Raw genomic sequence first — 227479 nt, 5'->3', positions numbered from 1 at the left:
CGGCCGCGCGCTGATGTCGAACCCGAAACTGCTGCTGCTCGACGAGCCCTCGGCCGGGCTCGCGCCGGTCGTGGTGCAGCAGGTGTTCGAGCTGGTCAAGCGCATCCGCGCCAGCGGGCTGACCGTGCTGATCGTCGAGCAGAACGTGCAGCAGGTGCTGCGCGTGGTCGACCGCGCCTATCTCTTGGAAGCCGGCAGCATCCGCGCCGCCGGCACGGCGGCAGAACTCGCGGCGAGCGACACCATCAAGCAGGCGTATCTCGGGGTGTAGGATGATGACAGCAGGCCGTGCGAGTGCGCTCACATATTTCCCCGTCATCCTGAGGTGCGAGTTCAGCGGCGCACTTGCGCCGCTGGGCGAGCCTCGAAGGATGAATCGGCCACAGACGGGCCGTGCATCCTTCGAGGCGCGCGAGAGCGCGCACCTCAGGATGACGGCTAACTGGATAATGACGTCACGGTCTCCGGTGTAGCCATGCAATCCTTCCTCGACATCTTCGACATCTACCTGCTGGAGGCAGTCATCAACGGCATCCTGCTCGGCGGCGTGCTGGCGCTCCTGGCGCTCGGGCTCAACCTGATCTTCGGCGTCATCGACGTCACCTGGATCTGCTATGCCGAGCTCGTGATGATCGGCATGTACGGCATGTATTATCTCGTGCAGGTTTTTCATTTGCCGTACTGGGCGGCCGCGCCGCTCGTCATCCTGCTGGTGGCGCTGCTCGGCGCCGCGTTGCATTTCTTCGTCATCGCGCCGCTGTTGACGGCGCCGCCGATCAACCAGCTGCTCGCCACCGGCGGCGTGCTGTTCATCCTGCAGAGTTTTGCCACCGTCGCCTTCGGCATCGACTTCCGCAATCTCGGCATCCGCCTGCCGGTGTTGGCGCTCGGCGAGATGAATTTCAGCTACGCGCGACTATTGTCGTTCGGCGCGGCGCTGGTCGGCATGGTCGGCGTCTATCTGTTCCTGACCCGCACCTTCACCGGCACCGCGATCCGCGCCATCGCGCAGGACCGCCAGATCATGCCGCTGATGGGCGTCAATCCCAAGCGCATCTATCTCGTCACCTCGGCGATCGGCGGCGGGCTCGCCGGGCTCGCGGCGTGCCTGCTGGTGCTGCAATATGACGTGCATCCGTTCGTCGGGCTGTCGTTCGGGCCGATCACCTTCCTGATTTGCGTGCTCGGCGGCCTCGGCAATTTCATCGGCGGCTTCATTGCCGCTTTCGTGTTTGCCGAGATCATCTCGCTCGGCGGCCTGTTCTCCGATCTCGAATGGGGCTACGTGCTGGCATTCGCCTTCTTCATCGTCATGATGTTCATCCGGCCCGCGGGCCTCCTGGCGAGGCGCTCGTGAACAGGCAGGCCGCCGGCTGGATCATCGCGCTGCTCGCGCTCGTCGCGCTGCCCTTCGTGCACCGCGATCCCTATCACCTGCACGTGCTGGTGCTGATCCTGATCTGGTCGTTCGCCTATACGTCGTGGTCGATCATGGGCCGCTTCGGCCTGGTCTCGCTCGGCCATGGCGGCTTCATGGGCATCGGCGCCTATGTCACCGCGCTGCTCTGGAATCATCTCGGCGTCTCGCCCTGGATCGGGATTCCCCTGAGCATGGCAACCGCCGGCGTGCTCGCGCTCGTCGTCGCCTATCCCTGCTTCCGCTTCCGCATCACCGGGCACTATTTCGTGCTGGTGACCCTGGCGCTGTCCGGCATCGTGCTGCAAGTCATCACCGCGACCCGCGACTATACCGGCGGCTCGCTCGGCTACACGCCGCAGCGCGCGCCGAGCGGCAAGGGGCTGTTGGCGCTGCAATTCGACGACAAGACCACCTGGTATCTGATCGCGCTCGCGGTCTGGGTCGCAGGCCTCGTGATCTGGCGCGCGATCGACCGCAGCATGATCCGCCATGCCATGGAGGCGATCTCCGAAGATGAGGACGCCGCCGCCGCGGCCGGCGTCAACGTCACTGCCGAGAAGCTCAAGATCACCCTGATCAGCGCGTTGATGACCGCGCTGTCCGGTGCGCTCTATTGCCAGTACCAGATGTTCATCTCGCCGGACACGGTGAGCGGTATCGCGGTGTCCTTGCAGATGGTGTTCGCGGCGATCGTCGGCGGCGTCTATGTCGCGCTGGGGCCGACGGTCGGCGCCATCATCACCATCGTGCTGGCCGAGGTACTGCGCATTTCGTTCGGCACCAAGGCGGTCGGCTGGGACAATCTGGTCTATGGCGTGCTGCTGGTGCTGTTCATTATCTTCCTGCCCAAGGGCATTCTTGGTAGCGTGATCGACCGGATCAAATCGCCACGCAAGCCGTCGAGAGGCCATGAGCAGCAAACCGTCCCCATCGCTCGCCGATGAATTGAAACCCTTTGTCGCGCCGTTCCGCTTCGACGGCTCGGGCGAATTTCACCTGAAGTCGTATCCGACCGCCGAGAAGGGCGGCATCGACAAGGACGTCGGCGGCAAGATCATCGAGGCCAACCGCACGCGGCTCAACGACTTCCAGGAGAAGCTCTACGCCCAGGACCGCTGGTCGCTGCTCCTGATCTTCCAGGGCATGGATGCCGCCGGGAAGGACAGTGCGATCAAGAGCGTGTTCGAGGGCGTCAACCCGCAGGGCTGCGAGGTCTTCTCGTTCAAGCAGCCCTCGACCAAGGAGCTCGACCACGATTTCATGTGGCGCGCCATGATCGCGCTGCCGGAGCGCGGCCACATCGGCATCTTCAACCGCTCCTACTACGAGGAATGCCTTGTCGTGCGCGTTCATGCCGATGTGCTCGCCAAGCAGAAGCTGCCGAAACGGCTGGTGACCAAGAACATCTGGCGCGAGCGCTTCGAGGACATCTCCGCGATCGAGCGCTATCTGTCGCGCAACGGCACCGTGATCCTGAAATTCTTCCTGCATGTCTCCAAGGAGGAGCAGCGCCGGCGCTTCCTCGACCGGCTCGAGGAGCCGGCCAAGAACTGGAAGTTCTCGATGGCCGACGTCTCCGAGCGTGCGCTGTGGGCCAAATATCAGGCCGCCTATCAAGAGATGATCCACCACACCGCGACCGGGGACGCGCCCTGGCACATCGTGCCGGCCGATCACAAATGGTTCGCCCGCGTCGTGATCGGCTCGACCATCGTCAATGCGCTCGACAGGCTCGAGCTGAAATTCCCCGAGGTCGACAAGGCGGACCTCAGCGAATTCAAGCGCGTCCGCGCGGCGCTGGAGGCGGAAGGCAAGGGCGCGGCGACCGAGAAGAAGGCGCCCGCCAAGAAGTAGCGCGCGCCGTCTGCCGTTCGTGCCGCGCGATCGCTATCCCTTGCGCGACGGCATCCAGGCGGACAGCAGATAGAAGCCGATCGCGACGATCAGGAGATAGCGGAAGCCGAGCAGGGTCGAGCACGATTCGGCGAGGCCGCCGATGACAGATCCCGCGATGTTGGATCCGAACGCCTGATCGGGATTGGCTTCGTCGCGGAACGAGCGGGCGAAGATCACGCCGGCGAAGAACATCGGGCCGAGCGCCAGCGCGCACGGGATCACGTAGCGCCAGACGATGCTGCCGCTCAGGAACGTGTCCAGCGGCACCAGTACCGAGACCGCCAGCAGCGCCAGCAGCCCGGCATAGTGCCGCGCCAGCCGGGTCGACGGCACCTTGATCACGTACAAATTGGCGGCGAGGATCAGCAGCAGCGCGGTGAAGAACACCGCCGAGTTGACCAGCCAGGTGCTGCCGAACAACAGCGCCATCTGCACCACCGCCTTGGTTTCGAGCAGCATGAACGCCGCGCCGAGGAAGAACATCCGGTTGTTGGGCCGCCAGGCGCCCTTCGGCTTGAACAGATAGACCAGGCCAAGCCCGAGCACGCCGAGCAGGATCATCGAGCGAACGGTCAGATCGGGGATCAGCCTGCCGCTGACATAGAGGAACGGCCAGTCGTCGCTGGTCGATTGCCTGGCGCCTTCATTGTCGACCACCAGTTTCGCCGGCGCCAGCGGCACCCAGTCGCCGTGCTGGGCGGCAGCCTTGTCCTGTCCCTTTTCTTGCGGCTTGTCGAAGCCGTTGACCGCGAGGTTCTCCGGCGGAATGCTGTTCAACCAGAATTGGCCGCGGTCGCGGAACGCGGTCGAGATGCGCGGATTGCAGCCCGCGATGATGGTGGTGAAGCCGACCGCTTCGGACGAGGTCAGCGTTTCCTTGTAGGGCAGCGGCAGCACTAGCGGATCGCAGCCGAACACCTGCTTGGCCATCTCGGCGACGCGCTGCACGATCCAGCCCTGGCGATAGTAGTTGTACATGACGAAGACGCCGTCCTGCTTCAGCACGCGGCGGACGTCCTGGAACGCCTGTTCGGTGAACAGATAGCTTTCGAGACGGATGTTGGCGTAGCCGCTGTGCAGGATCAGCGAGTCGACGAGCGCGTATACCACCAGATCGTATTTGCGTTCGGTGGTGCGCAGGAAATGCCGGCCGTCGTCGAGATGCGGCACCACCCTCGGGTCCTGATAGGGCTTGTCGGGATGGTTGTGGATGCCGATGTTCTGGATCACCGGATCGATCTCGACCGCATCGATGCGCTCGACGCCGAAGCGCAAGGCGTGCGACAGGTCGTTGCCGGATCCGGCGCCGATGATCATGACGTTCTTGAACGGCGCGCCGCCGCTGTGCTTCTGCAGCAGGTGGATCAGCGAATAGGACGAGCCGCGCTCGCTGAACGGCATCATTTCCTGATGGCCGATGCTGTTGACGGTGATCACGCCGTTCGATTTGTTGAGGTCGACGGCATAATAGGGCGACCAGCGGATGTCGTGGCTGTCGGAACGATCGGTGTAGTAGGCGGTAAATCCCACCACGATGATGATCGTTGCAAGGCGCAGGATCGACAGCGCCTTGTCCTGGTAGAGCAGGTAGACGATGCCGGCGCAGCTGATGCCGAACCAGACCACCGGCGGCGCCTGCGCGAACGACAGCAGCGAGAATCCGACGATGCCCGCGAGGCTGCCGCCGATATTCAGCGAATAGCCGGCGACGCGGTTCGGGTAGGCGTCGAAGGCGCGGCCGAGCGTCTGGCCGAGGCCCACGAACATCAGTGCGATCAGCACGAAGAACAGCCCGGCGATCGCCTCGATCGGCACGACAAACTTGGCGAGATCCGGGTTGCGATACTCGGTGCCGAAAAACACCTCCTGGGGCGAGGCCTGATGGCCGACGTCGACCGCGAACTGGCCCCAGTTGGAATACAGCGCCATGATCGTGGCCACGGCGGCGAAGGTCACGAGGGCGAGCCCCGGGAACAGCGCAAGCCAGTTGGTGGTCCGCCGCGCGGCGAGGCAGCCGCAGGACATGCCGAGGAAGGCCGCGAGCAGCACGATATTGGTGAAGAATTGCAGGAACACGACCTTGGCCGAAAACCAGCGGATGCAGGCCAGTTCGAGGAACAGGATCAGGAATCCGACCAGGAAGAGATTGAAGCCGGCTTGGCGCTGATGGGGTCCATCGGCCAGGTTCGTCGTGGGCATGATCCTGATATCTCCTTAACCAACCAAAGGACGCGCCCTAACACCCGGTCGCCGCCGGCACACTAGATGCAACCAGTTGAGCAAAGATTGATTTACCCGGCCGCGTAAGCGCCACAGCTGTCGCCGGTCGATGCCGCAGATGCTGTCATGGTGTAGGAAAGGTTTCGCTGCGTTCGTGTTTTGGCCGGGACATAGGCGAGCGGAAGCGACGCCGTGCTTCGGACGGCTGAGCCCGGCCATGGCGGTGCGGATAGGTTAGTCGATGCCAATCAGGCTGCGCGACCCGCAAGGGAAAGGAAGCCTTCCCCTCGCGAGAAAGCGGGCGAAGTCACGCTCGAATCGCGCCGCACGCCGCCGTCGTCACGCCGCAGCCTCTCCGAACACCATCTGCCAGCCCTTGCGCGTGTCCATGTATTCCCGAACCTGCTTGATGCGGCCTGCCTCGACCACGAAGACGAAGCAGTAGTCATTGTCATAGCGCCGGCCGCCCGGCAGCGTCGCGCGCATGCGCTCCTCGACGATCACGCTGTCGCCGTCGGCATGAACGGCGCGGAACGCGATGTCGATCTCGGAGAACAGGCGATGCATCTCGGTCGAGATGAAGCGCGCGATCGCCTCCGCGCCGATCATGTGATCGGTGTGATCGAGCGCGACCGCGGTGGCGTTGCGGGCCGGCGCGATCCATTCGGCATCCGGCGCGAACAATGCGGCGATCAGGTTGGCGTCGCGGGTCCTGAACGTCTGCCAGGCGTTGAGGACGGTTTGCTTGGCGGCTTCCTTGGCGGTCGGGTTCGTCATTGCGATGTCTCCAGGGGTGATCGATCGGCTCGATCTAGGTCAGCGCTGCGGTTCACGCTGGCCGGAATCGGACCTCATCACCGCCGGCCACTTTCGCCGATCGCGCGATGCGCTAGTGTGCGGCCATGCTCAGCTTCGAGGTCTGCAACGCTGCGCGGCTGCGGCGCGACGCGCGCTATGACGGCCGTTTCTTCACCGCGGTGAAGACCACGCGGATCTATTGCCGCCCGGTCTGTCCGGTGAAGCACCCGTTGCCGCGCAACGTCACCTACTACCCGACGGCCGCCGCGGCCGAAGCGGCGGGCTATCGGCCATGCCTGCGCTGCCGTCCCGAAACCGCGCCGTTCTGTCCTGCGTGGAACGGCACGCGCTCCACGGTTGCGCGTGCGCTGAAGCTGATCGACGGCGGCGCGCTGGAGCGCGGCTCGGTTGCTGCGTTGGCCGACCGGCTCGGCATCACCTCGCGCCACCTCGGGCGGCTGTTCGAGCGCCACGTCGGCGCCAGCCCGCAGCAGGTCGCGACCACCCGCCGCGTGCAGCGCGCCAAGCGGCTGATCGACACCACCGATGACGCGATGACCGAGATCGCCTTCCGCGCCGGCTTCGGCAGCGTTCGCCGTTTCAACGCCGCCTTCGCCGGTCTCTACGGCCGCTCGCCGTCGAGCCTGCGCGCGTCTTCGCGCGGGCGGAGGTGAGGGGACAGGGACGGGGCCGGGCGCGCCGAGCCATGCGGCACGATAGGTCAACCCCGTTGACCATCTTTACCCATTGCGGCGGCTTGCCATAATCGTCTAGAACGACGGCGCATAGCGCGTCCCGGCAACCAACCGTCAAGGGTTTTGACCGAGGATTTCGGCGCTCAACAGGGTCTGGCAATGCTGATTCGCGGCCAAATCGATGGGATTTCGAGGGAGGTGGCCCAGGCTACCGCCGCGATCCTGGCCGCGGCGCCCACCCTGCTTTTTGGCGGCCTTCTTCTTACCTGCCCCTGAGGGCCGGCTGGGCGTTTGCGCCTGGGCACTCAGGGGTTTGTACGAGATCACCGGACCCTGATATCGCCCAAGCAACATGACGGGCGCAAAGCTTAAAGGAATTTCTCACATGGCCACCGTGAACAAGTCCGAGAAGGACCGCGTCATCATTTTCGACACCACCCTGCGCGACGGCGAGCAGTGCCCCGGCGCCACCATGACCTTCGAGGAGAAGCTCGAGGTCGCCGAGCTGCTGGACGATATGGGCGTCGACGTCATCGAGGCCGGCTTCCCGATCACCTCGGAAGGCGACTTCCAGGCGGTCAGCGAGATCGCCCGCCGCTCCAAGAACGCGGTCATCGCGGGCCTGTCCCGCGCCCATCCGGCCGACATCGACCGCTGCGCCGAAGCCGTCAAGTTCGCTCGCCGCGGCCGCGTCCACACCGTGATCGCGACCTCGCCGCTGCATATGCGCGTGAAGCTGAACAAGACCCCCGAGGAGGTCATCGAGACTTCGGTCGCGATGGTCGCCCGCGCCCGCAACCAGATCGACGACGTCGAATGGTCGGCCGAGGACGGCACCCGCAGCGAGATGGACTATCTGTGCCGGATCGTCGAAGCCGTGATCAAGGCCGGCGCCACCACGGTGAACATCCCCGACACCGTTGGCTACACGGTGCCCGAGGAATACACCCACTTCATGCGGACGCTGATCGAGCGGGTGCCGAACTCCGACAAGGCGATCTTCTCGGTCCACTGCCACAACGACCTCGGCATGGCGGTGGCGAACTCGCTGGCCGGCATCGTCGGCGGCGCGCGGCAGGTCGAATGCACCGTCAACGGCATCGGCGAGCGCGCCGGCAATGCCGCGCTGGAAGAGATCGTGATGGCGATCAACGTGCGGAACGACAAGTTTCCGTACTGGAACAAGATCGACACCACGCAGCTGACCCGCGCCTCGAAGGTGGTGTCGGCTGCCACCTCGTTCCCGGTGCAGTACAACAAGGCGATCGTCGGCCGCAACGCGTTCGCGCATGAGAGCGGCATCCATCAGGACGGCGTGCTGAAGGATGCCTCGACCTACGAGATCATGCGGCCCGAGATGGTCGGCCTGAAGCAGTCCTCGCTGGTGCTCGGCAAGCATTCCGGCCGCCACGCCTTCATCCACAAGCTGGAGGAGATGGGCTACAAGCTCGGCGCCAACCAGCTGGAGGATGCCTTTACGCGGATGAAGGCGCTGGCCGACCGCAAGAAGGATATCTACGACGAGGACATCGAGGCGCTGGTCGACCAGGAGATGGCGGCCGCGCACGACCGCATCAAGCTGGCCTCGCTGACCGTGATCGCCGGCACCCATGGCCCGCAGCGCGCGACCATGAAGCTCGACGTCGACGGCCAGATCAAGATCGAGGAAGCCGAGGGCAATGGCCCGGTCGACGCCGTGTTCAACTGCATCAAGCGGCTGGTGCCGCACGAGGCCAAGCTGGAGCTGTACCAGGTCCACGCGGTGACCGAAGGCACCGACGCACAGGCCGAAGTCTCGGTGCGTCTCGCCCATGAAGGCCGTTCGATGACCGCGCGCGCCGCCGATCCGGACACGCTGGTCGCGTCTGCCAAGGCCTATCTCGGCGCGCTGAACAAGATCGTGATGAAGCGCCAGCGCGACGTGCCGGCGTCCAAGGTCGCGGGCTGACGGTTCGCGCGATCAAAGCATTCGGAAACGCGGCGCCTCGGCGCCGCGTTTTTTGTTGGATCACCTTCGCGAAGCCTTCACCTTCGCAATATCGCCGGCCGCTGCATCAGGCAGCAGGCCTGATGTTCTGGTTGACCCGGAACAGATTGGCGGAGTCATATTTGCGCTTCACCGCCGCCAGTTGCGCATAGTTGGACCCGTAGGTTGCCTTGAGGCGGGCGTCGCCCTCATCATCCATCATGAAATTCGGGTAGGCGCCGCCGAGGTCGAACGGGTGAACCGCTTCCCAATAGGCCTTGGTCCATCGGGTGAGCGGCCCCGCCTTTTGCGGATTCGGATCGATGCCGGCGATCACCATCGACCAGGTCGCATCGCGGCAATTCCATGCGGTCTCGCCGTTGCCGACGCGATGCACCGCGCCGTCGATCGGGTAGAGATGCATGAGCGACAATTCGCTGGGCGCTTGCGCGGCCTGCTCGAGATGGATGTCGATCGCGGCGTCCGGCAGCGTCTTGACGAAATCGCCACGCCAATACCATTGCATGCCCTTGGGGTAGAGCCCGTCGAACATGCTCTGCACCGCCGGATACGGCATCGTCCCCATCCAGTTTAGCCACGGTGCCGGCAGTGCATCGAGCAACGGCGCCAGAGCCTTCTTGGCCGCATCCTCTGGGCCGTCATAGCAGCACATCAGGAGGCAGATGGGCTTTCCCCAAAGCTCTTCCGGAAACGGCGGACTGGACGGAACCGTCTTGAGCCCGAGGAAAATGCCGAGTTCCTCCGGTGCTGCCGGCAGGAAGTCGCGATAGCGCTGCATGATGGTGCGCGCCTGCTTCTGGTCCCAGGCGATCGGCCCGGCAAACACCATGTTGACGGGGTGGAGCTGGAACACAAAGGAGGTGACGACGCCGAAATTGCCGCCGCCGCCGCGCAGCGCCCAGAACAGATCAGGGTTGTTGTCCTTGCTGGCGACGACGAAGCTGCCATTGGCGAGCACAACGTCGGCCTCGACCAGATTGTCGATGGTGAGGCCGTATTTGCGGGTGAGATAGCCGTGGCCACCGCTCAGGGTCAGGCCGGCGATCCCGGTCGTCGAGATGATGCCGGCCGGCACCGCAAGGCCGAACGCGTGCGTGGCATGGTCGACGTCGCCCTGGGTGCATCCGGCACCGACCCGCGCTTGGCGAGTAACCGGGTCGACGCGAACGCCCTTCATGGCGGAGAGGTCGATGACCAGCCCGTCATCGACGCTGGCGAGGCCGGGCCCGTTATGGCCACCGCCGCGGATCGCGATTGGCAGGTCATTGTCGCGGCCGAACGTCACCGCAGCGATCACGTCGGCGACATCGGCACAGCGGGCGATCAGCAATGGCCGCTTGTCGATCATGCCATTATAGAGCGCACGGGCTTCGTCGTAGTCGGCCTCGCCACGTTCGATGACGGTACCGCGCAGGCTCTCACGCAACTTGATCTTGGCTTCGTCACGCATGATCCTCTCCTGATCTCACGGGTCAGTTGGGTTGCCCTACAGGGCCTGTGCTCCCGTCCGTGTCGGAACTCGGCCCTGCCAGTCGCTGGCGTTATGCGGGTTACCCGACGGTCGTAACTTGCCGGATCGGTTCGGTCGCCGCGTCACCCGATCGATTGAGGTGCTGGCTGCCGGCTCCCCGGACGTGCTACGATGCAGGGGTCGGTTCAGCAGGCTGGAGCCACCGACATGCGTGAAGCTGACGAACTGTCGCGGGTCATCGGCGACATCTACGATGCTTCGCTCGACCCGGCACTGTGGCCGAGCGCGTTTGAAAGTATCTGCGGCTATATCGGCGCGGCCTCCGCCAGCCTGCATTCGCAGGACTCGGTCAGCAGGGCAACGGACGCGCTGTTCTGGTGGGGCCGCGAGTCCGACGCGCCGCACTATTTCAAGCTCTATCGGGAGGGGTACGGCAAGATCAATCCGATCTTTCCGGGCGTCGTCTTTTTCGAAGTGGAGCAGCCGGTCGCCGTCCCCGACGTGATTTCCTGCGAGGAGTTCGTTCGGACGCGCTTCTTTCGCGAATGGCTGTTGCCGCAAGGCCTGACCGACGGCCTGTTTTCAAACCTGGAAAAGGGCGTGACGAGCTGCGCACTGTTCACCGCCATGCGTCACGCCGGGCAGGGCCAGGTCGACGACCGCATGCGCCAACGGTTCGAACTGATCACGCCGCACGTCCGGCGCGCCATGCTGATTGGCAAGGTGATCGATCTCCATCGCGTCGAGGCAGCGGCGCTGGCGGACAGTCTCGACGAACTCGTCTCGAGCATGTTCATTGTCGATTCGACCGGCCGCATCATCCATGCCAATGCCAGCGCCCATCGCCTGATCGCCGAGGCCAATGTGCTGCGTTCCAACCGCGGCCGGATCGCAGCGCTTGATCCCGAGGGCAACCGGCATCTGCTTGAGATATTCGCGGCGGCCCAGGCGGGCGATGCGGCCGTCGGAAAGAAGGGGATCGCGATGCCGCTGACCGCGCGCACCGGCGAGCGCTACGTCGCTCATGTGCTGCCCTTGACCTCGGGCGCGCGCCGCAAGGCCGGAGTTTCCTACTCGGCAGCGGCGGCTGTGTTCGTCCGCAAGGCCGAGCTGGATTTGCCGTCACCGCCCGAGGCTATCGCCGACGAGTTCAGGCTGACGCCAGCGGAGGTTCGGGTCATGTTCGCGATCGTCGAGATCGGCGGCGTGCCCGAAGTCGCCCCGGTGCTCGGCATTTCCGAGCAAACCGTCAAGACTCATCTGCATCGCATCTATGAAAAGACCGCCACGAAGCGACAGGCCGATCTCGTGAAGCTGCTCGCGAGCTATTCCGGACGGCTCTGAGTCAATCCGCCGCGGCATTTATCGACAAAGATTCAGGGGTTTGTGCTTGTCCGCGTGATCAGAGACGCAGTGGGACTGGCTGTCTCGCTGCGAAAGAATGGAGATATTTGGAACAGAGGAGTTGGATTGCATCATCGATGCGCTGCAAGAGCGCGTCCACCTCTTCGCGCGCGAAAAGAATGAACCGAATATAGCGCATTCGTCGCCTGACGGATCAGCTTAGGATAGAATCTGCCCACCAAGCTCATTGTTGGAATCATTTCCCAACGATCCGTCTCATTTCGCACTGCTTTGGAATCTTCCGCGCCATCTCCAGCGCTACCCTGCGGTCTTTCCCGGGGACGCCGCCCATGCCGCTTGCCTCCATCGACGTCGACAACATTTCGCGCGCCGCCACGCCGGCGGAGACCGCGCTGACGCGCCGGGTGGACCTCACCACGCTCCGCCTCTTCGTCGCCGTCTGCGACGAGCAGAACCTCACCCGCGCCGCGCAGCGCGAGGGGATCGCGGCGTCGGCGGTGTCGAAACGGATGAACGATTTCGAGCTCGCGTTCGGCGTCACGCTGTTCAAGCGGCTCGCCAAGGGCATGGCGCTGACGCCGGCCGGCGAGGCGCTGCTGCATCATGCCCGGGTCACGCTGCTCAATGTCGAGAAGATCGCCGTCGAACTGTCGGAATACTCGCAAGGCGTGCGCGGCCATGTCCGCATGCTCGCCAACCTCTCGGCGATCGTGCAGTATTTGCCGGAGGACCTCTCAGCATTCTTCGCGGCGCATGAGCTGCTCCGCGTCGATCTGCAGGAGCGGCCGAGCGGGCAGGTGGTGCGTGGCATCGAGGAGGGCGCGGCCGAAATCGGCATCTGCTCGGCCGAGGCCGACAGCCGCGCGCTCGAAGCCTTCCATTATCGCTACGACAATCTGGTGGTCGTGATGCGGCCGGACCATCCCCTGGCCGGTCGCGAAAAATTGCTGTTCACCGAGACGCTCGATTTCGACCACATCGGCCTGCACACTGCGAGCTCGATCTATCTGCGCTCGCAATATGCGGCGACGCAAGCCGGCAAGACGATGCGGCTGCGCATCAACGTGCCCGGCTTCGATGCGGTCTGCCGCATGGTGCAGGCCAATATGGGGCTCGGCCTGATCCCCGATCGCGCCTTCGCGGTCGTCGGCGCCGGCATGGGTCTTCGTGCCATCCCCCTGCGGGACGATTGGGGGCGGCGCGAGCTGAAGATCGTGGTCCGCGATGCCGCGCATTTGTCCGGAACCGGCCGCCTGATGTTGGACTATCTGCGCGCCGTGGAAACGGGTCGGAGAGGGTGGGCCGGCGGACAGCTCGGCTAGCTGCGTGCGTGCTCGCAGCCGGGGATGTCCGTTCCGGACGCAAGCGGCGCGCGTCTCAGCCGCCGTCGAGTGCGGCGAGGCGATCGGCTTCCATGATGTCTTCGACGGTGTTGGCATTGAAGAACGGATCCAGCGGCTCGGTCGGCCATTCGACTGTTGCCAGCGGATAGCGCGCGGTCCAGCGATCGATCTTGCGCACGTCCTCCTCGACGAGCGCATGGCGCAACTCGTTCCGCAAGCGCACGCTCCAGAGACCGATGACCGGATGCACCTGCCCGCCGGATGAGGCGACCGCGAGCTCGGCATTCTCTGCTGCGCGCGCCTGCTCCAGGCGTGCGACAAGATCACGCGGGAGAAACGGACAGTCGCCCGCCGCGCTCAGCACCCATTTCGCATTCGGCCGGTTGGCCGCGGTCCAGTCGAGCGCGGCCAGGATGCCGGCGAGGGGGCCTGGATAATCGGCGACATCGTCGGCGACGATCGGAAGGCCGAAGGCGGCGAAGCGCGCGGGGTCGCCATTGGCGTTGATGACCAGCCCGGTGCATTGCGGGGCGAGACGGTCGATCACCCGTTGCAGAATGGTCCGGCCGGCGATCTTGCGCATCGGCTTGTCGCCGCCGCCCATCCGCCGCGCGAGGCCGCCGGCCAGCAGCACGCCCGGGATGTCAGTCCCCGGGATATCAGTCATTGTCGGCCTCGCCCTTGCGCTTGTGCCGCATCGATTCCTCTTCGACATAGTCGAGGTTCTGATCGTAGACGATCCGCTCCTGGCCCGACAGCGCGATGAAGCGCTTGCCGCGCGCGCGCCCGACCAAGGTCAATCCGACCTGCCGCGCCAAATCGACGCCCCAGGCGGTGAAGCCGGAGCGGGAGACCAGGATCGGGATGCCCATCCGCACCGTCTTGATCACCATCTCGGAAGTCAGCCGTCCGGTGGTGTAGAGGATCTTGTCGGCCGGATCGACATTGTGGCGATAGATCCAGCCCGCGATCTTGTCGACGGCGTTGTGCCGGCCGACATCCTCGGTGTAGCAGACCGGCGTGCTCTCCTTGCACAGCACGCAGCCGTGGATGGCGCCCGCTTCCAGATAGAGTGACGGCATCGTGTTGATGGTGTGCGTCATCTGGTAGAGCCACGAGGTCCGCAGCTCGGCCTTCGGCAGCGCGACCTTCTCGACGGCTTCGAGCAGGTCGCCAAACGCCGTGCCCTGGGCGCAGCCCGAGGTCTGCGTCCGCTTCTTCAGCTTCGCTTCGAAATTGGTGTGGTGCGCGGTGCGGACCACCACCACCTGGAGGTCGTCGTCATATTCGACCTCGGTGACGACGTCGTCGTATTTGAGCATGTTTTGGTTCAGGAGGTAGCCGAGCGCGAGGTATTCGGGATAGTCGTTGATCGTCATCATCGTGACGATCTCCTGCGCGTTGAGGTACAGCGTCAGCGGCCGCTCGACCGGTACCCTGATCTCGATCGGCGCGCCGGTCTGATCGATGCCGATGACGCGCTCCGTCAGTCGCGGGGCGTCCGGGTCCGGAACAATAATGGGAGCGGTGGTCGTCTCGGTCACAGGTCGGCGTCCCAATGGGTTCACATGGCAGCGAAGCAGGGGATATAAGCACGATCGGAGACGGACTGGCCACTCTCCGCCGCTTCGCCGGAACTGCCAGGGATTCGTCACGGATGGTCCGGCTTTGAGGATAATGCCGCGGTTCGCGATGTGGGTCGAACAAATCTTGTCGATGGCCGAGGACTGAGGGACATCATGGCGCAGCTTTCCGACGACTGCTTCGCGTTCGGCGGACCGATGATGTCGGTTGACGAGGCCGTCGCGATCATTGCCTCGCGCGTGAAACCTGTCGGCGAGACGGAAGCCGTTGCCCTGGTCGACGCCGACGGACGCATCCTCAGCCACGACGTGGCCGCGCCGCTGCCGCTGCCGCCTTTCATGAATTCCGCCGTCGACGGCTACGCGGTCTCCGGCACGGACCTGCCGGCGAGCGGTGAGCGCGCGTTTCCCGTCGCCGGGCGTGTGCAGGCGGGAGTGCCGGCAACGGCCGCGCGGCCCGGCCAGGCGGTGCGGATCTTCACCGGTGCGCCGATGCCCGACGGCACCGACACCGTGTTCATGCAGGAGGACGTGCGGATCGACGATGCGGGCAACGTGATCCTGCCGTCAGGCCTGAAGGCCGGCGCCAACGTGCGTCCGGCCGGCGAAGATATCCCGCGCGGCCATATCGCACTGGCGGCGGGCCGGCGGCTGCGCCCGCAGGACATCGCGGTCGCCGCGGCCTTCGGGCTCACCACGCTCGATGTGGTGCGGCGCCTGCGTGTCGGGGTGTTCTCGACCGGCGACGAGCTGGCCGCGCCGGGGAGCCCGCGCGCTGAAGCTCAATTGTTCGATTCCAACCGCTTCATGCTGATCGCGATGTTGCGGCGGCTCGGTTGCGAGGTCGGCGATCTCGGCATCCTGCGCGACGAACGCGTCGGGCTCGCCGATGCGCTCAAGCAGGCCGCGCGACGCTACGACCTGATCCTGACCACCGGCGGCGTCTCGACCGGCGAAGAGGATCACGTCAAGGCCGGCATCGAGCAGGCCGGCTCGCTGGTGCTGTGGCGGATGGCGATCAAGCCGGGCCGTCCGGTGGCGATGGGAATCATCGAGGGCACGCCGCTGATCGGCTTGCCCGGCAATCCGGTGGCGAGCTTCGTCACCTTTGTCCATGTCGTGCGGCCGACCGTGCTGGCGCTGTCGGGCGCCGTGCCGTCTGCCTTGCTGCCGACGCCGGTCCGGGCCGCCTTCAGCTACAAGAAGAAGAGCGGCCGCCGCGAATATGTCCGCGCCTCGCTGCGCCGGGCGGCGGACGGCGCGCTGGAGGCGACCAAGTTTCCCCGCGAAGGGGCCGGCCTGTTGTCGTCGCTGATCGAGACGGATGGCCTGATCGAGCTCGGCGAGTACATCGTGCGGGTCGAGCCGGGCGATGCGGTCGGCTTTCTCGGCTACGCCGACCTGTTCTGAGGCCGCAGACGCGGTCGAGATCGCGCGAGCCGGCCGCTCGCGCGATTGGGAATTCAGATCGACCGATAGGCAAACATTAACAACGGCCTGCGCGGCAACCCGACGCTGCTAGAGGCGTTCTAAATATGCTTGCCTGTGGCATGCCAGAGAATAGAGTTGGGTTGAACCGGTGCAACTTGCGCAAAACCGGGTTCCTAGGCGAGGTTTCATGAGTGGAGACGACGTTCACAAGGTCCGCGCGTTCGAGCATCCCGGACAAGGCAGGAAGCGGGCGAAAGCCACGCCCAAGGGGCGCCAGGTCGACCCCGTGGCCGCACATGAGATCGAGGCGCTGCTCGCGGACCGGCCGAGGCGTCGCGACCTGCTGATCGAATACCTCCATCTGATCCAGGACACATACCATCAGATTTCGGCGGCGCATCTTGCGGCGCTCGCCGACGAGATGCGGCTGTCATTCGCCGAAGTGTTCGAGACCGCGACCTTCTATGCGCATTTCGATATCGTGAAGGAAGGCGAGCCTGACATTGCGCCGCTTACCGTGCGTGTCTGCGATTCGCTGACCTGCGCGATGCTCGGCGGCGAGAAGCTGCTGAGGGATCTCCAGAGCCGCGCCGGCCCCGGCATTCGCGTCGTGCGGGCGCCGTGCGTCGGCCGATGCGACACCGCGCCCGTGGCGGAGGTCGGCCACAACTTCATCGATCATGCGACCGTCAGCAACGTGCTCGCGGCGGCGAAGAGCGGCGACACCCATGTGCATCTCCCGCCTTACGTCGATTACGACGCCTATGTCGCCGACGGCGGATACAAACTGCTGGCGCGCCTGCGCTCGGGCGAGCTGCCGCGGGAAGACCTGCTGAAGGCGCTCGACGATGCGTCGCTGCGCGGTCTCGGCGGCGCCGGTTTCCCGACCGGTCGCAAGTGGCGCGCCGTGCTCGGCGAGCCCGGGCCGCGGCTGATGGCGGTGAACGGCGACGAAGGCGAGCCCGGCACGTTCAAGGACCGCTACTATCTCGAGACCGATCCGCATCGTTTCCTCGAGGGCATGCTGATCGGGGCCCACGTGGTCGAGGCGCCCGAAGTCTACATCTACATCCGCGACGAGTACCCGGCCTGCCGCGAGATCCTTGCGCGCGAGATCGCAAAACTTCCGCCGGGTGGTCCAGTGCTGCATCTGCGGCGCGGTGCCGGCGCCTATATCTGCGGCGAGGAATCCTCGCTGCTGGAATCGATCGAGGGCAAGCGCGGCCTGCCGCGGCACAAGCCGCCATATCCGTTCCAGGTCGGGCTATTCGACCTGCCGACGCTGATCAACAACATCGAGACGTTGTGGTGGGTGCGCGATATCGTCGAGAAGGGCGCCGACTGGTGGAAAAGCCACGGCCGCAACGAGCGCCACGGCCTGCGCAGCTTCTCGGTGTCGGGACGTGTCAAGGATCCGGGCGTCAAGCTCGCGCCGGCCGGCATCACCCTGCGCCAGCTGATCGACGAGTTCTGCGGCGGCATGGCCGACGGCCATACCCTGCAGGCCTATCTGCCGGGCGGCGCGTCCGGCGGCATCCTGCCGGCCTCGATGGACGACATCCCGCTCGATTTCGGCACGCTGGAGAAATACGGCTGCTTCATCGGCTCCGCCGCTGTCATCGTGCTCTCGCAGGCCGATGACGTCAGGGAGGCCGCGCTGAATCTGATGAAGTTCTTCGAGGACGAGAGCTGCGGGCAATGCACGCCCTGCCGCGCCGGAACCGAGAAGGCGGCGCTCTTGATGCAGCAACCCGTCTGGAACAAGGAGCTGCTCGACCAATTGAGCCAGGCGATGCGTGACGCGTCGATCTGTGGGCTCGGTCAGGCGGCATCCAATCCGCTGACCTCCGTGATCAAATATTTTCCGGACGGGTTTCGTCCGCAGCAAGCCGCCGAGTAGGCGGGTCGAGCAGGCGAACTTCCACGAGGATTTGAATGAGCAACGATCACAACTCCGGCCAGACGATCCAGTTCGAGCTCGACGGGCACCAGGTTGAGGCACGGGCCGGCGAAACGATCTGGCAGGTCGCCAAGCGCCAGGGTACCGAGATCCCGCATCTCTGCTATTCGCCGGAGCCGGACTATCGACCGGACGGCAATTGCCGCGCCTGCATGGTCGAGATTGAAGGCGAGCGCGTGCTGGCGGCGTCCTGCAAGCGGACGCCTTCGGTCGGCATGAAGGTCAAGTCGGCCAGCCAGCGCGCCGTCGCGGCGCAGAAGATGGTGATGGAGCTGCTCGTCGCCGATCAGCCGGCGCGCGAGACCTCGCACGATCCGGACTCGAAATTCTGGCATTGGGCCGAGAAGACCGGCGTCACCGAAAGCCGCTTCCCCGCCACCGAACGCTGGCACGCCGACACCAGCCACCCGGCGATGCGCGTCAATCTCGACGCCTGCATCCAGTGCGGCCTGTGCGTGCGGGCGTGCCGCGAGGTGCAGGTCAACGACGTGATCGGCATGGCTTATCGTAGTCACGGCTCGAAAATCGTGTTCGACTTCGACGATCCGATGGGCGAATCGACCTGCGTCGCGTGCGGCGAATGCGTCCAGGCGTGTCCGACCGGCGCGCTGATGCCGGCAGTGATGCTCGACGACAAGCAGACGCGCGTCGTCTATCCCGACCGCAAGGTGGACTCGCTGTGCCCGTATTGCGGCGTCGGCTGCCAGGTCACCTACGAGGTCAAGGACGAGAAGGTGATCTACGCCGAAGGCCGTGATGGTCCCGCCAATCACAACCGGCTCTGCGTCAAGGGCCGCTTCGGCTTCGACTACATCCACCACCCGAACCGGCTGACCAAGCCGCTGGTGCGGCTGCCGGGCGTGAAGAAGGATGCCAACGACCAGGTCGATCCGGCCAATCCCTACACCCATTTCCGCGAGGCATCCTGGGAAGAGGCGCTCGATCTTGCCGCGGCCGGCTTGAAGAAAATCCGCGATGAGAAGGGCGCCAAGGCGCTCGCCGGGTTCGGCTCGGCCAAGGGCTCGAACGAGGAAGCCTATCTGTTCCAGAAGCTGGTCCGCACCGGCTTCGGCTCCAACAATGTCGACCACTGCACGCGGCTGTGTCACGCCTCGTCGGTGGCGGCCTTGTTCGAGGGACTGAGCTCCGGCGCGGTGTCGGCGCCGTTCTCGGCCGCGGCCGACGCCGAGGTGATCTGGGTGATCGGCGCCAATCCGACCGTGAACCATCCGGTCGCCGCGACCTTCATCAAGAATGCGGCCAAGCGCGGCGCCAAGCTGTACGTGATGGACCCGCGCCGGCAGGCGCTGTCGCGCCACGCCACGCAGCACCTCGCCTTCAAGCCGGGCAGCGACGTCGCGATGCTGAACGCGATGATCCACACGATCATCACCGAAGGCCTGACCGACGAGCAGTACATCGCCGGCTACACCGAGGGCTATGACGAGCTGAAGGCGAAGATCCAGGAGTTCACACCGGAGCGCATGTCGCCGATCTGCGGCATTCCCGCCGAGACGCTGCGCGAGGTGGCGCGTGCCTATGCCCGCGCCAAATCGTCGATCATCTTCTGGGGCATGGGCATCAGCCAGCATGTCCACGGCACCGACAATGCGCGCTGCCTGATCGCGCTGGCTTTGATCACCGGCCAGGTCGGCCGCCCCGGCACCGGGCTGCATCCGCTGCGCGGCCAGAACAACGTGCAGGGCGCCTCCGACGCCGGCCTGATCCCGATGTTCCTGCCGGACTATCAGCCGGTCGGCCGCGACGACATGCGCGGCGCCTTCGAGAAGCTGTGGGGGCAGCAGCTCGATCCGGTGCGCGGGCTGACCGTCGTCGAGATCATGAACGCGATCCACGCCGGCGAAATCCACGGCATGTATGTCGAGGGCGAAAATCCGGCGATGTCCGATCCGGATTTGCAGCACGCGCGCCAGGCGCTGGCGAAGCTCGATCATCTCGTGGTGCAGGACCTGTTCGTCACCGAGACGGCGTTCCATGCCGACGTCATCCTGCCGGCCTCGGCGTTCGCCGAGAAATCCGGCTCCTTCACCAACACCGACCGCCGCGTGCAGCTGGCGCGCCAGGTGATCAAGCCGCCGGGCGATGCAAGGCAGGATCTCTGGATCATCCAGGAAATCGCCAAGCGGATGGGATTGCCCTGGAATTATGCCGGGCCGGGCGAGGTCTTCACCGAGATGGCGCAACTGATGCCGTCGCTGAAGAACATCACCTGGGAGCGCCTGGTGCGCGAGGGCGCGGTGACCTATCCGGTCGACGATCCCGACAAGCCGGGCAATGAGATCATCTTCACCACGGGTTTCCCGACCGAGAGCGGCCGCGGCAAGATCGTGCCGGCCAAGGTGATCCCGCCCGACGAATTGCCCGACGACGAGTACCCGATGGTGCTGTCGACCGGCCGCGTGCTCGAGCATTGGCACACCGGCTCGATGACGCGCCGCGCGCAGGTGCTCGACCAGATCGAGCCCGAAGCGGTCGCGTTCATGACGCCGAAGGACATGCGCAAGAAGGGGCTCGCGCCCGGCGACTTCATCCGCCTCGAGACGCGCCGCGGCGCGGTCGAGGTCAAGGTGCGCGCCGACCGCGACGTGCCCGAGAACATGGTCTTCATGCCGTTCTGCTACGCGGAGGCGGCGGCGAATTTGTTGACCAACCCGGCGCTCGATCCGTTCGGCAAGATTCCGGAGTTCAAGTTCTGCGCCGTCCGCGCCGAGAAGATCGATATCCGGACGGCAGCGGAATAGCCGTCCGGGCTACGCAAGAAACAAATGCAACGCGGCGACGCCAACCCGCAGGGAGATCAGCATGCGAACGATCATCGTCGGAGCACTCTGCGCCATCGCAATGGTCGCGAGCGCACACGCCGCGGTCAAGGAAGAGCCGGTCACCTACTCGGACGGGGAGACCACGATGAAGGGCTTCGTCGTCTATGACGACGCGACGAAGGCCAAGCGGCCCGGCATCGTGATGGTGCACGAATGGTGGGGCATCACCCCGCATATCCATAGCGAGGCGCGGAAGTTCGCGGAGCAGGGGTACGTCGCCTTCATTGCGGACATGTACGGCGACGGCAAGACCGCCGACAACCCGAAGGACGCCGGCACGCTCGCGGGGTCGGTGATGAAGGATGCGAAGGTGATGGAGCAGCGCTTCAACGCCGCGCGGGAGCAACTCGCCAAGCAGGCCTCGGTCAATCCGCAGCGGATCGGCGCCGTCGGTTACTGCTTCGGCGGCGCGGTGGTTCTGAACATGGCGCGCACGGGCGCCGATCTCGCCGCCGTTGCCGGCTTTCACGCTACGCTCGGTCTCAATACTCCCGCACCGGCGCCGGGCACCGTCAAGGCGAAAATCCTGATCCTGAACGGCGCGGACGACCCGTTCGTGAAGCGCGAGGAGTACGATGCGCTGAAGAAGGATTTTGACGCAGCGAAGGCCAATTACCGGATCATCGAGTATCCCGGCGCCGTGCACGCGTTCACGAACCCCGAAGCCACCGAGCTCGGCAAGAAGTTCAACCTGCCGCTCAGATACGACGCCAAGGCCGATCAGGAATCGAAGGCCGAGGCGGCCAAGCTCTTCGCCGCAAACCTTCAGAAATGAGCCAACGGGCTGCCGACATGGTTCTGCTGCCTTGACGCTGCCAATCGCCGATACCCCGGACACGATCAAGGTCATCATTTCCGGCGGCTTCGCGGCGGTCTACCAGGAAGTCCTGCCCGAATTCGAGCGCAGCACCGGCATCAAGGTGGAAACCGGATCCGGCGCATCGGAGGGCACCGGTCCGAAAACGATCAGGCACCAGCTCGCGCACGGCGCGAAGGCGGACGTGGTGATCCTTTCGCGCGAGGGACTGCGCACGCTGAACGAGGACGGGCGGATTCGCGCGGGATCCGACATCGGCCTCGCGACGGCGCCCTTGGCGGCCGCGGTTCGCTCAGGCGCTCCGAAGCCGGACATCGGCAACGCTGTCGCGCTGAGACAGGCTTTGATCGATGCGGGCCAGGTGGTGGCGCCAAGCAGCACGAGCGGACAGTTCGTTCGCGACAAGGTCTTCCCCAGGCTGAACCTGCCCGACACGGTGCGGCTCACCCTCGAGGCGCGTGGAACCGAGGCCGCCGAAGCGCTGCGCGCGGGCAAGGCAAATTTCTCGATTGGGCCGACCAGCGAACTGGTGCAGGAGACCGGCATCGACGTCGTCGGCCTGCTGCCTGCAGATCTACAGCTTGTCCAGACCTTCACGGCCGCCGTCGTCAGCGACTCAAAGTCGCCTGACGCCGCCAGGCGCCTGATCGATTTTCTTTCCTCGGATACCGCTATCCTGCGCGCAGCAATCAAGCGGGCGGGCATGGAGCGGCCCAGCGGATAGGCCGCCATCACCAACTGGTTGCGCTGATCTTGCGCTGATCGCAGCGCGGCTCAGCGATCCCTGGCGCCGGGTGCCACGTTGAGCGGCGCGCCACCGGTTGAAATCGGACCAGCGGGTTTTGGCGCCCGAACCGGCGGCGGCTTTCGGGGCTTCGGGGCAGCCTGTGCGACCGGTGCATGCGGCTGGTCGGCCGCTGCCGTGGCCGGCAATGGCACGGGAGCCGGAGCGGGGCGCTGGAGCGCGTCGACCTTCGACGTCAGGCTCGCCAATTGGTCGACGACGGCCTTCAGCTGCTCCTGCTGGTCCGCCACCGACTTGCCGAGTGCGCCGATGTCATCCTCGAGCTTCTGCTGGGTCGCGAGCAGATCCGGCAACGTTTCCTTGTCGCCTGCGGCCACCCTGTCGCTGGCCGCAGCGTTGCCCAGGGACGGGACCAGCGGCGCGATCTGCGGCCAGGCGTAGACACCCCCGGCGCCCGCACAGGCGATGATGACGACCAGCAGGAACCACGGCCAGCGGCGGCGCGCGGCGGGAATCGGGCTTGACGGCGCATGGTGCTGCCATGCCTGGTCGGAATCGTTGGTCACCCATGCTTCCTAGTCTGCTTCGGCAGCTGTTGCAATCGATGCCGAGTCTGACCACTTTGGCAGCTATGTCCCCTTCGTCCGGAGCCCCATTGGCGCCCACGCACACGTCCCAACTTCTTGAGGAACTCGTCGCTCAAGCACCGGACGGCCCCGTCGATCTCGAATGGCTCCTCAGCAACCTGGACAAGCGGTCGTTCGGCCTGCTCCTGCTGCTGTTGGGGCTGCTTGTCATCATCCCCGGCGTCGCGACGGTTGCGACGCTGGCGCTGCTGTTTCCGGCGGTCGAGATGATGCGTGGCCGCAGCGCGCCATCGTTTCCGCGCTTCCTGTCGAAGCGACAGTTCGACTTCAAGCGCTTCAAGCGGTTCACCGTCCTTGTCCGTCCGATGCTGCAGGCGATCGAGCGCGTCAGCCGGCCGCGCTGGGACGCGCGTCGCGACGTGATCGACCGCCTCGTCGGATTGGTGGTGTTTCTCCTCGCCTTCTCGGCAGGCTGGCCGCTGCCTCTGGTGAACGTCATTCCGGGAATGGTGGTCGTCCTGATCGCGGTCGCCTACCTGCAGGAGGACGGCCTGCTGCTGACGATTGCGATGGCGGCGGCGCTGATCTGCCTGCTTGGGCTCGGATGGACGCTCTGGGCAACGTTCGGAGCCGTGATGAACTGGATGGGGCTGTGACACCAGACGGTTAGGGCAGTTCGATGTCCCGACTTCAGGGGTCGACATCTCGCGCCGGCATGTTCATGATCTCGCCGGACGTCGCGGCAAACAGCGACGCGAATGGGGAGAACACATGCGTTGCATCACGCTCGCGGCCGTCGCCGCGCTCAGCCTTGTTTCCACGCCGGCGGTTCTTTCTGCCGACAAGAAATACGATCCCGGCGCCAGCGATACCGAAATCAAGATCGGGCAGACCATGCCCTACAGCGGTCCGGCTTCGGCGTATGGCACGCAGGGCAGGGCCGAAGCCGCATACTGGAAGATGATCAACAGCCAGGGCGGAATCAACGGCCGGAAGATCACGCTGCTAAGCATGGACGACGGCTATAGCCCGCCGAAGACGGTGGAGCAGACACGCAAGCTCGTGGAGCAGGATGATATCCTTGCCAATATCGGCTCACTGGGCACGCCGACGAATTCGTCGATCCAAAAATATCTGAACGGCAAGAAGATCCCGCATCTGCTGATCTCCACCGGGGCCTCGAAGTGGAACGATCCGAAGGAATTCCCGTGGACCACGCCGTTCTATCCGCCCTATGCGCAGGAAGCGAAGATCTACGCCAAGTACATCGCCAAGGAGCTACCCAACGCGAAGATCGGCGTGATCTACCAGAACGACGACTTCGGTAAGGACTACCTGAAGGGCTTCAAGGAGGGGCTGGGAGAGAAGGCCGGTCTCATCGTCAAGGAGCTCAGCTACGAGGTGACCGATCCCACGATCGATTCCCAGATCGTCAATCTGAAAGCCGCGGGCGCCGACGTGCTGATGACGATCACGACGCCGAAGTTCGGCGCGCAGGCGATCCGCAAGGTTGCCGATCTCGGCTGGAAGCCGACGCACTTCATCGTGTCCGTCGCGAGCTCGATCGGCGGTGTGCTCGAGCCTGCCGGCCTCGAAGCATCCACCGGCCTCATGACGGCGCTGGCGACCAAGGTGGTCGGTGACCCCGCGTGGGACACCGACAAGGGCGTGCAGGATTATCTCGCCTTCATGAAGCAGTGGTATCCCGAAGGCAATCCGATCGATGGCAGCAACCAGATCGGTTATCTGTCGGCGCAGTTCACGGCCATCATCCTGAAGAACTGCGGTGACGTGCTGACCCGCGAGAACCTGCTGAAGCAGGCCACCAACCTGAGCAAGGTCTCGCTGCCGCTCTTGCTGCCCGGCATCACGGTATCGGTGTCGCCGACGGACTATTCCACCTTCGACACGTTCAAGCTCGCAAAGTTCGACGGCAAGACGTGGAAGTTCTTTGGCGAGAACATCAGCACCGCGTCGCGCTGAGGACAGGCGAGCGGTGGCCATGCTGGCTGGCATCCATGGACGCAGCGGGTTTGCTGCGTCCATGTGAAGCATTTACAATGTCGTCGTTGGCCCACGCGATCAACGGCTCGAAAACGTTCTAGTGCGGACGTCTTGATCGCTTGAGGTCGGCGACTTGAAACTTCCCGGCGGCCTGGAGGCTGCTGCAAAGCCAGTAGGCTCTATTTCGGTACTCGCCCAGGAACCATTTCGTCTCGACGCAATCCACGTAGGATTTGTAGGTGAGGTTGTCCCTGCACGTTGGCGAGAAGGGTCCATAGGCTTGTCCGCCCGCCGATTCGCTGCACCCAACCCAGGGGTCTTTGCCGTGGGGGAGGCTGGACTCGCAACCACCGTCGCAGTTGCTGGCGACCTTCTCCAGACTGGCAATCCGCCCCAAGACTGTATCCGGCGCAGGCGATGGCGTTCGCGCGCCTGAGGATGACGCGTGACCGGTTGACGATGTCCGGCGAGCAGCCACCCTGCTGCTTGCGACCTCCTTCGGCCTGATTGGCCTTGCCGCCTGCTTCGGCGCGTCGACCGTGATGGAGGGAAGCGGGGCGCTGGAGCCAGTTGCGGTTTGCGACGCAGCAGGGCCGCGCTGGAGACGGCGAAGCGGAAAGTCACCGAGGTCGATGCGTCGCTGACCAGCGCGCGGGCCGATGTGGTCAAGGCCGAAGCGCAGGCCGGCGAGGCCAAGGCGTCCTGGCAGCAGGCCAAGGACGAACTGGACACCAAGAGCGAACTGCAGCGCCGTAATCCCGGCATCGTGCCGCAGCGCGATATCGAGAAGCTGCAGGTCGCCGTCGATCACAGACAGGCAGGCATCGATGCCGCGAACGCGGTGCGGGAGACCGCGGTGCTGCGCATCTCCACGCTGCTGCCCGCCGAGAAGGCGAGCGCAGAGGCCGCGATGGCCGAGGCGCAGGTCGATCTCGACAAGACCTATATCCGCGCCGGTGTTGACGGGCGGGTCGAGCAATTCACGCTTCGGACGGGCGATGTCGTCAATCAGATGATGCGCCCGGCGGGCATATTGATACCTGAGGGCGCGGGCCGGAGCGTTTTGCAGGCCGGCTTTGGCCAGATCGAGGCCCAGGTCATGAAGCCCGGCATGGTCGCGGAGGCAACCTGCATCTCGAAGCCCTGGACGATCATTCCGCTCGTCGTCACCGGTGTGCAGGACTACATCGCCACCGGTCAATTCCGCTCCGGCGAGCAGCTGATCGATCCGCAAGCCCTGCGCCAACCGGGCTCGATCCTCACGTTTCTGGAGCCGCTCTACACCGGCGGCCTTGAAGGCGTCACGCCAGGCTCCAGCTGCATCGTCAATGCCTATACGAGCAACCACGATGTGATCGCTGATCCGAAGACCGGTACGCTCAAGGGATTTGCGTTGCATGTCGTCGACGCAACGGGGCTCGTACACGCGCTCCTGCTGCGCATCCAGGCCCTGCTGCTACCGGTCAAGACGCTGGTGCTCAGCGGTCACTGAGATTGCAACTAGCGGCTAAGGCACGATGACGGTTCAGTTCAATCTCTCTCTTGTTCCCCGCTGTTGCCGGTTGGACACGACGGGCAACTCAGCAAAAGCTGTCAATATCGCCATAAGAAAATATTCCGCTTGGCGTTTCACCCAACTCAGATGTTCAATACATCCATCTCACCCGATCGAGGGGCGCTTCGCGATCGTCACGAACGTGGGTTGAGATGCGGTGGACGCTGATGTCACGGCTGACGAGTGTGGCTGAAGCGGACGGTGAAGTCGTGTGGTCCTGACGCCCTAGCGGCAGGTGTCCTCTCGCAAGATGCAATGCGTGTTGCGAGGGCGGTGACAAGCAAGCCCAGTCTCGCCGGGGAGAGCACGAAGTAAGCCGTAACCCACCGCGCAGGGAAAGCCGGGTTGTTTCCGGTTACACCTGTGGTCCTACCCCCGTGCTTTCTACCTTTTGCACGGGGCCCATGGGTGCGATCGGCACCCGGCTTTCCCTGCGCCCTCTGTTCGAGAGAGGGCGGAACGAAATGCAAAACTCCGGACAGATGATGTCGCGAGAACGCGAAGCTGCGTCCCCAATACAACTGTCATCGCCCGGCTCGACCGGGCGATCCAGTACGCCGCGGCCCCTCGGCTCAAGCACTGGCATCTCTGGAATACTGGATCACCCGCATGCGCATGCGCATATGATGACACCGCACTGTTCGACATCTTGAATTGCGACCCACCCTCATCGTCGTCCCGGCCTGCGCCGGGACGACAAACGACAAGTCCCGCTCACAATTCTCGCTGCGGAGTATGGGTCCCTGCTTTCGCAGGGACGACATCGGAGATGGGCGCCAGCATTCGCGCCCGGCGAACTCGCCATTGCCAAACCTCGTATTGACCGCGCCGCCATGGCCGGGCACAGCGTGCGGGCGGTGTCAATGAACGGTCGCAAGAGCCGAAAGGGATACCGCCGCATCGGATTTTGCAGTGCAGCAACGGCGCAATTTAGCCCCTGCTAAAGGGGCAATGGCAATCGGCGTGGCTTGTCTGTAATGGTGCGACCGGATGTCTCGGGGCCGGTATTCGTGCTCCGCAATACGCGGGAGGAAACATGCGTAAGTTCATTTTGGCCGCGGCGTCGATCGCGGCCTTGACCTTTGTCGGGCAGGCCTCGGCGCAGTCGCCGATCGTCATCAAGTTCAGCCACGTGGTGGCCTCGGATACGCCGAAGGGCAAGGCGGCCGACAAGTTCAAGGAACTCGCCGAGAAGTACACCGGCGGCAAGGTGAAGGTCGAGGTCTATCCGAACTCGACGCTCTACAAGGACAAGGAAGAACTCGAGGCGCTGCAGCTCGGCGCGGTGCAGATGCTGGCGCCGTCGAACTCGAAGTTCGGCCCGATCGGCATCAAGGAATTCGAAGTCTTCGATCTGCCCTACATCCTCCCCGACCTGAAATCGCTGCGCAAGGTGACCGACGGTCCGCTCGGCGCCCAGCTGCTCAAGAAGCTGGATTCCAAGGGCATGACCGGTCTCGCCTATTGGGACAACGGCTTCAAGCAGATGAGCGCGAACAAGAAGCTGGTCGCGCCCGCCGACTACAAGGGACTGAAATTCCGCATCCAGTCGTCGAAGGTGCTGGAGGCCCAGTTCCGCGCGCTCGGTTCGATTCCGCAGGTGATGGCGTTCTCCGACGTCTACCAGGCGCTGCAGACCGGCGTGGTCGACGGCCAGGAGAACACCTGGTCGAACATCTACACCCAGAAAATGCATGAGGTGCAGAAGTACGCGACCGTCACCAATCACGGCTACATCGGCTACGTCGTGGTCGTGAACAAGAAGTTCTGGGACGGCCTGCCGGCCGACATCCGCGACGAACTGAACAAGGCGATGAAGGAAGCCACCGAGTTCGGCAACAACCAGTCGGCCAAGGAGAACGAGGACGCGCTCGCCGAGATCAAGAAGGCCGGCAAGACCGAGATCATCTCGCTGACGCCAGAGCAGGACGAGGCGATGCGCAAGGCGATGATGCCGGTCTACAAGGACGTTGCCTCGCGCGTCGGCCAGCCGCTGATCGACGAATTCCTGAAGGAAACCGGCCGTAGCCCGATGAACTAAGGCGGTGTTTGCACCTCGCCCCGCGTGCGCGGAGAGGTCGAAATTCAAGCGCAGCTTGAATTTCGGGTGAGGGGGAGTTTCCGCGAACGCAACTATCAACGTGTGCGCGGACGGAGCCCCTCAACCAACCCTCTTGGGGCGAGCTTCGCTCGTCCCGGCCCGTAAGAACGGGGAGAGGGAGATTAGTGCTCTGGCCGCAGGGGGCGGCCATGACAGGGGAGATCAATGCTGCTGAAAATTCTGGACCGGCTCGAGGAAATCATCATCGCGAGCCTGATGGGCGCCGCGACGCTTCTGACCTTCGTCACGGTCGTGCACCGCTTCCTGGTCGACGTGCCGGTGCTCTATCCATATCTGTTCGGCATCAATCTCGCATGGTCGCAGGAACTCTGCATCTACATGTTCATCTGGATGGCGAAGTTCGGCGCCGCCTATGGCGTGCGCACCGGCATCCATGTCGGCGTCGACGTGCTGATCAACCGCCTCAATGACGCCTGGCGCAAGCGCACCATCAGCTTCGGCCTGCTCGGCGGCGCGCTGTTCACCGCGATCGTCGGCACCATGGGCGCCAAATTCGTGTTCGAGCTGATGCACACCGACCAGGTCTCGCCCGACCTCGAGATCCCGAGCTGGATCGTCTATGCCTGCATCCCGCTCGGCTCCTACCTGATGTGCTTCCGCTTCCTGCAGGTGTGCTGGAATTACTGGTGGACCGACGAGCTGCCGCACCATGACGCCTCCCACGTCGATGGCGTCGAGACCAGCAAGACCGCGCCCGTTGCGCTTGGAGAAGCGTGATGAGCGCCGCACTTATCTTCGGACTGCTGTTTGCCCTGATGCTGACGGGCATGCCGATCTCGATCTCGCTCGGCCTGACCGTGCTCACCTTCCTGTTCACCATGACCGAGGTGCCGATCGAGAGCGTCGGCCTGAAGCTGTTTTCGGGCCTCGACAATTTCGGCATCATGGCGATCCCGTTCTTCATCCTGGCCGGCACGTTCCTGACCCGCGGCGGCGTCGCGCGCCGCATGATCGCGTTCACGACCTCGCTGGTCGGGCATCTGCCCGGCGGCCTTGGGCTCGCCGGCGTCGCGGCCTGCGCGATGTTCGCGGCGATCTCGGGCTCGAGCGTCGCCACCGTGGTCGCGATCGGCTCGATCATGATGCCGGCGATGGTCGATCACGGCTATCCGAAGCGTTTCGGCGTCGGCGTGATCTCGACCTCGGGCGCGCTCGGCATCCTGGTGCCGCCCTCGATCATCCTGGTGCTCTACGGCGTCTCCACCAACACCTCGATCGGCGCGCTGTTCATGGCCGGCATCGTCCCGGGCGTGCTGCTCGCGCTGATGCTGGCCGCGGTGACCTTCTTCGTGGCGCAGCGCAACGGCTACCCGAAGATGCCGCGCGCGACCATCGGCCAGCAGTTCACGGCGTTCCGCGAAAGCATCTGGGGCCTGTCGCTGATCGCGATCGTGCTCGGCGGCATCTATGGCGGCATCTTCACGCCGACGGAAGCCGCGGCAGTCGCCGCGACCTACGCCTTCTTCATCACCGTGTTCGTCTACAAGGAGCTGAAGCTCTCCGAGGTGCCGAAGGTGCTGTTGCAGGCGGCGAGCATGAGCTCGATGCTGCTCTACATCATCACCAACGCGGTGCTGTTCTCGTTCCTGATGACGCATGAGCAGATCCCGCAGGAGATGGCGGCCTGGATCATCGACAAGAACTTCTCGGTCTGGATGTTCCTGCTCGTGGTCAACGTCATCCTGCTGCTCGCCGGCAACGTGATGGACCCGTCGTCGATCCTCCTGATCATGGCGCCGATCCTGTTTCCGCTGGCGACCAAGCTCGGCGTGCATCCGGTGCATCTCGGTATCCTGATGATCGTCAACACCGAGGTCGGGCTGTGCCATCCGCCTGTTGGCCTCAATCTCTACATCGCGAGCAGTATCGCCAAGATGGGCATCAGCGAGATCACGATCTCGGTCCTGCCGTGGCTGTGCGCGATGCTGGTGTTCCTCGGCCTGATCACCTACGTGCCGGAGATCTCGCTGTGGCTGCCGCGGCTGTTGGGAATGATCTAGCCAGCGCATGATCCGGAAAAGTGTGAAGCGGCTTTCCGACAAGATCATGCGCAAACAATCAGAAAACCAAAGCGCGACCTCGCGCTTTGGATGTTTCTGACGGGCAATGAAGCGGATTACATCTTGGCAAGAAAGGTCTCTCTGTCCAATCCGTAAGTTGAAGGCCGCAGCAGGCGGTATCATCCTCAGGCAAACTTCAAAGGAGGTTTGGATGAAGAAAGTTCTGCTCGCCGGCATCGCGGCGCTCACGATTGCCGGTTCGACCGCGGTCTATGCCCAGCATCGCCCGTGGTTCCATGGCCAGATGCGGATGAGCCCCGAGGACCGGGCCGCCTTCCTCGACGCGCGCATTGCTGCGGTGCACGCCGGGCTGAAGCTGACCGCCGATCAGGAGAAGCTGTGGCCGCCGGTCGAAACCGCGGTGCGCGACTTCGCCAAGATGCGGCTCGATCGCGCCAACGCCCGGATGGCCGCGGAGAAGACCGATGCGGACAAGGCCGGGACGCCGGATGATCCGGTCGCGCGGCTGCGCGAGCGCGCCGACAACATGGCCGCGACCGCGACGTCGCTGAAGAAGATCGCCGATGCCGCCGACCCGCTCTACAAGACGCTCGACGACAACCAGAAGCGGCGGCTGACCATGCTCACCCACATGGAAGGGCGCGGCTTCGGCGCCGAGGGTTGGCGCCGCCATCGCCTCGAGCGCGGCATGGACCGCTGGGAGCGCGGCGGCCGCGACCATCATTTCGACCGCGACGACGGTCCGGATCAGGAACGCTCCGGCCGGCTCTGAGGGCCAGCCACCGGCATCCTCGCCAAGCCTATGAAAGGCTGCCGGAATCCGGCGGCCTTTCGGCTGTCAGAAAGTCGGGAAAAGTTGCGCCAGCTTGCTGGACATCGCGAAATCGCTTTGCTAAACGACGGCCTCTCTTGCGAGGGTCATTTCCGGACAAGTTCCGGGCGCATAGCTCAGTTGGTAGAGCAGCTGACTCTTAATCAGCGGGTCCCAGGTTCGAGCCCTGGTGCGCCCACCACCCTCAAGAGGTTGGCCCTGCGGGGCTTTTTTAATTTTCCGGACAGAACAAACCCGGTCTCGTGCGACGTTTTTTATGGTCGTACGTCGCACGCTATGCGACGAGACGTGATGTTCTGGGAGCGTTCTAAGCGGGATCCGATACACAGCATCGTCTATGACCAAGGTTGTAGAGACTGCCCCTCCTCAGGTTTGAAGCAAAGCACTAGAGCGTTAGCCTATCGGGTTGCAAGTAGCCGGCGGCGGCGAAGTAGTTTGAGGATTCTGCGGGCGTGTAAGTGTCGATGATGCGCCCGACAGCATCCCAGAGGCCGCCGACGGTGCGTTCGGCGGCCTTTCGCAGATTTGCTTTGAGCTTTGCGAAGGCATTCTCGCTCGGATTGAAGTCGGGGCTGTAGGGCGGGAGATAAAGCAGCATTGCGCCGGCAGCCTCAATCATCTCGCGGACGCGCGGCCCTTTGTGGCTGGAGAGATTGTCCATGATCACGATGGCATCGGTTGGAAGCTCGGGGAGGAGGACCTTTTCGACATAGGTCTCGAAGGCATCGCGGTTGATGGGGCCATCGAGCACCCAGGGTGCGATGATGCCGCGTGTGGTTAGAGCGGCGACACAGGTTGTTGTTTTCCAATGGCCGTGAGGACAGTCGCACTGACCCGTCTCCGGCATTCGCGACATAGAGCATGTCGGTCGACGGTTCGTAGCCGACGCCCTGCGGTTCCTTAAGTCCTGATATTCTGCGGATCAATTTGCGATTGGCGAGATCGACAATTCCGACACTATCGTTGCCCAACTCGGCAACGAAGAGACGTTGCCTCTTCAAATCGATGGCCATGTGGTCGACGCGGCCACGCACGTCGCCCAGCACAATTCTGGTCTCGAGCTGAAGCGGGCTTGCATCCGCTGACTGAGCAGGGACTGCGGTGTTAGCCAGCATCAGAATGCTGGCTAACACCGTCAAGGTGGTCCGAAGCGAAGTTAACAGCGCCACACCATTCCCGAGAGACGAACGGCGTCTCTCTGCCGATGCGTTGCTCAGTGAAGAGTGCTCTAGCTAGTCCGGCGAGAGCGTCATGCGTCCGTTAATCCTTAACCTCTCCGCCGTCAGTCGGATTGCGTTCGCTGCCGGTTCGATCATGCAGCCCAACAGCGGCCGCGGGATATAGTGGAGGAGCCGCCTGCACGGGAGGCCCCGAGATGACGTGCCTCTTTGATCAACCAATCAGCCGCTCGCAACCCCTTGGGCCTGAATCCACACTCAGGAGTTTGGGTCGTCTATGAACCTTTGTGGACGCGCAAAAGCCTCCAGCAGGTCTCTTCGGTCTATGATGATTTCCCGGCCACGGATACGCACGCCATGCTCGGTCAGATGCGCTAGATTGCGTGAAAGATTCTCGCGGGTCGTGCCGATGTGGGATGCCAGGGTGGCGCGGTCGAATGGCAGGACGAGATGCTTGCCTGATGCCGCGCTTTGCGCCTCTGACAGGATCCAGTTGGCCAGACGTTCGACGCTCGATCGCGCCACATAGCCCTTCAATTTCTTCACTGCGCCGCGATAGGCCGATGCAAGCTCGCTTGTGACGGTCTGGGCAAATTCGATCTCCCGCCGCAGGATCGTCCGCACGCCTTGTGCCGGGATCAGCAGAATGCGGGATTCCTTCAACGTTCTTGCCGAGTTCAGGTAGCGCTGGTCGCCCACGACGGCCGCAAGAATGAAGGTCGAGACTGGCGCGAGCAGGGAAATTCCCCACTCGACTCCGTCCTGTTCGGTAAAGATTTCGACCAGACCATCGATCAAGACGTGCAGGAAGTCGGGAGCATCGCCCTCGTGAATGAGATGCACACCGACCGGAAACTGCTGCAGCAGCGCGCCTTGCAACAGGTTATCGAGACTCTGCTCGGTCATCCGCGCGAACAGAGGCAAGGACTTCACCCGATCGAAATCATCAGAGCGCAACTGGTCGATCTCCGTGATGTGTGACAAATATCAAATCACGATGCCACAAAATGCAATCAGAAGGGCGTCTTTTTGCAAATTCAGGGTGCCTTTCTCACACCATCGACGGGATCATTGATCTGGAACAACCACGGACGCGCTGATCTTTGCGCATGAGTGCCTCCAATGCCGGTGGGTGATTGGAGACTTCAATGGGCGCAACTGGTTCAAGCTCTTCGCATAGCGGTCGAGCGCTCTGGCTTTCGACAATTTCCTTCACCATCTGCTTCGCGGTCTGGACGATATTCTCGATCATCGGCATCCGGATCAAGCAGGAGCTCGGTCTGAACGACACCGAGTTCGGGCTGCTGGTAGGCACCCCGATCCTCAGCGGCTCGCTGATCCGCCTCGTGCTTGGTATCTGGACTGACCAGTATGGCGGGCGGCGGGTCTACACGGTGGTGATGCTCGCCGCCGCGGTCGCCACCTACCTGCTGACGTGGGCGCACACTTATCCTGAATTCCTGGTCGCCGCACTTTTCGTCGGTGTCGCCGGAGGATCCTTTGCGGTCGGCGTCGCCTACGTGTCCCGCTTTTTCCCGACCGCCAGGCAGGGCACGGCGCTCGGCATTTTCGGCGCAGGCAATGTCGGCGCCGCGGTCACGAAATTCCTCGCTCCGTTCGTTCTGGTTGCCTATGGCTGGCAGACGACCGCGCAGGTCTGGGCGGCTGCGATCGGCGTAATGGGCATCTTGTTCTGGCTCCTTTCCGAGGAAGACCCGGTGGTGCGCGAGCGGCGTGCCAGGAACGAGAAGCCGAAGAGCGCCTGGCTTGAGCTCGAGCCACTGAAGAACATCCAGGTGTGGCGCTTCTCGCTCTATTACTTCTTCGTGTTCGGCGCCTTCGTCGCACTCTCGCTGTGGCTGCCGCAATATCTGATCAAGGTCTACGGCGTCGATATCAAGACTGCCGGGATGCTGGCGGCGATGTTTTCGTTTCCGGCGAGCGTTTTTCGCGCCTATGGCGGCCATCTCTCCGACCGCTATGGCGCGCGCCGCATCATGTATTGGACGTTCCTGGTCGGAGTAGCGGCAACCTTTGTGCTGTCCTACCCGCCGACCGACTATCTCGTGAAGACCGTGAACGGCACCGTCGGCTTCCATCTGGAGATGGGGTTGGTGCCGTTCGTGGTGACAGTGTTCGTTCTGGGCTTCTTCATGGCGCTCGGAAAGGCTGCGGTCTACAAGCACATCCCGGTCTACTATCCGCAGAATGTCGGCGCGGTGGGCGGTCTGGTCGGCATGATCGGCGGTCTCGGCGGTTTCGTGCTGCCCATCGCCTTCGGCGCGCTCGTCGATCTGACCGGGCTCCGGACCAGCTGCTTCATGCTGCTGTTCCTGCTGGTCACGATCGCGCTGGTCTGGATGCACGTCTCCATCAGGCAGATGGAGCGCGGCGTGGTCGGCGAAGCACTCAAGAAGCTTCCCGAACTGCCGGAGATGCAGGAGATTCACCGACCACAGCATGTCGGCGCTCTGTCCGGCGCCGTCCTCACCGACTGGCGGCCGGAGGATGCTGCGTTCTGGGAGGGCGGCGGCCGTGCCATCGCCCGGCGCAATCTCTGGCTCTCGATCCCCGCGCTGCTGCTGTCTTTCGCGGTCTGGCAGGTCTGGTCGGTGGTGGTGGCCAAGCTGCCTTCGGTCGGATTCAGGTTCACGACTGACCAGCTGTTCTGGCTTGCGGCGCTGCCCGGCATATCGGGCGCGGTGCTGCGGATCTTCTACTCCTTCATGGTGCCGATCTTCGGCGGCCGGCTGTGGACCACGCTCGCCACCTGGTCGCTGCTGCTGCCCGCTGTCGGTATCGGCTATGCCGTGCAAAATCCGGCGACGCCCTATCCGGTCTTCCTTGGGCTTGCGCTGTTGTGTGGTTTCGGCGGCGGCAATTTTGCCTCCTCCATGGCCAACATCTCATTCTTCTTCCCCCGCGCGGAGAAGGGAAACGCGCTCGCGCTCAATGCAGGCCTCGGCAATCTCGGCGTCAGCGTCGTGCAGTTCGTCGTGCCGATCGTGATCACCGTGGGCGTGTTCGGTTGGTTCGGCGGCGATCCGACCGCGGTCAAGAGCGGGAGCACCGATGTGCCGCTCTGGCTGCAGAATGCCGGCTTCGTCTGGGTTCCGTTCATCGTCGCCAGCGCCTTTGCGGCCTGGTTCGGCATGAACGACATTGCGTCCGCCAAAGCCTCCTTTGCCGACCAGGCGGTGATCTTCCAGCGTAAGCACAACTGGATCATGTGCTGGCTGTACACCGGCACTTTCGGTTCGTTCATCGGCTACTCGGCCGGCTTCCCCCTGCTGACGAAGACCCAATTTCCCGCCGTCGATGCGCTGCAATTTGCCTTCCTGGGCCCGCTGGTCGGTGCGCTCTCGCGCTCGGCCACGGGGTGGATGGCCGACAAATGGGGCGGCGGCCGCGTGACCGTCGGCGTGTTCGCGCTGATGATGGTCGGCGTGCTCGGAGTGCTCTATTTCCTCGGCATCAAGGATCAACCCGGCGCGTTCTGGGGCTTCTTCGCGATGTTCCTGCTGTTGTTCTTCGCGACCGGCGTCGGCAACGCGTCGACCTTCCAAATGATTCCCAACATCATGCGGCGGGAGATGGACCGGCTGATGCCGACCGCCGATCCCGCGACCCGGCTGCGCCAGGCCGAGAAGGAATCGGCCGCCATCACCGGCTTCACCTCGGCGATCGCCGCGTTCGGTGCGTTCTTCATTCCGAAGTCGTTCGGTACCTCGATCGATATCACTGGCGGCGTTCAGGCGGCGCTGTGGGGATTTTTCATCTTCTATGTGACCTGCATCGTCATCACCTGGGCTGTCTATACCCGCAAGGGCGGCCTGCTTCATGACATCGAACGGCGCGCTCAGATTTCGCCCGCCACCCAGCCCGCGGAATAAGGAGACGAGGGATGAGCCATTTCCTGGACAGGCTGACATTCTTCACGCGCGCCAAGCCGGATTTTGCCAACGGTCACGGCGTGACGACCACCGAGGACCGCTCCTGGGAGGACGGCTACCGGAAGCGCTGGCAGCACGACAAGATCGTGCGGTCGACACATGGCGTGAACTGTACCGGCTCCTGCTCGTGGAAGGTCTACGTCAAGGGGGGTATCGTCACCTGGGAAACCCAGCAGACCGACTATCCGCGCACGCGCCCGGACCTTCCCAACCATGAACCCCGCGGCTGCGCGCGCGGCGCCAGCTACAGCTGGTACCTCTATTCCGGCAACCGCGTGAAATATCCGCTGGTGCGCTCGCGGCTGTTGAAGCTGTGGCGCGAGGCGCGCGCTGTGATGGCACCGGTCGCGGCCTGGAAATCGATCGTCGACGATCCGACGAAGCGAGCGGCTTATGTGCAGAAGCGCGGCCTTGGCGGCTTCGTCCGCGCCAGCTGGACCGAGGTCAACGAGATCGTCGCCGCCGCAAACGCCTACACCGCGAAAACCTATGGTCCAGACCGCGTGTTCGGCTTCTCGCCGATTCCAGCGATGTCGATGGTGAGCTACGCGGCAGGTGCGCGCTACCTGTCGCTGCTCGGCGGCGTCTGCATGTCGTTCTACGACTGGTATTGCGATCTTCCGCCGGCCTCGCCGCAGACCTGGGGCGAGCAGACCGACGTGCCCGAAAGCGCAGACTGGTACAATTCCGGCTTCCTGATCCTGTGGGGATCGAACGTCCCGCAGACCCGCACGCCGGATGCGCATTTCTATACCGAGGTCCGCTACAAGGGCGCCAAGAGCGTCGTGATCTGTCCGGACTATTCGGAAGCTTCGAAATTCGCCGATCTCTGGGTGTCGCCCAAGCAAGGCACCGACGCGGCGCTGGCGATGGCCATGGGGCACGTGATCCTCAAGGAATTTCACGTCGATCGGCAGGCCAGATATTTCAACGACTACACGCGCCAGTATACGGATATGCCATTTCTGGTGCGGCTGGTGAAATCCGAGGGACGGCTCGTACCTGAGCGGTTCGTGCGCGCCTCGGATTTCGCCACTTCGCTCGATGAGGCCAACAATCCCGAGTGGAAGACGGTGGCCTATGACGAGGAAACCGGAGAGATCGTGGTCCCGAACGGCTCGGTCGGATTCCGCTGGGGCGAGCAGGGCAAATGGAATCTGGAGGAGCGGGACTCAATGAGCCGCAACACCAAGCTCCGGTTGTCGCTCAGCGATATCAGGGATGAACTGGCCGATGTGGCGTTTCCCTATTTCGGCAATCGCGAGCACGACCATTTCAAGGGAACCGACCATCCGGACGTCTTGACGCGCAAGATCCCCGCCAAGCGGATCCAGCTGAAGGACGGCGAGGCGCTGGTGGCGTCGGTCTACGACCTGTTCGTCGCCAATTACGGCGTCGATCGCGGCTTCGGCGGCGAGCATCTCGGCAACAGCTACGACGACGTCCAGCCCTATACGCCGGCGTGGGCGGAGAGAATCACCGGCGTGCCGCGCGATCAGATCATCGCGGTGGCGCGCGAATTCGCCGCCAATGCCGAGAAGACCGGCGGCCGCTCCATGGTCATCCTCGGCGCCGGGTTGAATCATTGGTATCACATGGACATGAACTACCGCGGCATCATCAACATGCTGGTGATGTGCGGCTGCATCGGACAGTCCGGCGGGGGCTGGTCGCATTACGTCGGTCAGGAGAAACTGCGGCCGCAGTCCGGCTGGACGCCGCTTGCCTTCGGTCTCGACTGGGGCCGCCCGCCGCGGCAGATGAATTCGACCTCGGCGTTCTATGCCCATACCGATCAATGGCGCTACGAGACGCTCGATGTGAAGGAAATTCTGTCACCGACGGCGCCGCAAGGTCCGTGGGACGGCGCGCTGATTGACTACAACGTTCGCGCCGAGCGGATGGGTTGGCTGCCTTCTGCACCGCAACTCGAGACCAACCCGTTGGAAGTTTCGAAGCTTGCGGCTGCCGCCGGGCTGGAGCCGAAGGATTACGTCGCCAAATCCCTCCAGTCTGGCGAACTGAAGCTGTCGTGCGAAGATCCCGATGGTCCGAAGAACTGGCCACGCAACATGTTCGTCTGGCGCTCGAACCTGCTGGGGGCGTCCGGCAAGGGGCATGAATACTTCCTGAAACATCTGCTGGGCACCAAGCACGGCGTGCTGGGTAAGGATCTCGGCGAGGACGGCAGGAAGAAGCCTCTTGAGGTCAAATGGCACGAAGACGCCCCGGAGGGAAAGCTCGATCTGCTGGTCACGCTGGACTTCCGGATGTCCACGACCTGCATGTACTCGGACATCGTGCTGCCAACCGCGACCTGGTACGAGAAGAACGATCTCAATACCTCCGACATGCATCCCTTCATTCACCCGCTGTCGGCGGCGATCGATCCGGTGTGGGAATCGCGGAGCGACTGGGACATCTACAAGGGCATCGCGGAAGCCTTCTCGAAGGTCGCACCCGAGGTGCTGGGCGTCGAGAAGGACGTCGTCCTCACCCCGATTATGCACGACAGTCCCGGCGAGATCGCCCAACCGTTCGACGTCAAGGACTGGAAGACGGGAGCAATCGATCCGATCCCCGGCAAGACCATGCCGGCGGTGACCGTGGTCGAGCGGGACTACCCGAACCTCTACAAGCGTTTCACTTCGCTCGGGCCGCTGATGAACAAGCTCGGCAATGGCGGCAAGGGCATGAGCTGGAACACCGATCATGAGGTCGAACTGCTCAAGAAGCTGAACGGCGTCGTAACGGAGGAAGGCGCGTCCAAAGGACTTGCTCGCATCGAGAGCGCGATCGACGCCTGCGAAGTCATCCTGAGCCTCGCTCCGGAAACCAACGGCGAGGTCGCGGTCAAGGCGTGGTCATCCCTCGGAAATTTCACCGGGCGAGATCACACCCATCTGGCCGTCCCCAAGGAGGACGAGAAGATCCGGTACCGCGACGTGGTTGCACAGCCGCGCAAGATCATTTCCTCGCCGATCTGGTCGGGCCTGGAGTCCGACAAGGTCTGTTATAACGCCGGCTACACCAACGTTCACGAGTTGATCCCGTGGCGCACGCTGACCGGTCGCCAGCAGCTCTATCAGGACCATCTGTGGATGCGCGCTTTCGGCGAGGGTTTCTGCGTCTACCGGCCGCCGATCGACACCAAGACGGTCAAGCCGGTGATCGACCGCAGGCCGAACGGCAACGACTCCGTGGTCTTGAACTTCATCACGCCGCACCAGAAGTGGGGCATTCACTCCACCTACACCGACAATCTCCTGATGTTGACGCTGTCGCGCGGCGGTCCGATCGTGTGGATCAGCGAACTCGACGCCAAGGCGGCGGGCATCGTCGATAACGACTGGATAGAGGCCTACAACACCAACGGCGCGCTGGTCGCACGCGCGGTGGTCTCGCAACGCGTCCGGCAAGGCATGTGTATGATGTATCATGCACAGGAGAAGATCGTGAATGTCCCGGGCTCCGAGCAGACCGGCCAGCGCGGCGGCATCCATAACTCCGTTACCCGTACCGTGCTCAAGCCGACCCACATGATCGGCGGCTACGTACAGCAAGCCTACGGCTTCAACTATTACGGCACGGTTGGCGCCAATCGCGACGAATTCGTCATCGTTCGCAAGATGTCGAAAGTCGACTGGCTCGACACGCCCGCCGCAGATCAACCCGGCACGTCCCGGCTGGAGGCCGCACAATGAAGATCCGCGCCCAGATCGCAATGGTGCTGAACCTCGACAAATGCATCGGGTGTCACACCTGCAGCGTCACCTGCAAGAACGTGTGGACCAGCCGTGAAGGCATGGAATATGCGTGGTTCAACAACGTCGAGACCAAGCCCGGTATCGGCTATCCCAAGGATTGGGAGAACCAGGCGCGCTGGAAGGGCGGTTGGAAGCGCAACCGCAACGGCTCGATCCAGCCGCGTATCGGCGGCAAGTGGCGGGTGCTGGCGAACATCTTCGCCAATCCTGATTTGCCCGAGATCGACGATTATTACGAGCCGTTCACCTTCGATTACCAGCATCTGCAGCAGGCGCCGGAAATGAAGGCGATGCCGACAGCTCGCCCGCGCTCGCTGGTCTCCGGCGAGCGGCTGGAGAAGATCCAGTGGGGCCCGAACTGGGAAGAAATCCTTGGCGGCGAGTTCGAAAAGCGCTCACAGGATTACAATTTCGAGGGCGTTCAGAAGGATATCTACGGCCAGTTCGAAAACACTTTCATGATGTACCTGCCACGGTTGTGCGAGCACTGCCTCAATCCGGCGTGCGTCGCGGCTTGTCCATCGGGCGCCATCTACAAGCGCGAAGAGGACGGCATCGTCCTGATCGACCAGGACAAGTGCCGTGGCTGGCGCATGTGCGTCTCCGGCTGCCCCTACAAGAAGATCTACTACAATTGGTCGTCTGGAAAATCGGAGAAGTGCATCTTCTGCTACCCGCGCATCGAAGCCGGTCAGCCGACGGTGTGTTCGGAGACCTGCGTCGGCCGTATCCGCTATCTCGGCGTCGTGCTGTACGACGCCGACCGCATCGCGGAAGCGGCGAGCAAGCCTGACGAACGTGATCTCTATCAGGCCCAGCTCGACATCTTCCTCAATCCGAACGATCCGCAGGTGATCGCCGAGGCCGAGCGGCAGGGCATTCCGCATGCCTGGCTCGAGGCGGCGAAGACCTCGCCGATCTGGAAGATGGCGATGGAGTGGAAGGTCGCATTCCCGCTGCATCCGGAATACCGCACCTTGCCGATGGTCTGGTACGTACCGCCGCTGTCGCCGATCACCTCGGCCGCCTCCGCCGGCAAGATCGGTCTTGACGGCGGCATGCCGGACGTCAAGTCGCTGCGGATTCCGATGCGCTACCTGGCCAATCTTCTGACCGCGGGCGATGAAGCGCCGGTGACGCTGGCACTCGAACGCATGATGGCGATGCGCGCCTATATGCGGGCCAAGACGCTCGACGGCGTCGTCGATGAAGCCATCGCCCGCCGGGTTGGTCTGAAGCCGGCCCAAATCGACGAGATGTACCAGATCATGGCGATTGCAAATTACGAGGATCGTTTCGTGATCCCGACCGCGCATCGCGAGCTCGGCGCCGACGCCTTCGACATCCGCGGCTCCTGCGGCTTCACCTTCGGCAATGGCTGCTCCGGCGGCGAGACCGAGACCAACCTGTTCGGTTCGCCCCGCAAGGCAAAGAATCCGATGGAGATCGCGTGATGAAGACGTTCAAGGTCCTCTCGGCCCTTCTGAGCTATCCGACCGAGGCGTTGATCGAAGCCGCGCCGGAGTTTGCGGCGGTGCTCGATGCCGAGAGGCTGGTGCCGGCGGCGTGCCGCGGTGCGGTCGACGTGCTGATCGAGGAAATCGCCATCGGCGATCTCTACGACCTGCAGGAGCGTTACGGCCTGCTGTTCGATCGCAGCAAGACGCTTGCGCTGCATCTGTTCGAGCATGTCCACGGTGAAAGCCGCGATCGCGGCCAGGCCATGGTCGATCTCAAAGCCATGTACGAAAATGCGGGGTTGGCGATCGCGGCGAACGAATTGCCGGATTACGTGCCGCTGTTCCTCGAATTCCTGGCGACGCAGCCGTTTGCGGAAGCGCGTGAGCTCCTCGGCCAGACCGCGCATATTTTTGCGGCGCTCGCCGAACGGCTCGGGCGACGCGAGTCGAGCTACAAGGGTGTTTTCGACACGCTGGTCAAGATCGCTGCCGAAGCGCCGCGCCGCGATATTGTCGACGAGCTTCTGAAGGCGCCCGAGACCGACCCGATGGATCTGGTGGCGCTCGACGCGGCCTGGGAAGAGGAAGAAGTCCGGTTCGGGCCCGGCTCGCAGGGGCAGAGCGCCTGCGGCCACGAAACCCTGATCGCAAAGCTTCGGCACGCCCGTCGCGCCGTCGGGCCGGCGCCGTCACACCCGCAATAGAGGGCCAGATCATGCAGACGCTCAATGCCATCGTCTTCGGCTGGTATCCGTACCTCTGCCTCACCGTCTTTCTGTTCGGCAGCCTAGTCCGCTTCGACCGCGAGCAATATACCTGGCGCAGTGGATCCAGCCAGTTGCTGCGGCGACGGCAGCTCGTCTGGGGCTCGAACCTATTCCACGTCGGAATTCTCTTCATCTTCTTCGGCCATCTCGTGGGACTGCTGACCCCGATCTGGGTATTCGACATGCTCGGCGTCTCGCATGGCTTCAAGCAGATGCTGGCGATCGTCGCGGGCGGCAGCGCCGCATTGATGTGTCTGGTCGGGATTTCGCTGTTGACGCACCGGAGGCTGTTCGATCCGCGCATTCGCGCCAACTCCTCCTTCGGCGACACCGCAATCCTCCTGATCCTGTTCGCCCAGCTGCTTCTCGGCCTTGCGACCATTCCCGTATCGCTCGGGCATCTCGATGGGCATGAGATGGTGAAGTTCATGGGATGGGCTCAGGGCATCCTGACGCTGCAGCCGGGCATCGCCGCCAACATTCTGGACGTGCACCCGATCTTCAAGGCGCACCTCGTATTGGGCATGACGATCTTCCTCATCTTTCCCTTTACGCGATTGGTCCATATCTGGAGCGCGCCGGTCTGGTATCTTGGCCGCCGCGGCTATCAGGTCGTGCGCCGCCGCGACGCCGCCTCGCACGCCGCCGACCGTCCTCTGCAACCTGCGGAGTAGAGCCATGGATTGCTCGCTCGCCGACAGCCTCCCCAAGCCGAAGACCGTCAGCGTCAATGGCACCGTCATTCCGCGCGAGGCAATCGCGCGCGAGGTGCAGAACCATCCGGCGGAAAAGCCGATCCTGGCCTGGCAGGCAGCAGCACGGGCTTTGGTCGTGCGGGAATTGTTGCTGCAGGAGTCACGGCGCCTCGAAGTTTCCGCGGAGCCGCTGCGGGACGCCGAAGGTCGGAGCGAAACCCCCGAAGAGGCGGCAATGCGCGCACTGATTGAACGGGAGGTCGTCACGCCCGAGCCGGACGATGCCTCATGCCTGCGCTTCTATGAACAGAACCAGCGTCGTTTCAGGACCGGTGATCTCTACGAGGCTGCTCATATCCTGATCGCGGCTCCGCCGAATGATGCTGCTGCCCGAAGTAGCGCCCGCGAGACTGCGGAGAAGATGCTGTTGTCCGTGCGAGAAGACCCCGCCCTGTTTGATCAATTGGCGCGCAGCCGTTCCGATTGCCGGACCTCCGCCGAGAACGGAGGCCGCCTCGGCCAGGTGACGCGTGGCCAGACGATCGAGGAATTCGAGGTGGCGCTGGCTCGCATGCACGAGGGCGAGCTCGCCATCGTCGAAACCCGCTATGGCTTCCACATCGTTCGGCTCGATCGGCACGCGCCGGGGCAGATCCTGCCGTTTGAGCTCGCTCGCGACCGCATCGCCGACTACCTCGCAACAAGTGTGCAGCACCGTTCACTCGCCCAATATGTCGCCGTGCTGGCCGGCCGTGCAGAGATCACCGGAATTGCAATCGCGGGCGCCAGCTCGCCGCTTCTGCAATAGAGAAACACCATGCAGCTCGGGCAAATCATCAGGAATTTCAGCGAAGAGGCTGCCGCGGCCGATGCGCTGCTCAGCTGTGGTGATCTCACTCTGGTGGCGCGCATCGGTTCCACGGCTGATCGCTTTGACGAGACGGTCGGAGAATACGCCGCAGGCGCGGTGCGGCGTTTTGCCAACCTAGCATCGAGCGAGGACTGGCTTGCGTTGATGAATACGGTCGAACGCGCCGATGATCCGGGCTTCCGCTGCCTGACGCACATGCTGCACTGGTCGCTGAAGCGGGACGAAGCCCAGAGCGTCGAACCGCACGTGGGATGCTCATGTGGAGGCAGCGGGGGATGCACATGATCGACCAACGTGAAATCGGTGGCACGGGCTTCTCCCGCAGCCTTGCGCGGATTGGCATTCTCGTGGTGTCCGACCGCGCCAGCCGGGGCGAGTACAAGGACCAGGGTGAGGAGGCAATCAACAGCTTCCTGGCCAAAACCATCCGATCCAACTGGATCACGATCGTCAAGATCATCCCGGATGGTGTTGAAAGCGTTGCCGGCGCACTCATCGAAATGTCGGATCGGGAGACCTGCGACCTGATATTGACGACCGGCGGGACAGGGCCGGCGCCGCGCGATTTGACACCGGAGGCCACACGCAGCGTGATCACGCGCGAGCTTGCCGGCTTCGGCGAACTGATGCGCCGGGTCAGCCTGGAGCAGGTTCCGACCGCGATCCTCTCGCGGCAGACCGCTGGGACACGAGGCCAGTGTCTGATTGTCAATCTGCCCGGGCGGCCATCGTCGATCGACATCTGTCTCGGCGCCGTCTTCCCGGCCATTCCCTATTGCCTTGATCTAATAGGCGCACGTCCCATTGAGGTGAATCAAGATGTCTGTCGCGCTTTCCGCCCGGACGCCTGAAGTCGTCCCGCCGCGCACGCCATCGCTGGCGGCGATCGTTTATCCGCAGAACATATACCCTGCGACGGCCTTTGAGGCGCTGGTCGCAGCGTGTCGTCGCAACAGATTGTCGCTTGCCGGCGTCTTGCAGCACTTGGTTGACGCGGCGTCGGAGCGACGATGCGATGTCCTCCTGGAGGATTTAAGCACCGGTCATCGCACGTCGATCTATGAGGATCGCGGTGCCGGCGCGTCGGGCTGCCGGCTCGACGAGTCGGCGCTTGCAGAGGTCGCTGCGCGGATCGAAAGTGGCCTGGCCGATGCACCGGATGTGCTGGTGCTCAACAAATTCGGCAAGGCCGAATGCGGTGGTGGCGGACTGCTCGACCTCATTGCCAAGGCGATGGAGTACAATATCACCGTCGTGATCGGCGTTCCCCAGAACAATTTGCCCGCGTGGCGCGGTTTTGCCGGTGATTTCGGAACGGAGCTGTCTGCCGACATCGGCGAGATCGAAAGATGGGTGGAGGGCCTGCGCGAGCTTGCGGTCTCACGTATTGGATAGGATGTCGTCGACGTCGAAGCTGCGAGCGTTCATGGCGGAGGCCCCGTTCGAGTCACTGGGTCGTGAACAGAACGGTGGCGATCCCGGCCGACAGAAGGATCGCCGAGACCGTCGCGACGGTCGAAAGCACGCCCATTGCCCGCAGCATGCCGGCGAAAGCGATGATAACGGGCGTTGCCGTGAGAAGGCCTAGCTGCGCTTCGCTCATGAAACTCCAGATCCCGCAGACGATAGGTGACGGTCCGAACCTAGTCCGGCGGCCAGCGTCCGTCTTTGTCGGGGGACAAAGATCGGACGCTGGATCCCGGTTACGGGTTGATGAACGCAAACTGTTGAAGGATGTCGATGTCGGCGCGGGATTTCGAACCGCGGGAAGGCGGATGGGAAGTCTTCGCCGAGTTGCCGGGCGACCCGATGATGTGGGTGCTGATTTTCAGCGAACTCGCGGTCTTCGGTCTCCTCCTCGGAGCCTTTTCGGTCGCGCGAGCGGTGGACCCCTCGGGCTTTGCTGACGGGCAGAAGCTGCTCGATCCGGGCCTCGCCGGCTTGAACACGCTGGTGTTGGTGACGAGCGGCTGGGCGGCCGCACGCGGCGTCTTGGCCGCGCGCGAAGGGAGGGGGGCCGACTGCCGGCGCTGGCTGTCGCTGGGGATCGCTCTAGGCGCGGCGTTTGTCGCCATCAAGCTATCCGAGTATTGCGGCGAGGTCGCTTCCGGTGCCGGGCTGGAGACCAGCACGTTCTTCACGCTGTACTTCCTCCTGACTGGATTCCACCTGCTGCATGTCGTGCTCGGGATGACAATCTTGGCCGTAGTTCTGCGGGGCGCAGACCCTCATGCGGTCGAGACCGGGACTTCGTTCTGGCACATGGTCGACCTCGTATGGGTCCTGATCTTTCCGATCGTCTACCTGGTGCGCTGACATGTCCCGACATCCTCTCGACACGACGTTGTTCGTCCTGATCGGCCTGGCGGTCGCGACGCTGCTTACCTCATGGCATCTGATGGCGGGGCCATCAGCGACCGGGGTCGTGCTGGGGCTCGCGGCGCTGAAGGGCCGCCGAATCCTCTTGGATTTCCTCGGACTGCGGGCGGTGTCGCCGGTCTGGCGGAGCCTGGTGACCGTCTGGGTCGTCGGCATCGCCTCGTTCGCCTGGGCCGCTTCCGTAGTCAGGCTGTTCGTCTAGCTGACGACCGCTCCCCTGTTTGCTGCGGCACAAAGAACCGTCCGTCGGACTGCGTAGGTTATCGCGACGCTCGCAATAACCGCAACCGCACCGAAAGGACAGGTGATGGCTGAACGCCTCACGAAAACGGCTGCGCGGAACGTCTTCTACGGCGGCTCCGCGTTCTTCTTCGCGATCTTTGTCGCGCTCACCGCCCACAGTCACTACTACATGGTGACTAAATCGACCGACACCGTAACGCTGACGGATTCCGTCGCACGCGGCAAACACGTCTGGGAAAAGAATTCCTGCATCAATTGTCATACGCTGCTGGGCGAGGGCGCTTATTTCGCCCCCGAGGTCGGCAACGTCTGGGACCGCTGGGGCGGCAGGGAAGATCCCGCTTCCGCCAAGGAGATGGTGAAGGCCTGGATGCAGGCACAGCCGAGCGGCGCGCCCGGCCGTCGGCAGATGCCGCAGTTCAACCTGACGGACCAGGAACTCAACGACCTCGCCGATTTCCTGCAGTGGACCGACAGCATCAAGCGTCAGAACTGGCCGCCGAACAAGGCGGGCTGATCACAGCATTCCGACAGCTTTCAAAGAGGAAACCTTCATGAAATACCAGACCCAGAAGGTCGCGATGCTGTACTTCTACGGCGCGCTGACACTGTTCTTGGCACAGGTCGCGTTCGGCCTGGTTGCCGGGACCATCTACGTTCTTCCGAACACCTTGTCCGTCCTGCTTCCCTTCAACATCGTCAGGATGATCCACACCAATGCACTGATCGTGTGGTCGCTGATCGGCTTCATGGGAGCGACCTACTATCTCCTTCCGGAGGAAACGGAAAACGAACTGTTCAGCCCACTTCTCGCCAAGATCCAGTTCTGGATGTTCTTCGGCGCCGCGGGCGTCGCGGTCGTGGGCTATCTCTTCCACTATCATGAGGGCCGCGAATTCCTCGAGCAGCCGTTCCCGATCAAGGTCGGGATCGTCGTTGTCTGCCTGATGTTCCTGTTCAACGTCACGATGACGGCGCTCAAGGGACGAAAGACGACGGTCACTAATATTTTGCTGTTCGGCCTGTGGGGCGTTGCAATCTTCTTTCTGTTCGCCTTCTACAACCCGGCCAACCTCGCGGTCGACAAGATGTATTGGTGGTACGTCGTCCATCTCTGGGTCGAAGGCGTCTGGGAACTGATCATGGCGTCCGTGCTGGCCTTCCTGATGATCAAGCTCAACGGCATCGATCGCGAGGTCGTCGAGAAGTGGCTGTATGTCATCATCGGTCTCGCGCTGTTCTCCGGCATCCTCGGCACCGGACATCACTTCTACTGGATCGGCGCTCCCGGCTACTGGCAGTGGATCGGCTCGCTGTTCTCCACGCTCGAGGTTGCGCCGTTCTTCACGATGGTGATCTTCACGGTGCAGATGACCTGGAAGGCCGGCCGGAAACACCCGAACCGCGCGGCACTGCTGTGGTCGGTCGGTTGCTCGGTGATGGCGTTCCTCGGTGCCGGCGTCTGGGGCTTCCTGCACACGCTGTCGTCGGTGAACTACTACACCCACGGCACCCAAGTGACCGCGGCGCACGGGCATCTCGCTTTCTTCGGCGCCTACGTCATGCTGAATCTGGCGGTGATGGCCTACGCGATCCCGCAATTGAAGGAGCGCGCTCCGTACAACCAGTGGCTCAGCATGGCCAGTTTCTGGATCATGACCACGGCCATGATGGTGATGACGTTCGCGCTGACCTTCGCAGGGATCATCCAGGTCCATCTGCAGAGGGTGCTCGGCCAGAGTTACATGGAAGTGCAGGACCAGCTTGCGATGTTCTACTGGGTGCGCCTCGGTTCCGGCGTATTCGTGGTCATCTCCGCCGCGATGTTCGTGTGGGCGGTGCTCGTGCCCGGCCGCGCGAGGCAACCAGCGATCTCGTCCGCGCTTCAGCCGGCCGAATAGCGCGAACAGGGGCGGCCGCACGTGCTGCCGCCCCTTCCATCGAATCCCCTCGGAGAGCCATCATGAAATCATCGGTTCACGCGATCGCCCGCTCCTCGCCAGCTATTCCAGCTTATACGCCGAGCGGCAACGAATGCGCTCTGTTCGAGCACGCTTGGCGTCGTCGGCTGCCCGTTCTGCTCAAGGGTCCGACCGGCTGCGGCAAGACGCGGTTCGTCGCCCATATGGCGGCCCGCCTTGACCTGCCGCTGCACACCGTCGCGTGCCATGACGATCTCACTGCGGCGGATCTTACCGGGCGCTACCTGCTCAAGGGAGGTGACACGGTCTGGACGGACGGGCCTCTGACCCGCGCCGTCCGCGAGGGCGGCATCTGCTATCTCGACGAGGTGGTGGAAGCGCGCAAGGACGTCACCGTCGTGCTGCATCCCCTGACCGACGACCGACGCATCCTGCCTTTGGAGCGCACCGGGGAGGAACTCCGCGCGCCTCCAGGTTTCATGCTGATCGTATCGTACAACCCCGGTTATCAGAGCCTCCTGAAGGCGCTCAAACCCTCGACCCGGCAGCGTTTCATCGCCCTCGAATTCGACTTCTTGCCCGCGGAGCAGGAGATCGCGGTGGTCTCCGCCGAGAGCGAGCTTCCGCCGGATCGCGTGCGCCCGCTGGTGCAGCTTGCAGGGCGACTGCGCGCGTTGAAGGGCCACGACCTGGAGGAAGGTGTCTCGACCCGCGTCATCGTCTACTGCGCCACGCTCATCGCCGCCGGTGTTTCGGTGGGCGACGCCGTTCGCGCCGGCATGATCGAGCCTCTGACGGACGATGCCGACGTCAAGGCGGCGCTGGTTGAAGTCGCACGTGCCGTGATCGGGTGATCGCATGCTCGACTTCCTCGAACTCGAGGAGACCGTCGGGCGAGCCTGGCACCGGCTGGTCGGCTCGACCGCATCCTATCCGGTTCATCCCGAGCATGCGGTGGCGCTCGCCGACGTTCGAAGCCAGATCGCGGTGATGTTCCGCGCCCTCGGCGGCGAGAAGGGCGTACAGATCGCTGGTTGTAAGGCGCGCAAGTCGGGTCATCGGCTCGGATGGCGGCAGCGTATCGGGCTCGGCGACGAAACCCTCGATCATCCCGGCCGCGACGGCGCCACCATATTCCTGCCCGAGAGCATCGCCGTTTTCGCCGATCGCGAGCTTAACGCCAAGCTGTACCGCTGGCTGGCGGCTTGGTTCGCCGTTCAGCCGGTCGCCCCGATCGAAGCGGTCGATCCGTTGCAGCGGGATCTCTTGACGCTGCGTCGGGTATGCGAGACGTCCGCCCTTGTCACTGCCCGGTTCCCAGGACTCGCCGAGACCTACCGACGGCTCGCCGGCGCGATGGTGATCGCCCGTCCGCAGCGCCCATTGCCGCGTGTTGAGCGGGATGTGGAGGCCGTCGTTATGGCGCTGCTCGGCGCCGGCGAGACTCCGAAGGGTGAGCTCTGGACCGCTGTCGTCGGCGCCGGCGAGCCGCCTGAGAAGGCACCGTCCGGATATCGCCCGATGCTGCCTTGCCCGCTGTGGGGCGATTGCTGGATCCGGGAAGCGGTCGCGCCCCAAGCAGACGATGACGAGCAGCCGTCCGGCGCGGCAGAGGAAGCCGGTCCCGACACCCGCAAACGTTTCGCGGTCCGGGAGCAGGAGGACAGCAGAGCTCAACGCGATCCCTTCATCCTTAACCGCTTCGAGAAGATCCTGGCGATGGCGGAGATGGTCAACGTCGACCGCCCTTCCGACGACGGCGATGAGGATGACGCCCGCAAGGCAGCCGACGACCTCGACGAACTCGCGATCTCGCGACGCAAGGGCAAGCCCGCAAGCAAGCTGAGGTTCGACCTCGACCTGCCGCCGGAAGCCGTCGATGCCGCGCGGCTCGAGGCGGGGCGGCTCTATCCGGAATGGAATTATCGCACCGGCAGCTACATGCCGGATTACTGCCGCGTTCTGACCTCGGAGGCGAGCGAGAACGGAGAAGACTGGCAGCCGGACGACGCCATCTTGCGGCGGATCCGGCAGGTGCGCCGTCAGTTCGAAACGCTGCGGCCCCGTCATGAACTGGTGAGAGCGCAGCCCGATGGGCACGACCTCGATCTCGACGCGCTGGTCCGCGCGCGATGCGACCTCCGCGCGGGCAGCGGCTCGCTGGAGCGCGTCCATCTGGCGATGCGCCCGCAGGGTCATGACCTGGCCGCCACGCTGCTGGTCGACGTATCGCTCTCGACCGACGCCTGGGTGGACGGACATCGCGTACTGGACGTCGAGAAAGAGGCACTACTGGTGCTGGCTAACGGCCTCGCGGCGTGCGGCGACTACCACAGCATTCTGACGTTCACCTCACGCCGTCGTTCGTGGGTCCGGCTCGAGACCGTCAAGGCCTTCGGCGAACCGATGACAACGCAGGTCGAGAAGCGAATCGGGGCACTCAAGCCGGGATACTACACTCGCATCGGTGCTGCGGTCCGACATGCCGCCTTGGAGCTCGCCGCCCAGCCGCATCGCAAGAAGCTGCTGATCGTACTCACCGATGGCAAGCCCAACGATGTGGATCATTACGAAGGTCGGTTCGCCGTCGAAGACACCCGTAAGGCGATCCAGGAAGCCCGGCGGCTGGGAACGGCCGTGTTCGGCGTCACCATCGATGCCGCCGCGCAGAGCTACTTTCCGACGCTGTTCGGGCGCGGCGGCTACGCCATCGTCGGCAACATCAGGCGGCTGCCGGCGGCGCTGCCTGCGATCTATCGCCAACTGACACAGTAAGCGGCGGGAAAAAGGAAGCCCGGCAACTCGGCCGGGCTCTGAGTATCGAGACAACGCCAAAGGGAGGAATGGGTCGCTCGTCTTGAACGGTGCAATTGAAGCACGCTGCGGCTCGATCGTATTTGAGCCAGCGCAAACTAAACCTACGATCCTTGTTCACCCGGAGCGCGCTCCCAATTCGGGGTGTTTTCGTCGCGCATTCGAGCGGGTCGGCGCGATCATCGACCGATGGACGCATCGGCATTGCGAAATCGGCCGCAACGAACGAAGTCTTCCAGGCAAGCCGTTGTCGGCGACGCCTGGCCCGAAGGCGAATCGCGGAACTGGAGAGCAACCTTGGTCCTCGTGTTTCGGTCATGAGAACCCGTCACCGCTTTGCTATGGTTGACGTGGCGCAAGAAGTGATGGCCGTGGTAATACGGGCGACAGGCCAGACTATGAGCATTTGCGAAGATATGCAGGTTCTGCGTCTGTTGAGGGCGTTGTTGAGGATCGGAGGCCCGGATGCGCTGGCGGATCATGGCCAACTGTCTTGAGGAAAGGACCGCCAGAACGGATCAGGGTCCGGACGAACGTCGTTAGCCGGTTCGATCAGCAGAAACGGCAGCGTCCTTGCAGATTGCGCTTCTCAGACGGCGCGGCTGTGGATCGCCGTGGACCGGGCGAGATGAGCGTCGAATGCGGAAGCCAAGCTCCGGACCAGAAATTCAGCGCCAGTGCTTACCGAGATCAGATCGTCACTCATGGTCACCGCTCCGTCCGCGACGAGGCTTTCGAGTCGCGAGCGATCCACGATGGCCGCATCCGGATCGCGGCCGTGCGACCTGGCGATCTCCGAGAGATCGACGGCCATGTCGCACATGACCCGCTCGATGATGTCGCCGCGGAAGCGGTCGTCCCCGGTGAACGCGTAGCCCTTGACGGTCGCGAGCCGCTCCTCGGCGATGCGCGCCAGGTAGTCGCGTGTCGCGACCGCGTTCTGAACGAAGCCCTGCGGCATCCGACCGATGGCGCTTGCGCCCAGGCCGACAAGCGTTTCGGCGGCATCGTTGGTGTAGCCCTGGAAGTTCCGCCGCAATCGGCCCTCCCGCTTCGCAACAGTGAGCTCGTCCGAGGGGAGCGCGAAGTGATCGAAGCCGATGCGTACGTAGCCAGCATCGACGAGCGCCTCGGCGATCGCTTCGGACTGCAGATGTCGTTCGGTGCTGTCAGGCAATGCGCTTTCGTCGATCTTGCGCTGGTGTTTCTTGAACGAGGGGACGTGCGCGTAGCCGAACACGGAGAACCGATCCGGCCGGAGCTCGATGCACCTCGCGACGGTGTCGAGGCAGGAACTCACTGTCTGAAGCGGCAGCCCGTACAGCAGATCGAAGTTGAGTTTGCCGATGCCGTTCCTTCGCAGGCCCTCGACGCACCGGGCAGTCTGGTCGAAGCTCTGTAAGCGGTTGATGGCGCGCTGGACCGCAGGGTCGAAGCTTTGCACGCCCAGGCTGGCGCGGTTGACCCCGCTGAAGCCCAGAGCCTCAGTCATCGGCTCGGTCAACGTGCGCGGGTCGATCTCGACGGCGATCTCGGCTTCGGGCACCACGAAGTAGGAATAGCGCAGCGCGCCGACCAGATCGGCGAAGGTCTCGGGCGTCATGATCGTCGGCGTGCCACCGCCGAAGTGTATGTGCGAGATCGGCTGCCGATGGCCGATGCTCTCCGCAACCAGATGCGCCTCGGTGCGCAGGCCCGAGGCGTAGATGGCGATCGGATCGTCCTTCTTCGTGACCGAGGTGTGGCAGCCGCAGTACCAGCACATGGATCGGCAGAACGGCACGTGCAGGTAGATAGAGGCCGGCCGTCGTGGGGAGATCGACTTCAGCCATCCGCGATATTCGGCTTCGCCGATCGACGGATTGAAATGCGGGGCCGTTGGATAGCTGGTGTAGCGGGGGAGCCGATCCTGACCGTACCGTCTTGCGAGATCCGAGCGCATCGTCTGCCTTTCCATTGTGCGAGGACATTGCCTGATGCGGCGTTCCCGAACGTTGCGTCAGGTCAACTTCGGAGCAGCTGGAACGGACGCCGGACAGGTCGAGGCTGTGTATCTCGCGTCAAGGCGTGTCGTTCTTCCAATGACCCTGCTTCTTCAGAGCGTCGGCCACCTCCCTGGGCATGTAGTTTTCGTCGTGCTTCGCCAGAACAATGTCGGCGCGAAACACGCCGGCCCCGTCCAGAACGCCTTCGGCCACGACGCCTTGGCCTTCCCTGAACAGATCGGGGAGGGTGCCTCTGAAGCTCACCGGGATGCTGCCTCCTCCATCAGCGATACTGAATGTGGCGGCCAGACTGTCTCCGCGCGTCAGCGAGCCCGGCTGGACCAGGCCGCCGAGGCGGAAGCGCTTGCCCGCTGCGATGTGCCTCTCCGCTGCCATCGTGGGTGTGGTGAAGAACACGATGGAGTCGCGGAGCGCGTTGAGGACAAGTCCCGTCGCGATGGCGAGCACCGCGAGCGAACTTCCGATCATCACCATCCGTCGTTGTCTACGTTTCATGCCTTGCCGCGATCGGTTTGCGCCGTGCGCTCGGAGGATCTTGCGACAGCCCTTCTAGGGGCTGAGCCGCGGCGGGACCTTGCGCCAGCTCAAGATGGGTCCGAATTGTCTATGCCCGCCGCAGCAGCTTCACAGCTTTGCGGAAAGCGTCGGTGACGGCAGCTCCGGGACGCTCGACGATTAGACGGAAGCCCAGATTCGTCGGCGGAACCCCGGCCGCGCAACCGCCCGACTTCGGATCGCGGATGAAGTCGGTCATGTAGGCGCGATGGGCCCCTTCGACGACGCGTACGCCGCAATTGGTGTTCGTCACCTGCTCGCGGTTCCCATCCAACGAGGCGCGGATGAAGCAAGTATCCGTCCACTCCCAGATGTTGCCGGCCAGGTCGTCGAGGCCCTTGCTATTGGTCCCGAATGTGCCGCCGGGCTGCGGAGCGGTCTCGGCCGGTCTCGAACGGTTCGATTCGGTTTCGTAGCGCGCGATCCATGCCTGGGCGGGGTCGGCGGGATCGACGAGCGGCAGGGCTTCGTCGCGCGCCTTTTCGGCCGCGGCGAACGTCCATTCCTCATCGGTTGGCAGCCGATGCGTGACACCTGTCTTCAGAGAGATCCAGGCTGCGTAAGTTGAAGCGTCGTGCCAGCTGACGCCGACGATCGGAACGTCTCGCCGTCCGGACTGAGATCCGACGCGCGGACAGGCGCCTTCTTCGACGCATCGGTCATATTCCGCGACCGTGACCTGCCGCTTCATGACGAGCAGGTCCGCCGGCAAGCCGAGCCCGCGCAGCGGCCCTTCCACTGGCTTGCCGCTTCGCGAGAAGTCGCCGGCGGCGCGGTAGCTGAAGGAGGCGGGCGCCAAGCGGCTGATCCCCTCCGGATCGACCTGGGGCGGAGGCGCAAGAACGGTCGCGAGCACGGGCGCGGCCAGCGCGCCGGCGAGCATCGCGATCTTGATCTTCATCAGCATCAGCATCACGGGTCTCCTTGAGAAGAACGGCCCGCGGCGAACCGCGGGCCGCGCTCGACGCCACCTACCGGGTGACGGCCACCGGATCGGCGGCGCCGACCTTGTCGGGGGGGACGGGGCTGGGAGGGGTGACCTGCTTCATCAGGTCATCGTTCCACTTTCCTTCGACCTTGAAGTGTGCGGCGGCACCCAGTTCGACCGCCTCGATCAGGTTATGGTTCACATAGGCGTAGATTCCGGGCTCGCGGAAAGTGTAGAGGGCGGCACCGGCCGAACCGCCCCGGACGAACCAGGTCTCGAGGTCCTTCTCCGGCGGATTGTTGAATTTGCCGGTCTCCCAGACGTAGTCGCCGTGGCCACCGATCAGGTGCGGACGGGTGTCGCGATTGGCCTGCGAGTGCACGATCAGCACGGTCTCGCCGACCTTCGCGGTCATGGCGTTCTTGCCGGTAAGCGAGCCGACGCTGCCGTTGAAAACGACATGCGTGGGAATTAGCTTGCGCATGACCTCGGTCGTGTCTGCATAGGATTCACCGAGCGTCTCATAGGTCTTGTATTTGCCGTTCTCGTCCTTCGGCACGTAGAGATCGTTCTCGCCGATGTAGTAGATCTTGTCGTAGTGTAGCGACCTGCCCGCGCCGTCCTTCAGACCGTCGCGCGGCAGCACCATGACGGTGCCGTGCATGCCCGACACGACGTGCCAGGGGATCATGCCTTCGGGCGCGCAGTGGTAGACGAACACGCCGGGACGCGTGGCCTTCCAGCGCAGCTTTACTTGCTCGCCCGGATTAACCTTCGTCAACGCGCCGCCGCCGAGGCCTCCCGTCGCCGAATGCAGGTCGATGTTGTGCGGCATGGAGTTGGTCTCGGGATTGACCGGCGTGAGCTCCATGTAGTCGCCTTCGTGCAGCACCATCATCGGGCCCGGCATCGAGCCGTCGTAGGTCATCGCCCAGAACTTGGTCCCTGCAGAATCGATCACGACCTCCTTCTCGCGGATCGTCAGCTTGAACTCGACGATCTTGGGGCCTGACTTGGTTGCCTGTTCGTGAGGATGCACGGCGGGCGGCGCCACCAGCGTCACCTTCTCGCGCGGAAGCTTCAGGTCGTCCGCAGTCTCCGCGACGGCCGGTGCCGCCATCATCAACGCCGCGATCGCGGCGCCCATCAAAGCAGTCCTTCGCGTGAGCATGATCGCTCTCCATCGGTTGATCTCTGCAATTCGATGGGTGGATGATGAACCATGCGGACGCGAAGCTCTTTGTGCTGGAACAACGTTCGCGATGGATCTGCGAAACAGTTCTTCGGCGGAGAATTTGCGCAGGAGCAAACAGAGCTTGAGCGCGACCGGTTATGGTGGCTGGCATGGCAAACAATGCAATCCCAAGCACCGAGATGTCCGTCGACGACGTGGTGCACCGTTGGCCGCTCACGATCCGCGTTTTTCCTGGATTTTAGGATGCGATGCGTCGGCTGTCCGATCGCATCATTTCACTCGATCGCCGAGGCGTGCGCCGAGCACTCCGTTGATGCCGAAGTCTTTCTGCCAAGGATACTGGACGCGGCTGCCTAGGGTCCGCGCCGGCGTACCTGGATGGCTTCGTCGCCTTCGGCGAGACCGTGCAGCCGATGCGCGTCGCGTAGCACGATGCGCTGCCTGCCGCCCTCGACCAGCCCCTCGCTTTCCCAGGCGCTGAGGATCCGACTGACGGTGTGCAACGTCGTTCCGGTCATCTCGGCGATGTCTTGTCGGCTGATCGGAAAGTCGATCTCGACGCCGGCATCGACCTTTTTTCCAGCCTGCTTGGCCAGGCGCAGCAGCGCATGCGCCACCCGCTGCTCCACCTGCTCATTCGAGATCTCGATCACACGTGCCTGGGTGTCCTGAAGGCGGCTGCCGACCGTCTGTAGCGCGCTCGCGGCAAGCGTCGGATACTTGACGATCAGGCGCTGCCACGACGATGACGGCCACGCCAACGCGATGCTGTCGACGGCGGCGACAGACGTCGCCGGATAGTGCGTCATGTTCATGGCCTGCGCCACGCCGAAGAGTTCGCCGGCGGAGACGTAGCGTACGACGGTCTGCTGGCCTTGCGGTGTCGTCTTCTCGACGCGAAGGTGGCCGTGCAGCAGTAGAAAGAAGCGGTCGGCTTGAGTGCCTTGGTCGAAGACCGCGCTGCCTTTGATGTAACGGACCGAACGTGCCTCGCGCAGCAATTCGTCCTGCTCGGGGGGAGACAACCCCGCGAACATGGGCAGATTAGCGACCAGCGACCGGTCGACTGCGGCCATAAGAAACCCCCTCAGATAAGGTCGGGAGACTACCCGCCTGGGAGCAAGCCTCGACATGCTCGCCTGCTTCTTATCCCGGCAAACCGTCCAGAAACTTGCGCTGGCGCAATCTCTGGGACCTCGAAGCGGCCTATGTCCTGCTGCGGCGCCCGGCTATCCCGGGCTGAAGGTTTCATGGGAACTCGAAGATGAGAAAGATCGCGACGATGGCTGCCGCGGCGGCCCTCGTTCTGGCCACGGGCGCCGCACGCGGAGCCGAGGTCGAAGTCAAACTGCTCAACAAGGGAAGCGAGGGCGCCATGATGGTGTTCGAGCCGGCGCTGGTGAAGGTTGCACCGGGCGACTCCGTGAAGTTCGTTGCGACTGACAAAGGCCACAATGCCGAGACCATCAAGGGCATGCTGCCCGAGGGCGCGGCTGCGTTCCAGGGCAAGAACGGCGAGGACATCGCCGTGAAGTTCGATCAGGAAGGCGTCTACGGGGTGAAGTGCCTGCCCCACTACGGAATGGGCATGGTGGCGATGATCGTCGTCGGGTCGCCCACCAATCTCGATCAGGCCAGGGCTGTGCCCCAGGTCGGCAAGGCGAAGCAGGTGTTCGCGACGCTGTTCGACAAGCTCGAAGCGAGCAAGACCGCGGCCAAGTGACCGCTGCGGCTATCGCCGCCATACGCCCCAGTGCGCCGGATGGACGAGGACTGCCTCGTCCGTCCATGCATTGTGCTAAACGCCGGAACGGCGCCGGCTCGGGAAGCGAAGGCGTGTTCGATTCCGGCTGTGTATGTTGCCGAGTTCACGTTCGCAATCTTCAGGGGCGAGCGCGATCCGAACCATCCGGCGCGCGAGCGGGAGACGCACATCGAGTAGTGCTCGTCTCGAAGAAACGGAGGCCGCATTGATCTGGCGCAAGTGCGCCATCGATCGAGGCGCCATCGATCGAGCCTACGGCCGCATGAACATGAAATCGGTGTCCGGATCGCAGTTGTCGGCGACGAAGTGCAGTTCGGACTGCACATCGGCGACGCCTCTGGTGGCCAGATACTGGGACACGACCAAACCGAGTAACGCGCGGCATAGACCATCACGGTCGACGCCCGTGGCATCGGCTTGCTTGAGGGCGGCATCGAAGTGATACCTGGCGATATCCGAAGCGGACAATTTTGTCTCCTTGCTGAGCTATCGATTCTCCGCCTCCGCCGAGCAGCAGGTGCAGCAGTTCGGCTTGGCGCCAGTCAAGATCGTTACGGGAGCTTCATCGTCGACGTGGCGGAGGAGGTCCGTGACGACGGTCTCGACGAGCCGCCGCTCGATGCCGCTGTCGTTCCGGCCCTTGCCGCGTAGTCTCTCGAAAATCCGCATCTCGCCCTCCGTTTGACGGTCCGAAAATAGCCCGAGTGCCGATCCGATCTTTGTCGTGGATCAAACGGATCGGCGAATGAGGAGCTAGTTTGCGCCCCGACAAAGAGAGGCCGACGGCACGCATCTAATCTGGCGTCTATTCGATCGGGAGCGGCGACCATGGCCACGATGCAGAAGTTGAGGAACTACAGAGGCCCGGCGCTCCTGTCGTATGGCTTCCGACCGTTCTTCCTGTTCGCCGCCATCTATGCCGGCGCGGCGATTCCGTTGTGGCTTGCGATCTTTGCCGGCCATGTTTCGCTGCCGACGGCGTTCGCGCCGCGGGACTGGCACGTCCATGAGATGCTGTTCGGCTACGTGGGCGCCGTCGTTGCGGGCTTTCTCTTGACCGCGATCCCCAATTGGACGGGACGGCTGCCGATCCAGGGAGTGCCGCTCGCGCTGCTGTTTGGATCCTGGGTAGCCGGACGGGCCGCGACGTCGTTCTCCGATATAATCGGCTGGCGAGCCGCGCTCACGATCGACGCCGCTTTTCTGGTTCTACTCGCGGCGGCGGCCGCGCGGGAAATCGTCGTCGGGCGCAAGTGGAACAACCTGAAGGTCGTCGCGATCGTCTCCTTGCTTGCCGGCGCGAACATCGCCTTCCATATCGAAGCTCATATCACCGGGCTTGCGGAGTATTCGACGCGCGCCGGTGTGGCCCTGGTCGTCACGCTGGTCTGCGTCATTGGCGGCCGGATCGTGCCGAGCTTCACGCGCAACTGGCTCGCGCGCCGCGCCCCCGGACGACTACCAGTTCCTTTCAACCGGTTCGACGCGATCGCGATGGTCGCCGGCGTCTGCGCTATGGCTGCATGGGTGATATTCCCGACGGGTCGGTCAACGGCCTGCGCTCTTGCAGCCGCCGGTCTATTGCATTTTGCTCGTCTGGTGCGTTGGGCCGGAGACCGGACCTTCTCCGATCGCCTCGTCTTGATCCTGCATGTTGCCTACGCCTTCGTGCCTGTTGGTTTCTTCCTCTGCGGACTTTCCGCGGTCGATTTCGTCGCCCCCGGTGCGGGCCTGCATGCCTGGACCGGAGGCGCGATTGGCTCGATGACGATCGCGGTAATGACGCGCGCATCGCTCGGACATACGGGACAGGCGCTCAAGGCTTCAGGGCTCGTTCAAGCCGTCTACGCCGCCATCGTGATCGCCGCCGTCGCACGTGTCTGCGCCGCGATCGAGCCGAGCCACTCCGTTCCCCTTCTGATGGTGTCCGGCATCGCATGGACGTCTGCGTTCCTCGGTTTCGTGGTCGCCTACGCGCCGCTTCTCTGCTGCGCACGGAAGTTCTGATCATGATCGGCACGAACATATCCCGATGGACGATGACCTATTTCGCGGCGGCGCTCGCGTGGCTGTTCGTCGCGCTTGGTCTGCTGGTCGCTGGCGTCGGCTATCCCGCTGGCGACATCGCGTCGCCCGACACTCTCGTTCTCGTTCACGTGATCTGCGTCGGATGGTTGAGCCTTGCGATGTGCGGAGCGTTGTTCCAATTCGTGCCTGTCCTTGTTGCCAAGCCGCTGTTTTCCGACAAATGGGCTTTGCCGGCGCTTGCCTTGTTGACGGTGGGGCTTCTGTCGCTGCTCGGAGGGTTTCTTTGCTTGGGCGGCCGTCTCCCGCCAGCGCTCTGGTTGCTGCCACTCGGTGCCATTCTGCTCGTCGCAGGCTTCGGTTTGGTTGTCCTGGATCTCGGTTTGACGGCTTGGCTGCGTCCAACCGGGCCGGCTCGCTTCGTCCTTGTGGGACTGGCTTCACTGTGTGCCACCGTGGCGTTCGGTGCGATTTTCGCGTTCGCGCTCGCCGGGTGGGCGGGGTCGGCGGGGGGAGTGGTTCTCGCAAGCGGCATCCCGCTGCACGCCATCGCCGGTCTCGGCGGCTGGCTTACCTTGACCGCCATGGGCGTCAGCTACCGTCTTCTGGCAATGTTCATGCTGGCGCCCGACGTCGACGACCGGCAAAGCGGCGTCACGCTCGCCGTGGGGGCGCTGGCCGTTGCCTTCGCCGTGGCGGGCGGAGCGCTTGCGATTGGGCTCGCCGCCGGTCTGCAGATCGTGCTGTCGATCGCTGCGGTCCTTGGCATCGCATCGGCTGCCCTTTACGGGCGAGACGTCGCCGGCATCTTCAGCAACCGCAAGCGTCGCCATCTCGAGCTCAACATGCGGATGGCGACGCTGTCGTTCGCGAGCCTTGCAGGCGTGGCACTGCTCGGAATCGCGCTCGTCGCGTTTGACGCCTTTCTCGCGAATGTGGGCGCGTTCGCTTTCCTCGCGATCTTCGGCTGGCTGTCGGGTCTGGTCCTCGCGAAACTCTACAAGATCGTCGCGTTCCTGACCTGGCTGGAGACCTATGGCCCCGTGATGGGGCGCGCTCCGACCCCGCGCGTCCAGGATCTCGTTGCCGAGGACCGGGCGACGAAATGGTTCGTTATCTACTATGCGGCCGTTTGGACCGGTACGGCGGCTCTGCTGGGCGGCGAACCGGCGGCGTTGCGCGTGGCCGCAGCGGCAATGACCGTCTGCGTGGTCGGCATCGTCCACGAAATCGTTCGGATCCGTCGGCTTGCCGACGTCGCTAGACCGCTGCGGCTACCCGTCGGCGCGGTCGCGCCGCACCTTCTGTTCGCAAGAAAATGAGAGATGAGCATCATGACCCAGTACATCGACGTCGACGTCCGTCCGATCCTGCGCGCTGGAGGCGAGCCGTTCTCGGTGATCATGTCGGCGCTGGAGAACCTCGCGCCGGGGCAGGGATTGCGCCTTTACGCGACGTTCAAGCCGATTCCTCTGTTCGCGGTGATGCAGAAGAAAGGTTTCGCGCACACCGAACAGGCTCTCGAAGGCGGCGAGTGGGAAGTCCTCTTCACTCCAGCCGAGACGCAGCCCGATGAGCCCGCGGCGGCGGCATCGAACTTCGACAACTGGCCAGACCCCGCCGTCACGCTGGACAACCGGGATCTCGACCCTCCGGAGCCGATGGTCCGGATCCTCGCGGAAGCGGACAAACTCGGGCCCGGCGAGACATTGTCGGCACTGCTGCGCCGGGAGCCGGTGTTCCTGTTTCCGCAACTCGAAAAGCGTGGTTTCCGCTGGCTCGGAGGCTTCACTTCGGACGGCACCGCCTACGAACTGACCGTCCGGGCCCCATCATGACCAGCGAACTCGTCGACCGCGTGCGCGATGCGCTGCGGGTCGTGATCGATCCGGAACTCGGCGAGAACATCGTCGATCTCGGGTTCGTCTACGACATCACCGCCGAGGCAGGGGCGGTCCGGATCACGATGACGGCGACGACCCCGGGATGCCCGGCGACCGGTTTCCTGAGGGAAGGAGCACAGGCTGCCGCGTCCGCCGTCTCAGGGGTCGTCTCTGCCGACGTGACGATGACGTTCGAGCCGGCCTGGGACCCATCCCACATCGAACCCGCCGTCCGGGCCTCTCTCGGCTTCGCCGCAGTGAACTGACCGCCATGGCCCTTACCATCGAGATCGATCACGCCAAGACCCGCGCGAAGGCCGCGGCCGCCGCCGGCCAGCCGGTCGTGCCCCAGTCCGTCAGGGGCACGATCCGCCGGATCAAGTGGGGCGTCCTGCTCCTGACGTTGTCGATCTACTACGTCACGCCGTTCATCCGTTGGGACCGCGGGCCCAACGCACCGGACCAGGCTGTCCTGCTCGACTTCGCCAACGGCCGCCTTTACGCCTTCTTCGTCGAGATCTGGCCGCAGGACCTCTATCTCGTCACCGGCCTGTTGGTGTTCGCGGCCACCATCCTGATCCTGACCAATGCGCTTGCGGGTCGCCTGTGGTGCGGCTTCGCCTGTCCGCAGACGGTCTGGACCGACCTGTTCCTGCTGGTCGAGCGGCTGATCGAAGGTGATCGCCGCCTGCGCCTGAAGAACAGAGGTGCGTCCCTGACTCCGAAGCGGGCGGCTCAGATCGTCGCGAAGCACGGGGCCTGGCTGCTGATCTCCTTCGCGACCGGCGGTACGCTGATCTTCTACTTCACCGATGCGCCGGGCCTGCTGCGGGGCTTCGCTTCCGGAGAGGTGTCCACGAGCGCGTTGACCTGGATCGTCGTCTTCGCCGGCACGACCTACGGCCTGGCCGGCTTCGCGCGCGACCAGGTCTGCACCTTCATGTGTCCGTGGCCCCGGCTGCAGGGCGCGATCTGGGATCCGGAGGCGTACACTGTCAATTATCGCGACTATCGCGGTGAACTGCGGACGTCTGCGAAGAAGGCTGCGGCAGTTCGGCTCGAGGGCAAGCCCGCCGGCGACTGCGTCGATTGCGGCCAGTGCGTCGCCGTCTGTCCGATCGGTATCGACATCCGCGAGGGACCGAACTTCGCATGCATCAACTGCGGGCTCTGCGTCGATGCCTGCGACGGGGTCATGTCCAAACTCGGCCGTTCCCGTGGTCTAATCGACTACGAAAGCTGGACCAACATCGAGCGAGGCCGTCGGAAGGAGGCGCCGGTCAACCGTCTGGTGCGGCCGAAGACGATCGGCCTGACGGCCGCAAGCCTCGCGCTTGCCGGCATCATCATGGTCGCGTTCGCGACCAAGACCACGGCGATCCTTTCGGTCCAGCACGACCGGGATCCCGTGGCGGTCAAGCTCTCGGACGGCTCGCTGCGTAACGCCTACACGGTGAAGCTTCTGAACAAGTCGTCGGCTCCGCACACCTACGCGCTGTCCGTCAGCGGCGTCGACGCCAAACTCGCCATCGTGGGCGTCCAGACAGGTTCGTCCGTCGTGGTCGGGCCCGAGACTTCCGAAGCGTTGCGGGTCACTTTGACGGGGTCGGCGGACGGTCAGGGTGACGTCGTATTCACAGCCCGGGACGAGACCGGTGCCGTCCTTTCGGCAAAGGACAGATTCGTCGATCGATGACCGCGCCTCTCGGCCGATCCGATCCGCGCCGAGCTCGATTACTTCGGAGACCGTAGAAACCCGGATTAGGGCTTTACCGGATTTGCAAGCCCCGTCGTAACGGACCTAAGTCGGTCACCACTTGGAGCATGCGCATGACGACTGTCGAACACTTCGAACCGTACGCCGCCTCCTCCCGGTCAGGCGGGGTCGCGAAGAAGCGCGATGCGATCTCGACGAAGCGCAGCGGCCTGCGTCCTCTGGTTTCGCTGTTTCCCTACGTGGCCCGCTATCGCGGACGCGCGATGCTCGCATTCCTGTCGCTCACGGTCGCAGCGGTCACCACGCTCGCTATCCCGGTGGCGGCACGACGAATGGTCGATTTCGGCTTCGATCCGGACGGCCTTTCGGCGATCGACGGCTACTTCGCGGCCATGATCGCGGTCGTGGCAGTGCTGGCCTGCGCCAGCGCCTGCCGATACTATTTCGTGGCGACTTTGGGTGAGCGCGTGGTGGCTGACGTCCGGCGGGATGTCTTCGGTCATTTGCTCCGACTGTCGCCTTCTTTCTTCGATCAATCGCGCAGCGGCGATCTCACCTCGCGGCTGACGGCAGACACCACGCAGATCAAGGCGGCGGTCGGCTCATCCGCTTCGGTGGCTTTGCGCAACCTGATCATGCTGCTCGGGGCAATCGTCATGATGACGGTCACAAGCCCGAAGCTTTCCGCAATGGTCCTGCTTGTCATCCCTGCCGTCGTGATCCCTCTGATCGCATGCGGTCGATGGGTCCGGCGGCTGTCCCGCAACGCTCAGGATACGCTCGCCGATGCAACCGCCTACGCTTCGGAGCTGATCGGCGCGATCAGAACGGTACAGGCCTACAACGGCGCGGCGATCGCGACCGATCGCTTCGGTCGCGAGGTGGACGAAGCCTATGAGGCGTCTCGCGTTTCGACCAGGGCGAGGGCCGTTCTGACCCAGATCGTCATCTTCATCGTGTTCAGCAGTGTTGTGGTCATTCTCTGGGCCGGCTCTCGCGACGTGGCGATGGGAGCCATGAGCGCCGGACGTCTCGGTCAATTCATACTCTACGCGGTCCTGGCTGCGACGAGCCTCGGCCAGCTCAGCGAAGTCTGGGGCGAGGTGTCCGCGGCTTCGGGCGCAGCGGAGCGCCTGTTCGAGATACTTCGCCTCAAGCCCGAGATCGCAGCCCCGAACCGGCCGTTGAACCTGCCGCTGGCCTGTCAGGGAAGCGTGGCATTCGAAGGCGTCAGCTTCGCCTATCCGGGAAGGCCGGACGTCCGGGTCCTCGACGACGTCGCGTTCTCCGTGCGCTCCGGTGAGAAAATCGCCATCGTCGGGTCGTCCGGGGCCGGCAAGAGTACGTTGTTTCACCTTCTCCTGCGGTTCTACGATCCGAGTTCGGGATTGGTCTCGCTCGACGGAGCTGCCGTCCACGAGGCCGACCCCGAAGAAATCCGCTCGCGCATCGCCCTGGTTCCGCAGGATCCGGTCATCTTCGCCGCCTCAGCTCGAGACAACATCCGCTTCGGGCGCCCCTCCGCGACGGATGCCGAGGTAGAGCGCGCCGCCGACCTGGCCTCAGCTTCCGGGTTTCTGGCCATGCTGCCGGAAGGACTTGACACGCGACTAGGCGAACGTGGCGTCATGCTGTCCGGTGGGCAGCGCCAGCGTATCGCCATCGCGCGCGCGATCCTGCGCGATGCCCCCCTTCTGCTCCTCGACGAGGCCACCTCGGCGCTCGATTCCGAGAGCGAGGCCGCGGTCCAGGCCGCGCTGCAGGGGCTCATGAAGGGACGGACCACTCTCGTCATCGCGCACCGTCTTGCCACCGTCCTGTCCTGCGACCGCATTCTGGTGATGGATCGCGGCAGGATCGTCGAACAGGGCACCCATGAGGAGTTGTCGTCGGCCGGCGGTCTTTACGCCCGCCTCGCGCGGTTGCAGTTCGGAACGAACTGAGCCGACGCTTCGGATGTCGGAGGCTGTGAACATCGAAGATGAAGAGCGGGCGCGATATCGAAGCTCGCGGTCGTTCGACTCGAGCGTGTTGTCGTCGTCGTGTTCAGATCTCGATTTTCTGACTGCATTGGGCGAACGTCTTCGCGAACTCCGCACGGCTCGCGGCATGTCGCGCCGCGAGCTCGCCGGCGCCTCGGGAGTGTCCGAACGCTGGATCGCGCGGATCGAGAGCGGCAAGGGCAACGTCACGATCCTCCTGCTACGGCGTCTGGCTTCGGCTTTTCGTCAACGACCGGTTCAGCCGGCGGTGGATATCGAGACGAATTTGCGCTGCAACAAGCAGTTGGCGGGCGGTATGTGAGACCTTCTTCAGGAAGGCTTCGGCGTGAGCCCAACGGAGATGGACGATGAATATCGATATCAAGGCGGATGAGACCCTCTGGCGCAATACCATGCTGCCTGAAGGCTTCGTGACGAAGTGGCTAGTTGCCGACGGCGAACTGGCAAAAGAAGGGCACGGCATCGCCGTTGTCCGTATCGAAGGCGCGCTGCACGATATCGTCGCTCCGTGCCACGGCCGCGTGAAGATCGAGACGGGCGTCAATCACGTTATCGAGCCCGGATCGCTACTCGCCACGCTCGTTCCCGCCTGACGGGAGAAACGCCATGCTGAAGGTCGCAAGCATCACGTTGGTCGCCGTGGCGCTGCTCGCATTCACAAGCTCCGCTCCCTCGCTTGCTGAGCATGAACGTGTCGCCGTCAGCCAAGCCTGGACCCGTGCCACGCCGAAGGGTGCCAAGGTCGCGGGCGGCTATCTCACCGTCGAGAACCGCGGTACTCGCGCCGATCGCCTGCTGTCGGCGGAAAGCCCCGCCGCCGGCAAGGAGAAATCCTTCTCCATCGCCGCTGACGGTATGTCGATCCTGGCCAGTGCAAATTTCGCTGCTTCCCCGACTCTGCAACTTCAGCTCCTCTAGTGACGGACGCACCAACGGCTCCGCGACCAGCACAGGTGGCCGGCTGCGGTGCCGCGCGGGGGACCGAGACACCAAGTTTTTCAATTAGTTAGAGGGCGGCGTGTGCAGGGTGTGTGCGCCGGGAGATCAAAAAATATCCTCTTTCAGCCAATCTGAAACAGCGGCAGTCGATATGGTGTGGGATCATCTGCTCTCGCGTGCGATTGGCAGGCGAAGATGAGTCACGCCGCCGGAGGCGAGTCTCGCAAGCTCGCAGTCATGACTTAGTTCGCAAAGACGGAGGCCACGGGCCGAGTCGCGTCTTGGTTTCCGTTGGCGTCATCCTGCCAGAAATCCGCCGTCCACGGCAACGACGGTGCCCGTCGCATATTGCGAGGCCGGCATGCAGAGGAAGGCAACGGCGCCTGCAATGTCTTCCGGCTTCCCCCAGCGCTTGAACGCCGTGCGGTCGGCTATGCGCTGATAGTGCGCGCGGTCGGTCCGGCCCGCCGCGTTGATTGCGGTTTCTATATAGCCAGGCGCGACCGCGTTGACGCGGATGCCTTCCTCGGCCCATTTCAAGGCCAGCGCCTTGGTCAGCATGACGACGCCGCCTTTGCTGGCGCAGTAGGCCGGGATGCGCGGCAGCGCCAGCGTGGCATTCATCGAGGCAATATTGACGATCGAACCTTTCGTCGCCGCAAGCAGTGGCCGAAACGCCATGGAGGTCCGGAACGTGCCGGTGAGATTGACGTCGAGCACCTTCACGAAGGTCTCGATTTCGAATTCCTTGTCGCGTGCGAGAATCCCGGCGCAATTGACCAGCGCATCGACGCGCTTATGCTGCCGGGCGAAGGACGCGACGGCTTCGTCATCCGTGACGTCTAGCGTCGCGAGCGCGAGCCCGGTGCGTGGCTTGAGCAGGGTGCGAGCAAGATCAGCCTCGTTCGCGGCGGTTGCGGTCACCGTCGCGCCGAGGTCGCAAAACTGGTTGCTGATCGCCGCGCCAATGTCACCGGCGCCACCGATCACGACGGCATGAAAGCCGTATGCGAGGGAGAAATTGAAATTCATCGCGGCGGGCTCACTTCAGGGATTTCGGAGGTGGGGCCGTCGATTCGCGGACCACCAGCGAGAAATCGATCTCGCGATGCATGATGGTCTGCTCACCGGCGAGGCTCCGCACCAGATATTCTCCGGCGCGCTGCCAGGTTTCTCCAGTCGGAACGTGGATCGTGGTCAGGCTCGGCCGCAAATGGCGGCTCCAGTCGAGGTCGTCGAATCCGACGACCGATAGATCGCGCGGCACGGAGAACCCGTCGCGCTCCGCCTCGAGCAACACGCCATAGGCGATGACGTCGTTGCCGCACACCACGGCCGTTGGACGGTCCTTGAGATTGAGAAGATGGCGCGCCGCCTCCCGCGCGTCGTCCAAGGTATACGGCACCTCGACATGCCATTGCGGGGGAAGCTCAAGCCCGTTTTCGGTCAGCGCGCGGCGAAAGCCGGCGACGCGCGCGCTGGCGCGGTCGTTGTTGCGCTGAAGTGCCGAGACGATCCCGATGCGGCGGTGGCCGAGCTCGATGACATGTGCTGCCGCGCGATGGGCGGCGGCTTCGTTGTCGGTGCCGACGCAGGGGTAAGGTCGATCCGGCTGGTAGATGCCGACATTGATGAAAGGCACGGCGTTGTCCGCGAGCAGCTTGCGCAGTCCTTCGTGATGGCAGTCGCCGCGCAATACGAGTCCGTCGACACCGCGGCTGATCAAATTGCGCGCCTGCTGAAGCTCGACGTCGAGATCATATCCGCTCGTGGTGAGGAACAGCATGTACCCTACCGACGACAGATATTGCTGCAGCGAGGCGATGCCGCGCGCGAACATCGTGTTGTCGATGGTCGGCACGATCGCGCCGAGGGTGCGCGAACGCCGGGATGACAGGATGCGCGCCGGCGCATGTGGGATGTAGCCGAGCGCGTCGATGGCCTGTTCGATGCGGGCGCGCAAAGACGGGCTCACCGCATCGGGATTATTGAGGGCGCGCGAGACCGATGCCGTCGAGACGCCGGCGCGAGCAGCCACGGCGCGGATACCCTGTTTCACAGACCGGGCGTTTGTCAGTCTCATGGATGTAACGTTACATCTGGTGCCGAGGGCGGCAAAGTAGCGGTTATGTCGTAAGTTTGCAGTATATTGTGTTGCATGTCCATCGCTTGACACGGCGGTCGTATGGTCTAATTTGTAACCGTTTTCAGACCGTGCTCAAACGTGTTCAAAAATGGTCCGCCAGCTTAAGGCGGTCAGCCGGGAGGAGAGTTTGATGAAGGCCAGGATGCTCGCGACCCACGTCGCGTTGCCCGTTCTCGCGATTGCTGCGGCGACCGCGCAGGCGCACGCCGCCGATTTCGACTGGATGAAGTTCAAGGGCAAGACCGTCACCTTTCTCGCCAACAATAATCCGGTCGCGCAAGCGCTGCTGACCTACAAGGCAGATTTCGAGAAGCTGACCGGCATGACCCTCAAGGTCGACGGCTATCAGGAACAGCAGATGCGACAGCGTCTGGTGACCGTCATGAATGCGAACAGCGACGAAGTGGACGTGTTCATGACGCTGCCCTCGCGAGAGGGCGAGCAGTTCGCCGCTGCCGGCTGGTACGGCGATCTCACTGCGATGGCCAAGAACGACGTGGCCAAGGAATACGATCCCAACGGATTGAGTCAGGCCCTGCTGAAGGCCGCGACCTTCGGCGGCAAGCTGACCAGCATGCCAATGAACATAGAAGGCCCGATCTTCTATTACCGTACTGACATCTTCAGGAAGTGCGGCCTCGAGGCGCCGAAGACGATCAAGGACGTCGAGGCCGCTGCCGAGAAGATCAAGAGCTGCGACAGCACCGTGACGCCGTTCGTCTCGCGCGGCCTCAAGCCAGCGATTGCTTATACCTTCAGCAACATGCTGCACAATATCGGCGGCAGCTATATCGCCAACGGCAAGTCGAATCTCTGCTCGGCCAAGGGCAAGGAAGCGCTCGATACCTATAGTCGCCTGCTGCGCGATTTCGGCCCGCCCGGCGTTGTCAACTACAGCTTCCAGCAGATTTCGGCACTCTATCGCAGCGGCCGCGCCGCAATGGCGTTCGAATCCTCGAATGAATTGCGCACCGTGATGGAAGGCGGCGCGCGCCTCAAGGACACCGGCCTGTTGCCGTTCCCCGCGGGCGATGCCGGCCAGGCGCCGACGACGATCGGTTGGGGCATGGCGGTGTCCTCGCACAGCAAGCAGCCGGATGCGGCCTGGTACTTCGTGCAGTGGGCGACCAGCCCGGAGGTGCAGAAGAAGATGGCGCTCCAGGGCGTTGCCCCGCCGCGTCCGTCGGTCGCCAAGGATCCTGAATACCGCAAGTGGATCGACGAGGAGCCGGTCCGCAAAGAATGGCAGGCCGCGCTCGACGTGCTCGCAACGAAGGGCTCCTCCGAGGTCGGCTATCCCATCGTCGCCAACCCGGAATCACGTGAGTTCATCGGCCAGGCCGTGCAGGAGCTGATCCTGAAGCAGAAGCCGATCGACCAGGCTTGCGCGGATGCCGACAAGGCGCTCGATACGCTGATCGCCCAGAAGTAACGGCTTCATGCCGGCGGGCTTGCTGCCTGCCGGCATCTCCTCACGATAAGGAAACGAACTCATGTCGGCTACCGCTGCGACACTCACGCAGGACCGGCAGAAGCTGGAAATGGCGGCGCTCTCGGCGCCGGCCGTGATCTTCACGGTCGCAATGATCGCGTTTCCGGTGGTCTATACGATCTGGCTCGGTTTCCAGACTTTTTCATCGACCGGCAAGCAGTCTTTCGCGGGCCTCGCCAATTATTCGAAGCTGATCTCCGATCACGAATTCTGGCACGGGCTGTGGATTACCATTGCGCTATTCGTGCTGTCGCTGGCGCTGCAACTCGTCTTCGGCGTCTGGCTGGCGCTGGTGCTGTTCCACGCCAAGCGGCTGCCGGGCATCGTGCGCTCGTTGTTCATTTCGCCCTTCATGATGCCGCCGGTGGTGGCGGGCATGATGTGGCTGGTGATCCTCGATCCGTCGCTCGGTGCTGCCAACTATATCCTCCAGTCGTTCGGCCTGCCGCCGTCGACTTGGCTGGCCTCGCCGACCTGGGTCATTCCGACCGTGGCCCTGATCGACAGCTGGCAGTGGACGCCTTACGTCGCCCTGATCGTGCTGGGCGGTCTGCAATCCCTGCCGTCGAGCGTCTACGAGGCCGCGCAGATCGACGGTGCGTCTCCATTCAGGACTTTCCAGCGCATCACGCTGCCGCTGCTGCTGCCGACCATCGTCACCGCGGCGATCCTGCGCAGCGTCGATCTGCTGCGCTTCTTCGACATCATTTACATCACGACCCAGGGCGGCCCGGGCAACGCCTCGAACACGCTCAACATCTACGGCTTCAGGGTCGGCTTCGAGTTTTTCAACATCGGCTATGCCAGCGCCCTGATGCTGACGCTGACGGCGATCGTGTTCGGCGCCGTGCTTGCCTTCAACCGCCTGCGCGGCGCAGTGGCGTGGTGATGTCATGAACGATGCCGCCACCACCGACCGTTGGATCCGCTGGCTCAACACGGTGCAGCTCGTGCTCGCCGGTTTGCTAATCATGGCGCCGACGGTCTGGATGGTGCTGTCCTCATTCAAGCCGTCCTTCGAGGTCACGGCCTATCCGCCGACATTGTTCTTCACGCCGACGCTGGACAACTATGTCGAGCTGACCAGGACCACGCCGTTCCTGAGCTATGCGCTCAACAGCCTCATCGTCACCGTCGGCTCGACCGCGCTTGGACTTCTGTTCGGAATTCCCGCCGCCTTTGCCGTCTCCTGGACGCGGATTTCCTGGCCGGCCATCCTGACGCTCGCGGCGCGCATGGCGCCTGGCACGCTGTTCCTGCTGCCGTGGTATGTGATGTTCCGGCAGGTCGGCATGATCGGCTCCTACACCGCGTTGATTCTCAGCCACGCCGTCATCACGCTGCCGATCGTGATCTGGGTTCTGCTGCCGTCTTTCGACGGCATCCCGCGCAGCGTGTTCGAAGCGGCGCAGGTCGATGGATGCAGCGTCACACGCATTCTCTGGCGCATTGCGCTGCCGCTGGTGGCATCCGGCGTCGCCGTGTCGGCGATCCTCGCCTTCGTCTTCTCGTGGAACTATTTCCTGTTTGCGCTGGTGCTCTCCAATGGCGACACCAAGACGCTGATCGCGGCTGCCTTTAACTTCATCGGCGAAGGCTCGACGCAATGGGGCGCCCTTATGGCTGCGGCGGCGCTGATCGCCTTGCCGCCGCTGGTGCTGGCCGCCCTGGTTCAGCGCTGGCTCGTGTCCGGGCTGACGCTCGGTGCGGTGAAAGGCTAGGTATCTGATGAATTTATCACTCCGTCCAAATGCGATCATGCAGGCCGCGGTCTTCCATGGCAACGACCGCATCACTATCGAGCGTGTCGCGCTGCCCGACGTCGGCGCAGGTGAGGTGTTGGTCCGCGTCTCGCGCACCGCGCTATGCGGCTCGGACTTCAAGCTCTGGCACAAGGGCGCCGAGTTCACCGCCGGCCACGAGATTTTTGGCGTCGTCGAGCAGCCGGGTCACCGCCTGCATGGTTGCCGCTGCGCGGTCTACATCCCCTTGCACTGCGATCGCTGCGCCGCCTGTAAGCGCGGTGACACTCAGATGTGCCTGGAAGTCTCCAGCCTGATCGGCTGGAACAGGCCCGGCGGTTACGCCGAGTACGTTCCGGTGCCGGAAAACTGCCTGCTGCCGGTGCCCGATGATATCGAGGACAGCCTCGCGCCGCTGCTGCTCGACACCATCGGGACGTCAGGTCACGCCGTGCGCTTCGCCAGCCGTGTGGTGCCGCCGAGCGAGGCAGGCGCGGTCCTCGTGATGGGAGCGGGGCCTGTCGGTCTCGGCGTCGTGCTGGCGCTCCGCGCGCTCGGTTACGACGACATCTACGTCGCCGATCCGAACACCACACGCCTGAAGATCGCGCAATCCTTCGGTGCGAAGGCGCACACCGTCGGTGATACCTCGAAGCGTTTCGCGCTGATCATGGAATGCTCGGGCGCGCATGCGGCGCGCAACCTCGGCATCGAGCTGGTCCTGCCGCGCGGCGCGCTGGTGCTGGTCGGCGAGAACGCGGCGCCGTGGACCATCGAGGAAGGCAAGGTGTTCCGCCGCAAGGATTTTTACATGATCCGGACCTTCTACTTCCCGGTCTCGGATTTCGAGCCGAACGTCGAGCTGCTGCGCACGTACAAGGACGAATACCGCGTCCTCGTCGACGGCGAGTTCGGCCTGCAGGCTTTGCCAGAGAATTTCGCCCGCTTCGCCAAGGGCGAGCTGATCAAGCCTGTGCTGGCGCTGGACTGAGCGATCATGGCCTCGATCTCGATCCGCAACCTCGTGAAGCGCTACGGCAATTACACCGTGATCCCCGATCTCAATCTTGAGATTGCGGACCATGAGTTCGTCGTCTTCGTCGGCCCGTCCGGCTGCGGCAAGTCGACCTTGCTGCGAATCATCGCGGGCCTCGAGCCGATTTCGTCCGGCGACCTCTATATTGGCGACAAGCGCGTCAACGGCGTGCAGGCCGCCCAGCGCGATATCGCCATGGTGTTCCAGGACTACGCGCTCTATCCGCATATGCGCGTCTACGACAACATGTCGTTTGCGCTGGAATTGCGCGGAACGCCGAAAGCGGAGATCGATGTCCGGGTGAAGCGGGCTGCCGCGCTCTTGCACATCGAACCTTATCTCGACCGTAAGCCGAAGGAGTTGTCCGGCGGCCAGCGCCAGCGCGTCGCCATGGGCCGTGCCATCGTGCGCAATCCCAAGGCCTTTTTGTTCGACGAGCCGCTATCCAATCTCGATGCAAAGCTGCGCGGGCAGGTCCGGGCGGAGATCAAGGCGCTGTCGCAGGAGCTGAAGACCACCATGGTCTTCGTCACCCATGACCAGATCGAGGCCATGACCATGGCCGACCGCATCGTGGTGCTCCAGAGCGGCACCATCCAGCAATACGACACGCCGGAGACGGTCTATGAGCGGCCGGCCAACCAGTTCGTCGCCGGTTTCATCGGCTCGCCGGCTATGAACTTCTTCCCGATCGGATGGCGCCAGGAGCGTGCGATCCTCTCGCAAGGAGGAACGGTGGTGCCACTGGACGGCGAGACCGCAGGCCAGCTACGTCAGGCCGGTAACGCCGTACTCGGCATCGTCCCGAACATTTCGCAGTCGCCTCGGATGTCGCCGATGGCATTGCCATCAACGTCAAGCTGGTCGAACCCCTGGGCTCGGACACGCTGATCCATTTCGATCTCGCCGGCGGCTCCGCCATCGCGCGGGTCGACCCGGCGCTGCGGCCGAAGGTCGGCGACCGCCTCGGCCTGCGCCCGCAACCGGGCAAGACGCATTTGTTCGATGCCACCAACGGACAGGTTTTGCGGTGAGTGCATCGGCAAACATCGGAGATCTCTCCTCGCTCGCGGATGTTGCGTCAGGGGCGAGGCCTGTGCACGTGATTTGCCTTGGACTATCGGCGCTCGATCAGGTCTGGCGCGTCGATCGGCCGTTTGCGGGTGGAAGCGAGAAGATCAAGGCCGTCGAGTACGGCACGCTCGGCGGCGGCATGGCCGCCAATGCGAGCGTCGCTGTGGCAAAGCTCGGTGCGTCCGTCGCGTTCTGGGGACGGGCAGGGAATGATGCCGCCGGCCACGAGATGAAATTGGCCTTGGTGACTGAAGGCGTCGATGTCGAGAACTTCCGGCTGTTTCCCGATGGCCGCTCGTCGGTCTCCGGGATCATCGTCGACAGCAGCGGCGAGCGGCAGATCGTCAATTTCCGCGGCCTCTATCCGGAAGCGGCAGACTGGCTTCCGCTCGACGCAGTCACGCGCGCATCGTCCGTGCTGGCTGACCCGCGCTGGGTCGAGGGTGCCGCGACGCTGTTCCGCGAGGCTCGAGCGCGCGGCATTCCGACGGTGCTCGACGGTGACATGGCCGATGCCGAGGTGTTCGAGCGGCTGCTGCCGCTGGCTGACCACGCGATCTTCTCCGAGCCTGCGCTCACCGCCTTCGCGGGCTCAGCCAAGGACGAGTTTCTCACAACGCTGGCGCGCTTTGGTTGCCGTGTCATCGCCGTCACGCGCGGCGAGGGCGGCGTGAGCTGGTACGAGAACGGCCAGCTGCATCGGCAGGCTGCCTATGCCGTCGAGGTCGTCGACACGACAGGTGCGGGCGATGTCTTCCATGGCGCCTATGCGCTGGCGATCGGCGCCGGCCTCGACGTGCGCACCGCCATGGCGTTTTCGGCGGCCACGGCCGCCATGAAATGCCGGCATGCCCGCGGCCGCAATGGAATCCCCACCATCAACGAGTGTCTTGTATTCATGAGGACGAAGCCATGAGAACGATTGGAAAGAACCGCGGCCTGGCACGGCTTGCTGACGCGGATGGCCACTTTCGCATGGTCGCGCTGGATCAGCGGCCGCCACTGTTCGATGCCATCGCGAAAGCAAAAGGCATCACGCGGGACCAGGTCGAATATTCCGACGTCACGGCAGCCAAGCGCCTCCTCGTCGAGAACCTCGCGCCGCATTGCAGCTCGATGCTGTTCGACCCGAACTTCGCGGTGCCCGCTGCGATCGATCTGTTGCCGCCGCGCTGTGGCCTGATCATGACTCTGGAAGAGCACCGCGTCGAGGAAACCGCTTGCGGCCGCAGGTCGCGCGCGATCGCCAACTGGAGCGTGGAGAAGATCCGCGCCATGGGCGGCGATGCCGTCAAGGTGCTGGCCTGGTACCGGCCGGATGCCGATGCCGCGGTGAACGAGCACCAGAGGCGCTTTGTGCGCGAGATCGGCGAGGACTGCGCCCGCCACGACATTCCCTATGTTCTGGAACTGCTGGTCTATCCGTTTCTCGGCAGCGCCAACCACACCGCCGACTATGTGGAATCGCCCGGCAAGCTGCCCGGCCTCGTGATCGACAGCGTGCGCGAGTTCGCCAAGCCGGAATATAGAGTCGATCTCCTCAAGCTGGAAAGCCCGCTGGCGGCCAACGGCCTGCCGGCCCGGGACGGCGGCGCGGAGGCGAAAGCCGCGCAGAAGGAGTTCGACGCGATCGGCAATATCTGCCGCGAGCGGAGCATCCCCTGGGTGCTGCTGTCGGGCGGCGCTGAGCCTGAAAAATTCGAGCGGGTGCTCGACTACTCCTATGCCGCGGGCGCAAGCGGGTTCCTCGCGGGCCGCACCATCTGGCTCGATGCCGTCCTGAAGAACTTCCCGGACCGCGCGGCGGTTTCGGCGAGCCTGCGCAAGGATGGCCTTGGTGTGCTGGAGAGCCTCAATAAGCTGACTACGGCCAAGGGCACGCCGTGGACGGCGCGTTATCCGGTGTTCACTGATATCAAGCAGGAAGGTGACTTCGCGCGCGCCTACTAAGTTGGTAGCGGTTCCGCGTGGTCTCGCAGGATCTGCAACATGACTGATAGCTTCACCATACGCTCGATCGAGGCGTTCTGCCATCGCTATCCCTTAGCGACGCCGGTGGTGACGTCGTTCGGTAAGATGCTCAACCGTTCTGCCGTCTTTGTTCGCGTGATCGACGAAGACAGCGTCGAGGGATGGGGTGAAGCCTGGTCCAACTTTCCAGCACCGGGCGCGGAGCATCGCGCACGACTCGTCAATGAAGTGCTTGCACCGGGCCTCGTCGGGCGCAAGTTCGACAGTCCCGCTCGGGCCTTCGAGGCTCTGACCGACGGTACCGAGGTCCTCGCACTTCAATGCGGCGAGCTCGGTCCATTCGCGCAGGCGATTTCCGGCATCGATCTCGCGCTGTGGGATCTTTTCGCGCGGCGTCTGAACGTGCCGCTGTGGCGATTGCTCGGTGGCCATTCCAGCAGGATCAAGGTCTATGCCAGCGGCATCAATCCCGGTGGCGCTGCGCAGACGGCCGAAGGTGCGCTCAAGCGCGGCCATCGCGCGTTGAAGCTGAAGGTCGGGTTCGGTGCCGAGACCGACCTCGCCAACCTTGCCGCGCTGCGCGCGATCGTGGGCGCGGGCATGCTTGCCATCGATGCCAATCAGGGCTGGCCGGTGGATCAGGCGCTGGAGATGCTTCCGCGGCTCGCCGAATTCGATCTGCGCTGGCTGGAGGAGCCGATCCGAGCCGACAGGCCCCGCGCGGAATGGCGCAGGCTGCGCGCGATCGCGAAGATGCCGATTGCCGCGGGCGAGAACATTTCGAGCGTTGAAGGATTCAAGGAAGTTCTCACGGAAGACGTTCTCGGCGTGGTTCAGCCCGACATCGCGAAATGGGGCGGGCTCAGCGCCTGCGCCGGTCTCGCGCTAGACATTCTGAAATCGGGCAAGACATTCTGCCCACATTACCTTGGCGGCGGCATCGGACTGCTTGCCTCGGCGCATCTGCTCGCCGGGGTCGGCGGCGACGGCTGGCTCGAAGTCGATGCCAACAATAATCTCTTGCGCGAGCTGTTCTGTGGCCCGATCGGCAAAGTGAGGGACGGCACCGTCGAACTGGGCGAGGAGCCCGGGCTCGGAATAGTGCCCGATCTTCTCTCTATCGAATGCTATCGCCGCGTCTAGAGGAGAGAGGGAGGGCTGTTGACCTCCGGCTACAATGGTTCTCGCTTGAGTGACCGCGGACCCCTGGCCGCGGCTTGCTCAAACTGGCCCATGGGCTGGCGCGAATACGCTATCGATTCCGATCAACGTCACGTTGCGAGCAATGTGAGACGCGACGGAGGCAGGCAGGTCCATCCCCCGGCCGGACCGCAGGCGGCGCCACGCCCGTCGACGCCGCTTGCGGCGGACATCGTGGCTGGCAAGAACAAGGCGCGGCGTCGTGATTGATGAGAAGGCGCAGGATCTGGCGAATCGTTTTTGACGGCGGGGCAGGCCGCAGGCCTATCGAGAATAGCCAAGCGCGGCGCCGATGGTTCGGGCCGCATCCATCACGTGAGCCGAATACTCCTTGATCTGCTTGCGCTTGATGCGCGTGTCCGGTCCGGACATGCCGATCGCTCCTACGAGTTCGCCGGAGCGGCCAAGGATCGCGCAAGCGCAGGCCGCGATGCCCTCGCGCCACTCGCCATGCAGCACGGATGAATAACCTTGCGCGCGTGCCAGCTCGATGTCTTCGCGCAGCTCCTTGATCGTCGTTCGCGTCGTCTCGGTGTAGCGCCTGAGATGCGGCCGAAATCGCTCCAGATAGTCGTCCGGCATATGTGCGAGCATCGCCTTTCCCGTCGCCATGGTGAAGGCGGGCGCGCGCATGCCCACGCTCGTATGGGCGCGGATATGGTGAGCGCTTTCGATCTTGTCGACGTAGACGACGTCGGTATCCTCGAGCACAGAAAGATGAATGGTTTCGCCGGTTATCTCGGCAAGTTTCGTCATCGCCGGTCGCGCCACGTTAATGAGGTCCATCCGGTGAATGACATGGCTGCCGAGCGCCCAAATCTTGGTCGTGAGCTCATACGTGCTGTGCGGGGGTATCTGGCGCACGTACCCTTGGGACTGCAAAGTCATGAGCAGTCGATGCACGTTGCTCTTGGTGAACTTCAGCTCGCTCGCAAGGTCCGTGACCCCACGAGGTTGCTCGCTCAGAGCAAGTGTTTCCAGGAGACGCAGTCCCTTGGTGAAGGCCTTATCCATCCAACAACCAAAATAGAATGATCTTTCACCCGATCTAGCATGGCCGGGCGATCGGCCATAGCCCGCAGCAGGGGCAACCCCGAATCCTTCCGGAAACGGGGCCACCTGCCGATCAGTTGCCTATTTGGCCAGCAAGGCGTTGAGTTTCTCCTGCCCGTACTCTTCGTTGGTGGAGTTTCCCGCCGGCGAAGTTGCGCCCCAATAGTCCGGGCTCCACTCGATCGCTTTCGAGACGTTGTCCGGATTGTTTGCCCAGTAGCGGGCGAGCTTCTTGTCAGTCGCCGCCTCGAAGACAACCGGGGAGGGAAGGGCGACCGGGAAGGTCGAGGTAAGCTGCGCCGCGCGCTTGGCGTCAAGCCGCCAGGAAAGCAGTTTCAGCGCGTTGTCGTAGTTCGGCGCTCCCTTGGGGATCGAGAAGAAGTCATAGTAGACGAAGCCCTGATTGAAGGTAAGGTCAATTGGGGCGCCTTCCAGTGCGAGCTTGCTCATCGAGCCGGTGTAAGCCATGCACATGTCGGCCTCGCCGTCGAGCAGGAGCTGCGGCGGCTGTGCGGCCGTCGTCCACCATTTTGCAATATGGGGTTTGATCTCCTTGATCTTCTTCAGCGCTCGCTCCATGTCGATCGGGTAGAGCTTGCTTTTCTCCACTCCGTCAGCCATCAGCGCCGCTTCGAACACGAAACGAGGCCAGGCGGGCATGCAGCGCCGCCCTGGGAATTTCTTCACGTCCCAGAAGTCGGCCCAGCTTGTCGGTATATTTTCCCCCTTGTACTTGTCCTTGTTGTAGACGAGGCCGACGCCGATCACTTGCAATGCGACGCCCTTCTTGCGCTTCAGGTTGTCCGGCATTGCCGTCAGCGTCTGCTTCGCCGCGTCGGAAAGCTTGGAATAGTCGATATCGGCCAAGCAGCAGTCGCCGAGGAGCTTCGTCTCCTGGTCGAAGATGAACGTCAGGTCCCATTGCGCCTTTCCGGCTTCGGCCTGAGCCTTGATGCGCGGACCGCTGCGGGCCTCCTGGACGGTCACGACCTTGATGCCGGTCTCCTTCTCGAACGGGTCGTACATGACTTTGCGCAATGCATCGCCGTATCCGCCGCCCGGATCCTGCATGATCACGACGTTGCTCTGCGCCTCGGCGAGACCCGTACCCATCGCGACGAACAGGGCCGAGGCCAGTACCGAAGCCGATAGGCGCAAGCGTTTCATTCCCAGCATTTTCTCTTTCCTCCATCTGAAATTGATCCGTGTCATGCCGCTTTTCGTGACGTAGCGAGAACGGGGCGCGCAAGGACGAGCCCTGCGACGACCAGCAGCACCTCCAGCGTCGAGACCACGGCCAGCACCGGATTGAGCCGATAATTGATGTCGCCCCACAGCATGAGCGGGAGCGTCTTCAACTGCGCGCTCGACAGGAACAGCGTCAGCACCAGCTCATCGAACGAGTGCAGGAAGGCGAAGAACGTCGCTGCAGCCAGCCCCGGCATGATGGCCGGGAGCGTCACCAGCCGGAACACCGTCAAGGACGATGCGCCGTGTACGGCGGCCGCCTGTTCAAGCCTGGTGTCGACGCCTTGAAGCGAAGCGGACAGGATGACCACGACGATGGGAAGGCCGCCGATCGCGTGCGCAGCGGCGAGGCCAAAGACGGAGCCGACTAGATCGAAACGCAGGAACAGGCTGTAGAGCGACAGGCCAAGCACGACCGGGGGAACGATGATCGGGCTCACGAGAAGCAGCATGATGGCGGATTTGCCGCGAATCCTGCTCCTGACGATACCGAGGGCCGCCGACGCGCCAAGCGTGATCGCAATACCGGCCGACATCGCCGCGACGATCAATGATGTCCAGAACGCCCGCATCCAGTTGGAATCGGAGAAGAACTGTTCATACCAGCGGAGTGAAAAGGCCGGCGGCGGGAACGTCAGATAGCTTGCGCTGCTGAAGGAAATGATCATCACCACGATGATCGGCAGGATGAGAGTGGCGATGACCAGGCCGCCCATGAGGCGAATAGTCCAGGTTCCGCAACTCGCGGGCAGACGCCCGAATAGCCTCAGGAGCGGCCAACCGATCAGGTCGGCGAGCGAGGCGCCGAAACTGCGGCGGCCGACATCCGCAGCGTGACGGTCAGTCGCTTTTGGCGCGGCCTCCGTCAGCTTGCGACCGCCCCAAATGAACTCGAAGCCGAGGAAGCGTCCGGCCACCGCGACCACTGCGAGCGTAATCGTCAGCAGCACGACGCCCAATGCCTGCAGGAATCCCTCCGACGTGACCGAGTCCGCCTGTTGGGTGATATGCATGGCGAACATCTGGTCCCCGGGTCCGCCGAGCAGGGTCGGTGTAATGAAGAAGCCGATCGCCGCAACAAAGACCAGCAGGAAACCGGCGCCCATGCCAGGCAGGGTCAGCGGAAGCAGCACGCGCCAGAATGCGGCGATGGGCCCGGCGCCGCTCGCCAGCGCCGCACGAGTCAGGCTTTGATCCAGGCGCGCCACGCTGGAATAGATCGTAAGCACCATGAGCGGCAGAAGCACCGCCGTCATGCCGAGAAGCACCGTGCCCCGGTTGAAGAGAAGCTGCACGGGCTCGCTCAATATCCCGAGGGAAACCAGCAGCTTGTTAACCGGCCCGTTGCGACCAAGCAGGACCATCCAGGCATAGGTCCGGATCAGGATGGCGATGAAGTAGGGCAGCACGATCGCGGTTGCGACCAATATCTGGACGATGCCGCGACTGCGGTGAATGAGCAGCGCAGTCGGATATCCAAACAGCAGACACAGGCCTGCGACCGTGACCGAGATCTGCATCGTGCGGACGAGCGAATCCCAATAGAGCGGTATCGCGAACACCCGCTGGAAATACGACGACCACGTTGGCCCACTCAGGCTAATACGGATGAGGTCGATCAGCGGGAGAAGGTAGATGAACGCCAGAAAGGCCAGCGCGGGCACGAGCAGCAGCGCCGGATCCTTCAGCCTCCTGGCAAGATCCAGCTCCGCAGGATAGCCGGACCGGACACCGTTGGATGCGGAGGTCATGCAAGCACCCAGCAGTCCGCGGCGCCCCAGCTCACGTGGAGGCGATCCCCGACCGCGGGCAGGGGCCGATCGGCCATATCCGTACATCGAATCAGGAGCGGCTCTCCGCCCTCCATTCGCGCCTCGATCCGCAGGATTTCGCCGAGGAAGATCGCGGATGTGACGCTGACCGGGGCGGAATTCGCCGTTGGCTCGTTTGACACAGCAATGCGTTCCGGACGTACCAGCACTGTCGCGCGTCCAACGTCGATCGTGACGCGGCTTTCCGCGCAGAAGACATATCCCGTGCGGTTCTTCATCGTCAGCGTCGATCCGCGCTTTTGGAGAATGTCCGCATCGATCAGATTGCTCTCGCCGACGAACGAGGCGACGAAACGATCGGTGGGATGTCGATAGATCTCCAGCGGACGGCCGATTTGGACGATCCGGCCGGCGTTGAGCACCGCAATACGGTCGCTCATGGTCAGCGCCTCTCCCTGGTCATGCGTGACGAACAGGATCGTGCTGCCGATGGTCTGATGAAGGTCGCGGATTTCGATCTGGATCGACTCGCGCAACCGCCTGTCCAGGGCGCTGAGGGGTTCGTCCATCAGCACGACCTTGGGCCTCCTGACGATGGCGCGGGCGATGGCGACGCGCTGTTGCTGTCCCCCCGACATCTGGGAGGGGGATTTCGCCGCATGCTCCGTCAGCCGCATGATCTCGAGCGTTTCGGCGACGCGTCGCTCCGCGGTCGCTCGATCGACGCCCGCCATGCGAAGTGGAAACGCCACGTTCTGGCTCACCGTCATGTTCGGAAAGAGCGCGTAGCTCTGGAAGACCATGCCGAAGCCGCGCTTGTGCGTGGGCACATTGTGGACCGGCTTTCCGTCGACGAGGATTTCGCCGCTATCGAGGCTCTGGAATCCGGCCACGAGGTTGAGCAGCGTCGTCTTTCCGCTGCCGGACGGGCCAAGAAGCGTGATGAATTCGCCCGGCTCGATGTCGATGCTGATCCGGTCGACGGCATGGAAGCTGTCGTATCTTTTCACCGCTTCGCGAACGGCGATGCTCGAACCGATGGCGTCACGTTCCCGGAGGCGGCCGGTCGGCGACGTCCGAACGTTCGCATCGCCGGAGCGCGTTGCGCGCAGAGCCGCGGGCTCACCCATCTCTTCTCCCCTCCCAGTTGTTCTATAATGTAGAACGTTATTCCAATTATTGTTGGCGCGGCGCGTCGTCTTGTCAAGTCGAGCCGACCGATCGCGGCGCAATGGCGCGCCGCTGCGATCGGTTGCGCAAGCGCGAACCTCTGCAAACAAAGACCTCGCCGGCGAAGCCAGATTGACAGTGCCGTCCAAATCCGCCTAACATAAATTTAGAATAGTGTTCTACAATATAGAACACGTTGGGAGGATGATGGTGTTGAGCGAGCCCCGCGTAATGGCGAAGCACATCGAGCCGGGCATGCGGGTCGCGCTGCCGGTCGACTACGCCGGCGTCTCCATGACCATGACGCGGGCGATCATCGAGCATGGCGCGGGCAATCTCGATCTCGTCTGCGTGCCGACCGGCGGATTGCAGGTCGACCAGCTTGTCGGTGCGGGTCTGGTCCGGTCGGTGGAGACCAGCGCCGTCTCGCTGGGCGAAGCGGGTGGAGCGCCCCGGTTCAACGCTGCCGTCAAGGAAGGCGCAGTTCGACTGAAGGACGCGACGTGTCCTGCCATCCATGCCGGCCTGATGGCGGCGCAGAAGGGCAGTCCCTTCATGCCGCTTCGGGGGCTGATCGGAACGGATCTGCTCCGCCATCGCGACGATTGGCGCGTCGTCGACAATCCGCTGGCGGACGGAGGCGACCCGATCGTGCTGATTCCGGCCATCCAGCCCGACGTCACGATCTTCCACGTGCCGATGGCTGATCGCTTCGGCAACGTCTGGATCGGGCGGCGCCGCGAGCTTGCCGCAATGGCTTACGCCTCGCGCATCGTTCTCGTCACGGTGGAGCGGGTGGTCGAGGAAAGCCTGCTTGCGGATGAGATGAGCGCTGCCGGTGTGCTGCCGGCACTCTACGTCACGGCGGTCGCGCGCGCTCCAAATGGCGCGTGGCCCTACGGTTTATGGGGCGAGTACCCATCCGACGGTGCGGAGATCGCCCGCTATGCGAAGGCCGCGCGGACCGCCGACGGCTTCGCTGCCTATATGGCCCAGGTGCAGATGGAGCCTGCGTGATGGCCGAGGTTCTCCCTCGCGAAGTGCTGATCTGCACGATCGCGCGGCTGCTCGACGGTGTCAGGCATGTTGCCGTCGGGGCGTCCTCTCCGATTCCCGCCGCTGGCGCGATGCTCCTGCGTGCGGTCAAGGAAGCGGGCGGTGCCCTCGGCCCACGCATTTCCATCCTCGGTTCTGTCGAGCACAATTTCTTCACCAACGGTTCGGCGGAACTGTTCGATTGCGCCGGTCAGGGCCGGATCGACGCGTTCTTTCTCGGTGGGGGTCAGATCGACGGCCTCGGCAACGTGAATCTCGTCGGAACGGGCGATTATCCGCATTCGAGCGTGCGCTGGCCCGGCTCATTCGGATCCGCCTATCTCTACTTCGTCGTGCCGCGGGTGATCCTGTTTCGGGAGGAGCACACGCCGCGCGTGTTCGTCGAGAAGGTGGACTTCATCAGTGCCCCCGGTATCAGTCAGGAGGGAGTTTTCCGCAGCGGCGGTCCCATCGCCCTCCTGACCGGCAAGGGACTCTTCCGGTTCGACAAGGCGCGGCCTGGCTTTGCGCTGGAGAGTGTGCATCCCGGGCACGATCTTGCGGAAATCAAGGAGGCGACTGGCTTTCGGTTCGAGCACGACGCCGAGCCGCGGCAGACCGCCTTGCCCGATGGATCGACGCTGGAGCTGCTCCGCGGCCGCGTGTTCGACGAACTCGCCGAGACCTATCCCGAATTCGCCGCGCAGATGCGGCGCGATCTTGGGGCGGTTGACGCATGAGCAGGATTGCGCGGGTACCGCATTGCAGCCATTGGGGCGCGTACATAATTCTCGTCGAGGACGGTCGCATCATAGGCGTGGAGCCGTTCGCGCACGATCCGGCGCCTTCCCCGATCATCCATTCGATCACCGAATGGGCGAACCCGGAGCGCCGCGTGCTGCGACCGATGGTCCGTTCCGGCTGGCTGGACAAGCGCGAGAGGAGCGATCGCCGGGGACGCGGCCGGGAAAAGTTCGTGCCAGTCAGCTGGGACGAGGCAACGACGCTGGTTGCAGAAGAAGTCCGCCGCGCGGCCGGCACCTTCGGCAATGCGTCGATATTTGCGGGCTCCTATGGTTGGACAAACTCGGGCCGCCTGCACCATGCCTCATCGCTTCTGAAGCGCATGCTCAACCTGGTTGGCGGCTTCACGAGACATGTCGACACATATTCCATCGCGGCAGGTCCCGTAATCTTGCGGCACACGCTGGGTAGCGATGACGCGTGCGGCGGCCGAGCCAATACGCTCGACACCATCGCGCAGCACACCGAGACGCTGGTGGTGTTCGGCGCCCTGTCGCCTCGAACCGCGCAAAACGAGGCCGGAGGAATCGGCAGCCACCGGCTTGAAACCTATCTCCGACAGATCGTCGAGCGCGGCGTCAAGGTCATTCATGTCTCGCCGCTGAAGGACGATCTGCCCGACTGGGTCAACGCGGAGTGGTGGCCGATCCGCCCGAACACCGACACTGCACTGATGCTCGGCCTTGCGGGCGAGATCGTGAAGGCCGGCCGGCACGACCGGGACTTCCTCGCCCGCTGCACCAGCGGTGCGGATCAGTTTGTTCGCTATCTCGAGGGCGAGGCGGATGGCGGACGCAAGGAGGCTGCGTGGGCCGCGAGCATCTGCGGCCTCGACGCGGGCAAGATCGCCACGCTCGCAAGCCGTTTGGTCGGCACGCGGAGCATGCTGACCGTGAGCTGGAGTCTGCAACGGGCCCACCACGGGGAGCAACCGTTTTGGGCTGCGCTCGGGCTTGCGTCGATCGTCGGCCAGATCGGATTGCCGGGCGGCGGGGTGGGCTACGGATACGCTTCTCTGGGAGGCGTGGGGGCGCCGTTCAACGTCAGCAAGTCGCCGGCGGTCTCGCAACTGACGAGGCCGATAGACAGCTTCATTCCGGTCGCCCGGATCAGCGATATGCTGCTCAATCCCGGCAGGCCATTCAGCTACGAAGGAACGATCCGCTCCTATCCAGATACGAGGCTGGTCTATTGGGCTGGCGGCAATCCCTACCATCATCATCAGGACCTCAATCGCTTGTCGGAAGCCTGGACGAGGCCCGAAACCATTGTCGTACAGGACCCGATGTTCACGGCGACAGCGCAGCGGGCCGACATCGTGCTGCCGGCGACCACGTCGATCGAGCGGAACGATCTTGCCGGCAACAGGCGCTCCGACTTCATCCTGGCGATGAAAAAGGCGATCGAGCCGCTGGGCGAGGCCCGTTCGGACTTCGAGATATTCAACGAGATCGCAGGCAAGCTCGGGGTGGCCGATCGCTTCAATGAAGGCCGTGACGAGATGGGCTGGCTTCGGCATCTCTACGAAGCCTGCCGCAGCGACGCGTCGGAGCGCTTCGGCTTTCCGATGCCGGATTTCGATGTTTTCTGGGAAGCCGGCTACGCCCGCTGCCCGGTCAAGGCCGAGCACACGTTCCTGGCCGATTTCCGCAAGAAGCCGGACGAGCACGCGCTCAAGACGGAAAGTGGGAAGATCGTGCTCGGCAGCGAAACCCTGGCCAAGCTGGACTACGCCGACTGCCGCTCGCATCCCGCCTGGATCGAACCGGCTGAATGGCTCGGCAACGTTGCCGATACCGGCCAAATGCACCTCATCTCGCACCAGCCGGCCGGCCGTCTTCACAGCCAGCTCGAAACGGGTGCATCGAGCCGAGCCATGAAGCGCAACGGCCGAGAACAGGCGCGCGTTCATCCAGATGACGCAGCCGCTCTCGGCGTCGAGGACGGCCAGACGATACGCATCTGGAACGGCCGGGGAGAATGCCTTGCGACCGCAGAGGTCACCGACAAGGTCCGTCAGGGTGTGCTGGTGCTCCCAACCGGTGCGTGGTTCACGCCGGCCGGCAATAGCGGGCTGGAGGTCGCCGGCAATCCGAACGTGCTCACGCTCGACATCGGCACGTCCCAATTCGGCCAGGGCTGTTCGGCCCACACCTGCCTTGTCAGGGTCGAGCCGTATGCGCCCGACCGGCGCGATGCGTTTGAAGCATATCAAGAAACGCTCGTCGCGCTCGCGGCAATATAAGAGGAGCTTCACAACATGTCAGCGCCGGCCATCAGCCGCTTTCCTGTCCCCGACATCGCTACGCTCCCCGAGGATATTCGCGCGCGGATAGCGGCGGTTCAGGAAAAGTCCGGTTTCGTGCCCAACGTTTTCCTGACGCTCGCGCATCGTCCCGACGAGTTTCGGGCATTCTTCGCCTATCACGACGCCCTCATGGACAAGCCCGGTCCGATAACCAAGGCCGAGCGTGAGATGATCGTCGTGGCGACGAGCAGCGTCAATCAATGTCAGTATTGCGTGGTCGCGCACGGCGCGATCCTGCGCGTACGAGCGAAGAACCCGCTGATCGCGGACCAGGTCGCCGTCAATTATCGCAAGGCCGATATTACCGAGCGACAAAGGGCGATGCTCGATTTCGCGATGAAGGTCTCGGCGCGAGCCTATGAAGTGGGCGACGCCGACATCCAGGATCTGAAGGCTCACGGATTCACGGAGGATGATGCATGGGACATCGCGGCGATTGCGGCATTCTTCGGCATGTCGAACCGTCTTGCCAACGTCACCAGCATGCGTCCGAACGACGAGTTCTTTGCGTTGGGTCGCTGAACGCTTCGGGCAAGGAATCCAATGGTGTCGCTTGTCATAGACAGTCGCTTCCGAGGTCCGCCTAATTCCGGCAACGGAGGCTATGTCTGCGGATGTCTCGCAAAGCACGTTGCCGGAGATGCCGAAGTGACCTTGCATGCGCCGCCACCGCTGGAGCGGTCGCTCGATGTCCTGATGGGGACTGACGGCGACGTCGAACTGCGCGAGGAGGACAGGCTGCTGGCGACGGCGCGTGCCGTGAGGATTGATGCTCCGGACGTTCCCAGGGTGAGCTACGAAGCGGCTGAAGAGGCGGTCGGCAGAACGCCGTACGATGAACGGACCCATAACCTCCCGACATGCTTCGTCTGCGGCCCCGCGCGTGCCCATGGCGACGGTCTTCGGATCTTCGCAGGTCCGTTGCAGACGCCGATCTCGGGGAGACCCGCCGTGTTCGCGGCTTCCTGGGTCCCTCATGGCAGCCTTGCCGACGCGGATGGCTATGTCGCGTCCGAATTCGTTTGGGCCGCGCTCGATTGCCCGACGGGTTATTGCAGCGTGGGCGCAGGTCACTTGGGGTTGAACGGTAACGAAACCGTCCTGCTCGGGCGCATGGCCGCGCGGATCGATCACCGGCTACGTCCTGGGGATCGCTGTGTGGTGGCGGCTTGGCCGACCGGGCGAGAGGGGCGCAAGCTCTTTGCCGAGAGCGCCTTGCTGAGTCCGGAGCAGGATGTGTTGGCCGTCGCGCGAACCACGTGGCTACTGGTCGACCGAAAGGTTCAGCTCGGAGCGAGGACATGAACGCGACGTGGGGGCAGCGCATGACCTGCGCCGAGAGAACTGCCGCCGGCCGGCATCTTGGCAGAATCTATGTATACGCGGCCGGAGGATTCCGCAGATGACCAACCGTGATGCTGAACTCGAACTTCGTCAGTCCATCATCGATGCGTGTCGTGAGATGGCGGCGCAAGGTATCAACCAGGGCACCTCAGGAAACATCAGCGTTCGAACCGACGAGGGCATCCTGCTCACGCCGTCCGGCCTTCCATACGACCGCATGAAGCCCGAGGACATCGTGGCCATGAAGTGGGACGGGTCATGGTCCGCGTCGGCAGGCAGCGTTCCGTCAACGGAATGGCGCTTTCATCTCGACATCCTGAAATCGAAGCCGGAGGTCGGCGCTGTCGTTCACGCGCACCCGATCTTCTGCACGATCATCGCGATCATGAACCGCTCGATCCCCGCAATTCACTACATGATCGCCGCTGCCGGCGGTAACGACATCCCGTGTGCGCCCTACGCTCAATACGGCACGGCCGAGCTTTCGCAGGCGGCCCTGAACGCGCTTCGCTTTCGGCGCGCCTGCCTGCTCGCGCATCACGGGCTGATTGCCATAGGTCCCAACCTGCGCAAGGCCATGTGGCTCGCGGTGGAGGTCGAAGTGCTCGCCAAGCAGTACCACGGTTGTCTTCAACTTGGCTCTCCTCCGCTCCTGCCGGACGAGGAGATCGACAGCATCTTGAGGCGATGGGGGCAGTACGGCCTGCGCGATAGCGACGGCGCGCCCAAGAGTCCCCAGCGGTCAAGCTAGATTCCGGTCAAACCACTTTCCTGCGAGAAACTCATGGCTCACACTCACGACGTCAGCGTCTGCGGTACGTACATTCTGGACATATTGGGGGTGCCAGTTACCGAAATTCCGCCTGGTGGCGGCAGGTTGCTGATCGAAGAAATTCGGCTCGCGGTCGCCGGAACCGCCGGCGGGACGGTCGTCCCCTGTGCGCGTCTCGGTCTGAAGGCGCTCGCGGTGGGTGCGGTTGGCTCCGACGAGAAAGCTGACTGGATGCTGAGCGCGTTGGAACGCGAAGGCATCGATACTTCCGTGATGGAACGAATGGCCGACTGTCCGACGTCGGCCACGATCTTGCCGATCCGGCCCGATGGCTCGCGTCCGGTCATGCATGCACGGGGGGCTTCCGCCCGCTGGCGTATCGCACCCGAAACGCAAAAGATCGCCTGTCAAAGCAGGATTTTGCATCTCGGCGGGGTTGGCTCTCTGCTCTCGATGGACGGAGCGCCCTCCGTATCCTTGCTCCGGGATGCAAAAGAGGTCGGGTGTACAACGACGCTCGACCTCATCCAGGCGCGAAGCGAGACGCTCGCGCTGGTCGAGCCATTGCTGCCCTTTGTCGACTTCTTCATGCCGAGCATCGATGAGACCAAGGCCATGGTCGGAACCGACGATCCCGCGGCTTGTGCGCGGTTCTTCATCGACAAGGGAGCAGGGGCTTGCGCGATCTCACTTGGGGCCGACGGATCGCTCGTGATGACACGCGACGGTCGTCACTTCACAGTGCCCGCTTTCGAGGTCGCGGTACGCGATACGTCGGGATGCGGCGATTCCTACACGGGCGGCTTCATTGCCGGTCTGGTCCGCAACTGGGATCTGCTGGACTGTGCGAAGCTTGCGACTGCAACGGCGGCGATCGTCGCAACGGGTCTTGGCTCCGGCGCCAATCTCGCATCGTTCGAAGACACGGTAAGGGCGATGAATACGCTACCGGTTCGTAACGCTGGTCGCTTGTAGTTTCACAATATCAAAAGACGTCATCCGAACAACAGGGGAGAACACAATATGGCCCGACATGCGGTCGTGACGGGAGCAAGCCGCGGAATTGGTCGCGCGATTGCCATTGGCCTTGCCAGGCGCGGCTACGATCTGGCGTTGAACGACATAGCAGCGCAGGAGAAGGTCCTCCTGGAGACAGTTGCAGAGATCAGGGGACTTGGTGGCCGTTGCATCCCGGTGTTGGGCGACGTCAGCGATATCAGCAATTGCAGGCGGGCTGTGGCTGAAGCCGTGCGAGGTCTCGGGCATATCGACGTCCTCGTCAACAATGCAGGGATACTCAGGTTGGCGACTATCGACGAGCTGACGCCGGAGACGTGGGATCAGACATTTGCCGTAAACACGCGTGGCGTTTTCCAGATGACCCAGGCTGTCGTAGCGCACATGAAGGAACGTCGATACGGGCGAATCGTGAACATCGCTTCGCTCGCCGCCCGAACCGGCGGTCCAGGGCAGTCCCACTACGCTGCATCGAAGTCGGCCGTGGTCGGCTTTACGCGGGTTTCTTCCATGGAGTTCGGAGGCCACGGCATTACGGTCAATGCCGTATGTCCGGGCATCATCGTGACGGAGATGGGGCTCAACAATCTCCGCGATCCGGAGCGGGTCGCCTATTTCGAGAAGGTCACGGACCTGCACCGGCTCGGGCAGCCGGAGGATGTTGTCGGTCCCGTGGCGTTTTTTGCTTCAGATGATTCTGCGTTTGTGACCGGCCAAGCCCTTAACGTCGACGGTGGCATCTTCTACAGCTAGAAACCGGGTCGGTTGCCAGAGGACCTCGCTATTTGCGTGCGCTGGGCGCGAAAAGAGACGAAAAACCTCGGTTTGATCGCCACCTGCACCGAATGTCGGCGATCGGTGATCGCACCTCCACGATTTGAACCTGCGGCGGTGTGATCGGTCGCGGGCAGGGATGAACGGGCGGTCTTCTGTTCAGTCATTGGTGAGATGACACTATCTCTGATTGGATCGAATTGGAGATCGGTAGCTGGAGCCAGCCCCAACTGGCCCATGATGGATTGGACAGAGAGTTCAAGTTTTCCAAGTGGTCAGAAGGCGGCGTGTGCATGACGTGTGCGCCGGGAGGTCCAGGAGAATCTCGCTACGGCCAACGTGAATGGGCTTTCCGAGGTGATCGGGGGCGCTGATGCGGTGTCGTTGCTGCCGGACGAGCTAACGTGGACGCGCTGATTTCGCGCCCCACATGCAAAGGCTTGATGGTTCGAAGCCGAACTGTCGGGGCCTATGGGTTTCCTCATCCTCGATTTCGTCGACGCCGACGGAATACTCAAAAACCATGCCGTCCGGACCTTGGAAATACAGAAAGCGCGCGCCGGACGTCGGGTGACGACCGGGACCGAAGACGATCGGGACGCGCTGACCGGACAAATGGTAGTACGAGCGCAATACATCGTCGTTGCTCTCGACCTGATGGTTGATGTGCTGAACGCCTGGCCCCCGTCCTGGTGCCAGGGCCACGGTGTGGTGGATAGCATTGACCCGCATGAGTGCGATGTCGCCGATGCGGTCGCTGACCCGTGCGTTGCAGACCTGGGTCCAGAACCGCTCGTCCCGCAGCGGATCGGTGGTAAACAGACCTACATGGCTGAAGCCGGTAATTCCGGCATCGCGGGTGGCAAAATATCGCTTGCCGCTGCGCTCGGGCCGCACGACCAGTTCGATCTGGTTGCCGGTCGGATCCTTGAAGCCGATGAAGGCCTTGACCTTGCGGAGCATACACTCGTCCGGCGTGCCGGCGTGGACGGCATGGCCGAGAGCGTCGAGCGTCGCGCCGGCGGCGTTGAGCTTGTCCTCATCGGTGACCTCGAAGGCGACCGTCTGGTCCCGCGGATCGCCTTCGAAATAGCAGAGCGTATGAGCGCGGTCGTCGGATCGCAAATAGAGCGCCGTCTTCGCCTGCTCGCCAATTTGCAGGCCGAGGCTCCTGGTCGCGAAACTCTGCGCATCCTCGAGGTTGGAGGCGCCCAGCCGCACATAAGCGAGATCTCGCAATTCAATCATCTGGCGCTCCGTCGTCTTCAGCGTTGATCAGTGGCGGCTGGCTGCAGTTCCGGGATGCCCTGGCATTGGCTGCCCCACTCGCAGAGCGAGTCAGGATGGGTGGAAAACTGCCGGGGGCGATGATCGGGTTCGACGTCGTTGAGGCCGTGGCTGTACGAGAAGACGTGTCCCTCGGGTCCCTCAAACCTCAGAAAGATCTGTCCCGACGCGGGCTCGCGTCCGGGACCGTGCAGGATCCTGATCTGACGATCCTGCACGAAATAGTGGCTCTGCATGATCGCATCCAGGCTCTCGACGCCGTAGCTTACATAGAGAATTCCTGGGCGGTCGGATGGATAGAGCGCGATGCGGTGGTGCTTTTGGTCGATCCTCAGATATGTGATGTCGCCAGCCCAGTCACTGATCCGGGCGCCTAGGATTGACGTCCAGAATCGCTGGTCATCCCGCAACTGTGAGCTGCGTAGCCCCACGCCCTGTAGTCCAGTGATGCCCGCGTCGCGGCTTGGAAAATAGCGTCGGCCGCTTTGCGCCGGGCGCAACACCAAGTCGATCTCGTTGCCACTGGCGTCTTGCGCGATGAGAGTGTCGCGCACAAACCGCTGCTTGCATTCGTCCCGACTGCTCCGGCGGACGGCGAAACCGTCCTTCTGCAGCGCATGTTCAATGCGCTCGAGAGCGGCTTCGTCTGATATCTCGATCCCGATTGACGACGCCACCGTCGGCGCCGGCACCAGCGACAGCGAGTGATAACGATCGTCCGAGCGAAACAGCAGGGCCTGTTTGTCGGGCACCGGCTGCAAGCCCAGAATGTCGGTTGCGAAGGCGGCCGCCGAGAGCGGCTCACGGACCGCGAGTCTGACGTAGCAGAGCGCGATCAAAGGGCCTTGGGGACCTCCGTCAGCTGAATTTAGTCCCGTCATGTCCGCCTTCTCAGCTGCTTGGGGATCGAATCCTCGATGTGCTGCCGCACGATCTTGCGCCAGACCGCGAGCAGGCGCGAGAAGTGCTCGGGATCATTCTCGATGAGCATTCTGACCGAGAAGCCGCGAACCACGCTCAGCGTGAGCGCAAGCACGTCCCTGGCGAGCTGTTCCGGGATTCCCGACGATATAAGCGTGTCGAGCCAGGTTGCCTCGATCGAGAAGCGGGTCTGCCGGGCAAATTGCTGGGTCTCTCGTTTGAGCCGCCGCGTGCTTTCGTCGCTCATGCCGATGGCGAGCTCGATGAAGAAGTAGTCGCCGAAGAAGAAGTCCTGGGCGTCCTTGATGATACTGTCGATCGGATCGCCGCCATCGTGTCGCGCCGATTGCGCACGGCGTGTACTCTGGGTGAACGTAATTTCGTTGACGTAGGTCAGCACGGCGACCACAAGCTCGTGCTTGCTTGGGAAATGGTGCATCAGCGCGCCGCGCGAAACGCCGGCGAGGTCGGCGACCTCCACGGTTCGCAGGCCGCCGAAGCCGTTCTGGCGGATCAGCTTGACGGCTGCGTCCATGAGCTGCTTGCGCGTGGTCTCGCTGCGCTCTGCCTGGGTTCGCCGCGGCGCGTATGTCGGCTCCGCCGTGCTGTCGCGGCGCGATCTCAGTTTCTGTCGGGTTGCGGGCCCCCGCGACGTGCCGGCGGCACGCCGGGTCCTGGGCTTGGGGTCGTCAGAATTCGACATAGACGCTGCCTGCTATCACCCTGACCGGAAAGGTCTTCAACGGAACCGTACACGGCATGCCGGTCGGCGCGCCGCTTGTGACGTCGAATGTACCAAAATGCCAGGGACATTCGACGATGTTTCCGGCCAGAATACCCTCTTCGGACAACGAAGCCTCGCCATGGGTGCACAGGTCCGCCGTCGCGTAGATCGTTCCTTCCACATTGTAGATGGCAAGATTGGTGCCGTCGGGCATCGCCGCGGGACGAATTTCACCTTCCGGAAAGTCCTGAACCGTGCCAACGAGGACACCATTGATCGTGGTCGTCATAGCATGGTGCTTCCGCCGTTGACGCTGATGACCTGTCCGGTGACGAACGAGGCCTCTTTCGACGCGAGATAACATACCATCGAGGCCACCTCGTCCATCTCGGCTGCGCGCCCCATCGGTACAACGTCAACGAAGCGTTGCAACGCCTTCGGCGCCCTGAGGGTGGCCTCCCGCACCTGGGGCGTGTCGACGATACAGGGGGCGACGACGTTCACGGTGATGCCGTCCTTGGCAAACTCGCGCGCCAATCCGGTCGCCATCGCATGCACGCCGCCTTTGGCGGCATTATAGGCCGCGTGATCCCAAAGTCCGTTGCGGACCGAATCGGCGCCGATGTTGACGATGCGTCCATAGCCCCGGGCTTTCATGACCGGAACGGCGTGCCAGGTGCACCACAGCGCGGTCCAGAGATTGCGATCGATCGTCGTTCGTAACGTGTCGGGCGTGTGGTCCAGAAACGGCTTGATGATCCCACCGCCGGCGTTGTTGACCAGAATGTCGAGACCCCCGAAATTATCCACCGCCGACTTGATCACGCCGCGTGCGACGTCTTCCCGGGACAGGTCGCCGGCTTTCATGATTGGCCGCCCGGCGCCGCTCGCGGCGATGTCATCCGCAACGGCGCCGAGGCGTCCCTCGTCGATATCCGAAAGCACGAGCTTGGCTCCGGCGTCGGCGAAATGGCGGGCGATGACTGCGCCAATGCCGCTGGCAGCGCCGGTCACCACGATTGATTGTCCTTCGAACCGTAAAGCCATGTAATTTTACCCGTCAGAGCACGATGCTGATGCGACCGCTCGGGCGCAGTCCGTCACCGGCGAGGAGGCAGCGCTTTTCCCGGATGCGGAGGCCCTCGCCGTCGACCGCCAGCCGATATCTGCTGGTTCCGAAGTAGAGATCGGTAACGCCATCCTTGGTCCGCAGGGTCTGGAAAACGCAACTGACGTCAATCTCGTCCTCGCGTCTTGCCTGGATCCGGACGTTGCCGACGATACGGCTTGTCTTCGAATGCGGAAACTCCGCGTGCGCCGTGCGTTTCATCAGCCGCTTGACCCGCTCGCCGAGCCGGACGCGATCGTCCGCGATGTAGAACAGGTTGCTCTCCGACGAGGCGTCGGCTGGCAGATCGGTGCAGGGTACTTCATATTTCGCATCGTCCGTGAACAGCGTGAGCCACTCCGGCAGACGCCATTGATCGAGCAACTCGGCCTCGTTGAACAGGAAGTCTTCCACTTCGGTTCGGCTCAGGGATTGCATGTTGTCCTCCTCAGGCCGCGACGCCTTTGATGCCGGATGCCGGGGCAGGGAACATCTGCTTGTTCCACTGAGTCCAGAATGCCCGCATCTGCAACTCGTCGTCGTGATGCGCCTTGTCCTTGCCCATTCCCTTCGAGATGTCGTTCCAGAGGGCTTCCTTGGAGTTCTCGAAGCCGCGCTGGCAATGTTCCAGCGCCTCGGCGTCGTCAGGTGTCGCGAAACCGCCAGGGCCCAAGAATTCCAGGAAGTTGTTGAGACGATACTTCCGCGCCCACGCCGATTCATCGTTTGGCGCAAGCGCCCAAGCGTTGATGACCATGTAGTCGGGGGCCACCGGGAAATAGGTGCGCACAGTCAGCGCCATGATGTCGTTGACGACAAGGTTCGGAAAAATGAACAGATTGCGGTTCTTGCGCGCGATCCGATCGGCGCGTTCCTGGCCGTGGCGCTTGACGAGGTTGTCGTAGAGTTGGTCGATCTCCGATTTTCCGGCTTCACCCCATCCGGGAATCCATTGCGCAACCGGGCGTCCCCATGGGGCGCCGTATTCGAGCACGGCGTGGCCGTTGCCGAGATCGTATCCGTAACCGCCACCGCCCATGCCGCCAGCAAGATTATCGGTCGAGCTCATCAGGATGTCGAAATACGTCGCATGGGTGGTTGCGGCATGATAGCCGTCGATACTGTTCTCGGTGAGCAGCTTCCAGTTCGCCCGGATCGAATATTCTTGGCTTCCGGCGACGATCGACATTCCCGCATCGGTCTGATCGCAGATGACGTCGAGGAATTCTTTGGCGCCGGCGAGATAGTCGACGAGCGGAACGATGTTGCTGTCGAACGAGATGAAGTTGAAGTCGCGATAGGTTTCGAACCGCGGCACCGGCTGCATGTTCGAGGTGTCGCGGCCTTTGAAGCCCTCGGGGTAGGAGGCTTCACCGGGCTGACTGCGCAGCTTGCCGTCTGCGCCGAACACCCAGCCGTGGTAGAAGCACTGGAACGACTTGGCGTTGCCCTTGCGCTCGCGGCACACCTGGGCGCCACGGTGTGGGCAAGTATTGAGCAGGGCGCGCAATTGGCCCTTGCTGTCCCGGGTAAACAAGACGCCGCGGCCGGCAACCTTGCGGGTGATGAAGTCACCCGGCTTCGGCAGTTCGGACGAATGCCCGAGGTAGAGCCACGAGCGGTCGAAGATCATTTCCTTTTCGGCCCTGAAGATCTCGGGGTCAACGAAGTTGCGTCGCGCCACCTTGAAAATGCGCTGTGCCGGATCGACGAGCAGTGCGGGCTGGTGTTGTGCGTTCATTGGGGTCCTCTTCCCTAGGCGGCGAGTGAGCGCTTCAGTTCGAATGCAGGATTTTCCAGGTCGCTTTTTCGAACGGGCTTGCGCGAGGCGACGAGGCGGCGCAGCACCGCCATGTCTCGCGCGGAATTGACGGTGATGCCGCCGATGACTTCGCCGTCACGGACGCTGATGCTGACGAAGCATCCAGCCGCAACGTCTCCCCTGACGATCTCGTCTCCGCCGGCCGGATTGCCGACCACCTGGATGTTGGCGTCGTACTGGTCGGACCAGAACCAGGGCGGGGCATCATAGGCGGTACTGACGCCAGCCATGGATTTTGCGGTGGCGATCGCCTGGTTCTGCGCGTTGGCCCAGTTCTCGACGCGCATCCAGCGGTCGTGACTTCGGCTCCACTGCTCGGCGACGTCACCAGCGGCAAAAATGCCATCCGCGGCGGTTGCGCCGGTCGACGTGACGCGGACGCCGCGTTCGGCATCGAGGCCCAATTGACGCGCAAGCTCGGTGACTGGTTCGACGCCGACGCCGACCAAAGCAAGATCGGCCGGAATGAAGCGACCGTCGCCGAGCTCCAATCCGCGAGATGTCGCCTGCCTGACTGAGCCGCCACAAATGATCTCGGCGTCTCGCGACGCATGCAGATGCTGAAGATATCGGCCAAGCGACGCGGAGCCGATTTGAGGCAGCAGCCGGTCGGCTTTCTCGACGATCGTGACGAGACAGCCGCGCCCTATCGCGGCCGACGCGACTTCGAGGCCGACGACCCCGCCGCCAACCAGCGCGACCCTGCGCCCGGGCTGCAACTCCTCGCGCAGCGCGAGCGCGTCGCCCATGCCGCGCAGGTAGCGGACCGAGAATGGAGCATTGTCGAGTTCAATCAAGCGCCGCACGCGGGTCCCGGTCGTGAGCAGCAGGCAGTCGAATGCCAATTCCTGTCCGTTCGCAAGGCCGACGATGCGTTTCTGCCCATCGGCTGCCACCACGCGCGACGACGTGAGCAGTGCGACATCGAGTTCATTCCACTCCGGACTCTGCCGGATCAGTGTCGGATTAGGGACCCGGTCGATCAAAATGGCTTTCGACAATTGCGGGCGTTCGTAGGGAGGGTGCTCTTCCTCGCCAACGAGGGTGATCGACCCGCGATGGCCGGCCGCGCGCAATGCCTCGGCGGCCCGGGCGCCTGCCTGTCCGGCGCCAACGATCACGATGCGCGCTTGCTGAGGGTTCAACGTCATTCGCTCCCTTGGCGCGGCTTTTCCGTGCTGCGCCATCACGACGCTCCGAGGCGTCTTGACAGCGACAATAAAAACAATCATTCCTGTTTGTAAAGTGAATTCTGCGGCGCGCGCGAGCGCAGGCAGCGTTCACGCAAAGAAGCTCGCAATAGAGCGACAGGGAGAGCGCATTGGGCACGGTGATTGATATTCACACGCATATTGTGCCTCCGCGGCTGGCCGCGGACCCGAGGCGGGACGTGCGCTGGCCAAGCGTCGATCATTCGATGGGGGATCAGGCCGCGGTGATGATCGCCGGCAAGGTGTTCCGAAAGATCGATACGAGATCGTGGGATGTCGAGCGACGCCTTGCAGACATGGCCGAGGATGGCACCGACATGCAGGTGCTCTCGCCGATGCCCGAACTGTTGTCGCATTGGCTGCCCGCTGACGATGCGGAATACCTCGCGGAGGTCATGAACGACCAGATCGCGGCCATGATCGCGTACGCGCCACGCAACTTCGCCGGCATCGGGATGGTGTGCATGCAGGATGTGGCGCGCGCCGTCCGGCAGCTCGAGAAGGTCAGAGCGCTCGGCCTGGCTGGGATCGAGATCGGTACGCACATCGACGGTGTGGCGCTTGGCAGCGAGCGCCTGTTTCCGGTGTACGAAGCGGCTCAATCGCTCGGCCTCGGCATCTTTGTGCATCCGCTGCATCCGGCCGGCATGGATCGCGTGGGCGGCAGCCCAGAGTTCGCTGCGACGGCGGTGTTTCCGCTCGAAACGGCGCTTGCTGCCGTATCGCTGCTCGCGGCTGGCGTCCCCGAGATATTTCCGCGGCTACGGATCCTGCTCAGCCATGGCGGGGGAGCGCTGCCGTGGATTCTGCCGCGGATGGATTTTGGCTGGTCGCTCGGCGCGAAAGGCAAGATGACGCGGGCGCCTTCGAAGCTTGCCCGGCAATTCTGGTACGACAGCATCCTCTACGATTCGGTTTCATTGTCATTCCTTGGCAATGCGGTGGGCGAGGGCCGCATCGTTGTCGGATCGGACTACCCCTTTGCAATACGACAGAAACAGCCGGGCGCGTTGGCAAAGCGCGCGCTGAGCAGTGATGCGGTGCTCGCGGAAAATTCCTTTGGCTTCCTCGGCCGGCGATACGACGTGGAGCCGCTCGGACTTGCAGTGGCGCAAGCGACGGGCGGACAGGCGAGGCCATCCCATGGCTGATTGCCGCTCACTGCCTCAGATGTGCCTGCTCGGTCCCATCCCGCCGCGAACGCCTGGCCGCAGCGATGCGCAGGTGCCTTCGGACGCGGCGAGGGGCACAAGCAAATACGGACGGATACCGTTCGTCTATTTCTACCAGAATGGCGATGCAACCAATCCTGCATTCGGTTTGCTCGACATCGAGATTGCGGTCCAGCGTCGGGCTCCCGGCGTCTTCGAATGCGAGGTCTACGCGATCGGAGACGGCTATCAGAGCGGTCACGGTGCGAGCTTACCCGGGCCGCTCGCGATCGAGTTCCGCGGTCGAGGTCATACGGTTACCAGAGCTCAATGGTGGTACCCGGCCGTCCTCAGCGGTCACATGGACGCGCTGACGTTTTCAACTCCGCTCGCGTTGACGGACGAGGAGTTTGGCTTGCTCGACAGCATTTTGCTGCCCCCGGCACGCGCCGAGGTGACGGTTTGTCTGGAGTGAGCGCGATGCATGACAGCACAATCGTGATTGGGGAGCACCATGTTGCGCGCCAGACTTTGCTCGACCAGGGCAGTCGTGCCGCCACTGTTCTTGAGGAGGTCGGCGTCCGCGAAGGCGACGCGATCGCGTTGCTGATCCGAAACGACCCCTGCTACTTCGAAATCCTGCATGCGGCCGCGTTGCTCGGGGCTTACGTGGTTCCACTGAATTGGCACGGCAAAGCCGACGAAATCGCCTACATTCTCGCCGACTGCACCCCGCGGGTCCTGATCGGGCATCGTGATTTGGTCGCGGCGGTCGAACGCGTCGTTCCTGCCGAACTGCCGACATTCGTCATCGACGATCCAGCCGCGGGCACTCCGTCGCTGTCGGCCTCACCGCCTCACGCACAGGCGTGGCCCGAGTTCCGTGACAGGGGCGCACGATGGAAGCAGCCTGCGCGCGCGCCCAGGGGAACGATGATCTACACCTCAGGCACGACGGGACGTCCCAAGGGTGTTCGGCGTGCGCCGATGACGCCCGAGCAGATCGGGAAGAACGCGGCGCTGTTGCGCGAGATCTACGGCATCGAGGATGGCATGCGGGCATTTGTTTGCGGGCCACTCTATCACGCATCGCCTGGCGCCTTCGCGCGACAGGCCTTCCAGCATGCCGACCTGACGGTGCTCCAGCAGAGCTTCGATCCCGACGATCTGCTGCGTGTCATCGCCCAGCACCGGATCACGCATCTGACGATGGTGCCGACGATGTTTGTCCGGCTGCTGCGGCTCAGCAACGCGACGCGACGGAGCTACGACCTGTCGTCGATCCGATGGGTGACGCACACCGGCGCGGCCTGCCCGCCGGACGTGAAGCGGGGGATGATCGAGTGGTGGGGGCCGGTGATTCACGAGACCTATGGCGCGACCGAGACCGGTGCCGCCGTGGGCTGCAACGCGGAGGAATGGCTTGCTCATCCCGGTACAGTCGGCCGGCCGATGGTGGGGACTGAACTGCGGATCTATGACGAGGCCGGCAGCGAAGTTGCTCCCGGTGGTATCGGCGAGATCTACCTGCGCACCGAAGCCTATTCGGATTTCACCTATCACGGCCGTCCGGATCAGCGCGCGCAGGTCGATCGCGCCGGGCTCGTGACCTGCGGAGATGTCGGCTATCTCGACGGCGACGGTTTCCTCTACATCTGCGATCGCAGGCGGGACATGGTCATCTCGGGCGGGGTCAACATCTACCCGGCCGAGATCGAGAGCGTTCTGGTCAATTGTCCCGGTGTGCGGGACTGCGCGGTGTTCGGCGTCCCCGATGAGGAGTTCGGCGAAAGCCTGATCGCAGCGATCGAAGCCGAGCAGGACGCTACGCCCGCGGTGGCCGACATTAAGGTATTCCTCGAGCAGCGTCTCGCGCGCTTCAAGGTGCCAAAGCGCTTCGTTTTCCACGACGCGCTGCCGCGCGAGGTGAGCGGCAAGATATTCAAGCGGAAATTGCGAGACGGCTACCTTCAATCCGGCGTCGCGCCGGTCTGAGCAACTTTACCAGTAGGAGATCGAGAGTGGACCTGAGTGATAAGTTTGTCGACGTCGCGGGGACCCGCACGCGTTACCACGATGTAGGACACGGAGAGCCGACGATCTTGATCCACGGCGGTGGGCCCGGCGCATCCGGCCTCAGCAACTACCGCAAGAATGTGGAGCCGCTCGCGGCCGGGCGCCGTGTTATCGTCGTCGACTTGCCCGGCTTCGGCGAAACCGAAGGCAAGTTGCAGGACGGACCGATCTTCGAGGCGATGGGCGAGTTCGTTCGCGCCTTCATGGATGCGATTGGCGTTCAGACGGCAAGCTTCGTCGGCAACTCGCTGGGCGGCGCGACGTCGCTCGCAGTCGCGCTGCGCGCCCCTGAACGGGTCAATCGTCTGGTTCTGATGGGAACGGGCGGCAGCCAGGCGATCTTTACGCCGATGCCGACGGAAGGCCTGCGTCGCATGGCGATGTTCCACGGCGGCGAGGGACCCTCGATGCAGAAGTTGAGGGGCGTCATCGAGCTCCTGGTATTCGATTCGAAATCGATCACGGACGCATTGCTCGAGGAACGATTGAAGGCCGCAATGCGCAATGACGTCATCGACATCTTCAAGCGACCGCCGCTCGACATTTGGCGCGAGAATCTCGCCGGACTGAAGCACCGGACACTGATCGTCTGGGGACGTGACGATCGCGTCGTGCCACTCGATTCTGCCTTCATTCTACTCAAGACCATGCCGAACGCGCAGCTTCACGTCTATCCCAAATGCGGTCACTGGGCGCAGTGGGAAAAGGCCGACGAGTTCAACGCGCTGGTCGCCGACTTCCTGGATCGGCCATGAACGCGGTCGTTGACAGGCTCGCAACACGCTTGCAGCAGGCGGAATCGGCCCGGCAACCGATCGATCCGATTGCAGGCGAGATCGGCGAGGGCAACGTCGAGGCTGCCTACGCGGTCCAGTCCGAGGTGACCCGGCGGGGCATCGCAGGCGGGAGACGATTGGTTGGCCGCAAGATCGGCCTCACGTCGAAAGCCGTGCAGCAGCAGCTTGGCGTCGATCAGCCAGACTATGGCGCCCTGTTCGCGGATATGGAGGTTCCGACGGGAGAGGCGATCGCGACGACACGGCTGATCCAGCCCCGCGTTGAGGCCGAGATTGCGCTCGTCCTCGAGCGCGATCTCGCTGGCGAAGACCTCACGCTCGGCGAGCTGATGCGATCGACCGCTTATGCCGTGGCTGCGCTCGAAGTGGTCGATAGCCGGATACGGGATTGGAAGATCAGCATTCTCGATACCGTGGCAGACAACGGCTCGAGCGCGCGGTACGTGCTCGGCGCATCGCCGCGACGATTGACCGACGTGGATCTCGGGGCCTGCGGCATGACGATGACCCGCAACGGCGCGATCGCATCCATCGGCTGCGGCTCGGCTTGTCTCGGTCACCCGCTCCGTGCCGCACTCTGGCTGGCGCGGGCCATGGCGCGCGCTGGCCAACCGTTGCGGAGCGGGGACGTCGTACTGACGGGCGCCCTTGGCCCGGTGTGCCCGGTGTCGGTAGGCGAAGTCTACGAGGCGAGGATCTCCGGTTTCGGCCCCGTCAGCGTGACGTTCACGTAGCCGAGCCCGCGCAACAGATCATTGGAGCCGTTCAAGAGCTTCAAGATTACCAGCAATCGAAAGGGGAGGAGCTGAACATGGGATTGATTTCGAGAAGATCTGCGGTCGCGGGCCTGGGAGCCAGCGCGCTCGTATTGGGGAGCGGCTCGCGGGCGCGCGCCGCAGGAAATTATGGACCCGGTGTCACCGACACGGAGATCAAGCTTGGGACCACTGCACCTTACAGCGGACCGGCTTCCGGCTACGGCGTCTATGGACAGGCGCAAACCGCCTATTTCCAGATGATCAACGACAATGGTGGCATCAACGGTCGGAAGATCAACCTGATCTCGCTCGATAATGCATTCTCGCCGCCGAAAGCGGTCGAGCAAACCCGCAAGCTGGTCGAGTCGGAGGAAGTTTTTGCGATCGCGGGATTTCTCGGTACGGCAACCAATGCCGCCGTGCAGAAGTATCTCAATGCCAAGAAGGTGCCGAACCTGTTCCTGACGTCGGGCGCCGAGCGCTTCAATGACCCTAAGGAATTTCCCTGGATCGTACCGTTCTACCCGATCTACGTCGCGCAGGGAGCGGCGCTGGGCACATTCATCCTGAACCAGAAGCCGGATGCCAAGATCGCCGTCCAATATGTGAACGACGATCTCGGTAAGGATTTCCTTCGCGGTCTCAAGAAAGGGCTCGGCGGTAACGTCAGCGCCATCGTCAAGGAAGTCAGTCACGAGATCACTGAACCGACGATCGACAACCAGGTCGCCGATTGCAAGGGGGCGGGCGCCAACGTCTTTGTGCAGCTCACTTATTCCAAGTTCGCGGCGCAGGGTATCCGAAAGGTTGCTGCACTCGGCTGGAAGCCCCTGCACGTTGTCAATTCGAATTGCAGCTCGATCGGAGGTACGTTGGCGCCGGCCGGCCTCGATAATGCCAAGGGGCTGGTCTCGGCCTGGTGGGAAGTCATAGCGACGGATCCACACCAGCGAGACAAGCCTCGTGTCAAAGCCTATGTTGATTTTATGAAGAGGTACATGCCGTCAGTGAGCATCGACGACAACACGGCCACTCCAGGCTACAACAACGCTTACATGATCGAGCAGGTCCTTAGGCGATGCGGTAACGAACTGACGCGAGAAAATCTGCTGAAGCATGCGACCTCGCTCAGCAATGAGCAGCCGCCGCTCTTCCTGGACGGCATCAAGGTCAGCAATTCGGCGACAGACTATCGCGCCATACATAATCTCCAAATCACCCAATTTGACGGCACCAACTGGATGCCGATCGGAGACATGGTCGATCTTGACGGCATTGCATCTTAGGCCCGGACGGCATTTCGGGGCGGCGAGAACCTCACCGGAGGATTTCGCTAACGCTTTTCAGTCGGCGGGCAGCTGGTCGCCAATCAGAGAATCGCTGACGCCGTCAAATGTGGCGATCCGCAGAGTTCTAACGGTGCGTAGTCACCGGGTCTCAAACGATCGAAATTCCTCGGCCACGGCCAAAGTGTATATGGTGCCTTCCGACGGTTGGGTGGTCGTGATGGCAGATCCGCAGGTCAGGTCCTCGGACCTCGTTGAAATCGCAAGCAGAAGTGGTGAGTTTCGCAAGCACTATGGTGTCGTGCTCGGAGCATTCCTGTACCTCAGTTCGATCAGCGCGGCACGGCCGCGGTCAATCTGGTGGAGTGGTGCGCTGACAGCTCTGACGGGCGTCGTATGGCTCAAGAGCCGGGCCGGCGGCGGCTAGCTTTCTGAATGGCGAAGATAGGAGCCATAAGCCGTCGAGCTGCGCAGGGTTAGTTCGTTACGATCTGGGGCGCAGTAGATGTTGTGAGGGTATCTCCGGCCGATCAAAGGACCGCAATGGATTACTGTTTCAGCGCCTAGAGATGACGCGTGTGTCTTCATTGTGCCCCAGTTATTTCTAGGCACGCGTCAAAGGAGGCTATCGGCCTGAAGAAAAGATGCCCCATAATCGTGCGACGAATACCCATTCTCGGTCGGATAGGCACAGTTGTGTGATCGCTAAGTCATTGATTGTTCTCGATCTATCGCTGACTCTTAATCAGCGGGTCCCAGGTTCGAGCCCTGGTGCACCCACTACGGAAAAGACCTTCTCTTCCAGCACCTTCGCAGGATCGCGGTCGCGGTCGACCGCTAAACGCATCGCGTGCGCCGCTTCATTCCGATTTGCTTCACTCGGTGAACGTCAGGCGATCACGCGATCGCTTGAATGGAGCTGGAGAAGACGCTCGGCGGCCGGTGCAGGCCATAGTGGTCGCGCAGTGTCGTGCCCGCGTAGTCGTCGCGGAACAGGCCGCGCTTGCGCAGGATCGGGACGACCTGCTCGGCAAAGACGTCAAATCCACCGGGCAGCCAGGGCGGCATGACGTTGAAGCCGTCGGCGGCGCCGTTCTCGAACCAGGTCTGGATGCTGTCGGCGATCTTCTCCGGCGGCCCTGCGATCACCCAGTGGCCGCGCGCGCCGGCCAGGCGCTGGACGAGCTGGCGGATCGTCGGTTTTTCGCGATCGACGATGTCGACCACCAGCTTGAAGCGGCTGGCCACGCCGCACGCAGCGTTGGTGTCGATCAGATGGCGCGGGAACGGGCCGTCGAGGTCGAGGCCGGAGAGATCGAGCCCGATCATCTGGCGTAGCTGGGTCAGCGAATATTCCGGCTGGATCAGTTCGTTGAACTCCTCTTGCAGCCGATCCGCTTCGGCTTGCGTACTGGCGATGAAGGGACTGATGCCCGGCAGGACCTTGATCTGATCGGGGCTGCGGTCGAAGGCGCGGGCTTGCCGCTTGATATCGGCGTAGAACTCCTGGGCGCTCGCCAGGGTCTGGTGTGCCGTGAAAATGGCTTCGGCAAAGCGTGCGGCAAAGGCGCGGCCGTCGTCGGACGAGCCAGCCTGCACATAGACCGGCCGTCCCTGCGGCGTCCGCGAGATATTGAGCGGGCCGCGGACGCGAAAGTGCTTTCCGACGTGATTGACGGCGTGGATCTTGTCGGTGTCGGCGAAGACGCCCGAGACGGGATCGTTGATCAGTGCGTCGTCTTCCCAACTGTCCCACAGCCTGGTGATGACATCGAGATATTCGCGCGCCCGCTCGTAGCGTTCGTGATGTGGAGGATGCTCGAGCAGGCCGAAGTTCTGTGCCGCTTGCGCCGTGCTCGTCGTCACGATGTTCCAGCCGGCCCGGCCACCGCTGAGATGATCGAGCGAGGCGAATAGACGCGCAAGATTGTAAGGCTCGGTGTAGGTCGTCGACGCGGTTGCGATCAGGCCGATGCGCCTGGTGGCGACCGCGATGGCGGCAAGCCAGGTGATCGGCTCGAAGCGGAAGCGCTGCGCATAGCGGACGTTATCGGCGAGAGCCGGCCCATCGGCAAAGAAGATCGCGTCGAACTTGTGCGCCTCGGCCTTCTGCGCCAGTTCCTGATAGTAGGTGACGTCGAGGATCCGCTCCGCAGCGGAGCCCTTGTAGCGCCAGGCCGCCTCGTGATGGCCACCTGGATAGACAAAGAGATTGAGAGAAAGCTGTCGATCGCTCATGCCTGCGGCTCGCGGAATGTTGGGGTGGTCAGTTGCCGGTTGACGGCTTGTGTGCAAACGCGAAACGCAGGTAACGCTCCAGAGGCAGCCCTTCCGGTGTTCGTTTCGTTTCGACGAGGCGGGCAAACGCGCCGCGGATCTGTTCGCGTTCGGACGGTGAGAACGCCTCGAGGAAGTTGCCGAAGGCGCTGGCTTCCGACCATCGGAGCAGCGAATTGACGTCCTCGTGCACGTCGGTCAGCGTGCGTAGCTCGCTGCGGTATGCGACGAAGCCGCCGGCCGCGAACAGTGACCTGAGCTCTTCATCGGTCAGGCCGAGCACTGGATTGGAATCCTGGCGATGATCGGTGAGTCCGGTCTCCGCGATGGCCCGGCGCAGTAGCACGCGGGACTGATGCGGACGGGATGGGTCCTGCACGTTGAGCCCGAGGCGGCCGCCGGGCTTGAGCACACGATGGATTTCCTGCAGGGCGTCGCGCTTGTCGGCAATCCAATGGAAGACGCTGTTGAGATAGACCGCATCGAATTGGCCGTCGTCGAAGCGTGAGAGGTCTTCGGCCCGACCGGTGCTGAATTGAAGATGATCCGACTGCCGAAGTCGCGCGATCTCGATGCGGCCCGGGAGCGGATCGATACCGATCACCCGGCCGTTCGGCCCGACCAGGCCGGCGACGAATTCGGCGAGCCGGCCGGTGCCCGTCCCGATATCGAGGACATGCTCGCCGGTCCTGATCGCCAATGGCCCGATCAGGAACTTGCCGTGACGGAACTGAACCAGCCCCGCTTCATCATAGGAGCGAGCCAGCTCAGGCGTATCGTGTTCGAGGCTAATGACACCACTCATTTGCGGCGTGTCCTATCGTCGATGATTGCGGCGCTATGTGCACGTCGGCGTGCGAGCGACGCCTTGACTCTACGTCGGTGATCGCAAGCCTGTCGATGAAATGAACTTGCATTGTTGCGTTGGAAGCCAGCATGAAGCTTGTGAGTTGATCGGCGATGATAGACGAGTGCATCCGTCGCGAAGAAATCCGTGGGTCGCTCGTGCCGTTCTTGCGTGCCAGATGCTTCACTAGTTCGGGTCTCGCACGCTGAAACGGCGAGGAAAGCGACGATCGTCGCAAATATTTCAACGGCGGCATCGGCGACGAAGCGATCACTGCGCGCCGTGGAAAACAAAGCTGGTTTCGTTTCATTGACTGGCGATCGATCGCTTTTACGATTTGCAACGTCAAAGCGAGGCCGATCATCATGCCGCAGTCCGACCCCGACAGTGTTGCCCGTGAGGCCCTGCGCCTGATCGGGCCCGATCCGCAAAACTGGGTGCCCGATCTGCAGGGGATCGATCACAATGTGGTTGTCGTCGGCGGTGGACAGTCCGGCTCAGCGTTTGCGTTCGCGCTTCGGCGGGCAGGGATCGGGAAGGTCTCGGTGATCGATGCTGCGGCCGGCGGCACCGAGTCGGGCGTGTGGCTGACGAGTGCGCGCATGCACAAGCTTCGGACGCCGAAGACCCTGCCGGGCCCGGAGCTTGGTCTGGCCGGTCTCGGGTTCCAGGCGTGGTACGAGGCGCGCTACGGTGCAGCCGCCTACGATGCGCTCGATCGCATTCTACGGCTCGACTGGGCGGCCTATCTCGATTGGTACCGCAAGGTCACCGGTGTAGCGGTCCGTTACGCGACGCGGCTGGTTCGGATCGAGCCGGCGGGCGAGCGTCTGCGGCTGCATCTGGAGCAGGGCGGCCGCGTCACGGTCGAGATTGCGCGAAAACTGGTGCTTGCGACCGGCTTTGCCGGAAGCGGGGGCGCCATCATTCCGGACTCGCTGCGCAATCTGCCGAAACAAATTCATGCGCATACCTCCGAGAGGATCGACTTCCGGACGCTCCGAGGCCGATCGGTGGCGGTGATTGGAAGCGCCGCGTCGGCGTTCGATGCCGCTGCCGTGGCGCTGGAAGCCGGAGCGCGCGACGTTCACCTCTATGCGCGGCGCGAGTCGCTGGCCTCGCTTCCGGTGATCCGGATCCGCGGCTATCCGGGGGCCTACGACAATTACGGGGCTTTGCCGGATGCCATGCGCTGGCAGCAGGCGATCCGCTTCCGCGACGCAGGCTCGACCCCGCCGCCGGATGCAATCTCGCGCGCCGTCGCGTTTCCCAATTTCCATCTCCATCTCGGCGCGCCGTGGACCGCGGTGAGGCTCGAGGGCGGGCGTCCCGTCGCGGTGACGCCGCAGGGCGAATTCGGGTTCGAGTTTGCCATCGCCGGTACCGGATATGCCGTGGACCTCGGCGCGCAGACCGAGCTTCGCGACTTTGCCGATGAGATCCTGCTGTGGCGCGACCGCTTCACGCCGCGCGACCAGGACAGGGATGAGACTCTCGCGGCGTATCCCTATCTGGGATCGGGCCATGAATATCTGGAGCGGGAGCCCGGCCGCGCGCCGTTCCTGAAGAATCTCCATGTCTTCAACCCGGCCGCCTTCGTCAGCTTCGGCCTGCCGGTTGGCGATGTCCCGAGCTTCAAGCGCGACATTCCCGCTGTTGTGGCGCGGATCAGCCGCGATCTGTTCCTGGCCGATCTGGCGGCTCATGAGGCGCGCATCAATGGACCGATCGCCGACGATTTTGGTGCCGAGCTTTATGCGCCGGCGGTCTGGCGCCCACCGGAGCACGTCGCGGCCGAGTAGCGCCTGCACCATCAAGCCGGTTCGTTTGTCTCCGCTGTCGTTCCCGCGACCGGCGCATGGCGGAGCCTTGTCTGGGAGATCGCGGTGAGAGCACGATCATGAGCAACACGACTGTCATCGATAACGTCATTCCGCGCGCCGATATCGTCAAGCGTGCGGCGAGGCTTGGAGCAGAGATCAGGAACGTCCAGCTGTCCGGTGATCTGTCCGATGAGGTTATCCGCGCCATCAACCAGGTGCTGCTCGAGCACAAGGTGGTCTTCTTCCGCGACCAGGAGCATCTCGACGATTCCGAGCAGGAACGCTTTGCCGTGCGGCTCGGCAAGCTGGTGCCGCATCCGACGGTCGGAGCGATCAAGGGGACATCCTCGATCCTGGAGCTGGATTCGGGACGCGGCGGCGGCCGGGCCGACCAATGGCACACCGACGTGACGTTCGTCGATGCCTATCCGAAGATCTCGGTGCTGCGCGGGGTGGTGATTCCGCCCTATGGCGGCGACACCATCTGGTCGAATACAGCCGCGGCCTATCTCGACCTGCCGGCGCCGCTGCAGCGGCTTGCCGACGAGCTTTGGGCCGTTCACAGCAACGCCTATGACTATGCCGTCAAGGCGCGCGCAAGCGAGGCCGACCGCAAGCATTTCGATGAAGTGTTCACCGGCACGATCTACGAGACCGAGCATCCCGTGGTGCGCGTTCATCCCGAGACCGGCGAGCGGACGCTGGTGCTCGGCAATTTCGTGCAGCGCTTCGTCGGTCTGCCGAAATATGACGGCCAGAAGCTGTTCGACCTGTTCCAGTCGCACATCACGGCGCCGGAGAACACCGTGCGCTGGAGCTGGAAGGCCGGCGACGTTGCGATCTGGGATAACCGGGCGACCCAGCACTATGCGGTCAATGACTACGGTGATCAGCACCGCGTGGTGCGCCGCGCCACGATCGACGGCGAAGTGCCGGTATCGATCGACGGTCGCCACAGCGTGACGCGCATCAAGGCACCGAAGCAGCAGGCCGCGAAGGCGGCATGATCCGGCCGGATCGAGGGGAGTTGTGAACATGAATGCATTGATCCGAATCCTGCGCGCCCGGCGTTTCGCCGCACGCGCGGCCGCGCGCCTCATGCTGGCCGGCACCGTGGCGCTCGGGCTGGCGGCTCCGGCCTTTGCCGAGCCGCCGCTCGAAAAGACCGAGATTCGCTACCAGGGCTGGGCCGGCCAGGTGACGTTCACTGAGCTTGCCGAAGACCTCGGCTATCTCGCGCCGCTGAAGCTCAAATGGGTCGGCAACACGATCAGCGGGCCGCAGGACATCCAGACTGTCGTCACCGGCGATACCGACATCGGCGGTGCGTTCTATGGCGCAATTCTCAAGCTGATCGCTGCGAAGGCGCCGATCAAGGCGGTGATCGGCTATTACGGCTCCGACGCCAACACCTATCAGGGCTACTTCGTCAAGGACGACAGTCCGATCAGGACGGCGCGCGACCTGATCGGCAAGAAGGTCGCGGTCAATACGCTGGGCGCCCATCTCGAATTCGTGCTCCGCGAATATCTGGCACGGAACGGCCTCAGCGCCAGCGAGGCGAGGCAGGTGACGCTGGTGGCGATACCGCCGGTGACCGGTGAGCAGGTGTTGCGCCAAGGCCAGGTTGAGGTGAGTACGCTCAGCGGCGTGCTGCGCGACAAGGCGCTGGAGCGGGGCGGCATCCATTCGCTGTTCAACGATACCGATCTGTTCGGCCAGTTCACCGGCGGCGCCTATGTGCTGCGGGACAAATTCATCAAGGACAATCCCAATGCGTCGCGCAAGCTGGTTGAGGGCATCTCGCGCGCGATCCAATGGGCCCAGACCACGCCGCCGGAGGAGGTGCGGGCCCGGTTCGAGAAGATCGTCGCGGAACGCAAGCGCAATGAGGATGCGTCCCCGATCAAATACTGGAAGAGCACCGGCGTGGCGTCGAAGGGCGGACTGATCTCCGACGGTGAAATCCAGATCTGGATCGACTGGCTCGTCAAGGACGGCTTGTTCAAGCCGGGGCAGCTCAAGGCGTCCGATACCTATACCAACGAGTTCAACTATTTCCGTCCTGGCAAGACGGCGGAGGCGCGATGACGAGCTCGGTCAAGATCCGCTTCGAGCAGGTTCGCAAGGAATTCGTGACAAGGGGCGAGGGCGGCCGGCCGGCGGGCCGCTTCACGGCGCTGGAAGATATCACGCTGGATGTTCGCTCGGGCGAATTCCTGGCGCTGGTCGGCCCGAGCGGTTGTGGCAAATCCACCTTGCTTGATCTCCTGGGCGGGCTCACCTCGCCGACCGGCGGCCGCATTCTGCTCGACGGCCATCCGATCACGGGGCCGGGACGCGATCGCGGCATCGTGTTCCAGCAATACGCGCTGTTTCCGTGGCGGACCGCGGCGCAGAATGTCGAGTTTGGGCTCGATATCGCCGGCCTCAAGGCCGGGCAGCGGCGTGAGGTCGCGCGGCATTTCCTCGATCTGGTCGGCCTCTCCGGCTTTGCCGATCGCTATCCGCACGAACTCTCCGGAGGCATGAAGCAGCGTGTCGCGATCGCGCGAAGCCTCGCCTACGATCCGGAAGTCCTGCTGATGGACGAGCCGTTCGCCGCGCTCGATGCGCAGACGCGGGAAACGCTGCAGGGTGAGCTGCTGCGGATCTGGCGCGCCACCGGCAAGACCATCGTCTTCATCACCCATGGCATCGATGAGGCTGTCGTGCTTGGCCAACGGGTTGCGGTGATGACGTCGCGCCCGGGCCGGATCAAGGAGATCATCGATATTCCCGAGCGCTTGCGCAGCGATTCCGAAGACGTTCGCGCGCTGCCGGAGTTCGGTCAGGTGAGGCACGAGGTCTGGAGCCTGCTCCGCGACGAGGTGCAGAGGGCCCAGCAGGGCCAGTTGGCTGACGCCGCCGGTGTGCGTCGTCCGGGTCACGAAGTGGCGGAGATTGCTCATGTCTAGTCTCGAAGTGTTGGCACTGCTGGAGCTCGGGCAGGGGCGGCGCGAGCAGTTCCAGGCTCGCCGGCCACCATTCACCGATCGGTTGCGCAGGGCGCTTCGCGGCCTGGCCACACTCGGGCATCGCTCGTTGCTGGTGATCATCCTGCTGGCCGCCTGGGAGGCGGTGCCGCGGCTCGGGCTGATCGATGCTGTGTTCCTGCCACCATTCTCGGAGGTGATCGCGGCCGGCTGGCAGCTTGCGCAAACCGGCGAACTCTACGACGACATCTCCGCGAGCCTGCTGCGCGCCCTGAGCGGATTCCTGATCTCGGTCGTGTTCATTGTCCCGCTCGGGCTCGTTGTCGGCTGGTACAGCCGGCTCGGCGATCTCCTGAACCAGTTCATCGAGATCTGCCGTAATACGGCTCCGCTGGCACTGCTGCCCGTGTTCATTCTGCTGCTCGGGATCGGCGAATTGTCCAAGATCACGATGGTGATCTATAGCTGCGCCTGGCCATTGCTGCTGAACACCATTGCCGCTGTGAAGCAGGTCGATCCGCTGCTGATCAAGTCGGCGCGGACCATGGGCGCGACGCCGCAGCAGCTGTTCCGCAAGGTGATCCTGCCGGCCGCGCTTCCGACTATCTTTGTCGGCATTCGCCTCGCCAGCGCATCGGCCATGCTGGTCCTGGTGGCGTCCGAAATGGTCGGCGCCAAGGCCGGCCTTGGCTATCTCATCATCAACAGCCAGTACAGCTTCCTGATCCCGCAGATGTATTTCGGCATTCTCGGAATCACGGTGATCGGTCTGGCCTTCAATGCCGTTCTCGAGGCGATCGAACGGCACTTCATGCGCTGGAAGGCGCCGGTGGCTGGTTAGGAGGACGCGTTGCCGCCGCCCGGCGTATTGCGCGCGGTGGCCTGGGTCACCACGCTGTTCGGCGGGACGTCCCGGGTCAGCCAGACATTGCCGCCGACGGTCGAGCCCCGGCCGATCGTGATGCGGCCCAGAATGGTGGCGCCGGCATAGATGACCACGTCGTCCGCGACGATCGGATGACGGGCGTCGCCCTTGATCAGGCTGCCTTCGTCGTCGGTCGGGAAATGCCGCGCGCCGAGCGTAACGGCCTGGTAGATGCGGACATTGTCGCCGATGATCGCGGTTTCCCCGATCACGACGCCGGTGCCGTGATCGATGAAGAAGCCCGAGCCGATGCTGGCGCCGGGATGAATATCGATACCGGTCCGGGCATGTGCGATCTCCGCCATCAGGCGTGCCACCAGCCGCGCCCCGAGCCGGTACAGAAGATGGGCAAGGCGGTGGTGGATGATCGCGGTCATGCCGGGATAGCCGATCAGGATCTCCGGAAAGTTTCGCGCCGCCGGATCGCCGACAAAGGCCGCGCGCAGATCGTTGACAAGAAGCCCGCGCACTTGCGGCAATTGAGCAGCGAACGCGCGCGTCAGTTCGACGGCGTCATGGCGCTGGAAACCCGGTTCGAGTTCGTCGCCGACGAACAGCGCCGCGCGGTGGATTTGCCCGTTGAGCGAATCCAGCGCGATGCTCAAGGTGTTGCCGACGAAATAGTCGATGTTCTCGCCGTCGAGATCCGATTGGCCATAGTGCCGCGGGAACAGCGCCTCGGTGAGGCCGTCAAGGATCGCTTCCAGCGCATCGCGCGATGGGGCGCGGCGCGGATCGCCGTCGCGCCGGATGCTGTGGGTCTCCTCCCTGGAGACGCGCAGCTCGGCGACGATCCGGTCGAGCTGCCAGCGGCCCGGCGGGCTGCCGGCAACGCCGGCCGATGATGGTGGCGACTGTGGCGGCAACTCGCGCTTCATGGCGTGCCTCTCCTTGTCCTAGCGGACGTGAGCCAGCGGAATACTGACTTCGGCGAGTAGATCGAGGTCAGCCTCGTGATCGATCTGCACATACCGTCCGTTCCAGTAGGTGAGGCCGGACAGGCGCTGCGATACGTCCATGCTGGAAAGGCGACCCACGATGATGCCGTGAGAGTGCCGTTCGATGATCTCCTCAACCTGGCATTCAACCGCGGCAAGCGAATGTTCCAGCAGCGGGACGCCGGAAGCACCAGGGGTCCAGGCCGCACCTTCGAAACGCTGCCTGCCTTTCAGGCCGCTGTCGCTGAACCGTTCCGCCAGCGCTTGCTGGTCTGAGCCGAGGATGTTGACGCCGAATAGCCGGTGGCGGGCGATCGGCTCAAAAGAGGAGGCCTGCCGGTTGATGCTGACCAGGAGCCGAGGCGGCGAGGCGCTCAACGACGTCAGCGAGGTGACGGTCATCCCGGTGATGTCATCGCCGCGTCCCGCTGTGATGACGCAGACGCCACCGGCGAGGCGGCGCATCACCAGCCGAAACTGCAGCTCGATCTCGTGATCCGCATCGACCAAATGGATGTCCGGCTTGCTCATCGGGTCTCTCCCTCTCGTCGCCGCCGGATCTGCTTCCGATCAGAAGAAGCCCTTGGCTGGTAGCGGCGTGCCGCTGATCTCATATTGCCCGATCGAGCGGGCTTTGAAGGTGTTCGGGTTGTGCGAGGCCAGGGTCCGCGCGTTGCGCCAGTGGCGGTCGAAATTGGTCGCCTTCTCGGTGGCGGACGCTCCGCCGACATCGAACAGCAGGCTGCCGCTGCGGATCGCCAGCTCATCGGCGACAATCTTGGCTTTTGCCGAGAGCAGCGCGGCCTTGTGCGCGGCGTCGATAGCAGTGGGATCGCCGGCGTCGAATGCATCGGTGGCGGCGTCGAGGGCCTCCGCCGCCGCGAGCACCACGGTCTCGGCCGCAAACGCGCCGCTGGCGATCTGGCCGACGGTCTGCTGCAGCAACGGGTCGTCCGCCGGTATCTCGCTCGGTGCATAGTAGAACGTGCGCTTGCGCGATCGCACCAGTTCGGCCGCGTCCTGCAGCACCGCGCGCGCGATGCCGGCGTTGATTGCGGTCAGGAACAGCTGCGCGAATGTGTTGGCGTAGGGAATGCCGTAGCCGGCGTCAGGGGCGTCGAACACCGCCTCCTGGCGCTTGACGCGCACGTTGCGGAAGTGCGTGGTGCCGGTTGCGGTCAGCCGCTGGCCGAGCCCGTCCCAATCGTCGATCAGCTCGATACCCTCGCGGTTGACCTGGATCAGCACCGCCGCATTGGCGCCTGTCGTATCGGCCGTGCGCACCAGCACATAGTCGGAATAGAGCGTGCCGGTGCTGTAGTATTTGGTGCCGTTAAGCAGATAATCGTCGCCGTCGGCGGTCAGCGTGGTGTTCGGCGTGACATTGCCGACCTTCGGGGTATCGAGTTCGGTGGCCGCGAGCCCGATGATCGCGCCGTCGGCGACGGCCTTCTGCCATTGCCGGTGCTGCTCGTCCCTGGGACGACGCACCAGCCGTTCGACCACGCTGAAGTGGTTGCGCAGGATATGCGCGACGTTGGCGTCGGCCGCGCCGAGCCGGATCACGAGTTCGAACAACGTGCGGATCGACGCGCCCGCGCCGCCGACGTCCGCCGGAAGCCGCAGTGCGCCCAGGCGCGCCTTGCGAATGAGATCGACCTCGGCGAATGGCAGGATGCGTTCACGCTCGCGATGAGCTGCCCCCTCGGCGATACGGCTCAGCAGCGCATCGATGTCAGGGGACTGGCTATCCAGGCGGTCGGACGGCTGCAGGGAAGTGGCGGATACGGGCTTGTTCATGAGTGTCGGCCTGGAGTGATGATCGTTGCTCAGTTGCGCATTCGACTGCGTTCGAACTGGGATCGTTCAGATGACGCAAACTGTCCCACGATTTTTCGCCAACAGAAATAGAGCGGTTTTTCAATTGTCGCGAGATTTGGAGTTTTCTGGTTTGTCCGCGCGCGTGGCGCGGCAAGGAAAATCTTTTGATGTGACGTTGCTTGATCTCCAGCCGCGTCTTCGTGAAAAGCAAAGCGACAAAGCGCAATTCGGAGATCGCCAATGACGATACGACCGCTTCGCTTCGGGATCTGGGCGCTGGTGCACGGTTCGCGCGCTGCCTATCAGGATCCCGAGGAGCCCTACGATGCATCATGGGAACGCAATCGCGACCTCGTGATCGCGGCCGAAAGGCTCGGCTACGACTCCACGCTCATCGCGCAGCACACCATCAATCCGCATCAGGAGGATCTTGATCAGCTCGAAGCCTGGAGCGCCGCTGCCGCACTTGCCGCGCTGACCAGCCGGATCGAGATCATCGCCGCCATCAAGCCTTATCTCTATCACCCGGTCGTGCTGGCGAAGCTCGCGCTCGGGATCGAGAACATCAGCCGCGGCCGCTTTGCGATCAATCTGGTCAATGCCTGGAACCGGCCCGAGCTCGACAAGGCCGGCATCGGCTTTGCGGAGCATGACGCCCGCTATGCTTACGGTCGCGAGTGGATCACCGTGGTGTCGCGCCTGATGCAGGGCGAGCGGCTGACCTACAAGGGTGAGCACTTCGATGTCAGGGACTATGTGTTGCGGCCCGGCAGCCTCTACCGGCCGCGGCCATTGATCTATGTCGGCGGTGAATCCGAGCCGGCGCGCGCCCTGGTCGCCGATCACGGCGATGTCTGGTTCATCAATGGACAGCCGCTCGACGACGTCGCTGGCCTAATCGCCGACGTGGCCGCCCGGCCGAGAGCCACGGCACCACTTCGCTTCGGGCTGTCCGCCTTCGTGATTGCGCGCCAGACCCGGGCTGAGGCCGAGGCGGCCTACCAGCGGCTGTTAGATCTCTCGAAAAAGGATGCGCCGATCAAGGCGATCCAGAAGCAAAACACCGATCCCAAGGTGGTGATGATGCAGACCATGCAGAAATCGGCGCGGGTCGGCAGCAATGGCGGGACGGCTGCGGGATTGGTCGGGTCCTATGACGAGGTGGCGGCTCGCATCCAGGGCTTCCATACCGCCGGCATTGAGCTCTTCATGTTGCAGTTCCAGCCGTTCGAGGCCGAGCTGGAGCGCTTTGCGAAGGAGATCATCCCGCGCGTTCGTGCACAGTCACTCGCCGATGACAATCCGGCACATCTAACAGCCTCGCGCTGATGCGTCAGGCGCTCGTGGCGGTCGCCGGTTGTCGCGCAAAACGGCTGACCGGCCGCGGCAATCCAAAATGCTCGCGCAGGGTGGTGCCCGTGTAATCGTGCCGGAACAGCTCCCGTTGCTGCAGGATTGGCACCACGGTGTCGACGAACACGTCGAGCCCGGTCGGCAACACGTCCGGCATCAGGTTGAAGCCGTCGGCCGCGCCCGCCTTGAACCAAGCCTCGATGTCGTCGGCAATCTGCTCGGGCGTGCCGACGATGATACGGTGGCCGACGCCGCCACCGAGCGCGCGCAGCAATTGACGGACGGTGAGATTGCCGCGGCGCGCGATGTTGACCGTTCCCTGAAACATGGTGTGGTTTGCGTTGGCCGGCAGCGGCAGAGGATCGGGCAGTGGCTTGTCGAGATCGAGGATTGCTGGATCGACCTGCAACGTGCCGGCCAGTCGCGCGAGGCTGTATTCGATCGGAACCAGCTCCCAGAGCTCGTCTTGGCGCCGCTTGGCTTCCGCTTCCGTGCTGCCGATGACGGTCGCGAGCCCCGGCAGAATCACGATGGAGCTTCCAGCGCGGCCGTACGCGGCAGCCCTGGCACGCAGGTCGCGCGCATAGGCGACGCCTTCGTCGATGGTTTGTGCCAGCGTGAACACCGCTTCGGCCTGCGCGGCGGCGAGGTCGCGGCCGTCGCTCGATCCGCCGGCCTGAACGGTGACGGGGCGTCCCTGCGGCGAACGCGGGACGTTGAGTGGGCCGGCCACGCTGTAGTGGGTGCCGCGATGTCCGATCGGGTGGACTTTGGTCGTGTCGACGAAACGCGCCGCCTCCTTGTCGCCGACAAAGGCATCGTCCTCCCAGCTGTCCCACAATGCATGGACGACCTCGGCGAACTCCTTGGCCCGGTCGTAGCGCGCCTTGTGCTCGAGCACGGTGGGAAGGCCGAAGTTGCGGCTGGCTGAGGCATCGGCGGTGGTCACCGCATTCCAGCCGGCGCGGCCGCCGCTCGCCAGATCCAGCGTCGCGAAGCGGCGCGCGATGTTGTAGGGCTCGTTATAGGTCGTCGACGCAGTCGCGATCAGTCCGATATGGCTGGTCGCGGCGGCGACGGTTGCCAGCACGATGGTCGGCTCCAGCGACATGAACGAGCGGTAATCGATGCGATCGGTGATGGCTGGCGTGTCGGCCAGGAAGATCGCATCGAGCTTGCCGCGCTCCGCGATCTGGGCGACGCGCAGGTAGTGGCCGACGTCGAAACAGGCGCGCGGGTCGCTGTCGGGCAGTCGCCAGGCCGACGCATAGACGCCGGAGTGCAAAAGGTTGACGTTGAGGTGAAGCTGACGATGAGACATGGCGGCCGTATCTGCGATGATGCTTGTCGCTAGATATCGGCACGCTGCGCGCGGGAAAATGCGTTGCGGCCCGGAGCGGCAAAAAGAAAAATCCGTCCCGCCGACGAGCCTTGCGTGCAAGCTCGTGTCGCGTTGTCCGCCGATGACGCAACATCCGGCATGCGGCGACACGAATTTTCTTTGCGCGGCAAGTCAGGTGAAAGCTTCGTCCAACTCTCCGCAAATATCTGAAATTGCCAGGCGGGCTCGCGCGCGCAACGATGTGTCGTGGCGCGCCTTGCGCCGCGACAGATCCGCCTGGAGCTTTCCATCATGCCGAACCCAACTCATCGCGCCGAACGCGTGTCCGCGCCTGAGGGCTCGGTCGCGTTCGAGGCCGACGTTCTGGTGATCGGTGGCGGCCCCGCGGGGACCTGGGCCGCGGTCAGCGCCGCCGAGCGCGGCGCACGGGTGGTGCTCGCCGACAAGGGATTTTGCGGCACCTCGGGCGCCACCGCCGCGGCGGGAACGGGCGTCTGGTACATTGATCCGGATCCGGCCCTGCGCGCGGCCGCGATGGCCAATCGCGAGAAGATGGGCGGCTATCTCCAGGATCGCCGCTGGATGGCGCGCGTGCTCGACAGCACCTATCAGCACAGCAATCGCCTGGCCGATTGGGGATATCCCTATCCGGTGGACGGCCGCGGCAAGTCGCAGCGCAACTCGCTGCAGGGCCCCGAATACATGCGCTTGATGCGCAAGCGTACCAAGCAGGCCGGCGTTACCATTCTCGACCACAGCCCGGCACTTGAACTGCTCGTCGACGATGACGGGGCTGTCGCCGGCGCTAGCGGCGTGCGCCGGCAGAAGCAGGATCGCTGGACGGTGCAGGCCAAGGCGGTCGTGATCGCCACCGGCGGCTGTGCATTCCTCAGCAAGACGCTCGGATCGAACGTGCTGACCGGCGACGGCTATCTGATGGCCGCGGAGGTTGGTGCCGAATTCACCAGCATGGAGTTCTCCAACCCTTACGCGATCTCACCGGCGTTCGGCTCGGTGACCAAGACATTGTTCTACGGCTGGGCCAGCTTCACCTATGACGACGGCAGCGTGGTGCCCGGCGCGGCGTCGAAGGGCGGGCGATCGGCGATTGCGCGTGCCCTGCTCGAGGGCCCGGTCTATGCCCGGCTGGACAAGGCGGATGACGATGTGCGGCATCATATGCGGGTGTCGCAGCCGAATTTCTTCCTGCCGTTCGATCGCACCGGGATCGATCCATTCAAGGACCGCTTTCCCGTGACGTTGCGGGTGGAGGGCACCGTCAGGGGGACCGGCGGCCTTCGTATCGTTGACGACAGTTGCGCCACCAGCGTGGCGGGGCTCTATGCCGCCGGCGACGCGGCGACGCGCGAGTTGATCTGCGGTGGCTTCACCGGTGGCGGCAGCCACAATGCCGCCTGGGCGATGTCGTCGGGAGCCTGGGCCGGGCAGGGCGCCGCTGACTATGCCACTCAGATCGGACCAGCTGCCAGGCGCACATTGTCGTCCGCGGGCGCCGTGGCGTTTCGAAGCCGGCAGCGCCGTGCATTCGCGCCGGCCGCGCTGGCGAGGGCGGTTCAGGCCGAGGTCTTCCCCTACGAGTTGAACTACTTCCGGGAGGCATCGCGCTTGCAGGGCGCGCTCGGGCGTCTCGATGCGGCGTGGCGCGATGTGTTGGAAGCGGACGCCGCCGACACATCCGAGATCGTGCGGGCGCGCGAGGCCGCAGCGATGCTCGCGACCGCGCGGTGGATGTACCGCAGCGCGCTCGCCCGACAGGAAAGCCGCGGCATGCATCGCCGCGACGACTTCCCCGATCAGGACAACCGGCAGCGGCATTATGTGACGACCGGCGGCCTCGACGAGATCTGGACCTCGGCCCGGCCTCATGCCGAGGCCAGCTATGCGGAGGCTGCGGAGTGATCGAGGTTATCGACGGCGAGCGCTGTACGTCCTGCGATATCTGTGTCAACGTCTGCCCCACCAACGTGTTTGACAAGACGGACGGAATTCCGGTAATCGCCCGGCAAGGCGACTGCCAGACCTGCTTCCTCTGCGAGCTCTATTGTCCCGAGGATGCGCTGTATGTTTCGCCCTTTGCGGATCAGGCGCAGCCGATCGACCTCGTTGCGCTCAAGCAAACGGACAGCATGGGCAGCTATCGCCGGGCCGTGGGCTGGACCGATGAGACCAGCGATCGCCGCGGCGTCGACCGCAGCTATTTGCTCTTTGGTCATTGAGGCGCGCGGCCGCGCGCGTGGCCACCAAGACGACCTTATGGACTGACTGAATGAACGTGCATCAATCCCTGACGGCAGCGGAACCTGTCGAGACGCTGTCGCCATTGGCGCATCCGCCGACCACGGCCGATGCCATGGTCCGGTTCGAGCGGGTCTCGAAAGCCTACCCGGCTTATCGCGACAAGCCGAGCGTGCAGGCGCTCAAAGACATCGACTTCGCAATTCATCGTGGCTCGATCACCGGTGTGATCGGGCGTTCCGGTGCCGGCAAGTCCAGCCTGGTGCGGCTGATCAACGGGCTGGAGAAACCGTCGAGCGGCCGTGTCGTCGTCGACGGCCGCGATATCTCCGGACTTTCGGGCCGTGACCTGCGTCTGGCGCAACGCTCGATCGGCATGATCTTCCAGCATTTCAATCTGCTCTCATCGCGCACGGCGGCCGACAATATCGCGCTGCCGCTCGAGATCGCGGGCTGGCCGAGGCGCGACATTGCGGCCCGCGTCGCGGAACTGCTCGAGCTCGTCGGCATCGCGGACAAATATGATCGCTACCCGTCCGAGCTGTCGGGCGGCCAGAAGCAGCGCATCGGCATCGCCCGCGCGCTGGCGACGCGGCCGAACGTCCTGCTGTCGGACGAGGCGACGTCGGCGCTCGATCCGCAAACGACCCGTTCGATCCTCGATCTCCTGGCCAACATCAATCGCGAGCTTGGCGTCACCATCGTCCTGATCACCCACGAAATGTCGGTGGTGCGTCAGCTCGCCAAGGAAGTCGTGGTGATCGACGGCGGTCATATCGTCGAGCGTGGTCACGTCGCCGACATCTTCACCCATCCCGCGCATCCGGTCACGCAGGCATTTCTTTCCGAGGTGATCGGCGACAGTGTTCCGGTGTCGCTTGCAAGCCGCTTGCAGCCACAGCCGGTTGCCGGTGGTCACGCCGTCATTCGCGTCCAGGTTCGCGGTGCCGATGCCGGCGACACCATCGTCGCCCGCCTTGCGCGCGAGCTCTCGATCGACGTCGCGCTGCTGGCGGCCCGGATCGATGAGATCGGCGGGCAACATGTCGGCTCGCTGTCGCTGGGTATTCCCGGCGGCGAGGCCGCGGCCAGCAAGGCAGCGTCATATCTCTCCCAGAACAATCTCCCGGTGGAACGTCTCGGCTATGTCGCGTGAACTCCTCAACTTGATCGTTCAGGCCACCGGCGAGAGCCTGTTCATGGTGTCGATTGCTGCGCTGATCGCCACCGCGTTCGGGCTTCCGATCGGCGTCTTCCTGGCCACCAGCCGCAAAGGGGAGTTGTTCGCGGCGCCCGCGGTCAACAGCGTGCTGGGCATCATCGTCAATGCGACACGCTCGACGCCGTTCATCATCCTCGTGGTTGCCATCATCCCGTTCACGCGTCTGATCGCGGGCACCTCCATCGGCTCGGGCGCCGCGATCGTGCCGTTGACCATTGCCGCGATGCCGTTCATCGCGCGATTGGTCGAGGCGGCGATCCGTGAGGTCGATGCCGGCTTGATCGAAACCGCGTCATCGTTTGGCGCCAGCCCTTTGCAAATCGTGCTCAAGGTCCTTATTCCGGAGGCGCTGCCCGGCCTGGTGCTTGCGTTGACACTCGCGGTCGTCAGCCTGCTCGGCTATTCGGCGATGGTCGGAGCGGTCGGCGGCGGCGGGCTGGGCGACCTCGGCATCCGGTACGGCTACCAGCGTTTCATGCCCGAAATGATGCTCGCGGTCGTTGTCGTCCTGATCGCGCTGGTGCAGACGGTGCAGACGGCCGGCGACTATCTCGCCCGCCGCGTCAACCGCCGCCTGCGCCACCGCTGAGACCGGCCGCGATCTCTTCGGCGCCCTTTTTTGCAATACTGACAATTCCTGTGGAGACCCAAATGTCCTTTCGTTCCCTTGTTGCGTTTGCCGGCGTGCTTACGCTCTGGTCGGCGTCTGTCGCGGCGGAAACCATCAAGATCGGCGTGACGCCGGGGCCGCATGCGCAAATTCTCGAGGCCGTGAAGCCGATCGCGGCAAAGAACGGGCTCGACATCCAGCTGGTCGAGTTCTCCGACTATGTGGTGCCGAACGCAGCGCTTGACGCCGGCGATATCCAGGCCAATTCGTTCCAGAACCAGCCTTATCTCGACAACCAGAAGGCCGATCGCGGTTACAAGATCGAGGCGGTGGGGCTGACGGTCAACTTCCCGATCGGCGTCTATTCCAAGAAGCACAAGAACTGGGCGGAGATTCCGGACGGCGGCAAGATCTCGATCCCGAATGATCCCACCAATGGCGGCCGCGCTCTGCTGCTGTTGCGCGACAAGGGTGCGATCAAGTTGAAGGACGGCGTCGGGTTCAAGCCGACAGTCCTGGATGTCGCCGACAATCCGAAGAAGCTCAAATTCGTCGAAGTCGATGCGGCCCAGGCGCCTCGTGCGCTCGACGATGTCGATGCCGCAGTGATCAACACGAACTATGCGACCCAGGCCGGCCTCGATCCGGTCAAGGACCCGATCCTGCGCGAGGACCCGAAGGGGCCTTACGTCAACCTGATCGCGGTTCGCGCCGCGGACAAGGACAAGCCGTGGGTCAAGATCCTCGTGGACAGCTATCACACGGCGGAGGTCAAGGAATTTGTCCTGACCAAATTCAAGGGCGCCGTGCTGCCGAGCTGGTAGCCGCGGCCGGCGACAACGCGCCGGCCGAAGTCAGGCCGTGACCTTATTCGGCGGCGTCGGAGCGGACTGCGTTCGAGGGCAAGTGCCGGTAGCCTGCGCCGGGATGCGTGGCATGAAGGCGCGGTCCGCGCTCCGGGAACAGCTTTTCCCGCAGCGTGCCTTCGCGATAGGCCGTCTTGTACACGCCACGTGACTGCAGTTCCGGCACCACGAGGTCGACAAAGGCGTCGAGCGATTCGGGCGCGACGAGGCGGAACAGGTTGAAGCCATCGACGTCGGTGTCTTCCGCCCAGGCGATCAGCTCGTCCGCCACATCCTGGGGCGATCCGAGCACGAAGGGGGATCGGGCGCCGACGCGGCTCAGCGTCGCAAGATCACCGACCTTGACCGGGCGATCGCTCCGCAGGGTGAAGTTCTCCACCATCGACTGGATCGCGTTGCTCTCAACATATTGCACCGCCTGGTCGGGGCGATAGGTCGAGAAATCGATGCCGGTCCAGCCCGAGAGCAGTGCGAGCTGCCCGGTCTGGTCGACATGTGCGGCATAGTCCGCGAGCAGATCTTCGGCTTCTGCCCGGGTCGGCGCGACGATCACGGTCGCGCCGGCGAAGAGACGGATATCATAGGGATCGCGCCCGAACTCCTTAGCGGCGCTCCTGATGTCGCGGACCGCGCTGGCGAGAATGGGCCTGGTCTGCCCGTTGAGGAAGATTGCCTCGGCATGCCGTGCCGCGAAGGCCCGGCCGCGTTTCGAGGTGCCCGCCTGGTACAGCAGCGGCGTGCGTTGCGGGGAGGGCTCCGCAAGGTGAATGCCGTCGACCTTGTAGTGAGGCCCTTGATGACGGACTGGATGGATTTTGGAGGGATCGGTGAAGATGCGAGCCGCGCGGTCCCGGCGCACCGCGTCATCCTCCCAACTGCCCTCCCATAATTTGTAGCTCGCAGCGAGGAATTCTTCGGCCGCCTCGTAGCGTTCGTCATGGGCGCGGTTCGCCTCGAGGCCCATGCCGCGGGCGCCGCTATCGAGATAGCCGGTCACGATGTTCCAGCCGACCCGCCCGTTGGTGAGATGATCGAGCGTCGAGAAGCGGCGCGCGAGCTGGTAGGGGTGTTCATAGGTGAGGTTGGACGTGATGCCGAAACCGAGATGCCTGGTGACCAGCGCCATGGCGGACACCAGCAAGGTCGGCTCTGCATTCGGCAGTTGAACGGCGTGACGGAGTGCTGTGTCCGGATTGTTGCCGTAGACGTCATAGATGCCGAACACGTCAGCCAGGAAGATGCCGTCGAGCAGTCCTCGCTCGGCGGTCTTCGCATAATTGACCCAGTAATCGAGCGAGTTGTAGTCGAGCGAGGTGTCGCGCGGATGCGACCACAGGCCGGCCCAGTTGTGGCTTGGCGCCATCATGTTGAACGCGTTGAAGCGAAGCTCTCTCGATTTTGCCATCGACCTGTTCCGACAGTGATCGTGTCGGGACAACGTAACAGTTTGCCTGCGCGACTTTGTTTTCTATTCGAACGGCCTGCGCAAGAATCCTGCTGCGGCGGAATTCTCCGATAGCAAGTTACGCTCATTGATACGCGCAGGCGGGGTGGACGCGTTGATGCAGCTCCAACTGCGCGCCATCACTCACCGTGCGAGCCGCGATCTCACGCGCCCGCACCGGCCGCCGGCACACGAAACAAATGCGTCGTGCAGGATGTCTCGTCTGAGAAATTCAGGATGTCGCTCCGCGAGACGTCAGCACGTCCATCGCTATTTTCCTGGACATCTCGACAGCAGCAAAGTCGCTGCGCATCATTTCGCGCCTTTGCAACGCGTGGTTCACCGATCCCAGGAGAGTGCGAAATGCCGGTCGAAACGAAGAATCTCGAGACGCTCGCCCTGCATGGCGGGTCCTACCGGTCCGATCCCGCGACCGGTGCGGTGGCGGTTCCGATCTATCAGACCACCTCGTTCCAGTTCGAGAACACCGACCATGCCTCGCGGCTGTTCGCGCTGGAAGCGATCGGGCAGATCTACACAAGGATCAAGAATCCGACGGCGGACGTCTTCGAGGAGCGGCTGGCTGCGCTGGAAGGCGGCGTCGGCGCGCTTGCCGTGGCGTCAGGCCAGACCGCGTCAGCCTTTGCCATCTTCAATATCGCTCAGGCCGGCGACAACATCGTCTCTTCGACCGATCTCTATGGCGGCACCTGGACGCTGCTGTCGCAAACCCTGAAGCAGTTCGGCATCGAGGTGCGGTTCGTCGATCCGGCCGATCCCGAGAATTTCCGCCGCGCCACCGATGCGAAGACCCGCGCCTATTTTGCCGAAACCCTGCCCAATCCCAAGCTCAACGTGTTCCCGATCAGGGAAGTGGCCGAGATCGGCCGCTCGCTCGGCGTGCCGCTGATCCTCGACAACACGGCGGTGCCGTTGATCGCACGTCCGTTCGAGCATGGTGCCGCGATCGTGGTCTATTCGACGACGAAGTATATCGGCGGCCACGGCACGTCGATCGGTGGCGCGATCGTCGATGGCGGCAATTTCGACTGGGCGGCGCACGCCGAGCGCTTTCCGCTGCTGACGCAGCCGGACGCCGCCTATCACGGCGCGATCTGGACGGAGGCCGCCAAGCCGCTCGGTCCGATCGCCTACATCCTGCGGGCGCGCGTCAAGCTGTTGCGCGATCTCGGCGCAGCGATCGCGCCGCAAAATGCCTTCCAGTTCATCCAGGGGCTCGAGACGCTACCGCTGCGGCTGCGCCAGCACAATGAGAATGCCGTCAAGGTCGCGGAGTTCCTGGCCAGGCACCCCAGCCTCTCCCATGTGATCTTCCCGGGATTGCAGGACGGGGAGAATCGCCGCCGCGCCGACACCTACCTGAAGGGCGGCTATGGCGCGCTGGTCGGCTTCGAGCTGAAGGGAGGTGTCGAGGCCGGTCGCCGGTTCATCGATGCGCTGAAGCTGTTCTATCATGTCGCCAATATCGGCGATGCGCGGTCGCTCGCGATCCATCCGGCGTCGACCACCCACCAGCAGCTTACCGGTGCGGAGCAAATCGCGGCCGGCGTCACGCCCGGCTATGTGCGGCTCTCGGTCGGGATCGAGCACCCTGACGACATCATCGCCGACCTCGTTCAGGCATTAGCCCAGGCCGAGGCAGGCAGCAGCGCCCGCAAGGCGGCGTGATCGCATTTGGTAAATCGAAACAGGATTGTGATGATGAAGACATTGTTGCGCCTGGCGCACGCGGCAGGCGTTCTCCTTGCCCTGACGGCGAGCGCCGTCGCCGACGAACCTCTCAAGATCGCGACCAGCGCCGGTCCGGTCGGCCAACTCGCGGCGTTCGCCGCCAAACTGGCCAAGGACAAAGGGCAGGACGTCAAGGTCATCGAGCTGTCCGATTGGGTCGCCTTGAACGAGGTGGTCAACAGCGGCGACGTCGACGCCAACCTGTTCCAGCACGGCACGTATCTTGCGATCCAGAACAAGCAGCGCGGCTTCAATCTGGTTCAGGTCGACAAGGTCGGCGTGATCGCGCCGGTCGGGCTGTTCTCGAAGAAGATCAAGTCACTCGACGAGATCAAACCCGGCGACAGCGTCGCGATCCCGAACGAGCCGCTCAACGGCGCGCGTGGTTTGATCCTGCTCGAGCGGGCCGGCCTGATCAAGCTGACGCCGGGCAAGGGCTTCGCGGTGAGCCGGTTCGACATCATCGAGAATCCCAGGAATCTGAAGATCGTCGAGCTCGATCCGGCGCAGACCTATCGCTCGCTCGATGACGTCACGCTTGCACTCGTCAACATCACCTATCTGATCCCGGCGGGCGGCGATCCCAAGTCGGCGCTGCTGATCGACCGCACGGTGGATGACGGGCTGGTGCTGCGCTTCACGGCGCGGCCGGACAAGAAGGACGACCCGCGCCTCAAGGCCTTCATCCAGGTCTTCAACTCGCCCGAGGTGAAAAAATTCATCGAGGACAAGCTGCCGGCGTTCATTCCGGCCGGCTTTAGCACCTAAACGCGCGTCAGTTCACGGCGGAGCGGGTGCTGCCCTGTCTCTTCGGTGCGGGAGAGCAGGGCAGCGAGTTCGGCGCATTGGTTGCGGATGCCGGGGAAACGTGGACAGGCGGCCACGGCGAGAACGTTGGCCGCGTGTGTCTTCAGCAAGTGTCTTGGCTCAGCTGAAACCGCAGCACGCGCCGTGTGCGACCGGCTCAACTAGCCATGCGGCCTGAACAGGAAGAGCTCGTGTAGATCGCGCTGTCCATCGGGATGTGCGGCGTGGGCGAGCTTCCTGCGCCACCGCTGCAGTTGTCGGGTCATGCGACCGAGGGTGTGAAGCCAAGAGGATGCGAGACGCATAAAGCCTCCGTCGAATAGTCGTCCCGCTAAAATAGCACGTCTTTGCCCATCTCGAACGCGAACCATGATCGACGCGTCCAGTTTGCAATCAATGAGTCGAACCATGCTGGTTGAACGGTTGCTTCGCTCGTCGAACCGACAACGGAAATTCATTCTCGGAGCGATCCCCGATCAGCGACGGCATTTCGATCTGAGCGGTGCTTGCGGAGCGGGAGCCGCATAGGCGCGCCACATCGAACGACGAAAGCTGGTCTGTCGCACGCCCCATTTGCGTCTCGGCGCTTGTGGGCGGTCGCTTGTACCGGGCATCTCGCTCGATCACCGTCCAGCACCGGTCCGACGTTCGGCACGAACGGATCGGCAGCTGCTGTTCCGATAAACCGGCCCGAGCAGCTTGAGCGATGCGTGAGGTGCGACCCGAGCGCGGGGCGCCCTGCGGCGAGGACGGTTGACAGGGGGGAGCGGCCACTTTAATCACCTGACTAATTAATCAATTAATTAAGGTCTGAAACCCTAGGGAAAGAATCCGCCTGATGCCGGCCGGCCGTCGATATCCGAAGCTGCTTGCCCCGCGCGGTTGCGGCTTCACCGGGCTGGAATACCAGGCGCCCGTCGGCGCCATGCGGATCGGCCTCGAACAGGGCGGAAATGGCCTTGTCCAGCATGCCGCATTCGTTGCCGCTCGGGCATGGCACAGCGCCGGCTCGATCCTCACGGGCGGCGACGCGGCGTGCGCCGATCGCTGCCGTCAGATTCCGCATGCAGTTCCGTTCACGCGTGCGCCGCTCGGCGTTGCGCGCTCGACAGCGATGTCGCGGATCGGCGCGGCCTGCCCGAGCCAGGGTGGGCTTCATTCACCCGTACGACAAATGAGGAGTGAGGCGTAAACGATGGGACGTCGATCTGAGGTACTGATGGCGCAAGACACCGCCGGCACGGACAACCGGCGCGTGATACAGGTGGTATCGCGCGCATTCGACATCGTGCGTTGCTTCGAAGGTCGAAGCATACGCCTGGGCAATCGCGACATCGCCGATCGCTGCGGTCTTCCCCGATCGACGGTCTCCCGTCTCACCTTGACGCTCACCCAGATCGGCCAACTGATCTACCTGCCGCAAGAGCAGAAATATGCTCTCGGTCCGCACGCCGCCGCGCCCGGCGCCCCGTTGTTTGCGGAGGGGTGCGACAAGCCCGTCTGCGCCGACGAGCGGGAGCGCGCAACGGCACAACCGTCCATGCTGATCAACTCGCGCTTCGAATACTTCGAAGATCAGCGCAAGCCGGTTGCCGTGCCGCTTTCGGTCACGCCACACCGCTGACGCCTCGGCTTGTTCCGGGGCAGAAGACCCAGCGCAAACGGTCGGGACCAATCGGCACGAGCCCACAGTCAAGAAACATCCAAAGCAAAGGGAAACGCATGTCTGAAGCATACATCATTGACGCGGTCCGCACGCCGCGCGGCATCGGCAAGCCGGGCAAGGGTGCGCTGTCGCATCTGCATCCGCAGCAACTGGCCGCAACCGTGCTCGGCGCGCTCAAGGAGCGCAACAAGCTCGATACGTCGACCGTCGATGACATCATCTGGTCGACCTCGACCCAGGAAGGCAAGCAGGGCGGCGATCTCGGACGCATGTCGGCGCTCGCCGCCGGCTACGACATCAACGCCAGCGGCACGACGCTGGATCGCTTCTGCGGCGGCGGCATCACGTCGGTGAACCTCGCAGCAGCTTCGGTGATGTCGGGAATGGAGGATTGCGTCATCGCCGGCGGCACCGAGATGATGAGCTATCAGCAGACCCTCGCAGCCGAACGCTCCAAGGCGGGGCAGCCGGCGCGGATGATGGGGTCGGGCAATCCGGCGCTTGACGAGATTCACCCGCAGTCGCACCAGGGTGTGTGCGGCGACGCCATCGCCACGCGCGAGGGGATTAGCCGGGAAGCCTGCGATGCGCTGGCGCTGGTCAGCCAGCAGCGCGCCAAGCGGGCGATCGATGAAGGTCGTTTCGCCAAGTCGGTGATCCCGGTGCTCAACGACGACGGCAGCGTCGCCCTCGGTCGTGAGGAATTCCCGCGCCCCGAGACCACGGCCGAAGGCCTTGCTTCGCTGAAGCCGAGCTTCGAGCAGCTCGCCGATTTCGATCTCGGCAATGGCGTGACATTCAAGAAGCAGATCCAGCGCCGCTACCCGGACCTCGAGTGGAAGGGCGTGCATCATGCCGGTAACAGCTCGGGCGTGGTGGACGGCGCCGCCGCGGTGCTGATCACGTCGAAGCAATATGCCGAGAAGCACGGCCTCAAGCCGCGCGGCAGGATCGTCGCCTACGCCAATCAGGGTGATGATCCGACGCTGATGCTCAACGCGCCGGTTCCGGCGGCCAAGAAGGTTCTCGCCAAGGCCGGCCTGACCAAGAACGACATCGACGTCTGGGAGATTAACGAGGCCTTCGCGGTCGTCGCCGAGAAGTTTATCCGCGACCTTGAGCTGGATCGCGAGAAGGTCAACATCAACGGCGGCTCGATCGCGCTCGGCCATCCGATCGGCGCGACCGGATCGATCCTGATCGGCACGGCGCTCGACGAGCTCGAGCGCAGCGGCGGACGTTATGGTCTCGTCACCATGTGTGCCGCCGGCGGCATGGCACCGGCCATCATCATCGAACGCATCTGATCGCGAAAGGATATTGCCATGAAACTCGATTCATCGGTCGCCGCCGTCGTCACCGGCGGCGCTTCCGGCCTCGGCGCAGCCACCTCGCGGGCGCTGGCTGCACAAGGCGTGAAAGTCGCGATCTTCGACTTCAACGAAGAGAAGGGTGAAGCCATCGCCAAGGAAATCGGCGGCGTGTTCTGCAAGGTCGATGTCACCTCCGACGAGCAGGTCGATGCGGGCTTCGCCAAGGCCCGCGCGGCCCACGGCCAGGAGCGCATCCTGGTGAACTGCGCCGGCACCGGCAACGCGGTGAAGACCGCCGGCCGGGACAAGAAGACCGGTGAACCCACCCACTTCCCGATCGACGCCTTCAACCGCATCATCCAGATCAACCTCGTCGGCACCTTCCGCTGCATCGCCAAGTCGGCGCAGGGCATGCTGTCGCTGATCCCGCTGGAGCACGGTGAGCGCGGTGCTGTCGTCAACACCGCGTCCGTCGCGGCCGAGGACGGCCAGATGGGACAGGCGGCTTATTCGGCCTCGAAGGCCGGCGTCGTCGGCATGACCCTGCCGATCGCGCGCGACCTGATGGCCGAAGGCATCCGCGTCAACACCATCCTGCCGGGCATCTTCAACACGCCGCTGCTGCAGGGCGCCCCGGAGAACGTCAAGGCCGCGCTCAGCGCGTCGGTGCCGTTCCCGAAGCGTCTTGGCATGCCGGAGGAATATGCCCAGCTGGCGCTGACCATGATCACCAACGGCTACTTCAACGGTGAAGACGTCCGCCTCGATGGCGCGATCCGCATGGCTCCGCGCTAAGCGCACGGCAACAGGAGACGAAAGCGATGTCCGAAGAAACTCCGGTCCTCACTGAAGTCCGCGGACCTATCCTGATCATCACGCTGAACCGGCCGGAAGCCAAGAACGCGGCCAACCTCGCCCTCTCCAAGGGCGTGGCCGCGGCGATCGACCGGCTCGACGCCGACGATGCCCTCAGCGTCGGCATCATCACCGGCGCCGGCGGCACATTCTGCTCGGGAATGGACCTCAAGGGGTTCCTGAAGGGCGAGCGGCCCTCCATCCCGGGCCGTGGCTTCGCCGGACTCACCGAGGCGCCGCCGAAGAAGCCGCTGATCGCGGCCGTCGACGGCTACGCGCTCGCCGGCGGGATGGAGATCGCGCTGTCGTGCGACATGATCGTCGCGAACCGCAACGCCAAGTTCGGGATTCCCGAGGTGAAGCGCGGGCTGGCTGCTGCGGCTGGCGGGCTGATCCGGATGCCGCGCCAGATGCCGTTCCGCGTGGCGATGGAGTTCGCGTTGACGGGCGAGTTCTTCGGCGCACAGCGCGCCTACGAGCTCGGCATCATCAATCGCGTGACCGATGGCCCGGCGCTCGACGCCGCGCTCGAGCTTGCCGCCGCGATCGGTGCCAATGGCCCGCTTGCCGTCAAGGCATCCAAGCAGGTGATCGTGGAATCCCGGCTCTGGCCGGAAGACCAGATGTGGAAGAAGCAGCAGGAGATCGTCGCTCCCGTCTTCGTATCCGAAGATGCCCGCGAGGGTGCGGCGGCCTTTGCAGAAAAACGCGCGCCGAACTGGAAGGGCAAGTAAGGCGTCACTCGTTTCGATGACGGAGCGCCGGTTTTGAAGCAGAACCGGCGCTCCAAATTTTTTTGTCAGTGCTTCGGCACACGCCGGCCGGGCTTCCATGCCGCTTGAGAGCGCTATTGGGTGAATGATGCGCAGCTTTACCGAAGACCAGGTCATCTTCCGCGACTCCTATCGCAAGTTCCTCGCCAGCGAGATCACGCCCCATATGGAAGCGTGGCGGGAGGCCGGCATCGTCGACCGCAGCGCGTTCAAGAAGGCCGGCGATCTCGGCTTCCTGATGATCTGGCCCGAGGAGAAATACGGCGGGATGGGCGATGAGGACTTCCGCTATGAGCAGATCATCATCGAGGAGACCGCGCGCTCCGGCTGCAAGGGCTGGTTCAACACGCTGCACAGCCGCCTGGTCGGCTCCTATTTCAAGCGCTTCGGCACCGAAGAGCAGCGCGACCGCTTCCTCCCGAAATGCGTCAGCGGCGAGACCATCCTGGCGATCGCGATGACCGAGCCCGGCGCCGGCTCGGACCTCGCAGGCATGCGGACGACGGCGGAAGACAAGGGCGATCATTTCCTGCTCAACGGCTCGAAGACCTATATTTCCAACGGCATCAATTCCGACGTGGTGATCGTGGCCGCCAGGCTCGCAGGCGCCGAGAAGAAGCACGCGATGGTGCTGCTGATCGTCGAGCGCGGCATGGAGGGCTTCGAGCGCGGCCGCAATCTCAAGAAGATGGGCATGCCGGCGCAGGACACCGCCGAACTGTTCTTCCAAAACGTCAAGGTGCCCAAGGCCAACGTGCTGGGAGAGCCGGGCAGGGGCTTCTACTATCTGATGGAGGGCCTTGCCGAGGAGCGGCTGATCTCCGCGGTCGGGTCGATCGCCAATGGCCGCAAGGCATTCGACATCACGCGCGCTTATGTGATGGAGCGCAAGCTGTTCGGCAGACCGCTCGCCGAACAGCAGAACACCCAGTTCCGCATGGCGGAGATGGATGCCGAAATCGACCTCGTGCAGGTCTATGTCGATCACTGCGTGGCCGAGCACAATGCGGGACGCCTGACCAGCAATATGGGCGCCAAGGCCAAGATGATGTCGTCGGAAGTCGAGTGGAAGATGCTTGACCTCGGCGTCCAGCTGCACGGCGGCGCTGGCTATATGGATGAATATCCGATCAGCCGCATGTTCACCGACGCGCGCGTCAATCGGATCCTGGCCGGAAGCTCCGAGGTGATGCGGCTGATCATCGGCCGCGATGTCTTCTCGGAGCACTACAAGAGCATTCTGGACTAGCGGTTCACTGCAACCGGCTGTCGACCGCACTCCACGCGTTACCCGCGCGCCTGCCGCAGCGGCTCGCGCGCATATTCCTTCGAGCGCATCAATGCGTCGACGAAGATCGGCTCCCAGGAGCGGATGTGGCGGCGAAGCAGGGTCGGCAGCGCCTCGGTCTCGCCGGCGAGCGCGAGCTCGATCAGCCGGTAGTGCTCGGGCACCGAGGCCTGCTGCCGCTCGAGACCGGCGCGTGAGCTGATGCCATAGAGCCGCATCTTGTCGCGCAGGCCCATCACCATGTCGGTCAAGAGCTCGTTGCCGGCGGCTGCGATGAACTCGCGATGATAGTTGCGGTCGGCCTCCAGATAGAGCTGGACGTCGTCGGTCTCGACTGCCTTCGCGATCTCATCGGCCCAGCCGCGCACGGCCGGTAGATCCTTTGGAGGATTGGCGGCGACCAGCACGGCGGCGTGCAGCTCCAGCACCTCGCGCATGTCGAACAAATTGCGCAGCTCGGTCAGCGACGGCTCCACGACCTTGAAGCCGCGGTTGCGCATCGGCTCGACCAGGCCGCCGCGGCTGAGCTCGAGCAGCGCCTCGCGCACCGGCGTCGAGGAGACCCCGAGGCTCGCCGCGAGTGACGGCACCGAATACATCGTGCCGGGAAGGCTCTGCCCGGAGATGATCTCGGCGCGCACCCGCTGCAGCACCTGTTCGCGCAAATTCTGGTCCATGGGTGCCTCTCGCCGGGAGCTCCGATTCGTCCCTGATTATTACTTAGCCTTGACGTGGCCGGTAGCGTATGACGTAAATGTGTAACGCATTACAAGCATGCGTCACAAAGGCTGACGTGATGATGAGACGGCGGTGAAACAGCGTCTACCCGGCTATTGTACGCTTTGTCGCTCGCGCTGCGGTTCCGTCACCGTGGTCGAGGACGGACGCGTTGTCGGCGTGGAGGTATTAAATAACCACCCGACCGGCGGCGCGCTTTGCGCCAAGGGCCGGGCCGCCCCCGAAATCGTCGCCAGCCCGCGTCGTCTGACCGTGCCCTTGAAGCGGACCCGGCCGCGTGATGCCGCCGATCCGGACTGGGTCGAGGTGTCGTGGGACGAGGCACTGACCGAGATCGCCGACCGGCTCGGCAGGATCCGGGCCGAGAGCGGCGCGGAGGCGGTGGCGTTCGGCGTCACTACGCCGAGCGGCACGCCAATGGTCGACAGCTTTGAGTGGGTCGAGCGCTTCATCCGCGGCTTCGGCAGTCCCAACCTGATCTACGCGGTCGAGATCTGCGGCTGGCACAAGGACTACGCGCACGCGCTGACCTTCGGTCGCGGCATCGGCTTTCCTGATTACGACAATGCCGATGCGATCATCCTGTGGGGCCACAATCCCGCGCGCACCTGGCTCGCCCAGGCAACACGGATCGCCGACGCGCGGCGGCGCGGCGCCAAGGTCGTCGTCGTCGATCCCAAACCGAACGGCTCGGGTCAGCAGGCCGATCTCTGGCTGCGGATTCGACCCGGCGCCGATGGCGCACTTGCGATGGGGGCGATCCGTCATCTCATCGCGACCGGCAGCTTCGATGCGGATTTCGTCGATGCATGGACCAATGGATCGCTGCTGGTCGATCGCGCGACCGGGCGCTTCCTGCGCGCCGACGCGCTATGGCCGGATGGCGCACCTGAGGCCTTCGTTCGTCTCGATGCACAGGGCTCGCCGGCGCCTTGCGACACCCGTTACGCACCGGAGCGCGGCGGCCAGCTGCGCGGCGCGCTGTCGATCCGTGCGCGCGACGGCCGGACGATATCGGCGGCAACCGCGTTCGAATTGCTGACCGAGCGCGCCGCGCCCTATACGCCGGCGCGCGTGGCGGAACTGACCTGGCTGCGTGTCGAGGACATCGACGCCTTCAATGCGCTGCTCGCCGCCCGGCCGCGGCTTGCCTATCATTCCTGGACCGGCGTCGGCCAGCACACCAACGCCACCGCGATCGAGCGCGCGATTGCGTCGCTTTATGCGCTGACCGGCGCGTGCGATCGGCCCGGCGGCAACCGCTGGCCGGTGCCGCCGCCGACACGCCCCCTCAACGACTACAACATCCTCCCGCCGGAGCAGCAGGCCAAGGCGCTCGGCCTTGCCGAACTGCCGCTCGGCCCGCCGGCGAAGGGCTGGATCACGGCGCGCGATTTCAGCCGCGCCGTGCTCGAGGGCGAGCCTTACCGGGTGCGCGCACTGGTCGCCTTCGGCACTAACTTCGTCGTGTCGCAGGGCCATTCGGAGCGCAATCGCGCGGCGCTGAACGCGCTGGAATTCCAGGTTCATGTCGACATGTTCATGAACCCGACCGCGGAGAGCGCCGATTTCGTGCTGCCGGCCAGCACGCCGTGGGAGCGCGACGCGCTCAAGATCGGGTTCGAGATCACGCAGCAAGCTGTCGAGACCGTGCAGTTTCGTCCGCGCATGGTCAAGCCGATCGGTGAAGTGAAGGCCGATTACGAGATCGCCGCCGCACTCGCGCTCAAGCTCGGCATGGGGAACTTGTTCTTCGGCGGCGACATCAAGGCCGGCTGGAATTATCAGCTGGCACCGCTCGGCATCGATGTCGAGGATCTGCGCGAACATCCTGAAGGACGCCGCTTCCCGCAGGTCTTTCGCGATGAAAAATACGCCATCACGCGCGAGGACGGAACGGCGGCGGGCTTTGCGACGCCGACACGCCGTGTCGAGATCTATTCGGAGCTGATGCTGGGACACGGGCATGAACCATTGCCCGATCATGTCGAACCGGTCGGCAGCCCGCTCACGACAGCGGCGGACGAACGCTTTCCGCTCGTGCTCTCCACCGCCAAGAGCGGCTGGTTCATTCACTCCTCCTGGCGGCACGTCGCCTCGCTGCGGCGCAAGTCGCCCGATCCGGCTGTCGAGATCAGCCCGCAACTCGCCGAGCGGCGCGGACTTGTGGAAGGCGACTGGGCCGTGGTGGAAACACAAGGCGGTGCCGTGCGCCTGAAGGTGCGCCTCAATGCGGCGCTCGACGCGCGGGTCGTCGTCGCCGAATTCGGCTGGTGGGAGGATTGTCCGCCGCTCGGCCGCGATCGTTCCGCGACGTCAGGCAGCCTCACGCACAACATCAACGCGGTGCTGCACGACGATGCGCGCGATCCCGTCAGCGGTTCCGTTCCGCTGCGCGCGATCGTCTGCGATATCAGGCGGGACGACGTGGCCAGCCGCGGCGTCTGGAGCGGCCAGCGGCGGTTCTTGGTTGGCGAGCGCAGGGCCGAGGCCGATAACGTCATCGCTCTCAGCCTGCTGCCGCTTGACGGTGGCCCGCTGCCCGACTTCCTGCCGGGGCAACACGTGATGATCTCGCTGCCGGGCGCAACGGCGGCGCGAGCCTATTCGCTGACCGGAACGGGCAACCGGCCGCAAGCGCTGTCGATTGCGGTGAAGGGGCGCTTCTTCAATGAGGCGCGGAGCGGTGATGCGCCGTTCTTCATGCCGGATCGTCTGCATGGTCTTGCGGTCGGGGACGAGGTTCTGCTGGAGCCGCCGGGCGGGATCTTCACGCCGCCGTTGAAGGGGCCGCGGCCGCTGGTCTTCCTCGCTGCCGGCATAGGCATCACGCCGTTCATCAGCCATATCGAGACGCTGCAACACACAGCACGACGAGATCGCGTTGCCGATGTTCTGCTGCTTCACGGGTGCCGCAGCAGCCGCGAGCATCCGTTCGCGCAGCGGCTCGCCGAGCTGGAAGCTTGCACGCCGGAGCTGACGCGAATGACGTTCTATTCGGCCCCGCTCGCGCAAGACCCGGTCGACGCGCATTCGCTGCGCAAGGGGCGGGTCGATCTCGAACAGGTCAAGCCGCTCTTGGCGCGCCGGCCGCTAGTCTACATCTGCGGCTCGCCGGACTTCGTTACGGCCCAGATCGAGGCCGCGGTGGTGCTTGGTATCCCGCGGTTCGACATTTTCGCCGAAAGCTTCGTGTCGCCGCCGTCGGTACCGAGCGACCTTGCGCCACGAACCATCCGGCTTGCGGGCAGCAAGCAGAGTTTTTCGTGGGGACCGGAGCAGGGGACGCTGCTCGACGCCGCAAGTGCGGCAGGCGTTGCGCTGCCGAGCGGCTGCCGTGTCGGGCAATGCGAAAGCTGCGCGGTCGAGGTCGTCGATGGGGAGTTCACCCATCTCGGCCCAGTCGATGCGAGCGAGGGCCGGTGCCTCACCTGCCAGGCCGTGCCGCTCACCGATCTCACGCTCGCGCTTTGATGACCAAACACGATTGAAGGCCAACCGCATCACCGGAAGGGGATCAGATTGATGACGAATGCAACGCACGACCAGACCATGAACCTGCGAAAACCTGTCGCTGACAACATCATGGCGCGCTTTTCGCAGGCGCTGGTGGTGTTCGCCGAGCGCTGGTTTCCGGATGCGTATGTCTTCGTCCTGATCGCCGTGATCGCGGTTGCCGCAGGCGCGATCCTGCATGGCGGTTCGCCGCTCGCCGTCAGCCGTGCGTTCGGCGATGGGTTCTGGAATCTGATTCCGTTCACGATGCAGATGGCGCTGGTCGCGATCGGTGGCTACGTCGTGGCGATGTCGCCACCGGTCGCGGCCGTGCTGGCGCGGCTCGCGAACGTGCCGAAGACCGGACGCGGCGCGGTGGTTTTTGTCGGGATGCTCAGCATCTTCCTCTCGCTGCTGAACTGGGGCCTGAGCCTGATCTTTTCCGGTCTGCTGGTGCGGGAGATCGCGCGGCGCACGGATATCCGGCTCGATTATCGCGCAGCCGGTGCGGCCGGCTATCTCGGGCTCGGTTGCGGCTTCACCCTCGGCATCACGTCATCGGCCGCGCAGCTCCAGGCCAATGCCGGCAGCATTCCGGCATCGCTTCTGCCGATCACCGGCGTGATCGGTTTCTCGGAAACCATCCTGACCTGGCAGAACATGGTCACCGTCGCGATGGTGAGCGTCGTGTCGGCGGCGATCTGCTATTTCACGACGCCGGCGCCGGAGCAGGCCAAGACGGCGGAAGACCTCGGCGTCGCGCTCGGCGATGATCGCATCGAGGCCAGGAAGCCGGCCCGTCCGGGCGACTGGCTGGAGTTCAGTCCGTTGCTGACGATCCTGATCGCGCTGCTTGCCGCCGGCTGGCTGTGGCAGACGTTCCAGTCGGGCAATCCGCTGATCACGCTGTCGGGGCTCAACACTTATAATTTCGTCTTCCTCATTCTCGGCATTGTGCTGCACTGGCGGCCGCGCAGCCTGATCGAATCCTTTTCCAAGGCGATGCCGAGCGTCGCCGGCGTGCTGTTGCAGTTTCCGTTCTACGCCGGTATCGCGCAAATCCTGACCAAGGTGCCGAACAGCAGCGGCACCACGCTGTCGGACACGATCGCGCACTGGTTCGTCGGCGCCTCCAGCAATTCTACCGTGTTCTCATTCCTGGTCGGAATCTATTCAGCGCTGCTCGGCTTCTTCGTGCCGTCGGCCGGCGGAAAGTGGATCATCGAGGCGCCCTACATCATGAAGGCGGCCAACGACATCGGCGCGCATCTAGGCTGGACGGTGATGGTCTACAACATCGCCGAGACGCTGCCGAACTTCATCAACCCGTTCTGGATGCTGCCGCTGCTCGGCATCCTCGGCCTGAAGTCGAAGGATCTGATCGGCTACACGTCGGTGCAGTTCTTCATCCACTTCCCGATCGTGATGCTGCTGGCCGCGATCCTGATGGCGACCTTCACCTATCACCCGCCGATCCTGCCCTGAGCGAGCGCGGCCGGGCACCAGGACGCACGGTACCCGGCCAAGGTCGGCCAATTCGGCGGACCGCGACCGTCATCACCAAAACCATGCTGTTTTCCCGGTCGTCGCGAATGAGGCATCGCGCCGGGCCGTGATCTTTGGTCGGTCATTTCATTGACCGCGGTGCGATTCGGCCGGATATTGATCCGCGCTAACCCGCGTTGTTCAAGGTCACTGCCATGAGACATTACCACCGCAGCTTGATGTCCGACATGCGAAGCCGCATGCAGCATCGCTGCGTCTCGGCGGCGACCGGCGTCTGTTGTTGATCGCTTAAGAAAAATCCAAAGCACCCGACAATCAGACAGGAGCGCCGTCATCCGGCGATCGAGCACGCATGTCCCAAGCCCATATGTCCCAAGCTTACGTCATCGAAGTATCGGATCGAACCGCGGGTATTGTCGTCAGCGACGCCAGAGGCTTCTGCTTCTTCTCCTCGGATCGCGCCTTTGATGGCCTCGACGGAGGCTATTTCGGCTCCGCTCGCGCCGCGGAGCGTGCGGTGAGGGCGCTGTTGCAGCAGCGCCGCCCGGCGTCATAGATCATCCCCACGGCATCGGCGGTGGGCCAAGGTTGATGCGGCTGCCAGCAGGCAGCCGCGTGAGGTGCAATACCGTCGCGCGGAAAGTGCCGCCTGCGATCGCGGATCAGGCCGGGCAGACCATCGTCAGCAGCAGCAGCGTTGGCGGCTGATTGTCGCCGTTGGCGTGCTCCCAGGTCAGTAGAATGTCGTGTCGATCGGCGTTCGGCGCATTCTTGTCCTTCTCCTTCACATCGATCTTCATCGGGATCGGAGGTTGGGAGTTGAAGCACTTGCGGACGGCGGCATCCATCAGCGCGCATTTCGTCAGCGGTACGACGCCGGCCTCGTCCTTGGAGAGGGCTGCGGTGCTTGCTTGAGTGGCAAGGTCAAGGCGCGCCTTGCCCATCTCCTTCTGCCACAACTTGCCGCTTCCGCCCGGCCACTGGTGCCTGGGCGACAGGATCGGCTGGTATTGACCATATTCCAGCGTCTCGATGTCGATAAGATCCGACGCCTTAAGTATAGCGACGCTCTTGATCATGTTGTCCAAAGGATAGTAGTGCGCGTTGATATGATCTTTGAACTGCTGGTTATTGAATACTCTTCCGCTCATCGTATGTTTCTCCTGGGTATGACTTAGTTTGCCTTGTTAAGGTGACGCTTCTGCAAAGCTCGGCGGGGTAGAAAATTTGATCTCACGAGACCCGAAAAAGCAGGTCCGTTTTCGCGCGGATTCGCCCTACCACTAGAGCCTGTGGTTCGTCCAGAGAAACAACCTCCCGGAGAGGACGCGCCGGGGCCGACAGGCGGGCCCGATTGATAAGCCGCTCCGGATAGGTAAACATGCCCTTGGGGAGCGCTCGCGATGCTGAGCCGACTGGAAACGCTGGGGCATTGAGAACGAGGGGATGCATTGCTTCGCGTGCCAATCGACGATCGAAGAGGGCGATAGTTGGTGCTCCAAATGCGGAGCCGCGACGCAGCAGCGCCCCGATCCGGATAGCGAACGACGATTCGTAACAATTCTGCGCGCCGACGTGGTCGATTCCACCGGACTCGTTGCTGAGCTCGAGCCGGAAGAAGCGGTCTCCCGCCTGGAGCCGGCTTTGGTCGCGATGCGCGGCGCGGTGCGCCGGTTCGGTGGCATCATCAGCAAGGAGCTGGGGGACGGGATCGCCGCGGTATTCGGCGCCCCGATCGCGGACGACAACCACGCACCGCTTGCCTGCCACGCGGCGATCGAACTCGTGCGACGCGTCGCCAGTTTGGGCGATCCGGGGCTCCAGGTTCGGGTCGGGCTCCATTCGGGGCGTGTCGTGGCCTACATGGTCGCCAGCGAATATTCCAAGGTTTATGAAATCGGAGGCGCCGCACAACATCTGGCCGCGCGGCTCGAAGCGGCTGCTGAACCGAACCAGGTCTACGCATCCGAAGCCTGTCAGAAACTTGCCGAAGGCAATGTTCAGTTCGAGTTTCTCGGGCGCAGGCAGCTCAAGGGGTTTAGTGAGGCTTTGCCGATCTACCGCGTGACGGGTGCAACCGATGTATCCAGTTGGCGGGTACGCAGGGCACGAAGCGTTGCGCGGTTCGTCAACCGGTCGAAGGAGACGGCGCTGCTCAGGCAGTTGGCGCAGGACGCCGACCCGAACCGGAAAACGGCGCTCTTGATTGGCGATCCCGGTATCGGGAAGTCGCGGCTGGTGCATGAGTTCGTTGACGAGCTCACCCGAGAGGGCTGGCTTCCGTTCCACGCCGAGTGCAGCCCGAATCTTCAAGGCGCGCCGTTCAGCACGCTAAAGGCCCTGATGCTCTCGATCCTGGAGGGAGCCGCGGCGGATACGGACGGCGTGACGAGCTTGACAGGGATTCAGCGCTCGGCCATCGACGCGGTGCTGGATCGTCCGATATCGGATCCGGAATGGAGCGAGCTGGAGCCGCACGCGCGCGGCCGCGCGATCAGCGAAGCATGCTGCGCGATTCTCGAAGGCCTGGTTGTTCGCCGGCGCGCGGTGATCCTCATCGAGGATCTGCACTGGATCGATCGCGCCAGCGAGACCGTCACGGCTGCAATCGCTTCGCTGCACGCACCTGGGCTTCTGGTACTTCTGACCAGCAGGCCGAACGGAATTCCGGATTGGGTTGCGCGCAGCAACGCTGAAATCGCGGCGCTGCGTTCGCTCGACGAGGAGGCCGGACGGGAGATGCTGGACGATATCCTGGGCTCGTCCGCGAACATGACCGACCTGAAGAGCCGCGTCGTTCTTCATACGGCCAGCGTACCACTCTTCATTGAAGAGGTTTGTCGCAGCCTCAAGGACAGTGGAGTCCTCCGCGGGCATTGGGGCGATCTGGCGCTCGCGCGTCCGGTTGGCGATCTGGGAATTCCGAGCAGTATCCAGGGCGTTATCGCCACGCGTCTGGATCGCATATCGAAGGAGGAGCGTTCACTGTTGCAGATTGCGGCGGCGTTGGGGCCCCAGTCGACGGAATCCATGCTGCGTGAGGTGGCCCGCCTGCCGCAGGAGGTTTTTCAGCGCTGCCTGATGGCGCTCGATCACGCCGAGTTTCTTGTGAGGATCGATGTCGAACAGGATGGTCTGCTCGAATTCCCACACGAGATGGTTCGCCAGGTGACCTACGACTCCATGGTCGAGAAGGTGCGAGAAAGCGTCCATGCGCGTATTCTCGCGACACTTGAGAGCAGCGGCCGTTGGCTTGATGAACCCAACAGGCTTTGTGATCATGCAACGCGTGCCAAGGATTGGCCGAAGGCGTTTACCTACGGACGAGCCGCCGCAAGGAGAAGTCTGACACGGTCGGCGTTCGCCGGTGCAGCCAGCTACTTCGAGACCGCTATGACCGCGCTCGACAAGATACCGTTCTCGACGTTGCGAGAAACGGATGCTGTCGATCTGCGGATCGAGGCGCGGGTGGCGTTCATGTGGTCGGGGAAGGTCGCGGAATCATTTGATCTTGGCAGAGAGGCCGAGCGCCGTGCCGACGCGATCGGGGACATCGGACGCAAGGTCGCAGCCATGACCGTCAGGTCGGGCACGCAGAATTTCTACAGCACACCGGTCGAGGCGATCGCAACTGGCGAGGAAGTCGTACGTCTGGCAGGGCAGTGGGGTAATGCGGGCTGGCTCAACCTTGCCCAATACACCCTTGGCCAGGCCTACTTCATCGCCGGCCGGTTTCGCGAGGCCGAGCAGATGCTGGGACAGGCCTGCGTCCAGCTTTCCGGGCCGGATGCCAGCGCGCCGCCCGGCACGACCCCGAGAACGCTGCTGTTGCTGTGCTGCATGATGAAGAGCGTAACCCACACGACTCTGGGTGAGTTCGATACCAGCATTGAATTTCACCAGCGCGCGGCAGCGATCGCCGATGAGAGCAACCGACCGTTTGATCGCGTTGCCGCGGGATATAGCGGCGGCTTCCTGCTGCTCGGCCAGGGCAACGCCGAGGGGGCAGCGGCGATCCTGGAGGAGGCTTTCGCGGTCGCGCAGAAGTATGGAATTCGCCTCTTCCTGCCGGTCGTCGAGTGCCATCTGGGCATCGCCTATCTCGAGCAGGGACGCCTCGAAGAAGCCCGGATGACGCTCGCCGGGGCGCACGAGGAGGCCAAATCCGTCGGCTATACGTCGATCGTGCTGCGCACTTCAATCGCTCAGGCACTCGCTCTGAGCCGGCTCGGCGATGCGCCGGCCGCGCTGAACATGCTGCGAGAGGTGCGAAATACCGCGCGGCAGCAGGGCTTCTCCGGCCTGGAAGCCGAGGCGCTGTTCAGCGAGGCGACGATACTGCCTGCCACAAATGAGGACGAGACGAACTCGGTCCTCCGCCAGCTGCGCGCGGCGATCGCGATTGCATCGGACAGTGGCGCGAAGCCGCTGCTGCATCGGGCCGAAGCGCGTCTGAACGGAATGCTCGCCGATCCCCAGGGAAGTGTCTCTCGCCACTAGGACGCCGCTGCGAGCGGCGGCGAGACCACCTGCGGTGCCTCGTGGGTTTGCGTGGCGGTCGTCGCCAGCTGGAAGCGGATGCCGTGCACGGAGACGGTCAGCGGGATGGCGCGGAAGTCGTCGTGGAAGGCGCGGATCCGGCGGGCCAGCTCGCCGGCGCTGATGCCGGCCGGAAGCTCGCACATGTCGCGGTACATCTGCCGGGTGCTCTTGATACCGCACCAGGCGATTTCGAGTTCCTGCAGCGACGAGGGATCGCATGCGAGATCGCGCGACATCCGCCAGAACAGATGGGCAAGCCGCACATAGGCGATCTGCTCGAGCCCGCGCACGCTGATCTTGTCGGGAATGATGAAGGACTCCACCCCGACGATCGGACCGGAATCGACGCGCGCGGCCATCACATGGGCCGTCGCGCCGAACGTGCGTGCACTGTCATAGAGCGCGAAATGCGCCGGCGCCCAGCCGGGATATTGCGGCGGGCCGGGGTGGAAATTGTAGGCGCCATGGCCGAGCGCCGCCAGGATGGTTTCAGGCACGATGACGCTGGTGGTGAATGCCAGCAGCCGGGCCTCGCGCAGCACCTCGGGCTCGATCGCCGCGAGGTCCTCGGCCGTCACCGCGCAGCGGAACGACAGCGCCGGATTGTGCGCCTTCAGCAGCTCGGTGAGTGCGAATTGCTGGTCGGCGACGCCGGTGAGAAGGATGATGGTCTTCATGATGTCGATGTCCTTCTCTTGCCTGGTGGTTGTGCCGTTGATCAGCCGCGCTGCCCGGCCATGACGAGGACGCTGCCGGCATCGCGGGATTGACCCACGGTGCGGAACAGATCGGCCGGAAATGCTTGCCAGGGCGCAATCTCGATGATCCGGTTGTTCGCGCTGGCGGCGGCCGATTTCGCCGCGCGGATATCGTCCTGCCAGGGACAAAGCGCGAGTTCGAGCCGGCCGAACCCGCCGCAATCGGCGGCGAATGCGCCGGTGACGGCCTCGATGCTGGCCGCCATTTCGCGTGCGTCGCTGGTCGCGATATCGCGCATGATCACGGTGATCGCGTTGTTCGAGGAGGCCGGCGACTTGATCACGATCATGGCGTCGCGGCCGCCGCTGCGGCTGGCGCGCCGCGCGGCCCGCATCGTGACACCGAATTCGGCATCGGGCCCAAGGTCGCTGTTGTCGGTCGGCAGATTGTGGACGACCGCGGTGTGGCGGGGCGTGCCGGCATCTTCGGCGGGCGCATGGTACGAGCGCGGCAGCCAGGCGGTGTCGAGCGCCATCTGCGATGACGTCAGGCTCCAGGCCTGGTCGAGCAGGTAGCCCTCCCAGACCGCGGGATAGGCGGTCGCGATGTGATGCCAGTTGCGCAGTAGCGCTTCGGCGGCCGGGGTGCGGCCGAGATAGAGCGTGCGCGCCGACATCTCCCACCGGTTCCACTTGTGGAGCGCGATGTCGCAGTCGAGGGACGACGGCAGCAATGGCGGCTCGCTGAGCGTCGCATCGGCCTCGATGAACAGCAGCGGCTCGCGATGCTTCTGCCACATTCGCAGCAAGAAGGCGGATTTCTCGGAGGCGCACATGCGCTCGCCATCCGCCGTGTCGATCGGTACGATGTCGGAGGCGATCTCGAATTCGGCCAGCTTCTCTCGCAGCGTGCGGGCGTGCTCGTCGCCGCAGGCGCGGGGATAGCAGGAGACCACGCGCAGCGCTGCGTCGGATCGGGCGCCTTCTTCCGGAGCAATCGGGCGCCAGTTGAGGCCGGCCCACCACATCTCGTGCGGGCCGTCGAAGCTCGGCCCGATGGTTCCGAAGTCGGTCAGCTTGGACTTCAGGAAATCGAACGCGGGATTCTCGCCGAAGGGGATTACGACTGCACAATCGGCGCGAAGCGACCGGTAGAGTATTTCGGCGGCGGGGCCGCTCGGCGGCTCAACAAGGATGATGACGCCGTGGTCCCGCGCCGGCACCGTACCGGCCTGGTGGACGGTTGCGCGTCCAAGCCGTTCGCACAGCCATGCGAGCCGACGGCGCTGTGCAGCGCTCATCCGGATGCCGTTCGCCGCTAGTAATTCGTCGATATTCGTCTGCAAGCTGTCCGCTTGCACCGTGTCAGCCGAAATCATGCCCGCACTACCCCTCGTTAACCTTCTACGAGCGGGGCGGCCAGATCAGGCGGACAAATCAGCTGCCGTTGGCTGTCTGCGCACCGTTGGCGCTGCGCCAGGTCAGGGTGGCCGAGGGAGCCCGGTTACCGTCGCGGTCCTCGACCGCAAGGATGCGGTCATGGTCGAGGGCAGTCAGCGCGACGGTGTAGATGGCAACATCGTCCTCGAAGCTATCGACCGGGATCAACAGCATGCCGTCCTCGGTGGTGGCGCGGAACTGACGGCCGCTCCTCTCGAGGCCGGCATCGATCAGCCGTTCCTCGGCGATCGTCTTCACGTTCGCATTCTCTGCCGCCTTCGCGGCGCTCTCGCCGTACTGGACCGTTATGCCGTGGAGCATCCCGGCGCGGCTGAGCTTTGCCAGCGGCAGCGCGATGGTCGCAACCGCCATGCGGCGCGACAACGGAATCCGCAGGCGGAGGTCGCCGAGCCCGGTATGATAGACGCTGACGGCTTCCAGCGACGCCTGGCCGTCCGGCCCGAACAGGCCGACCTGCAGCGTCCCGCATTGCGCCTCGCCGAACACGTTCGCCGGCAGGCGATTGGCGCCGAACAATGTGTAGAGATAGGCGTGCGACGGCGACAACGCGGCAAAGCTGCCGGCCAACCACATCGGCGGCGCCGGGGCCGTGCAGGCGGCCGAGAAGCCGCGTGCGACGATGCAATCATTGATGAAGCCGGCGTCGAGCAGCGGCGCCAGCGCCTGGGTGCCGAGGTTGACGTCATGCTTGATGCCGCCGAGCAGCACGAGTTCATCATCGTCGGGCAGCAGCAGGAGGCGTCCGAGCACGGCGGCGGCCCAGCGTGCCGACACAACGGGATCCGCGTCGGGCCGCAGTGCATAGTGCGGTGCCAGCTCGCGGGCGCGCGATGCATAGGCCAGCGTCCCGGATTGCACCTCGTTCGCGAGCACGAGCTGAGCGGCCGGGCGCTGATCGCCCTCGCGCAACACCTCACCGCCGCGATAGTCGCGCGCCGATCCTTCATCGGAACAGCAAAGCTGCTCCAGCAATGCGACGTTGCGGATCAGCATGCGCTTGACATGCGGCGTGACGATGCGATCCGAGATCAGGCCCTCTGCGGTGTCGTTGTCGGCGATGTCGTCGAAGGCATCATCAAGCGTCAGCAGGTAGGCGCCATGCAGGCGAATGCGAATGCCCTCGCGATCGAAGATGCGCCGCAGCGACTTCTGTACGCTTGCGGAGTAGCCGAGGTCGACGAGGATCAGGTCGGTGCTGCCGTCGAAATCCGCGATCGTCGCCCGAAGATAAGCGAGCAGGCGCGCGCGCACGCCGGCCGCGATGTCGGTGATTTCGCGCGGATCCATCAGATCGGGCAGGGCGTCGGCGAGTTCACGGCCGCTCGCAATGCCGTCGGGATATTGCGCAAAGAACTTCATCACCGCCGGCGGCTGCACCTTGACGATATCGACAAAGGTGGCCGCGTCGATCTTGACGACCCGGCTCAACAACTCGCTGAGAGGTTCGAGCGTATCGGCGGATCCGACCAGGCTGACACGACGATTGATCTCGACATAGGCGCCGGTCTCGCCATGGCTTGCCTGCCAGACGCGATACGGCAGCAGACCGTCGCGGCCGAGGAATCCGATCGCAACGCGCGCGCCCTCGCGCGCCAGCGCAGCGCGCTGTGCTTCGATGAAGGCGTCGAACGTCGCCATCACCGGGCCGAGCACGGTCACGCCGAGGTTGAAGGCGGGAGAATGCTCCGCGCTGCGTGCGGTCACCGCGCGCCGCAGCGTGCGGGCGCCGCAATCGAGCCGCGACGGCTGATCGGGACACAGCAATTCGAAGATCGACGTTTCGCGCTGAAACTTCGATGCCAATGCCGCGCTGGCCTGCGGATAGTAGCGCGGGCGGATGCCGTGACGGCGGGCGCCCTTGATATCGGCGTTGTGATTGTCGCCGACATGGAACGAGCTTGCCGCATCGATGCCTTGCTCGGCGAGATAAGTCTCGAACAGCGCTTCGCTCTTGCCAGACCCGTGATCGCAGGATGCGTAGAGGAAATCCCAGCTCAGTCCCGGGCTGCAGGAGCGCAGCAATTGTGCGAGCTGGTCGGTGCTCCAATAGGTGTCGGAAATGAAGCCGACGCGAAAACCGCCGCACTTCATGTCCAGATATTGCTTGAGCATTTCCGGATTGGCGCGGCACAGCTCGAGCTCGGCGTCGAATTCGATCTGCGCGAGATCGTCCAACGCATCGCGGCTCAGGCCGAACAGCCTGAACGGAAAGTACTTATAGATGTCGGCGATGCGCACTTCAGTGGAGCCGCACCGCTCCAGCGCGAGCTTGCGCGCGCGCGCTTCAGCCTGGATTCGATGCTGAACGAAACTGACGGACATGTTCGGAAATTTTTCAGCAATGCGAGAAAGCTGAAAAACCCTTTCAAATATGCCATCTGGCGTCGTGCAGGCGCGCAGCAGAAATGTATCGAAAACATCGAATGAACATGCAGAAACATTCTGCGCTCGACGCGTTGCGTCGACCGTCATGATCGTCATGCGCAAAATTCCCGCCAGTCCTCATGCGTTGAACGCCTGCGTGAGACAAATCAGGCGCGATGATTCAAAAAAGTTGATGCGGGATTCGAAAACGCGCGCTTCGCGACTGACAGATTCAAAAAATCCGATAACGTCGAAATGGTGATTCGGAAAAAATTGCCTAGTCGCAACCGTCGAATGCAAGATGGCGACCAACGGTGATGGATCACTCGCATGCTCCGCGCATGCATGTGTTCGCGTGGCGTTAGTTGATGTGACAACAGCGTTTTCCGGCGCGACGAACTCTCCCGCGGGAATGCGAGGCGATGCTGAACGACTGCTCCAGACTCCGTCGAACTTTTCCCTGCGCCTCCGCGCAGCGGCAGCTTTTGCCGGGCGGTCGGCAAAACAATCCAGCTAAGCGTTTGAAAAATAACGAAAAAAGTTCGCCTGGTTTGTCTGGCCCCTCCGTTCAACGCTCAGAAGCCGCATGCGATGTGTGCTTGCGGCGTTGGTTGGAGAGCGGCGGATGAGTTACGCGCTTGATGTGATGGCAGCGGTCGAGGTGGAGGCCACGGCGGCCGCGGCTGCGCCGGTCGAAGCGGCTGCTCCCTGGAGCAACGTCCGTACCGTTGCCGATGCAGGCCCACTCGACACCGTCGAGATCCAGGACGAGGACAAGGAGCTGCTCGATCGCCTCGCCGCCGGCGACGAGGCGGCGTTTCGTGCTCTCGTCGAACGCCATGTCGATCGCGCCTACGCGATCGCTCTGCGCATCGTCGGCAACGCCGCAGATGCTGAAGACGTGGTGCAGGACACCATGCTGAAGGTCTGGACCCATCGCGGCCGCTGGCAGCATGGCCGCGCCAAGTTCTCGACCTGGCTCTATCGCGTCGTCAGCAACCGGTGCATCGATCTGCGCCGCAAGCCGCGCACCGAGAATGTCGATGTCGTGCCCGAGGTCGCCGACACCCAGCTCGACGCTTCTACCGTCATCGAGCGCAACGAGATCGGCAATCTTCTGGAGCTCGCGATGCAGCGGCTGCCCGAGCAGCAGCGCGTCGCGGTGATCCTTTCCTACCACGAGAACATGAGCAACGGCGAGATCGCCGAGGTAATGGATACGACCGTGGCCGCGGTCGAGTCGCTGCTGAAGCGCGGGCGGCAACAACTGCGCGAGCTGCTCAAGCGGCACGAGCGCGACCTGCGCGGCGCGTTTACCGACTGCTAACCATAAATTCCGGGTTCTGAAGATTTCGCGCCTGACCACCGGCGGCCGACCCGTTTGATCGGTCGGACGGGGGCTGGATCCGCGTCACCTCTCTTTTTCACGATGCGGCATGCCATGCCCCATCAGCACAGGAGCTACTCATGCCCGCAATTTCCACCAACACAGCTGCCAACTCCGCGGTCCGCTACCTCAACATCAACTCGCAGCAGGAAACCAGCGCGCTGTCGAAGCTGTCGAGCGGCTCGCGCATCACCTCCGCTTCCGACGACGCGGCTGGCCTCGCGATCTCGACCCGCATCTCCTCCGACATCACGACGCTGCAGCAGGCTGCCACCAACGCGGCGCAGGCGACCTCGATCCTGCAGACCGCCGACGGCGGCGCGTCCAACATCTCGGACATCCTGGCCCGCATGAAGTCGCTGGCCTCCGAGTCCGCCTCCGGCACCGTGGCCGACTCCAGCCGCGCCTACATCAACTCGGAATTCACGCAGCTCAAGGGCGAAATCGACTCCATCGCCTCCGGCACCCGCTACAGCAGCCAGAGCCTGCTCGATGGTTCGAGCGTGTTCTCCTCGGGCGTCTCGGTGCTGGTCGGTTCGACCTCGGCCGACACCATCACGATCACGCTGACCAGCCTGACGGCGTCCTCGCTCGGCGTGACCTCGCTCGACGTCTCCAGCCTGTCGAGCGCCACCAGCGCGATGTCGGCCCTCGACAGCGCGATCGACACCGTGTCGTCCGCCCGCGCCGAGATCGGCGCCCAGGAATCGCGCTTCAATTTCAGCGCCGACTCGATCTCGACCCAGACCCAGAACTTGCAGTCCGCGAATTCGGCGATCAAGGACGTCGATATCGCTTCCGAGCAGGCGACGCTGTCGTCGGCCGAAGTGAAGACCCAGGCCGCGGTGTCGGCGGAAACCGCTGCGAACCAGATGCCGCAGTATCTGCTGAAGCTGCTCGGCTAATTCGAACGATAGATCGGGCCGGCATCGTGCCGGCCCGATTCTCACGACGGCGGAGGTGTCGACATGACGGTTAGCAGCGCCACCTCGGGCACATCAGGCGCAACATCGTCGAGTTCCGCCAGCTCTGCCAGCACGGTGACCACGACCGGCACGACCAATTCGGCCAGTATCGACTGGACTGCCCTGATCGATGCCGAAGTCAACGCCAAGCTCACGGCGGCGACCACGATCACCACCAAGATTACCGCGAACCAGGCCAAGGTCACCGCCTACCAGTCGCTGCAGACCGAGCTGTCGACGCTGGCAACCGGGCTGTCGTCGCTCAGCTCGTCGATTATCAACTCGATCGCCACCAACGCGTTCGCCACACGTTCGGCGACGATTTCGTCCACCGGCGACGTCAGTGCCTCCTCGGCGCTGTCGATGAGCGTCAACAGCGGCTCGGCGACGGGCGATCACGCGCTACAGATCACGCAGCTCGCAACAGCGCAGAAGGTGATCGGCACTTCGCAGTCGAGCAGTTCGACCGCACTCGGCTATTCCGGGACGTTTTCGCTGGGCCTCGCCGGCGGCAGCAGCACGGCGATCTCGATCACCAGCGGCATGTCGATGCAGGATATCGTCGACACCATCAACGCCCAGACCTCGGCGACCAATGTCCAGGCCTCCATCGTCCAGGTGTCGGGCGGGTCCTATGAGATGGTGCTGACGGGGACCCAGGACGCCGCAAACATCACCTATTCATCGACATCCGGCGACGACATCCTGAATAAGCTCGGCGTCACCGACACTTCGGGGGCGTTCACCGACGTCTTGCAGAAGGCGCAATCCGCGGAATTCACCCTCGACGGCATCGCGCTCACCCGCAACACCAACGATATTTCAGACGTGCTCTCGGGCGTCACGTTCGATTTGCTGCAGCCGACGCCGAGCGGCACCAGCCTGAACATCAGCATCTCGACCGACACCAGCCAGATCACGTCAGCGCTGCAGACCTTCGTGACCAACTACAACGCGTTTCGCGACCAGGTGATCGCGCAGTCCGCGCAGAATTCCGACGGCACCGCCGCATCGAGCGCGGTGCTGTTCGGCGACAGCACGATGCGCGATATCATGACCCAGCTTCAGCAGGTGCTCAGCGGCTCCGTCGGCGGCATGACGATGGCCGACCTCGGCCTGTCGTTCAACCAGAACAATGAGCTGCAGCTCGATACCGGTACGCTGTCGACCGTGCTGACGCAAAACCTGGCCGGCGTCACCAAGCTGCTCTCCGCGCAGACGACGACCTCGTCCAGCCAGCTCAACGTCGTCAACACCGGCACGTCGCCGCAATCGTTCACGCTCGATGTGATGGTGGATTCGACCGGCACGCTGACTGGTGCCTCGGTCGGCGGCGACAGTTCCGGCTTCTCGGTGGTCGGCAACACCATCATCGGCAATTCGGGCACGATCTACGCCGGCATGGCATTCACCTACACCGGCTCGACCTCGCAATCAATCACCGTGACGTCATCGTCCGGGCTTGCGGCACAACTCTATCAGCTCGCGCAAACCAACTCCGGGACCAGCGGTCAGCTACAGACCATGATCACCAACCTGCAGTCGCGCGATACCGATCTGCAGTCCCAGGTCAGCGACATCCAGAGCAATGCGGCGACGTTCAAGGCGCAGCTGCAGCTTCAATACGCCAATTATCAGGCCGCCATCGAAAGCGCGAACAACACGCTGGGCTACCTGAGTGCCCTCCTGAACGCATCATCGAGTAAATAATGACACAGAATGCTACGGCCTACCTCGCCAACAACGCCTATCGTTCCGCCGCGGTGGCGGTCCCACCGCTGAAGGCGGTGGTGATGCTGTCCGACGGCGCCATCACGTTGCTGCAGAAGGCGCTGGATGCGCACGAGGCGAAGCGCTTCGAGGAAGGGCACACCTATCTGACGCGGGCGACCGCGATCCTGCGCGGATTGAGCCACCATCTCGACGTCACCCGCGGTGGCGCGATGGCCGATCGCCTGTTCCGGACCTACAACGCCCTGATCATGGCGTGCCTCCGCTCCTACGGTCGGCCGCACGCCAGGGAGAATTTCCGGCGCATCATTGCCAGCCTGACGGAACTCCGCGACGCTTGGAAGTTCGTCGAGGCGACCGCCGGCAAGGCCGCCAAGGCCAGGACGCTCGACAAGACGCTCGAATCAGCCGCCGGCCGCTGAGCGGGCGAATCGGCCGGCGAACTCCGTTTCGCCGGGAAGGGGCAAGGCGCTCGGGCGGGCGTCCTGTCGGGAAAAAGGCCGCTCGGTGAGCACCATGCTGGACCTGACGCTACGGCGGCGGAAATTGATTTCCGCCGTCCCGCGAATGCTTTATGACAGCCTTGGCGACGAGGCTGGATCTGCGCGCGGGATGGACGTTGCGACATTCGAAGACCTGATCGACCGGCTGGGGGAGGATCTGTCCCGCTGGCCCGATGATCAACGTCTTGCCGCCGTCCAGCTGCTCGCATCCTCGGTCGAGGCGCGGACGCTCTATGAGGAGGCGAGCGCGGTACGCCGGGCGCTCACGGCGCCGCCGGTCCGCGCACCCAAGGGCCTTCTCGACCGCATCGTGACCGCTGCGGCGAAACTGCCCCAGCAGGAACTGCCCCAAGAGCCGGCCTCGGAGCCGGCCGCACCCGAGGAGCAGCCGAACGATGCGCAGGCTCAAGGCGAGTCCGCACAGCAAGGCAAGGTGCTGCCTGCGCTGTTGCTGGCCCTCTGCCTGCTGCCCGCGCTGGCGCCGCCGGCATTGATGCTCGACGAGCCGGATCTGCCAATCAGCCTCTCGCTCTAAGCCCTCCGCATTCTTTTGCAACGCAACGCGCCCTTCCGCGGCGGGCGCGTTTGCGTGCTGCGGGGCCGCGGCCGATCGGCAAATTCTGCCGATTAATCAAGTGATTCCGGGCGGATGAATCCGCGCCTGAAATCGCCGCGTCATCCGTTCTATCTGCGAACGACTTCACGATCCCAATGTTTCACCGCGTTCCGTCGCCTAGCCCGCGACGAAGAGAGCCTTGTCATGACCGTTTCCTCGGCAACCTCTGCTGCAGCCTCCGCCGCCTCGAGCTCGTCGTCGAGTTCGTCAACCAGCGCGTCGATGGGGATGAGCTCGACCGATTTCCTCAACCTGCTCGTCAGCGAACTGCAAAACCAGGATCCGCTGAACGCCACCAGCACGACCGACTTCATCAATCAGCTCACCTCTTACGCGAACTTCACCGAGCAGCAGTCGACCAACGCCAGCATGACGTCGCTGGCGAGCTCGTTCTCGAGCCTCGTGACGCTCAACTCGGTCAACTATATCGGCCACACCGTCGAGGCGAAGACCAACACGGCGGAGCTGACCAGCGGCTCGGCGACCTTCGGCTACTCGCTCACTTCGGCCGCTTCCAACGTCGCGATCGCGATCCAGGATTCCTCGGGCAACACGGTGTGGAGCGGCAAGGGGACCGGAACCGCCGGCTCGAACACTTTCACCTGGAACGGCCAGACCACGAACGGCACCCAGCTCAGCAATGGCGGCCAGTACACCATCCAGGTGACCGCGACCGACTCCGCCGGAAACTCGCTGCTCAGCTACACCACGATGACTGGAACGGTGACCGGGATCGATGCGTCCGGCTCGACACCTTCGCTGCTCGTGAACGGTGTCCCCGTCAGCGCCGCCAACATCATCGGCGTCACGTCCTGATTGCTTCCGGAGGATTATCATGAGTCTTACTGGTGCACTTTCCTCGGCGATCTCGGCGCTCAATTCGCAGAGCCAGTCGCTGGCAATGATTTCCGACAACATCTCGAACGCCGATACCACGGGCTACAAGACCACGTCGGCGATGTTCGAAGATCTTGTGACGGCGTCGAACAGCGCCACCTCGTACACGTCCGGCGGCGTCAACGTGTCCGGCCGCGCCAACATCAGCCAGCAGGGATTGCTGGCCGCGACCACCAACGCCACCGACGTTGCGATCCAGGGCAGCGGCTTCTTCGTCACCACCAATGCGACGACCGGCGGCACCACCTCCTATACGCGCAACGGTGCGTTCACCACCGACAACTCGGGCTATCTCGTCAACAACGGCAACTACCTCGAGGGCTGGCGGACCGACGCGCAAGGCAACATCCTCGGCAATGCGTCGGCCGCGAGCCTTGGGCCGATCAACACGCAGGTGGCCTCGACCAGCGGCAGCGCCACCACCAAGTCCACCGTCGCGGCGAACCTGCCGGCCGATGCCGCGATCGGCGCGACGTTCAACAGCTCGATGACGGTCTACGACTCGCTTGGTACGGCGAGCACGATCCAGATCGATTGGAAAAAGACCGCCGACAATGCCTGGCAGGCCAGCTTCGAGCAGCCAAAGCTTGCGTCGAACTCCAGCACGGCCAGCGCCAACGCGATCACCGATACGGTGGCGATCACCTTCAATCCCGACGGTTCGCTTAACTCGACGGTGCCGAGTCCGCCGACCATCTCTATCACCGGCTGGAAGGACGGCGCGGCCGACAGCTCCACTGCCAATGGTACGGCGATCACGCTCAATCTCGGCACGGCCGGCAAGACCGACGGTCTCACGCAATATTCGTCGGGCCAGACCACGCCTTCCGTCGACCTCACCAGCATCACGTCGGACGGCCTGCCTTACGGCAAGCTGAGCACCATCACGATCGGTAAGGGCGGCGTGGTCGATGCGACCTACTCCAACGGGCAGACGATCGCGATCTACAAGATTGCGGTCGCGACCTTCAGCGACCCCAACGGATTGAGCGCGGCCAGCGACGGCCTGTACTCCGCGACGGCAGCCTCCGGCAACGCCACGCTTCAGACCTCGGGGGCCAATGGTGCCGGCACGATCTACGGCAGCGAGCTGGAATCGAGCACCACCGACACCAGCGGTCAGTTCTCCAACATGATCTCGGCGCAGCAGGCCTATTCGGCGGCGTCACAGGTGATCACTACCGTCAACAAGATGTTTGATACGCTGATTTCGGCGGTGTCGCGATGATGACGGAAAAGAAGAATGACCGCCTGCTGGTCAGGCTTCAGCGGCTGAAGGCGAGGGCTGCCTCGGTTCGGCCGGACGATCGGGCGCAGCTCACTGCGTTGCTCGACGACGTCGAAACGCTGCGGGACCTGCTGATGCGCGAATGCGCACGGCTCGACCAGGAACTCAACCGGGCCTCGGTCCGGGTAACGGCAATCACCGCGTATGGGCGCAGCGCACAGTCGGTTCGCGCCCTGCGTCGCGGACACTAGCTTGAACGGGAGCGATGACATGACACCGGAACGCAACATCAAGATCAATCCCGCGGGCAATGACGAGCGCGCCAGGTCGTTGATCGCACTGATCGACAATCTGATCGAGATCGTGAACGAGGAGAACGTCGAGCTCGCCAAGGGCCTGCCGGCCTCTCGGCTGAAGCAAGTCGACGAGAAGAACCGCCTCGCGACGCTGTTCGAGCAGTGTGTGGCGGAGGCCGTCGGCAAGGCCGCCAATCTCAACGTCCAGGATCGCGCACTGCGCGAGCAGCTGATGGACCGGATCCTGAAGCTTCGGGTCGCGATGGACGAGAACGTGATGCGGCTCCGCGCGGCGATCGATGCCAGCAACCGCAGGATCGAGGCGATCATGCAGGCGATCCGCGAGCAGATCGCCAATGTATCGCCTTATGGGGCCGGCGGCCGTCGCGTCACATCCGCGATGTCCTATGGCACCAACGTGCGGGCCTGATCGGACCGTCGCCGGAGGGAGTTGGCCGTGTCGTCGCTCGATATCGCACGAAGCATCGCATTCAGCGGGCTGTCAGCCACGCAGGTGCAGATCAGCGTCGCCTCGGCCAATATCTCTAATGCCGACACCAAGGGCTATACCGAGAAGACCGCCAACCAGAGCAGCAGCGTCACCAGCGGCGTCGGCACCGGCGTCACGATCTCGGGGATCACCAGCGCGGTCGACAAGCTGCTCCTGAAGTCGTTGGTCGGGGCCAATTCCGATCTCGGTGCCGCCGACACCAACAACAACTATCTGACCGAGCTCCAGCAGCTCTATGGCAGCACGTCGAGCAGCGGCAGTTCCACGACGGGTACCTCGCTGGCCAACATGATCGCGGCATTCGAATCGGCGCTGTCCTCGCTTGCCAGCACGCCGAGCAGCGCTTCGCTGCAATCGAACGCCGTCAGCGCGCTTGCTGCGGTCACCAATCAGCTGCAGCAGACCTCGAGCGGCATCCAGAAGCTGCGCTCCAACGCCGACCAGGACATCGCGTCGTCGGTCACCGACATCAATTCCGATCTGCAGCAGATCTCCGACCTCAACACGCAGATCAAGCAGGAAGCCGCCGCCGGCCAGTCGACCGCCGATCTCGAGGACCAGCGCAACAGCGCGCTGCAGGACCTCGCGTCGCAGATGAATGTGAGCTATTTCACCACGTCGAGCGGTGATCTGCAGGTCTATACTGGCTCGGGGCAGGCGCTGGTCGACAGCACGGCGCACCCGCTGAGCTACACGGCGGCGCCCAGTGTCACGGCGTCGACGACGTATACCGCGGGATCGGCGACGAGCGGCTTCAGCGGCATCACTGTAAACGGGGTCGACATCACCTCGCAGGTCTCCTCCGGCAAGGTGAGCGCCCTGATTACCCTGCGCGACCAGACCCTGCCGGCCGCGCAGTCGCAGCTCGATGAGCTTGCCCAGCAGCTGGCTTCGAGCGTGAATGCGGTATCGAACCAGGGCACATCGGTGCCGCCGCCGACGAGCCTGACCGGCACGGCGACTGTCAGCAACTCGACATCGTTCGCGGGCACCGGCACGGTGCGTATCGCAGTCGCCAACAAGAGCGGCAATCTCGTATCGTATCAGGATATCGATCTATCGGCGTATTCCACGGTGGGGGCTCTGGCCGCCAAGATCAACACCATCTCCGGCGTATCGGCATCGGTCGATGCCAACGGACATTTGTCGATCTCGGCGACCGGATCGGGCAATGGCATCGCCATCAACCAGATGACGAGTTCGGTCGGCGGTGAGGGATTTTCCCAGTATTTCGGGCTCAACGACCTGATCACGGGGACCAGCGCCTCCAACATCGCTGTGCGCAGCGACATCCTGAGTGGCACGGCGACACTGCCGACGGCGACGCTCGATGCGTCGTCCACCCTGACGGTCGGAAACTCGGTGCTGTCGTCGGGCTCGGCGACGGTGGTGAATGCGCTCTCGAGCGCGCTGACGGGGTCGACCAACTTCGCCATGGCGGGTGGGCTGGGCGCCACCACCGGCTCTTTCACCGATTATGCGGCAGCGATCGTTGCCAACGTCGCCGGCAAGGCGAGCCAGGCGTCGGCAACCTACACATCCAAGCAAGCCGCGCAGTCGACGTATGCGAGCTCGCTGTCGTCGCAGTCCGGTGTCAACATTGACCAAGAGAGCGCGAATCTGAGTGCGTTGCAGAACAAATACGCTGCCGCATCCCAGATCATTACGGCCATTAATTCCATGTTCTCGGCGCTGATGACCGCAATGAGCGCAGCCTGAGTGTGAGGGCCTCGTCATGATGATGCGTGTTGCGACCTTCGCGCAATCGGAGCAGATGATATCAAGCGCGCTGCGCGTGCAGTCGGTGATGGCCAATGAGCAGGTGCAGGAGTCCTCCGGGCTGCAATCCGAGGATTTCGGCGGCTACGGCTCAGGCGCCGGGCGCGTGATCAATTTGCAGGTCTCGGTGACGCGCGCCCAGTCCTATATCGACGCCAGCAATCTCGCCGACAACAAGGTGCAGGCGATGTATTCGGCGGTCGGCTCGGTGACCGATATCATCACGCAGCTTCGGACCCAGCTCAGCGCCGCCACGACCGGCAGCAGCGCGGCGACGGCATCGGTGATCAACTATGCGCAGCAGGCGATCTCGCAGATGCAGGGGCTGCTCAACACCCAGTATGACGGCGAATACGTATTCAGCGGCGCCCGCACCGACGCTGCGCCTGTGGATATGTCGAGCTATGACACCGGCACGGGCTCGCTGACGACATCAGACACCGGCTACTACAAGGGTGACAGCGAGATCGCGTCGGTGCGCGTTTCGGACAGCCAGTCGGTTTCCTATGGCGTCACCGCCGATAATCCTGCCTTCGAGCAGGTCATGCGGCTGTTGAAATACGTCGGCAACAGCACGAATTTGTCGTCGAGCGATATCTCGCAGGCGCTCGATCTCGCCAGCAATGCATTGGACGCAACGTCAACGGTGCAGGCAAAGCTTTCGACCTCTGCGTCGCAGATCGAGACCGCCAGCACGAACCAGAGCGACTACCAGAATTTCGCCAAGACCCTGTCGACCAACCTCACCAGCATCGACGTCGCGGCGGTGACGGCGCAGCTTTCGACCTATCAGGCGCAGCTGACGGCGTCCTATTCGGCGATCGCCAAGATCCAGAGCATGAATCTGGCCAATTATCTGAAATAGCGGGGCCGCGGCGAGCGGCTCAGCGGTTCAGGATCTTCAGCCACACGTCGCCGAGAATGATCGGCTCGCGCGGCGGAAGCCAGGTGAGGCCCGCTGCCTTGCCAAGCTCGGCGATGGTGCCTTTGGCTTGCAGGTCGGACAGCACCTTGTTGACGGCCTCCAGCAGCGCCTTGTCGGTCTCGAGAGCGACGTAACCGCGGTTGGCGCCGATCGGATAGTAATAGCCGGAGGCCGTGATCTTGGTGTCCGGATGGCTCGCACGGTAGGCGTCGAACCGGCGCAGGTCGAGCAGCGTCGCGTCGAATTCACCGCGTTCGAGCTCTCCCAGGAGGTCGCTGCGCCCGGGAACGAGGTGGGTGATGTCTTCGATCAGCTTTCCCTTGTCGAAGGTCATCAGAATGGCATCGCCCAGCGTCCCGCTTTCGATCGTCAGGCGAAGGCCGGCGAGATCGCCGATATCGGCAATCTTGCGGTCCTTGACCCTGTCCTTGGCCTTGGGGCCGAGCACCACGGTCATCGGCGAATAGATGTAAGGCTGGCTTGGTGCCAGCACCCCGATCGGAATCCGCCGCCGGCGATCGTCGCGCGTGGCGCCATCGAAGTCCGGCAGCTTGGCCGTCGCGACACCCGGCGCCTTCAGCGAGTCCGTGGTGAGGGCGTAGCCGCCGACCAGCGAGCATCGCCCGTCCGACAGCAACGCATTGGCCTCCAGCGCCGGGCTCGAATCCTCGTCGAGCTTGCTCTCGAACCACTGGATCTTGAGCGGCCGTCCGAGCCGCTCGGCGATCACTTGCGCGAGTGCGACATCGAAGCCGGCATCCGGCTTGCCGCGATGATGCGCCGACAACGGTGGGAGATCCTCGTCGAGGCATACTTTGAGCGGCTCCCCGGCGGGATGCGCTGCCGCCGTCATGGCGAGCAGCAAAGCGGTCGCGGCGCCCGCCAGGAGCGCTCTCATGGGCGCTCTCATGGGGTCCTCCGGCTCGACAGGAACGCCCAGACGTCGGCGATCTCCTGCTCGCTCAGGATATCAGCCCAGGGCGGCATCTTGCCGTTCTTGCCTTGCTTCACGGTGGTCACAAAGCGCGTCTTGTCGTCGGGAAACGCGCGCAGGTCCGGCGTGATGGTGCCGGAGTTGACCATGTTGGGCCCATGGCAATGCGAGCAGTTCTTGGCGTAGGTGATCTTGCCCTGGTCGGCCTGACCCTGAAGGTCGATTGCACCGGTTTGCTGTGCGGCTGCCGGGATCAACGTGATCAAGGCCGCCGCGACGGCGGCGAAGATCGCCGCCGTCAACAGGGTTACTCTTCCAGTCACGTGTACTCCGCGCTCAGTTCTTGACCGCGAAAACCCACAGCGAGCCGCCGGGTGGAACCTTGGCAAGCCGCTCGTCGCCCGAGAACAGCGAATAGACGCCGCCATAGCCCGAGGTGACGGCGACATACTGCACGCCGTCCTGCTGCCAGGTGACGGGTTGTCCTTCGATGCCCGAGCCGGTCTGGAACTGCCAGAGCTTCTTGCCGGTGTCGGCGTCGAACGCCTCGAATTCGCCGGTCAGCTGACCGGAGAACACCACGCCGCCCGCCGTGGAGAGCACGCCGGAGAAGCGCGGAATATCGCTCGGCGCTTCCCACTTCGCCTTGCCGGTCATCGGATCAATCGCCTTGAGATGGCCGCGCGGTCCGGTGCCCCATTCCCAGGGATCGGTGAGGTCCATGCCGAGATACCATTCGCCCTGCTTGAACGTCACCGGCTCGGACTTGTAGCGACCGCCGAAGGCAAGCGTGTTGGCGTAGGCGAGGCCGGTCTGCGGATTGAACGACATCGGCTCCCAGTTCTTGCCGCCGAGGATCGACGGGTAGACCGTGACCTTCTTGCCGTCACGCGCATCCTTGGCGACGTCGGTCTCGATCGGCCGTCCGGTCTTCAGGTCGACTCCGGTGGCCCAGTTGACGTTCACATAAGGATTGGCCGCGAGCAGCTTCCCGTTGGTGCGGTCGAGCACGTAGAAGAAGCCGTTGCGGTTGGCATCCATCAGCACCTTGGTCGGCTTGCCCTCGACATTCATGTCGGCAAGGACCATTTCGGCCACTGAGTCATAGTCGAATGGATTGTTCGGCGAGAACTGGTAGTGCCACTTGATCTTGCCGGTCTTCGGATCGAGCGCGAGCACCGAGCAGGTGTAGAGGTTGTCGCCGGGACGCACCGCCGAGTTGAACGGTCCGGGATTGCCGATGCCCCAATACACGGTGTTCAGTTCGGCATCATAGGAGCCGGTGATCCAGGTCGATCCGCCGCCCAGCTTCCAGGTGTCGCCCTTCCAGGTATCGCCACCGGGCTCGTCCGGAGTCGGAATCGAGTAGGTACGCCAGAGGCGCTTGCCGGTCGCCGGATCCCAGCCGTCGATGAAGCCGCGGGTGCCGAATTCGGCGCCGGAGATGCCGGTGATCACGACGCCGTCGGCGACCAGTGGCGCCACCGTCATCGAGTAGCCTTCCTTGATGTCCGCAGCCTTTTCGCGCCACAGCTCCTTGCCGGTCTTGGCATCGAGCGCGATCACATTGGCGTCGAGGGTGGTGCGGAACAGCTTGCCGTCATACAGAGCCGCGCCGCGATTGATGATGCCGCAGCAGACGATGCGCGGCGTCTCGGCGGGGTACTCGACCTTGGTCTTCCAGATCTGCTTGCCGGTCTTGGCATCGATCGCCATCGTGGCATTGTGCGTGGTGACGTAAAGGACGCCCTGGTAGACGAGCGGCTGCGATTCCTCGCTGCGGTCGTCGTTCAAGCTGTAATTCCAGACCGGGACCAGATTCTTGACAGTGTCCTTGTTGATCTGGTTCAGCGTCGAGAAGCGCTGAAGATTGTAGCCCATTCCGTAATTGAGAACGTTCGATGTATCAGTCGCACCCTTGACCAACTGCTCGTTGGTCTGAGCGCTTGCACCATAAGATGCAAGAATCACGAGGCTTGCGGCCAGCGCAATGCGTCTCATCATATCCTCCCAATGAACCTTTTCCCGCACGCCTATTCCTGACGTTGCGCACGGAACCATCCCCCCGAAACCAAAACGGGTCAATACGAAAACGTGAACGAACCCCAGTCAGTCTCTGGAGGCCGGTCGAAAGCTTCAGGTTTTTGCTGATGCGCCCGTAGCTTACCGTGGCATGGAATACACAACGCCACGTGTGACTCGCCGCTATGCCGCAGCGCGAACGGTTCGGTCAGCTCGACGGCGCATGCGGACAGGCGCTCGGACGTGGCTTGGTGCCTCGCTTGTCCGGCGGCACATTGCAATTGTCGATGCGCTGCTCGTCGGTCCATTTGCGTCCGAGCCGCTCCTTGCCGGTGAGCGTGCGCTGCTGGACAGCCTGTCCCGATGGGGCAGGGGCCCTGTTTTGCGCGGACGCAGGTGCCGTCAGACCGAGCGCAATGAGGCAGCCCAACGTGGTCTTGCAAATATCGCTCATGGGTCACCTCGCTCGTTCCGGTGCAATGGCATTCGCCGAACGTCACAGATGATCCGCGAAGCAGTTTCTTTCCACCCGAAACCCGACAGGTCTCGCTGGTTGCTCTGGCTGTAGGAAGCCTCGTCGAAGCTGCTATGGTAGCTTCTATCGCAGGGCGCGCTCCGTATCCTTGCCGGAGCGGCACTCAAGGGAGACCAATGATGATTTCGCGCCGATCGCTTGCTTTGACCTTGGCTGTTGCCGTGCTGTCGGGTCCCGCTCTCGCCGCATCGGGTGGTGGCAGCGCGCTCAAGATGCTCGATCCCGACAATGACGGCACGGTCGACCTTGCCGAGGCCAAGAAGGCCGCCGCCGATCTGTTCGCGAAGCTCGATCCCGATCATGATGGCACGCTCGACATCCGCGAATTGCGCGGACGGCTGACCGCGAAAGAACTGGCGAAGGCGGATCCGGATCACGACGGCACCTTGACGCTCGACGAGTATCTCGCGGTCGTCGAGCAGCGGTTCAAAGCCGCCGATTTCGACAATGACGGGACGCTGGATGCGAAGGAGTTGAAGTCGCGCGCCGGCCGGGCGCTGCTGCGTCTGCTCAAATAGGTCCGTGCCTGCGAATTGTGTCGGGCGGATTCCGCCTATTGATGCCGGATCTCGCGCATAACAAAAAAGTTGCGATTTCGCTCTTGGGCAAGACTCGGCCGGCGCAATCGGGTTTGCTTATCGGTGCGTCGCCGCCCGGCAGCCGGAAAATGCCTGACAGATCAGCGTCGGGGTTTCCCAGCCGCTTCAAAGCCGGGCGGACGTCAGCGAGCCGTCGTCCGTTTCGGCATGCCCAGCAGCGAAGTCGGGTCCTTACCCGGCCGGCTTGCGCCCTGGAACAGCCAGCCCTAGCTTGCCGCGCGGCGCGGCGCGACGCTTGCGCCTAACTATACTTGGGAGAAGGAAATGGCCTGGAAAACACCGAAGATCGTCGAAGTGCCGGTCGGCATGGAAATCAACATGTACGCCTGCGCAGCGCGCAAGTAATCCGAGACAAGTAACGCGAGACAGCCTGCCCGGCTCGTGCAGCTTGCTGCATCGAGCCGCGGCAGGCGTCTTTCGCGGCCGCGACGCCGCCGCTACAATTTCCCGCAGATCCTTCCCACAACACGTTGAAATCGAGACCACCTGCGCGATTGGCGGGCCGTCCTGCTTTGTCCTACAGTGCGGCTTGAGGCGGTGGTCCGGGGACGATGAGTTTCGAAATCAAGCGAGGGCGTTGGGTGGGCGTGCTGTGCGCGGCAATTGCCGGCGTCGCAGCGGTGCTGCCGCTCGGCGCCTACGCCGAGGGCTTTGATACCGAGCACATCTTCGGCTTCATGATCGGGTCCGATGTGGGCGACGTCGGCGAGCGGGAATTCCAGAGCCAGAGCACCGGGCGCTTTGCCAAGGACGGCGGCCGGTATCGCGCGCTCAATCAGGAAATGGAGCTCGAACTCGTTCCGGCGCCGAATTTTCGTGTCGAGCTCGGCACGTCGTTCAGCGCGTACGATATCAACCGCGTCCCGGGTATTGATGATCGCCGCCAGCTGTCGTGGCAGAGCGTCTCGGTCGATTTTCGCTATCGCTTCCTCGATCGCGAGGCGGCGCCGTTCGGCATGACGGTGGCGTTGGAGACACGCGCCGGTCGCGTCGACGAAACGACGGCTGCGGCCGTCCGCAGCTACGGCACCCAACTCACGGTGGCGTTCGACCGCGAGGTGATCCCGAATTTTGCAGTGGCGGCCCTCAACGTCAGCTATGAGCCGGAATGGACGCGGATGCCGCGCACCGGCACTGCAGAGCAGGATGCCACGCTTGGCGTCGCGTTTGGGCTGATGGCCAAGGTGAGGCCGGATATCCTGATCGGTGGCGAAGCGCGCTATTTCAGGAAGTACGAGGGGATTGGCCTCGATGAACTGTCCGGGCAGGCGCTGTTCATCGGTCCCACCGCCTATTTCCAGCTCTCGGAGCGCTCGCGCCTGACCGCGACCTGGAGCGTCCAGGCCTGGGGGCAGCGGGCCGGCAGCAATGCCGCCCTCGACCTGGTCAATTTCGAGCGTCACCAGGCGCGGCTGGTGTACGGTCTGAATTTCTAGAGCCGGGTTCCCGCGTCCTCTCACGGGCCTGTGAAACCCAGACCTGGCTGATTACGTATTCCGTCGTGCTATCTATTTCGTGAGCACGCCTAGGGATCGCGCATGAACCCGATTGATCTGATCGTCACTGTTTGTGCCGTGCTGTCGCCCGCCACCTGCGAGGAGCAGCATCTGGTGTTCAACTGGAACGGTTCGCTCCAGCAATGCGCCATGGCCGCGCCGCCTTACATCGCGCAATGGGTCGGCGAACATCCAAAATGGACCGCGGTGCGATGGCGTTGCGAATATCCGCACACCAACGATCGCGCCGGCGCGGACGGCAGACCGCCGGCGGGCTAGCTGCTATTTGTTGCAGTCCTTCAGATCCTTGTCGGACACTGAAAACACGGCATCGGCCTTGATCTCGATGTCACGAACGAAGCACTGCCTGCCGCCGCTGTAGCCGATCTTGGCATCATAGCGGCCGGGCTCGACGCCGGTGATCCGCAAGCGTTCGTCGTGGTCGACTTCCTTGTCCTTGTCGTTGAGCGTCTGGTTCGGACCCCACTCGTTCTTGCCCGCCGGTGACAGCTCGAAGCTCGAAATCGTGGCGCTGGTCAGATTCCACAGCCGGATGCCCTTGCCCTTGCTTTGGGCGAGCGCTGTCGCCGGCAGGACAAGCAACGCAACAGCAACAGCAATCAACGCACGCGCCATCCAACCTCTCCCTCACGCTTTCGTGCAAGGATGACGGCGTCTCACATATTTGCAAGGTCCAACTGTGAGAGCTGCCGCTTGATTTCGTCGATCTCCGGCTCGCCGCGCACCGCGCGCGGCGCGGCGATGGTTTCGACGTGAAGGATTCGAGCCGGTCGCGGCGACAGGAAGAATAGCCGGTCGCCGAGGCGGACTGCGTCGTCGAGATCGTGGGTGACCAGCAGCGTCATCATCTCCCGGCTGGCTACCAGCGTGGCGATCTGGTCGCGCAGCCGCCCCGCAAGTGCATTGTCGAGCGAAGCCAGCGGCTCATCGAGGATGAGGAAGTCCGGCTCGATGGCGAAGGCGCGGGCGAGCGCGACGCGGCGGGCGAGGCCGAGCGACAGCTCACCGGGAAAATGGTTGCGGTGCACGCTCAATTCGAGCACCTCGAACAGCGCCGACAGCGTGCCGTCGTCGATATGCGGAGCGGCGATCCGCACATTCTCCTCCACGGTGCGCCAGGGCAAGAGCCGCGGCTCCTGAAACACCATGCCGAGGCGCATGCCGGGGGAGCGCACGACATGGCCCTGGTAGTTGGCGTCGAGCCCGGCGAGAATCCGCAGCAGGGTGCTCTTGCCGCAGCCCGACGGTCCGAACAGCACGCCAACCTCGCCGGCGTTCAACGTGAAGGTGACGTTGTCGAGCACGTCGTGCCGCTTTCCGGCCGCACTCGCAAAGCTCTTGCCTGTGATATTGACCTCAAGCTGCACGGAGCCGCCACCGCGTTAGCCTGGTTTCAAACGGCTGCACCAGCAGGGTCTCGATGACGAGCACGACACCGGCAAAGCTCAGCGAGTAGGCGAGCAGCAGGGGGATGTCGAACAGCTGGAAAGCGACCCCGATCTCGAAGCCGACGCCGTTGGGGCGGCCCAGATATTCGGCGACCAGCACGATCTTCCAAACCAGCGACAGCCCGGAGCGCGCAGCGGCCGCGATGTAGGGCGCAAGCTGCGGCAGGACCACATGCCGGAACGCGCGACCGCGCGGCAAGGCAAAGGCCGTTGCCATCTCGTCGAGCGCCGGGTCGAGTGCGCGGGCGCCCTCGCGCAGGGTGACGACGGCGGTCGGCAGCTTGTTGATGGCGATGGCCGTGATCGCGGCGACCTCGGTCAGCCCGGCCCAGATATAGGCCAGCACGATGACGACCAGTGCCGGCAAATTGAGCAGCAGGATCAGCCAGGGGTCGCCAAGGCGATTGGCAAGCGACACGCGGCCCATCAGATAGCCGATCGCCGAGCCGAGCGCCATGGCAAGGGTGAAGGCCAGCGCGACACGCGCCAGCGTTGCGCCGAGATTGACGAACAGCGCGCCCGATCGCGCTTCGGCTATGAGGATCGACAGCACCGCCGGCGGCGCCGGCAGCTTCGCATCGCCGATCAACAGCGAGGCAATCCACCAGGTCGCGATGAACAGCGCGAATGACAGGAGGCGCAGCACCGCTAGTCTCCCGGGATCGCTTGATAGAACGTGCCGGGATCGAGCTCGGTCGCGGTACCGACGAGATCGCGGCCGCCGAGCTGCGCCAGCACCCGGTAGAGCACGCGAGCATCAGCCTCTTCGTCAGCGATCGGACGGCGTGGGATACCCTCGCGGTAGCGGTCGCGATAAGCGCGCAGCGTCGCCGCATCCTGCGCGCCGGTCAGCGGCGCAATCGTGTCCCATTCGGCATCCGAGGTCGCCAGAATCTCTTTCGCGGCACGCGTCACGGCGATGAAGCGGGCCACCAGATCCTTGTTGGCATTGGCCCAGGCTTCGTCGAACACGTAGCCGATCATCGCGATGCGGCCCTTGCTGCCGAGCTTTTGCAGGACCTCCTCCATGCCGGCGAGCCGGCGAAAGCCCTTGGCTTCAAGCGCCGCGCAGAAATTCCAGTAATTGAGCGTCGCGTCCATCTCGCCACCGAGGGCCTTGGCGGCCAGCAGCGGCGGCGCGCCATAGACGATGGTTGCCTGCGACTTCAGGTCGACGCCATCCTGCTTCAATGCGGCCTGCAGCAGCAGCCAGTTCTTGTCGATCGCACCGCCGGCAATGGCGAGCTTGCGCCCCTTGAGGTCCGCCAGCGTCTTGAGTGGCGAGGCGGCCGGGACCATCACGGCCCCCAGCGCGCTTGAATAGGGATAGAACTGCAGCTTGGCGCCGAGCGAGCGTTCGCGCGACACCCAGGGCCAGTCGGATACCATGACGTCGGCCGAGCCGGAGCGCAGCGCGATCTTGCCGGCCTCGGGGCTGGCGAGCTCGACGACATCGATCGACAGGTTGGCCTTCTTGTCGAGACCATGGGAGCGAATGACGGCCAGTTCCCAGGCCAGCGTTCCGGTCTTCTGCGCTGCAACGCGGATGGTCTCCGCGGTGCACGAGGTGCCGAACTGCATGACCGCCAGAACTGCCGCAGCCAACACCGTGCGTACAGAGATGATCATCGTTTCTTGAGCCACTTCCCCGAATGTTTTCTTTTCTGATCAACATCCATAGCATAGCTTGCGGAAAGAGAAGAGGAAGCAGGACCATGGCAGGAGCTGGCATGCTACGACCGATTGTCGCCGTCCTGGTGCTCGCCGGGACGGCCGTCAGCGTGCGGGCCCAGGAGATCAATGACTATCCGACCTCGGCGCGGGCCGAATATGTGTTCGGTTGCATGAAGTCCAATGGCGAATCCCGGCAGTCGATCGAACAATGTTCCTGCTCGATCGACGTGGTCGCCTCGATCATCCCCTATGATCGCTACGTCACTGCCGAGACCGTGCTGAGCATGGCGCAGGTGCGCGGCAATCTGGGCGGCCAGTTCCGCTCGTCCGAGCAGGCCGCCAACGCGCTCAACGACCTCAGGCGTGCGCAGGCCGAGGCCGAAGTGAGGTGCTTCTAGCGTTGATCGTGAGATCGCGAACGCGTCAGGTCCCGGGATTCTCGACCTTCCATTCGTGGTCGAAGACGTGCCCGTCGGTATCCTTGGCCTCGGCACGGAAATGCTTGGCGCCATTCGAGACGTAAGTGAAGCGGATGTTGGGGTCCTCGGAAATCGAGATCCCGCCCTCCATCGTGAGCACCGGACTGTCGTCCTGCCAGATGTGCAGCTCATTGACGAAGAAGGCCGGGATATAGAGCTGCGTGACCTGGTCCATCTGCAGGCCTGAATTATTCGGATGCCCGATCATGATCTGGGCCTCCCGTGTGCTCGTCGCCGGCCCCTGTTCGGACTTTGTGAATTGCCGGTAACGCATCTGGCCGAGCCGGTTCTTCGCTTCCTCGACGTTCTTGCCGGCCGGTGCCGAGCAGCCGCCGGATGCTTTCACATAGACCTTGCTGACATAGAGCTTGCCGTCGCTGAGCTCCGCGACGGCGTGCACATTGGTGTAGTTGTTGACGCGGACGCGGGTCGAGATCTCGGTGACGTTGGCGTCCGGCCCCAGCGTGAACTTCGCGGCCATCGGCGCCGGGTTCTCGTCGATCACAAGCGTGATCGCGACGACGCGGCGGCTATCGCTAGGCTGCAGCTTGGTGCGCAGCGTCACCGGAACGATTGCGGCGTCTTCCGCGCGCGTCGGCATCTCGATGCCGACGATATCGTTGCCGTCATTCATCGGACGATTGCTGAAGATGTCCTGGACGAGGCCCGGCCAGGGATCATAGGTCTCAGCCGCGGGCGCAGCGGGTGTCCCCAAGGCGATCGCAAGAAGGCTGGCGATGCAAAGCAGGCGGGCGCGATGTCCAGTCATGTTCGCGAGATCCTATGCCGCCGCATCATTATAGGACGAACAGCTACTCCCATTCAATTTCCGAGAATGCTGCAGTTGCGTTGCGGGCGTTGTAATCGTCAAACAATTGCCAGCGCGGCCGCTCGGCTGCCGCGGCATGCTCCGCCGCGGCCGTGATCGGCTTGCCGCCTGCGACCAGCGCGCGGACGTCCGCGGCCAGCGTCTCAAGATAACGCCGCTCGTCGGCAAGCGCTGCAGGCCACGCACTCACGGGTCCGTGACCGGGAACCACGCGCTCGGCAGGAATAGCCTGGAGCTCGTCGAGCGCACGCAGCCAGCCCTTGAGGCTGCCGTCGACCACCGGAATATGCTCGAGGAACACCTGATCGCCGGCGAACAGCGTGCCGGTGCGTTCATCGAATGCGGTGAGGTCGTTGTCGCTGTGGGCGGGTGGCCATGCCTTCAAGGTGAGGGTCCGTCCGCCGAGGTCGAGCTTCAGCGTGTCCATGACCAGCACGGTCGGCGGAATGATGCGGACCTCGTCGATCAACGCATCGCCCATGGTCCGGCGAAAGCCATCGAGATAGAATTGCCCGCGCGTCGCCAGCGCGCGGGGCAGGGCGTTGTGGCCGACGAAGCTGGTCCCGTCAGCCACGAACGCCGCGTTGCCGAAGCTATGATCCGGATGCGCGTGGGTGTCGATCACATAGCGGATCGGCTTGTCACTATGGCTGCGCACCGCGGCGAGCAATTGCCGTCCTTCGCGGACACTGCCGCCGGTGTCGATGACGGCAATGGCGCTGTCGCCGACCACGAAGCCGACATTGGCGATGGCGCCTTCGTTGTCGCGCGTCATCAATGCAGTGACCCCGGTGTGAACGAATATTCCGGGGGCGACTTCGCTCACAGGCAATTCCGCCTCTTGAGCCCGCGCTATGGTCGGCGCCCAAAGCATCAGGAGCAGCGCAAGCACCGAACCGCCATGAGCCATGTTTCCGCCTCAGTTTTTCCGGGACGCGCGATCGATGTCCTCGCGCTCCAGTTTGCGCTGCAACAAGCAACGCGGCACCGTCGCGATCATTATCCCTGTTGCACGTCATGGTGCGCCGGGCAATCGGTGGATGGCGGCAATCTGTCCGATCAAGAGGAGACCGCGCAATGAGAGTTATCGGATGCCGTCCTGTTCTGCTCGCGCTTGCCGGCTTCATCGTCTGTTTCGCCGGCCGCGACATCGCGCGTGCGCAGGTCAACGAGCAGGGCGAACTCTCCATCGAGCTGGTCGATCCCAAGGTGCTTCGCATCTGCGCCGATCCGCGCAACCTGCCGTTCTCGAATGACAAGGGCGAGGGCTTTGAGAACAAGATCGGCGAGCTGTTCGCCGAGAAGCTGCAAAAGAAGCTCGATTATATGTATTTCCCGCAGGCGACCGGCTTCGTGCGGATCACGCTCGGCTCGCATCGCTGCGACGTGATCATGGGCTTTCCGCAAGGCGACGACCTCGCGCAAGGGACCAATCCGTATTACCGCACGGCCTATGCGATCGTCGCCAAGCCGGGCAGTGGACTTGATGAAGTCACCACGCTCGAGGATGAGCGGCTGAAGGGCAAGCATATCGGCATCGTCGCCGGAACGCCGCCCGCGACCAACATGGCCATCAACGGCCTGATGACCAATGCGAAGCCATATCCGCTGATGATCGACACGCGCTACGATTCCTCGGCCGAGGCGTTGATGAACGACCTCGAGAAGGGCGAGATCGACGCCGGCATCCTGTGGGGGCCGATGGCCGGCTTTTATGCCAAGAAGGCAAACCCGCCGCTGCATGTCACGCCGCTGCTCAAGGAGACCACGGGACCGAAGCTGGTCTATCGCATCGGCATGGGCGTGCGAGCGTCCGATCAGAACTGGAAGCGGCAGCTTAATCGCCTGATCCAGGAGAACCAGCCGGCGATCAACAAGATCCTGCTCGACTTCGGCGTTCCGCTGCTCGACGAGAACGACCGTCCGATCGGGCCGGAGACCGCGACCAAATCGCCATGATCAGGCTCGCGGCCATGCTTGCGGTGATATTGCTCGCCGCTTCGCATGTCCGCGCGCAGGACCAGCCAGCAGAGCCCGAGGGGTATCGCACCGAGGATTATCGCACGGCGGTGCCGGCAACGCTTGCCGGCGCACGGGTGCTCACGACAGCGGAAGCGGCAGAGATCTGGCGCAACAAGTCCGGCACCTTCGTCGACGTGCTGCCGCGCGCGCCGAAGCCGAATCTGCCCGCCGGCACGGTGTGGCGCGAGCGGCCGCATCGCGATATTCCCGGCAGCATCTGGCTGCCCGACACCGGCTACGGCAAGCTCGCCGCATCGACCGAGGACTATATGCGACGCGGCCTGGTCCGCGCCTCCGGCGACGACAAGGCCAGATTGCTGGTGATCTACTGCCAGGAAAACTGCTGGATGTCGTGGAACGCCGCCAAGCGCGTGCTCTCCTACGGCTACCGCAGTGTGGCGTGGTATCCGGAGGGAACCGACGGGTGGGGGCGCGCCAATCTGCCGCTGGCGGATGTGGAGCCCGAGCCGCGCGAGGGCGAGCAGTAAGCCCGTCCTCACGCGGCCAGGAAAATGCTCCAGCGAGCTACTTCTGCTTGTCGAGCTTGTTGATGGTCTTGCCGCCGTCGCCGTCCGTGGTGGTGAACGTCACCTTGTCGCCGGCGTGAAGCTCCTCCAGCGACTGTCCCTTGGCCACCTTGTATTCCTGAATGGCGCCGCCGGCCGCGCCCACCGTGCCGGTTTGCGTCTGCTGGATCGAGATGGTTCCACTCAGTCGGTCAATCTTGGTGACCATTCCCGACATGGATTGCTGGGCCAAAGCCGCTGTGGTGATCAGGCTCGCGGCGGCGAGGCTGGTCATGACGATCTTGGCTGCTCTCATCGAGGTCTCCCAACTTCAGATATAGTCGGAGACAACGAGCGGGCACCGCAGTTTGTTCCGGCTGCGCGCTAATGATCCCCCGGGGGGCGGGCTCGGTCGCTGGCCTCAATCCAGTTCCTGCTGGATGGTGCGGCCGAGCGCGAACAGCCGCTGATCGATGATGGTCGGCACCTCGCAGACGAATTTCACCACGCGTCCGCGGTCCTCGAATATCCGCGTCTCCCAGACCAGCTGGTTGCCGAGCTCGTCGACCTTGGCCTGGTCCGGCGGCGTGGCATCCTGCAGCACCTGCAGCGCGATCGTATCGGCGCGGATCTTTTCCGCGGCCTCGCGCTGCTTGCGCATCACGCGCTCCAGCCCGTTCATGACCGAGGCCCGCTGGCCGTTGAGCGTATCGAACAGGCCCGCGAACAGCAGCTTTCCCGCATTGGCCTTGTCGGCCGCTGCGGCCGACAGGAACTCGGCGATCTCCTTCTGCGCATCCTCGAGCGGAACGCGGCGCGCCGCGAGCTTGGTCGCAAGTTGGCTGACCTTCGGATCGTCCCTCCACTTGGTCTCGGCATCGCCGAGTGGTGGCCCGGCCCAGACCGCGGCGAGCGAGATCTCGGGCACTTTGGCCTGAGCGCATGGCCAGTCCGGGTAACGCGGGTCGGCAGCGAACGCGACCTGGTTCGACAGAACCGTCGCGAGCAGCGCGCCGAGTGCTAGCCGCCAGCCTGTCATGCCTCGCCTCCGCCGGGTCCGCGGCGCACCAGGCCGCGCGATGGATCGTAGGCCAGGATCGCGCCGATCATGAACACCACTGTACAGCCGCCGACCACCGCGAGCGAAACCCAGTTCATCTTGCCGTACAGCGCAAACCGGATCAGCTCCACCGCATGCGTGAACGGATTGCACTGGCAGACATAATACAGCATCGGGCTGCCTTCCTGCACGCGCCAGAGCGGGTAGAGGGCCGACGAGGCAAAGAACATCGGGAAGATGACAAAGTTCATCACGCCGGCGAAATTCTCCAGCTGCTTGATGCTGGCAGAGATCAGCATGCCCAATGCGCCGAGCATCAAGCCCGACAGCACCAGCGCCGGAAGCACCGTGAGGTAGCCGATGGTCGGCGGCGTGATGTCCCAGAACCACGCGATCAGCAGGAACGCATAGACCTGCAGCAGTGACACCGCCGTGCCGGCGAGCAGCTTGCAGAACAGGAGATAGCCGCGCGGCAGCGGGCTGACCAGCAGCGTCCGCATGTTGCCCATCTCGCGGTCATAGACCATCGACAGCGACGATTGCATGCCGTTGAAGAGCTGGATCATCGCCATCAGGCCGGGTGCGATATAGACCTCGTAGAGGATGTAGGTCTCATAAGGCGGGATGATCGAGATGCCGAGTACCTGACGGAAGCCGGCGGCGAAGATGAACAGCCAGACCAGCGGCCGGACCAGCGCCGAGACGAAGCGCTCGCGCTGATGCAGGAAGCGCAGCGCCTCGCGCCATACGATGCCGTTCAGGCAGACGACGTATTCCGACGCCGAGAAGCCGCTTCGCTCAGGCGTGACCGTCGTGCTGCTCATGTTGGCGGTTTTCCGGTGAGGGTTGCCGTTCCGGTCAGGCGCATGAACGCGGTGTTGACGTCCTGGGCGCCTGCGTCCGCGATCACCCGCGACATCGGGCCGTGCGCCAGCATCCGGCCCTGATGCAGCACCACAAGGTCGTCGCCCGGCATGATCTCGTCGAACAGATGCGTCGCCCAGAGCACGCCGATGCCTTGTTCAGTAACGAGCTGGCGGACATGATCGAGAATGTCGGCGCGCGCCTTGACGTCGAGCCCGACGGTGGCCTCGTCGAGCAGCAGCAGCCGCGGACGGTGCAGCAGCGCGCGGGCGATTTCGAGCCTTCGCATCTGGCCGCCCGAAAGATCGCGCACCTTGCTCGTGGCGCGGTCGGCAAGACCAATGCGGCCGAGCACCTCGGCGCTGCGCAGCCGCGCCTCACGCCGCGAGATACCGTGCAGCGCGGCGTGATACAGCAGGTTCTGCGTCAGCGAGAGGTCGAGATCGAGCGTTCGCGGCTGGAACACGACGCCCATCAGCCGCAACGCTTCACCGGGCGTCCGGCTGATGTCATGGCCGAAAATCTTGATCTGGCCGTTCTGGATCCCGAACAGTCGCGTCACCAGCGAGAACAAGGTGCTCTTGCCCGCGCCGTTGAGGCCCAGCAACGCGGTGAAGCTCGCAGGCTGAACCGTGAAGTTGATGTCGATCAGGGCGCGCCGCGGACCGTAGCTGTGGCTGACATTGCCGATCGACAGCGCCGGCGGCACGGCCGCTACAGGGCCTGTATCCGGCGAGGGCTGGCTCGCGATATGGGCGTCGGTTGCGGTCATGGCTGCGCGATCGTGATCCCCCAGGGCAGTTCGCCGACCTGAATGGTCTTGATCACCTTCTGGGCTGCGATGTCGATCACCGAGACATCGTTCGAGACGCCGTTGGTGACCATCAGATATTTTTCGTCGGGCGTGAAATCCATGTGCCAGACGCGCTGGCCGACCAGCAGATATTTGAGGACCTTGTGGGTCGCGCCGTCGACGACAGCGACGCGGTTGGCGGGGCCGAGCGCAACGAACGCGGTCTTGCCGTCCTTGGTCATGCCGATGCCGACGGGCTGGATCGCTTCGTTGCGCAGGCCCGGGATTTCGAAAGTGATCTTGCCGGTCACCTCGCGCTTGACCGGATCGATGATCGACACCGTGCCGCCGATCTCGGAGGAAACCCACAATTCGGAGCCGTCGCGCTTGAACTGGGCGAAACGCGGCCGCGAATCGACCAGCACGTTGGCGACGATCTGGCGCGTCGACGTGTCGATGAAATGCGCCATGTTGGTGGTTTCGGACGTGTTGATCAGGATCTTGCCGTCCGGGCTGATCGTCATGCCCTCGGGCTCGACGCCGACCTGGATGTCGCCGAGCCGAGCGCGCTTCTCGAGATCGATCACGGTGACCGTGTTGTCGTTCTCGTTGGCGACATACATGGTCTTGCCGGCGGCATCCTGAGTGAACAATTCCGGGTCCGGGCCAGAGGGCAGGGTGTCGACGATCTCCTGGGTCTTGGTATCGATCACCTGGATCGTGTCGTCGTCGCCGACCGCGACCATCACGAACTTGCCGTCGCGCGAGAACTCGATGCCGCGCGGCCGCTGGCCGACCTTGATGGTTTTGGTCACCGTCCAGCTGGTGGTGTCGATCACCGTGACGGTGTTGCCCTTCTCGTTGGAGACATAGGCAACGAAGGCGGACGCCGGTGTCGCGGCAAGCCAAACCAGCATCCCGGTCAACAGACAGCGGCGCCACATGCGTTTCATCTCCCTCACTGCAGCTTGCACTTCGTTTCAGGCCGGTCAACACCGAGCGTGTCGAGTTCGGAGACCTGATGCAGGAAACCTTCCTGCGGCGAGACCGAAACGACCATACGACCATCGGCCAGCAGGATCGGCTGGCGGAGCTGCAGATTCCAGTCGCGCAGGGTCAATCGCGTACCCTTGAAGGCGGCGATCGAGAAATCCTTGCCCTTGAGGAAGGCGATGACCTTCCTGGGATCGCCCGGATTGGTGCGGGAGGTGGCTTCCCCGATCATGCGCGCAGCGGTCCAGGCCTGCATGTCGAGCGCCGTCATGCGGCGCATGTTCAGCTTGACGAAGCGGTTCTGGATCTGGACCGCACCCCATTGGTCATGCGCCGCGTCCCAGCTGGTCGGCACCAGACCTGCCGAGCCCGCCACGGGACGCGGCTCCCAGGTCCGGTAGGGCAGATAGTTCGCGAACACCTCGCTCTCGTCGGCGGCGACGAGCACGTCGTAAGCCGGCGCCTGCTGCGTGAACACCGGCATCTGACGCTGGATCAGCGTCACGCCGCTGTCGGTGCGGCGCGCGCCGCCGGTGTCCTCGAATGTCCGTTCCTGGACGATCTTGGCGCCGAAGCGCGTGGCGGCGCGGCGCAGCGCGTCGGCGTAGAGCTTGTCCTGATCGTGCGAGCCAGTCACCAGGAGCCAGCGCTTCCACTGCTTCCACACCAGGTACTGGCCGAGCGCGTCGGCCAGCATCGAGCGGGTCGGTGCGACATGGATCACGTTGGCGCGGCAGTCCTGCTCGCGCAGGCGATCGTCGATCGCGCCCGCATTCAGCAGCACGGTGCCGCGATCGCGCAGCGCGTCGGCGACCTTGAGCAGGGCGTCGGCGGGCAGGTCGGTGATGATATAGTCGTTTTGGCCGGCGAGATCGGTCGCGACCTTGGCGACGTCGTCGCTGTCCTTGACCTTGACCTCATCAAGCACGAAGCGCTGGTTGAGGAATTTCCCGGTCGTATTGTTGTCCTCGATCGCAAGGCGTGCGCCGGCGATACCGTCATTGTCGGCCGGTTGCTCGACCAGCGAGAGCGTCGATTTGATGCCGGCATGGCCGAGATAGCCGATATGGACCTCGACGGGATCAGCCGCCAGCGCTCCGGTCGCCACCATGCTGAGCGCGATCGTGCCGATCAGCCATCGGAACATAACTCCTCCCGTAGTCATTCTTCACCCGGCATGGCATTGTCGAAAAGCGGCCTTCGCTTTTCTGGCCATTCGTTGACGTGCAAGATGCCGGAATTGGCCTGGCTTGCAACCCCGCTTTTTGTCGTTGCGCGGTACCAAATTTCGATTGGTTCACAATCATGAGATCAGCGTTCGTCTTCGTCATGTCTTTGCTGCTGATGTCTGCGGCGCGCGCCGAACCGCCCAAGCTCGCGGTGTTCGACCTCGAGATGATCGACACCAGCCTTCAAGGAGAGGTGGACGGACCGCGGAGCGACGAACAGACGCGGTTGCTGCGCGCTGGCGATCAGGTGCGCAAGGAGCTTGCAGATTCCGGCAAGTTCCACGTGATCGATATCGCGCCGGTCAATGCTGCGGCGCACGGCAGCAATCTTCAGGCCTGCGGCGGATGCGACGTGAAACTGGCCGGCGAGCTGGGCGCCGATCTTGCGATGACCGGTGTGGTGCAGAAGGTCTCCAACCTGATCCTCAACATCAATTTCTATCTGCGCGACGTCCATTCCGGGCAATTGGTGGCAGCAATGAGCGCCGACATGCGCGGCAATACCGACGAATCCTGGTCACGCGCCACCGATTACCTCGTCCGCAACCGCCTGCTCGCGCCAAACTACGGCGCGCCGCAGGCACGATGAGCGACGGGCGCTTGGATGATTTCGGAATATTAGAAGAATAAGCCTGAGTTGCCTGACGTGTCAACTCGTCTGGTTGAACGCCGCCGCCGGCTACTTTGCATGGGGTTGTTTTCGATATTTTGGTATCACGCCGCCTTGCTGGGGAAAGCATCACGCCTTCAGCCGCGCGGCGTGCCACTGCAGATGATCGGCCATGAAGGTCGAGATGAAATAATAGCTGTGGTCGTAACCCGGCTGACGCCGCAGGGTGAGGGGAATGTTGGCCTTCTCGCAGGCGGCCTTCAGGAGCTCAGGCCGCAGCTGTTCGGTAAGAAAGCCGTCGGCATCGCCATAGTCGACCAGCAGATCGGAGAACCGGGCGCCGTCCTCGATCAACGCGACTGCATCGTGCTTGCGCCACGCCTGCTTGTTGCTGCCGAGATAGCCGCCCAGCGCCTTGTTGCCCCACGGCACCTGCGACGGCGCCACGATCGGCGCAAACGCGCTGGCCGCGCGATACCGATCAGGATATCGCAGCGCCACCGTCAGCGCGCCATGGCCACCCATGGAGTGACCGAGGATCGATTGCCGCTTCGTGTCGACCGGGAATTGCTCGGCGATCAACTTGGGCAATTCCTCGGTGACGTAGCTCCACATCCGGTAATTGGTCGCGAACGGCTGCTCCGTCGCATCGACATAGAAGCCTGCGCCGAGGCCAAAATCGTAGGCATTGGCGGGATCGCCGGGGACGCCTTCGCCGCGCGGGCTAGTGTCGGGTGCGACGAAGATCAGGCCGAGCTCGGCACATGCCTGCCGGAACTCACCCTTCTCCGTGACGTTGGTGTGCGTGCAGGTCAGGCCCGACAGATAGGTGACGACGGGCAATCTGGCGCCGGCCGCATGATCGGGGACAAACACCGAGAAGGTCATATCGGTCTTGGTCTCGCGGCTTGGATGCCGGTAAACGCCTTGCGTGCCGCCATGCGACTTGTTCTGGGAAACCGTCTGCATTGCCATATTCCTCTGTGTTGGAGCGCGACGTCAGCCGACGCCGCTCTCGATCGCCAGCCGCACCAGTTCTGCCGAGGTGCGCACGCCAAGCTTCTGGCGCATGATCGATGACGTGTTCGCGACCGTCTTGTATGACGAATGCACCAGCCAGGCGATCTCCGACAGGCTCTTGCCGGAACTGAGCAGGCGCAGGATCTCCATCTCGCGCGAAGTGAGCTTGGAAAGTGGATTTTGCGCAAAGCCCGGCCGCGCAAAGGCGACGTTGCGTGCAATCGCTGGCGGCAGATAGACGCCGCCATTGCCGACCTCGCGCACCGCCTCCACCAGATCGTTGGGGTCGCCGGTCTTCGAGACGTAGCCCTTGGCGCCGATGTCGATGGCGCGGGCAGCGAACACCGGGTCGTCGTTCATGCTGAACATGATCAGGCGCGCGGATGCATCGCGGCTCAAGATACGGCGGGCCAGCTCGAAGCCGGAGACGGTCGGCAGGTTGATGTCGATCACGCAGAGATCGGGCTTCTCCGCGACGAAAGCCCGTTCGCCGCTTTCGGCATCCGCAGCTTCCAGCAGGATGATCTCGGGATCGTCGGCGAACACGGTGCGACAACCGGAGGCAACGATGGGATGATCGTCAACGATCAGAATGCGCATGGCGTTGTTCCGGCGACCTGCTTCGACTAGCTCATCGTTACATCGATTTGCACGAAGAACACCTCGGTTCCGACCGGTTGTGCACCTCGCACGAGATTGCGATAGGGTGCGATTAGATAGCCGGGCAAATTTGGCTGTCAACGATCCTCTCGGAGGAGGGATCGCGGTCGGGGGCAACGTCATGTGGCAAAAGCTATCCTTGCGCGCACGGATCAACCTGCTGCTGGCGCTGATACTGGCGCTCGGGTTGGGCATCAATATTGCACGGCTCGTGCTGGAAGCGGCGCCGCGTGTCCAGGCCGAGGACCAGAGCGTGATCCGGCTGGCGCGCGAGTTTGTTGCGACGATGGTGGCCGGTCTCGACGAAGCGCCGGATCCGGATGCGCGGCTCGACCAGATTGTCCAGGACCTGAGCCGGCTGCGCCATGTCAGCATCACGCGGCAGGATGACGCGACCGCAAAGTCTGCCGAGCGCCTGGCGGAGGCAGGCGATCCGCGCGCCCCGCCTGAATGGTTCGTCGCGCTGGTTCATCCCGAGCAGACTTCGGTGCGGGTGCCGATCTCGGTTCACGGCAAGCCGCAATCGCTTGTCATCACCTCGCTTCCCGATGACGAAATGGCCGAGATCTGGGACGGCATCGTCACCCAGATCGAGGTCGGCTCCGCGATCGCGGTGGCGCTGCTGCTGGTGACCATGCTGGTGGTCGGCCGCGCACTTGCGCCGCTGGAGGCGCTGTCGCAGGCCATGACTGGCATCGAGGCTGGGGATTACGACGCGCGGGTCGAGCCCGGCGGATCGCCTGAATTGGCTGCGATCTGTGCCAAACTGAACCATTTGGCGGTGACGCTTGGCGAAGCCGTGGACAGCAAGCGGCAGCTGGCCGAACGCGCGGTCTCGCTGCAGGATTCCGAGCGCAAGGAGATCGCGCGCGAATTGCACGATGAGTTCGGGCCCTATCTGTTCGCGCTGCGCGCCCATGCCGGCGCACTGACGCGGCTGTCGGAGGTCGAAAAGCCGGATCCTGCTGCGCTACGCAAGCACGGCAATGCCATCCTCGAGCAAGTCAACGCGCTTCAGCAGTTCACCCGCCGCATCCTGGAGCGATTGCGGCCGGTGGGATTGGCGGAGCTTGGGCTTGCGGAAGCGCTTGGCGCGCTGGTGCGGCTGTGGAGCGAGACGCACCCGGAGGTGGAGATCGAGAGCAGCATATCGCCTGATCTCGGCGAGACCGGCGAGATGGCCGATCTGACGATCTATCGCATCGTCCAGGAAGCGCTCACCAATGTGTTCCGCCACGCCGGCGCAACGGCAGTCGATATCACGATCGAGCCTGCGGAGCGGCAGACCAGCCTGCGCGGCAGCCGCGGCTGCGCGCTGGTGCGAGTCCGCGACAACGGCCGCGGGCTGCTCAGGGATCACCGGCTTGGCCGCGGTTTGACCGGCATGCAGGAACGAATCCTCGCGCTCGGAGGCACGCTCAAGATCAATTCCAGCGACGATGGCGTGACGGTCGAGGCGCTGGTGCCAAAGGCCGCACAGGCTTAGGGCGTGGTTCGCGGCCAGTATGTGAAGACGGCCCATGCCAGCGCGAGTGCACCGGCGATCCAGAGCACGATGATCGCGATCATTCCCGCTCGACTGATCGGGCGCTGCAAGACGGCACTGGCATTGGCGCGGCATTCGGCCATCACCTCATCCGGAACGAGCGAGATCGCAAGCCAGATGCCGAACGGCAGCAGGATCAGATCGTCGAGATAGCCGATGACCGGGATGAAATCTGGAATCAGATCGAGAGGCGAGAGCGCATAGGCCGCGATGGCGACGGCGAGCGCCTTTGCGTACCACGGTACGCGCGGATCACGTGACGCGAGATACAGTGCAACGCTGTCTCGTTTCAGGTCGCGCGCCCAAGCCTTGATTGAGGAAAGTTTGATTGAGGATAGCTTGATGGACGGCATGGCGTGGCGCCTGCACGCCAGGCGAATCGCTATTCCAGTACCACATCGACCGGCATGCCGCCGTGCAGACCCTTGTGCACGGAGGAGGGGGCGATGCCAAAATACTTCCGGAATACGCGGCTGAAATGCGATGAGCTCGAGAAGCCCCAGGAGAACGCGACGTCCGTGATGGTCTTACCGTTCTGGGATTCCAGCTCCTGCCGGCAATTTTGCAGCCGGGCCTTCCAGATGTAGTCGCTGACCGTCATGCCGCGATCGCTGAACAGCATGTGCAGATAGCGCTTCGAGCAGCCGAGCGCCGCGGAAATGCGGTCGATGCAGAGATCGGGATCGCGCAGATGCTCGCGGATGAAGCCCTGGGCCCGCACGTAGGTCGCCTCGGCGCTGCCGCGGTCGAACATCGCGCCGGTCTCGCGCAGCGGCAGCAGCAGCAGGTCGATTAGCGCATCGGCCACGCCGACGGCGTTGACCGGGGTCAGCGTCGGCGCTTCGCCGAACGCGGCATGCACGAAATCATAGGCGATGCGGCCGGTGCCGTTGCGCGCCGAGAGCTTGCACGGCGCCATCTTGGAGAGCTGGAAGCCGCGCTCCTTGAGCAGGTCCTTCGGAACGATGACAACCTCGTGACGCGTCAGGGACGGGCTGATGATTGTATGCGGACACGACACGTCGTAGGCGAAGCAGTCGCCCGGCATGATGTCGAAGTGCAGGCCGTCCTGCTCGAAATGCGAGACGCCGTGCGTCTGGAAAACGATCTTGATGTAGGGATGCTCGCTCAGCCTGATTCGCGAGACGGTATGGGCGATGCGATGCTGGCTTGCCTCGATCTGGCACAGCTTCAATCGCGATACCGTCGTGAAATTGATCCGGCCCTCGAGCGAGGATCCTTCCAGCGCATCGACGTCGAACTGACCGCAAAGGTCAGTGAGCGCATCCGACCAGCGCTGGATTTGCCGCTTGGGCGTCAATCCGTTCGTGCTGAGTGAATGGACTGTATCGGACATCTTTCCAGCCACCGATTCGATCCCCAACGTGACTGCTCACCGAGCTGAAATCTGGCCCGGGATGATGCGCCTTCTCCCTGATTCTGAACAGCTTAGGGAGGCGGCGGGACTTCTTCCCGGATAATGTCGGGTGATCCTCGGACTTAGTTCTGGGCGCGTCAAGCGCAACCTTGGGCCGGTTCTACTCCGACGCAGGAACAGCACTGAAGACGTTTGATGCCCTGCAACATGAAGCAGCCTTACCTGCCAATTCGCGGTCCGACCGCAAAAATCTGACAATGCTTCGCTTCTGAGCAAACGGCGCTTCGCTGCTGGGCAAGTCAGCGCGGTTCGATGGGACTACCAGTGAGGTACCAAAATGGAAGAAGTGGGGCCGTTTCGGCGGAAACCCTTGAGCTCATGAACCTGGGAGGAAATCCACGATGCGCAAGTTGCTTTACGCGACCAGCCTTGGGGCAATGGCGGTGTTCGCCGCCGGAGCTGCCAACGCCAATGACGAACTCCACAAGATGACGCAGAACCCGAAAGACTGGGTGATGCCGACCGGCGATTACACCAATCAGCGCTATTCGAAGCTGAATCAGATCAACGCCCAGAACGTCGGAAAGTTGCAGGTAGCGTGGACGTTTTCGACCGGCGTGCTGCGCGGTCACGAAGGCGGCCCGCTGATCATCGGCAACATGATGTACGTGCATACGCCGTTCCCGAACAAGGTCTACGCTATTGACCTTTCCAAGGACAATCAGATCGTCTGGAAGTACGAGCCGAAGCAGGATCCGAACGTCATTCCGGTGATGTGCTGCGACACGGTCAATCGCGGCGTCGCCTATGGCGACGGCAAGATCATCCTGCATCAGGCCGACACTACGCTGGTCGCGCTCGATGCGAAGACCGGCAAGGTGGAGTGGAGCGTCAAGAACGGCGATCCGAGCAAGGGATCGACCGGTACGTCGGCGCCGATGGTCGTCAAGGACAAGGTCCTGGTCGGCATCTCCGGCGGCGAGTTCGGCGTTCAGGCCCACATGACGGCCTACGACCTCAAGACCGGCAAGCTGGTCTGGCGTGGCTTCTCGGAAGGTCCGGATGACCAGATCCTGGTCGACGACAAGACCACCGAGCTTGGCAAGCCGATCGGCAAGGACTCGAGCCTGAAGACGTGGCAAGGCGATCAGTGGAAGATCGGCGGCGGCGCGACTTGGGGCTGGATCTCCTACGATCCCGAACTCAACCTCGTCTATTACGGATCGGGCAACCCCTCGACCTGGAATCCGAAGCAGCGTCCCGGCGACAACAAGTGGTCGATGACGATCTGGGCGCGTAACCCGGATACCGGCGTTGCCAAGTGGGTCTATCAGATGACGCCCCATGACGAATGGGACTATGACGGCGTCAACGAGATGATCCTCTCGGATCAGAGCATCGACGGCAAGGCGCGCAAGCTGCTGACGCACTTCGATCGTAACGGCCTCGGCTACACGCTCGATCGCGTCACCGGTGAACTGCTGGTCGCCGAGAAGTATGATCCGAAGGTGAACTGGACCTCCGGCGTCGACATGAACAAGAGCTCGCCGACCTATGGTCGTCCGAAGGTTCTTGACTCAGCGTCGACCGACAAGGCCGGCGAAGACCACAACGTCAAGGGCATCTGCCCGGCGGCGCTGGGTTCGAAGGACGAGCAGCCGGCGGCCTACTCGCCGGATACGCAGCTGTTCTACGTGCCGACCAACCACGTCTGCATGGACTACGAGCCGTTCAAGGTGAGCTACACCGCAGGTCAGCCCTATGTCGGCGCGACGCTGTCGATGTATCCGCCTCCCGGTGAGACCAACATGGGCAACTTCATCGCCTGGGACGGCAAGACCGGCAAGATCGTGTGGTCGAACAAGGAGCAGTTCTCGGTCTGGTCGGGTGCACTCGCGACCGCCGGCGGCGTGGTGTTCTACGGCACGCTGGAAGGCTACCTGAAGGCAGTCGACGCCAAGACGGGCAAGGAGCTCTACAAGTTCAAGACTCCGTCCGGCATCATCGGCAACGTCACCACCTATGAGAACGGCGGCAGGCAGTACGTCGCCGTGCTGTCGGGTGTTGGCGGTTGGGCAGGCATCGGCCTCGCGGCCGGTCTGACCGATCCGACGGCCGGTCTCGGTGCAGTCGGCGGCTACGCAGCGCTGAGCAACTACACCGCGCTCGGCGGAACGCTCACCGTGTTCGCGCTGCCGCAGTGAGTTGAGCAGCCCTCGTTCCGGCGCATGGAGCGATCTCCATGCGCCGGTCCGTCTTCAATCCGCACGCGAGGATATGCTTTTGCGTAAGATCTGGTTTGTGACTGCCGCGATCTTCGTCGTGGCAATGGGAGGAGTTGCCTCCGCCGAGGACGTAGGTGACCCGGCCGCTGTCAAGTCCGAGGACGGCAAGTATCTCGACAAGGATGGAAACCCGACGTTCAAGGTCGCGTCCGACGGTACGGTGGACTGGTACACCTACTCGGGCTACCGCCGCTATCATTCGGAGTGCCACGTCTGCCACGGACCCGACGGCATGGGCTCGACTTACGCGCCGGCTTTGAAGGATTCGCTGAAGACCATGAGCTATCCCGACTTCATGGGTGTGGTCGCGAGCGGGCGCAAGAACGTGTCGACGTCGCAGGAAAACGTCATGCCGGCATTCGGCGATAATCCGAACGTTGCCTGCTACATGGACGACCTCTATGTGTACCTGCGCGCCCGCGCCAATGATGCGGTTGGGCGCGTTCGGCCGGCCAAGCACGAAGACAAGTCGGATGCCTATGGAAAGGCGGAAGACGCCTGCATGGGCAACAAGAACTGAGCGTGACCGGCGCGAATGACAACCTGTTTGATGTTTTGTGGAGACCAAGATGAAGACCCGCGCCGCAGTCGCATTCGAAGCCAAGAAGCCGCTTGAGATCGTCGAGCTCGACCTGGAAGGCCCCAAGGCCGGCGAGGTCCTTGTCGAGATCAAGGCGACGGGCATCTGCCACACCGATGCCTACACGCTCGACGGCTTCGACAGCGAAGGCATCTTTCCCTCGGTCCTCGGGCACGAAGGCGCCGGCATCGTTCGCGAGGTCGGCGCCGGCGTGACGTCGGTGAAGCCTGGCGATCACGTGATCCCGCTCTACACGCCCGAATGCCGCCAGTGCAAAAGCTGCCTCAGCCAGAAGACCAATCTCTGCACCGCGATCCGCGCCACGCAGGGCAAGGGCGTGATGCCGGACGGCACCTCGCGCTTCAGCTACAAGGGCAAGACGGTCTTCCACTATATGGGCTGCTCGACTTTCTCGAACTTCACCGTGCTGCCCGAGATCGCGGTGGCGAAGATCCGCGAAGACGCGCCGTTCGACAAGAGCTGCTACATCGGCTGCGGCGTCACCACCGGCGTCGGTGCCGTCGTCAACACCGCCAAGGTGACGCCGGGCTCCAACGTCGTCGTGTTCGGCCTCGGCGGCATCGGCCTCAACGTGATCCAGGGCGCCAAGATGGTGGGCGCCGACAAGATCATCGGCGTCGACATCAACGACTCCAAGGACAATTGGGGCCGTCAGTTCGGCATGACGCATTTCGTCAACCCGACCAAGGTGAGCGGCGATATCGTGCAACACTTGGTTGGCCTGACCGACGGCGGCGCCGACTACACCTTCGACTGCACCGGCAACACCAACGTGATGCGCCAGGCGCTGGAAGCCTGCCACCGCGGCTGGGGCGTGTCGGTCGTGATCGGCGTCGCGGAATCCGGCAAGGAGATCGCGACCCGGCCGTTCCAGCTCGTCACCGGACGTGTCTGGAAGGGCACCGCGTTTGGCGGCGCGCGCGGCCGCACCGACGTGCCAAAGATCGTCGACTGGTACATGAACGGAAAGATCCAGATCGATCCGATGATCACCCACGTGCTGAAGCTCGACGAGATCAACAAGGGCTTCGACCTGATGCACGAGGGCAAATCGATCCGTTCGGTCGTCGTGTTCTAAAATCAAAACACCAAGCACTAGGAGGATAGGTCAATGACTGTTCATATCCACCCGTCAGTCGACAATGGCGTCAAGCAAGGCTCCGGCAGTTTTGCCGGCGGTACGCTGGTCTGCAAATGCGCAGATAAGAAGGTCAAGGTCGCGGTCAAGGGCGATGTCGCCCACAACCACGCCTGCGGCTGCACCAAATGCTGGAAGCCTTCCGGTGCCACCTTCTCGGTGGTTGCGGTCGTCCCGCGCGAGAACGTCACCGTGCTGGAGAACGGCGACAAGCTGAAGATCATCGACGCCGCGGCGGTGATCCAGCGCCATGCTTGCACCGGATGCGGCACGCACATGTACGGTCGGATCGAGAACAAGGGCCATCCGTTCTACGGCCTCGACTTCATCCATCCCGAGCTGTTCCAGGAGTCCGGCTCGGCGGCTCCGGGATTTGCGGCCTTCGTGTCGTCGGTGATCGAGTCCGGCGTCAAGCCGGCCGATATGGCCGGGATTAGGTCGCGGCTGAAGGAGCTTGGGCTCGAGCCCTATGACTGTCTGTCGCCGGCGTTGATGGACGCGATTGCCACCCACGTGGCGAAATCCAAGGCAGCCTGATCAAGGGCAGCCTGACCGCGGCAGCCTTGACAAGGGCGGCACGACTGGCCGGCCCTGACGAGATCCGGCGTCGGCAGAGGGCCTGCCGGCGACGGATATGCTGGTAGTACCCGTGACCTTGAACCTTGCATGCCCTGCGGGCGACCACAGGGCATGCATTTTATTTTCCGCCTTGCCCTCGTCCTATCCCCGATCCTGGTCCTTTCGCCGGCCCGCGCCGCGTCGCCGGAGGACCGCTACATCGCCGCGCGCGACGCTGCGATCGCCAAGTTCGCCAAGCAGGAGAAGGACGGCAAGATCGACGAGGCTGTCGACAAGGCAGAAGCGGCCGCGCGCGACGAACTGAAGGGGCAGCTGATCGCAATCCTGTCCCAGCCCGCCCGGCCTGGCTTTGCCTCCGCCCAGCTCAACCTCGACACTCTATATAAAGGCGATATGGGGTTCGGCATGCTGGACGGCCTGCGCTTCGATGCCGACACCGGCAGGGACGGCGGCAAGATCGGCGAGAAGCGCGCCGACGGCACCTTTGTCGAACCGAAGGCCCATATCATCGTCACCTCCGAAGCCCTGTTCACGCGCTGGCTGCACGAGCACAAGACCTGGTGGGACAAGGGCAGCAAGAATGTGCCGCAGCAGATAGAACCGGCCCTGAAGTTCGAGGGCCTCTACACCCAGGCGATCTCGACCGACGCCGCCGTGATCAACTTCAACGAGCTGCCGGTCGTCAAACCGGCGTCGGCCACCCTGACTTACGGTTTCCTGGCCGGCCGCACCCAGGACTCGACCCCTGAGGCCGCGGACGAAGTGTTTGTCGCGGCGCTCGTCAACGGCAAGTTCTACATCGCCTATGGCGAGATCGAGCCCACCGTGCAGGTGCCGGCCTGCGCCGCGATCCGCACCGACTACAACAAGCGGGCGAATGAAGCGGACGAGAAGCTACGTCAGAAGCGGATCGACAAGAAGGCTTATGACAAGCTCGGCGACCTGCGCCAGCAGGGCGAGGATGCATTCAAACGCTGTTTCGTTCAGCACGCCCCGGAACAGCTGGCATTCGCTGAAGCCACCAAGCAGGCACAGGCTTTGTTGGAGACGGCGCTTGGCAAATAGCGTCGCCTGACGGTTTGATCGGCTGACGGTCCGACCCTATGTTCCCCAGGCAGATTTCGAGCGCCGGGGAGACGCCATGAATACCGCAATCAGTCCGTTTCGCATCGCCGTCAGCGACGATGTCCTCGAGGATCTCCGCATCCGGCTGCGCCGGACCCGCTGGCCCGAGGCCGAACTGGTCGACGACTGGAGCCAGGGCGCGCCGCTGCAATGGATCAAGGACGTCTGCCACTATTGGGCCGAGGCCTATGATTGGCGGCAGCGCGAGGCGCAGCTCAATCGATTCAGCCAGTTCACCACCGAGATCGACGGGCTCGACATCCACTTCGTCCATGTCCGCTCAAAGCACCCGGAGGCGCGGCCGCTGATCATCACCCATGGCTGGCCGGGATCGGTGGTCGAATTCCACAAGGTGATCGAACCGCTGACCGATCCGACGGCGCATGGCGGCAGCGCGGCCGATGCCTTCCATGTGGTGTGCCCGTCCTTGCCGGGCTTCGGCTTCTCGGCCAAGCCGGGCGCAACAGGGTGGGGCGTCGACCGCATCGCCAAGGCCTGGGCCGTCCTGATGGAGCGGCTGGGCTACGCCAGGTATTTCGCGCAAGGCGGCGACTGGGGCTCCGCGGTCACGACCGCGATCGGCGGGCAGGACGCGGCGCACTGCGCCGGCATCCACATCACGCTTGCGATGTCGACCCGGCCCAATGTCGAGGGCCAGCCGACGCCAGAGGAGACCCGCGCGCTCAACGGCATCAAATACTATGCCGACTGGGATTCCGGCTATTCCAAGCAACAGTCCACCCGGCCGCAGACGCTTGGTTACGCGCTGACGGATTCGCCGAGCGGGCAGGCGGCCTGGATCCTGGAAAAGTTCTGGGCCTGGACCGACTGCGACGGGCATCCGGAAAACATCCTCAGCCGCGACGAACTGCTCGACAATGTCATGCTGTACTGGGTGACCGAGACGGCCGCATCGTCGGCGCGGCTCTATTGGGAAAGCTTTGGGCCCGGCAAGCGAACCCCGCACAAGGTGAGCGTGCCGACCGGTGTTGCCGTGTTCCCCAAGGAGATCGTCACGCCGGTCCGCAAATGGATGGAGACGAATTTCACCAACATCCAGCACTGGCGCGAGATGCCGAAGGGCGGACATTTCTCGGCGTTCGAGCAGCCCGACCTGTTCGTCGGCGAGGTGCGCGAGTTTTTCGGGAAGTTGCGCTAGCCGTGTAGAATAGGTGGAGCGAAGCGAAACCCAACGGAGGGACGTCGGCGTGCTGCTGGACCCCCGCCACGGCGACTTTGAGGACAATGCCGCCAGCCCCGAGCAGCGGTCGTTGTTCGCGATCGTGGGCAGCCTTCTCGTCGAGATAAGCCCGGCGAAACTGCTATTTGCCTGGACGATTTCGATCCTGCTTCCGGGCGTGCTGCTCGGCCTTGCGCCGCTGGTCGCGTCCGTCTGGATTTCGAGCCTTTCGCAACACGTTCTTGCATTGTCCGAAGTGGGCGCCGTGCTGGCGCTGGTTGCGATCGCGGCGTTAGGATGGCTCGGCGGGCGACCGCTGGTTCAAATCGCGGAGACCAGCTTTTGGTCACTCAACGCGCTCGCGGTCCAACCGAGCTACGCGTTCGCGCGCGAGGCGCTGGGCCATCTGGCGGAGCTGCTCTGGCGCACCGGCGCAACTCCCGCCTCTCGCATGAGGCTGCGCCGCGGCTGCTCTGTCGGTGCTGGCATACTGCTCGCTGCAGGTGCGGCATTGGTCGCGGCCCTGGCTTGGCCTGCTTCGCAATGGACTGCTACCATCAACGATCTGGTTCTGATCCATCGTCTTGTGATGCCGACGTTCGCTAACGCTGTGGTGCTGGTGTCCTGCTATCTTGCGGTCGCATCACTGGCCTGGAGCGTGGCCGACGCCAGCATGGACCAACCGGCTGATCTTGCCGCGTTCGATGCGACGCCACCCGGAGGCCGCTTCTGGCGCCTTGCACATCTGTCCGATCTCCACGTAGTCGGCGAGCGATACGGCTTCCGCATCGAAAGCGGGACGGCTGGTCCGCAGGGAAACGAACGCTTCAATCGCGTGCTGGCGAGGCTTGCCGAAATTCACGCTGTTGATCCGCTCGACCACGTGCTGATCAGCGGCGACATGACGGATGCCGGCCGGCCCGGCGAATGGGCTGAATTTCTTGATGCATTGGCAAGTCATCCCGAACTCGCCGCATGCGTCGTCATGCTTCCGGGAAATCATGACGTTAACGTCGTGGACCGCGCCAATCCCGCCCGCCTCGACCTGCCGTTCAGCCCAGGCAAGCGGCTACGGCAGATGCGTACCCTGTCGGCGATCGCGGCTGTCCAGGGCGATCGCGTCCGCGTCATCGACGGTTCCGGCAAACCATCGGTGACGCTGAACCAGGCGCTGGCGCCGTATCATGATCGGATAACGCAATTTGCGCAGCACGGCGGCGTGCGCCGCGCAGCTGCGCTCCGCGGCTTGTTCGATGATCAGTTTCCAATGATCCTGCCGCCGGACCGAGACGGCGGCCTAGGGATCGCAATTCTCAACTCCAATGCCGAAACTCACTTCTCCTTCACCAACGCGCTCGGATTGGTTTCGGAAGCGCAAACGCGGCGATTGGAGGCTGCGATCCGTCATTTTCCGACGGCGTACTGGACCATCGCGCTACATCATCACCTGATGGAATATCCCATGCCGGTGAAGACCTTCGCCGAGCGCATCGGGACGGCCTTGATCAACGGCAGCTGGTTTGTGCGCAGGTTGCAAAAGTTTTCCGATCGTTCGGTCGTGATGCACGGTCACCGTCATATCGATTGGATCGGTACATGTGGCGCGTCGAAGATCGTCTCGGCCCCGTCGCCGGTGATGGGCGCCGATGATGCAGTCACCTACTTTTACATCCATAGAATGACGGTCGGGCCGGACGGGAGGCTCTGCCTCGCGGAGCCCGAGCGGGTGGAAATTGCCAAGAGCTAGGATGTTCCCGGCTTATCTTCATGCGATCCGCCGAACAGATCGGCGATCCAAGCGGCCGATGGGCTCTCGGCGCAGAAGGTCAGAATAGCGAGCGTGATCGGCACGCCGATGAAAGTCCCGAACAGGCCCCAAAGCGAGCTCCAGAAGAAGATCGCAAACAGCACCAGGAACGGCGAGATCGACAACGTCGAGCCGGCGACCCGCGGTTCGATATAGCTGCCGACCACGAACTGGATGACGTTGAGGCAGGCGAAGACACCAAACACCGCGGGCCAACTCTCGAACTGCGTCATGGCCAGCAGGGTGGGGAACAGGGTCGCGATGAAAGGGCCGATGAAAGGAATGTAGTTGAGGACAAATGCGATCACGCCCCATTCGAATGCGAAAGGCAGTCCGGTCGCGGCGGCGAACAGGCCGACCAGCAGGCCCGTGACCGCGCTCATCTGCGTCCGCACCAACATATATTTCCGGAACTTGGCGGCCGTCGCTTTGCTGCCCTTGAGCAGCACGCGCGCAGCCGTGCGGTTCTCCAGCCGCTGGATTCGTCGACCAGCATCTTCGACCTCGAGAAGCCCGAGCACAACATAGACCAGCGCGATGAGCCAAAAACTCAACGTGGTGTTGATGCGGCCCGTGACGTATTGCGTGGTGCGCAGCAGCCAGCCGACATTGAAATGCTCCGCCCAAAGGCCGGCGAAGGAGACGCCATGGCCATCCAGCCAGATCACCGCGGCGTCGTAGAAGGCCTGATACCGCGCCGCATCCGCAATCAGGTAGCGCCCGACGCGGCCGAATCCCCACGCCGCCAGTGAGGCAAACGCGGCGCAGGTCGCGGTCGTCACAATGACCGTGATAGCGAGCGCGAGGAGTTTCGGCAGCCACGACTGGAGCCGTTCCTGAATGGGCCAGACGATCGCAATGATGAACAGGGCGGCCGCGAGCGGAGCGAGCACACTGCGTGCCTGAGCTACCGCCGCAGTGACCAGCACCGCGGCGATGATGCCAGTCGTGATCTTCAACCCGCCGCCCATCTTTGGGTTATCCGACCTTCTTGAACAGAAGGATTGTCAGTCTGTCTCGCTGCGCGACAAGACGGTATGCCCGTCAAGCTGACGGAGACCTCACGAAAGCTGCGACCCATCGCAAGTGTGCCATGTTCCGACGCGCACTGCCAGGTGCGCAAGACTGCAGCGACCGCCAGGCGCGCCCATCCATTTCTACGAACCGGCGCGATACTGCGGCGCGGCTACAGCAGTCCACGATAAATCCCCGGCGCAGAGCCTTCGATGGCCACCGCGCCGACGGCCTTCGAATAGAATTCTGCCGGCCCGACGCCGCCGATGATGGCGTAGCCGAAGCCCTGGTGCTTCATGTCCTCGAGACAGGCGAACAGCAGTGCCTTGCCGATGCCGCCCTGCTGCGCCTTCGGCGCGACGCCGGTCGGGCCGAAGAAGTTGCGGCAGGACGCGTCGTGGCAGGCGAATCCCACGATCTTCTTTTGCTGGATCGCGATGAAGCAGGAGACCGGTTGGCGGCTGAACGCGACCTCGGTTTCGCTGGCCCACGCCTCGCTGAACGTTTCACGCACCCAGGCCACCACTTTGTGCTTTTCGGGCGCGAGCGCCCGGCGCATGACAACTCCGGCCTTGACCAACCGATCATAGGCCGGCCGGGAATCGGGCAGGGCGTAGAGCTTGACGAGCATGTCCATCCCGCGACCTTAGTTGAAAACGCGGCCCTCGGGCAAATCACGGGAGGAAGGGTGGGGCGGGTTAGCTGCGTAGCGGGTGGTTAATCCACCCATGACACGGGTGGGCCTCGTCATTCCGGGGCGTGCGAAGCACGAGCCCGGAATCCATCGGGCCGCTGGCTTTGTGGATGAATCGATTTCCGGGTTCTCGCTTCGCCGGAATGACGGATCTGTCGCGATAGTTTACCGCAGTGCGGAGCGTCGAGCACCGCTGTCATTTCCGCCGTTGCTTGTTCTCGATCCTGGCTTCACGCGCAACGGCCCAGAAATACCCGCCGCAGAATGCAACAATCGCAACAATCACGGCGGCGGCGATAATCTCTTGCATGTCGGCGGCTTTCCAAGTACACGTTTCTCACATACGTGGGAAATATGCCCACGAAATGGCAGGTCGGTTTCGGGACGTAAAGAGGCGGAGCGCATGCATGGCGAGAGACAACACAGCAGGCAGGCGTCTTCGGGCGATCGCTGCTCTCGTCGTCATCGCCGGCATCGGTTCGGCGCAGGCTGCTCGAACCTCTGATAAATCGGATGCCAGCGGGGGCTCGGTCGCTATTCCGATCGACACAAGGAGCCAGACGTCCGCGATGGAGGGCGTGGTGCGCCCCGTCCAGCTTCCCAAGGGCGCTTCCGCGGTCAGCGAGACCTACGGAGACTGGATCGTCAAATGCCTGCTCGACGGCGGTGCCAAGCTCTGCACCTTGGGACAGACACAGACCTCCAAGGAGACCAATCAGCAAATCTTCGCCATCGAACTGATTCCGAGGGACGGAAAGGCCGAAGGCAACATCCTGATGCCGTTCGGACTGAAGTTCGACGCTGGGGCCGTCCTCAAGCTCGACGGCAAGGATCTGGAGCAGACCCGATTCTCCACCTGCACCGCGCAAGGCTGTTTGCTTCCGGTTTCCTTTCCCACGGTTGTGACCGACACCATCAGCAAGGCCAAAATGCTCAACGTCGTCGCGCAGAACATCGGCAACGGACAGGCCGTCGTCTTCAATGTCCCCCTCAACGGCTTCGCCGCTGCGCTGGAACGCACCATTCAGCTTGGAGGTTGACCGGCAATCTCGTCAGTGCGCCAGCACCGGACCGCGTGCCCGTCGGCGCGCGTTTGAAGTGAAGGCCCGGGCTCGCGCTGGCACACCGCTTCGGCGTAGCGACAGCGTGGACTGAATGCACATCCGTCCGGCGGATTGAGCGGATTGGGAAGCTCGCCCCTTGTCGTCGCGAGCGGTGCGCGGCGTAGCGGATCGGGAATCGCGGCGATCAGGGTCTGCGTATACGGGTGCGCCGGCCGTTCGAAGATCTCGCGCCAGCCGCCGGTCTCCACAATGCGGCCGAGATACATCACCGCGACCCTGTCGCTCATGTGCTCGACCACGCCGAGGTCGTGGCTGATCATGATGTAGGAGAGGCCGAGAGTCTCCTTCAACTCCAGCAGCAGATTGATGATCTGGGCCCGGATCGAGACATCGAGCGCCGATACCGGTTCGTCGCAGATGACGATCTTGGGATTGAGGATCAACGCGCGGGCGATGCCGATGCGCTGGCGCTGGCCACCCGAGAATTCATGCGGGTAGCGGCCGGCCTGCTCGGGCCGCAGGCCGACATGTTTGAGCATGGCGGCAATGCGTCCGTCGATCTCGCTTTGGGCGGTCACGCCGTGCAGCCGCAGCGGGTCTTCCAGCGTGCGGCGAACGGTCTGACGCGGATTGAGCGAGGCGTAGGGATCCTGAAACACCATTTGGGCGGTACGGGCCAAGAGCTTTCGGTCGACCGATCGCTGGCCCGTCACGACGTGCCCGTCGAGCACGATCCTGCCGCGCGTCGGCGTCAGCAGCCCAAGCAGCGAAAGGGCGACGGTCGACTTGCCGCAGCCGGATTCGCCGACGAGGCCGAGGCATTCGCCGCGCTTCAGTTCGAGATCGATGCCGTCGACCGCGCGCAGCAGCCGCTGGCTGCCGCCCAGCAAGCCCCCGCCGAGCGGAAAATGCACCGCGAGATCCTCGACGCTGAGGATGACATCGTCGCCGGGCCTCGCCGCGAGGTTATGCATGGTGGTGGCACCTGACAAGGCCGCCTGCACCGAGCCATGTCGTCTCCGGTGCGGTGGTCCGGCAGATCTCGGTCGCCTGCGCGCAACGCGGATTGAAGCGACAGCCGCTCGGAAAGTCCGCGATCGCCGGGACGACGCCGGCGATCTCGCGGAGCCGCGATCGGCCGAGTGCTGCGCGGCTGCCCAGTCGCGGCAGCGAATCGACCAGGCCCTGCGTGTAGGGATGCGCGCAGGCGCGGAAGATGTCGTCCGAGCCGCGTTCCTCGACAATGCGACCGGCATACATGACGGCGACGCGGCGGCAGACATTGGCGACCAGGCCCAGATCGTGGCTGATCATCAGGATCGCCGTGCCTCGCTCGGCGCACAGATTGCGCATCAGCTCGATGATCTCCGCCTGTACCGTGACATCGAGCGCGGTGGTCGGCTCGTCGGCGATCAGAAGATCCGGATCGCATGCCAGCGCGATGGCGATCATCACGCGTTGGCGCATGCCGCCCGAAAGCTGGTGCGGGTAATCCTTCACCCGCCGCTCCGGTGCCGGGACGCGCACGTTCGCCAGCGCCTCGACAGCCAGCTGGCTTGCCTCGCGCCAGCTCTTGCCCTTGTGCAGCACGAACATCTCTGCGATCTGCCGGCCGACGGGTGACACCGGATTGAGCGCCGTCATCGGCTCCTGGAAGATCATGGCGATGCGGTTGCCGCGCAGCGCCCGCTGCTCGGCCGCGGAAAGTCCCTGAATCTCGCGGCCCTCGAACCGTATCGCGCCGGCGGCGACCGAGAGCGGCCGGCGCAGCAGGCCGATCAAGGCGAGTGCGGTGATGCTCTTGCCGCAGCCGGACTCGCCGACAAGGCCGAATGTTTCGCCACGATCGATGCGGAATGAAACGCCCTCGACCGCCGCAACATGGTTGGCGCCGTTGTCGAGATCGATGCGCAGGTCCTCGACTTCGATCAGCGGAGCGGCCGTCATGCGCGCCGGCTCCGCGACTGGGGATCCAGCACGTCACGCAGGCCATCGCCGAGCAGATTGAGGCCCAGTACCGTCAGGAAGATGGCGAGGCCGGGGAATACCGACAGCCATGGCGCCGTGGTGATCTGGTCGCGCGCCTCCGACAGCATGCTGCCCCAGCTCGGATAGGGCGGACGGATGCCAAGGCCGAGGAACGAAAGCGAAGCTTCGGCCAGTACCGCCCCGCCCATGCCGAGCGTGCCGATGACAATGATGGGGCCGACCATGTTCGGCAGCAGCTGCGTGATCATGATGCGCAAATCCCCATAGCCGAGCACTCGCGCAGCCTGCACGTAGCCCTGGCTCTTGAGCGACAGCGTCGAGGCGCGTGCGATCCGGCAGGTGAAGGACCAATTGGTCAATCCGAGCGCGATCAGGAGGCTCGTCAGGCCGGGGCCGAGCACCGCCATGATGGCGAGTGCGAAGATCAGCGAGGGGATCGCGAGCATCAAATTGGTCAGCCCGTTGACGACATCGTCCCACCAGCCGCCCCAATAGCCCGCGGTCAGGCCCAGCGTCACGCCGATGACGCTGTTGACGAGCTGCGAGACGATGCCGACCGTCAGCGAGATGCGCGCGCCGTGCACGACGCGGGAATAGATGTCGCGACCCTGCGCATCGGTGCCGAACCACCAGATCCAGCTCGGCGGTTCTTCGGCATTCATGAGGTTGGCGCCCATGACCGGGTCGGTATGTGCCAGCCAGGGCGCGAACAGGCCAACGAAGATCGCAAGCGCGAATAGCACGCCGCCGATCATCGCGCTGGTTCCAAGCTTCATCGCGGCCGCTCCGCTGTGGCAGGCTGCATGGTCGATCGTGCGCTGACGTGATGAGACTGGCCGCCGCTCATGCGTATCTGATCCTGGGATCGATCACGCCGTAGAGCAGGTCAACCAATGTATTGACGGCGAGGAAGAACAGCACCACCACGAGAATGGTGCCCTGGACGGCGGGGATGTCGCGCTGCAGGACGCTGTCGACCAGCAGCGAGCCGATGCCCGGCCAGGAGAACAATTTCTCGACGACGACCGCTTGGCCCATCACGACGCCGAATTGCAGGCCGATCGCCGTGAGAATGATGACGAGGGCATTGCGCATCACGTGCCACGTCACGACCCGGGTCTCGCTCATGCCCTTCGAACGCGCCGTCCGGACAAAATCCGCGGTCATGATCTCGAGCACCGCTGCCCGCGTCGTCCGCGCCAGCAGCGCCATCGGCGAGACGCCGAGGGTCACGGCAGGCAGGAGCAGATATTTGAGGCTGCCATCGCCATAGCCAAAGCTCGGCAGCCAGCCGAGCTTCAATGCAAACAGATACATCAGCAAAAGCCCGAGCCAGAACTTGGCCATCGAGAGGCCGGACACCGCCAGGACCATCGAGAGCGTGTCGACAATGCTGCCCGGCTTCAGCGCGGCGATGAAACCGAGCGGAACGCCGACCGCAATCGCGAACGCCAGGGCTGCGAAGATCAGCTGCAGCGTTGGCCACATCCGTTTGGCAACCATGGTCGTGACCGGCTCGCGGGTGCGAAACGAGGTCCCGAAATCTCCCGTCGTGAGCTTGGCGACATAAGAGCCGAACCGCACGTAAACGGGATCGTCGAGGCCGAGCTGCTTTTTCATGCGTTCCACGACCTGCGGGTCCGTCGGACCCCGGCCGTCATCACCCATGCTCGACGCGATGCTGCCCGGTACGATGCTGAACAGCACAAAGATCAGCAGCACGACGGCCAGCACGGTCGGAATGGTTTGCAGGACTCGACGGATCGCGAAGGAGAGCATTGGACGTTTTCCTCATCCCCTCCATCATTTCGCATGATGGAGGGAGAGCGATGGCAGCTGTCACTTCGCCGGCGAGGTGTCGTCGACCCAGAGGTCTTCGACGTTTTGATGGGTTAGTTCCGTTGCGTCCAGCTGGATCCCCTTGAGCCAGGGCTGCACCGCCATGACAGCCTTGTTGTAGTTGAAGAACCAGATCGGCGCTTCCTCCTGGAGCAGCGCATTGGCCTTCTGCAGCAGCTGGACGCGCTTTACGGCGTCGTCGGTCTGTCCGGCTGCATCGATCATCTTGTCGAACTCCGCGTTCTTGAAGGTCGTGTAGTTGCAGGCCGATTGCGGCGTCGCCGAATGGAAGCATTTGAGCGCTGCCTGCGGATCCGGGCCGGTCGCCTGGGAATAGATGAAGGCCTGGAAGTCGCCCTTGCGGATGACCTCCGCCAGGACCGCGGTCTCGATCTGCTTGACCTTGACCTTGATGCCCACCTTGTCCAGCATCGGGATCGCGGCTTCGACGATCGGCAAGCCCCAGCTTTCGTTCTGGCTGGTGGTCCATTCGAATTCAAAGCCTGAGGGAAAGCCCGCTTCGGCGAGCAATTGCTTCGCCTTCGCAGGATCGTAAGGGTAGGGCTTCATGGCCTTGTCGTATGCCGGCGAGGTCAAAGGCAGCCAGCTCGTGGCGCGATAGGCTTTGCCCTTGACCAGTTTGCTGATGATCAGATCGGCATCGATCGCGTAGTTGACGGCCTGCCGGACCCGCTTGTCGGAGAATGGCTTGAACGTGGGATTCATCCCCATATAGCGGGTGAAGACCTCGGCGACCTCGACGATGGTGCCCTTGAGGTTGGGGTCGGCCTGATAGGCGACATATTGCGCGGGCCCAAGCACCGAGGTGTCGATCTCCTTGTTGCGGAAGGCGACGTCGCGGGCGGCGGCTTCGCCCATCAGCGATACGACGAGCTTGTCGGCATATGGCTTGCCGGGCTTGTAGAACCGGTCCCAGCGTTCAAGCACGATGCGCGATCCCGGCACGTGCTCGACGAATTTGAATGGACCAAGACCGATCGGCTTCTGGAGGAAGCTCTCCTTGCCGCCCTCGTCGGCCGGATAGATCGAGGTCAACGCGGTGAAGAAATAGAAGGCGGGATCGACTTTCTCAGTCAGCTTCATTTCGAGGGTGAAGTCGTCGATCTTCTTCAGGCCGGAGATTTCCTTGGCTTGGCCCTTCTCGACCTCGGCCGCGCCCTCGATCAAGCGGACAAAGCGCGCACCGGGATAGGCCTTGGTGCCGTCCATGATGCGATTGTAGGACCAGATGATGTCATCGGCCGTCATCTTGCGGCCGTTGTGGAAATAGGCATCGTCGCGCAGCTTGAAGGTGTGAACGAGACCCCCGCCCGAGACGGTGACCTCCTTGGCAAGTTCCAGAACCGGTTTGCCCTCGGTCGAGTCCCAGATGTACAGCGAGCGGTGCAGCGCCTTGGCGTAGATCTCGTCCTGGGCGCGCGGTGTCGTGTGGATGTCCATGCTGGTGAAGCTGGAGCCATAGGGCGCCGTCATGCGAATGGTCCCGCCCTTGCGCGGTGTCTGGGCCTCCGCCGTGGCGGCGAGTGCGAGCCCGAGGCCAACCGCGATCGCAATCAACTTGAACTTCATGCTTCCCCCAACGATGCAGGAACATTCCGATCAACGAGTTGATCATCGCCAGCACGTCAAGCGCAAGGTCCTCATGTCGCGTCGATGGCGACCGGCACCAAATAATTTGTGTTGCCGCGATGCGTGGGGCAGGAATATGGAAACGCTGCTCGTGGTTGCGCCTGCTCCGAGTGGCTCCGACGGGTTAACCAAAAACACGGGTCAGACAGGATAGGCGGGAGGAGACACTCATCGGGCAGGCGCCGAACCTTGGCTGCAACTTGCGCGAGCAAGTAAGCAGCTGCGATTGAATGGATTTCGGCTTCTGTCCTGAAACCGGGGAGCCGGGGTTCCTGACCGCATGCCAGTCGCAGGGCGGCCTCGCGCGCATTCTGCGGCAGCAAGCCACCTGTGACATAGTAACCCGACGGGCTATTTGAAAATTGAAGCGGACCAACCCCGGCGTCGTCCCGGGCAAGCGAAGCGCGACCCGGGACCCCTAACCACAGGGTTGAGTTGTTTTGAAAGGGCTGTGGCCCCAACGTCGCGCAACAATCACCTTCGGTGGTTATGGGTCCCTGCTTTCGCAGGGACGACGAATGCAGGCGAGCCAACAATCACAAATACCAGGCCAGCACCGCCTTGAGCCGGGCGTTCTCGATCACCGGCAGCGCGACCAGCTGGTTCATGCCGGAGCCACGCGCCAGGGTAGCCGCGATCGATTCATCCTGCTTCAGATGCTCGGTGAGCGTGGGCATGCCGGTGGCCCATGCGCCGCCGATAGAGCCTTCGCCGCGACCGATCGTCTTGGCCGCATAGAGCGTGGCGAGATCGGACTGCTCGCTGCAGTCGCCGGAGTGAAACACCAGTACCGACCGCTCTTCGTTCGGCACCCAGATCTCGAACCGGCGTGCGATCGGTGTCGCCTGGGCCGACAGGAATGTCACCACCCAGGTCTGGTCGCCAGTCGTGTAGGGGATGCCGACACCGCAATTGATGCCGATCTCGGATGCGTCCTCCCAGCGCAGGAATCCCTTGGAATTGTGCAGGTCTTTGATGATCAGCGGCCTGCCGGCCTTCCAGGTCCGGCCGGGCAGGCCGAAGCCGCGCGGGAATTTGGTGTGGCGCGAGTTGAACTCGAACATGTCAGCGGTGCCGTAGTAGCCGTCGACCAGCGCCATCTCGTGGGATTTCTCGGGATCGTTGTGCCAAAGCTCGATCGCGCCGACATGCTTCCTGTCGTCACCGCAGAGCAGCACCATTACCGCCATCAGGAATTCGCCGGCGAACACCGGAAGCGCAACGCCGCAGGTCAGGCCGGCTTCGCGCGCCTCGTCGGTTCGCTTGAAATAGGAGTTGGCGAATTCGGTCAGGATGACCGGATGGCCGCTCGCCCAGGCCTTGCCGGGCAGGCCCTCGTCATAGGCGAACAGCGCGTTCTCGCTGACCGCGTTGAACTCGGCGAACTCGGAGCTGTGTAGGCTGCCGCCGAATTCCAGCCGCGTCCGTGTTGGATCGGGCACCCAGAGCTCAACAACGCGAATGAAGGTTTTCATCGCACGCACCTGCCGTCTCGCCGACGGCTAGCATCGGCGATGTCACGGCAAAATGTGCGCTCAAATAGCGGGCAAGCGACGCCCAAAGTTGATGCGAAGGCGCGATTTCGTCTCAGTCCCGGTACGACGGATCGGCGCGATCGAGCTTGCGCAGCAGCGCCGGCCAGGCGAGTTCGCCGTTGCGCGCGGCGCGGCCGGGCTTGGGCAGCATTCGCTCATAGGTGTCTTCGAGGATGTTTTGCGGCGGATAGATCAGCTTGGTGTTGCAGGACAGCGCCATCACCTGGGTCTGGCAGGCGCGCTCGAGCCGGAACAGCACGTTGAAGGCGGCGGGCACGGTGCGGCCGACGACCAGGAGGCCATGGTTGCGCAGGATCATCGCCTCGTGGTCGCCGAGGTCGCGGACCAGCCGTTCGCGCTCGTCGACATTGTCGGCGATGCCTTCGAAGTCGTGATAGGCGATGTGCAGGAAGCGCATCGAGGTCTGCGCCAGCGGCAGCAGGCCGCATTCCATCGCGGAGACCGCCATGCCGGCCGGGGTGTGGGTGTGCGCGACGCAGTCCATATCGTGCTTGGCCATGTGGATGGCGCTGTGAATCACGAAGCCCGCGACGTTGACGTCGTAGTCGGTGGCGTTGAGCAGCGTGTTGCCCTCGACATCGACCTTGATCAGGCTGGAGGCGTCGATCTCCTCATACAGCATGCCGTAGGCATTGATCAGGAACTGGTCGGTGGTGCCGGGCACGCGGCAGGAGATGTGGTTCGCGATCATCTCGGTCATGCCGTACATCGCAGTCAGCCGATAGCAGGCGGCGAGATCGACACGGGCCTGCCACTCCTCGGCGCTCACCTGCTCGCGAACGGATTTCACGACCTTGATCGCGGGCGAGCTGACGGGGGGATTCATGGCGTTCTCTCCTTGAGACATCTGCGGGGCCAGGGCCCGATCGTTGGTGTGGACCATAGCAGAATCGGCACGGCGGCAAGCCGCGGCGCGTCTGCTTATTTGCAGATCTGGCGGGCAAAAACCGAATGCGGCATTGGCGCCCCGAGCCTTCGATGTCAGGATACGAAAAAACAGCCGAGGCGCACAAAATGAGCGAACGCAAGATTCGTATTGCCGTCCTGCATTTCTCCCACGAAACCGTCTCGTTCCTGCCGAACGAGACCACGCTCGACGACTTCATCTATCCGGGCTCGCCGGCCAAAGGTGAAGCGCTGCTGCAGTTCGATCCGAAGAACTACATGGGCGGCTTCGTGCGGGTGGCGCGCGAGTTCTCGGAGGTCGAACTGGTCGGCATCGAGTCTCCGCTCTGGCCGAGGACCTACACCGGATCGGGCTGGATCACCCAGGAGGCCTACCGGACCTTCACCGGCAAGATGATTGCCGGGCTCAAGGAAGAGGGGCCGTTCGACGGCGTCTATCTGTGCCTGCATGGCGCGATGGCCGTGCGCGACGTGCCGCGGCCCGAGGCCGATCTGGCGCGGCAGGTCCGCGAGGTGGTCGGCCGCTCCGCCTTCATCGCCGCGACCTTCGATCCTCACGGCAATGAGGATGAGGCGTTCCTCGAACAGGCGGACATGGCGTTCGCCGTCAAATATTTCCCGCATTATGACGCGCATCTGCAAGGCGAACGGGCAGCGCGCATGCTGGTGCGGGCGATCCGCGGCGACTACAGACCGGCGCACAAGACCATCAAGGTTCCCGTGATCTCTCCCACCGTGCTGCAATGGACCGGCGCGCGTCCGTGGATGGATCTCGTGCAGCGCGCGCTGGTGTGGGAGGCCCGCGAGGTCGACGTCTACGTCAACATCTTCTTCGGCTTTCCGTTCGCCGATGTTCCCGACGCCGGCATGACCGTGCAGGTCCTGACCAACGACAACCCAAAGCTCGCCGAGCAGGTCGCGCGCGATCTCGCCGGCACGATCTGGCGGCTGCGCGAGGCGCTGCTGCAATCGACCAGGCTGCACAGCATTGCCGAGGGCGTCGCGTTGGCCAAGCAGGCCGTCGCCGATGGCAACACGCCCGTGGTGCTGGCCGATCACAGCGACCGCTCGGGATCGGCGACCTGGCTGCTGCGCGAGATCATCGCGCAGGACCTCGCCAACACTGTCATCGCGACCATTGCCGACGCCAGGGCGACGGCAAGCCTGAAGGCGGCCGGCGCGAAGGCTGGCGATGCCTTCGATATGGAGATCGGCGGCCGTGCCGACGAGTCGGCGGGCGATCCGGTTCGCATTCAGGGCACGATCTCGGCTGCGGGTGACGGCTACGGGCAGTTCTGGGTCTGCGTGCGCTTCGGCCGCAACAATGTGCTGATCCTCTCCACCTATCTGGTGCAGATCATGGAGCCGTTCTCGCTGAAAGCGCTGGTGCCTGACATCGGTGGATTCGAGGTCATGGCGATCAAGTCGCGGGTGCACTTTCGGCGCGGCTTCGACGACAATGGCTTTGCCAAGACGATCCTGCTGGTCGAGCCGGATCAGCCGTTCCTCGGCACGACGCGGCTGGACAAGCTGCCCTACAGGAATGTCGATCTTGCGCAGTTCTATCCCTACGGCAATCCGGCTTTCCCGGAGGCGTCGTCATGACGGAGGGCCGCTATCGCCTGATCGGTTCGACCGCGTCGCCCTATGCGATCAAGTTGCGGGCGCTGATGCGCTACCGGCGGATCCCGCACGACTGGGTGATCATGACCAAGATCTTGCGCGCGGCGACTGCGCATCTGAAGCCGATGCTGATTCCGGTGCTGCAATATCCCGACGGCAGCTACCGCGGCGAGACCACGACGCTGGCCTATGATCTGGAAGCGCGTCACCAGGGGCGCTCGGTGATCCCGGAGGATAAGGCCACAGCCTTCGTCTGCGATCTGCTCGAGGATCTCGCCGACGAATGGGCGGTGAAGCCGCTGTTTCTCTATCGCTGGTGGGATCCGGAAGATCAGACCTATGTCTCGCGCTGGGCGGGAGAGGAGTGGTCGACGTCGGACGCCGCGGCCGGCAGCCGCGAGGAGACCGAGGAGTTCCGGCAGCGGCAGATTTCCCGCATGGTCATTCTCGGCGCCACCGAGGAGAATCGTCCGCTGCTGGAGGAGAGCTATCGCCGGACGCTTGCGGCGTTCGAACCGCATGTCGGCATGACGAATTACCTGTTCGGCAGCCGACCGTCGCTGGCGGATTTCGCCTGGTTCGGGCAGCTCAGCGAGATGGCGACCGACCCGACCCCGATGCGGATCATGCGGGAACACGCGCCGTTCACCGATCACTGGGTGCGGCGGCTCGATGATGCGTCCGGTGTGGAGGGCAACTGGTATCCGCGCGAGCAGGCGCTCGGCGGGTTCGCCGAGGCGCTGCTGCGGATCGCGGGCGAGCTCTATCTGCCGTTCCTGGCCGCCAATGCGGATGCATTTGGGAAGGGCCTCGAACGGCTTGAGATCAACGTCTGGCGACTGCCTTACGCGCTGGCGCCGTTCAAATATCAGGTCAAGTGCCTGCAGCAGCTGCGCGAGAAATTTGCAGCGCTCGATGCGGGCGATCGTGCGGCGTTGAAGCCCGTGCTGGAACGCACCGGATGCTGGGCGATCCTGAATGGAGGCTGATCGATCGGGGACGGCAACCAGGTTCAAAACGGCGAGAGCTTAGGTCCGGTGCCTGCTGCCGAGCGCGACCGAGATCGTCTCGGGCTTCTTGATCCGCTCGATCAGCATGTCGATGCGGTCGCCGCCCCAGAACAGTTCGCCGTTGAACACCATGCTGGGCACGCCGAAAACGCCGAGCGCTTCGGCCTCGTCGATGATGCGATCGTGTTCCGCGCGGGCAGGGCCGCGAACATAGGCGTCGAACGCCTCAGTGGAACCGCCGATCGCGGCGATCACGCCCGCAATCTCCGACAACTCGTCGATCTCCAACTCGTGGTTCCAAAACCTCCGGAACACCATGTCATGATAGGGCCGGAACAGCCCGTGGCGCTGCGCGAACAACATCCCGGCGCTGGCGTAGAAGGCATCATAGATTCGGCGCGGGCCCTTCATGATCAGTCCCTGCGCATTCGCGAACCGCCGCGCATCCATGTAGGAGTAGCGCACCTTGCGCCAGAAATGCGGCGTGCGCGCCTCGACCGTGCCCATGAATTCAGGGATGCGAAGCGTGTAGGGCAGCCATTCCAGCTCGACGCCAAGGGTCTCCTCGAGCTCGAACAGTCGCTTGTTGGCGACATAGGCATAGGGAGACTTGTAGTCGGTGTAGATGCGTACGCGCGGCTTTTCGATCATCGTTCCTTCACCCTGTCGGGACAATTGTTCCCGATCCCACGCGGTGACGCAATGCGGTGCGACGAGGGAGAGATGGCGCGCAAACGAATGGGCCCCGGTGCATTCAAGCATCGCGGGGCCCTGCTACTTCGTTTTAGCGAAGGATCTCTGGTGTAGACCAGTGGTGTTTCGGGACCTAAAAGCGCTTGGCCTTTGCGCTCTCGTCCTGCGGATATGTTCAGATTGTCGGCAGTGCACGCGGCTAGCAGCTGCTGTTCGCCTCAACGTGCACCGAGACCTTGCCGCTGAGCAAGGTCGCTGGCTTTCGCCGGTGGCGTCATGCTCCTCTCCAAGAGTGGGCCGACGGACCTCTGTCCGCTTCTCTGCCTGGCGGCCGATTCCAAAATCGTCCGTCAATTCCTGCGAAGCAGGGAGCAGGCGCTCCCGCACCCCAACAGGTGCAGTCAGCGAAATGCTGCGGCAGATATGGCCTGCTGTCAAGTTAACGAGCGGGGTAATTCAGGTCAGGACTCCTGTCGCGACTTGGTCTTTCGATACTGGGTGAAGTCCGGATCGTGCGTCATTTTCCAATAGTCGACGAACCGCCACGGCATTGCCGAAAACACGCGGCCGCTTCTGTTGCGGTAGTAGGTCGTCATGCCCGGATGCGTCCAGATCAGCTGCTCATGTTCGGCATCGACGTTGCGGATGTATTCGTCGTGCGCGTCGGGATGCACATCGATCGCGGCAATATCGTTCTCGATCATCTCGACGAGGCAGGCGGAGATGTAGCGGCTCTGGCATTCCGACTGGAAGATCACGCTGCCGCCATGCGCGGGTCCCGAATTGGGGCCGAGCATCAGAAACAGGTTGGGAAAGTCAGGCACGGTGAGGCCGAGATACGCGGTCGGATTGTCGTCCCGCCACGCCTGCTTGAGGTTCTTGCCGTCGCGGCCGGTGATGTTGAGACGCGCCGCCATCTCCGAGACCTTGAAACCGGTCGAGATCACGATGACGTCGTGCGGCCGGAATGTGCCGTCGGCCGTGACGATTCCGTCCGCAGCGAAATGGTCGATCTTGTCAGTGATCAGCTCGACATTCGGCCTGGTGAGCGTCTTGAACCAGTTGTTGTCGAGCAGGATGCGCTTGCCGTAAGGCGGATAGGTCGGCATGCACTTCTCGATCAAATCAGGGCGGTCCTTCAGCTCGGAGAGGATGAACTCGGCCAGCTCCTGGCGATGCCGGTCGTTGCCCTTGTTGACGGCGCGGTCCGGATGCGGCCAGGCCGGATCCTTGCGGAGGAACGGCAACAATCCGTCGCCGTAACGCCAGAACATGTTGAAGCGATACCACTGCACATAGAACGGCAGGTGCGCCAGCAGCCACTGCGCGCCGTCGGTGATCGGATCGGAATAGCCCTTCACCGGCCGCGCCCACTGCGCGGTGCGCTGGTAGACGGTGACCGAGGCGACGCGGTCTGCGATCGACGGCACCAGCTGCATCGCGGTCGCGCCGGTGCCGATCACGGCGACATGCTTGCCGTCCAGCTTGACATCGTCGGACCACAGCGCCGAATGAACCTTGAGGCCCTTGAAATCCTCGTCTCCCTCAAAGCGGGCAGGCAAGGGATCGTTGAGCTGCCCGATCGCGCTGACCAGCGCGGTGGACTCGAACGTCTCTGCGCCGTTCGCGGTTTTCAGCGTCGAGATCCAGCGGCGCTTGGCTTCATCCCAGCGCGAAGCGACGAGCTCGGTCGAGAGGCGGACGTGCTCGCGGATGCCGTATTCGCGCACGACCTTGAGCAGATAGTCGAGCAATTCCTGGCGCTGTGCGAAATAGCGGGTCCACGGATTGCGGGCACCGAACGAGAACGAATAGGAGTGGTTCGGCGTATCGACGCCGCAGCCGGGGTAGCGGTTGACGTACCAGGTGCCGCCGATCTCGTCCTGCTTCTCGACGATCGTATAGGGAATGCCGAGCCGTCCCAGCGCAACGCCGAGCGCGATCGCGCAGACGCCGGCGCCGACGATCAGCACATGTTGCTGCGCCAGCCTCTCATCGGACGGGCGCTCGCGCCAGCGGGCGTCGCGCGGGACGAACCCCATCTCCTCCCGCATCAGCGGGGCATATTCCGGCGTGACATTCTCGCCGAGCGTCGCGCGCATCATCCGCAGCATCAGCTCGTTGCCGGGATCGGTGATGACGGGCTTCGGCGTTCCGTTCGCGAACAGATTCAGGATGGCCGCGCGGATCTCGTCCTGGATCTCCTTCGGCACGCCGGCGTCCGGATCGGGGATCAGGCGGACGTCGCGCTTCGGCTTGTACGGCGGCTCGAGCCACTTCTCGTCGCCGGTCATGTGCACCAGCACCATCAGCAGTACGCGGATGTCGCCCTCGGCGATGGCGGAGGACAGATCGAGGTGTTTGCGCGAAAGCTCGATATTCATGCGTTGTCCTCAGCTCGCCGGTGCGTCCGGCAGGCCACCATAGGCGGCCCAGGTGGTACCCACGATGTAGCCGGCATCGACCGGCAGGTTGATGCCGGTCACGCCGCTGCTCTGCGGCGAGAGCAGCCAGGCGATCGCCTGAGCCACTTCCATCGGCTCGACCAGCCGGTTCATTGCGGTCGGGCGGGCCAGCAGATCCTTGTTCAGGGCGCCCGACGCGATGCCGGCCTCGAGCGCCACGGTGCGGGTGAAGCCGGGCGACACCGCGTTGACGCGAACGCCGGAACGGCCCCATTCGGCGGCGAGCGTCTGCGTGATCTGGATGACACCGGCCTTCGCGGCGGTGTAGGCGTGGATCGGACCCGACGTCATGCCGGCCACCGAGGCGACGTTGACGATCGCGCCATGCCGCCGCTTCGCCATGCCGATGCCGACGCTGCGCGCGACCAGAAAGGTGCCGCGCAGGTCGATATTGACCTCGCGGTCCCATTGTTCCATCCGCACCCGCTCGATCGTGTGCATCTTGCCGAACACGCCGGCCGCGTTGACGAGGCCGGTGATCGGGCCGTGCGCCTTCTCGATATCGGCGACGCCGGTAACGACAGCGCTTTCGCTCGCGACGTCGAACGGCGCCGGCCAGAGGATGGCGGCCGTTCCGACCAGCGGCTCGGGCGCGATGTCGACGATGACGACGCGATGGCCCTCATCGGCAAGCAGCGTTGCGGTCGCCGCGCCAATGCCGCGGCTGCCGCCGGTGACGAGGATGATGCCGTCAGCGCTCATGACCTTCTTCCCTTGTCGCTCGTGGTGAACAGGCCGCGCGTCACCAGCTTTTGGTAGGCCGTGATGACGTAGTCGGGCACGGCGGTGACGCCTTGCTCGGAGTAGGAATAGCGGCGGCTGAGATAGCCGCGCGCACCCATCAAGACCTGGACGATGGCCTCGAACTCCTCGTCGCTGAAGGTGTTGGTGGCGCCCGCGGCCCGCGCGCGCTGCAGGATCCGGACATAGGCGCTCGAAATATTGTCGAAATGCTTCTGGTAGCCGATCGGCGCGAAGAACTCGGCCTCGTTGAGGATGCGGAGAAACTCGGGCACCTCGCGGATGAAGTCGAAGAAGGCACTGAAGCGCTCGACCTCCTGCCGTGCTTCGTTGGCAGTGCCGGTGCGTGCATGGATGAAGCGGACCATGTCGAGGCCGATCTTCGGCAGCAGCTGATCGAGCAGCTCCTGGCGGTTCTCGAAATGATTGTAGAACGTGCCTTGCGCCACACCGGCGGCTTCGGTGATGCGCGCAACCGAGGCTTCGGCATAGCCGTATTTGCCGACGACCTTGGTCGCGGCGTCGAAGATCTTCTGCTTGGTCCAGGCGTTGCGCTCGACCCGGTTGAGTTTTGTCACTTTGGCGGATGTCGCTTGCGTCATGCGGTGGCCTCGAGTTCAGCGCGGAGCACGCGTTTGAGCACCTTGCCGGATGGATTGCGCGGCAGGCTGTCGCGGATGATCAACTGCCGCGGCACCTTGAAGCCGGCGAGACGTGTTCGGCAGAATTCGGTGAGGTGGGGCAGGTCGAGCCCTGCGTCATCGGCCAGCACCACGATGGCGACCGGCTTCTCGCCCCAGCGGTCGTCCGGCAGGCCGATCACCGCGACCTCGCGCACTCCGGGGATTTCATAGATGACGCGCTCGACCTCGGAGGAGGCGATGTTCTCGCCGCCGGAGATGATCATGTCCTTCTTGCGGTCGGTCAGATAGAGGAAGCCATCGTCATCGAGATAGCCGACGTCACCGGTGCGGAACCAGTCGCCGAAGAAGGCGGATGCGGTTTTATCGGGATCCTTCCAGTAGCCCTGCGTGACCTTCGGTCCGCGCAAGCAAATCTCGCCGTTCTGGCCAGCGGGCAGGCGCTTGCCGGCGTCGTCGCGGATCTCGATCTCGACATGGGCGATGGCGCGGCCGGTCGAGCCGATCTTCTCGATCTCGCGGCCCGCCTCCATGAAGGTATCGCCGCCGCAGCTCTCAGTGAGGCCATAGGCATCGATGTAGCGCGCGTTCTTGAAATGGTCAGAGAAGGCGCGGATGCGGACTTCCGGCGTCTTCTCGCCGCCGCCGATCGCCCATTGCAGGCTGGAGACATCGTAACGCTCGCGGTTGGGGCAGGTGAGGAGGGCCGTGGTCATGACCGGCGCAAACCACGCCGCGTTGAGCCTCTCGCGTTCGATGGCGGCCAGCGCCGGTTCAGGCTCGAAGGTGCGGTGAATGCACAGCATGCCGCCGTGCCAGAGCACCGCAATGCCAGGCAGGTCGAGCGCGCCGGCATGATAGAGCGGGCCGACGACGAGCAGCCGCGTGTCGGCGTTCAGCCCGAGCGCCACGGTCTGGTCGGCGGATTTCCAGTAGATGTTCTCGTAAGTGAGCATCACCCCCTTGGGGCGATCCGTCGTGCCCGAGGTGTACATCAACCGCATCAGGTCGCGCGGCTGGCGCACATGGATCGGCGCCGGCGCAATGTCCGGCGCAAGATTGGTGACGCTGGATTGCGCGGCTTCATCGAGCAGCACGACCGGCGCGCCACAAGCTGCGATCGCGGCAAATTCCTCGTCGGCGACGAGCAGCCGCGCGCAGGAATTGCCGACGATGTAGCCGACCTCAGCGGCCGACAGGCGATAATTGATCGGCAGGAACACCGCGCCGATATGGCTGGTTGCGAACACCAGTTCGAGAAAGGCCGTGCTGTTCTTCATCAGGACCGCGACGACGTCGCCGGGCGCGATCCCGCGTGTCGCGAGCCAGCTGCCGACCTGCCGGATCCGCAGATCGAAATCTGCATAGGAGACGTCTTCGCCGCGATATTTCAGCGCACAGCGGTCCGGAGTCCGCCTGGCATGAAATGCGATGAAGCTGGAAAGATTGATCATTTGCCGTCCGTCGGGCCGATTCCGGCGCCGTTTTCTCCCTGGATGAATTATGAGTCGTAGTTCATCTTTGGCTTGACGTCACCCCCCTTGCTCTGAAAACATCGCGGCCATGGAGACGAAACGATCTCCGACAGGGATTTGGGAACGCGAACCCGACAGGGAGGGGAATATGACGAGGACCCGGAAACCGGGCATCAGCCGGCGCTCGACGCTTGCGCTGATGGGCGCCGGTGCGGTGAGCTTTGCTGCGCCATGGGCGGCGCGCGCACAGGCCAAGACCATCAAGATCGGCATGCCGACCATTCTGTCGGGTCGCGTCGCGCAACTCGGGACGTCCTCGCGCAATGCGGTGATGCTGGAAGTCGAGAAGGTCAATGCCGCAGGCGGCCTTGCCGGGCGGCAGATCGAGATGGTGATCCGCGATTCCAAGGGACAGCCGCAGGAAGCCGCGCGGATTGCGCGCGAGCTCGTCAACACCGACGGCTGCGAGATGCTGCTCGATGGCGAGGCATCGTCGGGATCGTTCGCGGTCCACGAGGTGGCGCGCGATCTCGGCGTGCTCTGCATCCACACCTGCTCGGAAGCATCGTCGCTGACGGCCGATCCCAAGCAGCACATCCCGAACGCCTTCCGCTGCGTGCGGCAGGGCATTCATGACTCGATCGTCGGCGCCGGCTATGCGGCAGGGATCGCCAAGGCCAAGGGCCTGAAGAAGTGGGCGACCTGCTCGCCCGACTACGCCTATGGCCGCGATACGACCGGCGAGTTCGTGCTGTACCTGAAGAAGTTCGCGCCCGATGTCGAGATCATCAGCGAATCCTGGCCGAAGCTGTTCCAGCCCGATTACACCGAGGTGGTGACCAAGATCCTGCAGGCCAAGCCGCAGGCGCTCTATTCCTGCCTGTGGGGTGGCGATCTCACGTCCTACATCGACCAGGCCAACATCTACGCGATGTTCAACCAGATGGAGGTGTTCGCGGTCAACATGGCCGACTACACCGCGCTCACGGTGGTGAAGAACCTGCCCAAGGGCATCCACTCCGGCGACCGTTACATCAAGACATTCCCGCCAACGCCGGAGAATGCAGCCTGGGGCGATGCCTACAAGGCGAAGTACAACGAGTATCCGACCAACTGGTCCTGGCAGAACGCGACGGCGGTCATGTTCCTCACCGAGGCCGTCAAGAAGGCGAACTCGACCGACGGCAAGAAGGTCGCAGAGGCCCTCACGGGGCTCACCATCAAATGCCCGTTCGGTGCCGACGGCACCGTCACGATGCGCGCCGACGACCACACGCTGGTCGGCTACGCGATCGGCTGGGGCACCACGATCCCGCAGGAGCCCTACGTGCCCGACGTCAAGGCCGGAGACTGGAAGACCATCTTCGAACTCGAAGCCGAGTGGAAGAAGAGCAAGGGCTACACCTGATCCGCATGCGGGGGCGGAGGCCGCGTGCTGTCTCCGCCTTGCATCTGATGTTTGTCGCGCGCCGGCGTTGCGGCCCGCCGTAATGGATGATTCCCGTGGACCTCGACGCGCTCGCCAGTTGCCTCAGCAGTCCTGCATGCCTGGTGACGCAGACCACCAGCGGCTTGATCATCGGCATGCTGCTGTTTCTTGTCGCCGTCGGGCTGACGCTGATCTTCGGCGTGCTCAAGGTGGTCAATTTCAGCCACGGCGCCTTCTATATGTTCGGCGCCTATTTCGCGATGACGGCCTACCAGCTCACCGGCAGCTTTGCGCTGGCGATCCTGAGCGGCGCCGTCGGCACCGCGCTCCTCGGTCTGATTTTCGAACGCGCCTTCATGAGCCGCGTCTACGGCCGCGATGTGCTGATGCAGCTTCTGGTTTGCTACGCCTTTGTGCTGATCTTCGACGATGTCGTCCGCATGATCTGGGGGCCTGAATTCAGGTCAATGGGTATGCCGGCAGCGTTCCAGGTGCCGCCGCTGTTCATCGCCGGCGGCGTAGTGCCGCCATACTATCTTCTGCTGATCGGGGTGGCGCTCGTGGCCGCGGCGGTTCTCGGGCTGGGGCTGGCGCGTTCCCGGATCGGCAAGGTGATCCGTGCGGCTGCGCACAATCCCGGGATGGTGTCGGCGCTCGGCATCAACACCGGGCTGATCTATGGCGGCGTGTTCGCGCTCGGCGGCATGCTGGCGGGGCTGGCCGGAGCGCTTGCCGCGCCGGTGCGCTCGCTGACGCCGGGCATGGGTTTCTCGGTCTTGATCGAGTCCTTCATCGTCACCGTCATCGGCGGCATGGGCTCGATCCTGGGCGCGCTCATCGGTGCGCTCCTGATCGGCCTGATCCGTTCCTTCGGATCGCTCGGCTTCCCGCTGTTCACCGAGGGGCTGATGTATCTCTTCATGGTGATCGCGCTGGTGTCGCGTCCGACCGGCCTGTTCGGCAAGGAGGTCGCATGACCGAGTTGCAGGCCGGGCAGGGCGCGCAGCCCCTCGAGGTGCCCCGGATCGACGCCAGGCCGCAGCGCTATCGCGATGTGCTGATCGCGCTCGCGGCCTTTGTGCTGCTCGCGCTGCTGCCGATGGCGTTCGGCAGCAAGCAGCTGCTCGACTTCGTGATCCGCTGCGCAGCCTACGGATTGTTCGCGACGTCGCTCAACCTTCTGGTCGGCTACACCGGACTGATCTCGTTCGGGCATGGCATGTTCTTCGGCCTCGGCGCCTATGGTTTCGGCCTCATGATGCAGAAGACCGGTGTGCCGATCCTAGTGGCCTTCGTCGCCACGCTGGCGATGACTTTCGTCGTCGCCGTCGTCATCGGCGCGATCTGCGTGCGGCTGAAGGAGATCTATTTCGCCTTCGTCACGCTGGCGTTCCAGATGCTGATTCATTCGACCATCCTGTCGTGGCAGTCGCTGACCGGCGGCGACCAGGGACTGCGCGGCGGCATTCCGCGGCCGCCGTTTCTCGGCATCGACCTCTCGAACCATCTGCATCTCTACATCACGAGCTGCGCGCTGCTGGTGATCGGGCTGTTCCTGATGCGCCAGATCGCGCAGTCGCCGTTCGGCTACACGCTGCGCATGATCCGCGACAATGCCACGCGGGCGAGCTTCATCGGCATCGATGTCTGGCGCGCGAAGCTGACTATCTTCGTGCTAGCGGCGCTGTTCGCGGCGACTGGGGGCATCATCATGGCGCTGTTCGTCTCCGGGGCCTATCCCGAATTCGCCTACTGGACAATCTCGGGCGAGGGCATCTTCATCAACATGCTCGGCGGCGTCACGACCTTCCTCGGGCCGATGGTCGGAACGGTGCTGCTGCTGATCCTCAACGACACCGTCACCCGCCTGACCGAGTATCACGGTATCGTACTCGGCATCGTGATCCTGTTCTTCGCCATCGGTCTGCGAAAGGGCTTGATGGACTTCGTTGTCGAATGGTTCGCGCAGCGTCGTGGCGAGGGGCGCGGCTAGCCATGCTGGAAATTCGCGCCCTCTCGAAATCCTTCGGCGGCGTCAAGGCGACCGACAACGTCTCGCTCGACTTCGCCGACGGTTCGCTCACCGCCGTGATCGGTCCCAACGGGGCCGGCAAGAGCACCTTCTTCAACTTGATCACCGGCGCGCTGCGGCCGGATGCCGGTCAGATCCTGCTCAATGGCGTCGACATGGCGGGGAAGACGCCGCCAGAGATCGTGCGCCACGGCATCGGCCGCGCCTTCCAGGTCGCGAGCATCTTCCCCTCGCTAACGGTCGAGGAGACGATGCTGGCGGCGGTCTGTGCCGATCAGCGCCGCGCTGGTGTGATGCATCGCCGCTTTCCATTGGCCGAGACGCGCGACCGCGCCGAGCATGCGATGGAGCTGCTCGGCCTCGCCGGTAAGCGCAACAGGACCGCGGCGACGCTATCGCATGGCGACCAGAAGCTGCTCGATATCGCGCTCGCGCTGGTGCTCGATCCCAAGGTGCTGCTGCTCGATGAGCCGACAGCCGGCATGGGCACCGAGGAGCGCTGGCGCATGATCGACAAGGTGCGCGAGCTCTGGGAGAAGCAGAAGATCACCGTCGTGTTCATCGAGCACGACATGGATATCGTGTTCAAGATCGCACCTGAGATCGTTGTGCTGTGTTACGGCCGGATCCTGGCGACCGGGACGCCTGATGCGATCCGCAGGAATGAAGCCGTCATCGAGGCCTATCTCGGCAGCGACGACCACGCGGGAGCGGTGCTATGAGCACGCAGCCGGTGGTGCAGGTCGAGGACCTCGACGTCTACTACGGCACCAGCCAGATCCTGTTCGGCGTCGGCCTCTCCGTGCGGAAGGGCGAAACGATGGCGCTGCTCGGCCGCAACGGGGCCGGCAAGTCGACCACCATGAAGGCGATCATGGGGCTTGCGCCGGCGCGCCGCGGCAAGGTGAGTCTGCGCGGCCGGGTGGTGTCCGGAATGAAGCCGCATCACATTGCGCGGGCCGGGCTCGGCTTCGTGCCGGAGGACCGCCAGATCTTTCCCGAGCATACGGTCGAGGACAACCTCGTCATCGGCCAGAAGAAAGGGCCCGACGGCGAGGACGAGTGGTCGATCCGGCGCGTCTATGACGTGTTCCCGCTGCTGGAGCCGCTGCGGCACCGGATCGCGGGCCGGCTGTCCGGCGGCGAGCAGCAGATGCTGGCGATCGCCCGCACGCTGATGGGCAATCCGGTGCTGCTGCTGCTCGATGAGCCGAGCGAGGGGCTGGCGCCGATCATCGTGCAGCGCATCGGCGAACTGCTGCGGCAGCTCCGCGGCACCGGTGCCACAGTATTGATCGCCGAGCAGAACATGCATTTTTGCCTTGGCCTTGCGAGCCACGCGACGGTTATCGACAAGGGACAAATCGTCTACACATCCTCCATCGATGAGCTGAAGGCCAACGATAACATCCGGCAGCGCTATCTAGCGCTGTAGGGCATGATCCGGAAAAGTGCGCAGCGGTTTTCCGATAAGATCATACCCAAGAGAATAGGGCTCTTCGACAGCTGTGGGAGGACAAATGGCGGGCGAACGCAAGCTGATGCCGACGCACGAGGCGCCGTATCGCGGGCTGAAAGTGCTGGATTTTGGGCAGGGGATCGCCTCGCCCTATTGCGCGATGCTGCTCGGGATCTATGGCGCCGACGTCATCAAGGTCGAGCCGCCTGAGGGCGACTGGTCGCGCTATCTCGGCACGACCTACGGCAATCACACGACCCTGTCGGCGGTCTACAATCGCGGCAAGCGCAGCCTGTGCCTCGACATGAAGCACAAGGATGGGATCGCCATCGCGCAGCTTCTGGCGCGGGAAGCCGACGTGCTGATTGAAGGATTTCGCCCCGGTGTCGCGGAGCGGCTCGGGCTCGGCTATGAGAGCCTGTCGCGCGACAATCCGGGCCTGGTCTATCTGTCGGTTAGCGGCTTCGGGCAGAGCGGGCCATACTCAAAGCGGCCAGGCTCGGATTCCGTGGCGCAGGCGTTCTCGGGGCTGGTCTCGGTCAATATCGGCACCGATGGTGTGCCGCATCGGGTCGGCACCACGATCTCCGACGTCGTCACCGGCGTCTACGCGTTCCAGGCCATTGCGACGACGCTGTTCGCGCGTGCGACGGTCGGCACCGGACGCTGGATCGACGTCAATCTCTGCCAGTCGACGTCGGCACTGCTCGGGCACAAGGTCGCGGAGTTCATCCTTGAGGGCGGTGCGCCGCGCGCTCTCAATGTGCCGGCCGGCACCTACCAGACCCAGGACGGCTGGATGATGGTGACGCTGGTGAACGAGCCGCAATACAAGCGGCTGTGCGGTGCGATCGGCCGAGAGGATCTCGCCGCCGATCCGCGCTTCGCCGACTTCGCCCGGCGCGCCGATGCGGCCGACACGCTGATCCCGCAGCTGCGCGAGGTGCTCCTGACGCAGCCGACGGATGTCTGGCTGACGCGGCTGCACAGTGCCGATATCATCGCGGAGCGCATCCTCAATCCCGGCGAATGGCTGCGCAACCCTCACGTCGAGGCGACCAGCGCGTCGGTCCGCCAGGATACGCCGGGCGTCGGCGCGGTCTATTCGCCGCGGACGCCGGGGATCGCGAGCCTGTCCGAGGATCATCTTTGTCCTGCGCCGGACGTTGGGCAGGATAGCCGCGCGGTGCTGACAGAGGCTGGCTTTGGTTCGGTCGAGATCGACGGCTTGCTGCTGTCGGGCGCGGTGCGGCAGGCCAAAGCGATGACAGGAGGCAAGACATCATGAGCACGGACCTCGTTCGTTACTCGGTCAGCAACCAGATTGCGGAGATTGTGCTGGACCGCGGGCCGGTGAATGCGCTCAGCATCCCCCTGATCGACGCGTTGCTGGCGGCGCTGGCGAAAGCACGCGATGATGATGCGGTGCGCGCCGTCATCATCAGCAGCGCCCACAAGGTGTTCTGCGCCGGCCTCGACCTCGACATCGTCAGGGGCAAGCCCGCGATCGAGACCAAGGCATTTCTCGAGCGGCTATATTTCGCGCTGAACGATACGCAGTACCGCATGGGTAAGCCGACCATCGCGGCGATCGACGGCGCGGTGCGCGCCGGCGGCATGACGATCGCGATCTCCTGCGACATGATTATCGCGGGCGACAGCTCGACCTTCGGCTATCCCGAGATCGATGTCGGCCTGATCCCGGCGATCCATTTCGTGCAGTTGCCGCAGCTGGTGGGGAAGCACCAGGCGTTCGGCCCGCTGTTCCTCGGCGAGCCCTTCGATGCCGCCACCGCCTATCGCATGGGGCTGCTCAGCGAAGTTGTGCCGAAGGGCACCGCGCTCGAGCGGGCCCGCGAGATCGCGCGGAAGCTGGCCGCGAAATCGCCGATCGTGATGAAGATCGGCCGCGACGCCTTCATGCGCGCGGTCGATGCCGATTTCCGCCGTTCGGTGGAGAACACGGCGGAAAGCTTCGTGGTGGTCGCATCGACGGAAGACTGTCAGGAAGGGCTGAATGCGTTCGTTGAGAAGCGAACGCCCAACTACAAGGGACGTTAAATGGCTGGATTGTATTTCGAAGAGTTCGAGGTCGGGCAGGAATTCCATCACGAGTTCAGCCGGACCGTGACGGAGATGGACAACACCATGTTCAGCCTCCTGACCATGAACCCGCAGCCGCTGCACATCGATGCGCATTTCTCAGAGAAGACCGAGTTCGGCCAGCGGCTGTTCAACAGCCTCTATACGCTCGGCATCATGATCGGCATGAGCGTGTACGACACGACCTTGGGAACCACGGTCGGAAACCTCGGCATGACCGACGTCAAGTTTCCGAAACCAGTCTTTCACGGCGATACCTTGAAAGCGCATACCAGGATCATCGGCAAGCGCGCCAGCAAGTCGCGGCCGACCCAGGGCATCGTCGAATTCGAACACACCATGACCAATCAGCGCGGCGAGGTGGTGGCAAGCTGCCGCCGCACCGGCCTGATGCACTGCAAGCCGAAGGCATAGACGATGCGATCGTTCCTGTTTGTTCCCGGCGATAGCACCCGGAAATATGAGAGCGCGAAGAAGACCGCAGCCGACGCATTGATCCTCGACCTCGAGGATTCCATCGCGCCGGAGCAAAAGGTCGTTGCGCGCGGCATCACGCGCGAGATGCTCGATGCGCGCAATCCGGACCAGAAGCTCTATATCCGCGTCAACGCGCTCGACACCGATCTGACGCTCGGCGACCTCGCGGCCGTGATGCCCGGAAAGCCTGATGGCATCGTGCTGCCGAAATGCGCCGGCGCCGCCGATGTCAACAAGCTCGCGCTCTATCTTGATGCATTCGAGGCCGCCTCGGGTATCGCGCAAGGCACCACGCGGATCGTTACGGTCGCAACCGAGACGGCGCGGGCGGTGCTGAAGATCCTGGACTTCGAGAACATGAGCCCGCGGCTCTGGGGCATGATGTGGGGTGCGGAGGACCTTGCGGCCTCGCTCGGCGCAACGCGCAACCGCACCGACGGCCGCTATCATTCGCCCTTCATCCTTGCCCGCGATCTCTGCCTGATCGGCGCGGCCGCGGCCGGCGTGGTCGCGATCGACACCATCGCCACCGACATCAACGATCTTGATGCGCTGAAGGCGGAGGCGATTGCCGCGCGGCAGGACGGCTTCCTCGCCAAGGCCGTGATCCATCCCAAGCATGTCGATGTCGTCAACGCGGCCTTCATGCCGAGCGACGAGGAGATCGCGTGGTCGGAGCGGGTGATCGCTGCGTTTGCCGACAATCCGTCCGGAGTCGCCAAGATGGACGGCAAGATGCTGGACAAGCCGCATCTGCGCGCCGCCGAGAAAATCCTGGCGTCGCGCAGGAAATAGTCAGTCGGGTTCGATCAGCGCGCCCTCCGTGAGGAGGGCCGCAATCTCCGCATCCGCAAGTCCAGCCTCGCGCAGGATCTCCCGGCCATGCTCGCCGAGGCTCGGCGGATAGGTCCGGATCGATGGCGGCGTCTTGCTCCAGGTGGCGGCCGGGCCGGCCACGCGCAGCGTGCCTTCGGTCGGATGCTCTATTGATTGGATCAGCCCGACGGCTGCAAGATGCGGATCGTCGATCAGGCTGTCGAGGTCGTGCAGCGGCGCATGCGGAATGTCGGCCTCTTCGAAGAAGCGCATCCAGTCGGCGGTGCTGCGGGTCTTCATCATCTGCGAGAACCAGCCGTAGACGAAGTCGTAGTTCCGGGTTCGCGCAGAGATGCTGTTCAGCCGCGGGTCGCGGTCGGATTCATTGGCGAGGCCGATCTTGGCGAAGAACGCGTTCCACTGCTTGTCGGAATAGACCAGTGCGCAGATGTAGCCGTCGCTGGTCTGATACGGACGGCGGTCTGGCGACAGCAGCCGGGAGTAGCCGGGTGGTCCGATCGGCGGCTCGAAGCTGCGGCCGGCCATGTGATCGCCGAGCACGAACTGCGCCATGGTCTCGAACATCGGGATTTCGATCGCCTGGCCTTCACCAGTGCGCTCGCGGTGGAACAGTGCCGCCAGGATGGCGTGGACGGCATTGAGACCGACGATGCGGTCGGCCATGGTCGCCGGCGAGTAGCGCGGCTCGCCGATGATCCTACCGGTCAGCGCGGGCAGGGCGGTCAGCCCCTGGATCAGGTCGTCGTAGGCGGGCCGGCCGGCATAGGGCCCGGTCTCGCCGAAGCCGTGCAGGCTGGCGTAGACCAGCCGCGGGTTGGTGGCGAGGAGATCGTCGGCACCGAGCTTGAGCCGCGCCATCGCCGCAGGACGGACGTTGTGGACGAACACATCGGCATCGGTGGCAAGACGCAGCAGCGCCGCGCGGCCGCCAGCCTTCTTCAAATCGAGCACGATCGAGCGCTTGTTGCGATTGCCCTGCAGATACATCGCGCCCATCGCGGGATGGCGCATCGGGGCGGCGTGGCGCATCACATCACCATCGGGGCTCTCGACCTTGATCACGTCGGCGCCGTAGTCGCCGAGGATCATGGTCGCGTAGGGCCCCATCATCACGCTGGTGAGGTCGATGATCCTGACGCCGGCGAGCGGGCCCGCCGGCGCGGATGGTTTGTCTCTCGTCGGTGCCTGGCTCAATGGGTAGCGGCCAGTGCTTCGGTGAAGGCCTTGAAGACGTCGGTACCGGGCTTGCCGCGCTTGTCGACGTCCTTCACCCAATCCTGCGCCACCGATTTGAAGGCGGTGTCGAACACCTCCTTGTCGTCGGCGCTGAAGTTGATGACCTTCATGCCCTGCGACTTGATCTTGTCGGCCGCGGCCTTTTCTCCGTCCTCGAACCGCTTGCAGGCCTCGCGCGTGGTCTGCTCGCCGGCCTCGACCAGCGCCTTGCGCACATTCTCGGGCAGCGACTTGAATTTCAGCTCGCCGATCGAATAGGTGAAGATCGCGGTGCCGAAGTTGAGCCCCTCGGTGCCCGACTTCAGGATCTTGCCGAAGTCGTAGGATGCCGAGCTCTGGTAGGAGAAGATCAGCCCGTCGAGCGTGCCGCGGGTCAGCGATTCATAGATCTCGGGCGCGGCCATCCGCACCGGAACACCGCCGATCGAGCGCATCATCAGGTCCATGGCGCCGCCGGTGGTGCGGATCTTCAGGCCTTCGAGGTCCTTCGCGGTCTTCACATCGCGGCTGGTCGCAAGCTGGACCTGGTAGGCTGGCAGCGCGAGCGTCACCAGCGGCCGAAGCTGGTTCGGCGCAAACTCCTTCGTCTCCAGGATGCCGCCATTGTGCGAGACCTTGTAGAAGGCGAGCGAGCCCTGGCATTCGCTGTCGAAGATGCCGGGCAGTTCGGCGACGGCCGTCAGCGGAAACTTGTCCGACGAATAGGACGGCACGATGTAGGAGACGTCGGCAACGCCGAGCGCGGTGAGCTGAGCCATGTCCTTGGCCTTGCCGAGCTGCTCCGCCGGGAAGTGCTGGAACGTGACCTGGCCGTTGGTCAGCTTGGTGACGAGCTCGGAAAAAGGCTTGCCGACGAGCTCATGGATCACGTGGCCGGACGGCAGGCTGTCGGCAAGGCGCAGGGTGATCTTCTCTTGGGCGAGGCCCGATGATGCGGAAGCCGCCAGCAAGGCGGTGGCGACAGCTGCGCCGGCGAGGAAACGGGAAGAGAAATTCATAACAGTCTCCCAGAGATGGCCGTCTCGACCGACGGCTTCTTCAATGTTGCATGTGGTTCGGCAGCCAGAGGATGATCTCCGGGAATGCCACGAAAATGGCGATGGCGATCAGATGGGCGATGAAATGCGGCAATGTGCCGTGGAACACCTCGCCCACGGGACGATGTGCGTAGCGTGCGACGATGAAGCAGTTCAATCCGATCGGCGGTGTGATCATGCCGACCTCGGCAGTCACGATCTTGATCACGCCGAACCAGATCGGATCGAAGCCGAGCGACTTGATCAGCGGCAGCACGATCGGAACCGTCAGCACCAGGATTGCGATTTGATCCATGAACGAGCCGAGCACGATGTAGCCGCACAGGATCAGCGTGATGATGATCCAGCGCGAGACGTCGAGCCCGCCGACCCACCCAACGATGTTCTGCGTGACCTGGGTGAGGGTGAAGAAATAGCCGAAGATGTGCGCGCACATGATGATCAGCACGATCATGCAGGTGCCCTGGGCGGCATGACGTAACGTCGTGTAGAGCGAGGTCAGGTTGATCTTGCGTTTCCAGCAGGCGAGGCAGAAGGCGCCGAATGCACCGAAGGCCGAGGCTTCCGTCGGGGTCGCGATCCCGAGATAGATCGTGCCTGTGACGATCGAGAACAGGACCACTATCGGGCTGACCTGCCAGAGCAGGCTGAATCGCTCCGACCATGTCACGGCCGAAATCGTCGGTGCGCGCGAGGGATCGAGCAGCACCAGGATATAGATCGTCGACATGATGATGATGGTGACAAAGATCGCCGGGATGATGCCGCTGATCAGGAGCTTTCCGATGTTCACCTCGGCAAGCAGGCCGAAGATCACGAGCGCCACCGAGGTCGGCAGCAGCATCGCCAGCGTGCCCGAGATCGCGACGACGCCGGCGGCCATTTTGGGCTCGTAACCCTGGCGGATCATCGCGGGCAGGCTGGTCGAAGAGAGCGTCGCGGCGGAGGCTGTGCTGGTACCACAGATCGAGCCGAAGCCCGCACCGGCCAACGCGGTCGCCATGCCGAGACCGCCGGGGATGCGTCCAACCCAGGCTGCGGCGGTCTTGAACAGATCGTCGGCGACGCCCGACAGCAGCACCAGGTCTGCCATCAACAGGAACATCGGGATCGTGATCAGCTCGTAGGAGGTGACGGCCGACAGCGGCGTGGTCTGCAGCACGCCGAGCAGGATCGGCAGGCCGCCGGTCAGATAGAGGCCGAGCCCGCCGGAGAATGCCATGGCGAACGCGACCGGCGTTCCGATCGCGAGCAGGAAGAACAGCAGCGCGAGGATGAAGGTCGGGATCATTCGAAACCTCCGGCAGCCTTGTCCGAATGACCGGAGATGGCCGGCAGCGGCAACAAATTCTCGCCGGTCAGGAGGCTTGCGGTATTGGCAATGAGATGAACGGCAAGGCGCAACGCGAGAATTCCCGCACCGACCGGCACGAAGATCGAGGACGCCCAGGTCGGCCAAGGGATCGCACCGGCCATCACATCGCCCGACACATAATTGTCGAGCGCGCGCTGATAACCGAGCCAGGCGATTGGAACGAAGATCGCGAGGCCAACGAGGTTGGAGATGATGACGCAGAGGCGCTGGATAATCGCCGAGAAGCGTGGCAGTAGGATATCGACGCTGATATGGCCGTTGACCGCGTAGGTGCCGGAAAGGGAGAGAAAGAACACGCCGGCCATCACGTAGAGCGAGATCAGATCATAGGCCCAGGAGAACGGCCGGTTGAAGACGTAGCGCATCACGACATCGGAGAAGACGATGATCATGATCGCGAACATCATCGCCGCGGCGATGGCCGAGGTCACCTTTTCGATGGCGGTCAGAGCCTTCAGGCCTGTCTTGATCACGTTGGGCTCCGTCCGCGTTACTGGGCCGGCACGGCCGCAACGGCGGCGCTGAATTCCTTCAGAGCGTCGCTGCCGTGCTTGCCGCGGGCATCGAGCCCGGCGGCCCATGCCTTGCCCACGCCCTTGGTCAGGTCCTTGAGCTTGGCGACGACGTCAGGCTGTAAGGTGTCGAAGTGGACGCCTGCGGCTTCCATCGACTTCATCGTCTCGGTGTCCTGCTTCTGCACTTCCTTGCAGGCAGACGGCAGGATTTCCTCGGCGGTGTCGATCATCGCCTTCTGGATCTCCGGCGACAGTTTCTTCCAGGCGTTCTCGCTGATCGAATAGGCGACCACGAAGCTCGCGAAGCCAAAGCCGTTGGTAGAATGCTTCACGAGCTTGTCGGCGCCATAGGCGACGACGCTTTCGAGCGGAAACAGCAGACCGTCCATCGTGCCGCGCGACAGCGACTCGTAGGCGTCGGGGGCCGCCATCCGCACCGGCACTGCGCCGATCGCGCGCAAGGTGAGGTCCTGCGCGCCGCCGGTCGACCGCAGCTTCAATCCGTTGATGTCGGCGACATCCTTCACCGGCTGCTTCACGGTCAGGATACGATAGGGCGGCAGGCTCACCGCGAGCAGCAGGCGGATGCCGTTTGCGGTATAATCCTGCTCTGCAATCACGCCGCTCCGCGCGGCCTTCCAATAGGCGAGCGTGCCCTGGCAGGAATGCTCGAACGCGCCGGGGAGCATCGCGACTTCGGAGACCGGCATCTTGTCGGACACGTAGGCGGGCGCGACGTAGCCGATGTCGGCGACGCCGGTTTGCGTCAGTTTGAGCATGTCGGCGGCCTTGCCGAGCTGCTGGGCCGGATAGTGCTCGAACGTCACGGCGTTGTTGGTGCGCTTCTGCACCTCGGCCATCCAAGGCTCGAGCACGAGGCGGACGAGGTAATGCCCCTTCGGAAAAGAGTCGGCCACCCGCAGCTTGATCGGCTCGGCCGCTGCCGCCAGATTGATCGATGCGATGAGGAAGCCGTAACCGGCCAGCGCCCGCCGAAGCCCGCCCATATGTCCTGCCCCTGAGTAGCCTTGTTGTTTTGAGCAGCTGCGCACAAACGAATTTGCCCGTCAAGCATGGCTCGGCTGAGCAAGCCTGATCGGGCAACCGGAGAGCGTGGGCCGCCATGCGCCGACGCGATTGCGAGGGCGGAAGGGATCACACGAGGACGTCGATGCCCTTGATTTCGAGCCGTAAGCGCGCGACGGCCAATCGGCTGGAAGCCGATGCTGAGAGGCAATCAGATCTCGATCAATTTTATCCACCACGCGGGAAATTCCTCCGGTGTGCTCGACGGCTCAGCGCCGCCGCCGGCGGCATGGCGGCCACGATCATCATCGAGCGGGTCTGACGCCGTTAGACCGCGGGAAACTCCAGCGCGAACGCGACGCCCTGGCTGGCGGGCAGGAGACGGATCGTACCGCCATGGCTCACCATGACCGCTTGCGCGATGGCGAGGCCCATGCCGGTGCCGCCGCTATCGCGGCGGGTGGTGAAGAAGGCATCGAAGATCTTGTCGCCGTTGGCGTTGGAGATCGCATCGCCATCGTTGCTCACCGTCACCCTGACGGTCGAGGCTCCGGCAGTCGCTTCAAGCTGCACCAATTTGGCATTGTGACGGAACGCGTTGTCGGCCAGGTGCGCCAGCACGATCAGCGCCTTCTCGCCGGACATCCCGATCGGGCCGTCGAGGTCGCCGCTGGCCACGATTGTCCGCTGCGCAAAGCGGCTCTTCAGGTTCGCGATGACGCCAGAGAGTGAGGTCTGCTCGTTCTGCGGAGCGCTCTCTGCGCGCGCCAGCTCGCGCAGCCGCTGGCTCATCGCATCGAGCCGCGCGACGTCGCCAAGGATGTTCGAGATGAAGCTCTGTTGCTCGGATCGGGTCAGCGTATCCGACTTGCTTTGAAGCGAATCCTGCAGCAGCTCGGCCGCGCCCCTGATCGATGTCAGCGGCGATTTCAGTTCGTGCGTCAGGTGTGCCGAGAAGGTGGCGATGTAGTCGGAACGCCGCGACAGCTGCTGGGCCATGTCGAGGAAGCTGTCGGAGAGCTGGGCCAGCTCGCGGGTGCCATAGTGCTGCAAGGGCTGAAACGCATTGCGGTCGCCGCGGCCGATCCGCACGGCTCGATCGACGAGCTCGCGCATCGGACGCGTGACTGTTCGTGAGAACATCAGCCCGATCGCAATGGTCGCCAGCAGCACGGCCAATGTGGCGAGCAGGAACTTGCCGCGCTCCTGATAGAGATGATCGAAGATGTTGCTCGGCGTCCGCGACGTGTAGATCACGCCGGCGACGTGATCGTTGACGATCACGGGCATCGCGGAGAAGACATGGACACCGACGCCGCGGCTGATCGAATAGATCGGTGGCGGAGGTTTGTCCGGCATGCGGATACGGAGCGCGGCGCTATACTGGCCTCCAAGCGCCGCGGCCACTTCCTCGATAAGGGCAAGCGACTGCCCGACCTCCTGGCGTCCGGCGATCACCACGCCTTGCGGATCGAGAATACGGAAGCCCGCCAGCGTGACCTTCTGGGTCTCCAGGATGATGGGCATGAGCGCGGTACCGATCTCGACATAGGCCGGATCCGCCGGCTTCGCCGCCGGCAACGCATCGGGCCGTCGCCGCAGCAGGTCGTTGCCGGCGAGATCGAGCGCGGGCCGGATCGGCGTCACCTGGTCGTCGGGGTCGGGCAAGGCCTCTTGAGGGACTGTAGCGCCGAGCGGGATGCCATCGCCAAGCCGTGCCTTCACGTGTTCGGCGTAGATCGCGGCAAGCACACGGCTTTGCGCAATCAGCTCGGCTTGCGTCTGGTGAATCAGCTGATTGTCGTAGAGGCGAAAGAAAAACAGCCCCATCAGTGGCAGGACCGCGACCGAGGCAAGCACGGTGAAGATGACCAGGCCAAGCGACGGTCGCCACTTCTGGCGGGCGCGGAACGATGTCATGCTTGCTGCTCGCAGCGACCGAGCTTGAAGCCAACGCCGTGAACGGTTTCGATAGCGTTGTCGCAGTTCACGGCTGCGAGCTTGGCCCGGATGTTGCGGATGTGGCTGTCGATGGTGCGGTCGGAGACCTGGATGTTGAGCTGGTAGGCCGCGCTCATGATCTGCTCGCGGTTGAACACCGCCGTTGGCCGCGTCAGGAAGGCGCGCAGAATTCCGAACTCGATCGCGGTCAGGCGCAGCGGCACGCCTGCGAATGCCGCCACGTGCTGCTCGGGATCGACCGAGAGATGTCCCCGGGAGAGCACGCCGGCCTCTGTCCTTGTCTCCGCCTTCCGCGGAGTCAGGCGCCGCAGGATGACATTCACCCGCGCGACGAGCTCGCGCGGGCTGAACGGCTTGGTCACGTAGTCGTCACCGCCGATCTCCAGGCCGAGGACGCGGTCGATCTCGTCGTCACGGGCGGAGAGGAACAGGATCGGCACGTCGGACGATTTGCGGATCTCGCGGCAAACCTCGAGGCCATCGAATTCCGGCATGCCGATATCGAGCACGATCAGGTCCGGCCGCTCGCCGGCAAACCGGGTCAGCGCCTCCTTGCCGTCGCGGGCCTCGGCCACGTTCATGCCGGCTTTCTTGAGCGCGACGCGGATAACCTCGCGGATATGCAGGTCGTCGTCGACGATGAGGATGCGGTGCGTCACGAGTCGTCTCCGAAAACCGGCGCTTGGACTACCCCGGCGCGTTGCTCTGCCGCCCGTCCAGGAAACGCTGAAGCCGCCAGCCGCGAAAGCTCCAGCCGCGCCATGAGGCCATCTGCTGGCGTTGCTGTTCTACAAGGCTATTGCGGCGAGAGACAAGGACCGGGTTGGCGTAACGCAGTTGGATCGCCTGGTCGATGGCCGGAAGCGCGTTCGGGCCGAGCTGGATCAGGTAGTCCATATCCAAACTAACGGCGCTGCCCGAGGCTTCGCGGCTGTGACTGACATTATAGTCGGCGACGACGGCGGCGAAATTGATCAGAGAGCCGACATAGAGCACGATGGTCAGTACCAACAGATTGCCGCGGACGAGCCATTCATTCGATGCCCGCAGGGCAATGCGCACCAGAATCAGGATCAGCCCGACGGCGACGAGCAGCATCCAGACGAATGCCGCGACGCGCCAGTAGGTGAGCAGATAGGTTTGGACATAGAGATCAAGCCGGAGCATTGAGGAGATCACCAGTAGAACATTCTGCCCGACCCAGAGGTAGACGAGCGGTCGGATCACCCGCGATTGCTCGGCCGGGCCGCCCGGCCGCATCGCGACCAGAACGAAGGCCGCGGCCAGGAGCGCCGTGACAATCAGCGGATAGGCGCCACGGTGGGCGTAGGACGCGTAAGTGATGGCGGCGGGAAGCGTTGTGTTGCCCCAGAGATAGATCGCATCGAGAATTGTCTGAATCGAAAACAGCAAGTTGAACAGGATCAGAGAGCGCAGGATGGTGCCTGCGCCGAGCAAGTCGATGAAATGATCGGGTTCGGCTGGACCCTGCGCGGAAGATCGCGGTCCGCTGGCCGCGACATTGGTGTAGCGCCGCCATTTGACATGGACGAATGGCCAGACCAGCGCCAATACGAGGATCCAGAACAGCGTGCGACCGAGGCTGAGGCTGGCGGCGGGATTGCCGGGGTTCAGCTGGCTGATCCATATCTCCAGCACCGGATTGGCTGCGACGAACAGAAAGACAAACACGGTTCCGAGCAGCAACGGCACGAACCATAGGATGAACCCCCTGGTGAGGCCCGGCAGATCGAATGCGCTGACGACGTCCCGGAACAACCTGAAAGGGCTGACCAGAAGGAGATCCACCAACGAGGCAGCTCCCCTGGTTACGCTGTTGAGACAGGGATTGGTCGTCAGAGCAAGCGCGGTGCCGAGCGCAAGAATGGCGAAGGCCAGCGAGACTGCGTTGACCTCTTCCAGGGCAGGGAGTAGCCCGGCCACAACGATCGCGCCGGCGATCGGCAGCCTGTGGCGAGCGACGTGACCGAAGTTGGCGGCTAGTGACACGCCGGCCAGCGCGAAGGCGAAGAGGACCACCGAGAGTCCGGCATTCTGATCATAGAACAACCAATCGGCCAGCGCGGCGAGCGCAAGCGCGGCGGCGGCCTTGGCCGGCGGCAAACCATTGGCAATCGAGTGGGTCTCAGCTTCCGGTGACTCTAGGCTTGTCATCATGACCTCAGGACTGAAGGACGTATGGACTTCAGCGGTCGCGCTGAAGTCATCGACGGGTGTGCGAACGCGATCCTGGTTGCGGCAGGGCGCACCTTGGGTTGGCCGCGTGCAGACAGCGGGAAGGCGATCAGCAGGAGTTCAGGATTGTTATGCAGATTGCGTGCAGAACGGTCTTATCCACTCGCTGCGGCGAGTCCGGTCTGATACGGACGATACGTTCGGTTCGTTCACCCGTCGTCTCCATGCAAATCATCAAGCGCGTCGGCATCGCCCTGGCCTGGATCTTCGGGCTCGTATTCGTCTTGGCCGGCGTCAACAACAACGATCCCTATCTCGTCCCGTTGCGCGGGACGGGCAATCTTCTTC

General features: G+C 63.6%; 212 protein-coding genes, 1 tRNA gene and 5 pseudogenes (2 of these 218 cut by a window edge). 132 read left to right on the top strand and 86 right to left on the bottom strand.

From position 1 onward, the window contains the following. The 4 genes from JQ573_RS14120 to JQ573_RS14105 form a co-directional block, all read left to right on the top strand. Positions 1–271, top strand: partial view of an ABC transporter ATP-binding protein gene (locus JQ573_RS14120; protein ID WP_212310785.1) — the 3' end only. The gene continues 434 nt to the left of window position 1, outside the view; 271 of the gene's 705 nt are visible here — the last part of the coding sequence; the start codon falls outside the window, past its left edge; the stop codon is at positions 269–271. 204 nt (positions 272–475) lie between these two features. Further along, the gene (locus JQ573_RS14115; protein ID WP_212310441.1) at positions 476–1357 is read left to right on the top strand and encodes a branched-chain amino acid ABC transporter permease; all 882 of its coding nucleotides are present in this window, start codon (positions 476–478) and stop codon (positions 1355–1357) included. Then, a complete protein-coding gene (locus JQ573_RS14110; protein WP_212310440.1) occupies positions 1354–2364 on the top strand; it encodes a branched-chain amino acid ABC transporter permease in 1011 nt (336 codons plus the stop codon). The genes JQ573_RS14115 and JQ573_RS14110 overlap by 4 nt, the downstream gene beginning before the upstream one ends. Continuing rightward, a complete protein-coding gene (locus JQ573_RS14105; RefSeq protein ID WP_212310439.1) occupies positions 2330–3274 on the top strand; it encodes a polyphosphate kinase 2 family protein in 945 nt (314 codons plus the stop codon). Before JQ573_RS14110 ends, JQ573_RS14105 begins: the two co-directional genes overlap by 35 nt. Positions 3275–3307: 33 nt before the next feature. On the opposite strand, the gene JQ573_RS14100 is transcribed toward JQ573_RS14105, so the two are convergent. Beyond that, complete coding sequence (locus tag JQ573_RS14100; RefSeq protein ID WP_212408714.1) at positions 3308–5515, bottom strand: hypothetical protein; 2208 nt, start codon at positions 5513–5515, stop codon at positions 3308–3310. Positions 5516–5875: 360 nt separating this feature from the next. Beyond that, positions 5876–6313, bottom strand: a complete 438-nt coding sequence (locus JQ573_RS14095; protein WP_212310437.1) for a nuclear transport factor 2 family protein — start codon at positions 6311–6313, stop codon at positions 5876–5878. A gap of 125 nt (positions 6314–6438) precedes the next feature. On the opposite strand from JQ573_RS14095, the gene JQ573_RS14090 reads away from it, so the two are divergent. Then, complete coding sequence (locus JQ573_RS14090) at positions 6439–7008, top strand: bifunctional transcriptional activator/DNA repair enzyme AdaA (protein WP_212310436.1); 570 nt, start codon at positions 6439–6441, stop codon at positions 7006–7008. Positions 7009–7414: 406 nt separating this feature from the next. After that, positions 7415–8977 (top strand): 2-isopropylmalate synthase, encoded by a 1563-nt coding sequence (locus JQ573_RS14085; protein WP_212310435.1) that lies wholly within the window; start codon positions 7415–7417, stop codon positions 8975–8977. Positions 8978–9083: 106 nt separating this feature from the next. On the opposite strand, the gene JQ573_RS14080 is transcribed toward JQ573_RS14085, so the two are convergent. After that, entirely contained in the window at positions 9084–10466 is a 1383-nt protein-coding gene (locus JQ573_RS14080) for an FAD-binding oxidoreductase (protein WP_212310434.1), read from the bottom strand. Positions 10467–10694: 228 nt separating this feature from the next. On the opposite strand from JQ573_RS14080, the gene JQ573_RS14075 reads away from it, so the two are divergent. Both JQ573_RS14075 and JQ573_RS14070 read left to right on the top strand, forming a co-directional pair. Then, on the top strand, positions 10695–11831 hold the full coding sequence (locus JQ573_RS14075; RefSeq protein ID WP_212310433.1) for a helix-turn-helix transcriptional regulator: 1137 nt from the start codon (positions 10695–10697) through the stop codon (positions 11829–11831). A 350-nt stretch (positions 11832–12181) separates the two neighbouring features. Continuing rightward, positions 12182–13174, top strand: coding sequence for a LysR substrate-binding domain-containing protein (locus JQ573_RS14070; RefSeq protein WP_212310432.1), 993 nt, complete (start codon positions 12182–12184; stop codon positions 13172–13174). A gap of 55 nt (positions 13175–13229) precedes the next feature. Here JQ573_RS14070 and mobA read toward each other — a convergent pair whose 3' ends face one another. Together mobA and JQ573_RS14060 are read right to left on the bottom strand one after the other, a co-directional pair. After that, entirely contained in the window at positions 13230–13862 is a 633-nt protein-coding gene (gene mobA / locus JQ573_RS14065) for a molybdenum cofactor guanylyltransferase MobA (protein WP_212310431.1), read from the bottom strand. Then, positions 13855–14739 (bottom strand): formate dehydrogenase accessory sulfurtransferase FdhD, encoded by an 885-nt coding sequence (locus JQ573_RS14060; RefSeq protein WP_212310430.1) that lies wholly within the window; start codon positions 14737–14739, stop codon positions 13855–13857. The genes mobA and JQ573_RS14060 overlap by 8 nt, the downstream gene beginning before the upstream one ends. 195 nt (positions 14740–14934) lie before the next feature. Here JQ573_RS14060 and glp point away from each other — a divergent pair, with 195 nt between their 5' ends. The 5 genes from glp (at position 14935) to JQ573_RS14035 (ending at position 22553) form a co-directional block, all read left to right on the top strand. Next, positions 14935–16188, top strand: a complete 1254-nt coding sequence (gene glp, locus JQ573_RS14055) for a gephyrin-like molybdotransferase Glp (protein WP_212310429.1) — start codon at positions 14935–14937, stop codon at positions 16186–16188. A gap of 208 nt (positions 16189–16396) precedes the next feature. Then, on the top strand, positions 16397–18109 hold the full coding sequence (locus JQ573_RS14050) for an NADH-ubiquinone oxidoreductase-F iron-sulfur binding region domain-containing protein (protein ID WP_212310428.1): 1713 nt from the start codon (positions 16397–16399) through the stop codon (positions 18107–18109). Positions 18110–18144: 35 nt separating this feature from the next. Further along, entirely contained in the window at positions 18145–20931 is a 2787-nt protein-coding gene (fdhF, locus tag JQ573_RS14045) for a formate dehydrogenase subunit alpha (RefSeq protein ID WP_212310427.1), read from the top strand. A 61-nt stretch (positions 20932–20992) separates the two neighbouring features. Further along, the gene (locus JQ573_RS14040; RefSeq protein WP_249131681.1) at positions 20993–21787 is read left to right on the top strand and encodes a dienelactone hydrolase family protein; all 795 of its coding nucleotides are present in this window, start codon (positions 20993–20995) and stop codon (positions 21785–21787) included. A 31-nt stretch (positions 21788–21818) separates the two neighbouring features. Beyond that, on the top strand, positions 21819–22553 hold the full coding sequence (locus tag JQ573_RS14035; RefSeq protein ID WP_249131679.1) for a substrate-binding domain-containing protein: 735 nt from the start codon (positions 21819–21821) through the stop codon (positions 22551–22553). Between the two features lie 50 nt (positions 22554–22603). On the opposite strand, the gene JQ573_RS14030 is transcribed toward JQ573_RS14035, so the two are convergent. Continuing rightward, positions 22604–23140, bottom strand: a complete 537-nt coding sequence (locus tag JQ573_RS14030) for a hypothetical protein (protein ID WP_212310426.1) — start codon at positions 23138–23140, stop codon at positions 22604–22606. Positions 23141–23229: 89 nt separating this feature from the next. Here JQ573_RS14030 and JQ573_RS14025 point away from each other — a divergent pair, with 89 nt between their 5' ends. From JQ573_RS14025 to JQ573_RS13990, 8 genes and pseudogenes are all read left to right on the top strand, one after another. After that, positions 23230–23817, top strand: a complete 588-nt coding sequence (locus JQ573_RS14025; protein ID WP_212310425.1) for an exopolysaccharide biosynthesis protein — start codon at positions 23230–23232, stop codon at positions 23815–23817. A gap of 115 nt (positions 23818–23932) precedes the next feature. Further along, entirely contained in the window at positions 23933–25144 is a 1212-nt protein-coding gene (locus JQ573_RS14020) for an ABC transporter substrate-binding protein (protein ID WP_212310424.1), read from the top strand. 604 nt (positions 25145–25748) lie between these two features. Further along, positions 25749–26657 (top strand): annotated as a pseudogene (locus JQ573_RS14015) (HlyD family secretion protein); the annotation flags it as partial. 1099 nt (positions 26658–27756) lie between these two features. After that, entirely contained in the window at positions 27757–28761 is a 1005-nt protein-coding gene (locus JQ573_RS14010; RefSeq protein WP_207831615.1) for a TRAP transporter substrate-binding protein, read from the top strand. Between the two features lie 225 nt (positions 28762–28986). After that, positions 28987–29559 carry a TRAP transporter small permease gene (locus JQ573_RS14005; RefSeq protein ID WP_092115779.1) on the top strand — a complete coding sequence of 191 codons (573 nt, stop codon included), beginning with the start codon at positions 28987–28989 and terminating at the stop codon, positions 29557–29559. Next, positions 29559–30842 (top strand): TRAP transporter large permease, encoded by a 1284-nt coding sequence (locus JQ573_RS14000; protein ID WP_092115778.1) that lies wholly within the window; start codon positions 29559–29561, stop codon positions 30840–30842. The genes JQ573_RS14005 and JQ573_RS14000 overlap by 1 nt, the downstream gene beginning before the upstream one ends. A gap of 211 nt (positions 30843–31053) precedes the next feature. Continuing rightward, entirely contained in the window at positions 31054–31635 is a 582-nt protein-coding gene (locus JQ573_RS13995; protein ID WP_212310423.1) for a Spy/CpxP family protein refolding chaperone, read from the top strand. Positions 31636–31800: 165 nt separating this feature from the next. Continuing rightward, positions 31801–31876: transfer RNA gene (locus tag JQ573_RS13990), tRNA-Lys, on the top strand. A gap of 204 nt (positions 31877–32080) precedes the next feature. Here JQ573_RS13990 and JQ573_RS13985 read toward each other — a convergent pair. After that, positions 32081–32515: pseudogene (locus JQ573_RS13985) on the bottom strand (IS630 family transposase); the annotation flags it as partial. 616 nt (positions 32516–33131) lie between these two features. Beyond that, positions 33132–33857 (bottom strand): helix-turn-helix domain-containing protein, encoded by a 726-nt coding sequence (locus JQ573_RS13980; RefSeq protein WP_249131678.1) that lies wholly within the window; start codon positions 33855–33857, stop codon positions 33132–33134. 164 nt (positions 33858–34021) lie between these two features. On the opposite strand from JQ573_RS13980, the gene JQ573_RS13975 reads away from it, so the two are divergent. Genes JQ573_RS13975 through JQ573_RS13935 form a run of 9 tightly spaced genes read left to right on the top strand, consistent with a single transcriptional unit; the run spans position 34022 to position 45781 of the window. Next, on the top strand, positions 34022–36766 hold the full coding sequence (locus tag JQ573_RS13975; RefSeq protein ID WP_212310422.1) for an MFS transporter: 2745 nt from the start codon (positions 34022–34024) through the stop codon (positions 36764–36766). A gap of 11 nt (positions 36767–36777) precedes the next feature. Beyond that, positions 36778–40530, top strand: coding sequence for a nitrate reductase subunit alpha (locus tag JQ573_RS13970; protein WP_212310421.1), 3753 nt, complete (start codon positions 36778–36780; stop codon positions 40528–40530). Further along, a complete protein-coding gene (gene narH / locus JQ573_RS13965; RefSeq protein ID WP_212310420.1) occupies positions 40527–42047 on the top strand; it encodes a nitrate reductase subunit beta in 1521 nt (506 codons plus the stop codon). Before JQ573_RS13970 ends, narH begins: the two co-directional genes overlap by 4 nt. Beyond that, positions 42047–42757, top strand: a complete 711-nt coding sequence (narJ, locus tag JQ573_RS13960; protein WP_212310419.1) for a nitrate reductase molybdenum cofactor assembly chaperone — start codon at positions 42047–42049, stop codon at positions 42755–42757. The genes narH and narJ overlap by 1 nt, the downstream gene beginning before the upstream one ends. An 11-nt stretch (positions 42758–42768) precedes the next feature. Next, the gene (narI, locus tag JQ573_RS13955; protein WP_249131676.1) at positions 42769–43494 is read left to right on the top strand and encodes a respiratory nitrate reductase subunit gamma; all 726 of its coding nucleotides are present in this window, start codon (positions 42769–42771) and stop codon (positions 43492–43494) included. A 4-nt stretch (positions 43495–43498) separates the two neighbouring features. Then, a complete protein-coding gene (locus JQ573_RS13950) occupies positions 43499–44323 on the top strand; it encodes a peptidylprolyl isomerase (RefSeq protein WP_212310418.1) in 825 nt (274 codons plus the stop codon). A 9-nt stretch (positions 44324–44332) separates the two neighbouring features. Beyond that, positions 44333–44671, top strand: coding sequence for a hypothetical protein (locus JQ573_RS13945; RefSeq protein WP_212310417.1), 339 nt, complete (start codon positions 44333–44335; stop codon positions 44669–44671). Further along, a complete protein-coding gene (gene mog, locus JQ573_RS13940) occupies positions 44668–45237 on the top strand; it encodes a molybdopterin adenylyltransferase (RefSeq protein WP_212310416.1) in 570 nt (189 codons plus the stop codon). Before JQ573_RS13945 ends, mog begins: the two co-directional genes overlap by 4 nt. Beyond that, on the top strand, positions 45206–45781 hold the full coding sequence (locus tag JQ573_RS13935; RefSeq protein WP_212310415.1) for a DUF2478 domain-containing protein: 576 nt from the start codon (positions 45206–45208) through the stop codon (positions 45779–45781). Before mog ends, JQ573_RS13935 begins: the two co-directional genes overlap by 32 nt. Positions 45782–45833: 52 nt before the next feature. Here the strand turns inward: JQ573_RS13935 and JQ573_RS13930 are convergent, their stop codons facing one another. Further along, a complete protein-coding gene (locus JQ573_RS13930; protein WP_212310414.1) occupies positions 45834–45989 on the bottom strand; it encodes a hypothetical protein in 156 nt (51 codons plus the stop codon). 137 nt (positions 45990–46126) lie between these two features. On the opposite strand from JQ573_RS13930, the gene JQ573_RS13925 reads away from it, so the two are divergent. The 6 genes from JQ573_RS13925 to JQ573_RS13900 all read left to right on the top strand — a co-directional run bounded on the left by JQ573_RS13925 (position 46127) and on the right by JQ573_RS13900 (position 51705). Continuing rightward, positions 46127–46702: a cytochrome c oxidase subunit 3 family protein gene (locus tag JQ573_RS13925; protein WP_212310413.1), complete on the top strand. Its 576-nt coding sequence runs from the start codon at positions 46127–46129 to the stop codon at positions 46700–46702. A 1-nt stretch (position 46703) separates the two neighbouring features. Continuing rightward, a complete protein-coding gene (locus tag JQ573_RS13920; RefSeq protein ID WP_212310412.1) occupies positions 46704–46967 on the top strand; it encodes a hypothetical protein in 264 nt (87 codons plus the stop codon). A gap of 105 nt (positions 46968–47072) precedes the next feature. After that, a complete protein-coding gene (locus tag JQ573_RS13915) occupies positions 47073–47525 on the top strand; it encodes a cytochrome c (RefSeq protein ID WP_212310411.1) in 453 nt (150 codons plus the stop codon). Positions 47526–47562: 37 nt separating this feature from the next. Then, a complete protein-coding gene (locus JQ573_RS13910; RefSeq protein WP_212310410.1) occupies positions 47563–48909 on the top strand; it encodes a cbb3-type cytochrome c oxidase subunit I in 1347 nt (448 codons plus the stop codon). Between the two features lie 62 nt (positions 48910–48971). Next, on the top strand, positions 48972–49784 hold the full coding sequence (locus tag JQ573_RS13905) for a CbbQ/NirQ/NorQ/GpvN family protein (RefSeq protein WP_212310409.1): 813 nt from the start codon (positions 48972–48974) through the stop codon (positions 49782–49784). Between the two features lie 4 nt (positions 49785–49788). Continuing rightward, positions 49789–51705, top strand: a complete 1917-nt coding sequence (locus JQ573_RS13900; protein ID WP_212310408.1) for a nitric oxide reductase activation protein NorD — start codon at positions 49789–49791, stop codon at positions 51703–51705. Between the two features lie 628 nt (positions 51706–52333). On the opposite strand, the gene hemN is transcribed toward JQ573_RS13900, so the two are convergent. From hemN to nirK, 4 genes are all read right to left on the bottom strand, one after another. Continuing rightward, on the bottom strand, positions 52334–53686 hold the full coding sequence (hemN, locus tag JQ573_RS13895; RefSeq protein WP_212310407.1) for an oxygen-independent coproporphyrinogen III oxidase: 1353 nt from the start codon (positions 53684–53686) through the stop codon (positions 52334–52336). Between the two features lie 118 nt (positions 53687–53804). Beyond that, complete coding sequence (ccmE, locus tag JQ573_RS13890) at positions 53805–54245, bottom strand: cytochrome c maturation protein CcmE (protein ID WP_212310406.1); 441 nt, start codon at positions 54243–54245, stop codon at positions 53805–53807. A 109-nt stretch (positions 54246–54354) separates the two neighbouring features. Further along, entirely contained in the window at positions 54355–55218 is an 864-nt protein-coding gene (locus tag JQ573_RS13885) for an SUMF1/EgtB/PvdO family nonheme iron enzyme (protein ID WP_212310405.1), read from the bottom strand. 58 nt (positions 55219–55276) lie between these two features. Further along, positions 55277–56404: a copper-containing nitrite reductase gene (nirK, locus tag JQ573_RS13880; protein WP_212310404.1), complete on the bottom strand. Its 1128-nt coding sequence runs from the start codon at positions 56402–56404 to the stop codon at positions 55277–55279. A gap of 203 nt (positions 56405–56607) precedes the next feature. Here nirK and JQ573_RS13875 point away from each other — a divergent pair. Continuing rightward, positions 56608–56785, top strand: a pseudogene (locus JQ573_RS13875) (DUF1858 domain-containing protein). Here JQ573_RS13875 and JQ573_RS13870 read toward each other — a convergent pair. Beyond that, positions 56782–57504, bottom strand: a complete 723-nt coding sequence (locus tag JQ573_RS13870) for a Crp/Fnr family transcriptional regulator (RefSeq protein ID WP_212310403.1) — start codon at positions 57502–57504, stop codon at positions 56782–56784. The pseudogene JQ573_RS13875 and the gene JQ573_RS13870 overlap by 4 nt on opposite strands. Positions 57505–57692: 188 nt before the next feature. Between JQ573_RS13870 and JQ573_RS13865 the strand changes: the two genes are divergently transcribed. Beyond that, a complete protein-coding gene (locus JQ573_RS13865; RefSeq protein ID WP_212310402.1) occupies positions 57693–58151 on the top strand; it encodes a pseudoazurin in 459 nt (152 codons plus the stop codon). A gap of 294 nt (positions 58152–58445) precedes the next feature. Here JQ573_RS13865 and JQ573_RS13860 read toward each other — a convergent pair whose 3' ends face one another. Continuing rightward, positions 58446–58661, bottom strand: a complete 216-nt coding sequence (locus JQ573_RS13860) for a hypothetical protein (protein WP_212310401.1) — start codon at positions 58659–58661, stop codon at positions 58446–58448. A gap of 18 nt (positions 58662–58679) precedes the next feature. Beyond that, complete coding sequence (locus JQ573_RS13855) at positions 58680–58862, bottom strand: hypothetical protein (RefSeq protein ID WP_212310400.1); 183 nt, start codon at positions 58860–58862, stop codon at positions 58680–58682. A 159-nt stretch (positions 58863–59021) separates the two neighbouring features. Here JQ573_RS13855 and JQ573_RS13850 point away from each other — a divergent pair, with 159 nt between their 5' ends. The 9 genes from JQ573_RS13850 to JQ573_RS13810 all read left to right on the top strand — a co-directional run bounded on the left by JQ573_RS13850 (position 59022) and on the right by JQ573_RS13810 (position 66739). Next, positions 59022–60200: an NnrS family protein gene (locus JQ573_RS13850; RefSeq protein ID WP_212310399.1), complete on the top strand. Its 1179-nt coding sequence runs from the start codon at positions 59022–59024 to the stop codon at positions 60198–60200. A gap of 2 nt (positions 60201–60202) precedes the next feature. Next, the gene (locus JQ573_RS13845) at positions 60203–61540 is read left to right on the top strand and encodes a hypothetical protein (RefSeq protein WP_212310398.1); all 1338 of its coding nucleotides are present in this window, start codon (positions 60203–60205) and stop codon (positions 61538–61540) included. A 12-nt stretch (positions 61541–61552) separates the two neighbouring features. Beyond that, positions 61553–62056, top strand: coding sequence for a DUF2249 domain-containing protein (locus JQ573_RS13840; RefSeq protein WP_212310780.1), 504 nt, complete (start codon positions 61553–61555; stop codon positions 62054–62056). Beyond that, complete coding sequence (locus JQ573_RS13835; protein ID WP_212310397.1) at positions 62053–62367, top strand: metal-sulfur cluster assembly factor; 315 nt, start codon at positions 62053–62055, stop codon at positions 62365–62367. Before JQ573_RS13840 ends, JQ573_RS13835 begins: the two co-directional genes overlap by 4 nt. A gap of 5 nt (positions 62368–62372) precedes the next feature. After that, complete coding sequence (gene ccoG / locus JQ573_RS13830) at positions 62373–63797, top strand: cytochrome c oxidase accessory protein CcoG (RefSeq protein ID WP_212310396.1); 1425 nt, start codon at positions 62373–62375, stop codon at positions 63795–63797. 134 nt (positions 63798–63931) lie between these two features. Beyond that, on the top strand, positions 63932–65761 hold the full coding sequence (locus tag JQ573_RS13825) for an ABC transporter transmembrane domain-containing protein (RefSeq protein ID WP_212310395.1): 1830 nt from the start codon (positions 63932–63934) through the stop codon (positions 65759–65761). 25 nt (positions 65762–65786) lie between these two features. Beyond that, positions 65787–66122, top strand: coding sequence for a helix-turn-helix domain-containing protein (locus JQ573_RS13820; RefSeq protein ID WP_312011469.1), 336 nt, complete (start codon positions 65787–65789; stop codon positions 66120–66122). 46 nt (positions 66123–66168) lie between these two features. Continuing rightward, positions 66169–66414 carry a biotin/lipoyl-containing protein gene (locus JQ573_RS13815; protein WP_212310393.1) on the top strand — a complete coding sequence of 82 codons (246 nt, stop codon included), beginning with the start codon at positions 66169–66171 and terminating at the stop codon, positions 66412–66414. A gap of 13 nt (positions 66415–66427) precedes the next feature. Continuing rightward, complete coding sequence (locus tag JQ573_RS13810) at positions 66428–66739, top strand: copper chaperone PCu(A)C (protein ID WP_212310392.1); 312 nt, start codon at positions 66428–66430, stop codon at positions 66737–66739. Positions 66740–67057: 318 nt separating this feature from the next. On the opposite strand, the gene JQ573_RS13805 is transcribed toward JQ573_RS13810, so the two are convergent. Together JQ573_RS13805 and JQ573_RS13800 are read right to left on the bottom strand one after the other, a co-directional pair. Further along, positions 67058–67792 carry an SDR family NAD(P)-dependent oxidoreductase gene (locus JQ573_RS13805; RefSeq protein WP_212310391.1) on the bottom strand — a complete coding sequence of 245 codons (735 nt, stop codon included), beginning with the start codon at positions 67790–67792 and terminating at the stop codon, positions 67058–67060. 10 nt (positions 67793–67802) lie between these two features. Further along, a complete protein-coding gene (locus JQ573_RS13800) occupies positions 67803–68843 on the bottom strand; it encodes a LacI family DNA-binding transcriptional regulator (RefSeq protein WP_212310390.1) in 1041 nt (346 codons plus the stop codon). A gap of 193 nt (positions 68844–69036) precedes the next feature. On the opposite strand from JQ573_RS13800, the gene JQ573_RS13795 reads away from it, so the two are divergent. From JQ573_RS13795 to JQ573_RS13760, 8 genes and pseudogenes are all read left to right on the top strand, one after another. Continuing rightward, on the top strand, positions 69037–70338 hold the full coding sequence (locus JQ573_RS13795) for an ABC transporter substrate-binding protein (protein WP_212310389.1): 1302 nt from the start codon (positions 69037–69039) through the stop codon (positions 70336–70338). Positions 70339–70399: 61 nt separating this feature from the next. Beyond that, positions 70400–71287 (top strand): carbohydrate ABC transporter permease, encoded by an 888-nt coding sequence (locus JQ573_RS13790; RefSeq protein ID WP_212310388.1) that lies wholly within the window; start codon positions 70400–70402, stop codon positions 71285–71287. Positions 71288–71291: 4 nt separating this feature from the next. Continuing rightward, entirely contained in the window at positions 71292–72119 is an 828-nt protein-coding gene (locus JQ573_RS13785; protein ID WP_212310387.1) for a carbohydrate ABC transporter permease, read from the top strand. Between the two features lie 7 nt (positions 72120–72126). Next, positions 72127–73131, top strand: a complete 1005-nt coding sequence (locus JQ573_RS13780) for a zinc-binding dehydrogenase (RefSeq protein ID WP_212310386.1) — start codon at positions 72127–72129, stop codon at positions 73129–73131. Positions 73132–73137: 6 nt separating this feature from the next. After that, a pseudogene (locus JQ573_RS13775) lies at positions 73138–74210 on the top strand (ABC transporter ATP-binding protein). 62 nt (positions 74211–74272) lie between these two features. Then, on the top strand, positions 74273–75166 hold the full coding sequence (locus tag JQ573_RS13770; protein WP_312011468.1) for a sugar kinase: 894 nt from the start codon (positions 74273–74275) through the stop codon (positions 75164–75166). Further along, positions 75163–76200 carry a tagatose 1,6-diphosphate aldolase gene (locus JQ573_RS13765; protein ID WP_212310384.1) on the top strand — a complete coding sequence of 346 codons (1038 nt, stop codon included), beginning with the start codon at positions 75163–75165 and terminating at the stop codon, positions 76198–76200. Before JQ573_RS13770 ends, JQ573_RS13765 begins: the two co-directional genes overlap by 4 nt. 39 nt (positions 76201–76239) lie before the next feature. Beyond that, positions 76240–77364 carry a mandelate racemase/muconate lactonizing enzyme family protein gene (locus tag JQ573_RS13760; protein ID WP_212310383.1) on the top strand — a complete coding sequence of 375 codons (1125 nt, stop codon included), beginning with the start codon at positions 76240–76242 and terminating at the stop codon, positions 77362–77364. A gap of 321 nt (positions 77365–77685) precedes the next feature. Here the strand turns inward: JQ573_RS13760 and JQ573_RS13755 are convergent, their stop codons facing one another. The 4 genes from JQ573_RS13755 to JQ573_RS13740 form a co-directional block, all read right to left on the bottom strand. Continuing rightward, a complete protein-coding gene (locus JQ573_RS13755; RefSeq protein WP_212310382.1) occupies positions 77686–78435 on the bottom strand; it encodes an IclR family transcriptional regulator in 750 nt (249 codons plus the stop codon). Between the two features lie 120 nt (positions 78436–78555). Continuing rightward, entirely contained in the window at positions 78556–79686 is a 1131-nt protein-coding gene (locus JQ573_RS13750; RefSeq protein ID WP_249131672.1) for an extracellular solute-binding protein, read from the bottom strand. Further along, positions 79683–81473: an ABC transporter permease subunit gene (locus JQ573_RS13745; protein ID WP_212310381.1), complete on the bottom strand. Its 1791-nt coding sequence runs from the start codon at positions 81471–81473 to the stop codon at positions 79683–79685. The genes JQ573_RS13750 and JQ573_RS13745 overlap by 4 nt, the downstream gene beginning before the upstream one ends. Further along, the gene (locus tag JQ573_RS13740) at positions 81470–82624 is read right to left on the bottom strand and encodes an ABC transporter ATP-binding protein (protein WP_212310380.1); all 1155 of its coding nucleotides are present in this window, start codon (positions 82622–82624) and stop codon (positions 81470–81472) included. The genes JQ573_RS13745 and JQ573_RS13740 overlap by 4 nt, the downstream gene beginning before the upstream one ends. 247 nt (positions 82625–82871) lie before the next feature. Between JQ573_RS13740 and JQ573_RS13735 the strand changes: the two genes are divergently transcribed. From JQ573_RS13735 to JQ573_RS13700, 8 genes are all read left to right on the top strand, one after another. Then, a complete protein-coding gene (locus JQ573_RS13735; RefSeq protein ID WP_212310379.1) occupies positions 82872–83681 on the top strand; it encodes a CoA transferase subunit A in 810 nt (269 codons plus the stop codon). Beyond that, positions 83681–84439, top strand: coding sequence for a CoA transferase (locus JQ573_RS13730; protein WP_212310378.1), 759 nt, complete (start codon positions 83681–83683; stop codon positions 84437–84439). Before JQ573_RS13735 ends, JQ573_RS13730 begins: the two co-directional genes overlap by 1 nt. Further along, complete coding sequence (locus JQ573_RS13725; RefSeq protein ID WP_212310377.1) at positions 84436–86748, top strand: molybdopterin-dependent oxidoreductase; 2313 nt, start codon at positions 84436–84438, stop codon at positions 86746–86748. The genes JQ573_RS13730 and JQ573_RS13725 overlap by 4 nt, the downstream gene beginning before the upstream one ends. A gap of 15 nt (positions 86749–86763) precedes the next feature. Then, a complete protein-coding gene (locus tag JQ573_RS13720; protein WP_212310376.1) occupies positions 86764–87333 on the top strand; it encodes a peroxidase-related enzyme in 570 nt (189 codons plus the stop codon). A gap of 126 nt (positions 87334–87459) precedes the next feature. Beyond that, positions 87460–88116, top strand: coding sequence for a hypothetical protein (locus JQ573_RS13715; RefSeq protein WP_312011467.1), 657 nt, complete (start codon positions 87460–87462; stop codon positions 88114–88116). Between the two features lie 97 nt (positions 88117–88213). Next, on the top strand, positions 88214–88906 hold the full coding sequence (locus JQ573_RS13710) for an L-fuculose-phosphate aldolase (protein ID WP_212310374.1): 693 nt from the start codon (positions 88214–88216) through the stop codon (positions 88904–88906). Positions 88907–88939: 33 nt separating this feature from the next. Continuing rightward, on the top strand, positions 88940–89902 hold the full coding sequence (locus JQ573_RS13705) for a carbohydrate kinase family protein (RefSeq protein WP_212310373.1): 963 nt from the start codon (positions 88940–88942) through the stop codon (positions 89900–89902). A gap of 48 nt (positions 89903–89950) precedes the next feature. After that, positions 89951–90697 (top strand): SDR family NAD(P)-dependent oxidoreductase, encoded by a 747-nt coding sequence (locus tag JQ573_RS13700; protein WP_212310372.1) that lies wholly within the window; start codon positions 89951–89953, stop codon positions 90695–90697. Between the two features lie 420 nt (positions 90698–91117). On the opposite strand, the gene JQ573_RS13695 is transcribed toward JQ573_RS13700, so the two are convergent. The 8 genes from JQ573_RS13695 to JQ573_RS13660 form a co-directional block, all read right to left on the bottom strand. Then, entirely contained in the window at positions 91118–91966 is an 849-nt protein-coding gene (locus JQ573_RS13695) for a VOC family protein (RefSeq protein WP_212310371.1), read from the bottom strand. Positions 91967–91983: 17 nt separating this feature from the next. Beyond that, complete coding sequence (locus JQ573_RS13690) at positions 91984–92844, bottom strand: VOC family protein (protein WP_212310370.1); 861 nt, start codon at positions 92842–92844, stop codon at positions 91984–91986. 38 nt (positions 92845–92882) lie between these two features. Continuing rightward, complete coding sequence (locus JQ573_RS13685) at positions 92883–93461, bottom strand: TetR/AcrR family transcriptional regulator (protein ID WP_212310369.1); 579 nt, start codon at positions 93459–93461, stop codon at positions 92883–92885. 154 nt (positions 93462–93615) lie between these two features. Beyond that, on the bottom strand, positions 93616–93939 hold the full coding sequence (locus tag JQ573_RS13680; protein WP_212310368.1) for a non-heme iron oxygenase ferredoxin subunit: 324 nt from the start codon (positions 93937–93939) through the stop codon (positions 93616–93618). Beyond that, positions 93936–94667, bottom strand: a complete 732-nt coding sequence (locus JQ573_RS13675; RefSeq protein WP_212310367.1) for an SDR family oxidoreductase — start codon at positions 94665–94667, stop codon at positions 93936–93938. The genes JQ573_RS13680 and JQ573_RS13675 overlap by 4 nt, the downstream gene beginning before the upstream one ends. A 43-nt stretch (positions 94668–94710) precedes the next feature. Next, positions 94711–95196 carry an aromatic-ring-hydroxylating dioxygenase subunit beta gene (locus JQ573_RS13670; RefSeq protein WP_212310366.1) on the bottom strand — a complete coding sequence of 162 codons (486 nt, stop codon included), beginning with the start codon at positions 95194–95196 and terminating at the stop codon, positions 94711–94713. Between the two features lie 10 nt (positions 95197–95206). Continuing rightward, positions 95207–96499, bottom strand: coding sequence for an aromatic ring-hydroxylating dioxygenase subunit alpha (locus JQ573_RS13665; RefSeq protein WP_212310365.1), 1293 nt, complete (start codon positions 96497–96499; stop codon positions 95207–95209). Positions 96500–96513: 14 nt separating this feature from the next. Then, positions 96514–97767 (bottom strand): NAD(P)/FAD-dependent oxidoreductase, encoded by a 1254-nt coding sequence (locus tag JQ573_RS13660; protein ID WP_212310364.1) that lies wholly within the window; start codon positions 97765–97767, stop codon positions 96514–96516. Between the two features lie 143 nt (positions 97768–97910). Between JQ573_RS13660 and JQ573_RS13655 the strand changes: the two genes are divergently transcribed. The 6 genes from JQ573_RS13655 (at position 97911) to JQ573_RS13630 (ending at position 103859) form a co-directional block, all read left to right on the top strand. Then, positions 97911–98942: an amidohydrolase family protein gene (locus JQ573_RS13655; protein WP_312011474.1), complete on the top strand. Its 1032-nt coding sequence runs from the start codon at positions 97911–97913 to the stop codon at positions 98940–98942. After that, on the top strand, positions 98935–99417 hold the full coding sequence (locus JQ573_RS13650; protein ID WP_212310362.1) for a hypothetical protein: 483 nt from the start codon (positions 98935–98937) through the stop codon (positions 99415–99417). The genes JQ573_RS13655 and JQ573_RS13650 overlap by 8 nt, the downstream gene beginning before the upstream one ends. Before the next feature lie 5 nt (positions 99418–99422). Then, complete coding sequence (locus JQ573_RS13645) at positions 99423–100937, top strand: AMP-binding protein (RefSeq protein ID WP_212310361.1); 1515 nt, start codon at positions 99423–99425, stop codon at positions 100935–100937. A 26-nt stretch (positions 100938–100963) separates the two neighbouring features. Next, positions 100964–101773, top strand: coding sequence for an alpha/beta fold hydrolase (locus JQ573_RS13640; protein ID WP_212310360.1), 810 nt, complete (start codon positions 100964–100966; stop codon positions 101771–101773). Beyond that, the gene (locus JQ573_RS13635; protein ID WP_212310359.1) at positions 101770–102549 is read left to right on the top strand and encodes a 2-keto-4-pentenoate hydratase; all 780 of its coding nucleotides are present in this window, start codon (positions 101770–101772) and stop codon (positions 102547–102549) included. Before JQ573_RS13640 ends, JQ573_RS13635 begins: the two co-directional genes overlap by 4 nt. A 77-nt stretch (positions 102550–102626) precedes the next feature. After that, positions 102627–103859, top strand: coding sequence for an ABC transporter substrate-binding protein (locus tag JQ573_RS13630; RefSeq protein WP_212310358.1), 1233 nt, complete (start codon positions 102627–102629; stop codon positions 103857–103859). An 897-nt stretch (positions 103860–104756) separates the two neighbouring features. Here JQ573_RS13630 and JQ573_RS13625 read toward each other — a convergent pair. The 3 genes from JQ573_RS13625 to JQ573_RS13615 are packed head-to-tail and all read right to left on the bottom strand — an operon-like array spanning position 104757 to position 107350. Beyond that, positions 104757–106097: an LLM class flavin-dependent oxidoreductase gene (locus JQ573_RS13625; protein WP_212310357.1), complete on the bottom strand. Its 1341-nt coding sequence runs from the start codon at positions 106095–106097 to the stop codon at positions 104757–104759. A 28-nt stretch (positions 106098–106125) separates the two neighbouring features. Further along, positions 106126–106941: a class I SAM-dependent methyltransferase gene (locus JQ573_RS13620; RefSeq protein WP_212310356.1), complete on the bottom strand. Its 816-nt coding sequence runs from the start codon at positions 106939–106941 to the stop codon at positions 106126–106128. Next, the gene (locus JQ573_RS13615) at positions 106925–107350 is read right to left on the bottom strand and encodes a hypothetical protein (RefSeq protein WP_212310355.1); all 426 of its coding nucleotides are present in this window, start codon (positions 107348–107350) and stop codon (positions 106925–106927) included. Before JQ573_RS13615 ends, JQ573_RS13620 begins: the two co-directional genes overlap by 17 nt. Here JQ573_RS13615 and JQ573_RS13610 point away from each other — a divergent pair. From JQ573_RS13610 to JQ573_RS13590, 5 genes are all read left to right on the top strand, one after another. Then, complete coding sequence (locus JQ573_RS13610) at positions 107349–108785, top strand: FAD-dependent oxidoreductase (RefSeq protein WP_212310354.1); 1437 nt, start codon at positions 107349–107351, stop codon at positions 108783–108785. The genes JQ573_RS13615 and JQ573_RS13610 overlap by 2 nt on opposite strands. A gap of 98 nt (positions 108786–108883) precedes the next feature. Beyond that, on the top strand, positions 108884–109813 hold the full coding sequence (locus JQ573_RS13605) for a TauD/TfdA family dioxygenase (protein WP_212310353.1): 930 nt from the start codon (positions 108884–108886) through the stop codon (positions 109811–109813). Positions 109814–109841: 28 nt separating this feature from the next. Next, positions 109842–110897 (top strand): ABC transporter substrate-binding protein, encoded by a 1056-nt coding sequence (locus JQ573_RS13600; protein WP_212310352.1) that lies wholly within the window; start codon positions 109842–109844, stop codon positions 110895–110897. Next, positions 110894–111763 carry an ABC transporter ATP-binding protein gene (locus JQ573_RS13595; protein WP_212310351.1) on the top strand — a complete coding sequence of 290 codons (870 nt, stop codon included), beginning with the start codon at positions 110894–110896 and terminating at the stop codon, positions 111761–111763. Before JQ573_RS13600 ends, JQ573_RS13595 begins: the two co-directional genes overlap by 4 nt. Then, positions 111756–112622: an ABC transporter permease gene (locus tag JQ573_RS13590; RefSeq protein WP_212310350.1), complete on the top strand. Its 867-nt coding sequence runs from the start codon at positions 111756–111758 to the stop codon at positions 112620–112622. The genes JQ573_RS13595 and JQ573_RS13590 overlap by 8 nt, the downstream gene beginning before the upstream one ends. Here the strand turns inward: JQ573_RS13590 and epsC are convergent. From epsC to JQ573_RS13575, 3 genes are read right to left on the bottom strand one after another with little or no spacing between them, the layout of a single operon-like run. Beyond that, positions 112619–113584 (bottom strand): serine O-acetyltransferase EpsC, encoded by a 966-nt coding sequence (gene epsC / locus JQ573_RS13585; protein WP_212310349.1) that lies wholly within the window; start codon positions 113582–113584, stop codon positions 112619–112621. The two genes, JQ573_RS13590 and epsC, sit on opposite strands and share 4 nt — an antisense overlap. An 18-nt stretch (positions 113585–113602) precedes the next feature. Then, positions 113603–114175, bottom strand: coding sequence for a flavin reductase family protein (locus JQ573_RS13580; RefSeq protein WP_212310348.1), 573 nt, complete (start codon positions 114173–114175; stop codon positions 113603–113605). Positions 114176–114214: 39 nt separating this feature from the next. After that, positions 114215–115444 (bottom strand): acyl-CoA dehydrogenase family protein, encoded by a 1230-nt coding sequence (locus tag JQ573_RS13575; protein ID WP_212310347.1) that lies wholly within the window; start codon positions 115442–115444, stop codon positions 114215–114217. Positions 115445–115514: 70 nt separating this feature from the next. On the opposite strand from JQ573_RS13575, the gene JQ573_RS13570 reads away from it, so the two are divergent. Both JQ573_RS13570 and JQ573_RS13565 read left to right on the top strand, forming a co-directional pair. After that, complete coding sequence (locus JQ573_RS13570; RefSeq protein ID WP_212310346.1) at positions 115515–115709, top strand: hypothetical protein; 195 nt, start codon at positions 115515–115517, stop codon at positions 115707–115709. After that, positions 115706–116794: an LLM class flavin-dependent oxidoreductase gene (locus tag JQ573_RS13565; RefSeq protein ID WP_212310345.1), complete on the top strand. Its 1089-nt coding sequence runs from the start codon at positions 115706–115708 to the stop codon at positions 116792–116794. Before JQ573_RS13570 ends, JQ573_RS13565 begins: the two co-directional genes overlap by 4 nt. Positions 116795–116798: 4 nt before the next feature. Here the strand turns inward: JQ573_RS13565 and JQ573_RS13560 are convergent, their stop codons facing one another. Further along, positions 116799–118139, bottom strand: a complete 1341-nt coding sequence (locus JQ573_RS13560; RefSeq protein ID WP_212310778.1) for an LLM class flavin-dependent oxidoreductase — start codon at positions 118137–118139, stop codon at positions 116799–116801. A gap of 312 nt (positions 118140–118451) precedes the next feature. Between JQ573_RS13560 and JQ573_RS13555 the strand changes: the two genes are divergently transcribed. The 5 genes from JQ573_RS13555 (at position 118452) to JQ573_RS13535 (ending at position 123072) form a co-directional block, all read left to right on the top strand. Next, entirely contained in the window at positions 118452–120080 is a 1629-nt protein-coding gene (locus tag JQ573_RS13555) for an FAD-dependent oxidoreductase (protein WP_212310344.1), read from the top strand. Then, positions 120077–120397 carry a ferredoxin family protein gene (locus tag JQ573_RS13550; protein WP_212310343.1) on the top strand — a complete coding sequence of 107 codons (321 nt, stop codon included), beginning with the start codon at positions 120077–120079 and terminating at the stop codon, positions 120395–120397. The genes JQ573_RS13555 and JQ573_RS13550 overlap by 4 nt, the downstream gene beginning before the upstream one ends. A 50-nt stretch (positions 120398–120447) precedes the next feature. Next, positions 120448–121572, top strand: coding sequence for a methionine ABC transporter ATP-binding protein (locus JQ573_RS13545; RefSeq protein WP_212310342.1), 1125 nt, complete (start codon positions 120448–120450; stop codon positions 121570–121572). Next, complete coding sequence (locus tag JQ573_RS13540) at positions 121562–122227, top strand: methionine ABC transporter permease (RefSeq protein WP_097675480.1); 666 nt, start codon at positions 121562–121564, stop codon at positions 122225–122227. Before JQ573_RS13545 ends, JQ573_RS13540 begins: the two co-directional genes overlap by 11 nt. 62 nt (positions 122228–122289) lie before the next feature. Next, entirely contained in the window at positions 122290–123072 is a 783-nt protein-coding gene (locus JQ573_RS13535; RefSeq protein ID WP_249131669.1) for a MetQ/NlpA family ABC transporter substrate-binding protein, read from the top strand. Positions 123073–123115: 43 nt separating this feature from the next. Here the strand turns inward: JQ573_RS13535 and JQ573_RS13530 are convergent, their stop codons facing one another. Then, on the bottom strand, positions 123116–124519 hold the full coding sequence (locus JQ573_RS13530) for an LLM class flavin-dependent oxidoreductase (protein ID WP_212310340.1): 1404 nt from the start codon (positions 124517–124519) through the stop codon (positions 123116–123118). A 402-nt stretch (positions 124520–124921) separates the two neighbouring features. Here JQ573_RS13530 and JQ573_RS13525 point away from each other — a divergent pair, with 402 nt between their 5' ends. Beyond that, positions 124922–126247, top strand: a complete 1326-nt coding sequence (locus JQ573_RS13525) for an O-acetylhomoserine aminocarboxypropyltransferase/cysteine synthase family protein (protein ID WP_212310339.1) — start codon at positions 124922–124924, stop codon at positions 126245–126247. 33 nt (positions 126248–126280) lie between these two features. Further along, complete coding sequence (locus JQ573_RS13520) at positions 126281–127078, top strand: MetQ/NlpA family ABC transporter substrate-binding protein (RefSeq protein ID WP_212310338.1); 798 nt, start codon at positions 126281–126283, stop codon at positions 127076–127078. Positions 127079–127916: 838 nt separating this feature from the next. Here the strand turns inward: JQ573_RS13520 and JQ573_RS13515 are convergent. Beyond that, positions 127917–128087: a hypothetical protein gene (locus tag JQ573_RS13515; RefSeq protein WP_212310337.1), complete on the bottom strand. Its 171-nt coding sequence runs from the start codon at positions 128085–128087 to the stop codon at positions 127917–127919. A 225-nt stretch (positions 128088–128312) separates the two neighbouring features. On the opposite strand from JQ573_RS13515, the pseudogene JQ573_RS40175 reads away from it, so the two are divergent. The 5 genes and pseudogenes from JQ573_RS40175 to JQ573_RS13490 form a co-directional block, all read left to right on the top strand. Next, positions 128313–128576 (top strand): annotated as a pseudogene (locus JQ573_RS40175) (helix-turn-helix domain-containing protein); the annotation flags it as partial. Between the two features lie 263 nt (positions 128577–128839). Continuing rightward, positions 128840–130090, top strand: coding sequence for an acetyl-CoA C-acetyltransferase (locus JQ573_RS13505; protein WP_212310335.1), 1251 nt, complete (start codon positions 128840–128842; stop codon positions 130088–130090). A gap of 18 nt (positions 130091–130108) precedes the next feature. Beyond that, positions 130109–130891 (top strand): SDR family NAD(P)-dependent oxidoreductase, encoded by a 783-nt coding sequence (locus JQ573_RS13500; protein WP_212310334.1) that lies wholly within the window; start codon positions 130109–130111, stop codon positions 130889–130891. 26 nt (positions 130892–130917) lie between these two features. Next, positions 130918–131685 carry a crotonase/enoyl-CoA hydratase family protein gene (locus JQ573_RS13495; protein WP_212310333.1) on the top strand — a complete coding sequence of 256 codons (768 nt, stop codon included), beginning with the start codon at positions 130918–130920 and terminating at the stop codon, positions 131683–131685. A gap of 124 nt (positions 131686–131809) precedes the next feature. Next, positions 131810–132973, top strand: coding sequence for an acyl-CoA dehydrogenase family protein (locus tag JQ573_RS13490; RefSeq protein ID WP_249131667.1), 1164 nt, complete (start codon positions 131810–131812; stop codon positions 132971–132973). 38 nt (positions 132974–133011) lie between these two features. On the opposite strand, the gene JQ573_RS13485 is transcribed toward JQ573_RS13490, so the two are convergent. Next, a complete protein-coding gene (locus JQ573_RS13485) occupies positions 133012–133689 on the bottom strand; it encodes a GntR family transcriptional regulator (RefSeq protein WP_212310331.1) in 678 nt (225 codons plus the stop codon). 133 nt (positions 133690–133822) lie between these two features. Here JQ573_RS13485 and JQ573_RS40780 point away from each other — a divergent pair, with 133 nt between their 5' ends. Both JQ573_RS40780 and JQ573_RS13475 read left to right on the top strand, forming a co-directional pair. Beyond that, the gene (locus JQ573_RS40780) at positions 133823–137224 is read left to right on the top strand and encodes a molybdopterin-dependent oxidoreductase (protein WP_212310330.1); all 3402 of its coding nucleotides are present in this window, start codon (positions 133823–133825) and stop codon (positions 137222–137224) included. 51 nt (positions 137225–137275) lie between these two features. Continuing rightward, on the top strand, positions 137276–138730 hold the full coding sequence (locus JQ573_RS13475; RefSeq protein ID WP_212310329.1) for a short-chain fatty acid transporter: 1455 nt from the start codon (positions 137276–137278) through the stop codon (positions 138728–138730). 683 nt (positions 138731–139413) lie between these two features. Here the strand turns inward: JQ573_RS13475 and JQ573_RS13470 are convergent. Further along, a complete protein-coding gene (locus JQ573_RS13470) occupies positions 139414–139902 on the bottom strand; it encodes a hypothetical protein (RefSeq protein WP_212310328.1) in 489 nt (162 codons plus the stop codon). 295 nt (positions 139903–140197) lie between these two features. Here JQ573_RS13470 and JQ573_RS13465 point away from each other — a divergent pair, with 295 nt between their 5' ends. Continuing rightward, entirely contained in the window at positions 140198–143251 is a 3054-nt protein-coding gene (locus JQ573_RS13465) for an AAA family ATPase (protein WP_212310327.1), read from the top strand. Here JQ573_RS13465 and JQ573_RS13460 read toward each other — a convergent pair. Genes JQ573_RS13460 through JQ573_RS13450 form a run of 3 tightly spaced genes read right to left on the bottom strand, consistent with a single transcriptional unit; the run spans position 143248 to position 147774 of the window. Next, positions 143248–143973, bottom strand: a complete 726-nt coding sequence (locus tag JQ573_RS13460) for a formyltransferase family protein (protein ID WP_212310776.1) — start codon at positions 143971–143973, stop codon at positions 143248–143250. The genes JQ573_RS13465 and JQ573_RS13460 overlap by 4 nt on opposite strands. Positions 143974–144011: 38 nt before the next feature. Next, complete coding sequence (locus tag JQ573_RS13455; RefSeq protein ID WP_212310326.1) at positions 144012–145370, bottom strand: hypothetical protein; 1359 nt, start codon at positions 145368–145370, stop codon at positions 144012–144014. 58 nt (positions 145371–145428) lie between these two features. After that, a complete protein-coding gene (locus JQ573_RS13450; protein WP_312011466.1) occupies positions 145429–147774 on the bottom strand; it encodes a hypothetical protein in 2346 nt (781 codons plus the stop codon). Between the two features lie 667 nt (positions 147775–148441). Between JQ573_RS13450 and JQ573_RS13445 the strand changes: the two genes are divergently transcribed. From JQ573_RS13445 to JQ573_RS13395, 11 genes are all read left to right on the top strand, one after another. Then, the gene (locus JQ573_RS13445) at positions 148442–149143 is read left to right on the top strand and encodes an RNA polymerase sigma factor (RefSeq protein WP_212310324.1); all 702 of its coding nucleotides are present in this window, start codon (positions 148442–148444) and stop codon (positions 149141–149143) included. A gap of 140 nt (positions 149144–149283) precedes the next feature. After that, positions 149284–150108, top strand: coding sequence for a flagellin (locus JQ573_RS13440; protein ID WP_029080085.1), 825 nt, complete (start codon positions 149284–149286; stop codon positions 150106–150108). 63 nt (positions 150109–150171) lie between these two features. After that, the gene (fliD, locus tag JQ573_RS13435) at positions 150172–151878 is read left to right on the top strand and encodes a flagellar filament capping protein FliD (protein WP_212310323.1); all 1707 of its coding nucleotides are present in this window, start codon (positions 150172–150174) and stop codon (positions 151876–151878) included. After that, positions 151878–152321 (top strand): flagellar export chaperone FliS, encoded by a 444-nt coding sequence (gene fliS, locus JQ573_RS13430; protein ID WP_212310322.1) that lies wholly within the window; start codon positions 151878–151880, stop codon positions 152319–152321. Before fliD ends, fliS begins: the two co-directional genes overlap by 1 nt. Positions 152322–152415: 94 nt before the next feature. Continuing rightward, the gene (locus JQ573_RS40775; protein WP_312011465.1) at positions 152416–152937 is read left to right on the top strand and encodes a hypothetical protein; all 522 of its coding nucleotides are present in this window, start codon (positions 152416–152418) and stop codon (positions 152935–152937) included. A 225-nt stretch (positions 152938–153162) separates the two neighbouring features. Beyond that, entirely contained in the window at positions 153163–153834 is a 672-nt protein-coding gene (locus JQ573_RS13420; protein WP_212310321.1) for a flagellar hook assembly protein FlgD, read from the top strand. 19 nt (positions 153835–153853) lie between these two features. Further along, on the top strand, positions 153854–155143 hold the full coding sequence (gene flgE / locus JQ573_RS13415; protein ID WP_212310320.1) for a flagellar hook protein FlgE: 1290 nt from the start codon (positions 153854–153856) through the stop codon (positions 155141–155143). Then, entirely contained in the window at positions 155140–155394 is a 255-nt protein-coding gene (locus JQ573_RS13410) for a hypothetical protein (RefSeq protein WP_212310319.1), read from the top strand. Before flgE ends, JQ573_RS13410 begins: the two co-directional genes overlap by 4 nt. Before the next feature lie 19 nt (positions 155395–155413). After that, positions 155414–155869, top strand: a complete 456-nt coding sequence (locus JQ573_RS13405; RefSeq protein ID WP_212310318.1) for a flagellar protein FlgN — start codon at positions 155414–155416, stop codon at positions 155867–155869. 27 nt (positions 155870–155896) lie between these two features. Continuing rightward, positions 155897–157669, top strand: coding sequence for a flagellar hook-associated protein FlgK (gene flgK, locus JQ573_RS13400; protein ID WP_212310317.1), 1773 nt, complete (start codon positions 155897–155899; stop codon positions 157667–157669). A 16-nt stretch (positions 157670–157685) separates the two neighbouring features. After that, complete coding sequence (locus JQ573_RS13395; RefSeq protein ID WP_212310316.1) at positions 157686–158594, top strand: flagellin; 909 nt, start codon at positions 157686–157688, stop codon at positions 158592–158594. Positions 158595–158613: 19 nt separating this feature from the next. Here the strand turns inward: JQ573_RS13395 and JQ573_RS13390 are convergent, their stop codons facing one another. The 4 genes from JQ573_RS13390 to JQ573_RS13375 all read right to left on the bottom strand — a co-directional run bounded on the left by JQ573_RS13390 (position 158614) and on the right by JQ573_RS13375 (position 162064). Beyond that, positions 158614–159552: an ABC transporter substrate-binding protein gene (locus JQ573_RS13390; protein WP_212310315.1), complete on the bottom strand. Its 939-nt coding sequence runs from the start codon at positions 159550–159552 to the stop codon at positions 158614–158616. Between the two features lie 8 nt (positions 159553–159560). Continuing rightward, positions 159561–159911, bottom strand: coding sequence for a c-type cytochrome (locus JQ573_RS13385; RefSeq protein ID WP_409334658.1), 351 nt, complete (start codon positions 159909–159911; stop codon positions 159561–159563). A 13-nt stretch (positions 159912–159924) separates the two neighbouring features. Further along, positions 159925–161589, bottom strand: coding sequence for a methanol/ethanol family PQQ-dependent dehydrogenase (locus JQ573_RS13380; RefSeq protein ID WP_212310314.1), 1665 nt, complete (start codon positions 161587–161589; stop codon positions 159925–159927). A 229-nt stretch (positions 161590–161818) separates the two neighbouring features. Next, positions 161819–162064, bottom strand: a complete 246-nt coding sequence (locus JQ573_RS13375) for a hypothetical protein (protein WP_249131662.1) — start codon at positions 162062–162064, stop codon at positions 161819–161821. Between the two features lie 200 nt (positions 162065–162264). Between JQ573_RS13375 and JQ573_RS13370 the strand changes: the two genes are divergently transcribed. The 4 genes from JQ573_RS13370 (at position 162265) to JQ573_RS13355 (ending at position 164519) form a co-directional block, all read left to right on the top strand. Next, the gene (locus tag JQ573_RS13370) at positions 162265–162663 is read left to right on the top strand and encodes an EF-hand domain-containing protein (protein ID WP_212310313.1); all 399 of its coding nucleotides are present in this window, start codon (positions 162265–162267) and stop codon (positions 162661–162663) included. A gap of 345 nt (positions 162664–163008) precedes the next feature. Beyond that, positions 163009–163089 (top strand): pyrroloquinoline quinone precursor peptide PqqA, encoded by an 81-nt coding sequence (gene pqqA / locus JQ573_RS13365; protein ID WP_009031067.1) that lies wholly within the window; start codon positions 163009–163011, stop codon positions 163087–163089. A gap of 206 nt (positions 163090–163295) precedes the next feature. After that, positions 163296–164180 (top strand): hypothetical protein, encoded by an 885-nt coding sequence (locus tag JQ573_RS13360; protein WP_249131660.1) that lies wholly within the window; start codon positions 163296–163298, stop codon positions 164178–164180. Positions 164181–164282: 102 nt separating this feature from the next. Continuing rightward, on the top strand, positions 164283–164519 hold the full coding sequence (locus JQ573_RS13355; RefSeq protein WP_212310312.1) for a hypothetical protein: 237 nt from the start codon (positions 164283–164285) through the stop codon (positions 164517–164519). A 3-nt stretch (positions 164520–164522) separates the two neighbouring features. Here the strand turns inward: JQ573_RS13355 and JQ573_RS13350 are convergent, their stop codons facing one another. From JQ573_RS13350 to JQ573_RS13335, 4 genes are read right to left on the bottom strand one after another with little or no spacing between them, the layout of a single operon-like run. Next, positions 164523–164876: a hypothetical protein gene (locus JQ573_RS13350; RefSeq protein ID WP_212310311.1), complete on the bottom strand. Its 354-nt coding sequence runs from the start codon at positions 164874–164876 to the stop codon at positions 164523–164525. Positions 164877–164917: 41 nt separating this feature from the next. Then, entirely contained in the window at positions 164918–165628 is a 711-nt protein-coding gene (locus JQ573_RS13345) for an ABC transporter ATP-binding protein (RefSeq protein ID WP_212310310.1), read from the bottom strand. Continuing rightward, positions 165618–166355, bottom strand: coding sequence for an ABC transporter permease subunit (locus tag JQ573_RS13340; RefSeq protein ID WP_212310309.1), 738 nt, complete (start codon positions 166353–166355; stop codon positions 165618–165620). Before JQ573_RS13340 ends, JQ573_RS13345 begins: the two co-directional genes overlap by 11 nt. Before the next feature lie 2 nt (positions 166356–166357). Beyond that, the gene (locus JQ573_RS13335; protein WP_212310772.1) at positions 166358–167290 is read right to left on the bottom strand and encodes an ABC transporter substrate-binding protein; all 933 of its coding nucleotides are present in this window, start codon (positions 167288–167290) and stop codon (positions 166358–166360) included. 149 nt (positions 167291–167439) lie between these two features. On the opposite strand from JQ573_RS13335, the gene JQ573_RS13330 reads away from it, so the two are divergent. Then, complete coding sequence (locus JQ573_RS13330) at positions 167440–167781, top strand: hypothetical protein (RefSeq protein ID WP_371821770.1); 342 nt, start codon at positions 167440–167442, stop codon at positions 167779–167781. 25 nt (positions 167782–167806) lie between these two features. Here JQ573_RS13330 and JQ573_RS13325 read toward each other — a convergent pair whose 3' ends face one another. Continuing rightward, positions 167807–168631, bottom strand: a complete 825-nt coding sequence (locus JQ573_RS13325; protein WP_212310308.1) for a quinoprotein dehydrogenase-associated SoxYZ-like carrier — start codon at positions 168629–168631, stop codon at positions 167807–167809. A 43-nt stretch (positions 168632–168674) separates the two neighbouring features. Further along, the gene (locus JQ573_RS13320; protein ID WP_409334666.1) at positions 168675–169565 is read right to left on the bottom strand and encodes a quinoprotein relay system zinc metallohydrolase 2; all 891 of its coding nucleotides are present in this window, start codon (positions 169563–169565) and stop codon (positions 168675–168677) included. A 203-nt stretch (positions 169566–169768) separates the two neighbouring features. On the opposite strand from JQ573_RS13320, the gene JQ573_RS13315 reads away from it, so the two are divergent. Then, on the top strand, positions 169769–170650 hold the full coding sequence (locus tag JQ573_RS13315) for a substrate-binding domain-containing protein (protein WP_212310306.1): 882 nt from the start codon (positions 169769–169771) through the stop codon (positions 170648–170650). Then, positions 170647–171201 carry a PQQ-dependent catabolism-associated CXXCW motif protein gene (locus tag JQ573_RS13310; protein WP_212310305.1) on the top strand — a complete coding sequence of 185 codons (555 nt, stop codon included), beginning with the start codon at positions 170647–170649 and terminating at the stop codon, positions 171199–171201. Before JQ573_RS13315 ends, JQ573_RS13310 begins: the two co-directional genes overlap by 4 nt. A gap of 37 nt (positions 171202–171238) precedes the next feature. On the opposite strand, the gene JQ573_RS13305 is transcribed toward JQ573_RS13310, so the two are convergent. The 6 genes from JQ573_RS13305 to JQ573_RS13280 all read right to left on the bottom strand — a co-directional run bounded on the left by JQ573_RS13305 (position 171239) and on the right by JQ573_RS13280 (position 176076). Continuing rightward, complete coding sequence (locus tag JQ573_RS13305; protein ID WP_212310304.1) at positions 171239–171535, bottom strand: copper-binding protein; 297 nt, start codon at positions 171533–171535, stop codon at positions 171239–171241. A gap of 105 nt (positions 171536–171640) precedes the next feature. Next, positions 171641–172258: a hypothetical protein gene (locus JQ573_RS13300; RefSeq protein ID WP_212310303.1), complete on the bottom strand. Its 618-nt coding sequence runs from the start codon at positions 172256–172258 to the stop codon at positions 171641–171643. Beyond that, a complete protein-coding gene (locus JQ573_RS13295) occupies positions 172255–173103 on the bottom strand; it encodes an ABC transporter permease (protein WP_212310302.1) in 849 nt (282 codons plus the stop codon). The genes JQ573_RS13300 and JQ573_RS13295 overlap by 4 nt, the downstream gene beginning before the upstream one ends. After that, positions 173100–173915, bottom strand: a complete 816-nt coding sequence (locus tag JQ573_RS13290; RefSeq protein ID WP_249131657.1) for an ABC transporter ATP-binding protein — start codon at positions 173913–173915, stop codon at positions 173100–173102. The genes JQ573_RS13295 and JQ573_RS13290 overlap by 4 nt, the downstream gene beginning before the upstream one ends. Then, a complete protein-coding gene (locus JQ573_RS13285; RefSeq protein WP_212310301.1) occupies positions 173912–174889 on the bottom strand; it encodes a YVTN family beta-propeller repeat protein in 978 nt (325 codons plus the stop codon). The genes JQ573_RS13290 and JQ573_RS13285 overlap by 4 nt, the downstream gene beginning before the upstream one ends. Before the next feature lie 5 nt (positions 174890–174894). Then, complete coding sequence (locus JQ573_RS13280; RefSeq protein ID WP_212310300.1) at positions 174895–176076, bottom strand: ABC transporter substrate-binding protein; 1182 nt, start codon at positions 176074–176076, stop codon at positions 174895–174897. Positions 176077–176234: 158 nt separating this feature from the next. Between JQ573_RS13280 and JQ573_RS13275 the strand changes: the two genes are divergently transcribed. Beyond that, positions 176235–176747 carry a DUF3280 domain-containing protein gene (locus tag JQ573_RS13275; protein WP_409334667.1) on the top strand — a complete coding sequence of 171 codons (513 nt, stop codon included), beginning with the start codon at positions 176235–176237 and terminating at the stop codon, positions 176745–176747. 150 nt (positions 176748–176897) lie between these two features. Here JQ573_RS13275 and fghA read toward each other — a convergent pair whose 3' ends face one another. After that, positions 176898–177743 carry an S-formylglutathione hydrolase gene (fghA, locus tag JQ573_RS13270; protein WP_212310299.1) on the bottom strand — a complete coding sequence of 282 codons (846 nt, stop codon included), beginning with the start codon at positions 177741–177743 and terminating at the stop codon, positions 176898–176900. Between the two features lie 24 nt (positions 177744–177767). Then, positions 177768–178388: a response regulator transcription factor gene (locus JQ573_RS13265; RefSeq protein ID WP_092115647.1), complete on the bottom strand. Its 621-nt coding sequence runs from the start codon at positions 178386–178388 to the stop codon at positions 177768–177770. A gap of 181 nt (positions 178389–178569) precedes the next feature. On the opposite strand from JQ573_RS13265, the gene JQ573_RS13260 reads away from it, so the two are divergent. Beyond that, positions 178570–179934, top strand: coding sequence for a histidine kinase (locus tag JQ573_RS13260; protein ID WP_212310298.1), 1365 nt, complete (start codon positions 178570–178572; stop codon positions 179932–179934). On the opposite strand, the gene JQ573_RS13255 is transcribed toward JQ573_RS13260, so the two are convergent. Together JQ573_RS13255 and JQ573_RS13250 are read right to left on the bottom strand one after the other, a co-directional pair. Then, on the bottom strand, positions 179931–180347 hold the full coding sequence (locus JQ573_RS13255; protein ID WP_212310297.1) for a YkvA family protein: 417 nt from the start codon (positions 180345–180347) through the stop codon (positions 179931–179933). The two genes, JQ573_RS13260 and JQ573_RS13255, sit on opposite strands and share 4 nt — an antisense overlap. A gap of 29 nt (positions 180348–180376) precedes the next feature. Then, positions 180377–181351 carry a helix-turn-helix domain-containing protein gene (locus JQ573_RS13250; RefSeq protein WP_092125863.1) on the bottom strand — a complete coding sequence of 325 codons (975 nt, stop codon included), beginning with the start codon at positions 181349–181351 and terminating at the stop codon, positions 180377–180379. A 422-nt stretch (positions 181352–181773) separates the two neighbouring features. Between JQ573_RS13250 and xoxF5 the strand changes: the two genes are divergently transcribed. From xoxF5 to JQ573_RS13215, 7 genes are all read left to right on the top strand, one after another. Further along, positions 181774–183576 (top strand): lanthanide-dependent methanol dehydrogenase XoxF5, encoded by a 1803-nt coding sequence (xoxF5, locus tag JQ573_RS13245; protein WP_212310296.1) that lies wholly within the window; start codon positions 181774–181776, stop codon positions 183574–183576. Positions 183577–183700: 124 nt separating this feature from the next. Further along, entirely contained in the window at positions 183701–184177 is a 477-nt protein-coding gene (locus JQ573_RS13240; RefSeq protein WP_212310769.1) for a c-type cytochrome, methanol metabolism-related, read from the top strand. 49 nt (positions 184178–184226) lie between these two features. Beyond that, positions 184227–185336, top strand: coding sequence for an S-(hydroxymethyl)glutathione dehydrogenase/class III alcohol dehydrogenase (locus JQ573_RS13235; protein WP_050405342.1), 1110 nt, complete (start codon positions 184227–184229; stop codon positions 185334–185336). A 33-nt stretch (positions 185337–185369) separates the two neighbouring features. After that, positions 185370–185933, top strand: a complete 564-nt coding sequence (gene gfa, locus JQ573_RS13230) for an S-(hydroxymethyl)glutathione synthase (RefSeq protein WP_212310295.1) — start codon at positions 185370–185372, stop codon at positions 185931–185933. Positions 185934–186086: 153 nt separating this feature from the next. After that, positions 186087–187040, top strand: coding sequence for a hypothetical protein (locus tag JQ573_RS13225; protein ID WP_212310294.1), 954 nt, complete (start codon positions 186087–186089; stop codon positions 187038–187040). Positions 187041–187116: 76 nt separating this feature from the next. Beyond that, positions 187117–188259 carry an epoxide hydrolase family protein gene (locus JQ573_RS13220; RefSeq protein WP_212310293.1) on the top strand — a complete coding sequence of 381 codons (1143 nt, stop codon included), beginning with the start codon at positions 187117–187119 and terminating at the stop codon, positions 188257–188259. Positions 188260–188308: 49 nt separating this feature from the next. Next, on the top strand, positions 188309–190027 hold the full coding sequence (locus JQ573_RS13215; protein ID WP_312011463.1) for a metallophosphoesterase: 1719 nt from the start codon (positions 188309–188311) through the stop codon (positions 190025–190027). Here the strand turns inward: JQ573_RS13215 and JQ573_RS13210 are convergent. Together JQ573_RS13210 and JQ573_RS13205 are read right to left on the bottom strand one after the other, a co-directional pair. Next, positions 190024–191058: an AI-2E family transporter gene (locus JQ573_RS13210; RefSeq protein ID WP_212310291.1), complete on the bottom strand. Its 1035-nt coding sequence runs from the start codon at positions 191056–191058 to the stop codon at positions 190024–190026. The two genes, JQ573_RS13215 and JQ573_RS13210, sit on opposite strands and share 4 nt — an antisense overlap. Positions 191059–191273: 215 nt before the next feature. Beyond that, the gene (locus JQ573_RS13205; protein WP_212310290.1) at positions 191274–191738 is read right to left on the bottom strand and encodes a GNAT family N-acetyltransferase; all 465 of its coding nucleotides are present in this window, start codon (positions 191736–191738) and stop codon (positions 191274–191276) included. Positions 191739–192160: 422 nt separating this feature from the next. Between JQ573_RS13205 and JQ573_RS13200 the strand changes: the two genes are divergently transcribed. Next, a complete protein-coding gene (locus tag JQ573_RS13200; RefSeq protein ID WP_249131655.1) occupies positions 192161–192835 on the top strand; it encodes an invasion associated locus B family protein in 675 nt (224 codons plus the stop codon). On the opposite strand, the gene JQ573_RS13195 is transcribed toward JQ573_RS13200, so the two are convergent. The 7 genes from JQ573_RS13195 to JQ573_RS13165 form a co-directional block, all read right to left on the bottom strand. After that, positions 192820–193833, bottom strand: coding sequence for an ABC transporter ATP-binding protein (locus JQ573_RS13195; protein WP_212310288.1), 1014 nt, complete (start codon positions 193831–193833; stop codon positions 192820–192822). The two genes, JQ573_RS13200 and JQ573_RS13195, sit on opposite strands and share 16 nt — an antisense overlap. Continuing rightward, positions 193826–194806, bottom strand: coding sequence for an ABC transporter ATP-binding protein (locus JQ573_RS13190; RefSeq protein WP_212310287.1), 981 nt, complete (start codon positions 194804–194806; stop codon positions 193826–193828). The genes JQ573_RS13195 and JQ573_RS13190 overlap by 8 nt, the downstream gene beginning before the upstream one ends. After that, complete coding sequence (locus tag JQ573_RS13185; RefSeq protein WP_409334668.1) at positions 194803–195603, bottom strand: ABC transporter permease; 801 nt, start codon at positions 195601–195603, stop codon at positions 194803–194805. The genes JQ573_RS13190 and JQ573_RS13185 overlap by 4 nt, the downstream gene beginning before the upstream one ends. An 88-nt stretch (positions 195604–195691) precedes the next feature. Next, a complete protein-coding gene (locus tag JQ573_RS13180) occupies positions 195692–196627 on the bottom strand; it encodes an ABC transporter permease (protein ID WP_212310285.1) in 936 nt (311 codons plus the stop codon). Positions 196628–196687: 60 nt separating this feature from the next. Then, on the bottom strand, positions 196688–198277 hold the full coding sequence (locus tag JQ573_RS13175) for an ABC transporter substrate-binding protein (RefSeq protein WP_212310284.1): 1590 nt from the start codon (positions 198275–198277) through the stop codon (positions 196688–196690). Positions 198278–198873: 596 nt separating this feature from the next. Beyond that, positions 198874–199812: a GAF domain-containing protein gene (locus JQ573_RS13170; RefSeq protein ID WP_212310283.1), complete on the bottom strand. Its 939-nt coding sequence runs from the start codon at positions 199810–199812 to the stop codon at positions 198874–198876. A gap of 112 nt (positions 199813–199924) precedes the next feature. After that, positions 199925–200719, bottom strand: coding sequence for a class II aldolase/adducin family protein (locus JQ573_RS13165; RefSeq protein ID WP_212310282.1), 795 nt, complete (start codon positions 200717–200719; stop codon positions 199925–199927). Positions 200720–200907: 188 nt separating this feature from the next. On the opposite strand from JQ573_RS13165, the gene JQ573_RS13160 reads away from it, so the two are divergent. Next, the gene (locus tag JQ573_RS13160; protein WP_212310281.1) at positions 200908–202404 is read left to right on the top strand and encodes a M81 family metallopeptidase; all 1497 of its coding nucleotides are present in this window, start codon (positions 200908–200910) and stop codon (positions 202402–202404) included. After that, positions 202401–203411 carry a glutathione S-transferase N-terminal domain-containing protein gene (locus JQ573_RS13155; protein ID WP_212310280.1) on the top strand — a complete coding sequence of 337 codons (1011 nt, stop codon included), beginning with the start codon at positions 202401–202403 and terminating at the stop codon, positions 203409–203411. Before JQ573_RS13160 ends, JQ573_RS13155 begins: the two co-directional genes overlap by 4 nt. Positions 203412–203450: 39 nt before the next feature. Here the strand turns inward: JQ573_RS13155 and JQ573_RS13150 are convergent, their stop codons facing one another. The 5 genes from JQ573_RS13150 to JQ573_RS13130 all read right to left on the bottom strand — a co-directional run bounded on the left by JQ573_RS13150 (position 203451) and on the right by JQ573_RS13130 (position 209426). Then, positions 203451–204080 carry a 2-hydroxychromene-2-carboxylate isomerase gene (locus JQ573_RS13150; protein WP_212310768.1) on the bottom strand — a complete coding sequence of 210 codons (630 nt, stop codon included), beginning with the start codon at positions 204078–204080 and terminating at the stop codon, positions 203451–203453. Between the two features lie 506 nt (positions 204081–204586). Further along, positions 204587–206509: an NAD(P)/FAD-dependent oxidoreductase gene (locus JQ573_RS13145; protein WP_212310279.1), complete on the bottom strand. Its 1923-nt coding sequence runs from the start codon at positions 206507–206509 to the stop codon at positions 204587–204589. Positions 206510–206518: 9 nt separating this feature from the next. Next, entirely contained in the window at positions 206519–207292 is a 774-nt protein-coding gene (locus JQ573_RS13140; protein ID WP_212310278.1) for an SDR family NAD(P)-dependent oxidoreductase, read from the bottom strand. Next, positions 207289–207933, bottom strand: coding sequence for a TetR/AcrR family transcriptional regulator (locus JQ573_RS13135; RefSeq protein WP_212310277.1), 645 nt, complete (start codon positions 207931–207933; stop codon positions 207289–207291). The genes JQ573_RS13140 and JQ573_RS13135 overlap by 4 nt, the downstream gene beginning before the upstream one ends. Next, on the bottom strand, positions 207930–209426 hold the full coding sequence (locus tag JQ573_RS13130; protein WP_212310276.1) for an AMP-binding protein: 1497 nt from the start codon (positions 209424–209426) through the stop codon (positions 207930–207932). Before JQ573_RS13130 ends, JQ573_RS13135 begins: the two co-directional genes overlap by 4 nt. Positions 209427–209595: 169 nt before the next feature. Here JQ573_RS13130 and JQ573_RS13125 point away from each other — a divergent pair, with 169 nt between their 5' ends. From JQ573_RS13125 to JQ573_RS13085, 9 genes are all read left to right on the top strand, one after another. Further along, on the top strand, positions 209596–210855 hold the full coding sequence (locus JQ573_RS13125) for an ABC transporter substrate-binding protein (RefSeq protein WP_212310275.1): 1260 nt from the start codon (positions 209596–209598) through the stop codon (positions 210853–210855). 95 nt (positions 210856–210950) lie between these two features. Continuing rightward, positions 210951–211853 carry a branched-chain amino acid ABC transporter permease gene (locus tag JQ573_RS13120; protein ID WP_212310274.1) on the top strand — a complete coding sequence of 301 codons (903 nt, stop codon included), beginning with the start codon at positions 210951–210953 and terminating at the stop codon, positions 211851–211853. Beyond that, on the top strand, positions 211850–212869 hold the full coding sequence (locus JQ573_RS13115; RefSeq protein ID WP_212310273.1) for a branched-chain amino acid ABC transporter permease: 1020 nt from the start codon (positions 211850–211852) through the stop codon (positions 212867–212869). Before JQ573_RS13120 ends, JQ573_RS13115 begins: the two co-directional genes overlap by 4 nt. A gap of 2 nt (positions 212870–212871) precedes the next feature. Then, positions 212872–213630, top strand: coding sequence for an ABC transporter ATP-binding protein (locus JQ573_RS13110; RefSeq protein ID WP_212310272.1), 759 nt, complete (start codon positions 212872–212874; stop codon positions 213628–213630). Then, on the top strand, positions 213627–214343 hold the full coding sequence (locus JQ573_RS13105) for an ABC transporter ATP-binding protein (protein ID WP_212310271.1): 717 nt from the start codon (positions 213627–213629) through the stop codon (positions 214341–214343). Before JQ573_RS13110 ends, JQ573_RS13105 begins: the two co-directional genes overlap by 4 nt. 85 nt (positions 214344–214428) lie before the next feature. Further along, on the top strand, positions 214429–215655 hold the full coding sequence (locus JQ573_RS13100; protein ID WP_212310270.1) for a CaiB/BaiF CoA-transferase family protein: 1227 nt from the start codon (positions 214429–214431) through the stop codon (positions 215653–215655). Then, on the top strand, positions 215652–216428 hold the full coding sequence (locus tag JQ573_RS13095; protein ID WP_212310269.1) for an enoyl-CoA hydratase/isomerase family protein: 777 nt from the start codon (positions 215652–215654) through the stop codon (positions 216426–216428). Before JQ573_RS13100 ends, JQ573_RS13095 begins: the two co-directional genes overlap by 4 nt. Beyond that, positions 216429–216884 (top strand): MaoC family dehydratase, encoded by a 456-nt coding sequence (locus JQ573_RS13090; protein WP_018272840.1) that lies wholly within the window; start codon positions 216429–216431, stop codon positions 216882–216884. A gap of 3 nt (positions 216885–216887) precedes the next feature. Further along, positions 216888–217742, top strand: coding sequence for a CoA ester lyase (locus JQ573_RS13085; RefSeq protein ID WP_212310268.1), 855 nt, complete (start codon positions 216888–216890; stop codon positions 217740–217742). Here JQ573_RS13085 and JQ573_RS13080 read toward each other — a convergent pair whose 3' ends face one another. The 5 genes from JQ573_RS13080 to dctP (JQ573_RS13060) are packed head-to-tail and all read right to left on the bottom strand — an operon-like array spanning position 217743 to position 222954. Then, positions 217743–218978 carry a CaiB/BaiF CoA-transferase family protein gene (locus tag JQ573_RS13080; protein WP_212310267.1) on the bottom strand — a complete coding sequence of 412 codons (1236 nt, stop codon included), beginning with the start codon at positions 218976–218978 and terminating at the stop codon, positions 217743–217745. Further along, the gene (gene dctP, locus JQ573_RS13075) at positions 218975–220018 is read right to left on the bottom strand and encodes a TRAP transporter substrate-binding protein DctP (RefSeq protein WP_212310266.1); all 1044 of its coding nucleotides are present in this window, start codon (positions 220016–220018) and stop codon (positions 218975–218977) included. The genes JQ573_RS13080 and dctP (JQ573_RS13075) overlap by 4 nt, the downstream gene beginning before the upstream one ends. A gap of 40 nt (positions 220019–220058) precedes the next feature. Then, positions 220059–221348, bottom strand: coding sequence for a TRAP transporter large permease (locus JQ573_RS13070; RefSeq protein WP_212310265.1), 1290 nt, complete (start codon positions 221346–221348; stop codon positions 220059–220061). Next, positions 221345–221905 carry a TRAP transporter small permease gene (locus JQ573_RS13065; protein WP_312011462.1) on the bottom strand — a complete coding sequence of 187 codons (561 nt, stop codon included), beginning with the start codon at positions 221903–221905 and terminating at the stop codon, positions 221345–221347. The genes JQ573_RS13070 and JQ573_RS13065 overlap by 4 nt, the downstream gene beginning before the upstream one ends. A gap of 17 nt (positions 221906–221922) precedes the next feature. After that, positions 221923–222954: a TRAP transporter substrate-binding protein DctP gene (gene dctP / locus JQ573_RS13060; RefSeq protein ID WP_212310263.1), complete on the bottom strand. Its 1032-nt coding sequence runs from the start codon at positions 222952–222954 to the stop codon at positions 221923–221925. 164 nt (positions 222955–223118) lie between these two features. Between dctP (JQ573_RS13060) and JQ573_RS13055 the strand changes: the two genes are divergently transcribed. Continuing rightward, positions 223119–223295, top strand: a complete 177-nt coding sequence (locus JQ573_RS13055; protein WP_212310262.1) for a hypothetical protein — start codon at positions 223119–223121, stop codon at positions 223293–223295. A 5-nt stretch (positions 223296–223300) separates the two neighbouring features. On the opposite strand, the gene JQ573_RS13050 is transcribed toward JQ573_RS13055, so the two are convergent. From JQ573_RS13050 to JQ573_RS13040, 3 genes are read right to left on the bottom strand one after another with little or no spacing between them, the layout of a single operon-like run. Next, positions 223301–224893, bottom strand: coding sequence for an ATP-binding protein (locus JQ573_RS13050; RefSeq protein WP_212310261.1), 1593 nt, complete (start codon positions 224891–224893; stop codon positions 223301–223303). Further along, entirely contained in the window at positions 224890–225594 is a 705-nt protein-coding gene (locus JQ573_RS13045) for a response regulator transcription factor (RefSeq protein WP_212310260.1), read from the bottom strand. The genes JQ573_RS13050 and JQ573_RS13045 overlap by 4 nt, the downstream gene beginning before the upstream one ends. A 28-nt stretch (positions 225595–225622) precedes the next feature. Beyond that, the gene (locus tag JQ573_RS13040; protein ID WP_212310259.1) at positions 225623–227110 is read right to left on the bottom strand and encodes a DUF4173 domain-containing protein; all 1488 of its coding nucleotides are present in this window, start codon (positions 227108–227110) and stop codon (positions 225623–225625) included. 245 nt (positions 227111–227355) lie between these two features. Here JQ573_RS13040 and JQ573_RS13035 point away from each other — a divergent pair, with 245 nt between their 5' ends. Then, on the top strand, positions 227356–227479 hold the beginning of the coding sequence (locus tag JQ573_RS13035) for a glycoside hydrolase family 3 N-terminal domain-containing protein (RefSeq protein ID WP_212310767.1). 1181 nt of this gene lie beyond the right edge of the window; 124 of the gene's 1305 nt are visible here — the first part of the coding sequence; the start codon lies at positions 227356–227358; the stop codon falls past the right edge of the window.

It is taken from the genome of Bradyrhizobium sp. AUGA SZCCT0105, assembly GCF_018129565.1.
In the GTDB taxonomy this organism is placed as follows: Bacteria; Pseudomonadota; Alphaproteobacteria; order Rhizobiales; family Xanthobacteraceae; genus Bradyrhizobium.
This window is presented reverse-complemented; position numbering and strand designations above follow the sequence as displayed.

Excerpts from the sequence above, each read along its gene's own strand:
- JQ573_RS14115 (WP_212310441.1), top strand. The coding sequence starts at position 476 with ATGCAATCCTTCCTCGACATCTTCGACATCTACCTGCTGGAGGCAGTC.
- JQ573_RS14105 (WP_212310439.1), top strand. The coding sequence starts at position 2,330 with ATGAGCAGCAAACCGTCCCCATCGCTCGCCGATGAATTGAAACCCTTT.
- JQ573_RS14100 (WP_212408714.1), bottom strand. The coding sequence starts at position 5,515 with ATGCCCACGACGAACCTGGCCGATGGACCCCATCAGCGCCAAGCCGGC.
- JQ573_RS14095 (WP_212310437.1), bottom strand. The coding sequence starts at position 6,313 with ATGACGAACCCGACCGCCAAGGAAGCCGCCAAGCAAACCGTCCTCAAC.
- JQ573_RS14090 (WP_212310436.1), top strand. The coding sequence starts at position 6,439 with ATGCTCAGCTTCGAGGTCTGCAACGCTGCGCGGCTGCGGCGCGACGCG.
- JQ573_RS14085 (WP_212310435.1), top strand. The coding sequence starts at position 7,415 with ATGGCCACCGTGAACAAGTCCGAGAAGGACCGCGTCATCATTTTCGAC.
- JQ573_RS14080 (WP_212310434.1), bottom strand. The coding sequence starts at position 10,466 with ATGCGTGACGAAGCCAAGATCAAGTTGCGTGAGAGCCTGCGCGGTACC.
- JQ573_RS14075 (WP_212310433.1), top strand. The coding sequence starts at position 10,695 with ATGCGTGAAGCTGACGAACTGTCGCGGGTCATCGGCGACATCTACGAT.
- JQ573_RS14070 (WP_212310432.1), top strand. The coding sequence starts at position 12,182 with ATGCCGCTTGCCTCCATCGACGTCGACAACATTTCGCGCGCCGCCACG.
- mobA (WP_212310431.1), bottom strand. The coding sequence starts at position 13,862 with ATGACTGATATCCCGGGGACTGACATCCCGGGCGTGCTGCTGGCCGGC.
- glp (WP_212310429.1), top strand. The coding sequence starts at position 14,935 with ATGGCGCAGCTTTCCGACGACTGCTTCGCGTTCGGCGGACCGATGATG.
- JQ573_RS14050 (WP_212310428.1), top strand. The coding sequence starts at position 16,397 with ATGAGTGGAGACGACGTTCACAAGGTCCGCGCGTTCGAGCATCCCGGA.
- fdhF (WP_212310427.1), top strand. The coding sequence starts at position 18,145 with ATGAGCAACGATCACAACTCCGGCCAGACGATCCAGTTCGAGCTCGAC.
- JQ573_RS14040 (WP_249131681.1), top strand. The coding sequence starts at position 20,993 with ATGCGAACGATCATCGTCGGAGCACTCTGCGCCATCGCAATGGTCGCG.
- JQ573_RS14020 (WP_212310424.1), top strand. The coding sequence starts at position 23,933 with ATGCGTTGCATCACGCTCGCGGCCGTCGCCGCGCTCAGCCTTGTTTCC.
- JQ573_RS14010 (WP_207831615.1), top strand. The coding sequence starts at position 27,757 with ATGCGTAAGTTCATTTTGGCCGCGGCGTCGATCGCGGCCTTGACCTTT.
- JQ573_RS14005 (WP_092115779.1), top strand. The coding sequence starts at position 28,987 with ATGCTGCTGAAAATTCTGGACCGGCTCGAGGAAATCATCATCGCGAGC.
- JQ573_RS14000 (WP_092115778.1), top strand. The coding sequence starts at position 29,559 with ATGAGCGCCGCACTTATCTTCGGACTGCTGTTTGCCCTGATGCTGACG.
- JQ573_RS13995 (WP_212310423.1), top strand. The coding sequence starts at position 31,054 with ATGAAGAAAGTTCTGCTCGCCGGCATCGCGGCGCTCACGATTGCCGGT.
- JQ573_RS13975 (WP_212310422.1), top strand. The coding sequence starts at position 34,022 with ATGGGCGCAACTGGTTCAAGCTCTTCGCATAGCGGTCGAGCGCTCTGG.
- JQ573_RS13970 (WP_212310421.1), top strand. The coding sequence starts at position 36,778 with ATGAGCCATTTCCTGGACAGGCTGACATTCTTCACGCGCGCCAAGCCG.
- narH (WP_212310420.1), top strand. The coding sequence starts at position 40,527 with ATGAAGATCCGCGCCCAGATCGCAATGGTGCTGAACCTCGACAAATGC.
- narJ (WP_212310419.1), top strand. The coding sequence starts at position 42,047 with ATGAAGACGTTCAAGGTCCTCTCGGCCCTTCTGAGCTATCCGACCGAG.
- narI (WP_249131676.1), top strand. The coding sequence starts at position 42,769 with ATGCAGACGCTCAATGCCATCGTCTTCGGCTGGTATCCGTACCTCTGC.
- JQ573_RS13950 (WP_212310418.1), top strand. The coding sequence starts at position 43,499 with ATGGATTGCTCGCTCGCCGACAGCCTCCCCAAGCCGAAGACCGTCAGC.
- JQ573_RS13945 (WP_212310417.1), top strand. The coding sequence starts at position 44,333 with ATGCAGCTCGGGCAAATCATCAGGAATTTCAGCGAAGAGGCTGCCGCG.
- mog (WP_212310416.1), top strand. The coding sequence starts at position 44,668 with ATGATCGACCAACGTGAAATCGGTGGCACGGGCTTCTCCCGCAGCCTT.
- JQ573_RS13935 (WP_212310415.1), top strand. The coding sequence starts at position 45,206 with ATGTCTGTCGCGCTTTCCGCCCGGACGCCTGAAGTCGTCCCGCCGCGC.
- JQ573_RS13930 (WP_212310414.1), bottom strand. The coding sequence starts at position 45,989 with ATGAGCGAAGCGCAGCTAGGCCTTCTCACGGCAACGCCCGTTATCATC.
- JQ573_RS13925 (WP_212310413.1), top strand. The coding sequence starts at position 46,127 with ATGTCGGCGCGGGATTTCGAACCGCGGGAAGGCGGATGGGAAGTCTTC.
- JQ573_RS13920 (WP_212310412.1), top strand. The coding sequence starts at position 46,704 with ATGTCCCGACATCCTCTCGACACGACGTTGTTCGTCCTGATCGGCCTG.
- JQ573_RS13915 (WP_212310411.1), top strand. The coding sequence starts at position 47,073 with ATGGCTGAACGCCTCACGAAAACGGCTGCGCGGAACGTCTTCTACGGC.
- JQ573_RS13910 (WP_212310410.1), top strand. The coding sequence starts at position 47,563 with ATGAAATACCAGACCCAGAAGGTCGCGATGCTGTACTTCTACGGCGCG.
- JQ573_RS13905 (WP_212310409.1), top strand. The coding sequence starts at position 48,972 with ATGAAATCATCGGTTCACGCGATCGCCCGCTCCTCGCCAGCTATTCCA.
- JQ573_RS13900 (WP_212310408.1), top strand. The coding sequence starts at position 49,789 with ATGCTCGACTTCCTCGAACTCGAGGAGACCGTCGGGCGAGCCTGGCAC.
- hemN (WP_212310407.1), bottom strand. The coding sequence starts at position 53,686 with ATGCGCTCGGATCTCGCAAGACGGTACGGTCAGGATCGGCTCCCCCGC.
- ccmE (WP_212310406.1), bottom strand. The coding sequence starts at position 54,245 with ATGAAACGTAGACAACGACGGATGGTGATGATCGGAAGTTCGCTCGCG.
- JQ573_RS13885 (WP_212310405.1), bottom strand. The coding sequence starts at position 55,218 with ATGCTGATGCTGATGAAGATCAAGATCGCGATGCTCGCCGGCGCGCTG.
- nirK (WP_212310404.1), bottom strand. The coding sequence starts at position 56,404 with ATGCTCACGCGAAGGACTGCTTTGATGGGCGCCGCGATCGCGGCGTTG.
- JQ573_RS13870 (WP_212310403.1), bottom strand. The coding sequence starts at position 57,504 with ATGGCCGCAGTCGACCGGTCGCTGGTCGCTAATCTGCCCATGTTCGCG.
- JQ573_RS13865 (WP_212310402.1), top strand. The coding sequence starts at position 57,693 with ATGAGAAAGATCGCGACGATGGCTGCCGCGGCGGCCCTCGTTCTGGCC.
- JQ573_RS13855 (WP_212310400.1), bottom strand. The coding sequence starts at position 58,862 with ATGCGGATTTTCGAGAGACTACGCGGCAAGGGCCGGAACGACAGCGGC.
- JQ573_RS13850 (WP_212310399.1), top strand. The coding sequence starts at position 59,022 with ATGGCCACGATGCAGAAGTTGAGGAACTACAGAGGCCCGGCGCTCCTG.
- JQ573_RS13845 (WP_212310398.1), top strand. The coding sequence starts at position 60,203 with ATGATCGGCACGAACATATCCCGATGGACGATGACCTATTTCGCGGCG.
- JQ573_RS13840 (WP_212310780.1), top strand. The coding sequence starts at position 61,553 with ATGACCCAGTACATCGACGTCGACGTCCGTCCGATCCTGCGCGCTGGA.
- JQ573_RS13835 (WP_212310397.1), top strand. The coding sequence starts at position 62,053 with ATGACCAGCGAACTCGTCGACCGCGTGCGCGATGCGCTGCGGGTCGTG.
- ccoG (WP_212310396.1), top strand. The coding sequence starts at position 62,373 with ATGGCCCTTACCATCGAGATCGATCACGCCAAGACCCGCGCGAAGGCC.
- JQ573_RS13825 (WP_212310395.1), top strand. The coding sequence starts at position 63,932 with ATGACGACTGTCGAACACTTCGAACCGTACGCCGCCTCCTCCCGGTCA.
- JQ573_RS13815 (WP_212310393.1), top strand. The coding sequence starts at position 66,169 with ATGAATATCGATATCAAGGCGGATGAGACCCTCTGGCGCAATACCATG.
- JQ573_RS13810 (WP_212310392.1), top strand. The coding sequence starts at position 66,428 with ATGCTGAAGGTCGCAAGCATCACGTTGGTCGCCGTGGCGCTGCTCGCA.
- JQ573_RS13805 (WP_212310391.1), bottom strand. The coding sequence starts at position 67,792 with ATGAATTTCAATTTCTCCCTCGCATACGGCTTTCATGCCGTCGTGATC.
- JQ573_RS13800 (WP_212310390.1), bottom strand. The coding sequence starts at position 68,843 with ATGAGACTGACAAACGCCCGGTCTGTGAAACAGGGTATCCGCGCCGTG.
- JQ573_RS13795 (WP_212310389.1), top strand. The coding sequence starts at position 69,037 with ATGAAGGCCAGGATGCTCGCGACCCACGTCGCGTTGCCCGTTCTCGCG.
- JQ573_RS13790 (WP_212310388.1), top strand. The coding sequence starts at position 70,400 with ATGTCGGCTACCGCTGCGACACTCACGCAGGACCGGCAGAAGCTGGAA.
- JQ573_RS13785 (WP_212310387.1), top strand. The coding sequence starts at position 71,292 with ATGAACGATGCCGCCACCACCGACCGTTGGATCCGCTGGCTCAACACG.
- JQ573_RS13780 (WP_212310386.1), top strand. The coding sequence starts at position 72,127 with ATGAATTTATCACTCCGTCCAAATGCGATCATGCAGGCCGCGGTCTTC.
- JQ573_RS13765 (WP_212310384.1), top strand. The coding sequence starts at position 75,163 with ATGAGAACGATTGGAAAGAACCGCGGCCTGGCACGGCTTGCTGACGCG.
- JQ573_RS13760 (WP_212310383.1), top strand. The coding sequence starts at position 76,240 with ATGACTGATAGCTTCACCATACGCTCGATCGAGGCGTTCTGCCATCGC.
- JQ573_RS13755 (WP_212310382.1), bottom strand. The coding sequence starts at position 78,435 with ATGGATAAGGCCTTCACCAAGGGACTGCGTCTCCTGGAAACACTTGCT.
- JQ573_RS13750 (WP_249131672.1), bottom strand. The coding sequence starts at position 79,686 with ATGACACGGATCAATTTCAGATGGAGGAAAGAGAAAATGCTGGGAATG.
- JQ573_RS13745 (WP_212310381.1), bottom strand. The coding sequence starts at position 81,473 with ATGACCTCCGCATCCAACGGTGTCCGGTCCGGCTATCCTGCGGAGCTG.
- JQ573_RS13740 (WP_212310380.1), bottom strand. The coding sequence starts at position 82,624 with ATGGGTGAGCCCGCGGCTCTGCGCGCAACGCGCTCCGGCGATGCGAAC.
- JQ573_RS13735 (WP_212310379.1), top strand. The coding sequence starts at position 82,872 with ATGGTGTTGAGCGAGCCCCGCGTAATGGCGAAGCACATCGAGCCGGGC.
- JQ573_RS13730 (WP_212310378.1), top strand. The coding sequence starts at position 83,681 with ATGGCCGAGGTTCTCCCTCGCGAAGTGCTGATCTGCACGATCGCGCGG.
- JQ573_RS13725 (WP_212310377.1), top strand. The coding sequence starts at position 84,436 with ATGAGCAGGATTGCGCGGGTACCGCATTGCAGCCATTGGGGCGCGTAC.
- JQ573_RS13720 (WP_212310376.1), top strand. The coding sequence starts at position 86,764 with ATGTCAGCGCCGGCCATCAGCCGCTTTCCTGTCCCCGACATCGCTACG.
- JQ573_RS13710 (WP_212310374.1), top strand. The coding sequence starts at position 88,214 with ATGACCAACCGTGATGCTGAACTCGAACTTCGTCAGTCCATCATCGAT.
- JQ573_RS13705 (WP_212310373.1), top strand. The coding sequence starts at position 88,940 with ATGGCTCACACTCACGACGTCAGCGTCTGCGGTACGTACATTCTGGAC.
- JQ573_RS13700 (WP_212310372.1), top strand. The coding sequence starts at position 89,951 with ATGGCCCGACATGCGGTCGTGACGGGAGCAAGCCGCGGAATTGGTCGC.
- JQ573_RS13695 (WP_212310371.1), bottom strand. The coding sequence starts at position 91,966 with ATGATTGAATTGCGAGATCTCGCTTATGTGCGGCTGGGCGCCTCCAAC.
- JQ573_RS13685 (WP_212310369.1), bottom strand. The coding sequence starts at position 93,461 with ATGGACGCAGCCGTCAAGCTGATCCGCCAGAACGGCTTCGGCGGCCTG.
- JQ573_RS13680 (WP_212310368.1), bottom strand. The coding sequence starts at position 93,939 with ATGACGACCACGATCAATGGTGTCCTCGTTGGCACGGTTCAGGACTTT.
- JQ573_RS13670 (WP_212310366.1), bottom strand. The coding sequence starts at position 95,196 with ATGCAATCCCTGAGCCGAACCGAAGTGGAAGACTTCCTGTTCAACGAG.
- JQ573_RS13665 (WP_212310365.1), bottom strand. The coding sequence starts at position 96,499 with ATGAACGCACAACACCAGCCCGCACTGCTCGTCGATCCGGCACAGCGC.
- JQ573_RS13660 (WP_212310364.1), bottom strand. The coding sequence starts at position 97,767 with ATGGCGCAGCACGGAAAAGCCGCGCCAAGGGAGCGAATGACGTTGAAC.
- JQ573_RS13650 (WP_212310362.1), top strand. The coding sequence starts at position 98,935 with ATGGCTGATTGCCGCTCACTGCCTCAGATGTGCCTGCTCGGTCCCATC.
- JQ573_RS13645 (WP_212310361.1), top strand. The coding sequence starts at position 99,423 with ATGCATGACAGCACAATCGTGATTGGGGAGCACCATGTTGCGCGCCAG.
- JQ573_RS13635 (WP_212310359.1), top strand. The coding sequence starts at position 101,770 with ATGAACGCGGTCGTTGACAGGCTCGCAACACGCTTGCAGCAGGCGGAA.
- JQ573_RS13630 (WP_212310358.1), top strand. The coding sequence starts at position 102,627 with ATGGGATTGATTTCGAGAAGATCTGCGGTCGCGGGCCTGGGAGCCAGC.
- JQ573_RS13625 (WP_212310357.1), bottom strand. The coding sequence starts at position 106,097 with ATGAGCGATCGACAGCTTTCTCTCAATCTCTTTGTCTATCCAGGTGGC.
- JQ573_RS13620 (WP_212310356.1), bottom strand. The coding sequence starts at position 106,941 with ATGAGTGGTGTCATTAGCCTCGAACACGATACGCCTGAGCTGGCTCGC.
- JQ573_RS13610 (WP_212310354.1), top strand. The coding sequence starts at position 107,349 with ATGCCGCAGTCCGACCCCGACAGTGTTGCCCGTGAGGCCCTGCGCCTG.
- JQ573_RS13615 (WP_212310355.1), bottom strand. The coding sequence starts at position 107,350 with ATGATGATCGGCCTCGCTTTGACGTTGCAAATCGTAAAAGCGATCGAT.
- JQ573_RS13605 (WP_212310353.1), top strand. The coding sequence starts at position 108,884 with ATGAGCAACACGACTGTCATCGATAACGTCATTCCGCGCGCCGATATC.
- JQ573_RS13600 (WP_212310352.1), top strand. The coding sequence starts at position 109,842 with ATGAATGCATTGATCCGAATCCTGCGCGCCCGGCGTTTCGCCGCACGC.
- JQ573_RS13595 (WP_212310351.1), top strand. The coding sequence starts at position 110,894 with ATGACGAGCTCGGTCAAGATCCGCTTCGAGCAGGTTCGCAAGGAATTC.
- JQ573_RS13590 (WP_212310350.1), top strand. The coding sequence starts at position 111,756 with ATGTCTAGTCTCGAAGTGTTGGCACTGCTGGAGCTCGGGCAGGGGCGG.
- epsC (WP_212310349.1), bottom strand. The coding sequence starts at position 113,584 with ATGAAGCGCGAGTTGCCGCCACAGTCGCCACCATCATCGGCCGGCGTT.
- JQ573_RS13580 (WP_212310348.1), bottom strand. The coding sequence starts at position 114,175 with ATGAGCAAGCCGGACATCCATTTGGTCGATGCGGATCACGAGATCGAG.
- JQ573_RS13575 (WP_212310347.1), bottom strand. The coding sequence starts at position 115,444 with ATGAACAAGCCCGTATCCGCCACTTCCCTGCAGCCGTCCGACCGCCTG.
- JQ573_RS13570 (WP_212310346.1), top strand. The coding sequence starts at position 115,515 with ATGACGCAAACTGTCCCACGATTTTTCGCCAACAGAAATAGAGCGGTT.
- JQ573_RS13565 (WP_212310345.1), top strand. The coding sequence starts at position 115,706 with ATGACGATACGACCGCTTCGCTTCGGGATCTGGGCGCTGGTGCACGGT.
- JQ573_RS13560 (WP_212310778.1), bottom strand. The coding sequence starts at position 118,139 with ATGTCTCATCGTCAGCTTCACCTCAACGTCAACCTTTTGCACTCCGGC.
- JQ573_RS13555 (WP_212310344.1), top strand. The coding sequence starts at position 118,452 with ATGCCGAACCCAACTCATCGCGCCGAACGCGTGTCCGCGCCTGAGGGC.
- JQ573_RS13545 (WP_212310342.1), top strand. The coding sequence starts at position 120,448 with ATGAACGTGCATCAATCCCTGACGGCAGCGGAACCTGTCGAGACGCTG.
- JQ573_RS13540 (WP_097675480.1), top strand. The coding sequence starts at position 121,562 with ATGTCGCGTGAACTCCTCAACTTGATCGTTCAGGCCACCGGCGAGAGC.
- JQ573_RS13535 (WP_249131669.1), top strand. The coding sequence starts at position 122,290 with ATGTCCTTTCGTTCCCTTGTTGCGTTTGCCGGCGTGCTTACGCTCTGG.
- JQ573_RS13530 (WP_212310340.1), bottom strand. The coding sequence starts at position 124,519 with ATGGCAAAATCGAGAGAGCTTCGCTTCAACGCGTTCAACATGATGGCG.
- JQ573_RS13525 (WP_212310339.1), top strand. The coding sequence starts at position 124,922 with ATGCCGGTCGAAACGAAGAATCTCGAGACGCTCGCCCTGCATGGCGGG.
- JQ573_RS13520 (WP_212310338.1), top strand. The coding sequence starts at position 126,281 with ATGAAGACATTGTTGCGCCTGGCGCACGCGGCAGGCGTTCTCCTTGCC.
- JQ573_RS13515 (WP_212310337.1), bottom strand. The coding sequence starts at position 128,087 with ATGCTGGACAAGGCCATTTCCGCCCTGTTCGAGGCCGATCCGCATGGC.
- JQ573_RS13505 (WP_212310335.1), top strand. The coding sequence starts at position 128,840 with ATGTCTGAAGCATACATCATTGACGCGGTCCGCACGCCGCGCGGCATC.
- JQ573_RS13500 (WP_212310334.1), top strand. The coding sequence starts at position 130,109 with ATGAAACTCGATTCATCGGTCGCCGCCGTCGTCACCGGCGGCGCTTCC.
- JQ573_RS13495 (WP_212310333.1), top strand. The coding sequence starts at position 130,918 with ATGTCCGAAGAAACTCCGGTCCTCACTGAAGTCCGCGGACCTATCCTG.
- JQ573_RS13490 (WP_249131667.1), top strand. The coding sequence starts at position 131,810 with ATGATGCGCAGCTTTACCGAAGACCAGGTCATCTTCCGCGACTCCTAT.
- JQ573_RS13485 (WP_212310331.1), bottom strand. The coding sequence starts at position 133,689 with ATGGACCAGAATTTGCGCGAACAGGTGCTGCAGCGGGTGCGCGCCGAG.
- JQ573_RS13475 (WP_212310329.1), top strand. The coding sequence starts at position 137,276 with ATGACGAATGCAACGCACGACCAGACCATGAACCTGCGAAAACCTGTC.
- JQ573_RS13470 (WP_212310328.1), bottom strand. The coding sequence starts at position 139,902 with ATGAGCGGAAGAGTATTCAATAACCAGCAGTTCAAAGATCATATCAAC.
- JQ573_RS13465 (WP_212310327.1), top strand. The coding sequence starts at position 140,198 with ATGCATTGCTTCGCGTGCCAATCGACGATCGAAGAGGGCGATAGTTGG.
- JQ573_RS13455 (WP_212310326.1), bottom strand. The coding sequence starts at position 145,370 with ATGATTTCGGCTGACACGGTGCAAGCGGACAGCTTGCAGACGAATATC.
- JQ573_RS13450 (WP_312011466.1), bottom strand. The coding sequence starts at position 147,774 with ATGTCCGTCAGTTTCGTTCAGCATCGAATCCAGGCTGAAGCGCGCGCG.
- JQ573_RS13445 (WP_212310324.1), top strand. The coding sequence starts at position 148,442 with ATGAGTTACGCGCTTGATGTGATGGCAGCGGTCGAGGTGGAGGCCACG.
- JQ573_RS13440 (WP_029080085.1), top strand. The coding sequence starts at position 149,284 with ATGCCCGCAATTTCCACCAACACAGCTGCCAACTCCGCGGTCCGCTAC.
- fliD (WP_212310323.1), top strand. The coding sequence starts at position 150,172 with ATGACGGTTAGCAGCGCCACCTCGGGCACATCAGGCGCAACATCGTCG.
- fliS (WP_212310322.1), top strand. The coding sequence starts at position 151,878 with ATGACACAGAATGCTACGGCCTACCTCGCCAACAACGCCTATCGTTCC.
- JQ573_RS40775 (WP_312011465.1), top strand. The coding sequence starts at position 152,416 with ATGCTGGACCTGACGCTACGGCGGCGGAAATTGATTTCCGCCGTCCCG.
- JQ573_RS13420 (WP_212310321.1), top strand. The coding sequence starts at position 153,163 with ATGACCGTTTCCTCGGCAACCTCTGCTGCAGCCTCCGCCGCCTCGAGC.
- flgE (WP_212310320.1), top strand. The coding sequence starts at position 153,854 with ATGAGTCTTACTGGTGCACTTTCCTCGGCGATCTCGGCGCTCAATTCG.
- JQ573_RS13410 (WP_212310319.1), top strand. The coding sequence starts at position 155,140 with ATGATGACGGAAAAGAAGAATGACCGCCTGCTGGTCAGGCTTCAGCGG.
- JQ573_RS13405 (WP_212310318.1), top strand. The coding sequence starts at position 155,414 with ATGACACCGGAACGCAACATCAAGATCAATCCCGCGGGCAATGACGAG.
- JQ573_RS13395 (WP_212310316.1), top strand. The coding sequence starts at position 157,686 with ATGATGATGCGTGTTGCGACCTTCGCGCAATCGGAGCAGATGATATCA.
- JQ573_RS13390 (WP_212310315.1), bottom strand. The coding sequence starts at position 159,552 with ATGAGAGCGCTCCTGGCGGGCGCCGCGACCGCTTTGCTGCTCGCCATG.
- JQ573_RS13380 (WP_212310314.1), bottom strand. The coding sequence starts at position 161,589 with ATGAGACGCATTGCGCTGGCCGCAAGCCTCGTGATTCTTGCATCTTAT.
- JQ573_RS13375 (WP_249131662.1), bottom strand. The coding sequence starts at position 162,064 with ATGAGCGATATTTGCAAGACCACGTTGGGCTGCCTCATTGCGCTCGGT.
- JQ573_RS13370 (WP_212310313.1), top strand. The coding sequence starts at position 162,265 with ATGATTTCGCGCCGATCGCTTGCTTTGACCTTGGCTGTTGCCGTGCTG.
- pqqA (WP_009031067.1), top strand. The coding sequence starts at position 163,009 with ATGGCCTGGAAAACACCGAAGATCGTCGAAGTGCCGGTCGGCATGGAA.
- JQ573_RS13360 (WP_249131660.1), top strand. The coding sequence starts at position 163,296 with ATGAGTTTCGAAATCAAGCGAGGGCGTTGGGTGGGCGTGCTGTGCGCG.
- JQ573_RS13355 (WP_212310312.1), top strand. The coding sequence starts at position 164,283 with ATGAACCCGATTGATCTGATCGTCACTGTTTGTGCCGTGCTGTCGCCC.
- JQ573_RS13350 (WP_212310311.1), bottom strand. The coding sequence starts at position 164,876 with ATGGCGCGTGCGTTGATTGCTGTTGCTGTTGCGTTGCTTGTCCTGCCG.
- JQ573_RS13335 (WP_212310772.1), bottom strand. The coding sequence starts at position 167,290 with ATGCAGTTCGGCACCTCGTGCACCGCGGAGACCATCCGCGTTGCAGCG.
- JQ573_RS13330 (WP_371821770.1), top strand. The coding sequence starts at position 167,440 with ATGCTACGACCGATTGTCGCCGTCCTGGTGCTCGCCGGGACGGCCGTC.
- JQ573_RS13325 (WP_212310308.1), bottom strand. The coding sequence starts at position 168,631 with ATGACTGGACATCGCGCCCGCCTGCTTTGCATCGCCAGCCTTCTTGCG.
- JQ573_RS13320 (WP_409334666.1), bottom strand. The coding sequence starts at position 169,565 with ATGCTTTGGGCGCCGACCATAGCGCGGGCTCAAGAGGCGGAATTGCCT.
- JQ573_RS13315 (WP_212310306.1), top strand. The coding sequence starts at position 169,769 with ATGAGAGTTATCGGATGCCGTCCTGTTCTGCTCGCGCTTGCCGGCTTC.
- JQ573_RS13310 (WP_212310305.1), top strand. The coding sequence starts at position 170,647 with ATGATCAGGCTCGCGGCCATGCTTGCGGTGATATTGCTCGCCGCTTCG.
- JQ573_RS13305 (WP_212310304.1), bottom strand. The coding sequence starts at position 171,535 with ATGAGAGCAGCCAAGATCGTCATGACCAGCCTCGCCGCCGCGAGCCTG.
- JQ573_RS13300 (WP_212310303.1), bottom strand. The coding sequence starts at position 172,258 with ATGACAGGCTGGCGGCTAGCACTCGGCGCGCTGCTCGCGACGGTTCTG.
- JQ573_RS13295 (WP_212310302.1), bottom strand. The coding sequence starts at position 173,103 with ATGAGCAGCACGACGGTCACGCCTGAGCGAAGCGGCTTCTCGGCGTCG.
- JQ573_RS13290 (WP_249131657.1), bottom strand. The coding sequence starts at position 173,915 with ATGACCGCAACCGACGCCCATATCGCGAGCCAGCCCTCGCCGGATACA.
- JQ573_RS13285 (WP_212310301.1), bottom strand. The coding sequence starts at position 174,889 with ATGAAACGCATGTGGCGCCGCTGTCTGTTGACCGGGATGCTGGTTTGG.
- JQ573_RS13280 (WP_212310300.1), bottom strand. The coding sequence starts at position 176,076 with ATGTTCCGATGGCTGATCGGCACGATCGCGCTCAGCATGGTGGCGACC.
- JQ573_RS13275 (WP_409334667.1), top strand. The coding sequence starts at position 176,235 with ATGAGATCAGCGTTCGTCTTCGTCATGTCTTTGCTGCTGATGTCTGCG.
- fghA (WP_212310299.1), bottom strand. The coding sequence starts at position 177,743 with ATGGCAATGCAGACGGTTTCCCAGAACAAGTCGCATGGCGGCACGCAA.
- JQ573_RS13265 (WP_092115647.1), bottom strand. The coding sequence starts at position 178,388 with ATGCGCATTCTGATCGTTGACGATCATCCCATCGTTGCCTCCGGTTGT.
- JQ573_RS13260 (WP_212310298.1), top strand. The coding sequence starts at position 178,570 with ATGTGGCAAAAGCTATCCTTGCGCGCACGGATCAACCTGCTGCTGGCG.
- JQ573_RS13255 (WP_212310297.1), bottom strand. The coding sequence starts at position 180,347 with ATGCCGTCCATCAAGCTATCCTCAATCAAACTTTCCTCAATCAAGGCT.
- JQ573_RS13250 (WP_092125863.1), bottom strand. The coding sequence starts at position 181,351 with ATGTCCGATACAGTCCATTCACTCAGCACGAACGGATTGACGCCCAAG.
- xoxF5 (WP_212310296.1), top strand. The coding sequence starts at position 181,774 with ATGCGCAAGTTGCTTTACGCGACCAGCCTTGGGGCAATGGCGGTGTTC.
- JQ573_RS13240 (WP_212310769.1), top strand. The coding sequence starts at position 183,701 with ATGGGAGGAGTTGCCTCCGCCGAGGACGTAGGTGACCCGGCCGCTGTC.
- JQ573_RS13235 (WP_050405342.1), top strand. The coding sequence starts at position 184,227 with ATGAAGACCCGCGCCGCAGTCGCATTCGAAGCCAAGAAGCCGCTTGAG.
- gfa (WP_212310295.1), top strand. The coding sequence starts at position 185,370 with ATGACTGTTCATATCCACCCGTCAGTCGACAATGGCGTCAAGCAAGGC.
- JQ573_RS13225 (WP_212310294.1), top strand. The coding sequence starts at position 186,087 with ATGCATTTTATTTTCCGCCTTGCCCTCGTCCTATCCCCGATCCTGGTC.
- JQ573_RS13220 (WP_212310293.1), top strand. The coding sequence starts at position 187,117 with ATGAATACCGCAATCAGTCCGTTTCGCATCGCCGTCAGCGACGATGTC.
- JQ573_RS13210 (WP_212310291.1), bottom strand. The coding sequence starts at position 191,058 with ATGGGCGGCGGGTTGAAGATCACGACTGGCATCATCGCCGCGGTGCTG.
- JQ573_RS13205 (WP_212310290.1), bottom strand. The coding sequence starts at position 191,738 with ATGGACATGCTCGTCAAGCTCTACGCCCTGCCCGATTCCCGGCCGGCC.
- JQ573_RS13200 (WP_249131655.1), top strand. The coding sequence starts at position 192,161 with ATGGCAGGTCGGTTTCGGGACGTAAAGAGGCGGAGCGCATGCATGGCG.
- JQ573_RS13195 (WP_212310288.1), bottom strand. The coding sequence starts at position 193,833 with ATGCATAACCTCGCGGCGAGGCCCGGCGACGATGTCATCCTCAGCGTC.
- JQ573_RS13190 (WP_212310287.1), bottom strand. The coding sequence starts at position 194,806 with ATGACGGCCGCTCCGCTGATCGAAGTCGAGGACCTGCGCATCGATCTC.
- JQ573_RS13185 (WP_409334668.1), bottom strand. The coding sequence starts at position 195,603 with ATGATCGGCGGCGTGCTATTCGCGCTTGCGATCTTCGTTGGCCTGTTC.
- JQ573_RS13180 (WP_212310285.1), bottom strand. The coding sequence starts at position 196,627 with ATGCTCTCCTTCGCGATCCGTCGAGTCCTGCAAACCATTCCGACCGTG.
- JQ573_RS13175 (WP_212310284.1), bottom strand. The coding sequence starts at position 198,277 with ATGAAGTTCAAGTTGATTGCGATCGCGGTTGGCCTCGGGCTCGCACTC.
- JQ573_RS13170 (WP_212310283.1), bottom strand. The coding sequence starts at position 199,812 with ATGAAAACCTTCATTCGCGTTGTTGAGCTCTGGGTGCCCGATCCAACA.
- JQ573_RS13165 (WP_212310282.1), bottom strand. The coding sequence starts at position 200,719 with ATGAATCCCCCCGTCAGCTCGCCCGCGATCAAGGTCGTGAAATCCGTT.
- JQ573_RS13160 (WP_212310281.1), top strand. The coding sequence starts at position 200,908 with ATGAGCGAACGCAAGATTCGTATTGCCGTCCTGCATTTCTCCCACGAA.
- JQ573_RS13155 (WP_212310280.1), top strand. The coding sequence starts at position 202,401 with ATGACGGAGGGCCGCTATCGCCTGATCGGTTCGACCGCGTCGCCCTAT.
- JQ573_RS13145 (WP_212310279.1), bottom strand. The coding sequence starts at position 206,509 with ATGAATATCGAGCTTTCGCGCAAACACCTCGATCTGTCCTCCGCCATC.
- JQ573_RS13140 (WP_212310278.1), bottom strand. The coding sequence starts at position 207,292 with ATGAGCGCTGACGGCATCATCCTCGTCACCGGCGGCAGCCGCGGCATT.
- JQ573_RS13135 (WP_212310277.1), bottom strand. The coding sequence starts at position 207,933 with ATGACGCAAGCGACATCCGCCAAAGTGACAAAACTCAACCGGGTCGAG.
- JQ573_RS13130 (WP_212310276.1), bottom strand. The coding sequence starts at position 209,426 with ATGATCAATCTTTCCAGCTTCATCGCATTTCATGCCAGGCGGACTCCG.
- JQ573_RS13125 (WP_212310275.1), top strand. The coding sequence starts at position 209,596 with ATGACGAGGACCCGGAAACCGGGCATCAGCCGGCGCTCGACGCTTGCG.
- JQ573_RS13115 (WP_212310273.1), top strand. The coding sequence starts at position 211,850 with ATGACCGAGTTGCAGGCCGGGCAGGGCGCGCAGCCCCTCGAGGTGCCC.
- JQ573_RS13110 (WP_212310272.1), top strand. The coding sequence starts at position 212,872 with ATGCTGGAAATTCGCGCCCTCTCGAAATCCTTCGGCGGCGTCAAGGCG.
- JQ573_RS13105 (WP_212310271.1), top strand. The coding sequence starts at position 213,627 with ATGAGCACGCAGCCGGTGGTGCAGGTCGAGGACCTCGACGTCTACTAC.
- JQ573_RS13100 (WP_212310270.1), top strand. The coding sequence starts at position 214,429 with ATGGCGGGCGAACGCAAGCTGATGCCGACGCACGAGGCGCCGTATCGC.
- JQ573_RS13095 (WP_212310269.1), top strand. The coding sequence starts at position 215,652 with ATGAGCACGGACCTCGTTCGTTACTCGGTCAGCAACCAGATTGCGGAG.
- JQ573_RS13090 (WP_018272840.1), top strand. The coding sequence starts at position 216,429 with ATGGCTGGATTGTATTTCGAAGAGTTCGAGGTCGGGCAGGAATTCCAT.
- JQ573_RS13085 (WP_212310268.1), top strand. The coding sequence starts at position 216,888 with ATGCGATCGTTCCTGTTTGTTCCCGGCGATAGCACCCGGAAATATGAG.
- dctP (WP_212310266.1), bottom strand. The coding sequence starts at position 220,018 with ATGAATTTCTCTTCCCGTTTCCTCGCCGGCGCAGCTGTCGCCACCGCC.
- JQ573_RS13070 (WP_212310265.1), bottom strand. The coding sequence starts at position 221,348 with ATGATCCCGACCTTCATCCTCGCGCTGCTGTTCTTCCTGCTCGCGATC.
- dctP (WP_212310263.1), bottom strand. The coding sequence starts at position 222,954 with ATGGGCGGGCTTCGGCGGGCGCTGGCCGGTTACGGCTTCCTCATCGCA.
- JQ573_RS13055 (WP_212310262.1), top strand. The coding sequence starts at position 223,119 with ATGCCCTTGATTTCGAGCCGTAAGCGCGCGACGGCCAATCGGCTGGAA.
- JQ573_RS13050 (WP_212310261.1), bottom strand. The coding sequence starts at position 224,893 with ATGACATCGTTCCGCGCCCGCCAGAAGTGGCGACCGTCGCTTGGCCTG.
- JQ573_RS13040 (WP_212310259.1), bottom strand. The coding sequence starts at position 227,110 with ATGACAAGCCTAGAGTCACCGGAAGCTGAGACCCACTCGATTGCCAAT.